209 protein-coding genes, 7 tRNA genes and 1 rRNA gene (1 of these 217 cut by a window edge) are annotated in these 230,686 nt (G+C 56.0%); 82 read left to right on the top strand and 135 right to left on the bottom strand.

Features of this window, described 5'->3' with window-relative positions; translation table 11 throughout:
• Positions 1-602 carry the 3' portion of a LacI family DNA-binding transcriptional regulator gene (locus tag ACOTXL_RS04400; RefSeq protein ID WP_003861441.1) on the top strand. 418 nt of this gene lie to the left of the window's left edge, so only the last 602 of its 1,020 coding nucleotides appear in the window; its start codon lies off the left edge, out of view; the stop codon is at positions 600-602.
• A 3-nt stretch (positions 603-605) separates the two neighbouring features.
• Here ACOTXL_RS04400 and yfcD read toward each other — a convergent pair whose 3' ends face one another.
• Genes yfcD through yfcF form a run of 3 tightly spaced genes read right to left on the bottom strand, consistent with a single transcriptional unit; the run spans position 606 to position 2,480 of the window.
• Positions 606-1,172, bottom strand: coding sequence for an NUDIX hydrolase YfcD (yfcD, locus tag ACOTXL_RS04395; protein ID WP_006811396.1), 567 nt, complete (start codon positions 1,170-1,172; stop codon positions 606-608).
• 55 nt (positions 1,173-1,227) lie between these two features.
• Positions 1,228-1,779, bottom strand: coding sequence for a phosphodiesterase (gene yfcE / locus ACOTXL_RS04390; protein ID WP_017692997.1), 552 nt, complete (start codon positions 1,777-1,779; stop codon positions 1,228-1,230).
• Positions 1,780-1,835: 56 nt separating this feature from the next.
• Positions 1,836-2,480, bottom strand: a complete 645-nt coding sequence (yfcF, locus tag ACOTXL_RS04385) for a glutathione transferase (protein ID WP_022651542.1) — start codon at positions 2,478-2,480, stop codon at positions 1,836-1,838.
• A 140-nt stretch (positions 2,481-2,620) separates the two neighbouring features.
• Between yfcF and yfcG the strand changes: the two genes are divergently transcribed.
• The 4 genes from yfcG (at position 2,621) to ACOTXL_RS04365 (ending at position 5,146) form a co-directional block, all read left to right on the top strand.
• The gene (gene yfcG / locus ACOTXL_RS04380; protein ID WP_003861434.1) at positions 2,621-3,250 is read left to right on the top strand and encodes a GSH-dependent disulfide bond oxidoreductase; all 630 of its coding nucleotides are present in this window, start codon (positions 2,621-2,623) and stop codon (positions 3,248-3,250) included.
• A gap of 75 nt (positions 3,251-3,325) precedes the next feature.
• Positions 3,326-3,694 (top strand): dihydroneopterin triphosphate 2'-epimerase, encoded by a 369-nt coding sequence (folX, locus tag ACOTXL_RS04375; RefSeq protein ID WP_045350214.1) that lies wholly within the window; start codon positions 3,326-3,328, stop codon positions 3,692-3,694.
• 13 nt (positions 3,695-3,707) lie between these two features.
• Positions 3,708-4,601: a TIGR01777 family oxidoreductase gene (locus ACOTXL_RS04370; protein ID WP_003861430.1), complete on the top strand. Its 894-nt coding sequence runs from the start codon at positions 3,708-3,710 to the stop codon at positions 4,599-4,601.
• Positions 4,602-4,645: 44 nt separating this feature from the next.
• Entirely contained in the window at positions 4,646-5,146 is a 501-nt protein-coding gene (locus tag ACOTXL_RS04365; RefSeq protein WP_022651543.1) for a GNAT family N-acetyltransferase, read from the top strand.
• Between the two features lie 140 nt (positions 5,147-5,286).
• Here the strand turns inward: ACOTXL_RS04365 and hisP are convergent, their stop codons facing one another.
• The 15 genes from hisP to pdxB all read right to left on the bottom strand — a co-directional run bounded on the left by hisP (position 5,287) and on the right by pdxB (position 19,380).
• Positions 5,287-6,060: a histidine ABC transporter ATP-binding protein HisP gene (gene hisP, locus ACOTXL_RS04360; protein ID WP_003861426.1), complete on the bottom strand. Its 774-nt coding sequence runs from the start codon at positions 6,058-6,060 to the stop codon at positions 5,287-5,289.
• 9 nt (positions 6,061-6,069) lie between these two features.
• Positions 6,070-6,783, bottom strand: coding sequence for an ABC transporter permease (locus ACOTXL_RS04355; protein WP_003861424.1), 714 nt, complete (start codon positions 6,781-6,783; stop codon positions 6,070-6,072).
• Positions 6,780-7,466 (bottom strand): histidine ABC transporter permease HisQ, encoded by a 687-nt coding sequence (locus tag ACOTXL_RS04350; RefSeq protein ID WP_003861422.1) that lies wholly within the window; start codon positions 7,464-7,466, stop codon positions 6,780-6,782. Before ACOTXL_RS04350 ends, ACOTXL_RS04355 begins: the two co-directional genes overlap by 4 nt.
• Before the next feature lie 88 nt (positions 7,467-7,554).
• Positions 7,555-8,337 (bottom strand): histidine ABC transporter substrate-binding protein HisJ, encoded by a 783-nt coding sequence (gene hisJ, locus ACOTXL_RS04345; protein WP_045350212.1) that lies wholly within the window; start codon positions 8,335-8,337, stop codon positions 7,555-7,557.
• Between the two features lie 226 nt (positions 8,338-8,563).
• A complete protein-coding gene (argT, locus tag ACOTXL_RS04340; RefSeq protein WP_003861418.1) occupies positions 8,564-9,346 on the bottom strand; it encodes a lysine/arginine/ornithine ABC transporter substrate-binding protein ArgT in 783 nt (260 codons plus the stop codon).
• Positions 9,347-9,636: 290 nt separating this feature from the next.
• The gene (locus ACOTXL_RS04335) at positions 9,637-10,206 is read right to left on the bottom strand and encodes a UbiX family flavin prenyltransferase (protein WP_023314587.1); all 570 of its coding nucleotides are present in this window, start codon (positions 10,204-10,206) and stop codon (positions 9,637-9,639) included.
• 89 nt (positions 10,207-10,295) lie between these two features.
• The gene (gene purF, locus ACOTXL_RS04330) at positions 10,296-11,813 is read right to left on the bottom strand and encodes an amidophosphoribosyltransferase (RefSeq protein ID WP_008502595.1); all 1,518 of its coding nucleotides are present in this window, start codon (positions 11,811-11,813) and stop codon (positions 10,296-10,298) included.
• Positions 11,814-11,846: 33 nt separating this feature from the next.
• The gene (gene cvpA / locus ACOTXL_RS04325; RefSeq protein ID WP_000262116.1) at positions 11,847-12,335 is read right to left on the bottom strand and encodes a colicin V production protein; all 489 of its coding nucleotides are present in this window, start codon (positions 12,333-12,335) and stop codon (positions 11,847-11,849) included.
• A 253-nt stretch (positions 12,336-12,588) separates the two neighbouring features.
• Positions 12,589-13,275 carry a cell division protein DedD gene (gene dedD, locus ACOTXL_RS04320; protein WP_003861412.1) on the bottom strand — a complete coding sequence of 229 codons (687 nt, stop codon included), beginning with the start codon at positions 13,273-13,275 and terminating at the stop codon, positions 12,589-12,591.
• Positions 13,265-14,533 (bottom strand): bifunctional tetrahydrofolate synthase/dihydrofolate synthase, encoded by a 1,269-nt coding sequence (folC, locus tag ACOTXL_RS04315; RefSeq protein ID WP_017692992.1) that lies wholly within the window; start codon positions 14,531-14,533, stop codon positions 13,265-13,267. The genes dedD and folC overlap by 11 nt, the downstream gene beginning before the upstream one ends.
• 70 nt (positions 14,534-14,603) lie before the next feature.
• Positions 14,604-15,509 carry an acetyl-CoA carboxylase, carboxyltransferase subunit beta gene (gene accD / locus ACOTXL_RS04310; protein ID WP_003861408.1) on the bottom strand — a complete coding sequence of 302 codons (906 nt, stop codon included), beginning with the start codon at positions 15,507-15,509 and terminating at the stop codon, positions 14,604-14,606.
• A gap of 154 nt (positions 15,510-15,663) precedes the next feature.
• Positions 15,664-16,323, bottom strand: a complete 660-nt coding sequence (locus tag ACOTXL_RS04305) for a DedA family protein (RefSeq protein WP_003861406.1) — start codon at positions 16,321-16,323, stop codon at positions 15,664-15,666.
• Between the two features lie 28 nt (positions 16,324-16,351).
• Entirely contained in the window at positions 16,352-17,164 is an 813-nt protein-coding gene (truA, locus tag ACOTXL_RS04300) for a tRNA pseudouridine(38-40) synthase TruA (protein WP_001286071.1), read from the bottom strand.
• Positions 17,164-18,177 carry an aspartate-semialdehyde dehydrogenase gene (locus ACOTXL_RS04295; RefSeq protein WP_003861403.1) on the bottom strand — a complete coding sequence of 338 codons (1,014 nt, stop codon included), beginning with the start codon at positions 18,175-18,177 and terminating at the stop codon, positions 17,164-17,166. The genes truA and ACOTXL_RS04295 overlap by 1 nt, the downstream gene beginning before the upstream one ends.
• A gap of 66 nt (positions 18,178-18,243) precedes the next feature.
• The gene (pdxB, locus tag ACOTXL_RS04290) at positions 18,244-19,380 is read right to left on the bottom strand and encodes a 4-phosphoerythronate dehydrogenase PdxB (RefSeq protein ID WP_023314591.1); all 1,137 of its coding nucleotides are present in this window, start codon (positions 19,378-19,380) and stop codon (positions 18,244-18,246) included.
• A gap of 111 nt (positions 19,381-19,491) precedes the next feature.
• On the opposite strand from pdxB, the gene flk reads away from it, so the two are divergent.
• Positions 19,492-20,496: a flagella biosynthesis regulator Flk gene (flk, locus tag ACOTXL_RS04285; protein ID WP_045331054.1), complete on the top strand. Its 1,005-nt coding sequence runs from the start codon at positions 19,492-19,494 to the stop codon at positions 20,494-20,496.
• 87 nt (positions 20,497-20,583) lie between these two features.
• Here the strand turns inward: flk and ACOTXL_RS04280 are convergent, their stop codons facing one another.
• Positions 20,584-21,762, bottom strand: coding sequence for an MFS transporter (locus ACOTXL_RS04280; protein WP_003861397.1), 1,179 nt, complete (start codon positions 21,760-21,762; stop codon positions 20,584-20,586).
• Between the two features lie 68 nt (positions 21,763-21,830).
• Entirely contained in the window at positions 21,831-23,048 is a 1,218-nt protein-coding gene (gene fabB / locus ACOTXL_RS04275) for a beta-ketoacyl-ACP synthase I (RefSeq protein WP_003861395.1), read from the bottom strand.
• A gap of 158 nt (positions 23,049-23,206) precedes the next feature.
• On the opposite strand from fabB, the gene mnmC reads away from it, so the two are divergent.
• Complete coding sequence (mnmC, locus tag ACOTXL_RS04270) at positions 23,207-25,204, top strand: bifunctional tRNA (5-methylaminomethyl-2-thiouridine)(34)-methyltransferase MnmD/FAD-dependent 5-carboxymethylaminomethyl-2-thiouridine(34) oxidoreductase MnmC (protein ID WP_045345828.1); 1,998 nt, start codon at positions 23,207-23,209, stop codon at positions 25,202-25,204.
• A gap of 58 nt (positions 25,205-25,262) precedes the next feature.
• Here the strand turns inward: mnmC and ACOTXL_RS04265 are convergent, their stop codons facing one another.
• The 6 genes from ACOTXL_RS04265 to prmB are packed head-to-tail and all read right to left on the bottom strand — an operon-like array spanning position 25,263 to position 29,814.
• On the bottom strand, positions 25,263-25,541 hold the full coding sequence (locus ACOTXL_RS04265) for a YfcL family protein (RefSeq protein ID WP_003861391.1): 279 nt from the start codon (positions 25,539-25,541) through the stop codon (positions 25,263-25,265).
• 13 nt (positions 25,542-25,554) lie between these two features.
• Positions 25,555-26,100, bottom strand: coding sequence for an elongation factor P hydroxylase (locus ACOTXL_RS04260; protein ID WP_023314593.1), 546 nt, complete (start codon positions 26,098-26,100; stop codon positions 25,555-25,557).
• Positions 26,100-26,909, bottom strand: a complete 810-nt coding sequence (locus tag ACOTXL_RS04255; protein WP_003861386.1) for a sulfite exporter TauE/SafE family protein — start codon at positions 26,907-26,909, stop codon at positions 26,100-26,102. Before ACOTXL_RS04255 ends, ACOTXL_RS04260 begins: the two co-directional genes overlap by 1 nt.
• On the bottom strand, positions 26,909-27,733 hold the full coding sequence (mepA, locus tag ACOTXL_RS04250; protein ID WP_045345826.1) for a penicillin-insensitive murein endopeptidase: 825 nt from the start codon (positions 27,731-27,733) through the stop codon (positions 26,909-26,911). The genes ACOTXL_RS04255 and mepA overlap by 1 nt, the downstream gene beginning before the upstream one ends.
• 2 nt (positions 27,734-27,735) lie before the next feature.
• Complete coding sequence (aroC, locus tag ACOTXL_RS04245) at positions 27,736-28,821, bottom strand: chorismate synthase (protein WP_003861383.1); 1,086 nt, start codon at positions 28,819-28,821, stop codon at positions 27,736-27,738.
• A 60-nt stretch (positions 28,822-28,881) separates the two neighbouring features.
• Positions 28,882-29,814: a 50S ribosomal protein L3 N(5)-glutamine methyltransferase gene (gene prmB / locus ACOTXL_RS04240; protein WP_003861381.1), complete on the bottom strand. Its 933-nt coding sequence runs from the start codon at positions 29,812-29,814 to the stop codon at positions 28,882-28,884.
• Between the two features lie 145 nt (positions 29,815-29,959).
• Between prmB and smrB the strand changes: the two genes are divergently transcribed.
• Entirely contained in the window at positions 29,960-30,511 is a 552-nt protein-coding gene (gene smrB / locus ACOTXL_RS04235; RefSeq protein WP_022651546.1) for an endonuclease SmrB, read from the top strand.
• A 46-nt stretch (positions 30,512-30,557) separates the two neighbouring features.
• On the opposite strand, the gene sixA is transcribed toward smrB, so the two are convergent.
• The 4 genes from sixA to ACOTXL_RS04215 all read right to left on the bottom strand — a co-directional run bounded on the left by sixA (position 30,558) and on the right by ACOTXL_RS04215 (position 35,223).
• On the bottom strand, positions 30,558-31,043 hold the full coding sequence (gene sixA, locus ACOTXL_RS04230; protein WP_003861375.1) for a phosphohistidine phosphatase SixA: 486 nt from the start codon (positions 31,041-31,043) through the stop codon (positions 30,558-30,560).
• A gap of 209 nt (positions 31,044-31,252) precedes the next feature.
• Positions 31,253-33,400: a fatty acid oxidation complex subunit alpha FadJ gene (gene fadJ / locus ACOTXL_RS04225; RefSeq protein ID WP_045345825.1), complete on the bottom strand. Its 2,148-nt coding sequence runs from the start codon at positions 33,398-33,400 to the stop codon at positions 31,253-31,255.
• Positions 33,400-34,710: an acetyl-CoA C-acyltransferase FadI gene (gene fadI / locus ACOTXL_RS04220; RefSeq protein ID WP_045350209.1), complete on the bottom strand. Its 1,311-nt coding sequence runs from the start codon at positions 34,708-34,710 to the stop codon at positions 33,400-33,402. The genes fadJ and fadI overlap by 1 nt, the downstream gene beginning before the upstream one ends.
• A gap of 228 nt (positions 34,711-34,938) precedes the next feature.
• On the bottom strand, positions 34,939-35,223 hold the full coding sequence (locus ACOTXL_RS04215) for a YfcZ/YiiS family protein (RefSeq protein ID WP_003861368.1): 285 nt from the start codon (positions 35,221-35,223) through the stop codon (positions 34,939-34,941).
• Positions 35,224-35,595: 372 nt separating this feature from the next.
• Here ACOTXL_RS04215 and fadL point away from each other — a divergent pair, with 372 nt between their 5' ends.
• Entirely contained in the window at positions 35,596-36,879 is a 1,284-nt protein-coding gene (gene fadL / locus ACOTXL_RS04210) for a long-chain fatty acid transporter FadL (RefSeq protein ID WP_003861367.1), read from the top strand.
• Positions 36,880-36,923: 44 nt separating this feature from the next.
• On the opposite strand, the gene mlaA is transcribed toward fadL, so the two are convergent.
• Positions 36,924-37,676: a phospholipid-binding lipoprotein MlaA gene (gene mlaA, locus ACOTXL_RS04205; protein WP_003861365.1), complete on the bottom strand. Its 753-nt coding sequence runs from the start codon at positions 37,674-37,676 to the stop codon at positions 36,924-36,926.
• A gap of 314 nt (positions 37,677-37,990) precedes the next feature.
• Between mlaA and ACOTXL_RS04200 the strand changes: the two genes are divergently transcribed.
• Entirely contained in the window at positions 37,991-38,920 is a 930-nt protein-coding gene (locus tag ACOTXL_RS04200) for a formate/nitrite transporter family protein (protein WP_003861364.1), read from the top strand.
• Between the two features lie 75 nt (positions 38,921-38,995).
• A tRNA-Arg gene (locus ACOTXL_RS04195) sits at positions 38,996-39,067 on the top strand.
• Positions 39,068-39,080: 13 nt separating this feature from the next.
• On the opposite strand, the gene ACOTXL_RS04190 is transcribed toward ACOTXL_RS04195, so the two are convergent.
• The gene (locus ACOTXL_RS04190; protein WP_003861362.1) at positions 39,081-40,460 is read right to left on the bottom strand and encodes a diguanylate cyclase; all 1,380 of its coding nucleotides are present in this window, start codon (positions 40,458-40,460) and stop codon (positions 39,081-39,083) included.
• 268 nt (positions 40,461-40,728) lie between these two features.
• Between ACOTXL_RS04190 and lpxP the strand changes: the two genes are divergently transcribed.
• Together lpxP and ypdK are read left to right on the top strand one after the other, a co-directional pair.
• A complete protein-coding gene (gene lpxP / locus ACOTXL_RS04185; protein ID WP_086527955.1) occupies positions 40,729-41,649 on the top strand; it encodes a kdo(2)-lipid IV(A) palmitoleoyltransferase in 921 nt (306 codons plus the stop codon).
• 359 nt (positions 41,650-42,008) lie between these two features.
• Entirely contained in the window at positions 42,009-42,080 is a 72-nt protein-coding gene (gene ypdK / locus ACOTXL_RS04180; RefSeq protein WP_099458937.1) for a membrane protein YpdK, read from the top strand.
• Between the two features lie 58 nt (positions 42,081-42,138).
• On the opposite strand, the gene alaC is transcribed toward ypdK, so the two are convergent.
• Complete coding sequence (gene alaC / locus ACOTXL_RS04175) at positions 42,139-43,374, bottom strand: alanine transaminase (RefSeq protein ID WP_017383460.1); 1,236 nt, start codon at positions 43,372-43,374, stop codon at positions 42,139-42,141.
• Positions 43,375-43,760: 386 nt separating this feature from the next.
• On the opposite strand from alaC, the gene ACOTXL_RS04170 reads away from it, so the two are divergent.
• Both ACOTXL_RS04170 and ACOTXL_RS04165 read left to right on the top strand, forming a co-directional pair.
• Positions 43,761-45,458: a sensor histidine kinase gene (locus ACOTXL_RS04170; protein ID WP_003861356.1), complete on the top strand. Its 1,698-nt coding sequence runs from the start codon at positions 43,761-43,763 to the stop codon at positions 45,456-45,458.
• 13 nt (positions 45,459-45,471) lie between these two features.
• Positions 45,472-46,203 carry a LytR/AlgR family response regulator transcription factor gene (locus tag ACOTXL_RS04165; RefSeq protein ID WP_023325009.1) on the top strand — a complete coding sequence of 244 codons (732 nt, stop codon included), beginning with the start codon at positions 45,472-45,474 and terminating at the stop codon, positions 46,201-46,203.
• Between the two features lie 35 nt (positions 46,204-46,238).
• Here the strand turns inward: ACOTXL_RS04165 and glk are convergent, their stop codons facing one another.
• Positions 46,239-47,204 (bottom strand): glucokinase, encoded by a 966-nt coding sequence (gene glk / locus ACOTXL_RS04160; RefSeq protein ID WP_003861352.1) that lies wholly within the window; start codon positions 47,202-47,204, stop codon positions 46,239-46,241.
• 205 nt (positions 47,205-47,409) lie between these two features.
• On the opposite strand from glk, the gene ACOTXL_RS04155 reads away from it, so the two are divergent.
• Entirely contained in the window at positions 47,410-48,645 is a 1,236-nt protein-coding gene (locus ACOTXL_RS04155) for an ion channel protein (protein WP_003861350.1), read from the top strand.
• On the opposite strand, the gene ipdC is transcribed toward ACOTXL_RS04155, so the two are convergent.
• Entirely contained in the window at positions 48,646-50,304 is a 1,659-nt protein-coding gene (gene ipdC / locus ACOTXL_RS04150; RefSeq protein WP_022651551.1) for an indolepyruvate decarboxylase, read from the bottom strand. It abuts the gene before it with no gap.
• 186 nt (positions 50,305-50,490) lie between these two features.
• Here ipdC and mgrA point away from each other — a divergent pair, with 186 nt between their 5' ends.
• Together mgrA and ypeC are read left to right on the top strand one after the other, a co-directional pair.
• Positions 50,491-51,489 (top strand): L-glyceraldehyde 3-phosphate reductase, encoded by a 999-nt coding sequence (gene mgrA, locus ACOTXL_RS04145; protein ID WP_022651552.1) that lies wholly within the window; start codon positions 50,491-50,493, stop codon positions 51,487-51,489.
• Positions 51,490-51,615: 126 nt separating this feature from the next.
• The gene (gene ypeC / locus ACOTXL_RS04140) at positions 51,616-51,963 is read left to right on the top strand and encodes a DUF2502 domain-containing protein YpeC (protein WP_045345823.1); all 348 of its coding nucleotides are present in this window, start codon (positions 51,616-51,618) and stop codon (positions 51,961-51,963) included.
• A gap of 33 nt (positions 51,964-51,996) precedes the next feature.
• Here the strand turns inward: ypeC and ACOTXL_RS04135 are convergent, their stop codons facing one another.
• Positions 51,997-53,235, bottom strand: a complete 1,239-nt coding sequence (locus ACOTXL_RS04135) for an Nramp family divalent metal transporter (RefSeq protein WP_003861343.1) — start codon at positions 53,233-53,235, stop codon at positions 51,997-51,999.
• Positions 53,236-53,580: 345 nt separating this feature from the next.
• Here ACOTXL_RS04135 and nupC point away from each other — a divergent pair, with 345 nt between their 5' ends.
• The gene (gene nupC, locus ACOTXL_RS04130) at positions 53,581-54,768 is read left to right on the top strand and encodes a nucleoside permease NupC (RefSeq protein WP_003861341.1); all 1,188 of its coding nucleotides are present in this window, start codon (positions 53,581-53,583) and stop codon (positions 54,766-54,768) included.
• A gap of 45 nt (positions 54,769-54,813) precedes the next feature.
• Here nupC and ACOTXL_RS04125 read toward each other — a convergent pair whose 3' ends face one another.
• From ACOTXL_RS04125 to ACOTXL_RS04115, 3 genes are all read right to left on the bottom strand, one after another.
• Positions 54,814-57,003: an EAL domain-containing protein gene (locus tag ACOTXL_RS04125; RefSeq protein WP_045343764.1), complete on the bottom strand. Its 2,190-nt coding sequence runs from the start codon at positions 57,001-57,003 to the stop codon at positions 54,814-54,816.
• A 211-nt stretch (positions 57,004-57,214) separates the two neighbouring features.
• Positions 57,215-57,290 (bottom strand) — tRNA-Ala (locus tag ACOTXL_RS04120).
• A 41-nt stretch (positions 57,291-57,331) separates the two neighbouring features.
• A tRNA-Ala gene (locus tag ACOTXL_RS04115) sits at positions 57,332-57,407 on the bottom strand.
• A gap of 217 nt (positions 57,408-57,624) precedes the next feature.
• Between ACOTXL_RS04115 and ACOTXL_RS04110 the strand changes: the two genes are divergently transcribed.
• Together ACOTXL_RS04110 and ACOTXL_RS04105 are read left to right on the top strand one after the other, a co-directional pair.
• Positions 57,625-57,984 (top strand): YfeC-like transcriptional regulator, encoded by a 360-nt coding sequence (locus ACOTXL_RS04110; RefSeq protein ID WP_003861339.1) that lies wholly within the window; start codon positions 57,625-57,627, stop codon positions 57,982-57,984.
• Position 57,985: 1 nt separating this feature from the next.
• Positions 57,986-58,372, top strand: coding sequence for a YfeC-like transcriptional regulator (locus ACOTXL_RS04105; RefSeq protein WP_045350207.1), 387 nt, complete (start codon positions 57,986-57,988; stop codon positions 58,370-58,372).
• 52 nt (positions 58,373-58,424) lie between these two features.
• On the opposite strand, the gene gltX is transcribed toward ACOTXL_RS04105, so the two are convergent.
• The gene (gene gltX / locus ACOTXL_RS04100) at positions 58,425-59,840 is read right to left on the bottom strand and encodes a glutamate--tRNA ligase (protein WP_003861336.1); all 1,416 of its coding nucleotides are present in this window, start codon (positions 59,838-59,840) and stop codon (positions 58,425-58,427) included.
• 258 nt (positions 59,841-60,098) lie between these two features.
• Between gltX and ACOTXL_RS04095 the strand changes: the two genes are divergently transcribed.
• The 5 genes from ACOTXL_RS04095 (at position 60,099) to ACOTXL_RS04075 (ending at position 60,955) form a co-directional block, all read left to right on the top strand.
• Positions 60,099-60,174: transfer RNA gene (locus ACOTXL_RS04095), tRNA-Val, on the top strand.
• Between the two features lie 41 nt (positions 60,175-60,215).
• Positions 60,216-60,291: transfer RNA gene (locus ACOTXL_RS04090), tRNA-Val, on the top strand.
• Between the two features lie 29 nt (positions 60,292-60,320).
• A tRNA-Val gene (locus ACOTXL_RS04085) sits at positions 60,321-60,396 on the top strand.
• 4 nt (positions 60,397-60,400) lie between these two features.
• A tRNA-Lys gene (locus tag ACOTXL_RS04080) sits at positions 60,401-60,476 on the top strand.
• A gap of 137 nt (positions 60,477-60,613) precedes the next feature.
• Positions 60,614-60,955, top strand: coding sequence for a FlxA-like family protein (locus tag ACOTXL_RS04075; protein WP_003861333.1), 342 nt, complete (start codon positions 60,614-60,616; stop codon positions 60,953-60,955).
• On the opposite strand, the gene ACOTXL_RS04070 is transcribed toward ACOTXL_RS04075, so the two are convergent.
• A complete protein-coding gene (locus ACOTXL_RS04070; RefSeq protein ID WP_003861331.1) occupies positions 60,946-61,887 on the bottom strand; it encodes a LysR family transcriptional regulator in 942 nt (313 codons plus the stop codon). The two genes, ACOTXL_RS04075 and ACOTXL_RS04070, sit on opposite strands and share 10 nt — an antisense overlap.
• Positions 61,888-61,976: 89 nt before the next feature.
• Here ACOTXL_RS04070 and ACOTXL_RS04065 point away from each other — a divergent pair, with 89 nt between their 5' ends.
• Positions 61,977-62,972 carry a bile acid:sodium symporter family protein gene (locus tag ACOTXL_RS04065; RefSeq protein WP_003861330.1) on the top strand — a complete coding sequence of 332 codons (996 nt, stop codon included), beginning with the start codon at positions 61,977-61,979 and terminating at the stop codon, positions 62,970-62,972.
• Here ACOTXL_RS04065 and ACOTXL_RS04060 read toward each other — a convergent pair.
• The 3 genes from ACOTXL_RS04060 to zipA all read right to left on the bottom strand — a co-directional run bounded on the left by ACOTXL_RS04060 (position 62,969) and on the right by zipA (position 66,265).
• Entirely contained in the window at positions 62,969-63,184 is a 216-nt protein-coding gene (locus ACOTXL_RS04060) for a DUF3820 family protein (RefSeq protein WP_045337259.1), read from the bottom strand. The two genes, ACOTXL_RS04065 and ACOTXL_RS04060, sit on opposite strands and share 4 nt — an antisense overlap.
• Before the next feature lies 1 nt (position 63,185).
• A complete protein-coding gene (gene ligA, locus ACOTXL_RS04055) occupies positions 63,186-65,201 on the bottom strand; it encodes an NAD-dependent DNA ligase LigA (protein WP_045337258.1) in 2,016 nt (671 codons plus the stop codon).
• Between the two features lie 68 nt (positions 65,202-65,269).
• Positions 65,270-66,265, bottom strand: coding sequence for a cell division protein ZipA (gene zipA, locus ACOTXL_RS04050; RefSeq protein ID WP_045349829.1), 996 nt, complete (start codon positions 66,263-66,265; stop codon positions 65,270-65,272).
• Between the two features lie 229 nt (positions 66,266-66,494).
• On the opposite strand from zipA, the gene cysZ reads away from it, so the two are divergent.
• The 5 genes from cysZ to crr all read left to right on the top strand — a co-directional run bounded on the left by cysZ (position 66,495) and on the right by crr (position 71,289).
• Positions 66,495-67,256, top strand: coding sequence for a sulfate transporter CysZ (gene cysZ / locus ACOTXL_RS04045; protein WP_003861323.1), 762 nt, complete (start codon positions 66,495-66,497; stop codon positions 67,254-67,256).
• 163 nt (positions 67,257-67,419) lie between these two features.
• Positions 67,420-68,391: a cysteine synthase A gene (gene cysK / locus ACOTXL_RS04040; RefSeq protein ID WP_006811453.1), complete on the top strand. Its 972-nt coding sequence runs from the start codon at positions 67,420-67,422 to the stop codon at positions 68,389-68,391.
• Between the two features lie 317 nt (positions 68,392-68,708).
• On the top strand, positions 68,709-68,966 hold the full coding sequence (gene ptsH, locus ACOTXL_RS04035; RefSeq protein ID WP_000487600.1) for a phosphocarrier protein Hpr: 258 nt from the start codon (positions 68,709-68,711) through the stop codon (positions 68,964-68,966).
• A 45-nt stretch (positions 68,967-69,011) separates the two neighbouring features.
• Entirely contained in the window at positions 69,012-70,739 is a 1,728-nt protein-coding gene (gene ptsI, locus ACOTXL_RS04030) for a phosphoenolpyruvate-protein phosphotransferase PtsI (protein WP_023314613.1), read from the top strand.
• Between the two features lie 40 nt (positions 70,740-70,779).
• Positions 70,780-71,289, top strand: a complete 510-nt coding sequence (gene crr, locus ACOTXL_RS04025) for a PTS glucose transporter subunit IIA (protein WP_003861316.1) — start codon at positions 70,780-70,782, stop codon at positions 71,287-71,289.
• Between the two features lie 44 nt (positions 71,290-71,333).
• Here crr and pdxK read toward each other — a convergent pair whose 3' ends face one another.
• The 10 genes from pdxK to ACOTXL_RS03975 form a co-directional block, all read right to left on the bottom strand.
• Positions 71,334-72,170 (bottom strand): pyridoxine/pyridoxal/pyridoxamine kinase, encoded by an 837-nt coding sequence (pdxK, locus tag ACOTXL_RS04020; protein ID WP_003861313.1) that lies wholly within the window; start codon positions 72,168-72,170, stop codon positions 71,334-71,336.
• 5 nt (positions 72,171-72,175) lie between these two features.
• A complete protein-coding gene (gene cysM, locus ACOTXL_RS04015; protein ID WP_045345549.1) occupies positions 72,176-73,087 on the bottom strand; it encodes a cysteine synthase CysM in 912 nt (303 codons plus the stop codon).
• 67 nt (positions 73,088-73,154) lie between these two features.
• On the bottom strand, positions 73,155-74,249 hold the full coding sequence (gene cysA, locus ACOTXL_RS04010) for a sulfate/thiosulfate ABC transporter ATP-binding protein CysA (RefSeq protein ID WP_032659702.1): 1,095 nt from the start codon (positions 74,247-74,249) through the stop codon (positions 73,155-73,157).
• Positions 74,239-75,114 (bottom strand): sulfate/thiosulfate ABC transporter permease CysW, encoded by an 876-nt coding sequence (cysW, locus tag ACOTXL_RS04005; RefSeq protein ID WP_003861305.1) that lies wholly within the window; start codon positions 75,112-75,114, stop codon positions 74,239-74,241. The genes cysA and cysW overlap by 11 nt, the downstream gene beginning before the upstream one ends.
• Positions 75,114-75,947 carry a sulfate/thiosulfate ABC transporter permease CysT gene (gene cysT / locus ACOTXL_RS04000; RefSeq protein ID WP_045330438.1) on the bottom strand — a complete coding sequence of 278 codons (834 nt, stop codon included), beginning with the start codon at positions 75,945-75,947 and terminating at the stop codon, positions 75,114-75,116. The genes cysW and cysT overlap by 1 nt, the downstream gene beginning before the upstream one ends.
• Positions 75,947-76,960: a sulfate ABC transporter substrate-binding protein gene (locus ACOTXL_RS03995; RefSeq protein WP_045349827.1), complete on the bottom strand. Its 1,014-nt coding sequence runs from the start codon at positions 76,958-76,960 to the stop codon at positions 75,947-75,949. The genes cysT and ACOTXL_RS03995 overlap by 1 nt, the downstream gene beginning before the upstream one ends.
• A 175-nt stretch (positions 76,961-77,135) precedes the next feature.
• Positions 77,136-78,035 carry a Dyp-type peroxidase gene (locus tag ACOTXL_RS03990; protein WP_003861297.1) on the bottom strand — a complete coding sequence of 300 codons (900 nt, stop codon included), beginning with the start codon at positions 78,033-78,035 and terminating at the stop codon, positions 77,136-77,138.
• Positions 78,036-78,127: 92 nt separating this feature from the next.
• Positions 78,128-78,703: an RpoE-regulated lipoprotein gene (locus ACOTXL_RS03985; RefSeq protein WP_045349825.1), complete on the bottom strand. Its 576-nt coding sequence runs from the start codon at positions 78,701-78,703 to the stop codon at positions 78,128-78,130.
• A 63-nt stretch (positions 78,704-78,766) separates the two neighbouring features.
• Positions 78,767-79,216: a DUF2919 domain-containing protein gene (locus tag ACOTXL_RS03980; protein WP_023325021.1), complete on the bottom strand. Its 450-nt coding sequence runs from the start codon at positions 79,214-79,216 to the stop codon at positions 78,767-78,769.
• Positions 79,203-79,628, bottom strand: a complete 426-nt coding sequence (locus ACOTXL_RS03975) for a GNAT family acetyltransferase (protein WP_003861292.1) — start codon at positions 79,626-79,628, stop codon at positions 79,203-79,205. Before ACOTXL_RS03975 ends, ACOTXL_RS03980 begins: the two co-directional genes overlap by 14 nt.
• 212 nt (positions 79,629-79,840) lie before the next feature.
• Between ACOTXL_RS03975 and amiA the strand changes: the two genes are divergently transcribed.
• Together amiA and hemF are read left to right on the top strand one after the other, a co-directional pair.
• Positions 79,841-80,716 carry an N-acetylmuramoyl-L-alanine amidase AmiA gene (gene amiA / locus ACOTXL_RS03970; RefSeq protein ID WP_045345542.1) on the top strand — a complete coding sequence of 292 codons (876 nt, stop codon included), beginning with the start codon at positions 79,841-79,843 and terminating at the stop codon, positions 80,714-80,716.
• Positions 80,716-81,615 carry an oxygen-dependent coproporphyrinogen oxidase gene (gene hemF, locus ACOTXL_RS03965; RefSeq protein ID WP_023325023.1) on the top strand — a complete coding sequence of 300 codons (900 nt, stop codon included), beginning with the start codon at positions 80,716-80,718 and terminating at the stop codon, positions 81,613-81,615. Before amiA ends, hemF begins: the two co-directional genes overlap by 1 nt.
• Before the next feature lie 110 nt (positions 81,616-81,725).
• Here the strand turns inward: hemF and maeB are convergent, their stop codons facing one another.
• Positions 81,726-84,005 (bottom strand): NADP-dependent oxaloacetate-decarboxylating malate dehydrogenase, encoded by a 2,280-nt coding sequence (maeB, locus tag ACOTXL_RS03960; RefSeq protein ID WP_003863546.1) that lies wholly within the window; start codon positions 84,003-84,005, stop codon positions 81,726-81,728.
• Positions 84,006-84,291: 286 nt separating this feature from the next.
• Between maeB and tal the strand changes: the two genes are divergently transcribed.
• Both tal and tkt read left to right on the top strand, forming a co-directional pair.
• Positions 84,292-85,242 (top strand): transaldolase, encoded by a 951-nt coding sequence (gene tal / locus ACOTXL_RS03955; RefSeq protein WP_003863547.1) that lies wholly within the window; start codon positions 84,292-84,294, stop codon positions 85,240-85,242.
• A gap of 19 nt (positions 85,243-85,261) precedes the next feature.
• A complete protein-coding gene (gene tkt / locus ACOTXL_RS03950) occupies positions 85,262-87,250 on the top strand; it encodes a transketolase (protein ID WP_032665866.1) in 1,989 nt (662 codons plus the stop codon).
• Positions 87,251-87,309: 59 nt separating this feature from the next.
• Here tkt and ACOTXL_RS03945 read toward each other — a convergent pair whose 3' ends face one another.
• The 3 genes from ACOTXL_RS03945 to aegA all read right to left on the bottom strand — a co-directional run bounded on the left by ACOTXL_RS03945 (position 87,310) and on the right by aegA (position 91,097).
• A complete protein-coding gene (locus tag ACOTXL_RS03945; RefSeq protein WP_045349822.1) occupies positions 87,310-88,353 on the bottom strand; it encodes a DUF1176 domain-containing protein in 1,044 nt (347 codons plus the stop codon).
• Between the two features lie 106 nt (positions 88,354-88,459).
• Positions 88,460-89,053, bottom strand: a complete 594-nt coding sequence (nudK, locus tag ACOTXL_RS03940; RefSeq protein WP_003863554.1) for a GDP-mannose pyrophosphatase NudK — start codon at positions 89,051-89,053, stop codon at positions 88,460-88,462.
• Positions 89,054-89,120: 67 nt separating this feature from the next.
• On the bottom strand, positions 89,121-91,097 hold the full coding sequence (gene aegA / locus ACOTXL_RS03935) for a formate-dependent uric acid utilization protein AegA (protein ID WP_059370730.1): 1,977 nt from the start codon (positions 91,095-91,097) through the stop codon (positions 89,121-89,123).
• Between the two features lie 152 nt (positions 91,098-91,249).
• Between aegA and narQ the strand changes: the two genes are divergently transcribed.
• Both narQ and acrD read left to right on the top strand, forming a co-directional pair.
• Entirely contained in the window at positions 91,250-92,944 is a 1,695-nt protein-coding gene (gene narQ, locus ACOTXL_RS03930; protein WP_045349819.1) for a nitrate/nitrite two-component system sensor histidine kinase NarQ, read from the top strand.
• 141 nt (positions 92,945-93,085) lie between these two features.
• Positions 93,086-96,199 (top strand): multidrug efflux RND transporter permease AcrD, encoded by a 3,114-nt coding sequence (gene acrD, locus ACOTXL_RS03925; RefSeq protein WP_003863561.1) that lies wholly within the window; start codon positions 93,086-93,088, stop codon positions 96,197-96,199.
• A 109-nt stretch (positions 96,200-96,308) separates the two neighbouring features.
• Here acrD and ypfM read toward each other — a convergent pair whose 3' ends face one another.
• Positions 96,309-96,368: a protein YpfM gene (ypfM, locus tag ACOTXL_RS03920; RefSeq protein WP_015572204.1), complete on the bottom strand. Its 60-nt coding sequence runs from the start codon at positions 96,366-96,368 to the stop codon at positions 96,309-96,311.
• A gap of 387 nt (positions 96,369-96,755) precedes the next feature.
• Here ypfM and ACOTXL_RS03915 point away from each other — a divergent pair, with 387 nt between their 5' ends.
• Genes ACOTXL_RS03915 through ACOTXL_RS03905 form a run of 3 tightly spaced genes read left to right on the top strand, consistent with a single transcriptional unit; the run spans position 96,756 to position 98,465 of the window.
• Positions 96,756-97,112, top strand: coding sequence for an ArsC family reductase (locus ACOTXL_RS03915; RefSeq protein ID WP_045349817.1), 357 nt, complete (start codon positions 96,756-96,758; stop codon positions 97,110-97,112).
• A gap of 3 nt (positions 97,113-97,115) precedes the next feature.
• The gene (gene dapE / locus ACOTXL_RS03910; protein WP_003863566.1) at positions 97,116-98,243 is read left to right on the top strand and encodes a succinyl-diaminopimelate desuccinylase; all 1,128 of its coding nucleotides are present in this window, start codon (positions 97,116-97,118) and stop codon (positions 98,241-98,243) included.
• A gap of 24 nt (positions 98,244-98,267) precedes the next feature.
• Positions 98,268-98,465, top strand: a complete 198-nt coding sequence (locus tag ACOTXL_RS03905; protein ID WP_000383991.1) for a YpfN family protein — start codon at positions 98,268-98,270, stop codon at positions 98,463-98,465.
• A gap of 98 nt (positions 98,466-98,563) precedes the next feature.
• On the opposite strand, the gene ypfH is transcribed toward ACOTXL_RS03905, so the two are convergent.
• The 6 genes from ypfH to dapA form a co-directional block, all read right to left on the bottom strand.
• Positions 98,564-99,259: an esterase gene (gene ypfH / locus ACOTXL_RS03900; RefSeq protein ID WP_023314628.1), complete on the bottom strand. Its 696-nt coding sequence runs from the start codon at positions 99,257-99,259 to the stop codon at positions 98,564-98,566.
• A gap of 73 nt (positions 99,260-99,332) precedes the next feature.
• On the bottom strand, positions 99,333-101,279 hold the full coding sequence (locus tag ACOTXL_RS03895; RefSeq protein ID WP_023314629.1) for a tRNA(Met) cytidine acetyltransferase TmcA: 1,947 nt from the start codon (positions 101,277-101,279) through the stop codon (positions 99,333-99,335).
• Positions 101,279-102,148 carry a neutral zinc metallopeptidase gene (locus tag ACOTXL_RS03890; protein WP_001303362.1) on the bottom strand — a complete coding sequence of 290 codons (870 nt, stop codon included), beginning with the start codon at positions 102,146-102,148 and terminating at the stop codon, positions 101,279-101,281. The genes ACOTXL_RS03895 and ACOTXL_RS03890 overlap by 1 nt, the downstream gene beginning before the upstream one ends.
• A 120-nt stretch (positions 102,149-102,268) precedes the next feature.
• On the bottom strand, positions 102,269-102,982 hold the full coding sequence (gene purC / locus ACOTXL_RS03885) for a phosphoribosylaminoimidazolesuccinocarboxamide synthase (protein WP_001171626.1): 714 nt from the start codon (positions 102,980-102,982) through the stop codon (positions 102,269-102,271).
• Between the two features lie 109 nt (positions 102,983-103,091).
• Positions 103,092-104,126, bottom strand: coding sequence for an outer membrane protein assembly factor BamC (gene bamC, locus ACOTXL_RS03880; RefSeq protein WP_003860539.1), 1,035 nt, complete (start codon positions 104,124-104,126; stop codon positions 103,092-103,094).
• Positions 104,127-104,142: 16 nt separating this feature from the next.
• Positions 104,143-105,021: a 4-hydroxy-tetrahydrodipicolinate synthase gene (gene dapA / locus ACOTXL_RS03875; protein ID WP_045349815.1), complete on the bottom strand. Its 879-nt coding sequence runs from the start codon at positions 105,019-105,021 to the stop codon at positions 104,143-104,145.
• 145 nt (positions 105,022-105,166) lie between these two features.
• On the opposite strand from dapA, the gene ACOTXL_RS03870 reads away from it, so the two are divergent.
• Together ACOTXL_RS03870 and bcp are read left to right on the top strand one after the other, a co-directional pair.
• Positions 105,167-105,736, top strand: a complete 570-nt coding sequence (locus ACOTXL_RS03870; RefSeq protein WP_000213743.1) for a glycine cleavage system transcriptional repressor — start codon at positions 105,167-105,169, stop codon at positions 105,734-105,736.
• A complete protein-coding gene (gene bcp, locus ACOTXL_RS03865; RefSeq protein WP_023314630.1) occupies positions 105,736-106,206 on the top strand; it encodes a thioredoxin-dependent thiol peroxidase in 471 nt (156 codons plus the stop codon). The genes ACOTXL_RS03870 and bcp overlap by 1 nt, the downstream gene beginning before the upstream one ends.
• 140 nt (positions 106,207-106,346) lie before the next feature.
• On the opposite strand, the gene ACOTXL_RS03860 is transcribed toward bcp, so the two are convergent.
• On the bottom strand, positions 106,347-107,411 hold the full coding sequence (locus ACOTXL_RS03860) for an AI-2E family transporter (protein WP_023314631.1): 1,065 nt from the start codon (positions 107,409-107,411) through the stop codon (positions 106,347-106,349).
• Positions 107,412-107,631: 220 nt separating this feature from the next.
• Here ACOTXL_RS03860 and bepA point away from each other — a divergent pair, with 220 nt between their 5' ends.
• Together bepA and arsC are read left to right on the top strand one after the other, a co-directional pair.
• Entirely contained in the window at positions 107,632-109,095 is a 1,464-nt protein-coding gene (gene bepA / locus ACOTXL_RS03855; protein WP_003860547.1) for a beta-barrel assembly-enhancing protease, read from the top strand.
• 13 nt (positions 109,096-109,108) lie between these two features.
• Positions 109,109-109,465: an arsenate reductase (glutaredoxin) gene (arsC, locus tag ACOTXL_RS03850; RefSeq protein ID WP_003860549.1), complete on the top strand. Its 357-nt coding sequence runs from the start codon at positions 109,109-109,111 to the stop codon at positions 109,463-109,465.
• Here arsC and ACOTXL_RS03845 read toward each other — a convergent pair.
• Positions 109,462-110,286 carry a homeodomain-like domain protein gene (locus ACOTXL_RS03845; protein ID WP_045345535.1) on the bottom strand — a complete coding sequence of 275 codons (825 nt, stop codon included), beginning with the start codon at positions 110,284-110,286 and terminating at the stop codon, positions 109,462-109,464. The genes arsC and ACOTXL_RS03845 overlap by 4 nt on opposite strands.
• 147 nt (positions 110,287-110,433) lie before the next feature.
• Between ACOTXL_RS03845 and celB the strand changes: the two genes are divergently transcribed.
• Genes celB through ACOTXL_RS03830 form a run of 3 tightly spaced genes read left to right on the top strand, consistent with a single transcriptional unit; the run spans position 110,434 to position 114,131 of the window.
• On the top strand, positions 110,434-111,753 hold the full coding sequence (gene celB / locus ACOTXL_RS03840; RefSeq protein ID WP_045349814.1) for a PTS cellobiose transporter subunit IIC: 1,320 nt from the start codon (positions 110,434-110,436) through the stop codon (positions 111,751-111,753).
• A gap of 3 nt (positions 111,754-111,756) precedes the next feature.
• On the top strand, positions 111,757-112,713 hold the full coding sequence (locus tag ACOTXL_RS03835) for a N(4)-(beta-N-acetylglucosaminyl)-L-asparaginase (protein ID WP_410031816.1): 957 nt from the start codon (positions 111,757-111,759) through the stop codon (positions 112,711-112,713).
• The gene (locus tag ACOTXL_RS03830; protein ID WP_045349807.1) at positions 112,713-114,131 is read left to right on the top strand and encodes a leucyl aminopeptidase family protein; all 1,419 of its coding nucleotides are present in this window, start codon (positions 112,713-112,715) and stop codon (positions 114,129-114,131) included. Before ACOTXL_RS03835 ends, ACOTXL_RS03830 begins: the two co-directional genes overlap by 1 nt.
• Before the next feature lie 84 nt (positions 114,132-114,215).
• Here ACOTXL_RS03830 and ACOTXL_RS03825 read toward each other — a convergent pair whose 3' ends face one another.
• The 4 genes from ACOTXL_RS03825 to ACOTXL_RS03810 all read right to left on the bottom strand — a co-directional run bounded on the left by ACOTXL_RS03825 (position 114,216) and on the right by ACOTXL_RS03810 (position 118,659).
• Positions 114,216-114,917, bottom strand: coding sequence for a DnaA inactivator Hda (locus ACOTXL_RS03825; RefSeq protein ID WP_166792068.1), 702 nt, complete (start codon positions 114,915-114,917; stop codon positions 114,216-114,218).
• 96 nt (positions 114,918-115,013) lie between these two features.
• Complete coding sequence (uraA, locus tag ACOTXL_RS03820; protein WP_045349805.1) at positions 115,014-116,303, bottom strand: uracil permease; 1,290 nt, start codon at positions 116,301-116,303, stop codon at positions 115,014-115,016.
• An 82-nt stretch (positions 116,304-116,385) separates the two neighbouring features.
• Entirely contained in the window at positions 116,386-117,012 is a 627-nt protein-coding gene (gene upp, locus ACOTXL_RS03815; RefSeq protein WP_003860560.1) for a uracil phosphoribosyltransferase, read from the bottom strand.
• Between the two features lie 216 nt (positions 117,013-117,228).
• Positions 117,229-118,659 carry a 6-phospho-beta-glucosidase gene (locus tag ACOTXL_RS03810; RefSeq protein WP_003860562.1) on the bottom strand — a complete coding sequence of 477 codons (1,431 nt, stop codon included), beginning with the start codon at positions 118,657-118,659 and terminating at the stop codon, positions 117,229-117,231.
• 266 nt (positions 118,660-118,925) lie between these two features.
• Between ACOTXL_RS03810 and purM the strand changes: the two genes are divergently transcribed.
• The 4 genes from purM (at position 118,926) to ppx (ending at position 124,432) form a co-directional block, all read left to right on the top strand.
• Complete coding sequence (gene purM / locus ACOTXL_RS03805) at positions 118,926-119,963, top strand: phosphoribosylformylglycinamidine cyclo-ligase (protein WP_045349802.1); 1,038 nt, start codon at positions 118,926-118,928, stop codon at positions 119,961-119,963.
• Complete coding sequence (gene purN, locus ACOTXL_RS03800; RefSeq protein WP_003860566.1) at positions 119,960-120,601, top strand: phosphoribosylglycinamide formyltransferase; 642 nt, start codon at positions 119,960-119,962, stop codon at positions 120,599-120,601. The genes purM and purN overlap by 4 nt, the downstream gene beginning before the upstream one ends.
• A 228-nt stretch (positions 120,602-120,829) precedes the next feature.
• Positions 120,830-122,890, top strand: a complete 2,061-nt coding sequence (ppk1, locus tag ACOTXL_RS03795) for a polyphosphate kinase 1 (RefSeq protein WP_003860568.1) — start codon at positions 120,830-120,832, stop codon at positions 122,888-122,890.
• A gap of 3 nt (positions 122,891-122,893) precedes the next feature.
• Positions 122,894-124,432 (top strand): exopolyphosphatase, encoded by a 1,539-nt coding sequence (ppx, locus tag ACOTXL_RS03790; protein WP_003860570.1) that lies wholly within the window; start codon positions 122,894-122,896, stop codon positions 124,430-124,432.
• Between the two features lie 4 nt (positions 124,433-124,436).
• Here ppx and ACOTXL_RS03785 read toward each other — a convergent pair whose 3' ends face one another.
• Positions 124,437-126,677 carry an EAL domain-containing protein gene (locus ACOTXL_RS03785; protein ID WP_045349801.1) on the bottom strand — a complete coding sequence of 747 codons (2,241 nt, stop codon included), beginning with the start codon at positions 126,675-126,677 and terminating at the stop codon, positions 124,437-124,439.
• Positions 126,678-127,045: 368 nt separating this feature from the next.
• Here ACOTXL_RS03785 and ACOTXL_RS03780 point away from each other — a divergent pair, with 368 nt between their 5' ends.
• Positions 127,046-127,216 carry a YfgG family protein gene (locus ACOTXL_RS03780; RefSeq protein ID WP_032659730.1) on the top strand — a complete coding sequence of 57 codons (171 nt, stop codon included), beginning with the start codon at positions 127,046-127,048 and terminating at the stop codon, positions 127,214-127,216.
• On the opposite strand, the gene ACOTXL_RS03775 is transcribed toward ACOTXL_RS03780, so the two are convergent.
• Entirely contained in the window at positions 127,213-128,103 is an 891-nt protein-coding gene (locus ACOTXL_RS03775; RefSeq protein WP_045349800.1) for a LysR family transcriptional regulator, read from the bottom strand. The two genes, ACOTXL_RS03780 and ACOTXL_RS03775, sit on opposite strands and share 4 nt — an antisense overlap.
• Before the next feature lie 97 nt (positions 128,104-128,200).
• On the opposite strand from ACOTXL_RS03775, the gene ACOTXL_RS03770 reads away from it, so the two are divergent.
• From ACOTXL_RS03770 to ACOTXL_RS03760, 3 genes are read left to right on the top strand one after another with little or no spacing between them, the layout of a single operon-like run.
• Positions 128,201-129,430 (top strand): MFS transporter, encoded by a 1,230-nt coding sequence (locus tag ACOTXL_RS03770; protein WP_045330471.1) that lies wholly within the window; start codon positions 128,201-128,203, stop codon positions 129,428-129,430.
• 51 nt (positions 129,431-129,481) lie between these two features.
• Positions 129,482-129,949, top strand: coding sequence for a DUF6130 family protein (locus ACOTXL_RS03765; protein ID WP_032659741.1), 468 nt, complete (start codon positions 129,482-129,484; stop codon positions 129,947-129,949).
• A 10-nt stretch (positions 129,950-129,959) separates the two neighbouring features.
• Entirely contained in the window at positions 129,960-130,706 is a 747-nt protein-coding gene (locus tag ACOTXL_RS03760; RefSeq protein ID WP_023325040.1) for an alpha/beta fold hydrolase, read from the top strand.
• Between the two features lie 130 nt (positions 130,707-130,836).
• Here ACOTXL_RS03760 and ACOTXL_RS03755 read toward each other — a convergent pair whose 3' ends face one another.
• A complete protein-coding gene (locus ACOTXL_RS03755) occupies positions 130,837-131,673 on the bottom strand; it encodes a MipA/OmpV family protein (RefSeq protein ID WP_410031817.1) in 837 nt (278 codons plus the stop codon).
• A gap of 203 nt (positions 131,674-131,876) precedes the next feature.
• On the opposite strand from ACOTXL_RS03755, the gene ACOTXL_RS03750 reads away from it, so the two are divergent.
• The 3 genes from ACOTXL_RS03750 to ACOTXL_RS03740 all read left to right on the top strand — a co-directional run bounded on the left by ACOTXL_RS03750 (position 131,877) and on the right by ACOTXL_RS03740 (position 134,589).
• Positions 131,877-132,554, top strand: a complete 678-nt coding sequence (locus tag ACOTXL_RS03750; protein ID WP_022651566.1) for a response regulator — start codon at positions 131,877-131,879, stop codon at positions 132,552-132,554.
• Positions 132,554-133,942 carry a sensor histidine kinase gene (locus tag ACOTXL_RS03745; RefSeq protein ID WP_045349796.1) on the top strand — a complete coding sequence of 463 codons (1,389 nt, stop codon included), beginning with the start codon at positions 132,554-132,556 and terminating at the stop codon, positions 133,940-133,942. Before ACOTXL_RS03750 ends, ACOTXL_RS03745 begins: the two co-directional genes overlap by 1 nt.
• A gap of 167 nt (positions 133,943-134,109) precedes the next feature.
• The gene (locus tag ACOTXL_RS03740; protein WP_003860591.1) at positions 134,110-134,589 is read left to right on the top strand and encodes an RrF2 family transcriptional regulator; all 480 of its coding nucleotides are present in this window, start codon (positions 134,110-134,112) and stop codon (positions 134,587-134,589) included.
• Positions 134,590-134,655: 66 nt separating this feature from the next.
• On the opposite strand, the gene oqxB is transcribed toward ACOTXL_RS03740, so the two are convergent.
• Positions 134,656-137,808: a multidrug efflux RND transporter permease subunit OqxB gene (gene oqxB / locus ACOTXL_RS03735; RefSeq protein ID WP_045349794.1), complete on the bottom strand. Its 3,153-nt coding sequence runs from the start codon at positions 137,806-137,808 to the stop codon at positions 134,656-134,658.
• A 24-nt stretch (positions 137,809-137,832) separates the two neighbouring features.
• Positions 137,833-139,008, bottom strand: coding sequence for an efflux RND transporter periplasmic adaptor subunit (locus ACOTXL_RS03730; RefSeq protein WP_045349792.1), 1,176 nt, complete (start codon positions 139,006-139,008; stop codon positions 137,833-137,835).
• 338 nt (positions 139,009-139,346) lie between these two features.
• Here ACOTXL_RS03730 and ACOTXL_RS03725 point away from each other — a divergent pair, with 338 nt between their 5' ends.
• Positions 139,347-139,700 carry a helix-turn-helix domain-containing protein gene (locus ACOTXL_RS03725; protein WP_022651570.1) on the top strand — a complete coding sequence of 118 codons (354 nt, stop codon included), beginning with the start codon at positions 139,347-139,349 and terminating at the stop codon, positions 139,698-139,700.
• Between the two features lie 102 nt (positions 139,701-139,802).
• Here ACOTXL_RS03725 and guaA read toward each other — a convergent pair whose 3' ends face one another.
• Positions 139,803-141,380 (bottom strand): glutamine-hydrolyzing GMP synthase, encoded by a 1,578-nt coding sequence (gene guaA, locus ACOTXL_RS03720; protein ID WP_003860599.1) that lies wholly within the window; start codon positions 141,378-141,380, stop codon positions 139,803-139,805.
• 64 nt (positions 141,381-141,444) lie between these two features.
• Complete coding sequence (guaB, locus tag ACOTXL_RS03715; protein WP_045349790.1) at positions 141,445-142,914, bottom strand: IMP dehydrogenase; 1,470 nt, start codon at positions 142,912-142,914, stop codon at positions 141,445-141,447.
• Between the two features lie 159 nt (positions 142,915-143,073).
• On the opposite strand from guaB, the gene xseA reads away from it, so the two are divergent.
• The 3 genes from xseA to ACOTXL_RS03700 are packed head-to-tail and all read left to right on the top strand — an operon-like array spanning position 143,074 to position 145,875.
• The gene (gene xseA, locus ACOTXL_RS03710; protein ID WP_023314642.1) at positions 143,074-144,447 is read left to right on the top strand and encodes an exodeoxyribonuclease VII large subunit; all 1,374 of its coding nucleotides are present in this window, start codon (positions 143,074-143,076) and stop codon (positions 144,445-144,447) included.
• Between the two features lie 58 nt (positions 144,448-144,505).
• Positions 144,506-145,525 (top strand): M4 family metallopeptidase, encoded by a 1,020-nt coding sequence (locus tag ACOTXL_RS03705; protein WP_032609828.1) that lies wholly within the window; start codon positions 144,506-144,508, stop codon positions 145,523-145,525.
• Positions 145,525-145,875: a protealysin inhibitor emfourin gene (locus ACOTXL_RS03700; protein ID WP_003860606.1), complete on the top strand. Its 351-nt coding sequence runs from the start codon at positions 145,525-145,527 to the stop codon at positions 145,873-145,875. Before ACOTXL_RS03705 ends, ACOTXL_RS03700 begins: the two co-directional genes overlap by 1 nt.
• Here the strand turns inward: ACOTXL_RS03700 and ACOTXL_RS03695 are convergent.
• From ACOTXL_RS03695 to ACOTXL_RS03620, 16 genes are all read right to left on the bottom strand, one after another.
• Complete coding sequence (locus ACOTXL_RS03695; protein WP_003860607.1) at positions 145,872-146,093, bottom strand: zinc ribbon domain-containing protein; 222 nt, start codon at positions 146,091-146,093, stop codon at positions 145,872-145,874. The genes ACOTXL_RS03700 and ACOTXL_RS03695 overlap by 4 nt on opposite strands.
• Positions 146,094-146,151: 58 nt before the next feature.
• Entirely contained in the window at positions 146,152-147,693 is a 1,542-nt protein-coding gene (locus ACOTXL_RS03690) for a peptide MFS transporter (RefSeq protein ID WP_023314644.1), read from the bottom strand.
• 300 nt (positions 147,694-147,993) lie between these two features.
• The gene (der, locus tag ACOTXL_RS03685) at positions 147,994-149,466 is read right to left on the bottom strand and encodes a ribosome biogenesis GTPase Der (RefSeq protein WP_003860611.1); all 1,473 of its coding nucleotides are present in this window, start codon (positions 149,464-149,466) and stop codon (positions 147,994-147,996) included.
• Between the two features lie 112 nt (positions 149,467-149,578).
• A complete protein-coding gene (bamB, locus tag ACOTXL_RS03680) occupies positions 149,579-150,757 on the bottom strand; it encodes an outer membrane protein assembly factor BamB (RefSeq protein ID WP_045349788.1) in 1,179 nt (392 codons plus the stop codon).
• A gap of 10 nt (positions 150,758-150,767) precedes the next feature.
• Positions 150,768-151,388 (bottom strand): YfgM family protein, encoded by a 621-nt coding sequence (locus ACOTXL_RS03675; RefSeq protein WP_003860614.1) that lies wholly within the window; start codon positions 151,386-151,388, stop codon positions 150,768-150,770.
• A gap of 13 nt (positions 151,389-151,401) precedes the next feature.
• Positions 151,402-152,676 (bottom strand): histidine--tRNA ligase, encoded by a 1,275-nt coding sequence (gene hisS / locus ACOTXL_RS03670; RefSeq protein ID WP_022649001.1) that lies wholly within the window; start codon positions 152,674-152,676, stop codon positions 151,402-151,404.
• 81 nt (positions 152,677-152,757) lie between these two features.
• Complete coding sequence (ispG, locus tag ACOTXL_RS03665) at positions 152,758-153,876, bottom strand: flavodoxin-dependent (E)-4-hydroxy-3-methylbut-2-enyl-diphosphate synthase (RefSeq protein ID WP_003860619.1); 1,119 nt, start codon at positions 153,874-153,876, stop codon at positions 152,758-152,760.
• 26 nt (positions 153,877-153,902) lie between these two features.
• A complete protein-coding gene (gene rodZ, locus ACOTXL_RS03660; RefSeq protein ID WP_023325062.1) occupies positions 153,903-154,910 on the bottom strand; it encodes a cytoskeleton protein RodZ in 1,008 nt (335 codons plus the stop codon).
• 291 nt (positions 154,911-155,201) lie between these two features.
• On the bottom strand, positions 155,202-156,368 hold the full coding sequence (locus ACOTXL_RS03655; RefSeq protein WP_003860623.1) for a bifunctional tRNA (adenosine(37)-C2)-methyltransferase TrmG/ribosomal RNA large subunit methyltransferase RlmN: 1,167 nt from the start codon (positions 156,366-156,368) through the stop codon (positions 155,202-155,204).
• 147 nt (positions 156,369-156,515) lie between these two features.
• Positions 156,516-156,947 (bottom strand): nucleoside-diphosphate kinase, encoded by a 432-nt coding sequence (gene ndk, locus ACOTXL_RS03650; RefSeq protein WP_003860625.1) that lies wholly within the window; start codon positions 156,945-156,947, stop codon positions 156,516-156,518.
• 124 nt (positions 156,948-157,071) lie between these two features.
• Positions 157,072-157,947, bottom strand: a complete 876-nt coding sequence (locus ACOTXL_RS03645; protein ID WP_045343141.1) for a 4Fe-4S binding protein — start codon at positions 157,945-157,947, stop codon at positions 157,072-157,074.
• Positions 157,947-158,726 carry a dimethyl sulfoxide reductase anchor subunit family protein gene (locus tag ACOTXL_RS03640; RefSeq protein ID WP_045349786.1) on the bottom strand — a complete coding sequence of 260 codons (780 nt, stop codon included), beginning with the start codon at positions 158,724-158,726 and terminating at the stop codon, positions 157,947-157,949. Before ACOTXL_RS03640 ends, ACOTXL_RS03645 begins: the two co-directional genes overlap by 1 nt.
• Complete coding sequence (locus ACOTXL_RS03635; RefSeq protein ID WP_023314649.1) at positions 158,719-159,348, bottom strand: DMSO/selenate family reductase complex B subunit; 630 nt, start codon at positions 159,346-159,348, stop codon at positions 158,719-158,721. Before ACOTXL_RS03635 ends, ACOTXL_RS03640 begins: the two co-directional genes overlap by 8 nt.
• Positions 159,345-161,723, bottom strand: a complete 2,379-nt coding sequence (locus ACOTXL_RS03630; protein WP_023325065.1) for a DMSO/selenate family reductase complex A subunit — start codon at positions 161,721-161,723, stop codon at positions 159,345-159,347. The genes ACOTXL_RS03635 and ACOTXL_RS03630 overlap by 4 nt, the downstream gene beginning before the upstream one ends.
• A gap of 88 nt (positions 161,724-161,811) precedes the next feature.
• Positions 161,812-164,139 (bottom strand): peptidoglycan glycosyltransferase PbpC, encoded by a 2,328-nt coding sequence (gene pbpC / locus ACOTXL_RS03625; protein ID WP_045349784.1) that lies wholly within the window; start codon positions 164,137-164,139, stop codon positions 161,812-161,814.
• Position 164,140: 1 nt separating this feature from the next.
• Entirely contained in the window at positions 164,141-169,093 is a 4,953-nt protein-coding gene (locus ACOTXL_RS03620; RefSeq protein WP_045349781.1) for an alpha-2-macroglobulin family protein, read from the bottom strand.
• Positions 169,094-169,379: 286 nt separating this feature from the next.
• Here ACOTXL_RS03620 and ACOTXL_RS03615 point away from each other — a divergent pair, with 286 nt between their 5' ends.
• From ACOTXL_RS03615 to ACOTXL_RS03600, 4 genes are all read left to right on the top strand, one after another.
• Complete coding sequence (locus ACOTXL_RS03615) at positions 169,380-170,924, top strand: PTS transporter subunit EIIC (RefSeq protein WP_045349779.1); 1,545 nt, start codon at positions 169,380-169,382, stop codon at positions 170,922-170,924.
• A gap of 12 nt (positions 170,925-170,936) precedes the next feature.
• Positions 170,937-172,304, top strand: coding sequence for a 6-phospho-alpha-glucosidase (locus ACOTXL_RS03610; protein ID WP_032609851.1), 1,368 nt, complete (start codon positions 170,937-170,939; stop codon positions 172,302-172,304).
• 89 nt (positions 172,305-172,393) lie between these two features.
• A complete protein-coding gene (gene sseA / locus ACOTXL_RS03605; RefSeq protein WP_017383536.1) occupies positions 172,394-173,239 on the top strand; it encodes a 3-mercaptopyruvate sulfurtransferase in 846 nt (281 codons plus the stop codon).
• Complete coding sequence (locus tag ACOTXL_RS03600) at positions 173,239-174,009, top strand: MurR/RpiR family transcriptional regulator (protein WP_045349777.1); 771 nt, start codon at positions 173,239-173,241, stop codon at positions 174,007-174,009. The genes sseA and ACOTXL_RS03600 overlap by 1 nt, the downstream gene beginning before the upstream one ends.
• 17 nt (positions 174,010-174,026) lie before the next feature.
• On the opposite strand, the gene sseB is transcribed toward ACOTXL_RS03600, so the two are convergent.
• The 11 genes from sseB to trmJ form a co-directional block, all read right to left on the bottom strand.
• Positions 174,027-174,803, bottom strand: a complete 777-nt coding sequence (gene sseB, locus ACOTXL_RS03595; protein ID WP_045349776.1) for an enhanced serine sensitivity protein SseB — start codon at positions 174,801-174,803, stop codon at positions 174,027-174,029.
• 78 nt (positions 174,804-174,881) lie between these two features.
• Positions 174,882-176,168 (bottom strand): aminopeptidase PepB, encoded by a 1,287-nt coding sequence (gene pepB / locus ACOTXL_RS03590; protein WP_003860647.1) that lies wholly within the window; start codon positions 176,166-176,168, stop codon positions 174,882-174,884.
• A 60-nt stretch (positions 176,169-176,228) separates the two neighbouring features.
• Positions 176,229-176,429, bottom strand: coding sequence for a Fe-S cluster assembly protein IscX (gene iscX / locus ACOTXL_RS03585; protein WP_003860650.1), 201 nt, complete (start codon positions 176,427-176,429; stop codon positions 176,229-176,231).
• Position 176,430: 1 nt separating this feature from the next.
• On the bottom strand, positions 176,431-176,766 hold the full coding sequence (gene fdx, locus ACOTXL_RS03580; protein WP_003860652.1) for an ISC system 2Fe-2S type ferredoxin: 336 nt from the start codon (positions 176,764-176,766) through the stop codon (positions 176,431-176,433).
• A 1-nt stretch (position 176,767) separates the two neighbouring features.
• Entirely contained in the window at positions 176,768-178,618 is a 1,851-nt protein-coding gene (hscA, locus tag ACOTXL_RS03575; RefSeq protein ID WP_003860654.1) for a Fe-S protein assembly chaperone HscA, read from the bottom strand.
• Positions 178,619-178,632: 14 nt separating this feature from the next.
• Positions 178,633-179,148 (bottom strand): co-chaperone HscB, encoded by a 516-nt coding sequence (gene hscB, locus ACOTXL_RS03570; protein WP_003860657.1) that lies wholly within the window; start codon positions 179,146-179,148, stop codon positions 178,633-178,635.
• A 76-nt stretch (positions 179,149-179,224) separates the two neighbouring features.
• Positions 179,225-179,548: an iron-sulfur cluster assembly protein IscA gene (iscA, locus tag ACOTXL_RS03565; protein WP_003860659.1), complete on the bottom strand. Its 324-nt coding sequence runs from the start codon at positions 179,546-179,548 to the stop codon at positions 179,225-179,227.
• A gap of 13 nt (positions 179,549-179,561) precedes the next feature.
• Complete coding sequence (gene iscU, locus ACOTXL_RS03560; protein WP_003860661.1) at positions 179,562-179,948, bottom strand: Fe-S cluster assembly scaffold IscU; 387 nt, start codon at positions 179,946-179,948, stop codon at positions 179,562-179,564.
• Positions 179,949-179,972: 24 nt separating this feature from the next.
• Complete coding sequence (iscS, locus tag ACOTXL_RS03555; protein WP_045349775.1) at positions 179,973-181,187, bottom strand: cysteine desulfurase; 1,215 nt, start codon at positions 181,185-181,187, stop codon at positions 179,973-179,975.
• A gap of 117 nt (positions 181,188-181,304) precedes the next feature.
• Positions 181,305-181,796 (bottom strand): Fe-S cluster assembly transcriptional regulator IscR, encoded by a 492-nt coding sequence (gene iscR, locus ACOTXL_RS03550; protein WP_003860665.1) that lies wholly within the window; start codon positions 181,794-181,796, stop codon positions 181,305-181,307.
• A 216-nt stretch (positions 181,797-182,012) separates the two neighbouring features.
• A complete protein-coding gene (trmJ, locus tag ACOTXL_RS03545; RefSeq protein ID WP_003860666.1) occupies positions 182,013-182,738 on the bottom strand; it encodes a tRNA (cytosine(32)/uridine(32)-2'-O)-methyltransferase TrmJ in 726 nt (241 codons plus the stop codon).
• A gap of 132 nt (positions 182,739-182,870) precedes the next feature.
• On the opposite strand from trmJ, the gene suhB reads away from it, so the two are divergent.
• Positions 182,871-183,674, top strand: coding sequence for an inositol-1-monophosphatase (gene suhB / locus ACOTXL_RS03540; RefSeq protein ID WP_003860668.1), 804 nt, complete (start codon positions 182,871-182,873; stop codon positions 183,672-183,674).
• A gap of 61 nt (positions 183,675-183,735) precedes the next feature.
• On the opposite strand, the gene ACOTXL_RS03535 is transcribed toward suhB, so the two are convergent.
• Positions 183,736-184,716 (bottom strand): nickel/cobalt transporter, encoded by a 981-nt coding sequence (locus tag ACOTXL_RS03535; protein ID WP_045349773.1) that lies wholly within the window; start codon positions 184,714-184,716, stop codon positions 183,736-183,738.
• Positions 184,707-185,345, bottom strand: coding sequence for a DUF1007 family protein (locus ACOTXL_RS03530; RefSeq protein WP_022651599.1), 639 nt, complete (start codon positions 185,343-185,345; stop codon positions 184,707-184,709). The genes ACOTXL_RS03535 and ACOTXL_RS03530 overlap by 10 nt, the downstream gene beginning before the upstream one ends.
• Before the next feature lie 125 nt (positions 185,346-185,470).
• Between ACOTXL_RS03530 and csiE the strand changes: the two genes are divergently transcribed.
• Complete coding sequence (csiE, locus tag ACOTXL_RS03525) at positions 185,471-186,748, top strand: stationary phase inducible protein CsiE (protein WP_022651600.1); 1,278 nt, start codon at positions 185,471-185,473, stop codon at positions 186,746-186,748.
• Here the strand turns inward: csiE and ACOTXL_RS03520 are convergent, their stop codons facing one another.
• Complete coding sequence (locus ACOTXL_RS03520) at positions 186,749-187,888, bottom strand: 3-phenylpropionate MFS transporter (protein WP_003860673.1); 1,140 nt, start codon at positions 187,886-187,888, stop codon at positions 186,749-186,751.
• 172 nt (positions 187,889-188,060) lie between these two features.
• Here ACOTXL_RS03520 and ACOTXL_RS03515 point away from each other — a divergent pair, with 172 nt between their 5' ends.
• On the top strand, positions 188,061-188,483 hold the full coding sequence (locus ACOTXL_RS03515) for a DoxX family protein (protein WP_003860675.1): 423 nt from the start codon (positions 188,061-188,063) through the stop codon (positions 188,481-188,483).
• A 53-nt stretch (positions 188,484-188,536) separates the two neighbouring features.
• On the opposite strand, the gene glyA is transcribed toward ACOTXL_RS03515, so the two are convergent.
• Entirely contained in the window at positions 188,537-189,790 is a 1,254-nt protein-coding gene (glyA, locus tag ACOTXL_RS03510; protein ID WP_003860678.1) for a serine hydroxymethyltransferase, read from the bottom strand.
• A gap of 303 nt (positions 189,791-190,093) precedes the next feature.
• On the opposite strand from glyA, the gene hmpA reads away from it, so the two are divergent.
• Positions 190,094-191,284, top strand: coding sequence for an NO-inducible flavohemoprotein (hmpA, locus tag ACOTXL_RS03505; protein ID WP_023325074.1), 1,191 nt, complete (start codon positions 190,094-190,096; stop codon positions 191,282-191,284).
• A 76-nt stretch (positions 191,285-191,360) separates the two neighbouring features.
• Here the strand turns inward: hmpA and glnB are convergent, their stop codons facing one another.
• From glnB to purL, 5 genes are all read right to left on the bottom strand, one after another.
• Positions 191,361-191,699 carry a nitrogen regulatory protein P-II gene (gene glnB, locus ACOTXL_RS03500; RefSeq protein WP_003860685.1) on the bottom strand — a complete coding sequence of 113 codons (339 nt, stop codon included), beginning with the start codon at positions 191,697-191,699 and terminating at the stop codon, positions 191,361-191,363.
• Between the two features lie 80 nt (positions 191,700-191,779).
• Positions 191,780-193,117 (bottom strand): two-component system response regulator GlrR, encoded by a 1,338-nt coding sequence (glrR, locus tag ACOTXL_RS03495; RefSeq protein WP_045343126.1) that lies wholly within the window; start codon positions 193,115-193,117, stop codon positions 191,780-191,782.
• The gene (qseG, locus tag ACOTXL_RS03490; protein WP_003860689.1) at positions 193,114-193,866 is read right to left on the bottom strand and encodes a two-component system QseEF-associated lipoprotein QseG; all 753 of its coding nucleotides are present in this window, start codon (positions 193,864-193,866) and stop codon (positions 193,114-193,116) included. Before qseG ends, glrR begins: the two co-directional genes overlap by 4 nt.
• A complete protein-coding gene (qseE, locus tag ACOTXL_RS03485; protein WP_032610263.1) occupies positions 193,863-195,296 on the bottom strand; it encodes a two component system sensor histidine kinase QseE/GlrK in 1,434 nt (477 codons plus the stop codon). The genes qseG and qseE overlap by 4 nt, the downstream gene beginning before the upstream one ends.
• A gap of 532 nt (positions 195,297-195,828) precedes the next feature.
• Positions 195,829-199,716 (bottom strand): phosphoribosylformylglycinamidine synthase, encoded by a 3,888-nt coding sequence (gene purL, locus ACOTXL_RS03480; RefSeq protein WP_045349771.1) that lies wholly within the window; start codon positions 199,714-199,716, stop codon positions 195,829-195,831.
• A 267-nt stretch (positions 199,717-199,983) separates the two neighbouring features.
• Here purL and mltF point away from each other — a divergent pair, with 267 nt between their 5' ends.
• Entirely contained in the window at positions 199,984-201,534 is a 1,551-nt protein-coding gene (mltF, locus tag ACOTXL_RS03475) for a membrane-bound lytic murein transglycosylase MltF (RefSeq protein ID WP_022651605.1), read from the top strand.
• Here mltF and tadA read toward each other — a convergent pair.
• The 4 genes from tadA to murQ are packed head-to-tail and all read right to left on the bottom strand — an operon-like array spanning position 201,422 to position 204,895.
• A complete protein-coding gene (gene tadA, locus ACOTXL_RS03470) occupies positions 201,422-201,961 on the bottom strand; it encodes a tRNA adenosine(34) deaminase TadA (protein ID WP_022651606.1) in 540 nt (179 codons plus the stop codon). The genes mltF and tadA overlap by 113 nt on opposite strands.
• 24 nt (positions 201,962-201,985) lie before the next feature.
• Positions 201,986-202,621, bottom strand: a complete 636-nt coding sequence (gene yfhb / locus ACOTXL_RS03465) for a phosphatidylglycerophosphatase C (RefSeq protein ID WP_003860696.1) — start codon at positions 202,619-202,621, stop codon at positions 201,986-201,988.
• Between the two features lie 3 nt (positions 202,622-202,624).
• On the bottom strand, positions 202,625-203,989 hold the full coding sequence (locus ACOTXL_RS03460; RefSeq protein WP_003860698.1) for a PTS transporter subunit EIIC: 1,365 nt from the start codon (positions 203,987-203,989) through the stop codon (positions 202,625-202,627).
• A gap of 9 nt (positions 203,990-203,998) precedes the next feature.
• Positions 203,999-204,895, bottom strand: coding sequence for an N-acetylmuramic acid 6-phosphate etherase (gene murQ, locus ACOTXL_RS03455; protein ID WP_003860700.1), 897 nt, complete (start codon positions 204,893-204,895; stop codon positions 203,999-204,001).
• 118 nt (positions 204,896-205,013) lie between these two features.
• On the opposite strand from murQ, the gene ACOTXL_RS03450 reads away from it, so the two are divergent.
• Positions 205,014-205,862, top strand: a complete 849-nt coding sequence (locus ACOTXL_RS03450) for a MurR/RpiR family transcriptional regulator (RefSeq protein ID WP_003860702.1) — start codon at positions 205,014-205,016, stop codon at positions 205,860-205,862.
• Positions 205,863-205,918: 56 nt separating this feature from the next.
• A complete protein-coding gene (locus ACOTXL_RS03445) occupies positions 205,919-206,179 on the top strand; it encodes a YfhL family 4Fe-4S dicluster ferredoxin (RefSeq protein ID WP_003860704.1) in 261 nt (86 codons plus the stop codon).
• On the opposite strand, the gene acpS is transcribed toward ACOTXL_RS03445, so the two are convergent.
• The 11 genes from acpS to rpoE all read right to left on the bottom strand — a co-directional run bounded on the left by acpS (position 206,176) and on the right by rpoE (position 215,558).
• Positions 206,176-206,556: a holo-ACP synthase gene (acpS, locus tag ACOTXL_RS03440; RefSeq protein WP_003860706.1), complete on the bottom strand. Its 381-nt coding sequence runs from the start codon at positions 206,554-206,556 to the stop codon at positions 206,176-206,178. The two genes, ACOTXL_RS03445 and acpS, sit on opposite strands and share 4 nt — an antisense overlap.
• On the bottom strand, positions 206,556-207,287 hold the full coding sequence (gene pdxJ / locus ACOTXL_RS03435; protein ID WP_003860707.1) for a pyridoxine 5'-phosphate synthase: 732 nt from the start codon (positions 207,285-207,287) through the stop codon (positions 206,556-206,558). The genes acpS and pdxJ overlap by 1 nt, the downstream gene beginning before the upstream one ends.
• Before the next feature lie 75 nt (positions 207,288-207,362).
• Positions 207,363-208,070, bottom strand: a complete 708-nt coding sequence (recO, locus tag ACOTXL_RS03430; RefSeq protein ID WP_003860708.1) for a DNA repair protein RecO — start codon at positions 208,068-208,070, stop codon at positions 207,363-207,365.
• A gap of 17 nt (positions 208,071-208,087) precedes the next feature.
• Positions 208,088-208,993, bottom strand: coding sequence for a GTPase Era (era, locus tag ACOTXL_RS03425; RefSeq protein WP_003860709.1), 906 nt, complete (start codon positions 208,991-208,993; stop codon positions 208,088-208,090).
• The gene (gene rnc / locus ACOTXL_RS03420) at positions 208,990-209,670 is read right to left on the bottom strand and encodes a ribonuclease III (protein ID WP_003860711.1); all 681 of its coding nucleotides are present in this window, start codon (positions 209,668-209,670) and stop codon (positions 208,990-208,992) included. Before rnc ends, era begins: the two co-directional genes overlap by 4 nt.
• 223 nt (positions 209,671-209,893) lie before the next feature.
• Entirely contained in the window at positions 209,894-210,868 is a 975-nt protein-coding gene (lepB, locus tag ACOTXL_RS03415; protein ID WP_003860712.1) for a signal peptidase I, read from the bottom strand.
• A 15-nt stretch (positions 210,869-210,883) separates the two neighbouring features.
• Positions 210,884-212,689: a translation elongation factor 4 gene (gene lepA, locus ACOTXL_RS03410; RefSeq protein ID WP_003860714.1), complete on the bottom strand. Its 1,806-nt coding sequence runs from the start codon at positions 212,687-212,689 to the stop codon at positions 210,884-210,886.
• A 185-nt stretch (positions 212,690-212,874) separates the two neighbouring features.
• Positions 212,875-213,351, bottom strand: coding sequence for a SoxR-reducing system protein RseC (rseC, locus tag ACOTXL_RS03405; RefSeq protein WP_003860716.1), 477 nt, complete (start codon positions 213,349-213,351; stop codon positions 212,875-212,877).
• Positions 213,348-214,301 (bottom strand): sigma-E factor regulatory protein RseB, encoded by a 954-nt coding sequence (rseB, locus tag ACOTXL_RS03400; RefSeq protein ID WP_003860717.1) that lies wholly within the window; start codon positions 214,299-214,301, stop codon positions 213,348-213,350. Before rseB ends, rseC begins: the two co-directional genes overlap by 4 nt.
• Complete coding sequence (gene rseA, locus ACOTXL_RS03395) at positions 214,301-214,951, bottom strand: anti-sigma-E factor RseA (RefSeq protein ID WP_003860719.1); 651 nt, start codon at positions 214,949-214,951, stop codon at positions 214,301-214,303. The genes rseB and rseA overlap by 1 nt, the downstream gene beginning before the upstream one ends.
• A 31-nt stretch (positions 214,952-214,982) precedes the next feature.
• Complete coding sequence (rpoE, locus tag ACOTXL_RS03390) at positions 214,983-215,558, bottom strand: RNA polymerase sigma factor RpoE (protein ID WP_006176728.1); 576 nt, start codon at positions 215,556-215,558, stop codon at positions 214,983-214,985.
• Between the two features lie 427 nt (positions 215,559-215,985).
• On the opposite strand from rpoE, the gene nadB reads away from it, so the two are divergent.
• A complete protein-coding gene (gene nadB, locus ACOTXL_RS03385) occupies positions 215,986-217,605 on the top strand; it encodes an L-aspartate oxidase (RefSeq protein ID WP_045349763.1) in 1,620 nt (539 codons plus the stop codon).
• Here nadB and trmN read toward each other — a convergent pair.
• A complete protein-coding gene (gene trmN, locus ACOTXL_RS03380) occupies positions 217,590-218,327 on the bottom strand; it encodes a tRNA(1)(Val) (adenine(37)-N(6))-methyltransferase TrmN (RefSeq protein ID WP_003860724.1) in 738 nt (245 codons plus the stop codon). The genes nadB and trmN overlap by 16 nt on opposite strands.
• A gap of 132 nt (positions 218,328-218,459) precedes the next feature.
• On the opposite strand from trmN, the gene srmB reads away from it, so the two are divergent.
• Positions 218,460-219,788: an ATP-dependent RNA helicase SrmB gene (gene srmB / locus ACOTXL_RS03375; RefSeq protein ID WP_003860725.1), complete on the top strand. Its 1,329-nt coding sequence runs from the start codon at positions 218,460-218,462 to the stop codon at positions 219,786-219,788.
• Between the two features lie 52 nt (positions 219,789-219,840).
• Here the strand turns inward: srmB and grcA are convergent, their stop codons facing one another.
• Entirely contained in the window at positions 219,841-220,224 is a 384-nt protein-coding gene (gene grcA / locus ACOTXL_RS03370; protein WP_003860727.1) for an autonomous glycyl radical cofactor GrcA, read from the bottom strand.
• Positions 220,225-220,539: 315 nt separating this feature from the next.
• Here grcA and ung point away from each other — a divergent pair, with 315 nt between their 5' ends.
• Positions 220,540-221,229 carry a uracil-DNA glycosylase gene (ung, locus tag ACOTXL_RS03365; protein WP_045349762.1) on the top strand — a complete coding sequence of 230 codons (690 nt, stop codon included), beginning with the start codon at positions 220,540-220,542 and terminating at the stop codon, positions 221,227-221,229.
• A gap of 39 nt (positions 221,230-221,268) precedes the next feature.
• On the opposite strand, the gene ACOTXL_RS03360 is transcribed toward ung, so the two are convergent.
• Positions 221,269-222,354: a tRNA/rRNA methyltransferase gene (locus ACOTXL_RS03360; RefSeq protein ID WP_022651671.1), complete on the bottom strand. Its 1,086-nt coding sequence runs from the start codon at positions 222,352-222,354 to the stop codon at positions 221,269-221,271.
• Positions 222,355-222,558: 204 nt separating this feature from the next.
• Here ACOTXL_RS03360 and trxC point away from each other — a divergent pair, with 204 nt between their 5' ends.
• The 5 genes from trxC (at position 222,559) to ACOTXL_RS03335 (ending at position 228,280) form a co-directional block, all read left to right on the top strand.
• A complete protein-coding gene (trxC, locus tag ACOTXL_RS03355) occupies positions 222,559-222,978 on the top strand; it encodes a thioredoxin TrxC (RefSeq protein WP_003860733.1) in 420 nt (139 codons plus the stop codon).
• Positions 222,979-223,048: 70 nt separating this feature from the next.
• A complete protein-coding gene (gene tapT, locus ACOTXL_RS03350) occupies positions 223,049-223,747 on the top strand; it encodes a tRNA-uridine aminocarboxypropyltransferase (protein ID WP_045349760.1) in 699 nt (232 codons plus the stop codon).
• 35 nt (positions 223,748-223,782) lie between these two features.
• The gene (locus ACOTXL_RS03345; protein ID WP_003860736.1) at positions 223,783-226,446 is read left to right on the top strand and encodes a bifunctional acetate--CoA ligase family protein/GNAT family N-acetyltransferase; all 2,664 of its coding nucleotides are present in this window, start codon (positions 223,783-223,785) and stop codon (positions 226,444-226,446) included.
• Positions 226,447-226,555: 109 nt separating this feature from the next.
• Positions 226,556-227,911, top strand: a complete 1,356-nt coding sequence (pssA, locus tag ACOTXL_RS03340) for a CDP-diacylglycerol--serine O-phosphatidyltransferase (protein ID WP_026094276.1) — start codon at positions 226,556-226,558, stop codon at positions 227,909-227,911.
• 45 nt (positions 227,912-227,956) lie between these two features.
• Positions 227,957-228,280: a YfiM family lipoprotein gene (locus ACOTXL_RS03335; protein WP_003860739.1), complete on the top strand. Its 324-nt coding sequence runs from the start codon at positions 227,957-227,959 to the stop codon at positions 228,278-228,280.
• Here ACOTXL_RS03335 and ACOTXL_RS03330 read toward each other — a convergent pair.
• From ACOTXL_RS03330 to rrf, 3 genes are all read right to left on the bottom strand, one after another.
• Entirely contained in the window at positions 228,277-229,584 is a 1,308-nt protein-coding gene (locus ACOTXL_RS03330; RefSeq protein ID WP_003860741.1) for an MFS family transporter, read from the bottom strand. The genes ACOTXL_RS03335 and ACOTXL_RS03330 overlap by 4 nt on opposite strands.
• 152 nt (positions 229,585-229,736) lie before the next feature.
• Positions 229,737-230,189, bottom strand: coding sequence for a DUF4385 domain-containing protein (locus ACOTXL_RS03325; RefSeq protein ID WP_006811623.1), 453 nt, complete (start codon positions 230,187-230,189; stop codon positions 229,737-229,739).
• A gap of 128 nt (positions 230,190-230,317) precedes the next feature.
• Positions 230,318-230,433 (bottom strand): 5S ribosomal RNA (gene rrf, locus ACOTXL_RS03320).
• Positions 230,434-230,686 lie beyond the last annotated feature (253 nt).

Below are 230,686 nucleotides of genomic sequence, written 5' to 3'. Positions count from 1 at the left end.
CCGTGCGACACTGGCTAAAAAACGCCTCTATCCCGGTGATGGAAATGGGTGCAATGCGTGCCGATCCGATTGATATGAATATCGGGATTGATAACGTCGCCGCCATGTATGAACTTACCGAGATGGTGATTCAGCGCGGCTACCAGAATATCGGCCTGCTGTGCGCTAACCAGGAACAGTGGATTTTTCAGCAGCATTTGCAGGGCTGGTACAAGGCGATGCTGCGCCACCACCTGGCGCCGAACAGAGTGATTAATGCCGCCATGCCGCCGAACTTCTCCACCGGCGCGGCACAATTGCCAGAGTTCCTGCTGGCGTGGCCGGAGCTGGATGCGCTGGTGTGCGTATCAGATGAACTGGCCTGCGGCGCGCTGTATGAGTGCCAGCGTCGGCGCATCAAGGTGCCGGACGATTTAGCGGTCGTAGGTTTTGGCGACAGCGACGTCAGCCGCGTCTGTCAGCCGCCGCTGACGACGATGGCAGTACCGCATCGCAAGATTGGGATTGAAGCCGGGAAAGCGTTACTGGAACGTCTTAATGACGGAGACTGGCGCGACCATAAACCCATCGCGTCCAGCCTGTGTCTGCGGGAAAGCTGTTAAGGCTTACTCAGCCTCTTCCTCTTTTTCCGCCTTATTTTCCGGTTTAGCGGATTCGTTTTTGGCGTTGCGGGTCATCCACAGCGCCAGTGCTTTAAGGGAATCCGGTGTGAATTCGTCGCAACGCGCGGTGATCTCTTCCGGCGTCATCCAGCATACTTCGCTCACTTCCTCTTCCTGCAAGGCGAAAGGCCCATGGGAAACGCAGCTAAACAGCCCGCCCCAGACGCGGCAATGCTCATCTTCAAAATAAAACTGGCCGTGCTCGGCAAACGGCACGCCAGCGATACCTAACTCTTCTTCCGCTTCACGACGCGCGGAATCCAGCAGCACTTCATCGGCCTGCACGACGCCACCCGCTGTGGCATCCAGCATACCAGGAAGAAAATCTTTGGTGTCGGTGCGACGCTGGACCAGAATCTTGCCCATGCCGTCATGAACAACGATGTACGTCGCGCGGTGACGCAGACGCTCCGCACGCATTTGTTCGCGGCTGGCCTGCGCGATCACTTCATTTTCTTCGCTGACAATGTCAACCCATTCAGTACTTGCCAAATGATTCTGCTCCACCATCGGGAAACCTTCTCGTCTAAGCGCTCTTTCGGCGCGTTTGCAGTTGTGGTGTAACTTACGGATTAATCGCTATCTGCGCAATAACTTGCTGATCATTAAGTGCGATAACGCTTAATGTCCCGTCTTCATACATGCCGTAGCTTGCCGGGTTGCCGCCTTTAGGAATGCTGACAGACCCGGGGTTAAAGTGATAAAACGCCCCGCGCTTTTCCGCCACCGGAATATGAGTATGACCATAAACCAGGACATCGCCAGCGGCGAGTGACGGCAGGTTATCCGGGCCGAACAGGTGCCCGTGGGTCAGGAACAAACGGCTGTTTTCCATCAACACCTGTTGCCAGGGAGCGGTAATGGGAAAATGCAGCAGCATCTGGTCAACTTCACTGTCACAGTTGCCGCGAACGGCGATAATGCGCGAGGCAAAATGATTAAGTTTTTCCGCCACCTGCGCGGGAGCATAGCCTTCCGGCAACGCATTGCGTGGGCCGTGATTTAACACATCGCCCAGGATCACCAGCCATTGCGCCCCGCTTTGGGCGAACAGAGAAAGCACGCGTTCGGTCGCGGGCAGCGATCCATGAATATCCGACGCAAACATCAGTTTCATCAGTTACTCCTCGGGAATACAGACTGCCCCTATCATACCTCAAGCGTCCCGTCTTATCAGCCCGCGCGCTTAGCAGAGAGTGCCAGATAGCGCTGTACCGACGCGCGTTGCCACTGGAATGTGGCGTAATCCACCAGCAGTTGTGGGACGTCATCCCCGTTGAGGATCAGGCGATTGAGCATCAGCGCCAGATCGATGTCGGCAATGCACCACTCGCCAAACAGGTTGGGGTTACCCTGCGCCAGCAGCGATGACGCAGTTTCAATCAGCTTCCGGGCGCTGGATAAGCCTTCCTCACTGAGGGCGGGCTTTTTGACGCCAGCGAACACCACGTCCGTGGAGCGTTCTGTGCGAATCGGCACCAGGTCGCTACGCAGCCACGCCTGGATCTGGCGGGCGCGGGCGCGCTTTTGCAGATCGTGAGGATAGATGCGTTCCCACTCAGGCGGGGCAAATCGGTCCTCAAGGTACTCGTCAATCGCCGAAGATTCACTCAACTCAAAACCGTCGATCTCCAGCACAGGGACTCGGCGAGTGAGCGCGTAGCCCTGCCACTGAGGCTTCAGGTGTTCGCCGCTGTCCAGGTCAACGGTTTTCAGAGTAAAAGTAAGCCCCTTTTCTGCCAGCGCCACATAAACGCTCATGACATAAGGAGAAAAAAAGTTCGCATCGGACCACAACGTTATTACAGGCTGGCTCATAACATCCTCTTCGGCTGATCGGTTTTCACTCAACATATAATCTCTTTGCCTCGCTGTCACTTGATGAAAACTCACGATTTACAACAAGCACCTATACTGATTTTTCATGGCAACACTATTCGCACTGACAGGAGTTGAGAATGATAGATCTCTATTATGCCCCCACCCCTAATGGCCATAAGATCACACTCTTTCTTGAAGAAGCCGAAGTGGACTACCGGATCATTCGCGTGGATATCAGTAAAGGCGACCAGTTCCGCCCCGTTTTTCTGGCCATCTCGCCCAACAATAAAATTCCGGCCATCATTGATAACCTGCCCTCTGACGGCGGCAAACCGTTAAGCCTGTTTGAGTCCGGAGAGATTTTGCTCTATCTGGCAGAGAAAACCGGCAAGCTCCTGAGCGGTGAGTTGCGCGAGCGTCATCACACGCTGCAATGGTTATTCTGGCAGTCGAGCGGCCTCGGGCCGATGCTGGGGCAGAATCACCACTTTACGGCCTATGCGCCGCAGACGATCCCTTACGCCATTGAGCGATATCAGGTCGAAACCCAGCGCCTGTACGGGGTACTGAACCGTCGGCTGGAAAAATCACCGTGGCTGGGAGGTGAGCATTACAGCATCGCAGATATCGCCTGCTGGCCGTGGATCAACACCCATGAACGCCACCGGATCGACCTGGCCACTTATCCGGCGGTGAACAACTGGTTTGAGCGCATCCGGACCCGCCCGGCCACCGAACGCGCCATGCAAAAAATCCATCAGATTTGATCCTGCGCCCCGTTGGGTGCAGGTGTTCTCCTCATGTATGATGAGGTGAAAATACTGACACGGAGAAGACCTGCAATGTCCCAGCATAACGCTATTATTCGTATAAAAAACTTACGCTTACGCACGTTCATTGGTATCAAAGAGGAGGAGATCGCGAATCGCCAGGATATCGTGGTGAATGTGGTGATCCACTACCCGGCAGACAAGGCGCGCGCCAGCGAAGACATCAATGACGCGTTGAACTATCGCACGATCACCAAAAGCATCATCCAGTACGTAGAGAACAACCGTTTTGCGCTACTGGAAAAATTAACTCAGGATGTGCTCGACATCGCACGCGAACACCACTGGGTCACTTATGCTGAAGTGGAGATCGATAAACTTCACGCCCTGCGCTACGCCGACTCCGTCTCCATGACGTTAAGCTGGCAGCGCCAGGCGTAAACCTGGAGGTTGTATGAAGATCCTGCTCACCGGCGGTACGGGCCTGATTGGTCGCCATCTCATTCCACGTTTGCAGGCGTTGCATCACGACATTACCGTGGTCACGCGCAGCCCGGAGAAAGCGCGCCAGGTGCTGGGCACCGGCGTTGAGATCTGGAAAGGCCTGGCGGAAAGGCAGGATCTGAACGGCTTTGACGCCGTCATCAACCTTGCAGGCGAACCAATCGCCGATAAACGCTGGACCGAAGAGCAAAAACAGCGTTTATGCAGCAGTCGCTGGAATATGACCGAAAGGCTGGTTGAGCTGATTCGCAACAGCGAGACGCCACCCTCGGTGCTGATTTCAGGCTCTGCTACAGGCTACTATGGCGATCTTGGTGAAGTGGTGGTGACCGAAGAAGAGCCGCCGCACAACGAGTTTACCCATAAACTCTGCGCCCAATGGGAGCGTATCGCCTGCGGGGCGCAGAGCGATAACACCCGCGTCTGCCTGCTGCGCACCGGCGTGGTGCTTGCTCCGAAAGGCGGTATTCTCGGTAAAATGTTGCCGCCGTTTAAAATGGGGCTTGGCGGGCCCATCGGAAACGGTCGTCAGTATCTGGCGTGGATCCATATCGACGATATGGTCAACGGTATTCTCTGGCTGCTGGATAACGACCTGCGTGGGCCGTTTAACATGGTCTCTCCGTATCCGGTACGTAATGAGCAATTTGCTCATGCCCTGGGTCATGCCCTGCATCGCCCGGCGGTGCTGCGCGTGCCTGCGACGGCGATTCGTCTGCTGATGGGTGAGTCTTCGGTGCTGGTACTGGGCGGGCAGCGCGCGCTGCCAAAACGGCTGGAAGCGGCCGGGTTTACGTTCCGCTGGTATGACCTGGAAGAGGCGCTGGGGGATGTGGTGCAGTGAATATGTTAGAGTTATACGCCATGTCTGGATGATATGGCGTAACTATGGCAACCATCACCACAACCCGGCTTAACCTCACCCCTTTCGAACCTTCTGACTGGGCATTCTTCCGCTCTCTGCGCGAAGACCCCGCCATCATGCGCTATATGGCCGCTATTACACCGGAAAAAGAGACGCGCCGCGTATTTGCCGCACGCCTGATGGCGGAGCATGTCTTTGTAATCCGTCTGCATAACGACGTTAAGCCGCTCGGGGATATCGGCCTGCAAATCAGTGCGGCGAACCGTGAAGAGGCGGATATTGGCTACACGGTTGTGCCTGCCGCGCAGGGAAAAGGCATTGCCAGCGAAGCGCTGCGCGCGGTGTGTGAGTATGCATTTAACCAGACGGGCGTGAAGGCGATAAACGCGTACGTGCTGGCGGATAACGTCGGGTCGGTGCGGGTCCTTGAGAAAGCGGGTTTTGTGCGCACGCAGGTGCTGGAGAAGGCGTACGAGATTAACGGCGTACGGTATGACGACTGGGTCTATCGGCTCGAGTGTTGAATGCCGGGCGGCACTGCGTTTGCCCGGCCTACGGTTTTTGTAGGCCCGGTAAGCGAAGCGCCACCGGGCAATTGGGCGGCTCTGCGGCCTGATGCCCCCACCCCGGCCCTCTCCCACAGGGAGAGGGAGAAAGGCCAAACCTACTTCAACGAGCCTTTCAGGAACTGCTGCAAACGCGGGCTTTGCGGGTTCGCCAGCACTTCGTCCGGATGCCCCTGCTCTTCTATCTTGCCCTGATGCAGGAAGATAACGTGGTTAGAAACGTTACGGGCGAAGCCCATCTCGTGCGTCACCACCACCATCGTTTTGCCCTCTTCCGCCAGCTTCTGCATGATGCGCAGCACTTCGCCAACGAGTTCAGGATCCAGCGCGGAAGTCGGTTCGTCAAACAGCAACACTTCCGGCTCCATCGCCAGCGCACGGGCGATGGAAACACGCTGCTGCTGTCCCCCTGACAGGTGCACCGGATATTTGATCTGCTGCCGCTCGTCGATACCCACTTTCGCCAGGTATTTGACCGCACGCTCGCGGGCTTCCTGCTTGCTTAAGCCGAGCACCTGAACCGGCGCTTCCATCACGTTCTCCAGCACCGTCATGTGGCTCCAGAGGTTGAAGTGCTGGAACACCATCGTCAGACGCGTACGCAGCAGTCGTAGCTGATTTTTATCCGCCACTTTAAGCTGGCCGTCTTTATCACGGACCATGTTGATGTTCTGTCCGCTCACCACAATCGATCCTTCGCTCGGCTTTTCGAGGAAGTTGATGCAGCGCAGGAAGGTACTTTTACCCGAACCTGATGAGCCGATAATACTGATCACGTCGCCCGCGTTAGCCTCCAGCGACACCCCTTTCAGCACTTCATGTTCGCCGTAGCGCTTGTGCAAATCAATTACGTTTAATTTGTTCTCAGCCATCATAAATTCTCAGTGCGTCGACGGTTTTATATGCTGCAACCAGCGTTTTTCAGCCTTACGGAACAGGCTGATCAGGACGTAAGAAATGATCAAATAGAGCACTGCTGCAATGCCAAACGCCGTAAACGGCTGGTAGGTGGCAGAGTTAATATCGCGGGCAATCTTTAACAGATCTGGTACCGTGGCGGTAAACGCCAGTGCCGTCGAATGCAGCATTAAAATCACTTCGTTGCTGTACGCCGGCAGCGCAATACGCAGCGCCGAAGGCAGAATAATACAGCGGTAGAGCTTCACGGACGAGAAGCCGTACGCGCGCGCCGCCTCGATCTCACCGTGCGGCACAGAACGGATGGCCCCGGCGAAGATCTCGGTGGTATAGGCGCAGGTATTGAGGGTCAGCGCCAGCACCGTACAGTTCAGACCGCTGCGGAAGAACGCATTCAGCATTTCAGTGCCTTTTACGATCTCAAGCGTGTACATCCCGGAATAGAACACCAGCAGCTGTACGTACAGCGGCGTACCGCGAAACACGTAGGTGAACAGCCAGATAGGGAACTGAATAAATTTATTGTTCGACACGCGGCCAATGGCAAGAAACACCGCCAGAATGCCGCCCATTACCACCGAGGAGATCAGCAGCCACAGCGTGATCGCCACGCCAGTAAAGCGGTAGCCATCCGTCCAAAGCAGGGATTTCCAGTACTCCTGAATAATCTCAATCACAGGTCAGCCCTCTTCACACCCACGGAGTAGCGACGTTCAAGCAGAAGCAGCACACCATTGGAGACGGTCGTAAAGACCAGATAGATTAGGCCGCAAACCACCGCAAAATAGAACGGTTCCCAGGTGCTTTTACCTGCCAGCTGCGTGGCCTTCACCACATCTTCCAGACCCAGCAGGGAGACCAGCGCCGTTGCCTTGAGAATAACCTGCCAGTTGTTCCCGATGCCCGGCAGCGCGTAGCGCATCATGGCCGGGAACATGATCCGGCGAAACGTTTGTGAGGAGGTAAAACCGTAGGCGGTCGCCGCTTCAATATGCCCTTTCGGCACGGCCATGTAAGCGCCGCGGAAAGTCTCAGTGAAATAGGCACCGTAGATAAAACCAAGGGTAATAATACCGGCCACCATCGGGTCGATATCGATCTGCTCCATGCCGATGGCATCCGTTACGCCGTTAAGTGCGATTTGCAGGCCGTAAAAGATCAGCAGCATCAGCACCAGGTCAGGCACGCCGCGAATCAGCGTGGTATAGCCTTCAAATATCAGCGCCAGCGGTCTGTTGGCGGATAATTTTGCCCCCGCGCCCGCCAGGCCTATCAGCACCGCCAGCACCACGGAGCTGATAGCCAGCTCAAGGGTGACAAGCGCGCCCTGTAAAATAACGCCAGAAAATCCGTACAGCATACCGCGTGCCCTGTCGTCTCGTGAGTGGTGGAACCGTGTCTTTTCCCCTCCCGGAACGGGAGGGGCCGCACGTTATCAGACGGGGCGATTAGCCGCCGTAAACATTAAAATCGAAGTACTTTTTCGCCAGCTTGTCATAGGTGCCGTCCGCGCGCATCTCGGCGAACGCTTTGTTCAGGGCTTCACGCAGTTCGTTGTCTTCTTTACGCAGGCCCATACCGGTGCCAACGCCAAAGAGTTTTTCGTCCTTAATGGACGGACCGCCGAACTTGTAATCTTTACCCACAGGCTGTTTCAGGAAACCTTCGCTTGCCGCCACTTCATCCTGGAATGCTGCATCAATGCGGCCTGCCGTCAGGTCTGCGTAGATGTTTTCCTGACCCTGGTAAGAGACAATTTCAATCCCCATTGGCGCCCAGTACTCGTTGCCGTAGGTTTCCTGCGTAGTACCCTGCAACACGCCCACGCGTTTGCCTTTCAGAGATTCAAGGGTTGGCTGAATGTCAGAGGATTTCGCCACCACCAGACGTGAGTCCGCCGCGTAGAGTTTGTCCGTGAAGGCAATCTCCTGCTGACGTTTTTCTGTGATGGACAGGGAGGACATGATCACGTCAATTTTCTTCGCTTTCAGAGACGGGATCAGCGCATCCAGCGGGTTTTCAACGTAGGTACATTGCGCTTTAATGCGTTTGCACAGCTCGTTAGCCAGATCGATGTCAAAACCAACCAGTTCCCCCTTCGCATTCTTCGATTCGAAAGGTGCATAGGTTGGGTCAGTTCCAATACGAATTTTCTGCGGAATTGCTGCGAATGCAGCGGTGGCGCTGGAAAAAGCCAGTACCAGAGAAAGTGACAACACCAGTTTTTTCATATCTGTCCTCAACAAACTGTCTTAATACGAGATTTTTACGACGACGGGGTGTTGTTAATGTGCCATTAATCCCCTCATTCAGGCAAAGATTAATGCCTTTGAACGGGAATTTTTGCATTATAAATGCTTAACTATGCACACAGCGATCCAGTATGGTGCATGCGTTGCACCATACTGGAACATAACCCCACCGGGACGCACCACTTCAGTGCATCTCATTCAGGCATTAATCACCGTAGACGTTGAAATCGAAGTATTTCTTCGCCAGTTTGTCGTAGGTACCGTCTTTACGCAGCTCATTAAACGCTTTGTCGAAGGCGGCTTTCAGCTCGGTATCATCCTTACGCAGGCCAATACCGGTACCGTCGCCAAAGTATTTTTTGTCTTTTACCGACGGGCCGGCAAAGGCGTACTCTTTACCCGCAGGCTGTTTCAGGAAGCCTTCGCTCGCGGCGACTTCATCCTGAAACGCGGCATCCAGACGGCCTGCCGCCAGGTCAGAGTAGATCAGATCCTGGTTCTGGTAAGCCACCACATCGACGCCCTTCTCGCGCCAGTTTGCATTGGCGAAACCTTCCTGGGTCGAGCCCTGAAGCACGCCAACATGTTTGCCTTTCAGCGAGTCGATGGTCGGCTGGATTGGCGAGCCTTTCGCGGCAATCAGACGTGAGTCGGCAGCGTAGAGCTTCTCAGAGAAGGCAATCTCCTGCTGACGTTTTTCCGTGATGGAGAGAGAAGAGATAATGGCATCAATTTTCTTGGCTTTCAGCGACGGGATCAGCGCGTCAAAGTCACTGCCCACCCATGTGCATTTCACTTCCATGCGTTTGCACATCTCATTTCCCAGATCGATATCAAACCCCACGAAGTCGCCTTTCGCATCCTTGGAGGAGAATGGCGCGTAGGTTGCGTCTGTACCGATACGAACTGTCTGTGGAAGCGCTGCATAGCTACTTGCTGCCGCACTCAAGCCCACGAGCAAAGACAGAGCCAGAACCGTCTTCTTCATACATTTACCCTCAAGAACCGTGATTTTATTATGGTTTATGTTGTGTGTTGTGTTGCAGGCTGCTCTTGCAGGTCTTATGCCACATTGTCGTCGGGATAAAACTACGACGTTAAATATGTTAATAAAACGTTGCGATACTGCCTTAATGGTGAAAGATAGCAGGTCTGCCGAACGAACCGGAAAGAGAAAAAGGGAAAAAGCGAATTAAATGTCGAGGATATGATCGCGGTTGCAGTTTTGCCCTGAAACAGGGCAAATTGTCTTTTCATGCACCTTGTTTGTGCACAGCTTCACGCCCCCTGCCAGCGGGTAAAGAGATCTTCCGGCAGGTCGATATCGAACTGATCCAGCACGCGGTTAACGGTCTGGTTGATGACATCATCCAGCGTTTGCGGACGATGATAGAACGCGGGGACCGGCGGCATAATCACGGCCCCCAGTTCGGCTGCCTGCGTCATTAAACGCAGATGTCCCAGGTGCAGCGGCGTTTCCCGCACGCAGAGCACCAGAGGACGACGCTCTTTCAGCACCACATCCGCTGCACGCGTCACCAGCGTGTCGGTATAGCTGTTTACAATGCCGGAAAGGGTTTTAATCGAACAGGGCAAAATAACCATGCCGGCCGTTTTAAACGAGCCCGAAGAGATGCTGGCGGCGATATCGCGGGCATCGTGGACAACGTCAGACAGGGCCTGAACGTCGCGCAGAGAGAGATCGGTTTCAAGAGAGAGGGTCTGACGCGCCGCCTGGCTCATCACCAGATGGGTTTCTACGCCTGCAACGTCACGCAGCACCTGTAACAGCCGGACGCCATAAATCGCGCCGCTGGCACCGCTGATCCCTACAATGAGTCGTTTCATGATTTTCGCCCTTGCTGATTTCAGGGCAGACTGTGCAGGATTTTACGGGGAGTTGCAAGTGAGGGCGAGCGCCCTCACCTGCATACGCATCAACCTTCGTTGTGCATCTCTAAGCTTTCGAGATCGTTTTGCAGCTGGACGGCTTTCGCATCGTCGTTACGCAGAGAATCCAGATAGTCGAGATACTGCTGGTCAACGTCTTTCGTCACGTAGATCCCATTGAATACCGAGCATTCGAACTGCTGAATATCCGGGTTCTCAGCGCGCACCGCGTCGATCAGATCGTTCAGATCCTGGAAAATCAGACCGTCGGCACCGATGATCTGCCGGATTTCGTCTACTTCACGACCGTGAGCAATCAGCTCGTTAGCGGTTGGCATATCAATGCCATACACGTTCGGGAAACGAATTTCCGGCGCTGCGGAGGCAAGATACACTTTCTTCGCCCCGGCCTCACGCGCCATCTCGATGATCTGCTCAGACGTCGTGCCGCGCACAATAGAGTCGTCCACCAGCAGCACGTTCTTGTCGCGGAACTCGGCGCGGTTAGCGTTCAGCTTACGACGTACTGACTTACGACGCAGCTGCTGGCCCGGCATGATAAAGGTGCGGCCCACGTAGCGGTTTTTCACGAAGCCCTGACGGTACGGCTTGTCCAGAATACGGGCAATCTCCAGCGCGATATCACAGGAGGTTTCAGGGATTGGGATGACGACGTCGATGTCGAGATCGTCCCACTCGCGGGCAATCTTCTCGCCCAGCTTCGTCCCCATATTGACGCGCGCGCTGTAAACGGAAATCTTGTCGATGAACGAGTCCGGACGCGCGAAGTAAACGTATTCGAACAGGCACGGGTTGCTCACCGGATTGTCGGCGCACTGACGGGTAAACAGCTGGCCCTTCTCAGTGATGTAGACCGCTTCGCCTGGCGCGACATCACGCAGGAATTCGAAGCCCAGAGTATCCAGCGCCACGCTTTCGGAGGCAACCATGTACTCGGAACGGCCATCGCCGAGATCACGTTTGCCGAGCACCAGCGGGCGAATGCCGTTTGGATCGCGGAAGGCTACCATGCCATGACCGATGATCATCGCCACGCAAGCATACGCTCCACGGATCTGGCGATTAGTCGCGGCAACGGCAGCAAAAATGTTGTCTGCTTCCAGCGGATAATGGCGGAAGTTATCCAGCTCGCTGGCAAAGATATTGAGCAGGATTTCAGAATCAGAGGTGGTGTTAATGTGGCGACGTTTCTCTTCAAACAGCTTTTTACGCAGCTCGTGGGCATTGGTCAGATTGCCATTGTGGGCAAGCGTGATGCCATACGGGGAGTTAACGTAAAAAGGCTGAGCCTCAGAGGCGCTGGAACTGCCAGCAGTAGGATAACGAACGTGACCGATCCCCATATTACCTTGCAGACGCTGCATATGGCGGGCTTCAAATACATCGTTTACCAGGCCGTTCGCCTTGCGTAAACGGAAGCAGTTGTTTGCATCAATGGTGATGATACCCGCAGCATCCTGCCCACGGTGCTGAAGCACCGTTAACGCGTCATAAATCGACTGGTTTACCGGCATGAAACCGGCGATACCGACAATACCGCACATTCGTCTTTTCCTCGTTAAGCCACATCTCAGGGTTTATGCTCTGGGCAAGAAACTCGACGAGCTTTGCAGATAGTCAAAGAACCATCTGATGATGAAGCTGAACTCCGGAATGAGCTGCGATTTTTGCCAGTCTTCACTTTTGGAGAACCCGGTAAAGGTATCCAGGAAGAACAGGATCGCGGCCACAATGAGCACGCCTCGCAACGCGCCGAAACAGATGCCGAGCACCCTGTCCGTTCCTGACAGACCGGTTTTCTCGACCAGCTGACCTATCACGTAATTGACGATAGCGCCGACAATCAGCGTCGCGATAAACAGCACCGCGATGGCGATTCCGTTTCGGACCAGTTCATCTTCAAAGCCCGTGAACCAGACAGACAGGTAAGTGTAGTAATGACTGGCAACAAAGAAAGCACAACCCCAGGTTACCAGCGATAACGCTTCACGAACAAAGCCACGGATCAGGCTAACCAGACAGGAAAAACCAATCACCGCAATGATGGCGTAATCAATCCAGACCATATGTGTCCCACGATTTAACGCCCTGTCATCCAGTTCGGGGCGAATTCTAACAGAAAAAGAAAACGTTTGCGTAGGGATTTCCTTCCCACGCGTAAATAAAAAAGGCGCTGAAAAAATGCTCAACGCCCCGCACCTTTGACGTTTCTGTGAACGTCTGCCTCCCCCTCACCTCGGCCCTCTCCCTCAAGGGAGAGGGAGTAAACCGACCCCTCGCCCCTTTAGGGGGAGGGCCAGGGTGAGGGGATAATTTCTATCAGTTGGCGCTGTAGTTCATCACCACACCGCTCAGGCCGGAGATTTGCTTCAGCTCGCCAAGCGAACCTTTGAGCTTATCTTTCGACGCATCCGGCCCCACGAGGATACGCGTAATTTTACCCTGTACCGGCGTGGTGGGTGAAGTATAAACACGGTATCCCGCGCCGCGCAGTTTACTCACGATCTCATTGACCTTATCTGCATTTTTCAACGCACCGAGCTGAACGACATAGGCTTTGCCGGTAGGGGCCGCGTCCTGTTTTGCCTGCGGTGGCGTTTCTGAAGCGGCTGCCAGTTGCTCGGCCGCTTTATCCCGCTGCGGTTTCGGCTGCGGCTTCTCCACCGGTTTCGGCTTCTCAACAGGCTTAGGCTGTTCTACCGGCACCGGATCAATCTCGATGTTATTGTTCGTCGCCAGGCGCGAGGGATCGAGCGACGGCGCGGCTGCATCACCTGCGCGCACCTCTTCCGCTGCGCCTTCTGGCGGCTGGGCAGGCAGCGCCTGCGTTGCCGCTGGCAACATATCGGGCTCGTCGCGATCGCCCGGTTTGGGTACCAGCGGAATGGCCGCAAATTCATCCTGGTAATGCTTTTTCTGCCCGTCGAGCAATCCCGGGAGAATAATCACCCCGAGCGCGACCAGCACAATGGTTCCTGTTAAACGGTTCTGAAACTTACTCGCCACCGGTTCTCCCCGCGTCCATCACTTCCATGACATGTGCCACCGTGTGGAATGACCCACACACCAGCACGGTATCTTCTGGTTTAGCCTCCGCCATCGCGGCACGCCAGGCCGAAACCACACTGCTGTAGATTTCGCCTTTGCCGAGATGTTCCATCAACTGCTCAGCAGTCGCGCCGCGCGGCCCTTCCAGAGGAGCACAATACCAGCTATCGACCACACTCTCCATGCAGGCCAGCGTGCCGCCGATATCTTTATCATGAAGCATACCGATAACCGCCAGCACGCGCCCGGTTTTTGGTAACGATTTGAGACGTCCTGCGAGGTACGCCGCCGCATGCGGGTTATGTGCAACATCCAGAATCAGACGCGGTGACTCACTCACAATCTGAAAACGTCCTGGTAACAGTGCGTTCTGAATGCCATCGCGGATTGCCTGCTCGCTTACCGCTAATCCGCTGGCGCGCAGGGCTGCCAGCGCAGTCGCCGCGTTAGGCTGTGGCACCTGCGGCAGGGGCAGACTCTCCAGCACGCCCTGCGCATCGCTGAAGCGCCAGCCGTTGTCCTGCACCTCATACTGCCAGTCCACGCCGCGACGCAGCAGACGAGCGCCCTTCTCTTTCGCTACCTCAGCGATGGTATGTGGCATGTCCGGTTCGCCTACCACGGCAGGCTTATTGGCCCGGAAAATACCGGCCTTCTCACGGCCAATGCTCTCGCGGTCCGGGCCCAGCCAGTCGGTGTGATCCAGCGCGATGCTGGTGACGACGGCGACATCCGCATCCACCATATTGGTGGCATCCAGACGCCCGCCCAGCCCCACTTCCAGGATCACCACGTCCAGCTGCGCCTGCTTAAACAGCCACAGCGCCGACAGGGTGCCATATTCGAAATAGGTTAATGAGGTTTCGCCGCGCGCCGCTTCGATAGCGGCAAACGACGCCGTATGGGCCGATTCCGCCAGCTCGGTGTTTTGCACCCGCACGCGCTCGGTATAGCGCACCAGATGCGGCGAGCTGTAAACGCCAACTTTGTACCCCGCCGCCATCAGGACAGATTCCAGCGTGCGGCAGGTGGTGCCTTTACCGTTAGTGCCGGCGACGGTAAACACGAAAGGCGCGGGTTTCAGCACGTCAAGACGCGCGGCAACCTGGCTTACGCGCTCAAGGCCCATGTCGATAGTTTTACTGTGCAGGTTTTCCAGATAAGAAAGCCACGCGGCCAGGGGCGACGTGGCTTGAGGAATGCTTTTATTTTCCATGATGCCCGGTTGTCATTAACGGTTTAGAAAGCAAAAGGGCAGCGCCATTCGGCCCTGCCCTTTTCAGTTATCAGGCCTCGGGTTCCTGATCCGGTACCACCACGCCTTCGCGCGGCTCGTCCGGGTTAGGCGCTGGCAGATTCATCAGCTTCGCCAGAATGCTGGCCAGTTTCAGGCGCATTTCCGGACGGCGGACGATCATATCGATAGCGCCTTTCTCAATGAGGAACTCACTGCGCTGGAAGCCCGGCGGCAGTTTCTCACGTACGGTCTGCTCGATAACGCGAGGACCGGCAAAGCCGATCAGCGCTTTTGGCTCCGCGATGTTCAGGTCGCCCAGCATGGCGAAGCTTGCAGAAACGCCGCCCATGGTTGGGTCAGTCAGTACCGAAATGTACGGCAGACCGCGCTCCTGCATTTTCGCCAGCGCCGCAGAGGTTTTCGCCATCTGCATCAGGGACATCAGCGCTTCCTGCATACGTGCGCCACCGGAGGCGGAGAAGCAGATCAGCGGGCAGTTGTCTTCCAGCGCCTGCTCAACGGCACGCACGAAACGCGCGCCGACCACGGAGCCCATTGAGCCGCCCATAAAGGAGAACTCAAACGCGGCGGCAACCACCGGCATTTCATGCAGGGTGCCTTTCATGACGATTAGCGCGTCTTTCTCGCCGGTCTCTTTCTGCGCAGAGGCCAGACGATCTTTGTATTTTTTGGAGTCGCGGAACTTGAGCACATCTTTTGGCTCCAGTTCGCTGCCCAGTTCTACCAGAGAACCTTCGTCCAGCAGGCTATGCAGGCGGTTGCGCGCCGACATACGCATATGGTGGTCACACTTCGGACACACCTCAAGATTGCGTTCCAGCTCTGCGCGATACAGAACCTGGCCGCAGCTATCACACTTCGTCCATACCCCTTCAGGAATGCTCGCTTTACGCGTTGGGGTAATGTTGCTTTTAATTCGTTCAATCCAGCTCATTGATAACCTTTCTGCCTGAACCTGGTCGTATGCCAGTTTTGCTGTAAGAGGCGAATAATGCCATTTTTGCCTCCAACAGACCATGAATGTTGCACATTAAAACATAACAGCCCGAAACTTTGGATAAAAAAGTGGTCGAACCGCCAGCGTGCATTTACTTCGCTTGCTTTGCCGCCGCGCGTTTGTGACGGATAATTTCGATGACGCCAGGCAGTACGGAAAGCACAATAATCGCTACAATCAGTAACTTAAGGTTTTCCTGAACCACCGGCAGATCGCCAAACAGGTAGCCTGCATAGGTGAACAGCAGCACCCACAGCAGCGCGCCCACCACGTTGTACATGGCAAAATGACGATAGGACATGTGACCCATTCCCGCCACAAACGGTGCAAATGTACGCACAATAGGCACAAAACGGGCAAGGATAATGGTCTTACCGCCATGGCGCTCATAGAACGCATGGGTCTTATCTAAATAACTGCGGCGGAAAATCTTCGAGTCCGGATTACTGAACAACCGCTCGCCAAACACCCGCCCGATGGTGTAGTTGACCGCATCACCAACAATCGCGGCGATGATCATCAGGACGACCATCAGATGGACATTCAGGTCATTCGTTGGCAGTGCGGATAACGCGCCCGCCACGAACAGCAGTGAATCTCCAGGCAGGAACGGCGTAACCACAAGGCCGGTTTCACAGAACAGAATGAGGAACAGAATGGCGTAAACCCAGACGCCGTACTGCGCGACCAGCTCCGCCAGGTGAACATCAATATGCAGGATGAAATCAATCAGAAAACGTATTACGTCCATATTGTCTAAGCCCTAATTGCACCTTTGTTTAGTCCGCTAAAAACAGCGGGCCCATTGGCGGTTTTGGCAGGTCGAACCGGTCCGGATAATCCACCGAAACCAGATACAGCCCTTCCGCTTTCGCCGTTGCTGCCGCAAGCGTTCTGTCCTTCGCTGCAAGCAGTTCTGCAATCCAGCTCTCCGGCTGGTGTCCGGCGCCCACTTCCATCAGGCTGCCCACAATATTCCGCACCATATGATGTACAAAGGCATTGGCTTTGATATCCACCACCACATACGCGCCATACCGACTGACGTTAATGTGCATGACGTTACGCCACGGCGTACGGGACTGACACTGCACCGCACGAAACGACGTAAAATCATTCTCTCCAATCAGACACTGCGCCGCACGCTGCATACGTTCTGCATCCAGCGGTTCATAAAAATGCGTCACGCCCTGGCTTAACACCGCCGGGCGCAGGCGCTGGTTATAGATGACATAACGGTAGCGCCGCGCCGTCGCGCTGAAACGCGCGTGAAAATCATCCGGCACAGCTTTCACCCAACGCACGGCAATGTCACCAGGCAAATTCGCATTTACACCCAGCGTCCAGGCCGCGTCTTTGCGCACGGCGGTGGTGTCAAAATGCACCACCTGCCCCGTGCCGTGAACGCCGGCATCGGTGCGGCCCGCGCAGAAGACGCTTATCGGTTCATTCGCTACCTGAGAGAGCGCTTTCTCCAGCTTCTCCTGGACGCTGCGCACCTCATTCTGCCGCTGCCAGCCATAGTATTTACTGCCATCGTATTCAATGCCGAGGGCAATTCTGTGGACCGGCTTTTGTTCCACATCTGACATCAGTACAGATACTCCTGCACCAGTTTTTCCGCGATTTTGACCGCCATCAGCGCGCCGCCGAAACGCACGTTGTCGGCAACAGACCAGAACTGCACCTGCTCAGGCATACCGTAATCGTTACGCACACAGCCCACAGAGAGATGCGCGCTGCCGGTGGCGTCGCCCACCTGCGTCGGGAATTCGCTCTCTTCGGACAGGACAATGTCCTCTCCGCGGCCAAACGCGTCGCGGGCTTCTTCAGCCGCCAGCGGACGCAGGGCTTCAAACCCGACCATCTGCGCGTGGCCGTAAAAGACCGGAGACTGCACGACATTCGCGGAGATCATCAGCCCGTCATCCTGCAAAATTTTGCGTGCTTCATCGACGATACGACGCTCTTCCCGCACCGAACCTTCACGATCCGGCAGTAGCGGCAGCATGTTGAACGCCAGCTGGCGGCCAAAGAAATCATCTTCGTCGATCGGGATACCGTTCAGCAGCTTCGCGCTCTGCCCTGCCAGTGCGTCTACGGCTTTTTTGCCGTTAGCGGAGGCTGACAGCAGGCTGGTCACGGAAATACGCGACAGGCCACCGTCGTCGATCAGCGGCTTCAGCGCGGTCAGCAGCTGGCTGGTGAGGCTGTTCGGTACTGCAATGATGTTGCGGTTGCGGTAGTCAGCCAGCACAAACGGGTTGACGTCCGGCACCACCAGCGGCACATCCGGCTCCAGGGAGAACAGGCCGCTCAGGTCGATCACCAGACAGCCTGAATTTGTCGCTTCTTCAATGTAAGACGCCGTGGCTTGCGCACCTGCGGCAAAAAACGCCAGCTGAGCCTGCGTCCAGTCAAACGCGGCGGCGTCCTGCACCATCAAGGATTTCCCGCCGAAACGCAGCTGTTCTCCTGCGCTGTCGGTACGCGCCAGTGCGTAAATCTCACCCACCGGGAACTGACGCTCAGCAAGGGTTTCAAGCAGGGCTTCGCCCACGGCGCCAGTGGCACCCAAAATGGCAATGTTCCAGCCTTCAGACATGGTGGTTTACTCCAGAAATAAAAAGCGTCCCTGCCGGAGCATCCGACAGGGAGCATTAAGAAGACATTAACGTGCCGGGTGGTGAACGGCGTTAAATCCCAGTTTATGCAGCAGCCCCGCCGCTGACGCGTCATCGCACATGACATACAGGGAAGACCACTCGCGGCGCTCAAGGTAATTTTTGCGTAGCTTGTCAAACTCACCCGGAATACCCGCCACTTTACGCAGCAGCGCGTCATCGCGGCGCACATCATACACCAAATGCACCAGTCTTTTCAGCGTTGCCTCATCCAGCAGGCCATGAAGGGTAATGCGGCCAAATTCCGGGGCGGGCAGCAGCGTATCCAGCGCTACCTGCTGCGGATGGCCGATAAAGGCGCTGTAAGCCTCAAACACCTGGGTTGTGCCACGCGCTTTGCCTTCAAGGGTATAACCCGCGATATGTGCGGTACCCACGTCTACCTTATCCAGCAATGCGACGTTGAGATCAGGCTCTGGCTCCCAGACGTCCAGCACGACGCTAAGCTCTTGTCCTTCGTCGAGACATGCCAGCAGCGCCGCGTTATCCACCACCGGTCCCCGGCAGGCATTTATCAGAATAGTGCCAGCCTTGAGACGGCGGATCAGCTTTTCGTCGGCCAGGTGCAGGGTCTTATACGGCCCCTCTTTAAAGAGCGGCGTATGGAAGGTGATGACGTCGCACTCGTCGACCAGCTCATCCAGTGTGCGGAAGTCGCCTTCATCACCGTTATCCTTACGCGGCGGATCGCACAGCAGGGTGCGGATTCCCCAGGCTTCCAGACGCTTTTGCAGACGTCCGCCCACGTTGCCCACCCCCACAATCCCGACGGTGCGGTCTTTCAGCGTAAAACCATCGCGCTCGGCCAGCATCAATAGCGAGGAGAAAACATATTCCACGACGGCAATGGCGTTACAGCCTGGCGCCGCGGAAAAACCAATCCCCGCTTGCTTAAGCCACTGGTCATCCACATGATCGGTCCCGGCCGTTGCCGTCCCGACAAATTTAACCCCTTTGCCGGTGAGCAGCGCCTCATTTACTTTAGTCACCGAGCGCACCATCAGGGCGTCTGCATCGTCCAGTTCGCTGACCGGAATCGGGCGACCAGGGACAGCCTTAACCTCACCCAGGCGGCTGAACAGCTCACGGGCGTAAGGCATATTTTCATCAACGAGGATTTTCACGTCTGAGTACCTGTTTGAGAGGAAGTAAACCTGCCAAGTGTGCCATAATCTCGCCGCCGGGCATATATCTCCGCCCGGTTACGCAGAGTTTGACTTTAAGGATTTTTGACGATGCAGCCCATTTCAGGTACGCCTCCGCGCCCTCCGGGTGAAGGCCCCGTAACGCCCAACACGCCAGGCGAACAACCGCTCTCCACGCAGCAACGCACCGTACTGGAGCGTCTGATCACGCGTCTTATTGCGTTGACCTCACAGCAAAACGCAGAGGTGTGGGCCGGCGTGAAGCACGATTTGGGCGTCAGAAACGATGCGCAGCTACAGTCGCGCCATTTCCCTGCCGCCGAACAAAACCTGAACCAGCGTCTTACCAGCGCACAGCAGCAACATACCACCCGCCAGATTATCTCGCAGCTGACCGAGCTGTTGGGCCAGGGGAATAATCGCCAGGCGGTGAGTGATTTTATCCGTCAACAGTACGGTCATACCGCCCTGAGCCAGCTTTCGCCGGAACAGCTGAAAACCGTATTGACCCTGCTGCAAAGCAATCAGCTTTCTATCCCGCAGCCGCAACAGCGCCCGTCTACAGAACGGCCATTGCAGCCTGCGGAGCATAATACGCTCAAGCAGATGGTCACTAAGCTGGCTGCCGCAACCGGCGAACCAACAAAGCTTATCTGGCAATCCATGCTGGAACTTTCCGGTGTGAAAGCGGGCGAGATGATCCCGGCAAAACAGTTTACCCATCTGGTCACCTGGCTCCAGGCGCGTCAGACGCTCAGCACCCAGAGCGCCCCGACCCTGCACAGCGTACAGGCGGCGCTGAAACAACCGCTGGAACCGCACGAGTTCGATACGATCCGGGATTACGCTCAGCAGAGCTGGCAGGCTACGCCGCAAACGGTGCTGACCACCGCCCAGGTGCAGGATGTGCTCAATCAGATCTTCGTTCGCCGCGCCGAGCGGGAAGGCGGTGTGCCGGAGGTAAGAAACATTCAGCCGATCTACAGCCCGCTGTTTGCCCCCGTAGTTGATACGTTCAAAACGCTTTCTGCCCGTCCGGGATTGATGTTGATCGCGTTGGTGATTGCGCTGGCGATTTTCTGGCTGGTTGCGTGAGGATTTGCCCGGTGGCGCTTCGCTTACCGGGTCTTCAACGGCTCGAACAGTAGGCCGGGTAAGGCGAAGCCGCCACCCGGCAACATACTACCGCTTGCGAAACGCCACCATCGTCACCACAATCCCCACCACCGCTGACACCGCACCGGCGAGAAATACGGAAGGATAGCCAAACGACGTTGCAAGCAGCCCCGCCAGCGGCCCGGTGATGCCGTATGAGATATCCTGAAACGCCGCATAGCCGCCCAGCGCCGTGCCGCGCACCTGCGGAGCCACGCGCTTCACCACTTCAACGCCCAGCGCCGGGAAGATCAGCGAGCAGCCGCAGCCGGTTAACGCCGCACCCAGCAGCGCAACGGATGCAGAGGGCGCCTGCCAGAGCAGTACCAGACCCACGGTCTCAATGACAAGTGACGACACGGCCACCTTCACGCCGCCAAAGCGATCCGGCATCCAGCCAAACAGCACGCGCATCAATACAAACGCGCCGCCAAAGGCCGTCAGCGTAAAGCCCGCCATCGCCCAGCCGCGGCTCATGAAATAGAGGGAGACAAAGGTACCAATAACCGCGAAGCCCACCCCCTGAAGCGCCAGCCCAAGCCCCGGCTGCCAGATTTGCCCCACCACGCTCCACAGCGAAGGACGCTCGCCTTTATGGGCGGGCACCTTACGCACCGAACCGTTAAACGCCCACGCCAGCAGCGGCAATACCATGGTGGTGCCTGCCAGCGCCGCAAAACCAAACTGGCTGTGGATCAGCAGCCCCAGCGGCGCGCCTGCCGCCAGCGCGCCGTAAATCGCCATCCCGTTCCAGGACATCACTTTTCCGGAACGCGCAGGTCCCACCAGCCCCATTCCCCAGGTCAGGGTGCCGGTCAGCAGTTGGCTTTCGCCAAAGCCGAGGATCAGGCGCCCTACCACCAGCAGCGCGAATTTATACGCTGCATCTATTGGCAACAGCGCCGCCAGCAGCCAGGCTCCCCCCGCCAGCCCGCAGGCAAACATGCCCTGCAACGCCGAGCGTTTTGCGCCGTGCTGATCCGCCAGGCGACCGGCGTAGCCCCGGGTTAATACCGTCGCTAAAAACTGAATGCCCACCGCAATGCCGACCATGGTGTTGCCATAGCCCAGCTCCTGGTGAACGAACAAGGGGATCACCGGCAGCGGCAGGCCAACGGTCATATAGGTCAGAAACACCGCAAAGGCGATGCGGAAAAGGGAAAGGTTCCCGGAAGGAGCGCTCTTCTCAGGGGTAACAGCCTTCATGCATAACTCCGTGTTCAGGCATAAAAAAAGGGAGCCGCGCGGCTCCCTTCTACTATACCTTCAAACGCTTACGCTTTCAGCTTACGCATCACCAGCGTGGCGTTGGTGCCGCCGAAACCGAAGCTGTTGGACATAACGGTCGTCAGCTCACGTTCGGTGGTTTCAGTCACGATGTTCAGGCCAGCCGCCTGCTCGTCCATCTCTTCGATGTTGATGCTTGGCGCGATAAAGCCGTTTTCCAGCATCAGCAGAGAGTAGATCGCTTCCTGCACGCCCGCCGCACCCAGAGAGTGACCGGTCATGGCTTTGGTTGCAGAGATAGCCGGGCTGTTGTCGCCGAACACTTCACGGATCGCACCCAGCTCTTTCACGTCGCCTACCGGCGTTGAGGTGCCGTGGGAGTTCAGGTAGTCGATTGGAGTATCAACACCGTGCATCGCCATCTTCATGCAGCGCACCGCGCCTTCACCGGATGGAGCAACCATGTCAGCGCCGTCAGACGTTGCGCCGTAGCCCACGATCTCAGCATAGATGTGCGCGCCACGCGCCAGCGCGTGTTCCAGCTCTTCAACCACAACCATACCGCCGCCGCCAGCGATAACAAAACCGTCGCGGTGTGCATCATAAGTACGGGACGCTTTGTCTGGCGTTTCGTTGTATTTGGTGGACAGTGCGCCCATCGCGTCGAACTCACAGGCCATTTCCCAGCCCAGCTCTTCGCCGCCGCCAGCAAATACGATGTCCTGTTTGCCCAGTTGGATCTGCTCAACCGCATTACCGATACAGTGTGCGGAGGTCGCACATGCGGAGCTGATGGAGTAGTTCACACCGTGGATTTTGAACGGCGTTGCCAGGCACGCGGAAACCGCTGAACCCATGGCTTTGGTCACAACATATGGACCGACCGCTTTCAGGCCGCGCGGGCTGCGCATGGCGTCAGCACCGAACACCTGAGCTTTAGAAGAACCGCCGGAACCTGCAATCAGGCCCACGCGTGGGTTGTTCTGGTAAACGTCTTCGCTCAGACCAGAATCCTTGATCGCTTCCTGCATGGAAAGATAGGCGTAGATAGAGGCATCGTTCATGAAACGAACCACTTTACGGTCAATTAAACCGGTGGTGTCCAGTTTAACGTTACCCCATACGTGGCTACGCATTCCAGAATCTTTAAACTCTTCAGAGAAAGTGATCCCGGAGCGTCCTTCACGCAGAGATGCCAGGACTTCCTGCTGGTTATTACCGATGCTGGAAACGATGCCCAGGCCAGTAATCACTGCACGTTTCATTCAATACCTCTGTAAGTCGCACTATAAAAAGTTTCGAGTCGCACAATAGCGTACACTTGTACGCCGAACAAGTCCGATCAGCCATTTTCTGTGGAAATTTGCACCGATGGGCTCACATCGCTAAGATCGTGCCACTGCCTGTCGGACGAGTAACTTACGTGAAACAAAACGCCATACAACCTGCCAACCTCGAATTCAACGCTGAGGGTACACCTGTTTCCCGAGATTTTGATGACGTCTACTTTTCTAATGATAACGGACTGGAAGAGACGCGCTATGTTTTCCTCGACGGAAATCATCTCGGCACCCGCTTCCCTGAGCATCCGCGCAGTCTGTTCGTCGTGGCGGAGAGCGGTTTCGGCACCGGGCTGAATTTTCTGACCCTCTGGCAGGCGTTCGATTGTTTTCGCGCTGCATACCCCGAGGCTACCTTACAAAGATTACATTTCATCAGTTTCGAAAAATTTCCGCTTACCGCGCACGATCTGCGGCTTGCCCATCAGCGCTGGCCGGAGCTTGCCCACTGGGCGGAACAGCTTCAGACCCAGTGGCCACCGGCTATCGGCGGCTGTCATCGTCTGATTCTGGATGACGGACGCGTCACCCTCGACCTGTGGCTGGGCGATATTAACGACCTGACCGATAAGCTTGATGACTCAATGAATCAGAAAGTGGACGCCTGGTTCCTGGACGGTTTTGCGCCCGCTAAAAACCCGGACATGTGGAGCCCGCACCTGTTCAGCGCCATGGCACGTCTGGCGCGCCCGGGCGCGACGCTTGCTACCTTCACCTCCGCGGGCTTTGTCCGTCGTGGGTTGCAGGAGGCGGGGTTTACCATGCGGAAAACCAAAGGCTTTGGCCGCAAACGCGACATGCTGGTCGGGGTGATGGAACAGGATCTGGCGATCCCGGCGCAGGCCCCCTGGTTTGCCCGCCGCGCCAGCACCTCGCGTGAGGTCGCTATTGTGGGCGGGGGTATTGCCAGCGCCCTGCTCTCGCTGGCGCTGCTGCACCGTGGCTGGCAGGTGACGCTCTACTGCGCTGACGAGGCGCCGGCGACGGGCGCATCAGGCAACCGTCAGGGCGCGCTTTATCCCTTATTAAGTTCACACGATCCGGCACTGTTCCAGTTCTTCCCGGCGGCGTTTACGTTTGCTCGCCGCCTTTACGATAGCCTGCCGGTTGCGTTCGACCACGACTGGTGCGGCGTGACGCAGCTCGGCTGGGACGAGAAGAGCCAGCAGAAAATCACACAAATGCTGTCGCTGGGGCTGCCGGAGGACATCGCCCATGCAGTGACGGCACAGCAGGTTACAGAGACCACTGGCGTCGACACCGGCTGCGGGGGTATTCAGTATCCACTCGGCGGCTGGCTGTGTCCGGCTGAACTGACTTCTGCGGCGATAGCCCTCGGGCAGTCGCGTGGGTTGACAGTGCATTATGCCCATAAGGTTCAATCGCTAAGCCGCACTGCGCACTGGAAACTGCGTTTCGCTGACGGTAAAGAGGCGCAGCATGCCAGCGTTGTGCTGGCCAACGGACATCACATCACTCAGTTTACCCAGACAGCGTCATTGGCGGTTTATCCAGTCGGCGGCCAGGTGAGCCATATCCCGACCGCGCCCCAACTGAGCAAACTGCGTCAGGTGCTGTGTTACGACGGCTACCTGACGCCGCAAAATCCCTCCAACGGCCATCACTGCATCGGCGCCAGCTACCATCGCGGTGAAACAGATATGCAGTACAGCGAAGCGGATCAGCAGCAAAACCGACAGCGCCTGGTCGACTGTTTTCCGGATGCGTCGTGGGCGAAAGAGGTTGATGTCAGTGAGGGTCAGGCGCGCTGCGGCGTACGCTGCGCGACCCGCGATCACCTGCCGATGGCGGGAAACGTGCCGGACTATGACGCCACGCTTGAAGTCTATCAGGATCTTGCAGACAGCAAAGAAACGGCGGTAAGTGCGCCCGTTCACCCCGAGCTGTTTATGCTGGGTGGCTTAGGCTCGCGGGGATTGTGCTCCGCGCCGCTGCTGGCTGAAGCGTTAGCCGCGCAAATGAGCGACGAGCCGGTTCCGCTGGACAGGGTTACGCTCGCGGGGCTGAATCCAAACCGACTGTGGGTGCGGAAATTGCTGAAGGGGAAAATGGTCAAGTAGGGTGCGGTCTGGTGCCCTCACCCCGGCCCTCTCCCTGTGGGAGAGGGCGGTGATACACTTACTTCGCTTTCGCCTGCTGGAACAAATTATCCCACATGCCCAGCACTAAAGACTGGTCGCGCGGAGAGAGTTCCCCGGCCTGAATAGCGTTTTCCAGGCTGCGAGTGACTTCCGCGTGAACGGCGTCGGCAGAGTGATCGTCCCCGGCTTCCAGCGCGGCTACCGCCAGCGTCAGGTGACCACGCAGATAACCGCTGGCGAACAGCTCATCATCACTGGCGTGTTCCACCATGTCATCAATTAACGCCAGAATGCGTGATTCAAATTCTGCGATCATCTTCTTTCCTCTGTTAAAGATCTTCCGGCCACGGGAAGCGTTCCGCCGTGATCTCCGGCGTGTGGTAATAATTCTGTAAAGCCTCGATCAGGCGTGCCGGACGTGCCGGGATGCCTTTCTCAAGATATTCCATCACCTGCGCATGAACGCGGCGCTGGAAGACGATACGGTCTGGCTCGAAGTCGCCTTCGAGGTTGTCACAGCTCACGTTGAACGGGAAACCCGCCGCCACGCAGAACAGCCATTCCAGCGCCTGGGGTTTCACCTCCACATCTTCAAACTGCCCCTGGGTGGCGGCGTCGCGCCCGTCCGGGCAGTACCAGTAACCAAAGTCCACCAGCTCGCGACGCGCTTTCCCGGCGATACACCAGTGCGAAATTTCGTGCAAACCGCTGGCGTAAAAGCCGTGGGCAAAGATGATGCGGTTATACGGAACCTCGTCATCAGCTGGAAGATAGATCGGTTCGTCGTCGCCTTTAATCAGACGGGTATTAAAATCATCAGCAAAACAGCTATCGAAGATCTCAATCAGCTGTTCGTAGTTATGCGTACTGTTCATTAGTTCATCCCCAACCAGGTGAGGATCTCCTGTCCATGGCTGTCATAAAGAAGTTTGGCGCTCATCACCGCCGAGACGACAACAATCATCGGGCGGATCAGCTTTTGCCCTTTGCTTAATACCAGACGCGAGCCTGCGCGCGCGCCCAAAAACTGCCCTGCCATCATCACAAACCCGGTTGCCCAGATAACCTTGCCGCCAATGATAAACAGCAGCAGACCGCCAACGTTGGAGGTCGCGTTGAGGACTTTGGCGTGGGCGGTGGATTTGGCGAGGTTGAACCCGGCCAGCGTCACGAATGCCAGCGCGTAAAACGAGCCTGCCCCCGGGCCAAAGAAGCCATCGTAAAAACCGACGCAGCCACCGGCGATCAGCGCAAACGGCAGGCCGTGAAGGCGACGCTGTCGATCTTCTTCCCCGAGCTTTGGCATGAGTAAGAAATAGAGGCCGATACAGATAACCAGCAGCGGCAGGATCTGGCGCAGAATGTCGGACTGTACGTGCTGGACCAGCAGCGCGCCCGCCGTTGAGCCAATAAACGTCATCAGGATATTGAGCTTCTGATCGGCGAGATTCACCACTTTACGCCGAATGAAATAGAGCGACGAGGAGAGCGAACCGCCGCATGCCTGGAGTTTGTTGGTGGCAAGCGCCTGGGCAGGGCTCATGCCTGCCGCCAGCAACGCCGGAACGGTGAGCAACCCGCCGCCGCCCGCCAGGGCATCGATAAATCCGGCTAACATTGCAACAAAAAAGAGCACCGCCAGCAGCAGCGGTGACACCATGAACAGGTCGACGAAATTATCCATTAAAGTACATGCTCATCCAGTAGCGCCTGGCAGGAAGGCGGCAACGGAGGCGGTGTCTTCTTCTCAGGCTTAGAGGTTCCAGGCTTGGCTGGTTCAAACCAGCTTTGCAGTTCGTAACCACAACCATCGCCAGGCGGTGGCAGCGGCTGATCTTCACATTCCAGGCTGTTCGCCGGGCAGCGCAGGCGAACATGCATATGGGCACGATGCTGGAACCACGGGCGCACTTTACGCAACCAGTCGCGATCCGTTCCCGCATCCAGGCAAAGCTGCTGCTTGATGGCCGGATTAACAAAGATCCGCGTGACGTCGTTATCCTTTGCCGCCAGCTTAATCATGCTGGAAATTTCCGGCGACCATCGCGAGGCGACGACACGTTTACCGTCGGCCGAGACCAGATCCAGCGCCTGCGGTTTCAGCAGTTGCGCTGAGCTCCAGCGCGTTTTCGGCAATTGCAGGAAGATATCCACATCCAGTCCGGTCTGGTGGCTGGCGTGACCGCCGTTAAAGCGGCCACCGGCAGGCATCCCCATATCGCCAATCAGCATCGTGCCCAGCCCCAGATTATGCACCTGGTTGCCAAGACGCTGAATAAAAAGCACCAGGTCAGGATGGCCGAAATAACGGCGCTGGTCGGTGCGCATCACCTGATAGGTATCCGATTGCAGCGGAAGTTCCTGCGCGCCGACGATACACCCGTTGGAGAAAGCGCCAATGGACTGCGCGCTCCCCGCTACCGGATGGGTGGTTTTCTGCCATGGCGTAGCGGCCAGGCTTGCTCCACTGACCAGCAGCGCCAGCAGAGCGATTGCGGTTTTTTTCATAGTTACCAGCGTGGAATGGTGGTCGTCACATCCGCATTCTGCGCGCGCTGGCGCAGGAAGTGATCCATCAGCACGATCGCCAGCATCGCTTCTGCGATCGGTACCGCGCGGATCCCCACGCACGGATCGTGACGCCCTTTGGTGATCATCTCAACTTCATCGCCAGCGCGGTTAATCGTGTGGCCCGGCACGGTAATGCTGGACGTTGGCTTCAGCGCGATATTGGCAATAATTTGCTGCCCGCTGCTGATGCCGCCCAGAATGCCGCCCGCATGGTTGCTCTGGAAACCCGCCTTCGTGATTTCGTCGCGGTTCTGGCTGCCGCGAAGCTTAACCACGTCAAAACCGTCGCCGATTTCAACGCCTTTCACCGCGTTGATGCTCATCAGCGCGTGGGCGATGTCGGCGTCAAGGCGGTCAAATACCGGCTCGCCCCAGCCAGCCGGCACGCCATCGGCCACCACGGTGACTTTCGCACCAATGGAATCGCCCTCTTTTTTCAGGCCACGCATCAGCTCATCCAGCGCGTCCAGCTTGTCGGCATCGGCGCAGAAGAACGGGTTAAGTTCTACCTGATCCCAGTCTTTGATGGCCAGCGGAATGTCGCCCATCTGGGTCAGACAGCCGCGGATAACGATGCCGAATTTCTGCTGGAGATATTTTTTGGCAATCGCCCCTGCCGCCACGCGCATCGCGGTTTCACGTGCGGAAGAACGTCCGCCGCCGCGATAGTCGCGAAAGCCATATTTTTGTTCGTAGGTGTAATCAGCGTGGCCCGGACGGAAGACGTCTTTAATCGCGCCGTAGTCCTGAGAACGCTGATCGGTGTTTTCAATCAGCAGACCAATGCTGGTCCCGGTGGTACGGCCTTCAAATACGCCGGAGAGAATTTTGACCTGGTCCGGCTCGCGACGCTGCGTGGTGTAGCGAGAGGTACCCGGACGCCGACGGTCAAGGTCATGCTGTAAATCGGCTTCGGTCAGTTCGATGCCTGGCGGGACGCCATCAACGATACAACCCAGTGCCAGACCGTGCGACTCGCCAAAGGTGGTCACACGGAATACCTGTCCAATACTGTTTCCTGCCATCACGGCTCCGATGTTGTTGTTTGTGTTTGAGCGTTGTGAAACGGGCCGAAGCCCGCTGGATTAATCTTTGTAAATGCTGAAGTATTCGCGAGCATCAAGCAGCTGCGCCTTGGTCAGCATAAAGACGCCGTCACCGCCGTTGTCGAACTCAAGCCAGGTGAACGGCACATCCGGGTACTGCTCTATCAGATGTACCATGCTGTTGCCCACTTCACAAATCAGAACGCCGTCGTCGGTCAGATAATCCGGCGCGCAGGCCAGGATGCGGCGGGTCAGCTTCAGCCCGTCAGAGCCGGACGCCAGACCCAGCTCCGGCTCGTGACGGTACTCGTTCGGCAGGTCGGACATGTCTTCTGCATCCACGTACGGCGGATTGGTGACGATCAGGTCGTATTGCAGCGTCGGCAGGTCGCGGAACAGGTCAGAGCGGATAGGCGTGACGTGATGAATCAGCCCGTGCTCTTCAATGTTGTGTTCGGTGACGGCCAGCGCGTCGGTGGAGATATCGACGGCGTCCACTTCCGCTTCCGGGAAGGCGTACGCGCAGGCAATGGCGATGCAGCCGCTGCCGGTGCACATATCAAGAATGTGCTGCGGCTGATGGTTAATCAGGCCGTCAAAGTGGTTGTTGATCAGCTCGCCAATCGGCGAGCGCGGCACCAGCACGCGTTCATCAACATAGAACTCATGGCCGCAGAACCAGGCTTTGTTGGTCAGGTAAGCCACCGGAATGCGCTCGTTCACGCGACGGATCACGCGCTCAACGATGCGGTGTTTTTCGCTGGAGGTCAGGCGCGCGGTGCGCATGTCTTCCGGAATATCCAGCGGCAGATAGAGAGACGGCAGCACCAGCTGAACGGCCTCATCCCACGGGTTATCCGTACCGTGGCCGTACCAGATATTGGCGGCGCTGAAGCGGCTAACCGACCAGCGCAACATGTCCTGTATGGTATGCAGCTCGTTTACTGCTTCATCGACAAAAATTTTATCCACTCTTTCCTCCAGGGCATGCTCGCATAATTTTCGGCGGCTAGTTTGCCATGAAGACGGCGATAAATCAGCAATGACGCGTGTCGCTTGAGGTTAAAAAATGCGTTTAGTCGGGTACACTATCGGAAATACGAGATGAGAATGACGAATGAAAAAGAAAACATCGCTCAGCGAGGAGGATCAGGCTCTCTTCCGCCAGCTGATGACCGGGACGCGTCAAATCACGCACGACACCATTGTCCATCGCCCGCAGCGTAAAAAAGTCAGCGAGGTTCCGGTCAAACGTCTGCTCCAGGAGCAGGCCGATAACAGCCACTATTTTTCAGATGAGTTTCAGCCGCTGCTCAATACTCAGGGTGCGGTGAAATACGTGCGCGAAGACGTCAGCCATTTTGAACTGAAAAAATTACGCCGGGGAGATTACTCGCCGGAGCTGTTCCTCGATCTGCATGGGTTGACCCAGATGCAGGCGAAACAGGAGCTGGGGGCGTTGATCGCGGCATGTCGTCGCGAGCATGTTTTTTGCACCTGCGTAATGCACGGCCACGGCAAACATATTCTTAAGCAACAGACACCGCTGTGGCTGGCTCAGCACCCGCACGTGATGGCGTTTCATCAGGCACCCAAAGAGTACGGCGGAGATGCCGCATTGCTGGTATTGATTGAAGTGGAGGAGTGGCAGCCGCCAGAGTTGCCCTGACAGGATGGCGGGAGGCACGCTGCACCCCGCCATATCGCACGTCACGTCAGATGGCTTTTGCCATCTTCAGGTTGCACGGACTCATTTGCCAGTTAAAGACCCCTTTGCCGGTTTCGTCGAGGGTGACGTTGGCAATGGCGGACGTAGTGAACATCGGTGGCGTTTCGCCCGGGCACAGCTCAGATACCAGATAGCCGACCAGCGGCAGGTGGGAAATGACCAGTGCGGAAGCGACACCTTCATTGCACAGCGCCTGAAGATAAGCACTGACAAGGCCAACATCGCCACACGGCGTAAGTTCAGGGAGCACATCCACACTGGATGGCAGGTTCATACACTCCCCTACCACATCCAGCGTCTGTTCTGCCCGCAGGAACGGACTCACCAGAACGCGTTCAATGTCCACTTTTTGACCTTTAAGCCATGTCGCCATCTGACGGGATTCGTCGCAGCCACAGACGGTTAAAGGACGTACTGAGTCACTGGCGGCATCGAGTGCCGCGTCGCCGTGACGCATGATAAAAACTTGCATATTGCACCGCTTTTGTTAACCAGAATCACCGGCGTTGACTACCCGCGATTAATGCTCTGAGGTAGAAAACCCGATGGCCGGGCATTGTGCCTGATCCATTCGGTGAATGAAACGCTGTTTTTTACCTCAATGGCGTAAGTATAGTCAATCTCTGTTTACAATTTCGCCAGAACAGGTTCCATCACCTCAGGATTTACCCTTCTTTGACTTCAGTTTACGCAATCAGTTTCCCTTACGGGCCAGAATGTCTGACCCCGTTCCGCCATCTGCAATAATTCGTCACAAGGTGTAAACCGTGGACCATATTGCGAGGCCAGACGTTGCAGAATCGCAACCACTTCACCCGCCCCGAGGGTATCCATATACCGGAACGGACCGCCAAGGAATGGCGGAAAACCGATACCAAACACGGCGCCGATGTCGCCGTCGCGTGCGCTCTTGATCACCTGCTCACCAAAGCAGCGCGCCGCTTCATTGAGCATCATCATTACGCAGCGCTCAGCACACTGAACCGCCGACAATTTTGCCTGACCCGTGACAGGAATAAGCGCATAAACCGAAGGGTCGACCTGTTTCTTGCTTTTACGCCCTTTCGCGGCGTAAAGATAGAAACCGCGTTCATTTTTTCTGCCTTTGCGATCGTCCTTCAAAATTGCAGAAACAAAGTTTGCAGGCGGCGCAAAACGATCGCCATAAGCCGCTTCCAGCACAGGGATAATTTTAGTCCCCGTATCAATTCCTACCTCATCCAAAAGTTGGATTGGGCCGACGGGGAAACCAAACTTCACCAGAGCGTCATCGACGTGCTCAATTTTCTCCCCTTCCGTCAGCAACCGCATCGCTTCGTTAATGTACGGCGCCAGAATGCGGTTGACGTAGAAGCCGGCTTTGTCCGCGACCACAATCGGGGTTTTGCCCTGTTTTTTCGCCAGTTTCATCACGGTGGCAATAGTTTGCGGGCTGGTTGTGGCATGCGGGATAACCTCCACCAGCGGCATTTTTTCGACAGGGCTGAAATAGTGCAGCCCTATTACCTTCTCCGGGCGCACGGCTTTCGCCGCGATGTCGCCGATCGGCAAAGACGAGGTGTTTGACGCGAAAATGGTGTGCGGCGCGCAGTGCTGTTCAACGTCCGCCACCATCTGCTGCTTAAGGGCCAGATCTTCGAACACGGCTTCAATCACCAGATCGCGGTGTGCAAACCCACTGTAGTCGGTGGCGCCAGTGATCATCGCGAGGGTTTTATCGCGCTCACTGGCCTTGATATGGCGGCGTTTCACTTTGCGATCAAGGTTCTGCCAGCTGTACTGCAACGCATGGTTGATACCCTTAGGGTTGATATCTTTGATACGTACGGGCAATTTGCCTTTGCTGGCGGTGACAAATGCGATGCCGCCGCCCATCAGCCCACCACCCAGAACGCCAACGGCGCGCAGCAGAGCCGGTTCAGCTTCACTGCCCGGATCTTTTTTAACCTCCGTGCTGGCAAAGAAAATGCCGCGCAGCGCCTGCGACTGCGGCGTCATCGCCAGCTCGCCAAAGGCTTTCGCTTCCGCAGCATAACCGCTGCTGCTGCCCTGCGATAAACCGGTTTCAATCACCTTCAGAATGCGCGTCGCTGCCGGATAATTCCCTTTGGTTTTTTGCTCGGTTTTTTTACCCACCATATTGAACAGCAGCGTGCGCCCCAGCGGCCCGGCGAGGATACGCTCGCGCACCGGCAGAGGGCGTTTCGCCTGACGACCTTTCAGCGCCCGCTCAACGGCGGCCTCAAGCAAGATGGCGTGCGGAACGACCTCATCAACCAGACCCGCCTTTAATGCCTGACGGGCGCGCAGCTGTTTACCGGTTAAAATCATCTCCAGCGCCGTACTGACGCCTACCAGACGCGGCAGGCGCTGCGTGCCACCTGAACCGGGCAGCAATCCAAGCTGTACCTCCGGCAGTCCGAGTACCGTTTTCGCATCGTCGGTACAAATGCGGCTGTGACAGGCCAGCGCCAGCTCAAGCCCACCGCCCAGGCAGGCCCCGTGGATCGCAGCGACAACGGGTATCGACAGCGCATGGATCTCCGCCATTACCTGCTGCCCTTGACGCGCCAGGTCTTCTGCTTCCTGAGCGCTTTTCGCCCGGGCAATCATGTTGATATCGGCCCCGGCAATAAAGTTATCCGGCTTTGCCGAGATAAATACCAGGCCACGTATCGCTTTGTTTTCGCGGATCTGTCTGAGCATCGCACGCACCTGAACGCCGAACTCGGCCTTCAGGGTGTTCATCTTTTCGTCGGGTACATCAATGGTGATAACAGCCACGTTATCAAGGCGAACAGCCAGGTTAAATGCAGATGTCGTTTCCATTATTCAGCCTCCAGAACCATTGCTGCACCCAGGCCGCCCGCCGCACAGGCGGTAACGAGACCAAAACCGCCGCCGCGGCGACGCAGCTCGTGCAAAGTCTGGGTTATCATTCTCGCGCCGGTCGCCGCAAATGGATGGCCGTAGGCGATGGATCCGCCAAGCACGTTAAACTTACTCTGATCCACTTCGCCGGTCGCGTGGGCGCGGCCCAGTACATCGCGCGCGAAGCGCTCGCTTGCCAGCAGCTGAATGTTTGCCAGGGTTTGTGCGGCAAAGGCTTCGTGCATATCGATCAGGGTTAAGTCAGCCAGCGTCAACCCCGCACGCTCCAGCGCCAGGGGCGTGGACCAGGCCGGACCGAGCAGCATGTCCTGCCAGACATCAATGGCGGTAAAGGCGTAGCTACGCAAATAGCCCAGCGGTGTGATGCCAAGCTCTTTCGCCCGGGATTCCGTCATCAGGATCACGGCGGCGGCACCGTCCGTCAGTGGCGTACTGTTGGCCGCCGTAACGGTGCCATGTTTACGATCAAACGCCGGGCGCAGTTTTGCGTAATCCTCCAGCGTCGAGGTGCCACGGATATTGTTATCTTCCACCAGCGGTTCGCGGAAAGGCGGGATATAAGCAGTCATCACCTCGTCGGCAAGTTTGCCTTCCGACCAGGCCTTCGCAGCGAGCTGATGCGAGCGATGCGCCAGTGCATCCTGCTGTTCGCGGGTAATACCGTAGGTTTTTGCCATCTGCTCGGCAGTGTCGCCCATACGCAGGCCGGTGGAGTATTCAGCAACGGCAGGTGGCACGGGCATGAGGTCGCGCAGGCGTAAACGCGAGAAGAGTTTAAGCTTTGCACCGGTAGTGCGAGCTTTGTTGGCATCCACGAGGATGCGGGCCAGCTGTTTGCTGACGCCGATGGGCAGCACGGAGGAGGAATCCGCGCCGCCGGCGATCCCCGCGCGAATGGTCCCCGCCATCAGGCTTTCCGCCACGTTCGCCACCGTCTGGAAACTGGTGGCGCAGGCGCGGCTGACGCTGTAGGCGTCGGTATGAACATTCATGCCGGTACCCAGCACGATTTCACGCGCGATATTGGGTGCTTCCGGCATCTGCACCACCTGGCCGAAAACCAGTTGCTCAATAACCTCTGGCGGGATCTCGCTGCGAGCCAGCATCTCCCCCACCACCATTTTTCCCAGATCGACAGCCGGTATACCGTGAAACGCGGTTGCCTGACGCGCAAACGGCGTACGTAACCCGCTGATAATGGCAATGCGGTCACCGTGTCGGGTGATAAGCGGTAATGCCTGACTCATAACACTCCCCTGTAAAAAAATTTTGCGCGCACATTAAGTGGTCTGACCTGATAATAGTCTTAACTATTTTTTTACATTGAGCCAATCGGGGAAGCGAAAAATTGCGAGCTAAGGCACAGAGAAGAAAAAGAAAATGCCCCTGCATAGCAGAGGCATTTGTGAGATTTGTTGCCGGGTTGCGGCGTTGCCTTACCCGGCCTACACGATCATAGGCCCGTGCAAAAAGTATTAACGCAGGCCTAACTGGAAGATCAGCGTTTCTGCTTCGCAGGCGAACACAAAGTCGATATCCAGCTGCACGCCGCCTTCTACTTCCGTGAAGGTGGATTTGATTTCACACGGATCGGATTCGACTTCACGCGCGCGCTGGCTCAGCGCGGCCAGCGTCTCTTCCGCTTCAGCACGGTTAGGGAATACGCGGCTGTAAGAGGCGGTGCAATCGGTGTTGTCCATAATGGTGCCAACATCCATACAGCAGCAAACCGGGGTTTCATCAGCACTGCATTTACTCATAGCTCAATTTCCTCTGTATTCGCGCAGGGCGCGAGATAAACACGATGCGTCTATTTTACGCCCCCGGACGAGCCCCCTCCAGCCGTTAATGGCGCAAAATCGGATAAGTGAGCAATATCACACTAAAAAATGATCTAAAACAAAATTCCCCTTTTCAGAGGAATCGCACTGGTCACAATTTTGCCAACCAGATCTCGTTTCAAGAAACATATCTGAAAATATTAATAAACAAACTTGCAACATCCCAGCTGGTCAGACCTATACTCTCGCCACTGGTCTGATTTGTAAGTCATACCTCAGACCCTACACTTCGCGCTCCTGTTACGGTATGTAACAATTATTGAATAAAAATAACTCAATGAGGTTATGGTCATGAGCCAGAAAACCCTGTTCAAACAAACTGCTTTAGCAGTTGCAGTGGCAATCGTCTCAACGTCCGCCTGGTCAGCGGGCTTCCAGTTAAACGAATTTTCTTCCTCTGGCCTTGGCCGTGCGTATTCCGGGGAAGGTGCGATTGCCGATGACGCAGGCAACGCGAGCCGTAACCCGGCGCTGATCATGATGTTTGATCGCCCTACCTTCTCTGCCGGTGCGGTTTACATCGATCCTGATGTCAATATTTCTGGCAAATCTCAGTTCACCGGCGCAGATCTGAAGGCGGATAACATTGCGCCGACCGCGTGGGTGCCTAACCTGCACTTTGTTGCGCCAATCAATGAACAGTTTGGTTGGGGTGCCTCTGTCACCTCTAACTATGGCCTGGCAACGGAGTTCAATAACAACTATCCGGCCGGGGAATACGGCGGTAAAACCGACCTGACGACCCTGAACCTCAACCTGAGCGGCGCATATCGTCTGAACGATAACTGGAGCTTTGGTCTGGGCTTTGATGCTGTTTACGCCGATGCAAAAATCGAGCGTTACTCCGGGGAGCAAACTGCTGCGCTGCCGAAAAACAGCAATAAAATTGCCAGCCTGAAAGGCGATGAATGGGGCTACGGCTGGAACGCCGGTATCCTGTATGAACTGGATAAAAACAACCGCTGGGGTCTGACCTACCGCTCAGAAGTGAAGATTGACTTCGATGGCGATTACAAAAGCGGCATCCTGAGCCCAGTCAACGGTATGGTACCGGGCGCAGGCACCACCATTCCATGGGGTACCTCGAATCAAACCGTACCGGGTTCACTGTCACTGCATCTGCCAGAAATGTGGGAAGTGTCAGGTTATAACCGCGTTGCGCCGCAGTGGGCTATTCACTATAGCCTCGCGTATACCAGCTGGAGCCAGTTCCAGGAGCTGAAAGCCACCGGCAGCAACGGCCAGACGCTGTTCTATAAAGACGAAAGCTTCCACGATGCTTACCGTATCGCACTTGGTACGACCTATTATATGGATGACAACTGGACGTTCCGTACCGGCGTGGCATTTGATGACAGCCCGGTACCGGCCGATAAACGTTCGATCTCCATTCCGGATCAGGACCGTTTCTGGGTGAGTGCGGGGGCAACCTACGCGTTCAACGAGAATGCTTCTATCGACGCGGGCGTGTCGTACATGCATGGACAGAAAGTGACCTTCCAGGAAGGCCCTTACGAGTTTACCTCTGAAGGTAAAGCCTGGCTGTTTGGTACCAACTTCAACTACGCGTTCTAATCCCAACACGATTAAAAAAGGTGAGCATCGCTCACCTTTTTTATTTATTCCGAATCGATATCTTTTAATTCGTTCTCGATGGCTTTCGCGTTCGGATTATCTTCCGGCTTCAGCTTACCGCCGTTGGCAATAAAGTCATGGTTCTGGAAGTAGGCCTCGCGGACCATGATGTACGGATCGGAAGACTGACGCAGCAGACCGTCAGAGTCCAGCAGTTGCGCACGTGTTTCAATTCCTTCCACGGTCCATTTACCAATCGACAGCGGCCAGGTGAGCCATGACAGCACCGGATACAACGTATCCACCATGTCGCCGCCATCATCACGCACGGTAAAGCTGCCGTAGAATGGCAGGTGCACATACGGCCCATAACCTACGCCATAATGCCCCAGCGTGCTGCCGAAACGGTGCGGCTGTTCACGCTGTAATTTCGGGTTCGCCATGCCCGCGACATCAATTAAGCCGCCCATACCCAGCAGGGAGTTCAGGAAGAAGCGGGTGAAATGCACCATCCCCTGATACGGGTCGCCCTGGAGGAAGTAGTTGACCATAACCGCTGGCTCTTCCAGGTTACTGGTAAAGTTGCTCAGCCCGTTACGCGCCGGCTGCGGAACGTAGTCACGCCATGCCACGGCAACCGGACGAACCAGATACGGATCCAGCACATTATAGTTAAAGCTGTACATTGAACGGTTAAATCCTTCGAGAGGATCGGAGCGTCCCGTTTGCTCGCCAGAGCTGGCGCAGCCCACAAGCATTGTTACGCCCAGCGCAAGCGCCGACAGCCGAAGCTTCATAAATTTCTCCCTGTTCAATATGGCTATCGTTGAATGCCATCTGTGACGGAGCCGGTGATGCTCCGCCTGAAACGTGCAAGTGATTGTAACAGCACGCTTACCGATGTCTACGAGGACAATGACGACCCGCTCGCGTCATCACGCTAATTTCAGCATAGCCTGTCTTTCAGAATTCGTTTCGCTGGCAATTTTATATTGGCTTTGAAAGAGATGTCTCACCTTTATTGCCATTTACAGCAATTTAAGAGCATCCCCACGGGCAAGGCGCTAAAAGCCGCTACGCTTAAATGAGCAATTACCCCGAAGGAGCTGTTATGAAAGACATTAACGAAGAAAAAATTGGCGAGAACAATGAAGAACTTGAGATTGAAAGTGAGGAGAAAGACCGGGGAGAAGAGATAGAAGTCGATGAAGATCGCCTGCCGTCACGCGCCATGGCTATTCATGAGCATATTCGCCAGGACGGGGAAAAAGAGATGGAGCGCGACGCGATGGCCCTGCTGTGGTCAGCCATTGCAGCCGGTCTGTCAATGGGCGCCTCTTTGCTCGCCAAAGGGATATTTCACGTTCAGCTGGAAGGCGTACCGGGCGGGTTTTTGCTGGAAAATTTAGGCTACACGTTCGGCTTTATTATCGTCATTATGGCGAGACAGCAGCTTTTTACGGAGAATACCGTCACTGCCGTACTGCCCGTCATGCAAAATCCGACCCTCGGTAATTTCGGTTTACTGATGCGCCTGTGGAGCGTCGTGCTGCTGGGGAACCTCATCGGTACGGGTATAGCCGCCTGGGCGTTCGAGTATATGCCAATATTTGATGAACCGACCCGCGACGCATTTGTGAAAATTGGCATGGATGTGATGAAAAACACGCCGGTTGAAATGTTCTCTAATGCTATAATTTCCGGCTGGATCATCGCCACTATGGTGTGGATGTTCCCCTCAGCGGGCAGCGCGAAAATCGTGGTGATTATCCTGATGACCTGGCTTATCGCACTCGCCGATACCACGCACATTGTTGTCGGAACCGTTGAAATCCTTTATCTGGTATTTAACGGCACACTCCACTGGAGCGACTTTTTCTGGCCGTTCGCCCTGCCAACCCTCGCAGGCAACATTTGTGGCGGGACCTTTATCTTTGCGCTGTTGAGCCATGCGCAAATCCGTAACGACATGTCCAACAAGCGTAAGGCCGAGCTTAAGGCTCAGGAAAAAAAGGATAAAACTGCCGAAAAATCGGCGTGAACGGTGACTCTTTGACCAGTCAGGCGGCAATGCGCTTAACGAAAAGTGTAAATAACGCTATACTCTTGCCGCTTCGTCCCCTTAGTTAAATGGATATAACGAGCCCCTCCTAAGGGCTAGTTGCAGGTTCGATTCCTGCAGGGGACACTTCTGTCTTTCCTTACGCCCCCTTCCAAAGCTCCACGCAGTTTCGGCCACGCCGTTTCGCGCCGTATAAGGCTTCATCCGCCGCCTGAATCAATCGCTCGTAATCGGGATGCCCGTTGAACATCGCCACCCCTATCGAGAGGGAGAGCGGGATAATATCGCCGGTTGGGGAGTTAACCTTGATTTTTTCCACCCGCCTGCGGATACGCTCGGCGATTCGCAGCGCGTCCACCTCTGAGATTTCCGTTAGCACAATCAGAAATTCATCGCCGCCGTAGCGAAAAACGTAATCACAGGTTCGCACGTTGTCGTAGAACGCGCCGGAGACTTTTCGCAGGATCTCGTCCCCGGTATTGTGCCCCCAGGTATCGTTGATTTGTTTAAATTTGTCGACGTCAATCAGCAGCGTCGAGAGCTTTGTTCCCGCCCGGGTGGCGTGCAGGATTTCGCGTTTGAAGATGGTTGGCAGGAAACGGCGATTCAACAGGCGGGTCAGGACATCAACCCCCACCTCGTGTCGCGACACTTCGTCAAACAGTTCGCGCAAAAGCGTGATGATTTGCGAGAGCGTATTACGCATTCGCTGCAAGAATTTATCCCGCTGCGCTTTATCACTCAGACCCTGCCCTGAAAGACGGACCTCGTTAAAAAGGTCATCGAATTCCTGAATCAGACGAGAGATATGACCAGCCTCAGCGATCCCGCTGAAATAGTGCCGACCTTTATGGCTAAACCACAGTCCAAATTCAGACTGCCCCAGCGGCAGACTGTTGCCGATACTGGAATTAAGCGTGATCTTATACAGAAGCACCATTTCCCATGACAGCAGCGCCGCGGTCTGTCTCTCCTTCTCCTCTTCTGCGTTCTCCATTAAGGAAAAGATGCGGTAATTTTCGTCCTCTTTCGCCGCATTGTTCTCGCTAAATACATAGGCCCGCGACATCACTTCCATGGCCAGATCGATACTGTTAATCGCGTAGTGATAAATATGCAGCTTCACCTCAGGCGAATGGGCGCTGGTAGTAATGACAGGTAACAGCAGCTTTTTCAGAACACGGAAGCCCATTTCAACTAAATCAACCGAAATACCAATACGGGCATGAACATCCGCAGCGCGCTGCTGCGCCCGCATCTGCTCTTCAACCTGCTCCACACGGCATGAGAGCACATCAATAAGCCAGCGACGAAGCGCCTCCTGAAGCTGCCTCTCCACCTGTTCGGTGGTCAGGAATTCAGCTGCCGACGGATCTGCCAGCACAACACGATAGAATTCAGCGACCAGGGGCGTTGCGTTGTCCCTGGCAAGCTCAGTCGCAAGCCGATGCACATCGGGATCGGTTTCATTAATTAGCTTCACCCACTCTTCTTTCACCGTTTGCAGGTAGGTTTCCATGGTCTGCACCTTCAGGAGGCATGCGGGAACGCAGATTTAACAATAGCAAAATCAAACCACTCCGCAATTGCCGCTTTTTTAAACAAAAACGAGTGATAGCTCATAATGTATAACGGTGCTACATTATGCCGCCCACCCAAGTCAGCAATGGCCAGGCAACGTCGTAAAGAACGGTAAAGCCTGCAACCATGACCTCGTCCTACGGTCTTAATGGCACGTGGTATCGCGAAGTCTGCGCTACCTTCACAGGCTTTACATAGGTTCCACTATTTTGTCTCAATCCAAATTTCAGCGGGCGTTTCTGCACCCGCGCTACTGGTTTACGTGGTTTGGCCTTGGCGTACTTTGGCTGCTGGTTCAACTTCCTTATCCCGTGATCCGTTTCCTGGGTTCGAAGCTCGGCAGCGCATCGCGTCACTTCCTTAAGCGTCGTGAGTCCATTGCCCGAAAAAATCTCGAACTTTGCTTTCCACATTACAATGCGCAGCAGCGCGAAACGCTGATTGCGGAAAACTTTAAATCTATCGGTATGGCGCTGCTTGAAACCGGTATGGCCTGGTTCTGGCCAGACGAGCGTGTCCGTAAATGGTTTGACGTGGAAGGTCTGGATAACCTGAAACGTGCCCAGATGCAAAACCGCGGCGTGATGGTTGTGGGTGTGCATTTTATGTCGCTTGAGCTGGGTGGCCGCGTTATGGGCCTTTGTCAGCCGATGATGGCAACCTATCGCCCGCATAACAGCGCGCTGATGGAATGGGTACAAACGCGGGGCCGCATGCGTTCAAATAAGGCGATGATCAGCCGTAACAATTTGCGCGGTATGGTTGGCGCCCTGAAAAAAGGTGAAGCAGTCTGGTTTGCCCCGGATCAGGACTACGGTCCTAAAGGCAGCAGCTTTGCCCCTTTCTTTGCGGTTAAAGATGTCGCTACGACGAACGGTACCTTTGTGATTTCACGTCTCTCAGGCGCCGCGATGTTGACGGTGACCATGGTCAGAAAAGCGGATAAGTCAGGCTATCGTCTGCATATCTCCCCAGAGATGGCGAACTATCCTGAAGATGAGAGTGAAGCCGCGACCTTTATCAATAAGGTGATTGAGTTTGAGATTATGCGTGCGCCTGAGCAGTATCTGTGGATGCACCGCCGCTTTAAAACCCGTCCCCTGGGCGAAGCCTCACTCTATATCTGACCCCTTTCGGAGGTTAGTTTCGCTAAGAAACTAACCTTTTCAAACACCTGTAATCACAGTGCGTAACGGCTTTTATCGACCGTCGCTCAACAGGCATTTATTGCGTACCGAAATCAAACTGTCGCCGTTCCACGACACTCGTAAGTGTCGGAAATTATTTAAAAAAATGCCTCTTGTCACTCCTGAAATTTAGGCGTACATTAGCGCCGTCTGGCGACAGGAAAGCACAGAATTCAGAGCTGAAGTTAGCGACGTAACGGGATAATTCCGATTTCCCCTTTCGCATGATTTCAACTCTCTATACTCAGTTGGACTCTGTTTTTTTAATGCGTACCGGAAGATACGCGGAGCGATGAAACGTGAAATATTTCTTTATGGGCATTTCGGTTATTGTTTTAGTTTGGGCCGGAACGTTTGCTCTGATGATCTAGTTAAGAAAATGCAGTCAAAAAAACAGGCGCCGTTGGCGCCTGTTTTTTTTGGGGTCTGTTACGACTCGGGTTGTTCCGCAACGCTCTTCGCTGCAAGCAGGCCATCCGCACGGAACATGCTTTTAATGCCCCGCACTGCCTGACGGATACGGTCGCTGTTTTCAATCAGCGCGAAACGCACATGCGTGTCACCGTAGTCACCAAAGCCAATGCCTGGAGAGACGCAAACCTTCGCATCCTGAAGCAGTTTTTTGGCAAATTCCAGAGAACCCATCGCCGCATACGGCTCGGGGATTTTCGCCCAGACGTACATGGAGGCTTTAGGCATTTCCACCATCCAGCCTGCTTCATGAAGCCCTTTTACCAGCACATCACGACGGCGTTTGTACTGAGCGGCAATATCGAGTACGCACTGCTGATCCCCTTCCAGCGCCGCGATGGCCGCGACCTGTAACGGCGTAAAGGTGCCATAGTCATGGTAGCTTTTAATACGCGCCAGGGCACTCACCAGCGTTTTGTTTCCCACCATAAAACCAATTCGCCAGCCCGCCATGTTGTAGCTTTTCGACAGGGTGAAAAACTCAACCGCCACATCACGGGCACCCGGTACCTGCATAATTGACGGCGCTTTCCAGCCATCATAAACGATATCGGCGTAGGCGAGATCGTGTACCACCAGCACGTCGTAACGCTTAGCCAGCGCGACCACTTTCTCGAAGAATTCGAGTTCAACGCATTGTGCCGTTGGGTTTGACGGGAAACCGAGGATCATCATTTTCGGCTTCGGATAGCTTTCACGAATCGCCCGTTCCAGCTCGTTAAAGAAGTCGACGCCTTCCACCAGCGGGACAGAACGCACCTGCGCCCCGGCAATCACCGCCCCATAGATGTGAATCGGGTAGCTCGGATTCGGCACCAGTACGGTATCGCCGTGATCCAGCGTCGCCAGCATCAGGTGGGCCAGCCCCTCTTTGGAGCCAATGGTCACAATCGCTTCACTTTCAGGATCGATATCGACCTGATAACGATCCTGATACCAGCGGGAGATCGCCCGACGTAAGCGTGGAATGCCGCGCGAGGTGGAATACCCATGGGTATCGGGACGCTGGGCAACCGTGCAGAGTTTCTCAACGATATGCGGCGGCGTTGGGCCGTCAGGGTTACCCATACTGAAATCGATAATGTCTTCGCCGCGCCGACGCGCAGCCATTTTCAGTTCAGCAGTGATATTGAAAACATAAGGGGGGAGACGATCGATACGCGTAAAACGGCGTTCAGGACTGAATTCAGCCATAGATTCCTCAGAGTCACGTTAGCGCCCGGACCGTCCGAGCGACGCTGCCACCCGTGTGGCATGCTTAGAAAATAACCTGAAGAAAAAGAGGCTGTCGAGAGGATAACGGCAAAACAATATTTTGCGCTAAAACGGGAATGCGATTGCAGTGAAAAGCGGAACTCCTATCGCGAACAGGCAGTTTTAAGCTCTACAATTTAACACAATATTTTCAGTATCGTTACCTGACGTTTCTCCCCAAACGGAAAAGCGCCGGCTTTCAGTCAAAAGCCATCAATCCCCTTTGAGAATTATGGTTTTTCCCCATTTGATAAATCTGATGGATAGCTGGTCATCAGGCCCTATGTTTTCTATCATAGATTTTTCCCGTTTTCCCAGGCCTGACCGTGCACGAAATCTTCAATATGCTCCTCGCGGTGTTCGACCGCGCGGCATTAATGCTGATCTGTCTCTTTTTCCTTATCCGCATCCGCTTGTTCCGCGAACTGTTGCATAAATCTGCCCATTCGCCAAAAGAGCTGCTGGCCGTCACGTTTATCTTTTCGATGTTTGCCCTGTTCAGCACCTGGTCCGGGGTGCCGGTAGAAGGCTCGCTGGTGAACGTGCGCATCATCGCCGTCATGTCGGGCGGGATCCTCTTTGGTCCCTGGGTCGGGATTATCACAGGCATTATCGCTGGCACCCATCGATACCTGATTGATATTGGCGGCGTGACGGCAGTCCCCTGCTTTATCACCAGCATTATTGCCGGGCTGCTCTCGGGCTGGATTAACCGCAAAATCCCGAAAAAGCAGCACTGGCGTGCAGGGATTATCGCGGGGATGGTCTGCGAAACGCTGACCATGATCCTGGTCATCGTCTGGGCGCCAACCGTTGCGCTGGGGCTGGATATCGTCTCGAAGATCGGTATTCCGATGATCCTCGGGAGCGTCTGTATCGGTTTTATCGTGCTGCTGGTGCAAAGCGTGGAAGGTGAAAAAGAGGCCAGCGCCGCGCGTCAGGCCAAGCTGGCGCTGGATATCGCCAACAAGACGCTGCCGCTTTTCCGGCACGTTAACGCCGAATCTTTACGTCAGGTTTGCGATATCATCCGCCGTGATATTCACGCCGATGCGGTCGCTATCACCAATATTGATCACGTGCTGGCTTACGTTGGCGTTGGTGAGCACAATTATCGCGACAGCGACGACACCATCAGCCCGACCACCAGACAGGCGATTAACTACGGAAAAATCATCATTAAAAACAATGACGAAGCCCACCGGACGCCAGAGATCCACTCAATGCTGGTGATCCCGCTGTGGGAAAAAGGCGTGGTCACGGGGACGCTGAAAATTTACTACTGTCATGCGCACCAAATCACCTCCTCGCTCCAGGAGATGGCGATTGGCCTGTCGCAGATCATCTCCACTCAACTTGAGGTTTCGCGTGCAGAGCAGCTGCGCGAGATGGCAAATAAGGCAGAGCTGCGCGCCCTGCAAAGCAAGATCAATCCCCATTTCCTGTTTAACGCGCTGAACGCTATCTCCTCTTCCATCCGTCTGAATCCGGATACCGCGCGGCAGCTGATATTTAATCTGTCGCGCTATCTTCGCTACAACATTGAGCTAAAAGACGACGAGCAGATCGACATCAAAAAAGAGCTGTATCAAATCAAGGATTACATCGCGATCGAGCAGGCTCGCTTTGGCGATAAGCTGACGGTCATTTACGATATTGATGAAGAGGTCAACTGCGTGATCCCAAGCCTGCTGATCCAGCCTCTGGTGGAAAACGCCATTGTTCACGGTATTCAGCCGTGTAAAGGCAAAGGCGTGGTAACAATTAGCGTAACGGAAAGCGGTAACCGCGTGCGTATCGCCGTGCGCGATACCGGGCACGGCATCGATCCGAAAGTTATCGAACGCGTCAAATCAAACGAAATGCCGGGCAACAAGATCGGACTGCTGAATGTGCATCACCGGGTCAAACTGCTGTACGGTGACGGGCTGCATATTCACCGCCTTGAGCCGGGCACCGAAATTGCCTTTTATGTTCCGAATGAGCGAACGCCCGTGAATGCCCCCATATCCTTGTTGCCGTAGGCCGGAGTAACAGATGAAAGTCATCATCGTAGAAGATGAATTTCTGGCTCAACAGGAGTTGAGCTGGCTTATCAAAACCCACAGCCAGATGGAGATTGTTGGCTGTTTTGAGGATGGTCTGGACGTGCTGAAATTTTTACAGCATAACCGGGTCGACGCGATATTCCTCGATATTAATATTCCGTCGCTGGACGGCGTCCTGCTGGCGCAAAATATCAATCAGTTCGCCCACAAGCCGTTTATTGTGTTTGTCACCGCGTGGAAAGAGCATGCCGTGGAGGCCTTCGAGCTTGAGGCGTTTGACTATATTCTAAAGCCGTACCAGGAGTCGCGTATTATCAGCATGCTGCATAAGCTGGAAGCCGCGTGGCAGCAGCAGTCCTTACCCGCCAGTGCCAGCCCGGTAGCGCGGGAAAACGACACAATTAATCTGGTGAAGGACGAACGGATCATCGTCACGCCTGTCGACGATATTTACTATGCCGAAGCGCATGAAAAAATGACATTTGTCTATACGCGGCGTGAATCCTACGTCATGGCGATGAACATCACCGAATTCTGCAATAAACTCCCGGCCGCCCACTTCTTCCGCTGCCACCGCTCGTTCTGCGTCAACCTGAACAAGATCCGCGAAATCGAACCCTGGTTTAACAACACCTATATATTGCGGCTGAAGGATCTGGATTTTCAGGTGCCGGTAAGCCGCAGCAGAGTGAAAGAGTTCCGCCAGCTCATGCACCTGTAGCACGTTCCCTCTCCCGCAGGAGAGGGAAATGAGCGTCAGAGGATCTGACCAAGAACCTGACGCAGATGCGCGCCGGATCCCAGTAAGCCTGGGTTGTCGTGGACAATCAGGTAAACAGGAATGTCCTGGACATAGCTCCTGAAGCGGCCTTTGTCTTCGAAGCCGCCACGGAAGCCGGAGGCGGTAAAGAAATCGAGGAAGCGCGGCACGATCCCGCCCGCAATATAGACCCCGCCAAAGGTGCCAAGGTTCAGCGCCAGGTTGCCGCCAAAACGCCCCATGATGACGCAGAACAGCGACAAAGCACGGCGGCAGTCAATACAGCTGTCGGCCAGCGCGCGTTCGGTCACATCTTTCGGTTGCAGATTTTCCGGCAGACGACCGTCTGATTTGACAATCGCCCGATACAGGTTCACCAGACCCGGACCAGAAAGCACCCGCTCGGCCGACACGTGACCAATCTCGGCGCGTAGCTCCTCAAGAATAATGCCCTCTTCTTCGCTGTTCGGCGCAAAATCCACGTGACCGCCCTCGCCCGGCAGGCTGACCCAGCGTTTGTCGACGTGGACCAGGTGCGCCACCCCCAGACCGGTTCCCGCGCCGTAAACGGCAATCGGTTTGCCTTCAACCGGGGCCGTACCGCCGAACTGAATCAGATGCTCTGGTTTAAGCATTGGGATAGCCATGGAAACCGCAGTGAAGTCGTTGATAATTTCAAGGTGCGAGAAGCCGAGGTTTTTCCGCATTTCGGCAATTGAGAAGGCCCACGTGTGGTTGGTCATCGCCACCCAGTCGCCGGTAATCGGACAGGCGATGGCGATACAACCGTCTTCAACGCTCACTTTATGCTCTTCCAGATAGACGCGAACCACCGCTTCCAGGCTTGGGTAATCCAGCCCTGAATAGGTTTTCGCCTGAGAAATTTCACCGCTGTTCACATCGCACAGGGCAAGGCGCGCGTTGGTGCCGCCTACATCACCTACCAAAGCATACTTTGTCATTCTTCTACTGCTCCGCTAAAGTCAGAATAAATCTTTGGGACACTGTAAATTCAAGGCGTGATAACAACAACGACCAGAAGGTGACTGCCCATGGATTATCGATCTTCGTCACATAATAACTTTACCGTTTCAGCACCTTTTGCACTATTGCCACAATGCTGATTGTGCAAAGTAACGTTAAGCCGTTTTGTACAAGGAAATCATCATGCTCCATCCGCGAGCCAGAACCATGCTGTTATTGGCTGTCCCGGCGCTGATTATTGGCGTGGCGTCGAGCCTGGTGCTCATCGTCGTCATGAAAGTGGCGGCGGTGCTGCAAACGATTTTATGGACCGCGCTTCCGGTAAAACTCGGCATCAGCATTGACTCGCCGGGCTGGATCATGGTGATGCTGACCCTGACCGGGATTGCCGTAGGGCTGGTGATCCGCTATAGCCCGGGCCATGCCGGGCCGGACCCGGCACTGGAACCCTTGATTGGCGCGCCTGTCTCCCCCTCGGCTCTGCCGGGGCTTATCATCGCGCTGATAATCGGTCTTGCGGGCGGCGTAAGCCTCGGGCCTGAACATCCCATTATGGCGGTGAATATCGCGCTGGCGGTCTTTCTGGGGGCGCGTCTTTTCCCGCGCGTTGGCGCGCTGGACTGGACGATCCTGGCCTCCGCTGGCACCATCGGGGCGCTGTTTGGCACTCCGGTCGCGGCTGCGCTCATTTTTTCGCAAACGCTCAGCAGTGATCATGAGGTGCCGCTTTGGGATAAACTCTTCGCGCCGCTAATGGCCGCCGCTGCGGGAGCCCTCACCACCAGCCTGTTTTTCCATCCCCATTTTTCACTCTCCATTCCCCACTACGGCCAGATGCAACTCACCGATATTTTCAGCGGCGCCGTCGTCGTCGCGATCGCCATTGCGTTGGGGATGGTCGCGGTGTGGTGTCTTCCTCGCCTGCATCGCCTGATGCACAGGCTGAAGCATCCGGTGCTGATTCTGGGCATGGGGGGTTTTATTCTGGGCGTTTTAGGCGCTATCGGCGGGACGGTTACGCTGTTTAAGGGTCTGGACGAGATGCAGCAGCTGGCCTTCAGCCAGGTCTTCAGCGTCTCAGATTATCTGCTGTTCGCGCTGGTGAAACTGGCGGCGCTGGTGGTCGCGGCGGCCTGTGGTTTCCGGGGAGGTCGTATCTTCCCGGCGGTATTTGTTGGCGTCGCGCTGGGGCTGATGCTGCATGAGCACGTTGACGCTGTCCCTGCGGCGATTACCGTCTCCTGCTCCATTCTGGGGCTGGTACTGGTGGTCACGCGCGATGCGTGGCTGAGCCTGTTTATGGCGGCCGTTGTCGTGCCGGATACCACGCTTCTGCCGCTGCTCTGTATCGTGATGTTGCCCGCCTGGCTCCTGCTGGCGGGCAAACCGATGCTGATGGCATGGCGAAACGACAGGTAATCAGGCGTTATTGCGCGCCTCCAGCGCTTTGGTCAGCGCGCTCAGCAGCGGCGGAATATCGGCTTTCGGCAGCATGACCTCGATCAGCGAAAGCCGCTCATGGTGTGCCACTTTATCCAGCACCTCCGCCAGCGCTTCCGCTTCGCTGACGCGCCAGCACTCTGCCTGAGGCGCCAGGCTCAGCGCCTGCGGTATCTGCGTCCAGTTCCAGAGGGCAATATCGTTATAGCGCTGCTCCGGCCCGTGGATGGCCCTTTCCACCGTGTATCCTTCGTTGTTAAGCACCAGAATAATCGGGCGCTGCTTGTCGCGCAGCATGGATCCCAGCTCCTGAATGGTCAACTGCGCGGCGCCGTCGCCCGTCAGGACAATCACGCGTCGATTCGGACACGCCGTTTGCGCGCCAAACGCCGCCGCCAGCGTGTAGCCAATCGATCCCCACAGCGGCTGGACGATAAAGTTCACGTCCGCCGGTAAACGCAGATCGATAGCGCCGAAAGCAGACGTCCCCTGGTCAGCCAGAATAATGTCTCCGGGGCGAATAAACGTTTGCAGGGTACGCCAGAAGCTCTCCTGAGTCAGCGCCCCTTCAATAGTCGGGAACGAAAAGCCGCTGTGATCCGATGGCGCTCGCGTATCACGAACATAGGTTTTACACAGCGCTGTCAGCGTTTCAATGGCCTCCCTCATCGGGATACCCGTAAACCAGACGTCGCCGACGCGGGACGCGTGAGGCTGAACCTCTATCGTCTGGTCTGGCGTAAGCTGGTGGGTAAATCCGGCAGTGAGCGTATCGGTAAAGCGCGTGCCAATGCACAGCACCGTATCAGCACCCTCGATGGCCTCTTTGACCGGCGCGGCGCTCGCCGATCCGCTGTAGGTGCCGTAAAAACCGCTCTGTCGTTCGTCAAAAATTCCCTTGCCCATCAGCATGGTGGCGTGTGCCATCGGCACCTCTTTCACCCACGTCTGAAGGGCCGCGCGCAGACCGTGGCGGAGTACCAGGAAGTCCGCTAACAGCGCGGTGCGTTTGCTCGTAGACAAGCGCTTTTCGGCAGCCTCACGGAACGCCTGCAAGCAGGCTGAATCGGCCGGTGCGGGGTTAACAGTGAGAGCGCTTACAGGAGGTGTAGCGGCTTTTTTCGCCACATCGGCGGGCAGCATCAGATAGCCCGGACGGCGCTCCCGCAGCATGGTGGTCAGGACTCTGTCAATTTCATAGCAGGCGTTTTGTTCCGTAAGCACCGCCTGCGCAACGGTGATGGGTTCGCTCATATGATAGAAGTGGCGGAACTCGCCGTCGCCCAACGTATGGTGCAGTAACTCTCCTCGCTGCTGCGCCGCCATACCCGGGGCCCCTACAATATGGAGGACGGGAACATGTTCGGCAAAGCTGCCCGCCACACCGTTCATGGCGCTTAACTCCCCAACGCCGAATGTCGTCAGGAGTGCGGCAAAGCCCTTACAGCGGGCATAGCCGTCTGCGGCGTAAGACGCGTTCAGTTCGTTGGCACAGCCCACCCAGCAGATGTCCGGGCTGTCTATCACGTGATCGAGAAATTGCAGGTTATAGTCGCCCGGCACGCCAAACAGATGATCGGCACCACAATCTGTTAGTCGGTCCAGCAGGTAATCGGCGACGCAATAGGGGGTACGCATATTATAAGTGTCCTTCTGACGTTGACCTCACTCTGAGTATTAAATAAGCGTGAAGCGTGTCCAGAATTGACGACAATCAGGGGCTGGAAAGAATGCTTTACGAAAAAAGCTGCGATATGCTCATTTTCTTCAGATTAGTGTAAACGTATACACGGATGTTTCTTTCCAGCGCCAGAGGTCTCACAAATGGGTTATCAGCCTGACAAAAATCGTTATCAGACAATGCAATATCGCCGCTGTGGGCAAAGCGGTCTTAAGCTTCCCGCCATCTCGTTGGGGCTGTGGCATAATTTTGGCGACGCGACGTTGCTCGAAAACAGCCGTCAACTTTTACAGCGTGCTTTCAATTTGGGTATTACGCATTTTGACCTTGCCAATAATTACGGCCCGCCTCCTGGTTCGGCCGAACGTAATTTTGGGCGCATTTTGCAGGAGGATTTCCTGCCCTGGCGCGATGAGCTGATCATCTCCACTAAAGCGGGCTACACCATGTGGGACGGGCCTTACGGTGACTGGGGCTCGCGTAAATATCTGATCGCAAGCCTGGACCAGAGCCTCAAGCGTATGGGGCTGGAGTATGTCGATATCTTCTATCACCACCGCCCGGATCCACACACGCCGCTACGTGAAACCATGAAAGCGCTTGACCATGTGGTGCGTCAGGGCAAAGCGCTGTACATCGGTCTGTCCAACTACCCGGCAGAAATGGCACGGCAGGCGATTGAAATAATGGAGGATCTGGGCACGCCATGTTTGATCCACCAGCCGAAGTACTCCATGTTTGAACGTGCGCCTGAAGAGGGGTTGCTGGACGTGTTGCAGCAAAAAGGGGTGGGATGTATCCCCTTCTCTCCCCTGGCGGGCGGACAGTTGACCGATCGCTATCTGAACGGCATCCCAGCGGATTCTCGCGCAGCAAGCGGCAGTAAGTTCCTTAATCCGGAACAGATCACCGACAAAAAGCTGGAAAAGGTACGTAAGCTGAATGCGCTGGCGGAAAAACGGGGGCAAAAGCTGTCGCAAATGGCACTGGCCTGGATCCTGCGCCACGATGCGGTGACATCCGTGCTCATCGGCGCAAGCAAGACCGGACAAATTGATGATGCAGCAGGCGTGCTTGAAAATTGTCGGTTCACGGCAGAAGAGCTCAAGACGATAGATACGATCCTGTCCAGTTCAGATTAAAAACACTTTTAGCAAAAAGTGCTCTCGTTCATGATTTAGGAGTTGAGGCGATGAAACGAATGTTTACCAACTCGTAAAATTGCGTTAACAGGTCGCACAGCGGCCCCGATCGTGAAGGAGAAGAGTATGTTCAGGTCACTGATTCTTGCAGCGGTATTACTGGCTTCGGCCCCGCTGGTCGCCAATGCGGGCGAAATCACCCTGTTGCCATCGATTAAATTACAAATTGGCGATCGTGATGACTACGGCAGATACTGGGACGGTGGCTACTGGCGCGACCGTGACTACTGGCATCGCCATTATGAATGGCGTCAAAACCGCTGGTGGAAACACGATAACGGCTATCACCGTGGCTGGGATAAGCGTAAGGCTTACGAACGCGGCTACCGCGAAGGCTGGAAAGATCGTGACGACCGCCGTGGCGGCTGGGGTCACGGAAAAGGCAGAGGCCACGGTCACGACCATCACCATTAACAACAAAAAGGAGCCTTCCGGCTCCTTTTTCTTTTACAGGCCTGCGGCTGTGCCTATCAGCAACCACAAGTTTAACGCCACCACCACGACCACAATGGCCCACCCGGCGCGTTTCACCCACGTCGAATTCACCAGATCGCCCATCAGTGATTTGTTGCTGGTGAAGATCAGCAGCGGCACCAGCGCCAGCGCAATCCCGAAACTCAGCAGCACCTGACTCATCACCAGAATGCGGGTCGGATCCAGTCCCATCAGGATCACAACAAAGGAAGGCAGCATCGTGACCGAGCGGCGAACCCACAGCGGAATATGGAAACGTACGAACCCCTGCATCACCACCTGCCCGGCCAGTGTCCCCACAACCGTAGATGAAAGGCCCGCAGCAACCAGGCTTAAACCAAAAATAGTGGCAGCGGCATGACTCAGCAACGGCTCCAGCGTCAGGTAAGCCTGGTCAAGATCGGCAACCCCGGTATGCCCGTTAAAGTGGAACGCGGCGGCGGCGGTGGCCATCATCGCCAGATTCACAAATCCGGCAATGGTCATCGCGATAGCCACATCCCATTTCGAGGCGGAGTAGCGCTCTTTACTCGTCCCGCCATGCAGATTCTGGGTTAATGAAGAGTGTAGATAAATGACGTGCGGCATAATTGTCGCCCCCAGCACCCCGGCAGCCAGAAAAACGGCTTCAGAAGTAGGTAACGACGGGATCACCATCCCTTTCGTCAGCTGCGCCAGATTCGGCTGGGAGAAAATCAGCTCAACAATATAGGCGGCAGCGACGAACAGCAGCAGGCCGCCGATGACTTTCTCCAGCGGTTTTTGCCCCCGCCGCTGGAGCATCAGAATCAGGAAAGTGGCGATCCCGGTCAGCACGGCCCCCTGAAGCAGAGAGACGCCCAGAATAAGCTTAAAGCCGATCGCCGCCCCGATAAACTCGGCGAGATCGGTGGCCATGGCGATAATTTCCGCCTGAACCCAGTAAAACCAAACTGCCGGACGTGGATAATGATCGCGGATTTGCTCCGCCAGGTTTTTTCCGGTAGCAATACCCAGCTTCGCGGAGAGCATCTGAATCAGCATCGCCATCAGATTGGCCCAGACCACAACCCACAGCAGTTTATAGCCGAAGCTGGCCCCGGCCTGAATGTTGGTCGCAAAATTACCCGGATCGATGTAGCCAATCGCGGCAATGAATGCCGGTCCCATTAATGCGAGCCGCAGCTTGCGTGCCGCTCTGCCGCTGCTACTCTCTACGCGACTATTCGTCATTTCTGCCTCTGGAAATATAGCCTTTGCTATGTTTTATGCTATCAAAATGAGAATGATTATCAAGTTCATTTGAAATGGTTAACATGATTTCTCTGATAGCCAGGAACGATAGACAGGCAGGTGGAGCAAGGTCACAGAATGTGAAAATGCGCAGACATTTGTGAAGCGTAGCACACAAACTTAACTTTTCACTCATTTACCTAACATAACAAAAATGTATTGTTGATCACTATTTTTGAGACTCGTCACAGGATGTAACTATAGTGTGGGCTTGATCTCGTTTTCTTTGTGCTTGTTACATAGAATGTGCACGGAAATTAAACCTGCCTCATATTTGGAGCAAATATGGACCGCGTCCTTCATTTTGTCCTGGCACTTGTTGTCGTTACTGCACTTGCATTGCTGGTCAGCACAGACCGCAAAAAAATTCGTATTCGCTATGTTGTCCAGCTGCTGGTCATTGAAGTTTTACTTGCGTGGTTCTTCCTGAACTCCAACGTAGGCCTCGGCTTCGTGAAAGGCTTCTCCGAAATGTTCGAAAAACTGCTCGGATTTGCCAACGAAGGGACAAACTTCGTCTTTGGCAGCATGAACGATCAGGGTCTGGCCTTCTTCTTCCTGAAGGTACTCTGCCCTATCGTCTTCATCTCTGCCCTGATCGGTATCCTTCAGCACATCCGCGTTCTGCCGGTGGTTATCCGTGCGATCGGCTTCCTGTTATCGAAAGTTAACGGCATGGGTAAACTGGAATCCTTTAACGCAGTCAGCTCACTGATCCTCGGTCAGTCTGAGAACTTCATTGCGTATAAAGATATCCTCGGCAAGATGTCCCGTAACCGCATGTACACCATGGCGGCGACAGCAATGTCTACCGTTTCCATGTCTATCGTGGGCGCGTATATGACTATGCTGGAACCTAAATACGTGGTTGCGGCCCTGGTTCTGAATATGTTCAGCACCTTTATCGTTCTTTCGCTGATTAACCCGTACCGCGTGGATGCCAGCGAAGAGAACATTCAGATGTCTAACCTGCACGAGGGACAGAGCTTCTTCGAAATGCTGGGTGAATACATTCTGGCGGGTTTCAAGGTTGCAATTATCGTTGCCGCGATGCTGATTGGCTTTATCGCGCTGATCGCTGCGCTGAACGCCCTGTTTGCGGCCGTACTCGGTATCTCCTTCCAGGGCATTCTGGGCTATATCTTCTACCCGGTTGCCTGGGTGATGGGTGTACCGGCTCACGAAGCGTTGCAGGTGGGCAGCATCATGGCAACGAAACTGGTATCCAACGAATTCGTGGCGATGATGGATCTCCAGAAGATTGCCAGCACACTCTCCCCACGTGCGGAAGGGATCCTGTCCGTCTTCCTGGTCTCCTTCGCGAACTTCTCTTCCATCGGTATCATCGCTGGCGCGATTAAAGGCCTGAACGAAGAGCAGGGTAACGTGGTTTCTCGCTTTGGCCTGAAGCTGGTTTACGGTTCAACGCTGGTGAGCGTCCTGTCTGCCTCTATTGCAGCACTGGTTCTGTAATTCATACCGCGTAATAAAAACCGGGAGTCCTCGCTCCCGGTTTTTTTATGCTTCCAGCGCCGTCAGAGGCTGGGGTTTACCAATCAAATAGCCCTGCAAATAATCTACGCCAAATCGCAACAACATCTCGCGTTGTTCAGCCGTTTCCACATATTCAGCCACCACACACAGCGATTTCGTTTTTGCCATGTTGCAAATGGACTGCACGATCATCGCATCCATGCTGTCGGTGCAGATATCTTTCACGAAGCAACCATCGATCTTAATGATATCGGCCTCCAGCCGCTTCAGGCGCTCAAAGTTGGCATAGCCGGTACCAAAGTCGTCTATGGCAATGCGGAAGCCGTAATCACGCAGCTGCTGGATATTTTTGATGCTGCTTCCCGAGTCTGAGAAAGCCTGTTCCTCGGTGATCTCAATGATGATATTTTGCGGCGCAATGGCGTAGCGTTCAAAAAGCGCGATGATCTCAGCCGCAATCTCATTTTGCATCAGCGTCAGCGGCATCAGATTAACGGAGAAGCGCGTTCCTGCACGTCCGGACGGATGGCTGCGCATCCACATCAACAATTTTTCCAACACGTTCAGGTCAAACCGGTGGCTCAGGTTGAACTGAGCAATCAGCGGAATAAAGCGGTCAGGGGTGATGATCTCGCCATCGCTTTCCAGCCTGGAGAGGATTTCAAAGTACCCTTCCCCGCGCGCGTTGTGAATTGGCTGGGCGTAAAGGTGAAGACCGCCGATATCAAGGGCGCGTTTTATGCGGGCCAGCATTAGCACCCTGTCCGTCGTCTGACCAGAGACATCATCCAGACTGTTGGTTAACGCCAGAACGTTATGCCCGCCACAGGATTGCTCGGACAGCCAGCTCAGCTGACCCAGCGTGTGGTGCAGGCTTTCCCCATCCGGTACTTCGCCCCAGGAGGCGCCAAACTCAATGTCGAGCTCAGTCTTGTTCCAGACAATCTTACGGCTGTTCAGATGATCAACCATATATTGCAGACGTTCAGCCGTGCCCGGCCCCAACAAGACCACCACCAGCTCACTGCCTGGCAACTGAAAGAGCTTCTCGTCTTTTTGCAATAACGGTTGCAGCGACGCGGTGATCATCTTTTTACAGTGTACACGCATGAGGATGCCGTAATGACGGCTCAGAAATTCCAGATTATCCAGGCGCAGGCAGCAGATTTTGGCTTCGGGATGGTGCTGTAAAAACACTTCCAGCGCACGAATGTTAGGCAGACCGGTGAGCGGATCGGTAAGCGCCCTCTCCTGCCACCCCTGTTTCAGCCATTCACTTTTCTGATAGATCCGCGACATGTAAAGCAGGCAGATGGCGAAAGAGATCAGTACCGACAAGATAAAGGAGAGCGAGTGGCCCGATTCAACGCCATTAAGAAAATTATAATTGTAGGTCAACAACATGAGCGCCGAGGCCGCCCAGAGTAAAGAGATGAGCGCATAGCTCAGACGACCAATCCCCAGGGTAAAAAGAATAAAAACGATTGGCATCAAATAACCAGCAATAAACTGTGACTCGAAAGGCGCGCACAAAATAGCGATCATCGAGACCAACAGCATCAGCCACACAACGATAAATAACACTTTTTTGTGACAAAAGAGGGGCTTCACGCTTCGCCGCCAGAATGTTCGGGCATACCGGGGATTAATTATCATTCTTAACGGGTAGTAGAACATCATGGTGAAAATCAGGGCGGCACAAATCAGGCTTTGAATATCGATAACGTTATAAATTGCAGAGCCTTCGCCGAAATAGGAGGAGATTGTCACCGGAAAATCAAATAAATATCCCGCCAGATACATCGATAATTTGATGCCTACAGGAACCACAAATCCGAGCCAGAAAATACGTATCCCGATGTACTTATTCGGGATGCTGTGTCGCCAGCGTTTGCCCAGCATCAGACGGATGACGCCACAGGCAGCGAAGACGGCAAACGTCTGACAAATTAATAACACGGAAGATTGTAGTAATGCTAAATCAAAGTAATAAATGTTAGTAACACTAAATCCAATCAGTAAAGGAATGATTGCCCGACGTCCAAATAACAATACGATGGCGAGCATGGCGCTTAAGGGCAACCACGCTAAATAAACATCATTTTCGTTGACGATAGCGCGCGGGGAGATATAACGGGAAAAGGGGATCGTAATCAGGCTTAACGCCAGGACAATCATAAATATTTTTACATTATTGTAAATTTTTCTATTCATTAATCCGTGTGATCTATTTAACCATCGTCTTATTGACCGGATGGATAATAGGTTTATTAATTGCACGAATCAAGTTCAGGTCTATTTATAGACTTGTTTATTGATTTGGATTGAGGTGATGTATAGAAAACGACATTGCTGGCAACAAAAAGAGTCTAAACATTTTACAAGATATAAAAAAACCCCCGTCTTGCGACGAGGGTTTAAATTTTGGTGGAGCTAAGCGGGATCGAACCGCTGACCTCTTGCATGCCATGCAAGCGCTCTCCCAGCTGAGCTATAGCCCCACATGTTACTTTACCTACCGCACTCTGTTGGGTTCAGAGTTTGGTGGAGCTAAGCGGGATCGAACCGCTGACCTCCTGCATGCCATGCAGGCGCTCTCCCAGCTGAGCTATAGCCCCGTCGTAAAGCTGTCATGTTGACGGGCGGCATAATATGAATTCCGCCGCAGAGTGTCAACGGCAAATTCAACCTCCGCCTTTCAACCGCCGAAAAATCATGCAAATGAATCACTTTGCGAGCCTGCTCGCAGCCAGGAGTTAAGCTTGTCACGTTTTCACGTAAAACGGTGCTATAAAATGAACCACTAATTAACCCCACAGATATTCAGGAAATTGTATGATCAAGGAACGAATGACGCCAGAAGAGTTAGCCCTGCTGACTGGCTATAGCCGACAGACCATCAATAAATGGGTACGCAAAGAGGGTTGGATTACATCGCCAAAGCCAGGCGTTCAGGGTGGCAAGGCGCGTCTGGTACACGTCAATGAAAAAGTGCGCGACTTTATTCGCAGCGCGCGCAGGGCAACAGAGACGCCGGAACTGCCAGATACGTACCACGAGGGCTCGCTTCATGCCCTGCTCCTGACGCTGGCGAATGAAATGACGCCGGAAGAGCAAAAGCAGATGACATCGCTGTTACTGCGGGAAGGGATTACCGGCTTGTTACAACGTTTAGGGATTCGCGACCAACGCTGATATGAAAAGATTACGCAGCAAAATGACCACGGAAGAGCTGGCGGACAGTCTGGGCGTAGCCCGACAAACCGTTAATCGCTGGATACGACAGAAGGGATGGAAAACGGAGGGTATCAACGGTGTAAAAGGCGGAAGAGCGAGGGTGATATGTATTGATGCGCACGTTAAGGAGCACATCATTAGCCTTCCTGCCATTCGTAACCGTCGGGCTGTTTACCATGTGGCGGAAAGCCCTTCCCACTACGGCGTGGCAACCTCATCCAGCCTGCTTCCACAAATTATCGACTCGCTGGAAAACATGACGACTGTCGAACAGGAACGTTTGCACAAGTCGCTCGCTCGTGAAGGGTTGCAGGGTTTTCTCACGCGTCTTGGTATTGCTGAATAACAGGCATAAAAAAACGGCAGGTTACCCTGCCGTTTTTTGTATTACACGAGCATTACTGCTGGCTTTCGCGCTCAGCAATAAAGTCCAGCGCTTTGTTGATACGCGCAACGCTACGTGATTTGCCGATGGCATGAACGGTCACGTCCAGCGCCGGAGACTGGCCTGCCCCCGTCACCGCAACGCGCAGCGGCATACCGACTTTACCCATGCCAATTTCCAGCTCATCAGCGGTAGCCTGAATCGCGTGGTGAACATTTTCCGCAGTCCATTCGGTAATGGCTTCGAGTTTATCACGCACCACTTCCAGCGGCTGACGCGCAACCGGACGCAGGTGTTTCTTGGCCGCGTCGGCGTCGAACGCGTCAAACTCTTCATAGAAGTAACGGCAGCTTTCAGCAATTTCTTTCAGCGTTTTGCAACGCTCGCCAAGCAGCTTCACCAGATCCGCCAGTTCAGGGCCCGTACGGGTATCGATGTTTGCCTGTTCAATGTGCCATTGCAGATAAGTCGCTACATATTCTGGCTGCATGGTATTGATGTAGTGATGGTTCAGCCACAGCAGTTTGTCAGTGTTGAACGCGCTGGCTGATTTGCTCACCGAGTTCAGAGAGAACAGCTCGATCATCTCTTCGCGGCTGAAGATCTCCTGGTCACCATGAGCCCAGCCCAGACGCACCAGGTAGTTCAGCAGCGCTTCCGGCAGATAGCCGTCATCACGGTACTGCATCACACTCACCGCGCCATGACGTTTGGACAGCTTTTTACCGTCGTCACCGTTGATCATTGATACGTGCGCATATACCGGTACAGGCGCGTTCAACGCTTTCAGAATGTTGATCTGACGCGGGGTGTTATTGATATGGTCTTCACCACGGATCACGTGAGTGATTTCCATATCCCAGTCGTCCACAACTACGCAGAAGTTATAGGTTGGCGATCCGTCAGTACGACGAATGATGAGGTCATCCAGCTCCTGGTTGCTGAATTCGATCGGGCCACGGATCTGGTCATCAAAGATAACAGAGCCATCCTGCGGGTTAGCAAAACGCACTACGCAAGGCTCATCAGCAGCATGCTCGCTGTGGTCATGGCGGCAGCGACCGTCATAACGCGGTTTTTCGCCTTTTGCCATTTGCTCTTCGCGCAGCGCATCCAGACGCTCCCTGGAGCAGTAACACTTATAGGCCGTGCCTGCCACCAGCATCTCGTCAATTACGGCGTTATAGCGGTCAAAACGTTTGGTCTGGAAGTATGGGCCTTCGTCCCACGCCAGATTCAGCCAGTTCATCCCATCCATAATGGCTTCAATTGCTTCCGGCGTTGAGCGCTCCAGATCGGTGTCTTCAATACGCAGCACAAACTCACCGTTGTTGTGACGTGCGAAAAGCCAGGAGTAGAGAGCGGTACGTGCACCACCGACATGCAGATAGCCTGTCGGGCTCGGCGCGAAGCGAGTTTTGATTTTCATGAAATGGCCTTACGTTATAAAGATGCCGGTAATCGGCAAATTCCGGGAAGAAAACAATGGGCAATATTCTATCACTGTGGGCCGATTCCTCAATGTCGATCACTTTATCCGGTTCGAGATTGCTGTTTTTGTTTATAAATCATGCGCCACAGTCCGTTTTGCGATCGTTTTGACTAATTTTACGACGAACGAATAAAAACTTTAGAAAATGCGTTGACTCATTTTCAACTCTCCCTATAATGCGACTCCACACAGCGGGGGTGATTAGCTCAGTTGGTAGAGCATCTCCTTTACACGGAGGGGGTCGGCGGTTCGAGCCCGTCATCACCCACCATCTACTTCGGTAGACTCGCAGTGTAGATAAGAATTGAGATTGGGCGATTAGCTCAGTTGGTAGAGCATCTCCTTTACACGGAGGGGGTCGGCGGTTCGAGCCCGTCATCGCCCACCATTCTCACCTTATCGCAGCAGTTCCGAAATGGGCGATTAGCTCAGTTGGTAGAGCATCTCCTTTACACGGAGGGGGTCGGCGGTTCGAGCCCGTCATCGCCCACCATTTCGGGTCGTTAGCTCAGTTGGTAGAGCAGTTGACTTTTAATCAATTGGTCGCAGGTTCGAATCCTGCACGACCCACCAATGTAAAAAAGCGCCCTAAAGGCGCTTTTTTGCTATCTGCGATATAGCACATCCCCATTGCAGCCAGACCGCTTGTTTTACTCAAGCTCACGCCTTCTTTGCCGATACCTCTATTTTATGGCGAAAAGGATCTCAATATGACAACTCTTAAGCCCGTTTCTCTGTCGGCGATGGAAATCGGCAGCGTAGATAACAGCTCCGGCGGAAACGACATTGCTTCTCAAATCACCCGTCTGACCAAACAGATAACGAAAGTTACTCAGCAGCTCAAAGAAGTGGCCATGGGTGATGCCACAGCAGAAGAAAAGCAAAAGCAGCAAGAATTACTCGAATCTCAGCTGGCTATGTTGCAGGCACAGCTGGCGCAATTGCAGCGTCAGCAGGCCGAAGAGGCGATGCCAAAGCAGGAAAAAGGTGAGGCAGTCGCGGAAGGCATCAATAAGCCCTCCGCAGAACATCAGATTAATATCTACGTCTGATTATTGGTTTCGTTAAAAAGTGGATCGCGTGTGCGGGCCTCCATCAAACGTTCGGCCTGCATACGCACCACATCCCAGCAGGCATGCGCCGCTCCGGAAAGAGACCTGTTTTTACGGCGTACCAGCATCAGCTGGCGTTCGACACAGGGTACGAAACGCTTCACCGTTAAACGACTCCCCTGCGGCAGTGGCAGCGCCAGCGCCGGCAGAACGCTGATGCCAATCCCCGCTTCGACCATGGGGAACAGCGTGGCAGGATGCCCGATCTCCTGCACAATGGTTGCCTTAACACCCTGCGCGGTCAGTGCGGCATCTATCAGCGGGCGGCTGCCTGATGCATAATCCTGTAACACCAGGTTTGCCCCCTGCAAGGCCTGCCAGGCCACCTGCGGCAGCGATGCCAGAGGATCATCATCGCGGCAGAGCAATAAAAAGGGCTCCGAGAGTACCACTTCACATTCCAGGTCGCTTACCGCTCCGGGATCAATAACGATGCCAAAATCCACATCCCCCTGACGGATACTCTCCAGTACCCACTGCTGCGGCCTGTCATGCAAAACAAAATCAATATCCGGATAGCGGTGATTACTTTCAGCGATGCACTGGGGAATAAGATGCGCCGAAATCGTCTGGCTCGCCGCCACTCTCACGGTGCCGGAAAGCTGTTGTCCGAGCCGGCCGACATCCCTGAGCGTACTGTTCAGTTCATCCAGCAGCCTCTCCAGACGCATTGCCAGCTGCTGTCCCGCTTCGGTGAGCACCACTTCTCGCGTCGTGCGGTCGAGCAGCTTCACGCCCGTTTGCGTTTCAAGCTCCTTAACGCTATGGCTCACCGCCGACTGGCTGAGGCCAATGATCTCCCCTGCCCGGCTAAAGCTGCGGGCCTGCGCGACGGTGACGAAAACGCGAAGCTGACGTAACGAATAATTCATCTGTTTAATTCATGAATGGATGCAATAAATCAATTTTATTTCTCAAAGGGAAGAAAGCACAATAGCGGCATCTGTTTTCAGGAGTGATTATGAAACTTTTTCGTATCCTTGATCCGTTTACGCTGACCCTGATTGGTGTCGTCTTGCTGGCCTCGTTCTTCCCGGCGCGGGGCAGTTTCGTTCCGGTTATTGAAGGACTGACCACGGCAGCTATTGCCCTGCTGTTCTTTATGCATGGCGCCAAACTCTCCCGGGAAGCCATTATTGCAGGCGGTAGCCACTGGCGACTGCATCTGTGGGTAATGTGCAGCACTTTTATCCTCTTCCCGGTTCTGGGCGTGCTGTTCGCCTGGTGGGCGCCGGTGAATGTCGATCCGGCGCTGTATACCGGTTTCCTTTATCTGTGCATTTTGCCGGCCACCGTGCAGTCTGCAATTGCCTTTACCTCGCTGGCGGGCGGTAACGTCGCGGCGGCGGTTTGTTCTGCTTCCGCTTCCAGCCTGCTCGGGATCTTTGTTTCACCGCTGCTGGTCGGTCTGCTGATGAACATGCACGGGGCGGAAGGCAATCTGGAGCAGGTGGGTAAAATTTGTCTGCAACTGCTGCTGCCGTTTGTGCTCGGACACTTATCCCGTCCCTGGATTGGGGAGTTTGTGGCGAAACATAAAAAATGGATCGGGAAAACGGACCAAAGCTCCATTCTGCTGGTGGTTTACACGGCCTTCAGCGAAGCCGTGGTGAACGGCATCTGGCACAGGGTGGGTGCTGGATCGCTGCTGTTTATTGTGGTGGTAAGCATCGTTCTGCTGGCCATTGTCATCGCGGTTAACGTCTTTGTGGCCCGCAAATGCGGCTTCAACAAGGCCGATGAAATCACCATTGTATTTTGCGGATCGAAAAAGAGCCTGGCCAACGGGATCCCAATGGCCAATATTCTTTTCCCGACGTCTGTCATTGGGATGATGGTGTTGCCGCTGATGATTTTCCATCAGATCCAGCTGATGGTGTGTGCGGTACTGGCGCGGCGTTACAAGGCGCAGACGGAAAAGCTGGCGCAGGAAGAGACCCACGCCGCGAAAGTTTAAGGACGTTTCAGGGGCTGAACCAGCTTGGTCAGCCCCTCTGTTTTGATCAGTAACGTGATAGCCATCAGCTCGCCCAGACGCCCGGCGGGGAACTCATCCTTACGGGCAAACCACAGCAGATACTCTTCCGGTAAATCAATCAGCCTGCGACCCTTATATTTACCGAACGGCATCTCCGTATTGGCGATCTCAACGAGCTGCTCTTTTTCCACGTCACTCTCCTAACAGGCGCATCATTTCCGCTTCGTCGATTATCTCGATGCCAAGCTCCTGCGCTTTTGCCAGCTTCGAACCGGCCGCTTCCCCGGCAATCACCAGGTCGGTTTTCTTCGATACGCTGCCCGCCACTTTTGCCCCCAGCGCCACCAGGCGCGCTTTCGCGTCATCGCGCGAGAGTTGGCTCAGGCTGCCGGTCAGCACCACCGTTTTACCGGCAAACGGGCTGTCGATCTCTTCGGCATTAACCACTACTGGTGCAGGCCAGTGAATGCCCTGTTCCAGTAATTTACCGATCACTTCACGGTTGCTCTCTTCGGCGAAGAAGTTGAAGACGTGGGTGGCGACCACAATGCCGACATCAGGAACTTTCTGTAGCTCGTCGATGGTGGCTTTCTCCAGCGCGTCCAGCGTGCCGAAATACGCCGCCAGCCCTGCCGCCGTCGCCTCTCCGACCTCACGAATGCCGAGCGCGTAAAGGAAACGGGCAAAGGTGGTGTTTTTGGCCGCCTCGAGCGCGTTAACGATGTTCTGGGCAGATTTCGGTCCCATACGATCAAGACCGGTCAGCTTACCTGCCGTCAGGGTAAAGAGGTCCGCAGGCGTATGGACGTACTCTTTCTCAACTAACTGGTCGATAATCTTGTCACCCATTCCGTCCACATCCAACGCCCGGCGGGAGACGAAGTGCTTCAGGGACTCTTTACGCTGCGCGCCGCAGATTAACCCGCCCGTACAGCGCGTTACCGCTTCACCTTCCACGCGCTCAACGTCAGAACCACATACCGGACAGTGGGCTGGAAACTCGATGGCACGGGTGTCGGCAGGACGTTCAGACTCCACGACGTTAACCACCTGTGGGATCACATCACCCGCGCGGCGAATCACCACTTTGTCACCAATTCGCAGCCCCAGACGCGCAATTTCATCGGCGTTATGCAGCGTGGCGTTACTTACCAGCACGCCAGCCACCTGCACAGGCTCCAGACGCGCCACAGGCGTAATGGCCCCCGTACGTCCGACCTGAAACTCCACGTCGCGAACGAAGGTCATCTGCTCTTGCGCCGGAAACTTAAAGGCCACCGCCCAGCGTGGCGCACGGGCCACAAATCCCAACTGTTCCTGCAACGCCAGCGAATTAACCTTGATCACCACGCCGTCAATATCAAACCCGAGCGTGGGACGAGCTTCTTCAACCTTGTGATAGAACGCCAGCACCGCCTCCGGAGAGTCGCAGAGCTGCACGCGGTTGCTTACCGGTAATCCCCACTCTTTGAACTGCATTAAACGACCCAGGTGGGTATCTGGCAGGTCACCGCCTTCCAGGATCCCGACGCCGTAGCAGAAGAAAGTAAGCGGTCGCTTCGCGGTGATACGCGGATCGAGCTGACGCAGCGAACCCGCCGCCGCGTTACGCGGGTTAGCAAACACTTTCCCGCCGGTACGACGCGCTTCTTCGTTGATCTTCTCGAAGCCCGCCTGCGGAAGGAACACTTCCCCGCGCACTTCCAGCCGGGCGGGAATGTTATCGCCACGCAGTTTCAGCGGGATCGCACGAATAGTGCGCACATTGGTGGTGATGTCTTCCCCGGTAGTGCCGTCGCCGCGCGTTGCGGCACGCACCATCACGCCGTTCTCATAAAGAATACTGACGGCCAGACCATCCAGCTTTAGCTCGCAGCACCAGCTCAGATTGTCGACGCTCTTCAGGCGATCCTGCACGCGCTTGTTGAAAGCCAGAAAACTCTCTTCATCAAACACGTTATCCAGCGACAGCATCGGCACTTCGTGGCGCACCTGGCTGAAAGCGCCCAGCGGTTCCGCACCGACGCGCTGCGTTGGAGAATCGGGCGTAATCAGTTCGGGGTGCTGCGCTTCCAGCTCGCGCAGTTCACGCATCAGGCGGTCATACTCCGCATCCGGCACTTCCGGTGCGTCCATAACATGATAGAGATATTCATGATGGCGAAGCGTGGTTCGCAGTTCAGTAAGTTGTTGTTCGATTGAGTCCATATCGCACCATCAATGAGAAAAACCCCCGACAGGCGGGGGTTGAGGAGGAGTTGAAGTTAACGCGACGATTACGCGTTCGCTTCCTTAACTTCGCGGATGCGGTCCTGATACTCGCGCAGTTTCTGCGGCGTCATCATTCGACGCTGATCGTCGAGCACCACACCGCCCACTTCGTCGGCGATGTGCTGAGCGGACTGTAGCATCAGCTTAAAGTTTTGCAGCTCGTCACCGTAGGACGGCACCTGCATAAAGATCGTAACGCCTGGCGTGACGAAATCACCGGTCATTTCCGGGTCAAACGTGCCTGGATTGACCATATTGGCCAGGCTGAACAGCGCCGGACCGCTGCCGTCAGGACTCAGGTGGCGATGGAAAATATTCATGTCGCCGAACTTGAAGCCTGCCTGTTGGATGCTGTTAAGCAGCACATCACCGTTCAGATGGGTGCCATGATGAGCAGCCACGTTCATAATGATCACCGCTTCTTTACGCTGCGGCTTTTCAACAACCGGTTCTGGCTCTGCAACCGGCTCTGGCTCAGCGCGCGGGGCGGGCTGTGGCGCAGGCGGTTCAGGCTGCGGCTGCGGTTGTTGTACCGGCTGCGGCTGCTGAACAGGCTGTGGCTGATGCACTGGCTGTGCAGGCTGTTGGACAGGTTGCGGCTGTACAGGCTGTGGCGCAACGGGCTGCTGTTGCACAGGCTGGTGCGGCGGATGACGAACAGGTTCTTCCACTGGCGGCGGCGCTGGCTGGCGCTGCTGGGCAGAGGCATACGGTGGTTGATACTGGTGCTGCGGAGCGCGGGGGGCTTCATGCTCTCCATGCGCTGCGCCGGGCGCAGTATTGACCCGATGAACACGAACTTCACCCACGCCGTCGTCGTCAAGACCGTCGATGTCGTCTTCAACGTCATCGTCGTCACGACTGGACTTCATGCGCTTCAGTGGACGATCGCGAAACATAGAGGAACGCTCTTTACGGCTGGTCCAGAAACCATGTACCAGTAAAGCGATTATGGCGATCGCGCCAACAATGATTAATATCAGACGCAAATCCTGCATCATTATATTCTCTGTTGTTCTAACACCTTGCCACCACGGCAAACATTTACTCACTAAGAGTATTTGCCGTTTACGTCAAGTGCAAGTGTATGCAGAGCATTCACAGCATAAAGATGAACTAAATCGTGCTTTTTGCTGGTTTTTCGAACATTTCCGAACTGGTCATTGGCCCGTAACTGGATAATATAGGCGGGCAATTCCACTGGTTGTGTAAAAAGGAGTACAGCCTGGTATGGTTTCAACATCTTCTTCTGCCCCACGCAGCGGGGTCTGGTACTTTTCTCAGGGCTGGAAACTGGTCTCCCTGCCGGGCATTCGACGCTTCGTTATTTTGCCGTTACTGATCAACATTATTCTGATGGGCGGGGCCTTCTGGTGGCTGTTCACCAGACTGGAAACGTGGATCCCTTCCCTGATGAGCTATGTGCCGGACTGGTTACAGTGGCTAGACTACCTGCTCTGGCCGATTGCGGTTATCTCCGTGCTGCTGGTTTTCGGCTATTTCTTTTCGACGATAGCAAACTGGATAGCCGCGCCGTTCAACGGTCTGCTGGCCGAACAGCTTGAAGCGCGCCTGACCGGTGCGACGCCACCTGACACGGGCGTATTGGGGCTCGTGAAAGATCTCCCCCGCATCATGAAGCGTGAATGGCAGAAGTTCGCCTGGTACCTGCCGCGGGCGATTGTGCTGCTTATCCTTTATTTTGTACCCGGGATTGGCCAGACGGTCGCGCCCGTGCTGTGGTTCCTGTTCAGCGCCTGGATGCTCGCTATCCAGTACTGTGATTATCCGTTCGATAACCACAAAGTGCCGTTTAAAGAGATGCGCACTGCCCTGCGCACTCAGAAGGTTGCCAATATGCAGTTTGGCGCGCTGACCAGCCTGTTTACCATGATCCCTTTCCTGAATTTGTTCATCATGCCCGTTGCCGTATGCGGCGCGACGGCGATGTGGGTGGACTGCTACCGTGCTAAGCACGCGTTATGGAAGTAATGCAAAAATGTGTAAAAGAGGGGTGGCTTATGCCGCCCCTTATTCCATACTGATCCCCATTATTTCCTTGCAGCATATAGATATGCGATTTCCTTACTTCCCCATACCTGTTCAACAGGTATGCTGGGTCGGTATCCCAATTTCATACAGTTAAGGACAGGCCATGAGTAAGATTTATGAAGACAACTCGCTGACTATCGGTCATACGCCCCTGGTTCGACTGAACCGTATCGGTAATGGACGCATTCTGGCGAAGGTCGAATCTCGTAACCCAAGCTTCAGCGTTAAATGCCGTATCGGTGCGAATATGATTTGGGATGCTGAAAAGCGTGGCGTGCTGAAACCTGGCGTTGAGCTGGTTGAACCCACCAGCGGCAATACCGGTATCGCTCTGGCCTATGTTGCGGCGGCGCGTGGCTATAAGCTGACGCTGACTATGCCTGAAACCATGAGCATTGAGCGTCGTAAGCTGCTGAAAGCGCTGGGTGCGAACCTGGTCCTGACCGAAGGCGCGAAAGGCATGAAGGGCGCGATTCAGAAGGCCGAAGAAATCGTCGCCAGCGATCCTGCAAAATATCTGCTGCTCCAGCAGTTCAGCAACCCGGCCAACCCGGAAATTCATGAGAAAACCACCGGCCCGGAAATCTGGGAAGATACCGACGGTCAGGTTGATGTGTTTATCTCCGGCGTAGGCACCGGCGGTACGCTGACCGGGGTGTCTCGCTATATTAAAGGCACGAAAGGTAAAAAAGATCTGATTACCGTTGCCGTTGAGCCAACCGACTCGCCGGTTATCGCTCAGGCGCTGGCAGGCGAAGAGATCAAACCAGGTCCGCACAAAATCCAGGGTATCGGGGCTGGCTTTATTCCAGGCAACCTCGATCTGAAGCTGATCGATAAAGTGGTCGCCATCACCAATGAAGAAGCCATCTCTACGGCGCGTCGCCTGATGGACGAGGAAGGCATTCTGGCGGGTATCTCTTCCGGTGCGGCGGTTGCGGCAGCGCTCAAACTGCTGGAAGACGAAACCTTTACCAATAAGAACATTGTGGTTATCCTACCGTCTTCGGGTGAGCGTTACTTAAGCACAGCACTGTTTGCCGATCTCTTCACAGAGAAAGAACTGCAACAGTGATGCCAGCATGTTAAAAACGCGTAAAAAAGCACCTTTTCAGGTGCTTTTTTGTGGCCTGCTTCAAAGTTTTACCCCTCCTGGCATTGCTTCACCCCGTTGGGTCTGGTATTTAAACCAGCAATTATTTTGATGCGCGAAATTAATCGGTGAACGAAATAGCGCTGCTGAATCGATTTTATGATTTGGTTCAAGTCTTGCTTTCACTGCATAATGTTTAATGACGATTGAAACGTCAGCGCTAACTATACAGGCTAAAGTTAAGTCGCCAGGCTAGACTTTAGTTCCACAACACTAAACCTATAAGTTGGGGAAATACAATGTTCCAGCAAGAAGTTACCATTACCGCTCCGAACGGTCTGCACACCCGCCCTGCTGCTCAGTTTGTTAAAGAAGCGAAAGGCTTCACTTCTGAAATCACTGTGACTTCCAACGGCAAAAGCGCTAGCGCAAAAAGCCTGTTCAAGCTGCAAACTCTGGGCCTGACTCAGGGTACCGTTGTTACCATCTCCGCTGAAGGTGAAGACGAGCAGAAAGCAGTTGAGCATCTGGTTAAGCTGATGGCTGAACTCGAGTAAGTTTACCGGGTTCTTTTCAATATCAGTCACAAGTAAGGTAGGGTTATGATTTCAGGCATTTTAGCATCCCCGGGTATCGCTTTCGGCAAAGCATTGCTGCTGAAAGAAGACGAAATCGTCATTGACCGGAAAAAAATTTCTGCCGACAAGGTTGATCAGGAAGTTGAACGTTTTCTGAGCGGTCGTGCCAAGGCATCTGCGCAACTGGAAGCGATTAAAACTAAAGCTGGCGAAACTTTCGGTGAAGAAAAAGAAGCCATCTTCGAAGGGCACATTATGCTGCTCGAAGATGAGGAGCTGGAGCAGGAAATCATAGCCCTGATTAAAGATAAAGGCATGACGGCCGACGCGGCTGCGCATGAAGTTATCGAAGGTCAGGCATCTGCCCTGGAAGAGCTGGACGATGAATACCTGAAAGAGCGTGCGGCTGACGTACGTGACATCGGTAAGCGCCTGCTGCGCAACATCCTGGGTCTGGCCATCATCGATCTGAGCGCGATTCAGGACGAAGTGATCCTGGTTGCCGCTGACCTGACCCCGTCTGAAACCGCACAGCTGAACCTGAACAAGGTGCTGGGTTTCATTACTGATGCAGGTGGACGTACTTCCCACACCTCTATCATGGCGCGTTCTCTGGAGCTGCCAGCCATTGTGGGTACCGGTAGCGTTACCTCTCAGGTTAAAAACGACGACTATCTGATTCTGGATGCCGTAAACAATGTGGTTTACGTCAACCCAACTAACGATGTGATCGAGCAACTGCGCGCCGTTCAGGAGCAGGTTGCTACCGAGAAAGCGGAACTCGCTAAACTGAAAGATCTGCCAGCCATCACGCTGGACGGCCATCAGGTTGAAGTGTGCGCTAACATCGGTACCGTACGTGACGTTGACGGCGCTGAGCGCAACGGCGCGGAAGGTGTGGGTCTGTATCGTACTGAATTCCTGTTCATGGATCGCGACGCTCTGCCAACGGAAGAAGAGCAGTTTGCAGCGTACAAAGCGGTTGCGGAAGCGTGCGGCTCGCAGGCGGTTATCGTCCGTACCATGGACATCGGTGGCGACAAAGAGCTGCCGTACATGAACTTCCCGAAAGAAGAGAACCCGTTCCTGGGCTGGCGTGCCGTGCGTATCGCCATGGATCGCAAAGAGATCCTGCGTGACCAGGTTCGCGCTATTCTGCGTGCCTCCGCTTTCGGTAAACTGCGCATCATGTTCCCGATGATCATCTCTGTTGAAGAAGTGCGTGCACTGAAGAAAGAGATCGAAATCTACAAACAGGAACTGCGCGACGAAGGTAAAGCATTTGACGAATCCATTGAGATCGGCGTGATGGTGGAAACACCGGCAGCCGCGACCATTGCGCGTCATTTAGCCAAAGAAGTTGATTTCTTTAGTATCGGTACCAATGATTTAACGCAGTACACCCTGGCAGTTGACCGTGGTAATGATATGATTTCACATCTCTACCAGCCAATGTCACCGTCCGTACTGAATTTGATCAAGCAAGTTATTGATGCTTCTCATGCAGAAGGTAAATGGACTGGCATGTGTGGTGAGCTTGCAGGCGACGAACGTGCTACACTTCTGTTGCTGGGTATGGGTCTGGACGAATTCTCTATGAGCGCCATTTCCATCCCGCGCATTAAGAAGATTATCCGTAACACGAACTTCGAAGATGCGAAGGTGTTAGCAGAGCAGGCTCTTGCTCAACCGACAACGGACGAGTTAATGACGCTGGTTAACAAGTTCATTGAAGAAAAAACAATCTGCTAATCCACGAGATGCGGCCCAATTTACTGCTTAGGAGAAGATCATGGGTTTGTTCGATAAACTGAAATCTCTGGTTTCTGATGACAAGAAAGACTCCGGAACTATTGAGATTGTTGCTCCGCTCTCCGGCGAGATCGTCAACATCGAAGACGTGCCGGATGTAGTGTTTGCTGAGAAAATCGTTGGTGATGGCATTGCTATCAAACCAACTGGCAACAAAATGGTTGCTCCAGTTGACGGCACCATCGGTAAAATTTTTGAAACCAACCATGCGTTCTCTATCGAATCCGATAGCGGTATCGAACTGTTCGTTCACTTCGGTATCGACACCGTTGAACTGAAAGGCGAAGGCTTCAAACGTATCGCGGAAGAAGGCCAGCGTGTTAAAGTTGGCGACCCGGTAATTGAATTCGATCTGCCACTGCTGGAAGAAAAAGCGAAGTCTACCCTGACTCCGGTTGTTATCTCCAACATGGACGAAATCAAAGAACTGATCAAACTGTCTGGCAGCGTTACCGTGGGTGAAACCCCGGTTATCCGCATCAAGAAGTAATTCTTGCCGCACGGTAAAATGGCGCCTTCGGGCGCCATTTTTGTTTATGCAGGCAGGATAAGCTCGTCATAGCCTTTCGACTGCGTATAGATCATCACGTCAGTCACCCTGTCGCCCGCCATGCGAATGGCGTCGGCCACGGTTTTACCCCCGACGATACCGCTCACCAGCTCCGAACAGAACAGATCCCCCGTCCCTTTCAGATCCGTCTCTACGCGCGGGTGCGCGCTAACGGTAACACCTTCTTCGCTCACCAGCACGACGTGGATATTCTGCGGATCGTCAGCCACTGGCGCACTAGTGATAGCCACCCATTTCAGCGAGTTGGACAGCAGCCCCTGCGCGGCGGCAATGGCGCTCTCCGGCGTACGGCACGGTTTGCCGCTCAGCACTTCCAGTTCATACACGTTGGGCGTAATGCCCTGGGCCAGCGGGAGCAGATGTTCACGGTAGGCTTCAGGAATATCCGGCTTCACGTACATCCCGCTGTCGATATCCCCGATTACCGGGTCAACCAGCACCAGCAGATCGGGATGTTGCACTTTGATCGCCTTCAGCCACTGCGCCAGCAGCACGATCTGGCTGGCACTGCCCATATACCCGGTTGTCACCGCTTTTAACTCGCGTAAAATCTCACGCTCTTCCAGCGCCTTCAGGTAGCCGCTGAACCACTCGTCCGGGATCACCCCGCCGTAGAAGGTGTCGTAGTGTGGCGTATTGCTGAACAGCACCGTCGGCACGGCGGTAACGTTCAGCCGGTGGGTGCGAATATTCGGCACCGCGATGCTGTTTCCCACGCTGCCGTACACCACCTGCGACTGTACGGCGACAATATCGGTTTGCTGCGCCCGGGTGTTATCCCGGAATAAAATCATCTCCATGACGCTTAAATCCCCGCCCCCTGCGAATAACTCTCTTCACCAAAGACGCCGGTAGACAGGTAACGGTCGCCGCGATCGCAAATAATCGCTACGACCACCGATCCCGGCGTGGACTCAGCCACCCGGATCGCGCCCGCTACGGCACCGCCAGAGCTGACGCCGCAGAAGATGCCTTCACGTACGGCCAGCTCACGCATGGTATTTTCCGCCTCGCGCTGATGAATATCCAGCACCTGGTCCACAAGCTGCGCATTAAAGATGCCCGGCATATACTCCGCCGGCCAGCGGCGGATGCCCGGAATACTGCTCCCCTCTTCCGGTTGCAGGCCGACAATCGTCACTGGCTTATCCTGTTCACGCAGAAAGCGTGACACACCGGTGATCGTGCCCGTGGTCCCCATGCTGGAGACAAAGTGGGTGATGCGCCCGGCGGTTTGCTGCCAGATTTCCGGGCCGGTGGTGGTGTAGTGCGCGTACGGGTTGTCCGGGTTATTAAACTGGTCGAGCAGCTTGCCTTCCCCGCGCTCCGCCATCGCTAACGCTAAATCTCGCGCCCCTTCCATCCCCTGCTCTTTGCTCACCAGAATCAGCTCGGCTCCATAGGCGCGCATGGCGGCACGGCGCTCCTGGCTCATATTATCCGGCATCAGCAGCTTCATACGATAGCCTTTTAGGGCGGCTATCATCGCCAGTGCGATACCGGTGTTACCGCTGGTGGCTTCGATCAGCACATCGCCGGGCTTTATCTCGCCGCGCTTTTCGGCCTGAACAATCATCGACAGCGCCGCCCGGTCTTTCACCGACCCCGCCGGGTTATTGCCTTCAAGTTTGACCCAGATTTCGCTGCCGTTGTCACACCCCATGCGCTGAAGTTTGACCAGAGGGGTGTTGCCGATGGTGTGTTCGAGTGTATTCACGATTTTTACTCAATAAAAAGCCCGGTAAGCATCACGCCACCGGGCGAAAAACATACTCAATAACCTATCAGGCTGACTCCGCCAGAGCAATATCCTCGCGCGTCTCGATGCGCTCGTTGCCGTGATAAATGCGCGCGTGTTGCAGCCCCACAAACAGGCGTTCCCCCCGGTGCGGCGGCTCGTCGTCACGCATAACCACGGTCAGCGGCTCGGTGTACCAGCCCAGGGGCTGTACCACTAATTGGGTGTAGTGACCTTTAGGGCTAGCTTCCAGCACCTGCACCGGAAGCGGTGAATCCAGGCTGGTACGGCGGCTGACGTCCACTTCCCACGGACGCAGGAATAGATCCACCGGCCCCTGATGCGCGGAGGTATACCCCAGCGGCCAGCGGTGCGCGCCAACGTGGAACTGACCGCCGCGAATGGTGCCCTGAAGGCGGTTTACTTCTCCCATAAACTCCAGCACAAAGCGGGTCGCCGGTTCACGCCAGAGCTGCTCTGGCTCGTCAACCTGCTCAATGTTGCCCTGACTCATTACCACCACGCGGTCGGCCACTTCCATCGCCTCTTCCTGATCGTGGGTCACGAAAACGCTGGTGAACTGGAGTTCCTCATGCAGCTGACGCAGCCAACGACGCAGCTCTTTTCGCACCTGCGCATCCAGCGCGCCAAACGGTTCGTCCAGTAGCAGGATTTGCGGTTCAACGGCTAACGCACGCGCCAGCGCCACGCGCTGCTTCTGCCCGCCGGAAAGCTGAGCCGGGAAGCGGTCCGCCAGATGTGCAAGCTGCACCATCTCCAGCAGTTTGGTCACTTTCGCTTTGATGGCGGCGGCATCTGGACGTTCACGACGCGGCAGCACGGTCAGGCCAAACGCAATGTTGTCGAATACCGTCATGTGGCGGAACAGCGCGTAATGCTGGAATACAAAGCCCACTTTACGGTCGCGGGCATGCAGGCGGCTCACGTCCGTACCGTGGAAGCGGATATGTCCGCTGGTCTGGTGCTCAAGCCCGGCGATAATACGCAGCAGCGTGGTTTTACCGGAGCCAGACGGCCCCAGCAGCGCCACCATTTGTCCGGAAGGGATATCCAGCGAGATATCATTCAGCACCTGGGTGCGACCAAAAGACTTCTTAATATTGGCAATCTCAATGCTCATGATTTCCCTCCTGATGCTGACGTTTTTCCTGATTCTCTAAACGCCACTGCACCACACTCTTCAAAAACAGGGTCAAAATGGCCATCAGCGTCAGCAACGCTGCGGCAGTAAAGGAACCGACAGTGTTGTAGTCCTGTTCCAGTAATTCAATCTGTAACGGCAGCGACAGGGTTTCGCCGCGAATCGAGCCGGATACTACCGACACCGCGCCAAACTCACCGATCGCACGGGCGTTGGTCAGCACCACGCCGTAAAGCAGTGCCCAGCGGATATTCGGCAGCGTGACGCGGCGGAACATCTGCCAGCCGGAAGCGCCGAGCAGCACCGCGGCTTCATCTTCATGGCTGCCCTGGCTGAGCATCACTGGCACCAGCTCGCGCACCACGAACGGACAGGTGACAAAGACGGTCACCAGCACCATCCCCGGCCAGGCGAACATGATTTGCAGGTCGTGTTCATCCAGCCAGCCGCCCAGCGGGCCATTGGAGCCGTAGAAGAGCAGATAAACCAGACCCGCCACCACAGGAGACACCGCAAACGGGATATCCAGCAGGGTCAGCAGCAGCTGACGCCCCGGGAAGTTAAAGCGCGTTACCAGCCAGGCCAGCAATACGCCAAACACCAGATTCACCGGGACAGTGATCAGGGCAATCATCACCGTCAGCCAGATGGCGTGGAGCATGTCCGGATCGGCCAGATTTTGCAGCGCGGGCATAATCCCTTTGCTGAAGGCCTGTACGAAGATGTACACCATCGGCACGACGAGAATGAATGCGGAGACCAGCACGCCGGTACCAATCAGAAACCATTTGCCCCAGTTGATGCGGGGCGCGTCATAGCGCTTCAATTGCGTAACTTCCGCCATCAGTGACCTACCACACGTCGACCAAAGCGACTTTGCAGAGTGTTAATCGAAAACAGTAGCAGCAGCGACGCGGCAAGGATCACCGAGGCAATCGCGCTCGCGGCCGGATAATCAAACTCCTGCAAACGGACAAAAATCATCAGCGAGGTCACTTCGGTTTTCCACGCGATGTTCCCGGCGATAAAAATGACCGCGCCAAATTCACCGAGGCTGCGGGTAAAGGAGAGCGCCACCCCCGCCAGCAAGGCCGGAGAAAGTTCCGGCAGAACAACCTTACGGAAACTCTGCCAGCGCGTGGCGCCCAGGGTTTCCGCGGCCTCTTCGTATTCGGGTCCTAACTCTTCCAGCACCGGCTGCACGGTACGCACCACAAACGGGATGCTGGTAAAGGCCATCGCCACCGCGATACCGAGCCAGGTATAGGTCACTTTGATATCAAACTTCGCCAGCCACTCACCGTAAAAGCCGTTCACGGAAAACAGCGACGCCAGCGTCAAACCGGCCACTGCCGTCGGCAGGGCAAAGGGCAGATCCATCAACGCGTCGAGCAGCGTGCGGCCCGGGAAGCGATAGCGGGTTAAGATCCACGCCATCAGCAGGCCAAACACGCCGTTAAAAATCGAGGCCACGAACGCAGACAGTAGCGTGACCTTATAGGCCGCCACCACCTGAGGATTGGTGACCACTTCCCAGTACTGGGACCAGCTCATCTCAGAGAGCTGCATCACCAGAGCGCTGAGCGGTAACAATAAAATCAGACAGACGAACAGCAGGCTGGTCCCGAGGCTTAAGGTAAAACCCGGCAGCACACGTCTTGTTGATCCTGCAAACATTACTTACGCCCCGCCGCCAGCAATTTGTCTAACTCACCGCCGCTGGCAAAATGCGTTTTCATCACCTCAGGCCAGGCACCGAAATGGTCTTCCACGCGGAACAGCTCGGTCTGCGGGAATTTGTCTTTCAGCTTGTTCATCACGTCCGGATTATTAACGCGGTAGTAATAGTCAGTAATCACCGTCTGCGCCTGCGGGCTGTACAGATAGTTGAGATAGGCTTTTGCCGCTTTATCAGTGCCGTTGGCTTTGACGTTTTTATCCACCCACGCCACCGGGAACTCGGCCAGAATGTTGGTTTTCGGGATAACCACTTCGAAGCCCTGCGCTTCGTACTGTTTACGAATATTGTTCACTTCGGATTCAAAGCTGATCAGCACGTCGCCCAGCCCGCGCTCGGCGAAAGTGGTGGTTGCGCCCCGGCCGCCGGTATCAAACACCTCGACGTTTTTCAGGAACTGGGTCATAAACTGTTCGGTTTTCGCTTTATCGTTACCGTCAGCTTTGTCCGCCGCGCCCCACGCCGCCAGATAGGTGTAACGTGCGTTGCCGGAGGTTTTCGGATTCGGGAAGATCAGCTTGACGTCAGAACGCACCAGGTCGTTCCAGTCGTGTATGTTTTTCGGGTTGCCCTTGCGCACCAGGAAGCCCATGGTGGAGTAGAACGGCGAACTGTTGTTCGGCAGGCGGCTTTGCCAGTCCGCCGGGATCAGCTTGCCTTTGTCGTGCAGGATCTGCACATCCGTGACCTGGTTGTAGGTCACCACGTCCGCTTTCAGCCCCTGCAAAATGGCCAGCGCCTGCTTGGATGAGCCAGCGTGCGACTGTTTGATGGTCAGCTTGTCGCCGTTGTTCTCTTTCGCCCACTGCTGTTCAAATGCGGGATTAAGGGAGGCAAACAGCTCGCGCGAAACATCATAAGAACTGTTCAGCAACTCGGTTGCCTGCGCCTGCGCCACCAGCAGTAAACCTGCCAGTGCCAGCGATCCTTTTTTCAGTACAGTAACGGCCATTGCGCACCCTTATAAATGTGATGACTATCTTATAGTCATAATATTTATAACGGAGTCTAAAGGAGTAACGGTTTTATATACCGTTTGGTGATTTAGAAGCAGAAAAGGGAATAAGGGTGCGAGAGAAATTGCCGGGTGGCGCTAACGCTTACCCGGCCTACGAATGGAGAGCGATTTACAGCGCCAGCAGGCGCTCAACGGACGGCGCAAAGTAGTAGCCGCCAGTCACCGGACGGGTGAAGCGCAGCATGGCGTCACGCTTGCCGTCGGTATCGCCAAACATGCTCAGCAGCTGCTGTTCAATGTTGTAGAGGCGCGCGCAGTAAGCGCAGAAGTAAAGGCCGTGCGTACCGCTCGCGGTGCCGTACGGCAGGCTCTGGCGAACAATCTTCAGCCCCTTACCGTCTTCTTTAAGGTCAACGCGGGACAGGTGGGACGTGACCGGACGCGCATCGCCGTCAATCTCTTCATTGGCATCTTTGGTACGGCCAATCATCATCTCCTGGTCATGCACGCTCATGCGGTTGAGCTGCCTGAGGTTATGCTCCCAGCGCTGGACGAACACGTAGCTGCCGCCCGCGTCAACGCCATCCTTGATTACAGCCACCTCGCGGCGCGTCTCTTCCCCGGCCGGGTTTTCGGTGCCGTCGACGAAGCCGCTCAAATCGCGCTCTTCCACCCAGCGGAAACCGTGGATCTCTTCCTGCACGTCGATGCTGTCACCAAAGGCCTCAATCGCTGCCTGAGCGATGGAGAAGTTCACGTCGTGGCGCAGGGAGAGGATATGGATCAGGACGTCATACTGGGTGGCAGGCGCAAGACCTTTGCCATAAGGAATAAAATCTTTCAGCTCTTCTGCGCCTTCGCCGCCGCTCAGCTGACGCCAGACGGTATTGCCAAAGGCAACCACCGCGCCCAGATGGGCTTCGGGGAATTTGGCCTGGAAGGTGGCCAGTTTATCAACGAAAACTTTGCTGGCCGCGCGCAGGGCATCCACATCCCCTTTGACGTTGGCTTCAATCCAAATCGCCGCGCGGCAATGTTCTGGCAAAATGCCACTCTGAACCTGAGACATCGCTCCTCCTGAAAAAAAGATGCCACGACTGCGTGGCATTGATGGCGGCTATTATACCTGGATTTCAGCGAGGCGGCTTGCTCAGGCGCAAATTACTGCTTCCAGATAATTTTGCTCACTTTCCACTTTTTCAGGGTGTCGTCAGACGGCATTAACCCTTCCGGACCGTTCCAGGTGCCGCTGAATACATAGCTAATGTGCTGGCTGCCGTCGGCCTTACACTCGACCGCCACGCTCTCCTCCGACGGCACACTGGCGCAGTGGCCAAACGCTTTCTGGTAGAGCTCGCCAAACGGCGTACCTACCTTCACGCCACCTGAGGTCGGGATCTCTTCATCCATCACCGCAATGCGGTTGACCGTACCTTTATCGCCGTTGATGACCATCGCCACATTGTCGTCTTTCAACGCTTCGAAATAGCGCACGATGTTGCCGTTCTCGGTTTTCATGCCGCTGCGCAGGCGATAATCACTGCCGATGGCATCCTGAATGGCATCCTGATCCAGCGCCGTCGAGGCGGTAATTTTGCCCACGCCCTGCTCGGTCACTTCCGTTGAGGATACAAACCAGTTCCACGGATAGGCCGCAGACCAGTTGATGGATGAGAGCGTGGAACAGCCGGTTAACGCCAGCGGGAGAGCGCATAAAAGTAAACGCAGCGATTTCATTGAGACGTCCTTACGTAGTAAATCAACGCTTGTTGGAGTGCAGTATCGGCAAAAAGTGCCGTTTTAATCTGGCTCTTGCGTAAAACAGGCGCGTAAACGGGGATTCGTGACCAGCCACAGCAGCGCGACAATATCCGCCACCACCAGCGCAATCCCGATACCTGATAGCGGCTCGCCGTACAGCCAGAGCACGGGCTGCCAGACCAGGAGCACAACCTGCGCCAGAATCAATAGCCAGCGAAGTGCGCGCCAGAAGCGCGGGAGGAACTGCCGCCGTCCGCTGCACAGGAACGCCAGCACCGCCGGTACACCGGGCAGTAACCCCAGCCAGAACGCATCGTGATCGGGATAAAAGAGATTCAGTAGCGTATCGCCCTGCCCGCGCGACGCGCCAGCCATCACGAACAGCACCCAGGTGCGGGCCTGCAACAGCAGAACGCACCAGAACAAAAAAGGCAGACGCAGACGACCGTGAACATCATAGTCGCCAGGGTGGAACTCAGTACTCTTCATCTTCGATCAGGCGCTTACCCAGCGTCAGTACATCCGCATGCTCGTAGCCCAGACGTTCATACATGCCCAGCACCACGTCGTTATCTTCCCGGACCATAATCTGGATTTTCGGGCAGCCACGGGCGATCAGCTTCTTTTCCAGACGGTTAAGCAGCGCGTTGGCGATGCCGCGCGCGCGGTATTCCGGGTGCACGCCCAGATAGTAGGCCGAGCCGCGGTGGCCGTCGTACCCGCCCATCACCGTCCCGACTACTTCGCCGTTGACCTCAGCGACCAGAAACAGACTGACGTCGTGATTCACCTTCCGTTCGATGTCCATCTCCGGATCGTTCCACGGACGCAGCAGATCGCAGCGCTCCCAAAGGGTGATCACCTCTTCGAAATCTTCCTGGCGAAAAACGCGTATCTCCATGGTATTAACCGCCTTTTCGGGTTTAAAAACAGTGATTATGGCGTGAACAAGGCATTTAGCCAATAACCGGGGAAAAACTCGCCAAAATTTGGCATAATGTCACTTTGTCACGTATTGAAATGAAAAGTAAAACAATTCTCAATAAGGAATGTCGTCACGCAAAACGCGATACGATATAACACCAGGACCCCAATTTTTACAATTCAGGCCGCATGAGCACATTCAAACCATTAAAAGCACTCACATCGCGTCGTCAGGTTCTCAAAGCGGGGCTGGCGGCCTTAACGTTAACGGGCATCGCAAAGCAGGCTCAGGCAAAAGAAGAGAGCACGCTTAAAACCAGTAACGGACACAGCAAGCCGAAAACCAAAAAAGCCGGCGCAAAGCGTCTGGTCATGCTCGATCCAGGCCACGGCGGGATCGACACCGGCGCCATTGGCCGAAACGGTTCGAAAGAAAAACACGTCGTGCTGGCAATTGCAAAAAATGTGCGCGCAATTTTACGCAGCAACGGTATTGACGCCCGCCTGACGCGCACGGGCGACACGTTTATCCCACTGTACGATCGCGTGGAGATTGCCCACAAGCACGGCGCAGACCTGTTTATGTCCATTCACGCGGATGGCTTCACAAACCCTTCCGCCGCAGGCGCCTCGGTGTTCGCTCTCTCCAACCGTGGCGCCAGTAGCGCCATGGCGAAATACCTCTCCGATCGTGAAAACCGGGCGGATGAAGTGGCCGGGAAAAAAGCTACCGACAAAGACCATCTGTTACAGCAGGTTCTGTTTGATCTCGTGCAGACCGATACCATCAAAAACAGCCTGACGCTCGGCTCGCATATCCTTAAACGGATTAAGCCCGTGCACCGTCTGCACAGCAAAAGCACCGAGCAGGCCGCGTTTGTGGTGCTGAAGTCCCCGTCCATTCCGTCCGTGCTGGTGGAAACCTCGTTCATTACCAACCCGGAAGAAGAGCGTTTACTCGGCACCACGGCGTTTCGTCAGAAGATCGCGAACGCCATCGCCTCCGGGGTCATCAGTTATTTCAACTGGTTCGATAATCAAAAAGCGCACTCCAGGAAACGTTGATGAAACCGAATGCACAGCTGGTCAAAACTTTCCTGATGCAGCTACAGGACGCGATTTGCCAGAAACTTTCCGCCGCAGACGGCGGTGAATTTCAGGAAGACGCCTGGCAGCGCGAAGCGGGCGGCGGCGGGCGCAGCCGCGTGCTGCGTAACGGCGGTATTTTTGAACAGGCCGGGGTCAACTTCTCCCACGTCCACGGTGATGCAATGCCAGCGTCCGCCACGGCGCATCGGCCTGAACTGGCGGGCCGCAGCTTCGAGGCGATGGGCGTCTCGCTGGTGGTGCATCCGCATAACCCGTTTGTGCCAACCAGCCACGCCAACGTGCGCTTTTTCATCGCGGAAAAACCGGGGGCCGATCCGGTCTGGTGGTTTGGTGGCGGTTTCGACTTAACGCCTTACTATGGCTTCGAAGAGGACGCCGTGCACTGGCACACCACCGCGCGCGACCTCTGCCTGCCGTTTGGCGAAGACGTTTACCCGAAATACAAAAAGTGGTGCGATGACTATTTCTATCTGAAGCACCGCGACGAGCAGCGCGGCATCGGCGGACTGTTCTTTGACGATCTCAACACCCCGGATTTTGATACCGCATTCAGCTTTATGCGCGCGGTGGGTGAAGGCTTTACCGATGCCTATCTGCCGATTGTCGAACGCCGCAAAAACACCGACTACGGCGTGCGCGAGCGTGAGTTCCAGCTTTACCGCCGCGGGCGCTACGTGGAGTTTAACCTGGTATGGGATCGCGGGACGCTGTTTGGCCTGCAAACCGGTGGGCGCACGGAGTCCATTCTGATGTCGATGCCGCCGCTGGTGCGCTGGGAATACAGCTACGCGCCAAAAGAAGGCAGCCCGGAGGCTGCCTTGAGTGAGTTTATTCGGGTTCGGGACTGGGTGTAACCCTTACCCCTCACCCCGGCCCTCTCCCCAAAGGGGCGAGGGTGAAAAGACGGCTCGGAGCTGTCCCCTCTCCCCTCAGGGGAGAGGGTTAGGGTGAGGGGTGGGGTTAATTACAGCGGCTGCGTCTGTGCCTCAACCACCGCCAGCGCCACCATGTTGACGATACGACGCACGGAGGCAATCGGCGTTAACACATGCACCGGTTTTGACACCCCCATCAGCACTGGCCCTACGGTCACCCCTTCAGAACTCGACACGCGCAGCAGGTTATAGCTGATACGCGCCGCTTCCACGTTTGGCATAATCAGCACGTTCGCCGAGCCTTTCAGCGGGCTGTCCGGCATGCGTTCGTTACGGATGCTCTCCACCAGCGCGGCGTCGCCGTGCATCTCGCCGTCGATCATCAGCTCCGGCGCACGCTCGCGCACCAGGTCCAGCGTCTGGCGCATTTTGCACGCCGCCGCGGATTTGGATGACCCGAAGTTAGAGTGCGACAGCAGCGCCACTTTCGGCTCGATACCAAAGCGGCGCACGGTTTCCGCCGCCATCACGGTGATTTCCGCCAGTTCCTCCGGGGAAGGATCGTCGTTGACGTAGGTATCGGCGATAAAGGTGTTACCGCTTGGCAGCAGCAGCGCGTTCATTGCGCCGGCAGTATGGACGCCCTCGCGATAGCCGAAGATCTCCTGCACCACGCTGAAATGCTCATGGTACTCGCCGATGGTGCCGCAGATCAGCGCATCCGCCTCACCGCGATGAACCATGATCGCGCCGATCACCGTGGTATTGCTGATCACCGCCCGCTGCGCCTGCTCCTGGGTGATCCCGCGACGCTTCATGATCGAATAGTATTCGTTCCAGTACTCTTTGAAGCGCGGATCGGATTCGTTATTGACGATCTCAAAGTCGACGCCCGGCTTAATTTGCAGGCCCAGCTTCTGAATACGCATCTCGATCACGCTCGGACGACCAATCAGGATCGGTTTCGCCAGCCCTAAGGTGATCAGCTCCTGCGTGGCATGCAGCACGCGCGCCTCTTCCCCTTCCGCCAGCACCACGCGCTTCGCGTCAGCGCGCGCCTGGGAGAAGATCGGCTTCATAAACAGGTTGGTTTTGTAGACGAACTCGGTGAGTTTATCGACGTAGGCATCGAAATCTTCAATCGGCCGCGTCGCCACGCCGGAGTCCATCGCCGCTTTAGCCACCGCTGGCGCGATCTTCACGATCAGACGCGGGTCAAATGGTTTAGGGATAATGTAGTCGGGGCCGAAGCTCAGATCCTGATCGCCGTAGGCGGAGGCCACCACTTCGCTCTGCTCGGCGTGCGCCAGCTCTGCGATAGCATGAACGGCGGCGAGCTTCATCTCTTCGTTGATTGCCGTAGCGCCGACGTCCAGCGCACCTCGGAAGATGAACGGGAAGCAGAGCACGTTGTTCACCTGGTTCGGGTAGTCCGAACGTCCGGTACAGATGATCGCGTCTTCACGCACCGCCTTCGCCAGCGGCGGCAGAATTTCCGGCTCCGGGTTCGCCAGGGCCAGGATCATTGGCGCGCGCGCCATCTTCTGCACCATCTCCTGGGTCAGTACTTTCGGGCCTGAACAGCCGAGGAAAATGTCGGCACCTTCAATGACGTCTTCTAGCGTGCGCTTGCCGTCGTCTTCCACCGCATAGGCCGCCTTGGTTTCCGCCATGTTTGGCTCGCGGTCTTTGTAGATCACGCCCTTGGAGTCGCAGACCACAATATTGTGCTTCTGCATGCCCAGCGCCACCAGCAGGTTCATACAGGCGATGGCCGCGGCGCCTGCGCCGGAGACCACCATGCGCACGTCGGAGAGATTTTTCTCTACCACGCGCAGGCCGTTCAGAATGGCGGCGGTACTGATAATCGCCGTGCCGTGCTGGTCGTCATGGAACACGGGAATGTTCATACGCTCGCGCAGCTTCTGCTCGATATAGAAACATTCCGGCGCTTTGATGTCTTCCAGGTTGATGCCGCCGAAGGTCGGCTCCAGCGCCGCCACCACGTTGATGAATTTATCCGGATCCAGTTCGTCCACTTCGATATCGAAGACGTCGATACCGGCAAATTTCTTAAACAGAACGCCCTTCCCTTCCATCACCGGCTTACCGGCCAGCGCACCGATGTTCCCTAACCCCAGCACCGCCGTACCGTTAGAGATAACGGCCACCAGGTTGCCACGGGCGGTGTATTTGTACGCTGCCAGCGGATCTTTTTCGATTTCCAGGCACGGAGCAGCCACGCCTGGCGAGTAGGCCAGCGCCAGATCGCGCTGGGTCGCCAGCGGTTTGGTCGGGGATACCTGGATTTTACCCGGAACAGGAAACTCGTGAAAATCGAGAGCGCTTTGTTTTAACTGATCATCCATCTTGTTATTCCTTTCACGTTTCGGTCAAAAAGGGTGATGTCGACGTTCCTATGCACACCCTGGTGTGCCGCATAGTATCGCCGCAGGCAGGCTCCTAAACTTTGAAGGCTGCCAAACTCTCACCATTGCAGAATAAAAATTGTTATCAATTTATAACAGCCATGTTACCCGTCTCAGAAAGCAATGCCTCCCCCGTCTGCTATGCTTTTTTGTTAAGTCCATCATGATTTTCTCAGAAGTGTGAACTAACGCACTCGACTAACTCTTTTATTTCCAAGGAGTAATTATGAACCAGCTAGACGGCATCAAACAATTTACCACCGTGGTTGCAGACAGCGGCGACATCGAGTCGATTCGTCACTACCAGCCGGAAGACGCGACCACCAATCCCTCTCTGCTGCTCAAGGCGGCCGGTCTTGCGCACTTTAGTCATCTGATTGATGACGCCCTTGCCTATGGCAAACAGCGCGGGAAAACGCAGGAGCAGCAGGTCGCCGAGGCCAGCGACAAGCTGGCGGTCAATATCGGTGCGGAAATTCTTAAAAGCATACCGGGACGCGTCTCCACCGAAGTGGACGCCCGCCTCTCGTTTGACCAGGAAAAGAGCATCAACAAGGCTCGCCGCCTGGTGGAACTCTACCAGGAGCAGGGGATCGATAAGTCACGCATCCTGATCAAGCTTGCGTCTACCTGGGAAGGCATCCGCGCGGCGGAAGTGCTGGAGAAAGAGGGGATCCACTGCAACCTGACGCTGCTGTTCTCCTTCGCCCAGGCGCGTGCCTGCGCCGAAGCGGGCGTGTTCCTGATTTCACCGTTTGTCGGACGTATCTACGACTGGTATCAGGCGAAACAGCCAATGGATCCGTACGTGGTGGAAGAAGATCCTGGCGTAAAATCGGTGCGTAATATCTACGATTATTACAAGCAGCATCGCTACGAGACCATCGTGATGGGGGCCAGCTTCCGCCGCACCGAGCAGATCCTGGCGCTCGCGGGCTGCGACCGGCTGACCATCTCCCCTGACCTGCTGAAAAAGCTTCAGGAGAGTGAAGAGACGGTGATCCGCAAGCTTGTGCCGACCTCTACCGTTCTGCCAAAACCAAAACCCATGACCGAAGCGGAATTCCGCTGGGAGCACAATCAGGACCCAATGGCCGTGGAAAAACTGGCGGACGGCATCCGTCAGTTCGCCGTCGACCAGCGCAAACTCGAAGATCTTCTCGCTGCCAAACTTTAACCTTGCCACGGAGTGAACTATGTCCCGTAAAGAGCTCGCCAACGCCATTCGCGCCCTCAGCATGGATGCCGTACAAAAAGCCAATTCCGGCCACCCTGGCGCCCCCATGGGTATGGCTGATATTGCCGAAGTGCTGTGGAACGACTTCCTCAAGCACAACCCGACCGATCCGACCTGGTACGATCGCGACCGTTTTATTCTCTCCAACGGTCACGCATCGATGCTGCTCTACAGCCTGCTGCACCTCTCCGGCTACGATCTGCCGCTTGAGGAGTTAAAAAACTTCCGCCAGCTGCACTCCAAAACGCCGGGCCACCCGGAGATCGGCTATACGCCGGGTGTTGAAACCACTACCGGCCCGCTGGGCCAGGGGCTGGCGAATGCCGTCGGCCTGGCGATTGCCGAGCGTACGCTGGCCGCGCAGTTCAACCAGCCCGACCACGAGATTGTCGATCACTACACCTATGTCTTTATGGGTGATGGCTGCCTGATGGAGGGGATCTCCCACGAGGTCTGCTCGCTGGCGGGCACCCTGGGCCTGGGCAAGCTGATTGGCTTCTACGATCACAACGGTATCTCCATTGACGGGGAAACCGAGGGCTGGTTTACCGACGACACGGCAAAACGCTTTGAAGCCTATCACTGGCACGTGGTACACGAGATCGACGGTCACGATCCTGAGGCGGTGAAAAAAGCGATTCAGGAAGCGCAGAGCGTGAAGGACAAACCGTCCCTGATCATCTGCCGCACCACCATCGGCTTCGGCTCGCCGAACAAAGCGGGCAAAGAAGAGGCGCACGGCGCGGCGCTGGGTGAAGAGGAAGTGGCGCTGACCCGCCAGAAACTGGGCTGGAAACACCCGGCCTTTGAGATCCCAAAAGAGATCTACAAGGCCTGGGATGCTCGCGAAACAGGTGAAAAAGCGCAGCAGGCCTGGAACGAGAAGTTTGCCGCTTACAAAAAAGCGTATCCGGATCTGGCGGCTGAGTTTACCCGCCGCATGAGCGGCGGCCTGCCGGAAGACTGGGAAGAGAAAACCCAGGCGATGATTGAAAACCTGCAATCCAACCCGGCGAAAATTGCCACCCGTAAGGCATCACAAAACACCCTGAACGCAATTGGCCCAATCCTGCCCGAACTGCTGGGCGGATCGGCGGATCTGGCGCCAAGTAACCTTACCATCTGGTCCGGCTCTAAATCCCTGAAGGAGGACATTGCCGGGAACTACATCCACTACGGCGTGCGCGAGTTCGGGATGACCGCCATTGCCAACGGCATCGCCCACCATGGCGGCTTCGTGCCGTACACCGCTACCTTCCTGATGTTTGTCGAATATGCCCGTAACGCGGCGCGTATGGCGGCTCTGATGAAGGCGCGGCAAATCATGGTGTACACCCACGACTCCATCGGACTGGGTGAAGATGGGCCGACGCACCAGGCGGTAGAGCAGCTGGCGAGCCTGCGCCTGACGCCAAACTTCAGTACCTGGCGTCCGTGCGATCAGGTTGAAGCGGCAGTGGGCTGGAAGCTGGCCGTAGAGCGTCATAACGGACCCACGGCGCTGATCCTGTCGCGCCAGAACCTGGCGCAGATCGAGCGCACGCCGGAGCAGGTGAAAAATATCGCCCGCGGCGGGTACATCCTGAAAGACAGCGGCGGCAAGCCAGACGTGATCCTGATTGCCACCGGTTCAGAGGTGGAAATCACGGTAAAAGCGGCGGAGAAACTGACCGCCGAGGGTCACGCGGTGCGCGTGGTTTCCCTGCCTTCAACGGATATCTTTGATGCCCAGGATGAGGCGTACCGCGAATCGGTGCTGCCTTCAAACGTCGCGGCGCGCGTGGCGGTTGAAGCTGGCATTGCCGACTACTGGTACAAATATGTGGGTCTGAAAGGGGCGATTGTCGGCATGAAGGGTTACGGTGAATCCGCCCCGGCCGATAAGCTGTTTCCGTACTTCGGCTTTACCGTTGAGAACGTAGTGGAGAAGGCGCTGAGCGTGCTGTAGTGCGATCTGCGTTGCCGGGTGGCGGCTGCGCCTGACCCGGCCTACAAATCGGCAAAACCCTACCTTGTGATCCACAGCGTGGGCCAGGCATCTGGCCCATTCCAGTTATCACAGCTTGGCTCTTCCGCGTAGCGTACCAGACGGAAGCGCTGGCCGTTAAAACGCCAGCGGGTCTGGATCCCACAGTCGCCAATCCCGCATCCCAGCGCCAGCGTGGTCAGCTCGCGCGTTTTTTCATCGAAGCTGGCATTCATCAGCTCCATGTCGCTACTCTGGCTGGAAGGGGTAAACGGCAGACGCAATCTCACGCTCCTGGCCGCAAACGGTTTTTTACGCGACACCAGCCACGCCAGGTCGACGGTGTTGTACGCCCCCGCCTCACAGCTGATGATCATCAGCGCTTTGTCATCGGTCAGCGCGGTCACGCGCACCTCACGCCGGTTCGGATCGAGAGAGCACTGGCTGTGGTTCATGCGCCAGTTACCGTAATCCAGCAGATCGTTCAATTCGTTATGCGTCAGCGGCGTTGGCGTGGGGTTCACCACCGCCACCTTTTTTAATGCCGGCGCAGGCGGCACGCTCAGCGGTGGACTATCCCCTTTTTTAATCCATGCCGTTTCACTTCCGACGCGTTTTTGCTGGGCATCGATAAACAGCAGCGCCGCTTTCAGCCCGGCCAGAGAGATTGTCTGCTTCCCCCCGCGCAGAGTCAGCGCCTGACCTTCCTGAATGGTTTTCAGAAACGTGGTGATGGTGCCCGTATCGTCTGTTTTAAGATGCCAGGGGGTTAACTGCCAGTGTTGCGACGTGAGTTTAAGCGGCACATTGTCGAGCAGCAGGCGCGGGGCGATGTCAGGCTCTTTCACCGGAGGCGCCGAAAGCCCACCGAGATCAATGCGCAGGCTGGCGTCCGTTTTTGCCCCCGCACTGCGGCTCAGCGACATGACCAGACCGCGATGCTCGCCAGTGTTGCGCGCTACGCAGAAGTTCTGGTTATTGCAGGTCACCTGCCAGTCTGAAAAAGACTGCTGCGCAGGCGCAGCCCACACCCGAGGCGCGGGAAGCACGCAAATGAAGAAGATAAGAAAAACGCAGTAGCGCATGAACGGCACAGCCCCGCAAACGAATAGGTCAATCTGGGGCGTATCTTCGTGCCCTGGGCGGGCTGGCTCAATCGGATTTATCGGATAGATTTATCTGAAATACAACTTATCGCGCTTCCGCCGCGGCATTCATCAGCCCGCTGGTTTGCAGATATTGCAACAGGATCACCGCTTTACCGTCGCGGATCTCGCCGCGTTTCACCATGTCAACAGCCTTAGCGAAAGGCATTTCCAGCACTTCAATGTCTTCGTCGTCCACGCCACCGCCCCGGTGCGTGCGCTGGGCATCGGTATATTCCGCAATGAAGAAGTGGATCAGCTCGGTGACCCCGCCAGGGGACATAAACAGCTCAAAGACTTTCTGCACCGTCCCCACCTCAAAACCCGTCTCTTCAATGGCTTCTTTGCGGATACACACTTCCGGCTCATCGTCGTCCAGCAGACCTGCACAGGTTTCAATCAGACGTCCGTCCGCGTTGCCATTGACCCATGTCGCGATGCGAAACTGGCGGATCAGCACTACGCTTTGCTTTTCACGGTTATACAGCAGAATGGTTGCACCATTGCCCCGGTCGTAGACTTCGCGTTTATGGCGAATGACGTCCCCGTTCTTACGGGTGAGATCGTAAGTGATGTTACGCAGGACAAAGTAATTTTCAGAAAGGATTTTGTCTTTAATAACGCTAATGTTCAGAGACATACGGGCTCCACGGCAAAATGAGTCTGTTTATACTACGCTGTGAAGCCCGCTTTGTCGCCCGTCTGAGTTAATGCATGTTGCGCGGCGGCACGCCAAGCCAGTCCATGATCCCCTGCGCGGCATGGCGCCCTTCCGCCATCGCGGTGACCACCAGATCTGCACCGCGTACCGCATCACCGCCAGCAAAAATCTGCGGATTCGAGGTCTGGTAGCGATAACGGCTCTCCACGGAGGCCCTGATGCGCCCCCAGTCGTCGGTGTCGACGCCCTGCGCCTGAAGCCACGGCATGGCGTGCGGATTAAACCCAAACGCCATGATCACCGCATCCGCTGGCATGACAAACTCACTGCCCGCCACCGGGACAGGACGCCGCCGCCCCTGCGCATCCGGCTCGCCCAGACGGGTGCGCAGCATCCGGATACCGTTGACCTTTCCGTCGGTATCCAGCGTGAGCTCAACCGGCTGGACATTAAATTCAAAGGCCGCGCCCTCTTCTTTCGCGTTTTTAACCTCTTTCTTTGAGCCCGGCATGTTGGCCTCGTCCCGCCGATAGGCGCAGGTGACTTTCGCCGCGCCATGTCGCAGCGCGGTGCGCACGCAGTCCATCGCCGTATCGCCCCCGCCCAGCACCACCACGTTTAACCCCTGCGTGTCGATAAACGGCTCGTCTGCGGCAGGGTCAAGGCCCATCACGTTCCGCGTGTTCGCCACTAAAAACGGCAGCGCGTCGTACACGCCCGGCGCGTCTTCGTGAGGGATACCCGCTTTCATGGAACGATAGGTCCCTACGCCGATGAACAGGGCATCGTAGTCGTTTTGCAGTTGGGCCATCGATACGTCTTTTCCCACCTCGCAGTTCAGCTCGAAGCGGATGCCCATCGCGCTGAATATCTCTCTGCGCCGCGCTAACAGGGATTTATCCAGCTTGAAGGCCGGAATACCAAAGGTCAGCAATCCGCCGATTTCCGGATGGCGATCGTAGACCGTCACACCGACGCCGCTGCGCACCAGTACGTCGGCGCAGGCCAGCCCTGCCGGACCGGCACCGATGATGGCGACGCGCTTACCGACCGGTTTAACGTGGCTGACGTCCGGCGTCCAGCCCATCGCCAGCGCCCGATCCGAGATATACCGTTCGATATTCCCGATGGTTACCGCCCCTGACGCATCCCGCAGGGTGCAGGCGCCTTCACATAATCGATCCTGTGGACAGACGCGGCCGGTAATTTCCGGTAAACAGTTAGTCTGGTGAGAAAGCTCAGCCGCACCGACGATATCCCCCGCCCCGATCCGCTCAATCCACTGCGGAATATGGTTATGCAGCGGGCAGGTCCACTCGCAAATGCTGTGGTCGCCACATTTCAGGCACCGGGATGCTTCGCGCTGCGCCTGTTCCGGGCGAAACGGCAAGTAGATCTCGTTAAAATGGCCGGCGCGCGCGTCGGGGCTGAGCTTATCCGGCTCACCGCGCGCCGGGGTGTTTTGCATCTGTTGCCGTTTGGTTTGCGGAGGGACTGACTGAACCGCCTCGCTGTGCCACGGCAGCGCGTCCAGCCTTGCGCTGCGCTGTCGGCGCTGTTTAACCAGCTTATCCAGCACGGCTGGGGTGGCGAGCGTAAGCACCTCTGCCGGGCAGTTTTCAACGCAGGCCGGGCCTTGCGGCCTTTCCAGGCAGAGGTCGCATTTGTGCGCCGAGGCCTTTACGCTGTCGTTTTCCAGCGGGGCGATCAGCATGTCCATCGTGCCAAACGGACAGGCCACCACGCAGGCTTTACAGCCAATGCATTTTTGTTGATTGACCTGTACGCTGTCGCTGTGTTGCGTGATGGCTCCGTTCGGGCAGCTTTGCGCGCAGGGCGCGTTTTCACAGTGGTGGCAGGTCACGGGGCTTTTTCGCAAGCCTGAGGTAAGGACCGTAATGCGGGGATGAAAATGGCGCTCGCTCAGCGCGTGCTGCTCCCCGTTGTGCGCCATCACACAGGCAACTTCGCAGGTGCGACAACCGATACACTGTTGAGCGTTGGCCATAATAAAACGATTCATAACAACACCTGTTTTTGGTTCAATAACCTTATTCTTTCTATTGTTATCGTATTTACCCACAGTGGCATGGCGACGCAATGTTCAAATGCCCTGGAAGGCGAACTATTTCCAGTGAACCTGTGGCAGATCAATTTAATTCAGGAAGCCGATGAGTGACCGTTAAACGCCCCGTATCGGGAAGCCTGGCTCGGGCTTTCTTTTCGATGATTGTCTTGTCCGTTCTGATCAGCGCCATTGCGCTGGTTACACTCGCCAGCAGCCAGCGCGACGCCGAGGCGATTAACATCGCCGGATCGCTGCGCATGCAGAGCTACCGCCTGGGCTACGAAATGCAGCGCGCCAGCCCGTCGCTGGCAGGGCACCGCGCGGTCTGGCAGAAAACGCTGAGCGCGCCTGCGTTGCAGAAGCTAAACCGCTGGTATGTGCCAGAGGACGTCAAACAGCGTTACCAGCAGTTGCACCTTGGCTGGCAGGAGATGGACACGCGTATCGCCAGCGGCGATACCGGGTGGTATCAGAGCCACATAGAGGATTTCGTGGGCCGGATAGATGCCTTTGTGCTGGCGCTACAGCACTACACCGAACATAAGATACAGCTGGTGATTTTCATGTCGCTGACGGGCGGCCTGGGCATCCTGCTGCTGGCGGTGATGACCCTGCGGCGCATCCGCCGTCAGGTTGTGCTGCCGCTGAATAAGCTGGTGGCAGCGAGCGAGCGTATCGAACAGGGGCAGTTCGATACCCCCGCGCCGGATATTATGCTTCCCAACGAGCTGGGCCAGCTTTCCCGCGCCTTCAACCATATGTCGGCGGAATTACACACCCTGTACCGTTCCCTGGAGCACTCCGTTGCTGAAAAAACCCGCCACCTGAATGAAGCGCATCAGCAGCTCGAAATGCTGTTCAAATGCTCACAGGCGTTGAATACCGGGCAGATAGACAGCCACTGCTTCCGGCATATTTTGCAGATTGTGCATGACTATACGCAGATGAATTACCTGCAATTGCGCACCAGTGACGACTGGCAGCTTTACGAAGGACAGGAGTCCCCGGGCGAGAAAATGCACAATTTACCGGTATTAATGCAGGACACCCTGTACGGCGAACTGCGCTGGCAAAGCGCGACCGGGGATGTTCCGCTGCCGCTCATGGAAAGCGTGGCGACGATGCTGGGCCGGGGGCTCTATTTCAATCAGGCGCAGAAACATTATCAGCAGTTGCTGCTGATGGAAGAGCGCGCCACCATCGCGCGCGAGTTGCATGATTCGCTGGCGCAGGTGCTCTCCTATTTGCGTATTCAGCTTACGCTGCTGAAGCATGCCGTGCCGGGCGACAATGCCCCGGCGCAGGCCATCATTACGGACTTCTCCCGCGAGCTGAATAACGCCTGGCATCAGCTACGCGAGCTGCTCACCACCTTCCGCCTGACGCTCAATCACGCCAATCTTCCTGCCGCGCTACAGGAGTCTCTTGACGGGTTGCAAAGCCAGACCAGCGCGAAGTTGGTGCTCGACTGCCGTCTCTCATCGCTGGCGCTGGACGCGCAAAAACAGGTGCACCTCTTACAGATTGTGCGTGAGGCAGTGCTGAATGCGATTAAACATGCCGACGCGAGCGAGATTGTGGTCAGCTGCGTCACCACCGCGGACGGCACTCACACGGTCACGATCCGCGACAACGGTATTGGTATCGGCGACGCCAGTGAACCGCCGGGGCATTACGGGCTGAATATCATGCGCGAACGCGCGGGACGGCTCGGCGGGACATTACACTTTTCTCAGCCGCCACAGGGTGGGACACAGGTCAGCGTAACGTTCCGGACGCCTGCGGCGCAGGCTGAAAAATAGTGGGAAAGAAGGCGCGCTGAAAAAAGCGCATGATAATTTACATTATCTTCTTTATTTCTCCACGTTTGACCTGGGCCTTACCGCTAAAGTTAGGCGGGCAATAAACAATAATGACGTGCAGCAAAACGAGGTCACACTTTAATGGCGAATTTTTTCATCGATCGCCCCATTTTTGCCTGGGTGCTTGCAATCCTGTTGTGTCTGACGGGTGTCCTGGCGATTACTTCCCTTCCTGTTGAGCAATACCCCGACCTCGCGCCCCCCAACGTGCGTATCACGGCGAACTATCCTGGCGCCTCGGCACAGACGCTGGAAAATACCGTCACGCAGGTTATCGAGCAGAACATGACGGGTCTTGATAACCTGATGTACATGTCCTCGCAGAGCAGTGCCACGGGCCAGGCGACGGTAACCCTGAGCTTTACGGCGGGCACGGATCCGGATGAAGCGGTGCAGCAGGTGCAAAACCAGCTGCAATCGGCCCTGCGTAAACTGCCTCAGGCGGTGCAGAACCAGGGGGTGACCGTGCGTAAAACCGGTGACACCAATATTTTGACCATCGCGTTTGTTTCAACCGATGGCTCGATGGATAAGCAGGACATCGCGGACTACGTCGCCAGTAATATTCAGGACCCGCTCAGCCGTATCAACGGCGTGGGTGATATCGACGCCTACGGCTCGCAGTACTCCATGCGTATCTGGCTGGATCCCAACAAGCTGAACAGCGTGCAGATGACCGCTAAAGATGTCACCGACGCTATCGAATCGCAGAACGCCCAGATTGCCGTGGGGCAGCTCGGCGGTACGCCGTCCGTGGACAACCAGGCGCTTAACGCCACCATCAACTCCCAGTCGCTGCTCCAGACACCTGACCAGTTCCGCAATATTACTCTGCGCGTGAATCAGGACGGTTCGGAAGTGCGTCTGGGGGATGTCGCCACCGTGGAAATGGGGGCGGAAAAATATGACTACCTGAGTCGCTTTAACGGCAATGCCGCGTCCGGACTGGGGGTAAAACTGGCCTCCGGCGCCAACGAAATGGCGACCGCGCAGCGGGTGTTAGAGCGTCTGGATGAACTGTCGCATTACTTCCCGCACGGACTGGAGTACAAAGTCGCCTACGAAACCACCTCATTCGTAAAAGCCTCCATCGAAGATGTGGTGAAAACCCTGCTCGAAGCTATCGCGCTGGTGTTCCTCGTGATGTACCTGTTCCTGCAAAACTTCCGCGCCACGCTGATCCCCACCATTGCGGTGCCGGTGGTGCTGCTGGGAACCTTTGCGGTGCTGTATGCCTTCGGTTACAGCATCAACACCCTGACCATGTTCGCCATGGTGCTGGCCATCGGCCTGCTGGTGGATGATGCCATCGTGGTGGTGGAAAACGTCGAGCGCATTATGAGCGAGGAAGGGCTTTCGCCCCGCGAGGCCACGCGCAAATCGATGGGACAAATTCAGGGCGCGCTGGTCGGTATCGCCATGGTGCTGTCGGCGGTATTTATCCCGATGGCATTTTTTGGCGGCACCACGGGCGCGATTTATCGCCAGTTCTCGATCACCATCGTCTCTGCAATGGTGCTCTCCGTACTCGTGGCAATGATCCTTACCCCTGCCCTGTGCGCGACGCTGCTCAAACCGCTGCATAAGGGCGAACACCACGGTCAAAAAGGCTTCTTCGGCTGGTTTAACCGCATGTTTAACCGCAATGCGGCGCGCTATGAAGCGGGCGTGGGTAAAGTACTGCACCGCAGCGTGCGCTGGATGGTGGTTTATGTCCTGCTGCTCGGCGGCATGGTGTTCCTGTTCCTGCGGCTGCCAACCTCGTTCCTGCCGCTGGAAGATCGCGGCATGTTTATTACCTCCGTACAGTTACCGAGCGGCTCGACCCAGCAGCAGACCCTGAAAGTGGTGCAGAAGGTTGAGAACTACTTCCATACTCAGGAGAAAGATAACGTGGTCTCCGTCTTCTCCACCGTCGGCTCTGGCCCCGGCGGTAACGGGCAGAACGTGGCGCGTATGTTTGTGCGCCTGAAAGACTGGGACCAGCGCGACAGCGATACCGGCTCCTCCTTTGCCATCATTGAGCGTGCAACCAAAGCGTTCAACAAAATCAAGGAAGCGCGCGTTTTCGCCAGCAGCCCGCCCGCCATCAGCGGCCTGGGCAGCTCAGCCGGGTTTGATATGGAGCTTCAGGATCACGCGGGTGCCGGGCATGACGCGTTGATGGCTGCTCGCGATAAACTGCTCGAGCTGGCCGGGAAAGATCCGCAGCTTACCCGCGTTCGTCATAACGGTCTGGATGACAGCCCTCAGCTACAGGTGGATATTGACCAGCGTAAAGCGCAGGCGCTGGGCGTCTCCATCGACGACATTAACGACACCCTGCAAACGGCATGGGGCTCAAGCTACGTAAATGACTTTATGGATCGCGGCCGCGTGAAGAAGGTCTACGTTCAGTCTGCCGCCAAATACCGCATGCTGCCGGACGATATCAACCGCTGGTATGTGCGCAATAACACCGGCGGCATGGTGCCGTTCTCGGCGTTTGCGACGTCACGCTGGGAGACCGGTTCGCCGCGTCTGGAGCGTTACAACGGCTATTCGGCGCTGGAGATTGTCGGTGAAGCCGCGCCGGGCGTCAGTACCGGTACCGCAATGGACATTATGGAAAAACTGGTTCAGCAGTTACCGACCGGCTTTGGCCTGGAGTGGACGGCGATGTCTTACCAGGAACGGCTTTCCGGCGCTCAGGCGCCTGCCCTGTATGCTCTTTCGCTGCTGGTGGTATTCCTCTGCCTGGCGGCGCTGTATGAAAGCTGGTCAGTGCCGTTCTCGGTGATGCTGGTGGTGCCTCTCGGGGTCATCGGCGCGCTGCTGGCAACCTGGATGCGCGGCCTGGAAAATGATGTCTATTTCCAGGTCGGACTCCTCACCGTGATCGGATTGTCGGCAAAAAACGCCATTCTGATCGTCGAATTTGCCAATGAGATGAATGCCAAAGGTCACGAACTGATGGCCGCCACGCTGCACGCCTGTCGTCAGCGCCTGCGTCCGATCCTGATGACCTCTCTGGCGTTTGTATTTGGCGTCCTGCCGATGGCCACCAGCTCCGGCGCAGGCTCCAGCAGCCAGCACGCAGTGGGTACGGGCGTTATGGGGGGAATGATATCCGCGACGATACTGGCTATCTATTTCGTACCGCTGTTCTTTGTGCTGATACGTCGTCGTTTCCCGCTGAAGGATAAGCCGGAATAACCCGTTGAAATAAAAAAGGCGGCTTTACAGGCCGCCTTTTTATTGTGTGATTCTTTCACACTATGGTTATTTTAGTTAATTAAGTGCTCTTGCATTTCTTACCGGAAATTCATTTACGAAGCATGCCTTCGATAAAATCTTTCCAGTTCCCCAGTTCACGTTCAATCATAACAACCTCTCTTATTATTATGCGCATTCTACGAAAACGTATCATCATTGTGAAGCCACTTTAACCGATTGCTGTGATTGAGCCCCGCTGTACTGGTAGGTTTAGGATCACTATGAGCGTTGCCGGGTAAATTTTATGTGACCTACAGCAATATTTTGAAATAGTCGGAAAAATGACAGCATTTTTAATTTCCCCCTGAGTTTATTGGCAATTTAAACAGGGTGGACAACTATGCTTAAAAGATGAAAGACTATTCAGCTTACAGCTGTTCGTTGAATTATGGAGAATTGTAAATCCCGAAAAATTCCGAATGTGTTATATTCCACTTAAGGATATATCTTCGAAAATATTGAACATTAAATCCACAAAAGAACAAAAGGATTCACTATGGTTGTGATGTACGGCATTAAGAATTGCGACACGATTAAAAAAGCCCGCCGCTGGCTGGAAGCACACAACATCGACAATCGCTTCCACGATTACCGTGCCGACGGGCTTGACCCCGCGTTTCTCCATTCCGCCATCAACGAACTGGGATGGGAAGCGCTGCTGAATACCCGCGGGACCACCTGGCGAAAACTGGATGAATCTCTCCGGGCCACGATCAACGACGCCGACAGCGCAGCCAAATTGATGCTTGAAATGCCGGCAATCATCAAACGCCCATTGCTCTGCAAGCCAGGTCAGCCTATGCTGCTGGGTTTCAGTGAAACCCTTTATTCAGATTTATTCGTTGAGGTGTAGTCTATGTCATGCCCGGTCATTGAGCTGACTCAGCAGCTTATTCGCCGTCCTTCCCTTAGCCCGGACGACGCAGGTTGTCAGGCATTAATGATTGAGCGCCTGCGTGCCATCGGTTTTACCGTGGAGCACATGGATTTTGGCGATACGCAGAACTTCTGGGCATGGCGCGGTCAGGGGGAGACGCTGGCGTTTGCCGGACATACTGACGTAGTTCCCGCGGGCGACGCAGACCGCTGGATCAACCCGCCTTTTGAGCCGACCATTCGAGACGGCATGCTTTTCGGACGCGGCGCTGCGGACATGAAAGGTTCCCTGGCTGCGATGGTCGTGGCGGCAGAGCGTTTCGTCGCCCAGCATCCGAACCATAAAAACCGTCTTGCGTTTTTGATTACCTCCGATGAAGAAGCCAGCGCCCACAACGGCACCGTGAAGGTCGTTGAGGCGCTGATGGCGCGCAATGAACGTCTGGACTACTGTCTGGTGGGCGAACCGTCCAGCACCGAAGTGGTGGGCGATGTGGTGAAAAATGGCCGCCGTGGATCCCTGACCTGCAATTTGACTATTCATGGCGTGCAGGGCCACGTTGCCTATCCGCACCTGGCGGATAACCCGGTACACCGCGCCGCGCCGATGCTGAACGAACTGGTGAGCATTGAATGGGATAAAGGCAATGAATTTTTCCCGCCAACCAGCATGCAGATAGCCAACATCAAGGCTGGCACCGGCAGCAACAACGTCATTCCCGGCGATCTCTTCGTCCAGTTTAACTTCCGCTTCAGCACCGAACTGACTGACGAGATGATCAAAGCGCGAGTGATTGCGCTGCTCGAGAAATATCAGCTGCGTTATACCCTCGACTGGTGGCTGTCTGGCCAGCCGTTCCTGACGCAGCGCGGTAAACTGGTGGATGCGGTAGTGAACGCCATTGCGCACTATAATGAAATTAAGCCACAACTGCTGACAACGGGCGGCACGTCTGACGGACGCTTTATCGCCCGCATGGGCGCACAGGTTGTCGAACTGGGTCCGGTTAACGCGACGATTCACAAAATCAATGAATGCGTGAACGCTGCCGATTTACAACTGCTGGCCCGCATGTATCAACGTATTATGGAGCAACTCGTCGCCTGACGGGTGCTTAAAGAGGATTAGCGAATGGACTGGCTTTCAAAGTACTGGTGGATTCTGGTGTTGGTATTTCTGGTAGGCGTGCTGCTTAACGTGATTAAAGATCTCAAGCGCGTTGACCACAAAAAGTTCCTTGCCAACAAACCGGATCTTCCGCCGCACCGTGATTTTAACGACAAGTGGGACGATGAAGACGACTGGCCGAAGAAGGACCAGAAGAAGTAATTGTACACACCCCTCACCCCCGGCCCCTCTCCCCAGAGGGACGAGGGGGGTTTTGTTCCCTCTCCCTTTGGGGAGAGGGTTAGGGTGAGGGGAAATGTTTAAATAAACTCGACGATATCATCGTCATTCGGCTTCGCGCCGCTGAGCGCTTCATCAAAGTAGTGCTTCGGTACGGTATAACGCAGATGATCGAGCGCGAACTGCATGCTGCGATCGTCAATGGCATGCCCCAGATCGTCTACGATATCCAGCGTCACATCTCCGCCCTCGCGCATCAGCGTCTCCTGGGCGGCTACTGCATGCGAAAGCTCAATTACCCGGTCTTCACCCCCATGAATGAGATGGATCGTGGTCTGCGTGGTCGCGCTTTGCGGTAACGTCGCAAAACGCCCGTTAAAGGCAATCACGCGGGACACCAGTCCGGGCTGCGCTTTTACGCTTTCCAGCGACATGATTGAACCCTGAGAGAAGCCAATCAGCGCCGTTGCGTCGGCGCCTACGCCGCTCTGCTGCTGCCAGTAACGCACGGTATCGATAAAGGCTGGCATAACGGCATCAATACGCGCCTGACGATTCTCCTCCGTCACGCCCTCGACGGAAAACCACTGCCGACCGTCCGGACCGCACGGCTCCACGCCGCCGATGCTGACGATCAGCGCGTGTGGGAAAACGGGTGCAAACCAGCTGCCAATCTGTCCCATATTGACGGCATTGTCGCCCACGCCATGAAACAGAAGCAAGAGCTGTTTAGCAGGCGTATCCGGGCTTTGCACAACAAAATGGTCATGTTTCATGGCGATCTCCTTAATTGATAAGCAGGATTTTACGCCTCTGCGGGGTAATGACCATGCCACTTTACTGAAGAAGTCATTGAAAAAATTGCCATTGCAAAATGTCGGCTTTCAGCTGCTGGCTACGGGAGTAATCAAGCCTTTCAAGCGCGCGTGCGGTTTCCTCGCGTAGCTTCGCCAGCAACGCTTTGCGCCCGAAATCGTGCGTATTCCCTTCCATTTTCCCGCGCAGCGCCGGGAGTGGGATGTCCACGGCTAACACCAATCGCGTTAGCGCCGCAACCGAGGTTGAAAACGCCCGGTGAGCAAAGGCAAACCCCGCCAGCTCCAGCCAGTCATCACTATTAAGGGTAGCTTCCCATGCATCCGTCACCGGGATCTTTTCGCCATTCCAGGCCGACAGGACGCGCATATCACGACATAAACGCTGATGCGCCTGTTCGCAGAGCTGATGCCCCGCCTCGCTCAGCGGCAGCAACGCCATCGCCGTATAGCACCCGCTGCTGGCTTCCCGGTGGCTGCCCATCCGCACCAGCACAAACCCGCACTGCCGCCAGAAACGCCACAGCTCGTCGGTATAGCCAAAGCTGACCGAGAGATAATCTTCTCCGCTGGCACTGCGGATCAGCCGCTGGCCGATGCCTTCCCGCTGGCGATGGGGATGAACCGCAATGCGGCTGACGCGTCGGCCTTTCAGCGTCGCCGCGAGCGGCGAACCGCCGTGCGCCGCCAGCGACTGCGCCACCAGATTTCCACGCGGCCGACGAAACCCCGCCCATACTGCGCGGCTAAGTTCAGGGGGTAATCCCCCCTCCTCCACCAGCCAGAGCGCGCCCGCGATCTCCGCGCCCGCCTGAGCAACAGCAAAGTGCTGGCCGGGGGCGTCCATCATCCGGCGTAAATCGAGGGGGGACGTTCGGTAGTGCGCGGCACACAGCAGTTCATACACGCCTGCCCCGCGCGCCGGATCGTTCTCCCATATCCCGGGCTCCAGCGACGTTAAACGTACCTCCCCTGCCGGTTTGCGATCGATAAGCGCATCGTCGAACAGCAGCGCGTTCGCCACTATCCGCTCAAGGGGGCATCCGGCAGCCCAGCGAACTGGCGTGGATAAGGTATAACGCCGCAGCCCGCTGAACCGGGCGCAGAACTTCAGCAGGAATCCCCTGCCCGTGCCTTCATAACCCTGCACCGTGGTGGTCAGCAACACGCGGGGAAAGCGCGACACCAGCTTCTCCAGCAGCGGGCCGGGGATGGCGGCTGCCTCATCGACAATCAGCCAGTCAGCTTCTGTGGTGGAGGCCAGCAGCGCATCCGGGGCCATAAAGTGAAAATGTTCCCCGGCGAAACGCGCGATGACATCCGTCGCCCCTTTTGCCGGTGCCGTCACTACTGCACTCCCCTGAATGCCGCTCAGCAACATGCCCGCCAGGGCGGACTTTCCCCGTCCGCGCGGCGCCGTCACGGCGGCCACGCCCGCAGGCATGGTCAGAAGAGCGTCGAGGATTTCAGCCTGCTCGCGCTGCGGTTCACCGCTGGCGGGCTGCCAGGCGGGTAAATCTGGCGCAACGGGAAGGCACAGAGGACGATGTTGATGCCAGACGATGGCATCTGAATCGGCGGCAAGCATCCGGCAAAAGTGGTGAACAAAGTGCGGGGTGGCGATCGGCTCTGCGCTGTCGCTCCAGCGCAGAGAATCCCTGTCGGGCCTGTCGGCCCAGACGGAGAACGGCGGCACCAGCAGCACCAGAAGGCTTCCGGCGCGCAGGGTCCCGCTGAGGGCGGCGAAGGCCGAGACGTCAAACCCGTCTCGCGCGTCAAAAACGGCGTGCAGGTATTCACGTCCCAGCAGGCCGCTGATGGCCTTAGAGGGGTTTTCCTCCAGCCACAGCCAGTCTCCTGGTAACGTATCGCGCAGATGGGTCGCCTGGCTCAACGTCCACGCTTCATCGCCGCTGAGCACCACCAGCCGGCGGTGCCCGGTACGCTGAAGCTGGTTAACCAGCTGTTCAAACCCCAACATCACATAGCTTTGCCGAAGGTATTACACTGCGACGGGTTGCCGCTGTCGAAGCCACGCTTAAACCAGCTGTAGCGCTGCTCTGAGGTGCCATGGGTAAAGCTGTCCGGCACAACGCGCCCCTGGCTCTGCTGCTGCAAGCGATCGTCACCAATCGCCTGTGCGGCATTCAGGGCCTCTTCCAGATCGCCTGTTTCCAGCACGCCCTGCTGCTGCATGCTGTGTCCCCAGACGCCAGCGAAGCAGTCGGCCTGAAGCTCCATGCGTACGGAAAGACGATTCACCTCCGCCTGAGACGCATTCTGCTGCATCTGACGCACTTTAGGCTCAATGCCGAGGAGCTTCTGCACATGGTGGCCGACTTCATGCGCGATCACGTAGCCCTGGGCAAAATCGCCGTCGGCGCCCAGCTTGCTTTTCATGTCGTCATAGAAGGAGAGATCGATATAGACGGTGCTGTCCGCCGGGCAGTAGAACGGCCCCATAACGGACTGCCCGGTGCCACAGCCGGTGCGGGTTGCGCCCCGGTACATCACCAGTTTTGGCGGCTGATAAGTCCGCCCCATTTTCTCGAACTGCTGACCCCAGGTATCTTCGGTCGTCGCGAGAATAACGGAAGTAAATTTCGCCGCTTCATCTTCATTCGGGCTGATGGAGCGCTGAGAATACTGCTGCTGTTGCCCGGTTTCACCGGTCATCAAACCGGTCAGGTCGACACCGTAGTAGCCCGCCACCAGCACGACGACCAGCAGAATAATGCCGCCCTTGCCGCTGGGTAACCGGAAACCTGGCCCGCCCATAGACGGACCACCGCCACCACTGCTGCGTCTGTCTTCTACGTTGTCACTTTCACGACGCCCTTGCCAGCGCATAAACACCTCGAACTATTCCATTTATAATAGCTATGATCGTAGGCGGTTAATGAAAGGATTACCATAGTAAACAAGGATAAGACGCCAAAGGATGCCCACATCCTTTGGCAAATGCGCAGTTTAGTCGAGCTTAACGCCTAAACGGTGAGCAACCGCTTCGTACGCTTCGACCACGCCACCCAGACTCTGGCGGAAACGGTCTTTGTCCATTTTATCCAGCGTCTCTTTGTCCCACAGGCGGCTGCCGTCCGGAGAGAATTCGTCGCCCAGCACCACTTCGCCTTTGTACAGACCGAACTCCAGCTTGAAGTCGACCAGGATCAGGCCCGCGTCATCAAACAGCTTTTTCAGCACGTCGTTGGCTTTGTAGGTCAGTTCCTGCATGCGCGCCAGGTTCTCTTTGCTTACCCAGCCGAAGGTTTCACAGTAGGATTCGTTGACCATCGGGTCATGCATGGCGTCGTTTTTCAGGAACAGATCGAACAGCGGTGGATTCAGTTCGATACCTTCTTCGATGCCCAGACGCTTCACCAGGGAGCCTGCGGCACGGTTACGGATCACGCACTCAACCGGCACCATATCCAGTTTTTTTACCAGACATTCCGTATCGGACAACAACGCTTCCATCTGAGTCGGGATACCGGCTTCGGCCAGTTTGGTCATAATGAAGTGGTTGAACTTGTTGTTCACCATGCCCTTACGATCGAACTGCTCAATGCGTGCGCCGTCTCCTGCTGACGTATCATTGCGGAATTCGAGCACCAACAGATCCGGGTTTTCCGTGCTGTATACGGTTTTCGCTTTGCCACGATACAACTCAGCTTGCTTCTGCATCTTCATTACTCCTGGTGTGATGATTTGTATTCAAAACTGGCCATATTATGCCACGCACACGTTTGCGTAGCACGAAAATAAAAAGGGCTGGAATAACCAGCCCTCACTATTATTTGCTGAATGCGGCCTGGAAGGCAGCGACCAGCGCATCGTTCTGCGCCTGGGTCAGCGTGTGTCCTTTCGGATCGATAAATTGCAGGCTGCTGCGGTTATCGAGGTCGCCGACCTGGATTTTGTAGTCACCGGAAGGCAGCTGTGGATCGCTTGCCCCCAACTCCTGCCAGGCGCTATCAGACAGCGGCTTATAGGTCGCTGTGATACTGCCCGTTGAACGGGTGCTGTCAGTCACCTTCATGCCCACTTTTTCAAGCGTTGCTGGCAGACGCTGCCAGGTCTGGTTAAACGGCGCACGCACCACCAGCATCGGCAGACCGGTATCGTCTGCACCGCTCTGCACGTCAAAGGTTGAGCCGTTACGGTTCTGCGCGGCGTTTGCGGCATCGGTAGCGTTCTTATCCAGACCCGCTGCAATCACGTTCAGCATTTCAGTGCTGTAGCGCTGCATGGCGGACGGATCGGCAACCGGTTTACCTGCCTGCTCAAGATTCAACAGCTTAACGGTAACCGCCTGCTGATAACCCTGCGGCTTAACGGAGACTTGATAACGACCACGGTACTGCTGGTCTTCATCGAGACGGTTCCACTCAATCCAGTCGGTGGTTAAAGCTTGGCTGGCGTCGTCGCGTTTATCAATCGTATAGTTTTTCGACTGAATGACGCTTACAACCTGCGGCCACAGCGTTGTACCGCGTGCGCTTTCCACCAGCAGAGAAGCTGTATCACCGGTGAACTGCGTGCGCGCGCCGCTCACGAGCGCCAGAGGCTGAGCTGGCGGACGAATATCGAGCGCTTTACCCACCAGGCCGCTGCCGTTGGTAACCGGAATATTATAATCACCGTTCTGGATCGGCAGGATCATGCCGGCAGGCGCGTGAAGTTCAGCAAGCGGCGGCGCATCCAGATAGGATTCATCACCGCTCACCTGGCGCTTGTAGCGCGAGTCTGAACTACAGGCAGCGAGGAGCATAACAAGCGAAACACCCGCAACCTTCGCCAGGCGCGACTTCTGTACTGAATAAGCCATCAAATCTCCCTAAACTTTACAGCAAACCGGCATGCTTCAGCGCGCCAGCGACAATTTCACGACCGTGGTCGGTAATCGGTGTCATTGGCAGACGCAGCGTGTCGGTTGCTACAAGCCCCAACTCCTTACATGCCCATTTCACTGGGATCGGATTGGGTTCGACAAATAATTTATTGTGCAACGGCATCAGACGCTGATTAATCACGCGAGCTTCATCAAAGTGACTGGCTGCGGCCAGTTTGCACATGTCAGCCATATCGCGCGCCGCCACGTTCGCCGTCACGGAAATCACGCCGTTACCACCGAGCTGCATAAAGTCCAGCGCGGTCGCATCATCACCGCTCAACAGGATAAAGTCGTCTGAAACCAGCTCTTTGATCTGATGAACGCGGCTTAAGTTCCCTGTCGCCTCTTTAATCCCGATAATATTTTTTACTTTCGAGAGACGGCCAACGGTTTCCGGCAGCATATCGCAACCGGTACGGGACGGCACATTATACAGAATTTGTGGCAAGTCAGTATGTTCAGCGATGGCTTTGAAATGCTGGAACAAACCTTCCTGAGTAGGACGGTTGTAATAAGGGGTCACCGTCAGACAGCCGACAATGCCGCTGTCGTTAAAACGTTGGGTCAGACTGATAGCTTCTGCGGTTGCGTTTGCGCCCGTCCCCGCGATGACCGGAATACGCCCGTCCGCCAGTTCCAGGGTCAGCATCACAACGTCGCCGTGCTCTTCGTGGCTCAGCGTAGCGGATTCACCGGTAGTCCCTACCGAAACGATCGCCGAGGTTCCATTGGCGACATGGTAATCAATGAGCTTCTTCATGCTTGACCGGCAGACATTACCTTTTTCATCCATCGGTGTAACAAGCGCGACAATACTTCCCGTGAACATGAGCCATCCTCTGTGCGAACAAGAGCCTCAATGTTACGTTTGGAACTGTAATAAAAGCAAGCGACCTGAGGCTCTCAGGCGGTTGTATGCATGTTTTTTTTATGCTTTCCTTAGGAAGACTTAACCACGCAAAGGAAGAACAGGTTTGACAACCTCATCACAACATTACCTGGTTATCACTGCGCTGGGTGCTGACAGGCCGGGTATCGTGAATACCATCACTCGCCACGTGAGCAGCTGCGGCTGCAACATCGAAGACAGCCGGCTGGCTATGCTTGGCGAAGAGTTCACGTTCATCATGCTGCTTTCCGGAACATGGAATGCCATTACCCTCATCGAATCTACCCTGCCGCTGAAAGGCGCAGAGCTGGATTTACTGATTGTGATGAAGCGCACCACCGCGCGCCCGCGTCCGGCTCTGCCTGCCACGGTCTGGGTACAGGTTGAAGTGCCTGATTCACCTCATCTGATTGAACGTTTTACGGCGCTGTTTGACAGCCATCAGATGAACATTGCCGAACTGGTTTCCCGCACGCAGCCGGGCGATGAAAACGCAATCCCGACGCTGTTTATTCAAATTACCGCACACAGCCCTGCCTCGCAGGATGCGTCAAATATCGAGCAAGCGTTCAAAGCCCTCTGTACAGAATTACACGCGCAAGGCAGTATAAGCGTCGTCGATTATTCGCAGCACGAACAGGATGGAGTTGAGTAATGAACCCACTGAAAGCCGGTGATATCGCACCGAAATTTAGCTTACCGGATCAAGACGGCGAGCAAGTAAATTTGACCGACTTCCAGGGACAGCGTGTTCTGGTCTATTTCTACCCGAAAGCCATGACCCCGGGCTGTACCGTACAGGCCTGCGGTCTACGCGACAACATGGATGAGTTGAAAAAGGTCGGTGTGGAAGTGCTGGGCATCAGCACCGATAAGCCAGAGAAGCTGTCACGTTTTGCGGAAAAAGAGCTGCTGAACTTCACGCTGCTTTCCGATGAAGACCACCAGGTTTGCGAGCAGTTTGGCGTCTGGGGTGAGAAGTCCTTTATGGGCAAAACGTACGACGGTATTCACCGTATCAGCTTCCTGATTGGCGCTGACGGTAAAGTTGAGCACGTGTTTGATGATTTCAAAACCAGCAACCACCACGACGTGGTGTTGAAGTGGCTGAAAGAGAACGCGTGATCATTTTAGTGCCGGGTGGCGCTGCGCTTACCCGGCCTACAAGGTATATGCAAAACGGTAGCGCATGCTACCGTTTTTAGTGTTTGCCCCCCTCTCCCCGTGGGAGAGGGTTGGGGTGAGGTCATCAGCCCGCACTAAATCTACTTATCTTCCACCGCCGGCACATCCGGCCACGCGTGGACCACGGCTTTAATCAGCGTCGCCAGCGGAATGGCGAAGAATACCCCCCAGAATCCCCACAGCCCGCCGAAAATCACCACTGACAGGATAATCACCAGCGGATGCAGGTTAACGGCTTCTGAGAACAGCACCGGTACCAGCAGATTTCCGTCCAGTCCCTGAATAATCAGGTATACGGCGAAACAGCTCCAGAACTCCGTACCCAGACCAAACTGGAACAGCGCCACCCCCACAACCGGAATGGTCACCACAAACGCGCCGATATACGGGATCAGAACCGAGAATCCGACCAGCACCGCCAGCAGCAACGAGTAGTTCAGCCCGAAGATCACGAAGCCAATCCAGGTCGCCACGCCCACCACAATCATCTCCAGCACTTTGCCGCGAATGTAGTTGGTGATCTGCTGGTTCATCTCCTGCCAGACCTGACCGGCGAGACCGCGATTGCGCGGCAGCACGCGGCGCACCGCGTTCAGCATCTGCTCTTTATCTTTGACCAGGAAAAACACCATTAGCGGCACGAGAACAAGGTAAACCGCCAGCGTCAGCAACCCCACCAGCGAGGCCAGAGAGTATTTCACCACCGAATCACCCATGGTCATGATGCGGGCGCGCATGTTTTCGGCCATCGCATCGATAATCCCGGCGTCCATCAGCGCAGGATAGCGGCGCGGCAGCGTGGCGGCAAAATCAGACAGTTTATTCAGCATGCCGGGCATATCACGGATCAGGTAGATCCCCTGTTGCCAGGCGATGGGCATCACCACGAAGGACATCAGCAGCAGAATACCGACAAACAGCACCAGGACAATGCTGGTCGCCCAGCGGCGGGAACAGCCGATATGTTCCAGACGCGCGGTGGGCCACTCCAACAGATACGCCAGTACAATCGCCACCAGTAGCGGTGCCAGCAGGCCACTAAAGAAGAACAGGATACCGAATCCGGCAACCAGAATGACCAGCAAAGCAATGGCTTCCGGGTCGCTAAACCGACGCCGATACCACTGCATTAACATTTCGAGCATACAACCCTTCCCTGAATCGAATGGCGGGAGTGAGACGGTGAATTGTATCTAACTGTCACAAAAAAGACTTTCCTTTTTGTTTCACTGTCAGGTTTCGCAAAACCCTGATGAATGGGATTTTCTTCATCTCTTAACACGGCTACACTCGCAGAGCAGCGGAGATGAACGTTATGCGGGTTCATCGGTCAAATTAGCACATCCAAAATACAGGACAGTGGTTATGTTCAGGCAGTTGAGAAAAACACTGGTTGCGACACTGATTGCCGCCGTGACGGTGGGTCAGGTGTTGCCCGCTTTCGCTGACTCGTCCGATTCATTGCCGGACATGGGCACCACGGCAGGAAGCACGCTCTCCATCGGGCAGGAGATGCAGATGGGTGATTATTACGTACGCCAGCTACGCGGCAGTGCTCCGCTGATTAACGACCCTTTGCTGGTGCAGTACATCAACGGTCTGGGGATGCGGCTGGTGGCGCACGCCGACTCGGTAAAAACGCCCTTCCATTTCTATTTAATCAATAACGACGAAATCAACGCCTTCGCCTTCTTTGGCGGGAACGTGGTGCTGCATTCGGCGCTGTTCCGTTATTCCGATAACGAAAGCCAGCTGGCGTCCGTCATGGCGCACGAAATTTCGCACGTCACCCAGCGCCATCTGGCGCGTGCAATGGAAGATCAGAAGCGTAACGCCCCCCTGACCTGGGTGGGCGCGCTGGGTTCCATTTTGCTGGCGATGGCCAGCCCGCAGGCCGGGATGGCGGCGCTTACCGGGACGCTGGCGGGGACGCGTCAGGGGATGATCAGCTTTACCCAGCAGAACGAGCAGGAAGCAGACCGCATCGGCATTCAGGTTTTACAGCGTTCCGGCTTTGACCCGCAGGCCATGCCGAGCTTCCTGGAAAAACTGCTCGACCAGGCACGCTACTCGTCGCGCCCGCCTGAAATTCTGTTGACCCACCCGCTGCCGGAAAGCCGACTCTCGGATGCCCGTAACCGTGCCAACCAGATGCGTCCGGTCGTGGTGCAGTCTTCGCAGGATTTCTACATGGCCAAAGTGAGAACGCTTGGCATGTACAACTCCGGTCGTAATCAGCTCACCAGCGATCTGCTGGACGCGCTGGCGAAAGGCAACGTGCGCGAGAAGAACGCGGCGCAGTATGGTCAGGCGCTCCAGGCGATGGAGGCCAGCAAGTACGATGAAGCGCGTAAAGCACTACAGCCGCTGCTGGCGTCGGCGCCTGACAATCCGTGGTATCTTGACCTCGCCACCGATATCGATCTGGGGCAGAAAAAAGCGACCGATGCGATCAATCGTCTGAAAGGGGCGAAAGACATTCGCAACAATCCGGTATTGCAGCTTAACCTGGCGAACGCCTACCTACAGGGCGGCCAGCCCGGCGAGGCGGTGACCATTCTGAACCGCTACACCTTTAACAATAAAGATGACCAGAACGGCTGGGAACTGCTCGCCCAGGCCCAGGGGCAACTGGGTAACCGCGATCAGGAGCTGGCCGCGCGTGCGGAAGGCCTGGCGCTGGCGGGTCGCCTCGATCAGGCCATTTCCCTGTTGAGCAGCGCCAGCTCACAGGTGAAGCTTGGCAGCCTGCAACAGGCCCGCTACGATGCGCGAATCGACCAGCTGCGCGGCCTGCAACAACGCTTTAAGCCGTACGAGAAGATGTAATAAAGGAGAAGTCATGACAGACGCGGTAAAAATTTACCATAACCCTCGCTGCTCCAAGAGCCGCGAGACGCTGAATCTGCTGAAGTCTAACGGCATCGATCCGGAAGTGGTGTTGTATCTGGAGACGCCGCCGGATGCGCAGACGATCCGCCAGCTGCTGAAGATGCTTAACATGGGCAGCGCACGCGACCTGATGCGTCAGAAAGAAGATCTGTATAAGTCGCTCAATCTGAACGATACCAGTCTCACTGAAGATCGGCTGATTCAGGCGATGGTCGACAATCCTAAGCTGATTGAGCGCCCGATTGTGGTGGCGAACGGCAAGGCGCGTATCGGCCGTCCGCCGGAAGACGTACTCGGGATCGTCTAATCGTTACGCCGCAGCGCTTTCAGAAACGCCTGCGGCGTACGCTCTCCCAGCTTTTTCTGCGCTTTTCCCCGGTTGTAAAACTCACACAGTTGGATCAACAGCGCTCCCGCCGGTTCACTGTTCACCCGCGGAATGATTTCGCGTAACGGCACGGTGACCTGAAGGGCGAGATAATACTGTGAATGCACTTTTACGGTGACGTTATGCTCCGGCAAGTTCACTGCCAGCCCAAAAGTCTCAACAGATTGAATATCAGCCGGACAGGCAGCCAGCACCTCGTTCGTCCAGCGGGTCAGCAACTGCGGCGAGACACCGGCATAAAGCCGGGCGTAGCACCAGCCGCTAACGGGTTCACGCGCCCAGAGCAGGTGTTGCTCCCCACCGTCGTCCATATGCAGCGATAGCGGCTGATGATGCAGAAGTAGCTTCTGCGGCATGATACCGGCCTTCAGCGCCTTTTTGCCCTGCAACGACGCCCCCTTTTGTCTTACCGAAGCCGGTTTGAGGTAGCGGTTCAGGGTCGCGCGGGAAACGGCGATCCCGAGTCCGTCATTCACCAGCAGCAGCAGTTCATCCAGCGGTGCACCGGTGATATCACGCAGAGCATTTATCAGTGCTGCCTGCTCTTGTCTCAACGCTTTATGTATCACTTTTGGCGTGGTGTGGTTATCCGAAACCTGGTCGCGGTTGCGCCAGCGCCTGACGGTGGTGACCGAGATACCCAACTCAACGGCAAGCTCTCTGTCGCTTTTATCTGACTGCTGAAGATAACGACGGATACGCGGTGTGGTGGTGGCGTTGGCATGCAGTTTGATTTCCATCGCGTCTCTCTCCGCAACTAATCTTATGAGATTTATATCAGAGCAGCGAATGCTTTGTGACCGATTTCACCTTTCGCTCGCCGCGCTTCACTGATAATCCACAGACATAACATAAACAACACCTCTCAATCTTGTACGGAGTTCACAATGAACAATGTTCTGGGATTTCTTGAAGCAAAACTGATGCCGCTGGCGGCGAAAACGGCCCAGCAGCGTCATCTTGGGGCCATTCGTGGGGCCTACGTTTCATTCATGCCGTTTATCATCGTCGGCTCCATCCTGCTGGTGATCTCCTCCTTCCCGAATCAGGCCTATCAGCAGTTTATGTCTCAGGCCTTTGGTGAGAGCTGGAGTGCGATTATAGAGATCCCGTTTAACGCGGTGTTCTCAACCATGTCGCTGTTTATCAGCTTCCTGGTGGCCTACCGCCTGGCTGAGCATTATGGCGAGGACCGCATCTCCTGCGGCATCCTGGCGCTGGTCGCGTTTCTGATCCTGACGCCCTTTATCAAAGTGGCGGAAAACGGCGGCATTACCGTGATGCCGGTGGAGTGGATTGGCAGCAAAGGGCTGTTCGTGGCGATGATCGGTTCCCTGCTGTGGACGGAACTGTTCTGCTGGCTGAAGCGCAAAAAGCTGGTCATCAAAATGCCGGACGGCGTGCCTCCTGCGGTGCAGGAGTCGTTCGCGGCCCTGATCCCGGCCCTGCTGGTGATGATTCTGGTGCTGCTTATCCGCATCATCTTTGAAAACACCCACTACCACACCATCCACCAGTTTATTTATGAAGTGGTTGCCACCCCGGTGCGCCACTACGGCACCTCTTATTTCGGGGCGCTGATGACCGTATTCAGCATCACCATTCTGTGGTCAGTGGGCATTAACTCAGGTTCGATGATCAACGGGATTATTCGTCCGCTGTGGATGGAGAACCAGACCGACAACATCGCCGCGATTCAGGCGGGAACGACGCCGCCGCACATCATCACCGAACAGTTTTTTGACATGATCTGGATGGGCGGCGCGGGCGCCACGCTGTCGCTGGTGATTGCGATGCTGATTTTCGCCCGCAGCAAAAACATGCGCGAAGTGGCGCGCCTCGGTGCGGGTGCCTCGGTGTTTAACATCAACGAACCGATTCTCTTTGGCCTGCCGGTGATCATGAACCCAATCATGCTCATCCCGTTCAATCTGGTGCCGCTGGTGCTGGTCACCGTGCAGTATGCGGCGATGAAAATTGGTGCGGTCGCCGTCACCACCGGGGTGTTTATCCCCTGGACGCTGCCGCCGGTTATTAGCGGCTTTATCGTCACCGGGCACCTGAGCGGCAGCGTGATGCAGCTGATCAACCTGCTGATTGGCGCCATGCTGTACCTGCCTTTCATGAGTATCCTGGATAAACAGTACCGCGCGGCGGAAATAGCCAGCGTTACGCAAACCGACACCACCCTTGCAAAACAGGAGTAAAGCATGTGGGGAATTATCGCAACCTGGCGAATGGCGCTTGAAGGGGTAACGGAATCCGCGTCTGCCCTGGCTGCGGGCAAACCTGTCGCTGCGGCGGTAGTGGATGCCGTCGCCGCCGTCGAGGACTTTCCGTTTTATAAATCCGTCGGCTACGGCGGGCTGCCCACCGAAAACGGCGAGGTAGAGCTGGACGCGGCCTATATGGACGGCGACACACTGGCGTTCGGCGCCGTGGGGAATCTGGTGGATATCGCCAACCCAGTGCGCGTGGCGCACGCGCTCAGCCGCCAGCGCTATAACAGCCTGCTGGTCGGCCAGGGCGCGCGCGAATGGGCGCTGAGTCAGGGCTTTGCCGATAAAACCATGCTCACGGATCGCGCCATGCAACACTACCGTAAGCGCTGCCGCGAAACGCTGGATAAGGGGTTAAGCCCCTACGACGGACATGACACCGTCGGCATCATCGGCCTCGATAAACAGGGCTCGATGAGCGTCGCCACTTCCACCAGCGGCCTGTTTATGAAAAAACGCGGTCGCCTCGGTGACTCACCCATCATCGGCTCCGGCTTTTACTGCGACAGCGAAACCGGCGCGGCCACCGCCACGGGCGTCGGTGAAGATCTGATGAAGGGCTGTACCAGCTACGAAATCGTTCGCCGGATGGCGCAAGGCATGACGCCGCAGCAGGCGGCGGATTCGGTCGTGTTCGAACTGGAAGACAAACTGATGTCGCGCTTCGGTCGCGCGGGCGATCTCTCCGTGGTGTGCATGAACAGCAAAGGAGAATTTGGCGCCGCGACCAACATCAAAACCTTCTCGTTCGTGGTGGCGACGGCTCGCCAGCCCCTCACCGTTTTCCGTACTGAACGCCTGCGGGAGAAAACGCACTATCACGCGGTAGATGAGGAGTGGATGCAGGCCTATGCTGCGCGGATCCGCGCACCGATTGAGGAGGTATGATGATCACGTACCAGTTTATCAACGCACTTTCAGACGCGAAGCCGCAGAGCCATTTGATTGCGCGCGCTGACAGTTCCCTGTTACCGGATAGCGCTCTTATCGCTGAAATGCGCCAGCAGAGCACCGTCGCGGACGCGCGCTTTGGCTGCGCGCCGTTTGCCCGCATCACTCTGTTGCCGGATGCGCTCTGGCATGACGCCCTGACCGAAGGGTTGATCACGGCCCTGCGACCGCTGCTTACCGCCCCCGCCAGCGCCGAACTCGTGCTGGACGTGACGGATATCGACGATGTGGTGCTGGCGCAGGTACTGCGTTTTCTCTTTAATCAGGCGCACATGCTCAGTGACCTGAAGCTGAAGAAGACGGACGAAGCGCTGCGCCTTACCTGCATCACTGCCCTCTGCCTGCCGGAACAGCAGGCGAAGCTGGAGACGACCTTCCGCCAGCAGCAGGCCATTGCGCTCGGCATGGTTGCGGCACGACGTCTGGCGGATATGCCATCCGACCGCTGTACGCCGCAGTTTGTGGTGGAAGAGGCGCAAAAACTGTGTGCCGCCAGCCCTGCTCTGCGCTGCGAGGTGTTAGATGAAAAGCAAATTGTTGAGCAGGGGCTGGGTCTACTGCACGCCGTTGGCAAAGGGGCGACCTGCCCGCCTCGCCTGCTGGCTATTCACTATAACGGCGTGTCTGATGGCCCGGTGCGCTGCTACGTGGGAAAAGGCATTACCTTTGACACCGGCGGCCTGTGGCTGAAGGAAGGCGCGGGCATGTACACCATGAAATATGACATGTGCGGCGCGGCTAACGTGCTCGGGCTGATGCTGACCGTTGCGGAGCTGAAATTACCCGTGCGCATCATGGGCGTGCTGGCGCTGGCGGAAAACGCCATCGGCCCCGACGCCATGCAGCCCGGCACGGTGGCAACAGCCTGCAACGGCATTACGGTGGAAATCAACAACACCGATGCCGAGGGCCGGCTGGTGCTGGCAGACGCTATCGCCTGGGCGAGTCAGCGCCATCCGCAGGCGCATTATATTATTGATATGGCGACCTTAACCGGAGCGGTGGTGAAAGCGCTGGGGTATGAGCTGAGCGGGCTGATGACCCAGGATGAGCCGTTGCGTCAGGCACTGACGCTCGCGGGCAAACGGAGCGGCGACGAGGTGTGGTCCCTGCCGCTGGATGCGAGGCTGAGAAAGCAAACCGACAGCGCGATTGCCGATCTGTGCAACACGCCGACCAACAATGCGGCGATCAGCGCCTCGGCGGCGTGGCTGCTGCACCACTTCTGCCCCCCGACCATTCCGTGGGCGCATCTGGATATCAGCGGGACGGCGCTGTGGCGTGAGAACGGCAGAAGCGTGGCATCGGGAAGGCCGATTCCTCTTTTGGTTGAGCATCTGATGGAAGATTGTTAAGCCCGGTGGCGCTGCGCTTACCGGGCCTACAAAGCGTGACGGGTTTTCGTAGGCCGGGTAAGGCGCAGCCGCCACCCGGCAAAACTAGAGCTTGAGAATATCTTTCACAAACGGAATGGTTAGCTTGCGCTGGGCGGTAATAGACGCGCGATCGAGCTGATCGAGCGTGTCAAACAGCGTGCGCATTTCCCTGTCCAGGCGTTTAAGCAGGAACCGACCCACGTCCTCCGGCAGCTCAAACCCACGCTGCTTAGCGCGCAACTGAAGTGCCTGGAGTTTGTCTTCATCCGACAGCGGTTGCAGCTTGTAGATTTGCCCCCAGTCCAGACGAGAGGCCAGATCCGGCAGCCCCAGATTGAGCTGGCGCGGCGGACGATCGCCGGTGATCAGCAGCCGGGTTTTGCCCGACTCCAGAATGCGGTTGTAGAGGTTAAAGATCGCCATTTCCCACGGTTCGTCCCCCGCCACGCATTCGATATTATCAATGCAGACCAGGGAGAGATGTTCCATGCCCTCCAGCACCTCAGGCACAAACCAGGTGCGTTTATCCAGCGGCACGTAGCCTACCGCGTCACCGCGCGCAGAAAGCTCCGCACAGGCGGCATGCAGCAGGTGGCTGCGTCCCGCGCCTTCGCGTGACCAGATATAGATGTATCCGCTGTGTTCCTGGCGCAGCACGTTTTGCAGTGCAGCCAGTAAAGAGGGGTTATCACCCGGCCAGAAACTCGCGAAAGTTTCGTCGTCAGGGAGATAAAGTGGCAGAGAGAGCTGTGCCGGTCCGTTCAGAAATACCTCAACCAGAGATCTTACATAAAATCGGAATGGAGTTTAACACGGAACCTGCAAGGAGAGAACCGGGCGATCCTTCGCCCGGCATGACGATCAATGTGGCGCTTTTTCGCTGTCGTCCGCGTCCAGCACCACCTCTTCCGGGCGGATCACCGAGATCAGCTTGAAAATCAGGCTCAGGCCGACGCCGACGATGGTCGCCAGCGCCATACCCTTCAGCTCTGCCGCGCCGATGTGCACCTTCGCGCCGCTCACGCCGATAATCAGGATAACGGAGGTCAGGATCAGGTTCTGCGCCTTGCTGTAATCCACTTTGGATTCAATCAGCACGCGAATACCGGAGGCACCGATCACCCCGTACAGCAGCAGAGAAACGCCGCCCATCACCGGCACCGGGATAATCTGGATCGCTGCCGCCAGTTTACCAACGCAGGAGAGCAGAATGGCGATGATCGCCGCGCCGCCGATAACCCAGGTGCTGTAGACGCGGGTGATCGCCATTACGCCGATATTCTCACCGTAAGTCGTGTTTGGCGTGGAGCCGAAGAAACCAGAGATGATGGTGGAGAAACCGTTGGCAAACATGGAGCGATGCAGGCCCGGGTCGCGGATCAGGTCGCGCTTCACGATGTTCGCCGTCACCACCAGGTGGCCGACGTGCTCAGCAATCACCACCAGCGCAGCAGGAAGAATGGTGAAAATGGCGAACCATTTAAAGCGCGGGGTGTAGAAGGTTGGCAGCGCGAACCAGTGCGCCTCGGCAATCGGGGTGGTATCCACAACGCCCATCACGAAGGAGAGCGCGTAACCCGCCAGCACGCCGATCAGGATTGGGATAATTGCCATAAAGCCGCGGAAGAGGACGGAACCGAATACCGTCACGCCCAGCGTCACCAGCGAAATAATAATGGTTTTAGAATCCGGTGACTGACCGTCCGCAGGCAGCAGCCCAGCCATGTTCGCCGCGACACCCGCCAGCTCCAGGCCGATGACGGCAACGATGGCCCCCATTGCCGCAGGCGGGAACATCACGTCCAGCCAGCCGGTACCGGCTTTCTTCACGATGAAGGAGACCAGGCAGAACAGCACGCCGCACATGATGAAGCCGCCCAGCGCGACCTCATAACCCAGCGGCAGCAACAGCAGTACCGGGGAGATAAACGCGAAGCTCGACCCGAGATAGGCCGGGATTTTGCCTTTACAGATGAAGAGGTAAAGCAGCGTACCGATGCCGTTAAACAGCAGCACGGTAGCCGGGTTAATGTGAAACAGGATTGGCACCAGCACGGTTGCGCCAAACATGGCGAACAGGTGCTGCAAACTAAGCGGGATTGTCTGTAAAAGCGGCGGTCTTTCACTCACCCCGATAGCACGGCGCGTCATAGTGTTTTCCTCTGAGTGTCATTGTTGGTTTTTATTCAAAAAAAAGCCGACTATCAAAGTCGGCTTCTTTATCGTTATTCGATTATTTAGTACCAAAAATCTTATCGCCGGCATCGCCGAGCCCCGGGATGATGTACCCGTGCTCGTTCAGTCCCTGGTCGACAGACGCGGTATAGAGTTCAACGTCCGGGTGCGCTTTTTCCAGCGCCGCGATACCTTCCGGCGCCGCAACCAGCACCAGCACTTTGATGCTGCTGCATCCCGCTTTTTTCAGCAGGTCGATGGTGGCGATCATCGAACCGCCGGTCGCCAGCATCGGGTCAACCACCAGCGCCATACGCTCGTCGATGTTAGAGACCAGCTTCTGGAAGTACGGGACCGGCTCAAGCGTCTCTTCGTTACGGTAGATACCCACCACGCTGATACGCGCGCTTGGGACGTGCTCCAGCACGCCTTCCATCATGCCCAGACCCGCACGCAGGATTGGCACCACGGTAATTTTTTTACCTTTGATCTGCTCAACCTGTACCGGACCGTTCCAGCCTTCGATGGTCACTTTTTCCGTTTCCAGATCAGAGGTCGCTTCGTAGGTCAGCAGGCTACCCACTTCAGAAGCCAGTTCGCGAAAACGCTTCGTGCTGATGTCATGCTCACGCATCAGGCCCAACTTGTGTTTAACGAGTGGGTGTTTCACTTCCACAATCTTCATTCTCTTTCTCCTCTGAGGTGGCATCCGCAAAAAAATCGCGGGATTATACCGCTTTTTTCGGATTGCGCCATACCCATCTTGCTTGACATACATCAATCAAAAACAAAAAAGCCGGAGGCGAGGCTCCGGCTTGGGGGCGGGATTCTGCCGGGTGGCGCTAACGCTTACCCGGCCTGGACATCCCGTAGGCCCGGTAAGCGCAGCGCCACCGGGCAATTATAGCTGCTCTCCGTTGCTGGCAATCACCTGCTTATACCAGTCGAACGATTTCTTCTTGCTGCGGTTCAGCGTACCGTTACCTTCGTTATCTTTATCGACAAAGATAAAGCCGTAGCGTTTCTTCATCTCGCCGGTGCCGGCAGAGACCAGGTCGATACAGCCCCACGGCGTGTAGCCCATCAGATCCACGCCGTCTTCCACCACCGCTTTTTTCATCTCGCGGATGTGGGCGGAAAGGTAGTCGATGCGGTACTGGTCGTTCACCGTGCCGTCGCTCTCCTGCACGTCGATCGCGCCAAAACCGTTTTCCACAATAAACAGCGGCAGCTGATAGTGATCCCAGAACCAGTTCAGGGAGTAGCGCAGCCCGACAGGATCGATCTGCCAGCCCCAGTCCGATTTCTGCACGTACGGGTTAGAAACCAGGCTCTTGCTCTCGTCGTAATCCAGCGTCGGATTATCCGCCGTCGCTTTGGTAGCGAAAGACATGTAGTAGCTGAACCCGATGTAATCCACGCAGCCCTGCGTCAGCGCCACTTTATCTTCTTCGGTAATATCCAGCGCGAAGCCGCGACGTTCAAAGTAGTTGAGCAGATGCTGCGGATACTTGCCGCGCACGTGAACGTCGGTGAACCAGTAGCGGCGATGCATGGCGTTCATCGCCATCATCATGTCGTCCGGGGCACAGGTCAGCGGATAGATGGGGCACATGGCAATCATGCAGCCGATTTGCAGTGACGGGTTGATCTCGCGCCCCGCCTTCACCGCCAGAGCACTGGCCACCAGCTCATAGTGCGCCGCCTGGAACATCACCGGCTCGCGATCTTCTCCCGGCGCATATTTCAGCCCGGAGTTGGTAAACGGCGCAAAGTCTTCGTGGAAGTTGGCCTGGTTGTTGATCTCGTTAAAGGTCATCCAGTACTTCACTTTATGCTGGTAGCGCTCAAAAACGACCTTCGCGAAGCGGACAAAGAAGTCGATCAGCTTACGGTTGCGCCAGCCGCCGTATTCCGTCACCAGGTGGAAAGGCATCTCGAAGTGGGAAAGCGTGATCACCGGCTCGATGCCGTGCTTCAGGCACTCGTCGAACAGATCGTCATAGAATTGGAGTCCCGCTTCGTTCGGCTCCAGCTCGTCGCCTTTCGGGAAGATACGCGTCCAGGCGATGGAGGTGCGAAAGCATTTGAACCCCATTTCGGCAAAGAGTTTGATGTCTTCTTTATAGCGGTGATAGAAGTCGATGGCTTCGTGGTTTGGGTAATTTTTCCCCTCCATCACGCCGTTGGTGATTTCACGCGGTACCCCATGGGCACCTGCCGTCATGACATCGGCAACGCTCACGCCCTTGCCGCCCTCTTTCCAGCCGCCTTCAAGCTGGTGCGCCGCAACGGCCCCACCCCACAGAAAACCTGCTTTAAATCCTGACATTCGCTATCCCTCATTCTGCGTTATTTTCTGCAAAAACAGTTACAGAAACCGGTTTCAGTTTGATGATGTGCAAAGGGGATTGCCGTTGCAAGCAGATCGCCGAAACCGGTTTCATTTTCGTGAACAGAGTCAAGTTTGTTGCCCTGTACAGGCCGCACAGAAAAAAAGATCCCCACGCCGAGAATAGGCTCGCAAACGTTTGCCTGGACTGTTAGAATTGCGCCGATTTTTCTTACTAGCTATGCAATCGCGTGGGGATTTAAGCCGTGACCAACAAAACTTCTCTCAGCTACAAAGATGCCGGTGTTGATATTGACGCAGGTAATGCGCTGGTTGACCGAATCAAAGGTGTGGTGAAAAAAACCCGCCGCCCGGAAGTGATGGGTGGCCTGGGTGGATTCGGCGCACTGTGCGCGCTGCCGCAAAAATATCGTGAACCTGTGCTGGTCTCGGGTACGGATGGTGTCGGTACAAAACTGCGCCTGGCGATGGATCTTAAGCGTCACGATACGATTGGTATCGATCTGGTGGCGATGTGCGTCAACGACCTGGTGGTACAGGGCGCTGAGCCGCTGTTCTTCCTGGATTACTACGCGACCGGCAAGCTGGACGTGGATACCGCAGCCAGCGTCATTAACGGTATCGCCGAAGGCTGCCTGCAATCCGGCTGTGCGCTGGTCGGCGGTGAAACCGCAGAAATGCCTGGCATGTATCACGGTGAAGATTATGACGTCGCAGGCTTCTGCGTCGGCGTGGCAGAAAAATCAGAAATTATCGACGGCAGCAAAGTGGCTGACGGCGATGTGCTGGTTGCGCTGGCCTCCAGCGGTCCGCACTCCAACGGCTACTCTCTGGTGCGTAAGATCCTCGAAGTGAGCGGTTGCGACCCGCTGACCACCGAGCTGGACGGCAAACCGCTGGCCGATCACCTGCTGGCCCCGACCCGCATCTACGTGAAAAACGTGCTGGAGCTGATTGAGAACGTTGACGTGCACGCCATCGCTCACCTTACCGGCGGCGGCTTCTGGGAAAACATTCCGCGCGTGCTGCCGGATAATACCCAGGCGGTGATCGACGCCTCCTCATGGCAGTGGCCGTCCGTCTTCAACTGGCTGCAAACCGCAGGCAACGTGAGCGAGCATGAAATGTACCGCACCTTTAACTGCGGCGTGGGCATGGTTATCGCCCTGCCCGCCAGCGAAGCGGATAAAGCGATTAAGCTGCTGACAGAAAAAGGTGAAAACGCGTGGAAAATCGGTACGATTAAAGCTTCCGATTCCGAACAGCGTGTGGTCATTGAATGAAAAACATCGTGGTGCTCATTTCCGGCAACGGAAGCAATTTGCAGGCAATCATAGACGCCTGCAAACAGAAGAAAATCAATGGCACCATTCGGGCAGTATTCAGCAACAAGGCCGATGCATTCGGCCTTGAGCGCGCGCGGGAAGCGAACATTCCTGCGCACGCGCTGGAAGCCAGCCAGTTCGCCGGGCGTGAAGCCTTTGACCGTGAGCTGGTGCAGGAGATTGACGCCTACGCGCCTGACGTGGTGGTGCTGGCAGGCTACATGCGCATCCTGAGCCCGGCTTTTGTTGCACACTACGCCGGACGACTGCTCAATATCCACCCTTCCCTGCTACCAAAATACCCCGGTCTGCACACCCATCGTCAGGTGCTGGAGAACGGCGATGAGGAGCATGGTACCTCCGTGCATTTCGTTACCGACGAGCTGGACGGCGGTCCGGTCATTTTGCAGGCAAAAGTACCGGTCTTTGACGGTGACAACGAAGACGACGTGACCGAACGTGTACAGGCTCAGGAACACGCCATTTATCCGCTGGTGGTAAGCTGGTTTGTTGACGGCCGTCTTGAGATGCGCGACGGCGCAGCCTGGCTGGACGGAGTGAAGTTGCCCCCGCAGGGTTATGCTGCCGAAGAGTAGTCTGTTTGAATTGCCCGGCGGCGCTTCGCTTGCACGGGCCTACGGTCCCGTAGGTCGTGGTAAGCGCAGCGCCACCCGACATCCCCTCCCCCAACCCTCTAAATTCCCCAATAAAAAAATAACTGTCATACTTTTCTGGCACTGTTGGACATATCGTGGAAATGCTCGCCATAATAAGGACGAGACGGATTTACCACGTCCTGTGATTGAACTGGAGTGTGAGCTGTAATGGGTCAGGAAAAGTTATACATCGAGAAAGAGCTAAGCTGGTTAGCATTCAACGAACGTGTACTTCAGGAAGCGGCCGATAAAACCAACCCGCTGATTGAACGTATGCGTTTTTTAGGCATCTATTCCAACAATCTGGATGAGTTCTACAAGGTTCGCTTCGCCGAACTGAAACGCCGAATCATCATCAGCGAAGAACAGGGCTTAAACTCCCACTCGCGACATCTGCTTGGAAAAATCCAGTCTCGCGTCATGAAAGCCGATCAGGAATTTGATGGCCTCTATAACGAGCTGCTGCTGGAAATGGCACGCAACCAAATCTTCCTGATCAACGAGCGCCAGCTCTCCGCGAATCAGCAAAACTGGCTGCGCCACTATTTTAAACATTATCTGCGCCAGCATATCACCCCGATTCTGATCAACCGTGAAACCGATCTGGTGCAGTTCCTGAAAGATGACTACACCTATCTGGCGGTAGAAATCATTCGTGGTGAGACCATTAACTACGCGCTGCTGGAAATACCGTCTGATAAAGTCCCACGCTTTGTAAACCTGCCGCCGGAAACCCCGCGCCGACGTAAGCCGATGATCCTGCTGGATAACATCCTGCGCTACTGCCTGGACGATATCTTCAAAGGCTTCTTCGATTACGACGCGCTCAACGCCTACTCGATGAAGATGACCCGTGACGCCGAGTACGATCTGGTGCATGAGATGGAGGCCAGCCTGATGGAGCTGATGTCTTCCAGCCTCAAGCAGCGCCTGACGGCGGAGCCAGTGCGGTTTGTCTATCAGCGTGATATGCCGGACGCAATGGTGGAGATGCTGCGCGATAAGCTGACCATCTCCCGCTACGACTCCATTATTCCCGGCGGGCGTTACCACAACTTTAAAGATTTCATTGGCTTCCCGAACGTCGGCAAAGCCAATCTGGTGAACAAACCGCTGCCGCGCCTGCGCCATATCTGGTTCGATAAGTTCCGCAACGGGTTCGACGCCATCCGCGAACGGGATGTACTGCTCTACTATCCGTATCATACCTTTGAGCACGTGCTGGAATTGCTGCGTCAGGCCTCATTCGATCCGAACGTGCTGGCGATTAAAATCAATATTTATCGCGTGGCGAAAGATTCCCGCATCATCGATGCGATGATCCACGCGGCGCACAACGGCAAGAAAGTGACCGTGGTAGTTGAGCTCCAGGCTCGCTTCGACGAAGAGGCCAACATCCACTGGGCACGCCGACTGACGGAAGCGGGCGTGCACGTCATCTTCTCCGCGCCGGGGCTGAAAATTCACGCCAAGTTGTTCCTGATCTCCCGTAAAGAGGGTGACGAGGTGGTGCGCTACGCCCATATTGGTACCGGGAACTTTAACGAGAAAACCGCGAGAATCTACACCGACTATTCGCTGCTGACTGCCGATGCCCGCATCACCAACGAAGTGCGTCGGGTGTTCAACTTCATTGAGAACCCGTACCGCCCGGTGAGCTTCGATTATCTGCTGGTGTCACCGCAGAACTCACGGCGCCTGCTGTACGATATGATCGACAAAGAGATTGCCAATGCGCAGAACGGCTTGTCGTCCGGCATTACGCTGAAGCTCAACAATCTGGTGGATAAAGGGCTGGTGGACCGCCTGTACGCGGCCTCCAGTTCTGGCGTTCCGGTAAATCTGCTCATTCGCGGCATGTGCTCGCTCATTCCGGAACTGGAAGGCATTAGCGATAACATCCGCGTGATCAGCATTGTGGATCGCTATCTTGAACACGATCGCGTCTATATTTTCGATAACGCCGGTGATAAGCGCGTATACCTCTCGTCCGCCGACTGGATGACGCGTAACATTGATTACCGTATTGAAGTGGCGGCACCGCTGCTGGATCCTCGCCTGAAGCAGCGTATCCTGGACATTATCGAGATCCTGTTCAGCGATACGGTGAAAGCACGTTATATCGACAAAGAACTCAGTAATCGCTATGTACCGCGCGGCAATCGCCGTAAAGTGCGCTCGCAGCTGGCGATTTACGATTACATTAAATCACTTGAGCAACCCGATTAACCTATGCCAATAAACGATAATACCCCACGCCCGCAGGAGTTCGCTGCGGTCGATCTTGGCTCAAACAGTTTCCATATGGTCATCGCCCGCGAGGTGGATGGCGCGATGCAGATCATCGGTCGTCTGAAGCAGCGTGTGCATCTGGCCGATGGTCTCGACGCGCGTAACATGCTGAGCGAAGAGGCTATGGAGCGCGGGCTGAACTGCCTGTCGCTGTTCGCAGAACGTCTGCAAGGCTTTTCACCGTCCAGCGTCTGCATCGTTGGAACGCATACGCTACGCCAGGCGCTGAACGCGCCGGAATTTCTTAAGCGCGCGGAAAAGGTTATCCCCTACCCGATTGAGATCATCTCCGGTAACGAAGAAGCGCGCCTGATTTTTATGGGCGTGGAGCATACGCAGCCGGAAAAAGGCCGCAAGCTGGTGATTGATATCGGCGGTGGCTCCACGGAACTGGTGATTGGCGAAGACTTCGAGCCGCGTCTGGTGGAAAGCCGCCGTATGGGCTGCGTCAGCTTCGCGCAGATGTATTTCCCGGGCGGCGTCATCACCCGCGAAAACTTCCAGCGCGCGCGCATGGCCGCCGTTCAAAAACTGGAAAATCTGGCCTGGCAATACCGTATTCAGGGCTGGAACGTGGCGCTGGGCGCATCAGGGTCGATTAAAGCGGCCCATGAAGTGCTGCTGGCGATGGGTGAAAAAGACGGGTTTATTACGCCTGAGCGCCTGGTGAAACTCACCGAAGAGGTGCTTAAGCATAAGAGCTTCGACGCCCTGAGTTTGCCGGGTCTGTCCGACGAACGTAAAGCCGTGTTCGTACCGGGGCTGGCGATCCTCTGCGGCGTGTTTGACGCGCTGGCGATCAAAGAGCTGCGCCTCTCTGACGGCGCCCTGCGTGAAGGCGTGCTGTATGAGATGGAAGGACGTTTCCGTCATCAGGATATTCGCAGCCGTACCGCGCAGAGCCTGGCCAACCAGTACAACATCGACCGTGAACAGGCGAAGCGCGTTCTCGAAACCACGGTGCAGATGTACGAGCAGTGGGAGGAGCAAAATCCTAAGCTGGCGCATCCGCAGCTGGCCGCACTGTTAAAATGGGCCGCCATGCTGCACGAGGTGGGGCTGAACATTAACCACAGCGGAATGCATCGCCATTCAGCCTATATTCTGCAAAACAGCGATCTGCCTGGCTTCAACCAGGAGCAGCAAACCATGATGGCGACGCTGGTCCGCTATCACCGCAAAGCCATCAAGCTCGACGATCTGCCGCGCTTTACGTTGTTTAAGAAAAAGCAGTTCCTGCCGCTCATTCAGCTGTTGCGCCTGGGCGTATTGCTCAATAATCAGCGACAGGCGACCACCACGCCGCCGACGCTGAAGCTAAAAACGGATGACTATCACTGGACGCTGAGCTTCCCGCACGACTGGTTCAGCCAGAACGCGCTGGTACTGCTGGATCTGGAAAAAGAGCAGCAGTACTGGGAAGCGGTCACCGGCTGGCTGTTGAAGATTGAAGAAGAGAGTTCTGAGGCGGCAGCGTAACGGCTCAGGCGCTCTCCTGAGAAGGCTCCGTGTCGAGCAACGTATCAAGCTCAGCCGGCAACCCAATCAAATAACCCTGAACATAATCGATACCTAGCGCGTGCACCGCGCTACGTATCTCTTCTGTTTCCACATATTCCGCCACCACCAGCATTTTCTTCATCCGGGCCAGATGGCAAATAGAAGCCACAATCTGGTAATCCAGGCTGTTGCTGACAATATTGCGAATAAAACCGCCGTCGATTTTGAGGATGTCGGCGTCCACGCTTTTTAACCGCGCATAGCTGGCGTAGCCGGTGCCAAAATCATCAATGGCGATCCGGATGCCCATTTTTTGTAATTTCCTGAGGGTAGACGCCGCCAGATCCGCATGACCAAAGGCGCTGCTTTCGGTCACTTCAAAGATCAACTGCCATGCTTCAACGGCGTATTTAGCTAACAGGCGGCTCACTTCAAGCGGGAACTGCGCCCGGTAGACGGTAGAAGGTGCGAGGTTGATCGCAAAGCGCTGGCCCGGCAACCGCTGGCGGTGCTGTGCCAGGAAACTCAACGTACGCTCCAGTACCCATAAATCGACACGCGACGATAAACCAAATTCCTGTGCTATGGGCAGGAACTGTTCGGGAAAGATCAGCGCCCCATTATCATCACGCATTCGCAGCAGCACCTCGTGATAACAATCGCCGCGCAGCCCGCGAACGGGTTGAACCAGCAGGGTAAAAGCGTCCTGCTCCAGCGCGGCCTGTAAACGGCTCATCATCGCGACCTTATCTTTCAGGCTACGCTGCAAGTGAACAGCCCCGCGCTGCTGAAGATTTTCCGGGTGGTTGGTAGAAAGGGAGAGATCGGCCACGATGCCCAGCTCCCCCAGCACCAGATAGAGGTGATTGACGGGTGAGCGCACATAGCAATAGCTTATGCCGACCTGAGGCTGTACCGGCATACCATTCCAGACAAAAACGAACTGCTTGATATGCTCGTCCAGCGTCTCAATGCGCTGTTGATGCGACTCCGCATCCAGACGCACCGCCATGTCATACCCGGTGAGGTGATAGACTCGCTCATTGGGCTGTAGAGTGCCGTTTATCCATTGCGCCAGCTGCTGTTTATACTGGATCCGCAGCATCACGCCGTAATTGCGTCCCAGTACCTCCAGCTCGGGCACGCGCAGTAAACAGAGCGCTGACCACGGATGACTGGCCAGCTCGCGCGACAGCGCCCGCAGGTTGGGCATATGCACCACCGGATCGAGAAAAGCCTGACTGCGGGAGCGAATATTGATGGCGCGCTGGCGTGTCGCCAGCATCGACATGTACGTCACAACGAAGGAAAAGACCAGATAGCTGGATGAGGTGATCGCCAGCTGAATGCCATACCCCTCTTGCACCGGAATGTAGTGATAAAAAAAGTGAATCGACACCAGCAGGACCGGCGTCCAGATGAGTGACATCAGCTTGTAGCCAAAGCGCATCGCCCCCCAGAGCATCACGGGCATCAGCAGGGACAAGGTGTAGTTGGTACTGAAAATGGAACTGTTTGCATTCATGGGCAGCAGCAGCATGACCAGCAACCCGCCCAGGGCTAAAAACCACACCACAAACTCAACGGCAGTCACCTTTTTGTCTATTTGCGCGCGGAGCTGGGACATCAGTCCCTTGATATAGCGCGGATGCCGTATCAGGCGGATCAGCAGGTAGCTTAGCGGCACGCCCGTCAGCCCGCTCACCAGTAGCCCCTGATAGTTAATAAGTGTCCGAATATTGAGGGGATTTAGTCCCGCGAGGCTCTGGCGGCTCTCATAAATGCCGAGATAAACCGCAAACTGAAACAGCACCAGAAAAAGCGTTGCCGGACAAAACACCTGCCAGAAAATACGCTGCCCCATCAGACGTATGTCACCGTAAGCGGTCATATTGCGCCGGGGCGCAAATACGCGATAACCGCCCCAGCTGAGCACCAGAGGAACGATAAAATGCAGAATGCCAGCCACGGTTTCAAATAACCCAACGGAGGGGTAATAACGTAAAAATAGCGATACCACCACCCCGGGGAGGGCTTCCAGGCCAAAGAACAACATCAGCGCCAGCAGAAAAGAGAGCGGGAGATAATAGAGCGCAACGATACCGTCACCCAGCTGCGTTAAGGTATTAGCCACACTTAGTACCGGGAGTAACACGACGGGTAAAATAAGAGGAAGTGCCCACCAGCGGTCTTTATTTTGCTTCAGGATGTGGTGAATATTCATAGATGCTCGTTTACAACCCTTGCGCTCCAGAGGGTAAAGGAAGACAGGCATCCAACCTGACATACACGTTGCCCGGAAAATTCCTGGCAAGCACAGTGGAGGAGGGATTTTAAATATCAACGACGGGATGCGGTTGACCTAAATCAAATTAATTTATCTGAATAAACCTTTCTTACGTTTTTTTTGAATAATTTTCCTGTAATTATCAATGCGATAAATAAAAGCGTTGTTTTTAATAACATAAATTAATGTAAGCATTGACGGTATTTTACATTTCGCCGAATTGACCCAGACTTGCGGCTGTGCCTTAATAGCCGTATCGCCCAAAAGGGTATACTCAGGAAAAGAAAGTGAGTCAGGCTACGCGTATGCGAAAACGACATCGATTTAACACCCGGATGACCCGCATCATACTGCTCATCAGTTTCCTGTTTTTCTTTGGCCGCTTTGTTTATTCCTCCATTGGCGCCTGGTATCACCATCAGGACAAAATTCAGTCGCAGCAATCAAGCCTCGTAGTGGATTCGCCCGAGCGCTAACGTCCATGTTCACGCTGTAACAGCCGAATAATTACCGTCATCCCTTTGCTGAGGATCTTATCCTGACGCATCACTATCGCCAGTTGCCGGCGCAGAACGGGCGTTAACGATTGAACGCGTAATCCCTCCCGGTCGTCGACATGCTCCACCGCCATTCGCGGCACAATACTGTAGCCCAGCCCTGCACGTACCATGCGTTTGATGGCCTCAATACTGCCAAGCTGCATAACCGGTGAGACGGCTAGTCCGCGGGCTTCAAACCAGCCGTCAATCAACGTTCGCGTACCGCTGCCCGACTCAAACGCAATGAGCGGCTGAGCGTATAAAGAGCCTGGCGTAAACTGCTCCCCTTCTTCCGGCTGAACCTGCGCGCCAATCCAGACAAACTCTTCCTCCATCGCGTGCATAATCGCCAACGTACGACCGCTCGCCGGTAGCGTGACCAGCCCCATATCCAGCCGATTCTCCTCAATCGCCCTGACGATATCCGGCGTATTTCCCGTCGTCACTCCGATCCGTAACAGGGGATACTCCTCACGAAGCTGCTGCAACAGCGCTGGAAGCAGATGAATACAGGCCGTCGCGCCCGTGCCAAGCGTGATGGTGCCGCTCACTTCCTGATTGAATGCGCTAACCGAACGAATTGTCTCCTCAACCGCCAGTTCAAGACGTTCACCGTGCACCCGTAGCGCCTCACCGGCAGCAGTGGCTTTGATTCCACGCCCCGTACGTTCGATCAGCCGCGTCTGAAGAAACTGCTCCAGCTGGCGTATTTGCAGGCTGACGGCGGGCTGGGAAATACCCATTACATCTGCTGCCGCAGAAAAGCTGCCGCGTTGAACGACCAGACGAAAAGTGGCGAGGTGTCCCAGATTGAGCGTCGTCATGCAAAGTTTCTCTTATAGGGTGAATAAGGATACGGCTCTGCCAGCACAATACCGCGCCCTGTATGCTCGGGACAACTGCCTAACGGAATGAAAAATAATGGAAACACCTGCACTCCCTCGCCGTCTTGCGCTCACTGCGGGATGTAATCAACTCATTAACTGGGGGATCTCCTTTTACATGCCGGGAACCTTTGCTCATGCCATTACAGCAGACCGAAGCTGGTCGTCCCCCGAAATCTATCTCGGCCTGACGCTGGCCATGCTGGTTATGGCTATTGTCTCGCCGTTTGTCGCTCCTCTGCTGGCGCGTTTTGGTGGACAAAGGGTGGTAATGAGCGGGACCTTGCTGATCGCCGTAAGCTGTCTGTCAATGGCCTTTACGCCCACACTTTCAGGCTGGTATGGCGCCTGGTTGCTGACCGGCATCGGGATGCGCCTGTCGCTGTATGATGCGCTTTTCTCCGCTCTTGTGAACCTATACGGACCGCAGGCACGCAGGACAATCTCTCGTGTCACCCTGGCGGGCGGGCTGGCGTCCGCTGTCTTTTGGCCGCTGGGAGACGCCTTACTGAACGTGATGGGTTGGCAGGATGCGCTGAAGATCTACGCCCTGTTCGGTCTGCTCAGTGCCCTGCTTCTTCGGCGCTTCCCGCGCCAGCGCTTTACGGTCAAGCCCAAAGCATGTACGCAGGTTTCCCCTCATGACAGGCGTAACGGCTGGCTTTATGCAACCTTCATTGCTCTCATCACCTTCGTCTCTAACGGCACCTCTACCCACCTTCCCGAATTTATCGCCAGCTTCGGCCTGCCGGTCGCCGTCGGCATGCTGTGGGGAATGGGGCAGACCGGTGCACGCCTTATGGAGGTGCTGGCAGGGGCGCGCCTCACTCCGCTAAAACTGACGCTTTTCACTGCGCTCGCCATGCCGCTTTGTTTTCTCATCGGACTGAGCAGCGACATGCTGGCCTGGTGTGCCGCCGGATTTGTGTTCGGCTTTGGTGCCATTAACGGGCTGGTGACTATCGTCAAAGCGACGCTACCCCTGGAACTGTTTAGTACAGAGCGCTATGCCAGCCGCACGGGGCTGCTGCTTATTCCAGGCCAACTGATGGCAGCCGCCTCTCCGTTTGCGTATGCGTGGCTGAATAAGTCGCTGGGTATAACAGGCGGAATGTGGGTTTCCGCAGGACTGACGCTGGTCATTGCGGGGTTCGCAGTGGCGCTCGTGCGCAGCCCAGGCAAACAAACTGTATCGCACTGTATCCCGAGCGCTACGCTGACAAACCGGTACAAAACGCCCGCAGAAGCAAACATCCCCGATACATAAAAATGGTCTTCTGTATCCCTCGCCATAATAAACTGATGAGGAGAGACACAGATGATTCGTCGATATTTCCTGCTTCCTGTATTTGCGCTGACGTCCTTTGCTGGCGCACTGGCCGCACCGTTAGATGGCCTGAGCGCTGCTGATGTTAATGGCCCGGCCGCCGTATCGCCGCAGGAAAAACCCCAGCCGCCAGCAAAACTGATCGTCGACCCACCGCTGGCGGGACCGCTGAGTAAAGGTGCAGTCTTTATTCAGTACCGCGTCGAAAACCTGCGCATTGAACCTGTATTTGGACCCGACGCGCTGAAAGTCACTCCGCGTATCGGCCATATTCACGTTGTGGTGGATGACGCGCCCTGGCACTGGGCTGATACCAGCGGCGAGCCGGTGATCCTGGTCGGGCTGCCCGCCGGGAAACACAAGGTAACCATCATCGTTGCCGACCCGACGCATAAGCCCATCGACCATAAAACCGTTGAATTCACCGTGCCGCCACACGCCGCGGTTCACCACTTTTAAGGAGCCTGTTATGAAAGCATTGTCTGTATTAACAGCGGCGCTGCTGGCGGTTTCCACCAGCGCGCTGGCAGAGACGAAAGCCAGCGTGGTGCTGGTGCACGGGGCGTTTGCCGACGGCAGCAGCTGGAATAAGGTGATTACCCGGCTGCAAAAACACCATACCGAGGTCATTGCGGTACAACTTCCGCTCACGTCTCTGAAAGATGATGTCGCCGCCACGCAGCGTGCTATCGCCCGGGCTCATGGCGACGTTGTGCTGGTCGGGCACTCCTGGGGCGGGTCGGTAATCAGCGAAGCGGGCAATAATGCGCGGGTGAAGTCTCTGGTTTACGTTGCCGCTTTTGCGCCGGATTCCGGCCAGTCGACCGCAGATCTGGCAGACAGTTATCCTGCTCCGCCAGGGAGCGCCAGCCTCGCTAAAACGTCAGAGGGGTATTTATATCTGCCGACAAAAGCGGTCAGCGAGAATTTTGCCCCTGACGTGAAGGACGTTGAGCGCAGCGTGATTGCCGCGACGCAAAGCCCTATTAAGGCCGATGCGTTTGGGGAGAAAGTCGCGCATGCCGCCTGGCATGACAAACCGAGCTGGTATGTGATCAGCAAAAATGACCGGATGATCAATCCTGAGCTTGAGCGCGCAATGGCGAAGAAAATCAACGCCAACACCACGGAGGTAGCGGCAAGCCATGTATCGATGGTCAGCCAGCCGGACGTCGTTACCCGTACGATTGAACAGGCGTTATCGGGTCAACAGTGATAAAAAAGCCCGCATGATGAACGGTCCGACTTCGGGCCACGCCATCCTGCGGGCTTTATGCACTTCTGGCTCCTGCAACGGGGTTATGTGCGGTTTTGTCACAAACGCGCCTTCCCCCCACTCTTAACCATCAGAAGCTGTACGTCACCTTCAAACTTCCCACAGGAGACGTTTTTCGCTGAACAATTGGGCTATCGCCAGCCTCTCCCGTCAGCTGCGTAACGCCAGCTGCGGCAAGCAGGCTCCAGCGGGAGGTGAGCTTATGAGTCCAGTCCAGGTTCAGCGAATACGCATATAGTCCCGATCCGGCATCGTGTCGGGCAAAACCCGATGCGGCCGACTGGGCGGCATTCACCCCGTAATAGGTTTGCACGTACTTACTGGATCCCCAGCTACCGGTCAGCGCCAGCGTTAACGCATTTTTCGGAGATGTATAGAGCGGGCTGGCAATGCCGAAATGCACAGCTTCACCATTGTCTCTCTCAGAAACCGGGACCTCTGCCTGCAACTGCACGGTCAGCCAGTCAGTCACCCTGTATCCCAGCCCTGGCACAACGATAGCTGAGCCTTTAATGTCACCCATTCCTCGCAGGTCGTCGCTGCCGGAGGCGATCGAATCGCTGCTTACGTCGCGATCCTTACGTCCTGCGCGATAGCTCAGCGCTGCGTTGTAGTCCAGGTTACCAAAGCTGTTGCCGTAGCCGATCCCCCGCGTGGTGCTGACAAAAAAACTATTGGCCATCGCGTAATCAACCACCTGAGCCGCAGAGACCCGGCTCTTGTCCGAACCGGAATAGCGTGGCGCAACATCCACGCCGCCTCCCAGGGTTAACACGTTGCCCTGGCGCTGATCTGCCGCCAGGGCCGTGGTAGCCAGTAACGCCAGGACGGCCCCCGGCAAGATGCTTTTCATGCTGCGACCGATGCGTGAACGGGGGAAACTATGACGCAGTGTGATGTTTCTCATTAAAGAAGCCCTTTGGATTCAGATAATTGCGATACAAGCGGTGTTAAACGCCAGAGCGCTCATTCTGAATACTCACCTTAAGGTTCTTATGAGCCGTAAATGAAGAAATGCTGAAGCAAGTGAAGGTTCTGTAAACCCTGAAGAATTCCTGATACCGTTTTTTCTTCAGTTGTTCTTCATGCACTGTTGATACAGTTACCAATGTGAAAATTCTACTAATTGAAGACGACCTGGATCTCGGCAATGGCGTACGTATCGCCCTTGCAGATCAAGGATTTGATGTCATATGGGTACGCCGCAAAGAGGATGCGCTGCATCAGCTTGGGATCTGCGTGCCGGAACTTATTTTGCTAGACCTGGGGCTGCCCGATGGCGATGGCATGAGCCTGATGACGCGCCTGCGTCAACAGCTTAAGGGCGTCCCCGTCATCATCCTGACGGCGCGAGGCACGCTACAGGACCGCCTGTGCGGTCTGGATGCAGGCGCAGACGATTATCTGGTCAAACCTTTTGTTCTCGCCGAACTGCTGGCGCGCGTGAGAGCCCTTGCGCGGCGCAGTTACGGTTTTGAAAATGAGGCAATAGAAATTCGCGGTTTGTCGCTTCATATTCCGACGCGTCGCGTAACGGTGAGCGCACGCCACGTTGAGCTGACGGCAAGCGAATATGCGCTGCTTGAAACGTTAATGCTGCGCGCCGATCGCGTGCTTACGCGACGGTATCTGGAAGAAAGGTTATTTGGCACGAAAGAAAACCTCAGCAACGCACTTGATGTGCATATGGGTAACCTGCGGCGAAAAATTGGCGATGGCTTTGTGCGAACGGTGAGAGGCGTTGGGTATGTCATTGATACCGTACCCGTTCAGAAGGCGGCAGGTTGATGCGTAATTTTTGGCACCACCTCAGGCTTCCCACACTGGTCAGGCGAATGCTGGTCGCCCAGATGCTGCTGCTTACGTTGCTCTGGTGTCTCTTTTTAACCTTCATTTTGCTGGAAGACCTGCGTAGTCCTCCCATACTGACGGGCAATGAGACTTACGAAACCGTTTTTTCCCTGGTAGAGAGCATGGACGATCGCCCGCAGGCGCGTAATGCCGTGCTGGCAGCGTTCAGCAAGGCGCTGCGGGAGGGCTATGGCGGCGGTGAAGACCCGGAGCTGTCCATCAACCTCATTGTTCGCAAGAATAACGAGATTATTTTTTCTTCGGATGGTGCGCCAACGGGGGTAAAAAATAGCCGTCTGGGGGTCATGCAGCATGTCCAGAGTGAGGACCATACATGGACAAGCCGTACCCTCAAATCCGCGCACTCCGACGTGGAGGTCACCCTTTTTACCCCTGCCGGTAGCTGGAATTTCTTTATCTATCTGAACTCGCGCGGCTACTACGTCATGCCGCTGATGATATGCATCCCTTTTCTTCTGTTCCCCGCGTGGCTGTCCATCCGCATCGCGATGCGCCCCTGGAACAAGGTGGTAGATGAAATTTCATTGCGCACGCCGGACGATCTCTCGCCTTTAAAAGCCGTCCCCCGACACAGGGAGCTTCGCCAGACGGTCGACGCGATTAATGACTTTCTGGCCAGGGTGCGGGAAAGCGCCGAAAGGGAAAAAATGTTTATTGCCGATGCCGCTCACGAACTGCGTACGCCTCTGGCCGCGATGCGGATCAACGTCGAGGCATTGCAGTCCTGGGTCATCAGCGAAAGCCAGCAGGAACTGCTTGCGGGCATTGTTCGCAGCAATAGCCGTGCTGCGCGTCTCGTCAATCAGCTTCTGCTGATGATGCACAGCGAAGCACACATCAGCACGGTGTTGTCGCCTGTGCCGCTGACAACGCTTATTCAGGAGCGAATGGCTGCCCTGGAACCGCTGGCGTCCGGACGCAGAATTGAGTTTGAATTCTTCGCCGACGATGAAATCCATGTCGCAGGCATTAGGGAACGTCTGGTGTCGCTGATCGACAATTTAATTGAGAATGCCGTGAAGTACAGCCCTGAGGGTGGACGCATTGAGGTACAACTGCAATCGCGTGATAAGTGCGCTCAGCTGCGCGTCTCAGACGCGGGCCCCGGTATCCCGATTGAACTACGGGAGCGCGTGTTCGACAGATTTTTCCGCGATCCTAATCAGACCCAAAGCGGGAGTGGACTGGGGCTTGCCATCGTCAAAGCCGTTACGCAGCAACACAACGGCAGGGTCAATCTGAGTACGTCAGCCGAAGGTGGTCTTATGGTGACCGTTGATTTCCCGAATCCGGCGTTCGCATGAATGTAAACCCGGCGCTACACGTCCTGACATGTGTCAGCGCAGCGTTACTTCACGTATGCCGCAGATTGCTTCAATAAAATTACCGTATTTGTTATATTGTTACTTACTGATTATTCACCTCTGCGGTGCCAAAAAGAACAAGATTCACCGCAACCCAGGACAGAAAAATGTTAGATTACCGCTTCCCGACAGCTTTGCAGATGGTTCTCAGCGTAGCGATGGCGGAGCAATCGGGTGAACGTTCGACGAGTGCAATCCTGGCTTACGGCCTGGAAGCGAATCCGAGCTTTATCCGCAAATTAATGGTTCCTCTCGCCCGCGACGGCATTATCGTCTCCACGCTTGGCCGCAACGGCTCTATTCATCTTGGCCGCCCGGCGGAAGAGATTACCCTGCGTGATATCTACCTTTCCGTCACTGAAGATAAAAAGCTGTGGGCGTCCCGTCCTGACGTCCCGGCCCGCTGCGTGGTCAGCGCCAACGCCTGCTGGTACTTCAAATCAATCGCTGATGAAGCGGAGCAGGCTTCGTTAGCGGTTTTAGCGCGCCATACCGTCGCCAGCGCGCTGGAAGAGGTGAAAAAAGCCGATACCAGCGGGTGCGATCCGGTGCCGGAACTCTGTACGCAGCATAAAAAAGCGCCTTAATCCTGACAGACTGCGAAAAAAAAGCCGCCTTCATTGTGAAGGCGGCTTTTTGCTATCTGCTACGTCCTACGCAGGCAACACCTCTCTTTCCGCTTTGCCGCGCGTCACGAACTTACGCAGCGTCACGTAAAAGACCGGCGTCAGGAACAGACCAAACAGCGTCACGCCCAGCATCCCGGAAAAGACGGTGATCCCGGTGACGCCGCGCACTTCTGCCCCTGCCCCGTGACCTAGGATCAGTGGAATAGTCCCGGCAATAAAGGCGATAGAAGTCATTACAATCGGGCGTAAACGCAGGCGGCACGCCTCCAGCGCAGCCTCCATGATGCCTTTGCCCTGAATTTCCAGCTCGCGGGCAAACTCCACGATAAGTATCGCGTTTTTACAGGCCAGCCCCATCAGCACAACCAGCCCTACCTGCACGAAGACGTTGTTATCGCCCCCGGTCAGCCAGACGCCGAACAGCGCGGAGAGCATCGTCATCGGCACGATGAGGATCACCGCCAGCGGCAGCGTCCAGCTTTCATACAGCGCCGCCAGCACCAGGAACGCCAGCAGCACTGCGACCGGGAAGACGATCAGCGCCGTGTTGCCCTGGGTGGCCTGCTGGAAGCTCAGGTCCGTCCATTCAATATTCATCCCGTTCGGCAGGATCTGCTTAGACATAGCGTCCAGCTGCGTCATCGCCTGCGCGGAAGAGAGCACGCGCGGGTCGGCATCACCAATCAGATCCGCCGCCGGGTAGCCGTTGTAGCGGATCACCGGATCCGGACCGTAGGTGGTCGTGATGTTCACCATACTGCCAATCGGCACCATTTCGCCCTGGCTGTTGCGGGTACGCAGATTCGCAATATCTTCCACGCTGTCGCGGAACTGCCCGTCGGCCTGCGCCATCACGCGCCAGGTACGCCCGAACTGGTTGAAATCATTGACGTACGACGAGCCCAGATAGGTTTGCAGCGTCCCGAAGAGATCGGTCAGCGACACGCCCTGCGCTTTCGCCTTATCGCGGTCAACCTGGACGTCCAACTGCGGCACGTTAGCCTGGTAGGTTGAGATGGGGAAATGCATCCCCGGCGTCTGCATAATCGCCCCGGACATGGTGTTCACCGCGTTTTGCAGCGCGCCATAGCCCAGACCAGCGCGATCCTGTATGTACAGCGAATAGCCCGACCCCTGACCCAGCCCTAAAATCGGCGGCGGCAGAATCGAGAAGCCAAAGCCCTGCTGGATTTGCGCGATTTTCGCGTTGATCTCCGCGTTAATTTCCGCCGCGGAATGTTTACGCTGGTCGAACGGCTTCAGGCCAAAGAAGACCGTCCCGGTGTTCGGCGTATTGGTGAACTGGAGCGCATTCAGGCCAGGAAACGCGACCGCATAATCCACGCCTTCGGTATTCATCCCGATTTCGCTCATTTTGCGGATCACCGCATCGGTGCGGGCCAGCGAGGAGCCTTCCGGCATTTTCACGCCGCCAATCAGGTACAGCTTGTCCTGCGTGGGAATAAACCCGCCGGGCACCGCTTTAAACATGACGCCTGCGGCACAGAGCAGCAGCAGGTAAACCACGAATACCGCACCGCGCCGTCCCAGCGTTTTGCCCACCAGCCCCTGATAGCCGTTTGAACTGCGGAGGAAAAAGCGGTTAAACGGACGGAAAATCCAGCCGAACAGACGGTCGATAAGCCGGGTCGGGAAATCTTTCGGCGCGCCGTGGGGCTTTAACAGCAGTGCCGCCAGCGCCGGAGAGAGCGTCAGCGAGTTAATCGCTGAAATCACCGTCGATATCGCGATCGTCACCGCAAACTGCTTGTAGAACTGGCCGGTAACGCCCGACAGAAACGCCATCGGCACAAACACCGCGCACAGCACCAGCGCAATCGCGATAATCGGCCCGGACACTTCACGCATCGCCTGGTGCGCGGCCGCAAGCGGCGCAAGCCCCTCTTCGATATTTCGCTCGACGTTTTCCACCACCACGATGGCGTCGTCCACCACGATACCGATGGCGAGCACCAAGCCGAACAGGCTGAGGGTATTCAGCGAGAAGCCCAGCAGGTAGAGAATGCTGAAAGTACCCACCACCGACACCGGCACCGCGATCAGCGGAATGATCGACGCGCGCCAGGTTTGCAGGAACAGAATGACCACCAGCACCACCAGCACCACGGCTTCCAGCAGCGTTTGCACCACCGCACGGATTGAATCACGCACGAAGACCGTCGGATCGTAAGGTGCCGCCCACTTCATGTCTGCCGGGAAGCGCGTGGACAGTTCGTCCATTTTCGCGCGCACCGCGTTAGACAGATCGATGGCGTTCGCCCCCGGCGACTGGAAGATACCAATCCCGACCGCGTCTTTATTGTTCAGCTGGGAACGCAGGGCATAGCTCCCGGAACCCATTTCAATCCGCGCCACATCGCGCAGGCGGACGACCGTACCATCCTGCGTTGTTTTCAGGACAATATTGCCAAACTCTTCTTCGGTATGCAGGCGGCCCTGGGCGTTAATGGAGATCAGGAAGTCGCTCTCTTTCGGCAGCGGCTCGGCGCCAAGTTGCCCGGCAGACACCTGCACGTTCTGCTCCTGCATCGCCGTGACCACGTCCGAGGCGGTCAGCCCGCGCGCCGCCACTTTATTAGGGTCCAGCCAGACGCGCATCGCGTACTCACCGGAGCCGAAAATCTGGATCTGGCCGACGCCGGGCAGGCGCGCCAGCTCATCCTTCACCTTCAGCGTGGCGTAGTTGCGCATATACAGCGAATCGTACTTACCGTTTGGCGAAAACAGATGCACCACCAGCGTCAGCGTGGGCGACTGCTTCTGGGTGGTAATGCCCAGACGCCGCACGTCCTCCGGCAGACGCGCTTCGGCCTGCGCGACGCGGTTCTGCACCTGAACCTGCGCCTGATCCGGGTCAGTCCCCGGACGGAAGGTCACGGTGGTCACCAGCACGCCGTCCGAGCCCGCGACGGATTTCATGTACATCATGTTCTCGACGCCGTTGATCGCCTCTTCCAGCGGCGTCGCCACGGTCTCGGCAATCACTTTCGGGTTGGCGCCCGGGTACTCCGCGCGCACCTGCACGCTTGGCGGCACGACGTCAGGGTATTCGCTCACCGGCAGCAGCGGGATGGCGATTAACCCTGTGATAAAAATCAGAATCGACAGGACGGCAGCAAAGATCGGCCTGTCGATAAAAAAGCGGGAAAAGTCCATGGGTTGGATTCTCAGGTCAAGGGATCAGTTGAGGGCGGCGCTGGCGGTCATGGCAACGGTTTTGGCGTTAACCGGCATACCCGGCATAAACACTTTCTGTAAACCCTCGACGATGACTTTGTCACCTGGGTTCAGCCCCTGCCGCACGATGCGTAAACCGTCTGCCAGACGACCCGGCGTAATGTCGCGACGCTGCGCTTTCCCCTCTTTATCGACGATATAGACGTATTTACGATCCTGATCGGTCAGCACCGCTTTGTCGTCGATAAGCGTAGCTTTGAACTCCGCGCTGCCCGGCAGGCGTACTCGGGCAAACAGTCCCGGCGTGAACTGACGCTGTGAGTTATCCAGCAGCGCGCGCATGCGGATGGTCCCGGTGCTCGGCGTGAGCTGGTTATCCAGGAAATCCACTTTGCCCTGATGGGGATAGCCCTCCTCGCCCGTCAGGCCAATCTCAACCGGCAGCGCCGTGTGATTGCTGGACGCCCCCTGCCCGCTGCGGGCCAGGTTTTGATAGTGAAGGTAGGTTGACTCGTCCACGTCAAAGTAGACGTACACCGTCTTCTGCGAGACCAGCGTGGTGAGGACGCTGGCGGTATCGCCCGCAGTCACCAGGTTCCCGCTGGTGATCAGCGCCCGGCTGGCGCGACCATCGATAGGCGCAGTCACTTTGGTGAAGTCCAGGTTGAGCTGGGCTGCGTCAACCGCCGCCTGCGCGGCGCGAATGTCGGCCTGCGCCTGAACGGCAGCCGAGCGACGCTGCTCCCACTCTTCCCGTGAGACCAGATGGGTATTGATCAACTTATCGGTACGGTTGGCTTCACTTTGCGCGAGGCTGGCCTGCGTTTTGGCTCTTGCCAGGTTCGCCTGCGCCTGTTCCAGCGCGGCGCGATAGGTTCGGTCATCGATGGTGAACAGCACCTCGCCCTTCTTCACTTCCTGGCCGTCGGTGTAATTCACTTTCTCAATGTAGCCGGACACGCGCGGACGCAGCTGAACGCTTTCCACCGCTTCAATGCGACCGTTAAAGCTGTCCCACTGGCTAATGGATTTCACCACCACGTCAGCAGCGCTGACAACGGGCGCTTGCGGCGCGGCATTTTGCGCGACGCTGTCATCGCACCCGACGAGAAGCACGGAGAGTAAAACCACCCCCATCGCGCTCAGATGAAAGTTACCCCAGGTTTTTTGCAGGCTCATTATTTTTATTCCGGTTATTGTAGCCGCCGGGCAAGACGCAGCGGGAGACGCCGCGCCACTTCCTTTGTCCGGTAGCTGGCTTAAGGCCATTTGTGTCGTTCATCGCCACAAAACTGTAACAGTTGCGAATACACTATTCGCGGCGATTGTAGGAAGGCGCTTAACTAAGTGCAAGAATAATTGTTGCACTTTATGTGCTATTTGCGGCAAAGGTAAATCACGTGTTTTGAACAGGGATTTAAATGCAACAATAAAACTTGCAATTAATGTAAAAACGGGTCACCTTTAAGTGCAACAAACAAAGATGCTTTTTAATGCGTGGCGTAGGGGGAAGCAAGATGAACACGGGTGCATTCATTCACGATTTACTCGACTGGATCGACAACAACCTCGATAGCCGTCTGGACATTGAAACCGTCTCCAGGCGAGCCGGCTATTCGAAATGGCACCTCCAGCGGCTTTTCAAAGAACATACCGGCTCCCCTCTCGCCGAATATATTCGCGCGCAAAAGCTGCAAAAATCGGTTGAGCGCTTAGCCCACAGCGATGAACCGATTCTGAACGTGGCGATCGCGCTGGGCTTTGACTCTCAGCAGTCCTTCAATCGCAGCTTTAAGCGTCAGTATGGTCAGGCGCCAGGGGCATGGCGACGCAGTATCGGCTGCCGTGGATCCCGGCAGATGAGCCAGTAGCTCACGTCCCGTTCGGATATCAGCTACAAAAGAAAAACCCTCTGTAAACAGAGGGTTTTATCAGTCTTACCTGCTTATAACTTCGCAGGAAAGGTTATGGGCTTACTCCCACTCGATCGTCGCCGGTGGCTTGCCGCTGATGTCATACACGACACGCGATATGCCATTGACTTCATTGATTATTCTGTTAGACACGCGGCCTAAGAAGTCATACGGCAGGTGCGCCCAGTGCGCGGTCATGAAGTCGATGGTTTCCACCGCACGCAGGGAAACAACCCAGTCGTACTTACGGCCATCGCCCATCACGCCGACGGAGCGTACCGGCAGGAACACGGTGAACGCCTGGCTCACTTTGTTGTACAGGTCAGCTTTGTGGAGCTCTTCGATGAAGATCGCGTCCGCGCGACGCAGCAGGTCGCAGTACTCTTTCTTCACTTCGCCCAGCACGCGTACGCCGAGGCCCGGGCCCGGGAATGGGTGACGGTAGAGCATGTCGTACGGCAGCCCCAGCTCCAGACCGATTTTACGCACTTCGTCTTTGAACAGCTCACGCAGCGGTTCCACCAGACCCATCTTCATCTCTTTCGGCAGGCCGCCCACGTTGTGGTGAGATTTGATAACGTGCGCTTTACCGGTTGCGGAGGCCGCAGACTCGATCACGTCAGGGTAGATAGTGCCCTGCGCCAGCCATTTCACGTCTTCCAGCTTCAGCGCTTCTTCGTCGAACACTTCCACGAACACGCGACCGATGATCTTACGTTTCGCTTCCGGATCGTTCTCGCCTTTCAGCGCGTCCAGGAAACGCTGCTCGCCTTCCACGTGAACGATGTTCAGACCGAAGTGGTCGCCAAACATGTCCATAACCTGCTTCGCTTCGTTCAGGCGCAGCAGGCCGTTATCCACGAAGACACAGGTCAGGTTTTTGCCGATGGCGCGGTGCAGCAGCATCGCGGTCACAGAGGAGTCCACGCCACCGGAGAGGCCGAGGATCACTTTGTCATCGCCAACCTGCTGGCGGATACGCTCCACGGCGTCGTCGATGATTTTTGCCGGGGTCCACAGGGCTTCACACTGGCAGATGTCACGCACGAAGCGCTCCAGCATGCGCATACCCTGACGGGTATGGGTCACTTCCGGGTGGAACTGCACGCCGTAGAAACGTTTTTCTTCGTTCGCCATGATGGCGAACGGGCAGCTTTCGGTGCTGGCAACGGTCACGAAGTCGGACGGGATAGCGGTGACTTTGTCGCCGTGGCTCATCCACACGTCCAGCAGCGGCTTGCCGTCTGCGGTCAGGGAGTCTTCGATACCGCGCACCAGCGCGCTGTCGGTGACAACTTCAACCTGTGCGTAGCCGAACTCACGCTCGTTAGAGCCTTCTACGTGGCCGCCCAGCTGCATCGCCATGGTCTGCATACCGTAGCAAACGCCGAACACCGGTACGCCCGCTTCGAACACGTACTGCGGCGCGCGCGGGCTGTTCTCCTCGGTGGTGCTTTCCGGGCCGCCGGACAGGATGATGCCGCTTGGATTGAATTCGCGAATCTGTGCTTCCGTGACATCCCACGCCCACAGCTCACAGTAAACGCCCAGCTCACGCACGCGGCGCGCCACCAGCTGAGTGTACTGAGAACCAAAGTCCAGGATGAGAATGCGATGTTTATGAATGTTTTCCGTCATTGACGCTAATTCCGAGGCAAGTGAAACAAAACAAAGCGCCCGGCATTGAGCCGGGCGCGGAAATTTATAAGGAGCCCAGACGGTAGTTCGGGGACTCTTTGGTGATCGTCACGTCGTGAACGTGGCTCTCCTGGATACCCGCACCGCTGATGCGTACGAATTCCGCTTTGGTACGCAGCAGGTCAATGGTACCACAGCCGGTCAGACCCATACAGGAGCGCAGGCCACCCATCTGCTGGTGAATGATCTCTTTCAGGCGGCCTTTATACGCCACGCGACCTTCGATACCTTCCGGTACCAGTTTGTCAGCAGCGTTATCGGTCTGGAAGTAACGGTCGGAGGAACCTTTGGACATCGCGCCCAGGGAGCCCATACCGCGGTAGGATTTATAAGAACGCCCCTGGTAGAGTTCGATTTCACCCGGAGATTCTTCGGTACCGGCCAGCATGGAGCCCACCATCACGGCTGCGGCACCTGCGGCGATCGCTTTGGCGATGTCACCAGAGAAGCGGATACCGCCGTCCGCGATAACCGGAATACCGGTGCCTTCCAGCGCTTCAACCGCGTCAGAAACCGCCGTGATCTGCGGCACGCCTACGCCAGTGACGATACGGGTGGTACAGATAGAGCCAGGGCCGATACCCACTTTCACCGCGCTGCAACCCGCTTCCGCCAGCGCGCGAGCGCCTGCGCCTGTTGCCACGTTACCGCCGATAATCTGGAGATCCGGGTATTTAGCACGGGTTTCACGAATACGTTGCAGAACGCCTTCGGAGTGGCCGTGGGAGGAGTCAATCAGCAGCACGTCAACGCCCGCGGCAACCAGCGCGTCAACGCGCTCTTCGTTACCTGCGCCCGCGCCAACCGCAGCGCCGACGCGCAGACGGCCATGCTCGTCTTTACAGGCGTTCGGTTTACGTTCTGCTTTCTGGAAATCTTTAACGGTGATCATGCCGCGCAGGTGGAAGTTCGCGTCCACAACCAGCGCTTTCTCAACGCGTTTTTCGTGCATTTTCGCCAGCACCACGTCGCGGGTTTCGCCTTCACGCACGGTCACCAGACGCTCTTTTGGCGTCATGTAGACGCTTACAGGCTGGTTCAGGTCAGTCACGAAACGCACGTCACGACCGGTAATGATGCCGACCAGTTCGTTGTCTTCAGTGACTACCGGGTAGCCTGCAAAGCCGTTACGCTCGGTCAGGGCTTTCACTTCGTGCAGCGTGGTGGTTGGCAGAACGGTCTGAGGATCGGACACGATACCGGATTCATGCTTCTTCACGCGGCGAACTTCTTCCGCCTGACGCTCGATAGACATGTTTTTGTGGATAAAGCCAATGCCGCCTTCCTGTGCCAGGGCGATAGCCAGACGCGCTTCAGTCACGGTGTCCATTGCTGCGGAGAGCATAGGAATGTTCAGACGAATGGTTTTCGTCAACTGCGTGCTGAGGTCGGCAGTATTCGGCAGAACGGTGGAGTGAGCGGGAACGAGGAGGACGTCGTCAAACGTCAGTGCTTCTTTAGCAATACGTAGCATGGGCAATATCTCTGACCTGGGTGGTTAAATATTGCCGTGGCATTATACAGAGCGTAACCGATTGCATCCACACTTTTTTGAAAAAAATGCTTGCGCTCACCTCTCAGCAGGTTACTATCGACTGAATAACTTGCTGATTTAGAATTTGATCCCGCTCACATGTTATCCTCTCAATCCCCCTCAATCTATACTGTCAGCCGCCTTAATCAGACGGTGCGTTTGCTGCTTGAGCAGGAAATGGGACAGGTCTGGATCAGCGGTGAAATCTCTAACTTCACGCAGCCTGCTTCCGGCCACTGGTACTTTACGCTGAAAGACGACACCGCTCAGGTGCGCTGCGCGATGTTCCGCAACAGCAACCGTCGCGTGACGTTCCGTCCTCAGCATGGCCAGCAGGTTCTGGTTCGCGCCAACATTACCCTGTATGAGCCGCGCGGCGATTATCAGATTATCGTCGAGAGCATGCAGCCCGCCGGTGAAGGCTTGCTGCAACAGAAGTACGAGCAGCTAAAAGCCATGCTTTCGGCTGAGGGATTGTTCGACCAGCAGTTTAAAAAACCCCTTCCCTCACCAGCCCACTGCGTTGGGGTTATCACGTCGAAAACCGGTGCGGCCCTGCACGATATTTTGCACGTCCTTAAGCGCCGTGACCCTTCCCTGCCCGTCATTATCTACCCGACTGCCGTTCAGGGTGACGATGCGCCGGGGCAGATCGTGCGCGCCATTGAGCTGGCGAATGCGCGTCAGGAGTGTGATGTCCTGATCGTCGGGCGCGGCGGCGGCTCGCTGGAAGACCTGTGGAGCTTTAACGACGAGCGCGTGGCGCGGGCAATCTTTGCCAGCCTTATCCCGGTGGTAAGCGCCGTCGGCCATGAAACGGATGTGACGATAGCGGATTTTGTCGCGGATTTACGCGCGCCCACGCCGTCCGCGGCGGCAGAGGTAGTCAGCCGTAACCAGCAGGAGCTGCTGCGTCAGATCCAGAACGGGCAGCAGCGCCTGGAGATGGCGATGGACTACTTCCTCGCCAACCGTACCCGCCGCTTTACCCAGCTTCACCATCGTCTGCAACAGCAGCATCCGCAATTGCGTCTCGCGCGTCAGCAAACTGTGCTGGAACGTCTGCGTCAGCGGATGAACTTCGCGCTGGATAACCAGCTTAAGCGGGCGGTATCGCGCCAGCAGCGCACGACGCAGCGTCTGAACCAGCAGAATCCGCAGCCGAAGATTTATCGCGCACAAACGCGGATCCAGCAGCTTGAGTATCGCCTCGCGGAAAATATCCGCTCACGCCTGAGCACCACGCGCGAGCGTTTTGGCAATGCGGTCACCCATCTGGAAGCCGTCAGCCCGCTCTCCACGCTGGCCCGCGGCTATAGTGTGACCACCGCGACGGACGGCAAAGTGTTGAAGCAGACGAAACAGGTCAAAGCCGGGGATGTACTCACCACCCGGCTTTCTGACGGCTGGGTCGAGAGTGAGGTGAAAGAGATCAAACCGATGAAAAAAACGCGCCAGCGTAAAAGCGGATAAATCTTCGCCGGTTACAAACTATACTGCTGCTATTGCCTTTTTTAATAAGGAGAGCAGCATGCCCCATCTTCATAGCGTCATCCCTCCGTATATTCTTCGTCGTATTATCGAAAGCGGGTCAGAGCCCCAGCAGCGCTGCGCCCGTCAGACATTAACCCATGTGCAAACCCTGATGGCGCATATGCCGGGCAAGCCCGCCGCGCCGCATGTGAATAAAGCCGGACAGCTTGAGCGTGACATCTACGATGCGAAACAGACCCAGGAGCTGCCGGGTACCCAGGTGCGCTATGAAGGCCAGCCCTCCAACGGCGATGTGGCGGTGGATGAAGCGTACGATTATCTGGGTATCACCCATGATTTCTTCTGGAAAGAATATCAGCGCGATTCACTCGATAACAAAGGACTGATCCTCACCGGCACCGTGCATTATGGTCGGGAATATCAGAACGCCTTCTGGAACGGCCAGCAGATGGTCTTTGGCGACGGTGACGGAGAAATCTTCAACCGCTTCACCATTGCCATCGACGTGGTGGCGCATGAGCTTAGCCACGGCGTGACCGAGACCGAAGCCGGGCTGATTTATTTTGAACAGTCGGGCGCGCTAAACGAGTCGCTGTCAGACGTGTTTGGCTCGCTGGTGAAGCAATACCATCTTAAGCAAACCGCCGATCGGGCAGACTGGCTGATTGGTGAGGGTCTGCTGGCGGAGGGTATCAACGGGAAAGGGCTACGTTCCATGTCTGAACCCGGTACCGCCTACGACGATCCGCTGCTCGGCAAAGACCCGCAGCCCGCGCACATGAAAGACTTCATCAAAACGCGCGAGGATAACGGCGGCGTGCATCTTAACTCCGGCATCCCCAACCGCGCGTTTTACCTGGCCGCAACGGCGATCGGTGGCTACGCCTGGGAAAAAGCGGGTTATGCCTGGTACGACACGGTTTGCGATCGCAACCTGGCGCAGGATGCGGATTTTGACGCTTTCGCAAAACTGACGATCGCCCACGGCGAGAAACGCTCCGGTAGCGACGTTGGGGCGGCCATTAAACAAGCCTGGGAACAGGTGGGAGTACTGTAATGCAGGTACCGGAACTGACGGATGACGCCGTGGTTGAGCTGGCCCGGGAAGGCGGCGTCGCCTTTATTCCTAAGCTGAGCGGTCAGCGCACGATCGCCCTCTCCACGCTCAACGAGGCGCAGCGTCAGCGCGTGGTGAATATTCTGGAACAGGCTATCCCGCGCGGACAGCCACCGGGCCAGGCGTCGTCTCCGGGCAGCGGCGATCAGCGCTATTTTCGCATTCAGATAATCTGGACCCGGCACAATCAGGCGCAGTATACCGATATTATTGTGCTGGTTCCGGAGCAGGAAGCGCCGGAATCGCTGATCGAGCTATGGCAAAAAGGAGAAGGCTGCGTGTGCGATTAAGCCCCAGCCCTGACGAACTCGACGCGTTTTTTTGAGATCAGCCCGTGGCCGTTCTGACAGAAGTAATCCACCGCGCCGCAGGCCTTGAGTACCTGAAGCGGCTGATGGCAGTCAGGGCAGCGCGCTTCGAGGGGAATATCTTTATTGCAGCTGTCGCAGTGCGCGATACCGTTTTGCGGCTCGAGCGCTGCGTGGCAATCCGGACAGGTAATCGACATGCTCTCTCCTGTTGAGTTGGGCCGGGACAGGACAACTGCCCCGGCAGACTGAATAGTATCAGGCTTCGGTAGCCGGTTTAGTTTGCGCATTTTCCAGCATGCGACGTACCGGAACAATGAGGACGAACAGCACCGCAGCACAAATCAGCAGCGCGATGGAGCAACGGGCAAAGAGGTCTGGCAGCATATCCAGCTGGTCGGCCTTCACGTGACCGCCAATCAGCCCCGCAGCCAGGTTACCCAGCGCACTGGCGCAGAACCACAGGCCCATCATCTGGCCGCGCATTCTTTCCGGCGCCAGCAGGGTCATGGTCGCCAGACCAATCGGACTCAGGCACAGTTCCCCGAGCGTCAGCATCAGGATACTGCCCACCAGCCAGAACGGAGAAACCCCTGCCCCACCATTGCTCAGTACGTTCTGCGCCGCCAGCATCATCAGGCCAAAGCCCGCCGCTGCACACAGAATACCGATCACGAACTTGGTGATGCTGCTCGGACGAATGTTTTTGCTCGCCAGCTTCGGCCATGCCCAGCTAAATACCGGGGCCAGCAGAATGATGAACAGGGCATTAATCGACTGGAACCACACCGCCGGGATTTCAAAATCACCGATCATGCGGTTAGTGTAGTCGTTGGCGAACAGGTTGAAGGAGGTTGGCTTCTGCTCGAACGCGGACCAGAAGAACGCGGCGGAGACCAGCAGAATAAAGCACACCAGCAGCCTTGCGCGCTCTTTGCGATTCAGCCCGGCGAAGATGAACAGATAGATGAAGTAGAGCGCGACGGAGGCGGCAATAACATACACCAGCACGCTGGCGACCGCGACCGGATTAATCACAATCACGCCCTGGGCAATCAACGTAACGATGATTGCAACACCCACAGCCAGCGCCAGCAGCCAGGCGCCCACGCCGTTACGTTTCACTACCGGACTGTTCCAGGTGGAGTCCAGACCGACTTCGCTGTCGTAACGCTTCATGGCCGGAACGGCAAACACGCGGAAGATAATCAGGGCGACCAGCATCCCAATACCACCGATACCAAAGCCCCAGTGCCAGCCGTGGGTTTTAATCAGCCAGCCGGAAATCAGAGGGGCAATGAACGAGCCCATGTTGATGCCCATATAGAACAGCGAGAAACCGCCGTCACGACGCGCATCGCCCTTTTTGTACAGTGTCCCCACCATGACCGAGATACAGGTCTTGAACAGGCCGGAGCCGAGCACGATAAACATCAGGCCGATGAAGAACAGGTTGTCGCCCATGATGGCCGACAGGGCAATCGACAGGTGCCCAAGCGCAATCAAAATCGAACCGTACCAGACGGCCCGCTGCTGGCCGAGCCAGTTATCCGCCAGCCAGCCGCCCGGCAGCGCGGCGAGGTACATGGTGCCGGCAAAAATACCGACAATCGCCGAGGCGTTTTCACGCGCCAGGCCCATTCCGCCGTCATACACGGTGGCGGCCATAAACAGGATCAGTAGCGGGCGAATACCGTAAAACGAGAAACGCTCCCACATCTCGGTGAAGAACAGAGAACCGAGCGGATAAGGATGGCCGAAGAAGGTTCGGCTCTCTTTTTGATTAACAGAGGATTGCATAATTCTCCCGAAAAGGTATGTGTCGTGCTTGTAAACACCAGCATGTACGCCGAACGGTTACGTATCCGATCGATTTTTTACATGCGGCGAAATGTTGGTTAACCATTTGATAACCAGGCGCTAGTTTTGTCTAGTACCGAACCCTGGACTTTAAGACGAAAATTCGACGATTGTCTACTTTCTTAGATATAAACATGGTTCAAAGCGAATAGTGATTGACATCACACAGGGAAGGCGGGCCTTTTGAATGAGCGAAAAAAAACCCGCGACAGGCGCGGGTTTTAGTGAGATCGGTAAGGATTATTTGCTTTTCTTAATGTGCTTAATCAAACGCTTACGCTTACGCATCTGGTTCGGCGTCAGGGTGTTGCGTTTATTCGCAAACGGGTTTTCCCCTTCCTTGAACTGAATACGGATAGGCGTACCCATCACGTCCAGCGACTTGCGGAAGTAGTTCATCAGGTACCGTTTGTAGGAGTCCGGCAGATCCTTCACCTGGTTACCGTGGATCACCACGATAGGCGGGTTATATCCCCCGGCGTGAGCATATTTCAGCTTCACGCGACGACCGCGCACCAGCGGCGGCTGGTGGTCTTCAGCAGCCATGTTCATGATACGGGTCAGCATCGCCGTGCTCTGACGGCGGGTAGAGCTGTCATAAGCTTCACGAACGGATTCGAACAGGTTGCCGACACCACTCCCGTGCAGGGCAGAGATAAAGTGAACGCGGGCAAAGTCGATAAAGCCCAGACGGAAGTCCAGCGTCTCTTTCACCTGCTCGCGCACTTCATTGCTCAGGCCGTCCCACTTGTTGACGACGATAACCAGTGAGCGCCCACTATTGAGGATAAAGCCGAGCAGAGAGAGATCCTGATCGGAGATACCTTCACGTGCGTCAATAACCAGCAGCACCACGTTGGCGTCTTCAATCGCCTGAAGGGTCTTGATCACCGAGAATTTTTCCACCACATCGGTGATTTTCCCGCGCTTACGCACCCCTGCGGTGTCGATAAGTACGTACTCACGTTCATCGCGCTGCATTGGAATGTAGATGCTGTCACGCGTTGTGCCTGGCATGTCGTAAACCACCACGCGCTCTTCGCCGAGAATACGGTTAGTAAGCGTAGACTTACCCACGTTTGGGCGACCCACGATAGCCAGCTTGATAGGCAGATCCTGCGGGTTGAAGTCGTCTTCCGGCTCTTCCTCTCCTTCTTCTCCGGCTTCAAACTGCGCCCAGTATTCAGCGTCCTCGTCCACCTCTTCCGGTGGGTTTACTTCATCAACCCACGGCAGCAGAACGGTTTCCAGCAGGCTGGTGACGCCACGGCCATGCGAGGCCGCGATAGGATAGATATCGCCCAGGCCTAAAGACCAGAAATCCGCAATGGCCTGATCGGCATCGATGCCGTCAGTTTTGTTCGCCACCAGGAAGGTTGGCTTTTCGCGTGAACGCAGATGTTTAGCGATAGCAGAATCCGCGGGCATCAGGCCAGCGCGAGCATCCACCATAAACAGAACCACATCTGCTTCTTCGATAGCCAGCAGAGATTGCTCTGCCATGCGGGTTTCTACGCCGTCTTCCGTACCGTCAATACCCCCGGTATCGATACAGATGAACTCGCGTCCTTCCACCTCTGCACGACCGTACTTACGGTCACGCGTCAGCCCCGGGAAATCCGCAACCAGCGCATCACGGGTGCGTGTTAAACGGTTAAAAAGAGTGGATTTTCCAACGTTAGGGCGCCCGACAAGCGCGACCACAGGTACCATGTTTGAAGCCTCATAAAATTCAAAATAACGTCGCTTTCGCAGCGTTTTTAAAAATGTCAAAACGGCTCCTGAGTGAACAGGAGCCGTTTAGTATACTACAACCGCCGTGTAATTAACGCGTGATCGCGTACAGCGTGCCGTCTTTTGCCTGAATCAGAAGTTTGCCGTCAGCCACAACGGGCTCCGTCAGGAAGCCTGAGCTATCCACTTTCTGCTGTGCCACGAAGCGGCCATTCTCTGGATCGATCCAGTGCATATAGCCTTCGCTGTCGCCCACCACCAGGCTGCCGTTATACAGTGCCGGTGCGGTCAGCAGACGGTGCAGCAGATCGCTTTGCGTCCACAGCGTTACGCCACCTTCGGTGCTCAGCGCCAGCAGGCGGTCGTTCTGATCCACCATATAAATACGGTTGCCGTCGACGATGAAATCGTTCACGGAACCCAGCTCACGTTTCCACATGGTCTGGCCGCTACGCAGGTCCAGCGCCGTCAGGTTGCCGTTATACGCCAGCGCGTAAACCACACCGTCGACGATAACTGGCGTGGTGTCCACGTCGCTCAGACGGTCGATTTCAGTTGAACCGGTCGCCTGGGAAATACGCTGCTGCCAGATCATCTGGCCCTGCTGCATCAGTACCGCACTGACACGGCCGTTGTCACCGCCCACAATGGCGGCACCAAATGCGGTTGCCGGAGCAGATTCACCACGCAGAGACAGCGCTGGCATATCCAGGTTAACCGTCCATTTTACCAGACCATCGGCTTCGTTCAGCGCCTGCAACTGGCCGTTGCTGGTATGGATCAGCACCAGGCCGTCGCTGACAACCGGACGCGACAAGGATTCACCGGCAACGGTGGTCTGCCATGCAACCGAACCGTCGCTGGCATTCAGCGCGTAAACCTGCGCTTTTTCGCTGCCCACATACACGTGACCGCCAGTAACGGTCAGGCCGCCAGAAAGCAGTGCAGGTTTACGGGAGAACCAGCCGTCTTTTTCCGCCAGGTTAATGGACCACACTTCTTTTCCGTCATCAGCGTTCAGCGCTTTAACGGTGCCTTTGCGATCGGCCGCATAGACAACGCCGTCAGCAAATGCCGGGTGCAGGTTGGAATAAAAATCGCCAATACCATCGCCTACGGAAGTGTCCCAGGCGGTAGATGGGGTGAACTGGTTTTCAACCGTCGGCAGCGGGGACATTTTAACAACGTCTTCTTCGCCACTGAACAGTGAACAACCACTCAATAACGTAACAGAAAGCAGTCCTGGCAGAAGTAATTTACGCAATTGCATTGGGTCCCTCTCAGACGGACAAATTATTTATTTTCATCTGCATCATTTCGCTCAGCGCAGGTGAAGCTTTACTATCCACGCCAGCTTGCCACGCTTTACGCGCGCCCGCTTTATCACCCTTACTCAGCAGTGCTTCACCGCGAAGATCGGCAACAATAGCGGCAAAGCCTTCGCCTTTGATGGTATCAAGCGTTTTGAGCGCGTCGTCGGCTTTTTTCTGCTGAACCTGGATACGCGCCAGACGCAGATTGATCACCGCTTTCAGATTATCGTCACTGGCAGCAGCAAGCCCCTGAGACAGTTGCGCAGCGGCTTTGTCCAGTTCGTTTTTATCAACATACTGCTGAGCCACTTCCAGCGCAGCCAGCGCGCCGTAGGTGTTTTTGTTGTCAGCGGCAAATTTCTCCGCAGCCGTCAGCGTTTGCGGCTGATCGGCACGGATTGCGCTAACGGTATTTTCGTAGTTCAGGGACGAACCGCGAGCAGAGTCAGCCTGATGATTGTTCCAGTAACGCCAGCCTACCAGCGCACCAACACCTAAAATAACCCCTACAACCAGTGCCTTGCCGTTTTCAGCAAAGAAGCGTTTAACCGCATCAACCTGGTCGTGTTCGTTCTCGTAAATTTCCACGCAGTCCTTCTCCTTAGCCCAATAGAGTGCGCAAGTGCGCCGCAACGCCATCCTGCGTTACCGTAGTTTGCTCACCAGAGCGCAGGTCTTTAACTACCACTTCGCCGTTGGCCACTTCGGACTCACCCAGCACCAGTGCGATACTTGCGCCCCACTTATCGGCACGAGCAAACTGTTTTTTAAAGTTGCCGCCGCCGTGGTTGGTCATCAGCTTAACGTCCGGCAGCGCATCGCGCACGCGTTCGGCAAGCTGCATTGCCGCAGACTGCGTATCCGCACCTGAGGCCACCAGGTATATATCGACAACAGGATCGGCTTTAAATTCCGGATTAACTGCCTGAACCAGCAAAACAAGTCGCTCAAGGCCCATCGCGAAGCCTACTGCCGGTGCTGCGCGACCACCCAGTTGCTCGACCAGACCGTCATAACGACCGCCAGCACAGACGGTGCCCTGCGAACCGAGGCTGGTGGTGACCCACTCAAATACGGTGCGGTTGTAGTAGTCCAGACCGCGCACCAGACGCTGGTTAACGGTATAAGCAATGCCCGCCGCTTCAAGCAGCTTGCACAGGCCGGCAAAGTGTTCGCGAGAATCCTCATCCAGGTAGTCACCCAGCGCTGGCGCATCGTTCAGCAGCGCCTGTACGTCAGGATTTTTGGAATCGAGTACGCGCAGCGGGTTGCTGTACATACGACGCTTACAGTCTTCGTCGAGCTTCTCTTTGTGCTGTTCCAGGAACGCCACCAGCGCATCGCGATAGTTCGCACGCGCTTCCAGAGAACCGATAGAGTTCAGCTCCAGGGATACGTGTTCAGAAATACCGAGCGCACGCCACCAGCGGGCAGTCAGCATAATCAGTTCAGCATCGATATCTGGTCCTTGCAGACCAAACACTTCCACGCCAAGCTGGTTGAACTGACGGTAGCGGCCTTTTTGCGGACGTTCGTGGCGGAACATCGGGCCGATATACCACAGGCGCTGCTCCTGATTGTACAGGAGACCATGTTCGATGCCGGCGCGTACGCAACCCGCCGTCCCCTCAGGACGCAGGGTCAGGCTGTCGCCGTTGCGGTCCTCAAAGGTATACATCTCTTTTTCAACCACGTCGGTTACTTCGCCGATCGCGCGTTTGAATAACGGGGTCTGCTCTACAATCGGCAAACGAATTTCGCTGTAACCGTAGCTGCCGAGCACCTGCTTCAGTGTGCCTTCAATGCGCTGCCAGATGGCGGTTTCGCCAGGCAGATAATCGTTCATGCCGCGGATGGCTTGAATGTTTTTTGCCACGTTTATTCTCTTTCTATATACAAAAAAGAACCCAAAGAATGGGTTCAATCATACATGGGAAGCAGCCTGCTTCCCATCACGTTATTTTTCAACCTGCTGAACGCTGATGCGCTGCGCTTCGTCCATCATCGTCGCTTTTGCACGAATGCGGGCTTCGAGCTGGTCGATCATGTCACTATTATCCAGACGATCTTTACGAACGCCATCCTCATAGAGACCACTTTTCTTGTTACCGCCGGTCACGCCCAGCGTGGACACCAGCGCTTCACCCGGACCGTTCACTACGCAGCCGATGATGGAAACGTCCATCGGGGTGATGATGTCTTCCAGGCGCTGCTCCAGAGCATTCACGGTGCCAATCACGTCAAACTCCTGACGTGAACAGGTTGGGCAGGCGATGAAGTTGATCCCACGCGCGCGGATACGCAGTGATTTCAGGATGTCGAAACCGACTTTGATCTCTTCCACCGGATCGGCGGCCAGGGAGACGCGTAACGTGTCGCCGATGCCTTCAGAGAGCAGCAGGCCGAGACCAATCGCCGATTTTACCGAACCGCTGCGCAGACCGCCCGCCTCGGTGATGCCAAGATGCAGCGGCTGATCGATCTGTTTTGCCAGCAGACGATACGATTCAACGGCCAGGAAGACGTCAGACGCTTTCACGCTCACTTTGAACTGATCGAAGTTAAGGCGATCCAGGTGATCGACGTGACGCATGGCGGATTCGAGCAGCGCCTGCGGCGTCGGCTCACCGTACTTTTCCTGGAGATCTTTTTCCAGAGAGCCAGCGTTTACGCCGATACGGATTGGAATGTTTTTGTCGCGGGCGCAGTCAACCACCATGCGAATGCGCTCTTCGTTGCCGATGTTGCCTGGGTTAATACGCAGACAATCGACACCGTATTCAGCGACTTTCAGCGCGATACGGTAATCGAAGTGAATATCGGCAACCAGCGGAACACTCACCTGCTGCTTGATCAGTTTGAACGCCTCGGCGGCGTCCATGGTAGGCACAGAGACGCGAACAATGTCCGCGCCGACGCGTTCTAATGCTTTGATTTGATTGACCGTCGCTTCTACATCCGTAGTACGCGTATTGGTCATCGACTGGACGGCGATAGGCGCCCCATCGCCGATTGGCACGTTCCCAACGTAAATCCGTTTCGATTTTCTACGTTGAATAGGAGCCTGGTTATGCATGTAAAATCTCCCGCATTGCCCGTCTGTTACTGTGCTGCTGATTGTTCGGCATTAACGGTAAGACGCGCAACCTGGTTAGTTCTGATAAAGCGGCTCAGATCGACAGGTTTTCCTTGATACTGGATCTGTACCGCTGCCGGTGCGCCGATTTTAAGCTTGTAAGGTGCCTGGCCCGTTAGATTTAACGTGCCATCTTTACGTTGCAGGCCGCTGAACAGCTTTTTACCTGTCGCGTCAGTCACTTCCAGCCAGCAATCAGCCGTAAAATTCATCACCAGCGCATTCGGGTCCACGGCAGGTGCCGCCGTGCCAGCCGGGTCAGTTGGCAGTGACGCCGCGGTGTTCTCTGCCGGTGCCGTTGCCGCAGGGGCGGTATCAACATTGGCCTGAGAAGGTGATACGACCGCGTTCTGATCCTGGGTCTGGGTGGCTGGCGCGGTATTCGCCGTCGCTTCTGGCGTCGCCGCTGGCTCGGTTGCAGGCGTGTTGCTTGCTGCCGACTGAGGTTCGCTGGAGGTCGCCCCTTCGGTGCTCAACGGCACGCTTTGCGCGCCGTTATTACCAGACTGATTAAGCTCAGCGGAGGACTGATCGGCCATGGTGGTGATCTCTTCCTGCTGCGCTTTGTGGTTTTGCCACCACCATGCGCCCGTCAGGCCGACAACCACAAACAGGACCAGCCAGGTAAAGCTCATCAGCCAGCCATCGCGTTTTTTACGACGTTTACCCAGAGAGAAGCTTTGCATCGGCGCAACTTTTGCCGCACGCACAGGCGCCTGCTTCTCCATCATCGGCAGTAATTCGTCTTCAGGGATATGAACCAGTTTGGCGTAAGAACGGATATAACCGCGCAGAAACGTTGAAGCCAGATCGGCGGGTGCCTTATCTTCTTCAATATCGCGAACGGTGGAAACCTTCAGGCACAGGCGTTCTGCAACGGCTTGCTGGCTAAGTCCGAGTTGTTCACGGGCGTTGCGAAGACGAACGCCAGTGGAGAGTGCTGCATTTTGATCGTGAGTGGCTTCAGTATTCATTCGCTACAACTACTGGTACGTGAAAATAAGGGTTCAGGTGCCGGTGAGTCACAATGCCACCCGCACCGCGAAACTTTAGGTCAGTTAACCTGGAACAAACAGTATAAGACTGTCGGGCCGCAGATGACAGCGCTGGCAGGCCTTCACGCTAAACTGTTGTTACGTCGTTACATACTGCCCGAAAGTCGTATGAAACGCACCGTAATTATTAATCAGTCGTGATGATTGTGACTGAATATTCAGTAAATTAATGCTTCACGGCGCAAAAAATGCGCCGTGTCTGCATAATAATCAAACGGTTTTAACCGCGATTGACTCACCCTGCATACGCTTACGCAGCGTACGCTTGGTACGGTCAATAACGTCACCCGCCAGCTGGCCACAGGCTGCGTCGATATCGTCGCCACGCGTTTTACGTACGATGGTGGTGAAACCATACTCCATCAGCACTTTTGAGAAGCGATCGATACGGCTGTTCGAGCTACGGCCATACGGCGCGCCCGGGAACGGGTTCCATGGGATCAGGTTGATCTTGCATGGCGTATCTTTAAGCAGTTCAGCTAGCTCATGTGCATGCTCGGTACCGTCGTTAACATGATCCAGCATCACGTATTCAATGGTCACGCGGCCCTGGTTAGCGTTGGATTTCTCCAGGTAACGGCGCACGCCAGCCAGGAAGGTTTCGATATTGTACTTTTTGTTGATCGGCACAATTTCGTCACGGATGGCGTCGTTTGGCGCGTGAAGAGAGATGGCCAGCGCAACGTCAATCATATCGCCCAGTTTGTCCAGCGCAGGCACCACGCCGGAAGTAGAGAGCGTAACGCGGCGCTTGGACAGGCCAAAACCGAAATCGTCGAGCATAATTTCCATCGCCGGAACGACGTTGGTCAGGTTGAGCAGCGGTTCACCCATCCCCATCATCACCACGTTGGTGATTGGACGTGTACCGGTGACTTTCGCCGCGCCCACGATTTTCGCGGCACGCCAGACCTGGCCGATGATTTCCGACACGCGCAGGTTACGGTTAAAGCCCTGCTGCGCCGTAGAGCAGAATTTGCACTCCAGCGCACAGCCCACCTGAGAAGAGACGCACAGCGTGGCGCGATCGTCTTCCGGGATATACACGGTTTCAACGCGCTGATCGCCAACGGCAATGGCCCACTTGATGGTGCCATCTGAAGAGCGCTGCTCTTCCACCACTTCCGGTGCGCGGATTTCAGCCACTTCTTTAAGCTTATTGCGCAGCACTTTGTTGATGTCCGTCATGTCATCAAAGTTGTCGCTGCAATAGTGGTACATCCATTTCATGACCTGATCGGCACGAAACGGCTTCTCGCCCATCTCTTTAAAGAACTCGCGCATCTGCTGACGGTTCAGGTCCAGCAGGTTAATTTTTCCATTTTTATTGGGAACCGCAGGAATGGCGACTTCGGAGGTATTCACTAATTCAGACATAATTTTTTCCGGCCTCGTTGTTACACGTTGTGGCCCTTGGTGGGTTGAAAAGAAACGCCCCGGTAAGCAGTCTGCTCGTCCGGGGCGTTGCATTGTACAAAGTCTGGCGCAGGGATGCCACGTTTGCACGCGGCATTTACGAAATTATTAGCGAGTGCGCGGGCACACTTCGCCTTCAGCGAAGAAGAACGCGATTTCGCGCGCAGCAGATTCAACAGAGTCGGAACCGTGGGTGCCGTTCTCGGTGAAGCTGTCTGCGTAGTCGGCGCGCAGAGTACCTGCCAGTGCGTTGTCCGGGTTGGTTGCACCCAGCAGATCGCGGTGACGCTGTACCGCGTTTTCGCCTTCCAGTACGGATACCACGATTGGGCCAGAAGTCATGAACTCGACCAGACCGTCAAAGAATGGGCGACCTTCGTGCTCAGCGTAGAAACCGCGAGCCTGTTCAACGGTCAGGTGCAGCATTTTGGTGCCAACGATCTTAAACCCTGCTGATTCAAAGCGAGCGAAGATGCTGCCAATAACGTTTTTTGCCACCGCGTTTGGTTTGATGATGGAAAAAGTACGTTCAATAGCCATTGATAACCTCTGTAAAATGTTCTGTTGTTTTTGCATACCTGAGTATGGTGTGGCGCGGATTATAAAGAGCAATAGCGCCATTGCCTATGGTTATGCATAACATTTTTTTAAAATGAGACGAAGATTAGCAACAGCTCGTATTTCGCATACCGTGTTGATGATGAAAACAGAGCGGACACTGCTTTTCATCAGACGTAAATGACCAGAAATGACGGTGGCACGTCAGGCAAACGGCTTCATATGCCGGTATGGTCACGCTTTTCGCTGTTCCTTCTGTTTGCGTCACGTTTATCGCCGCATGCTGGCATACCGCTTCGCAGCCGCCGCACCCCGTACAGCGTCCGGTTTCCACGACCAGTTCAGTGTTCTCAAACCGAATCGCGTTTTCCGTACAACTCCGCCAGCACGCGCCGCAGAGTACGCAGGATTCGGTATCGAGAGTTATCTCTGCCTCGCTAAACGCAGAAAACGCCCTGCGCAGATCACGCTGACCGGGCACGACGCTACAGACCCGGACATCCTCACGGGGAACGTGCATCAGCGCACGCCGGGCGGTATTAACCTCGTTGACGGGTATATGTTTAAACGCCCACGCCGCTTCACCGCGTCGACGAAGCGCCAGATTCAGCCGGGCAATAGCCAGCAACCAGTCAGGATTCTGCTCCGCGTCGATACTGATAAAACGAACGTGGTACTGCGCGTGCCACAGCAGAAGCTCATTCACCCCTGGCGCACGGTCAGTAAACGGCCCAACAAGCGTATCGCCACTCAGAAAGCGTTTTCGCGGCGTGATGCCGGTGATGGCCCCAGCGGGGCAGACGAACAGGCAGTCACCGCATTCAATACAGCGGCTGTCATCAACCGAGACGCCTGAGTCGGTAAAAGAAAAAGCCTGCACGGGACAGACGTCCGCGCAGGCACAGCAGGAAGAGTGGCGAAAACGACGACGGACGCACGCATGCGTCACGTCCATCGCCGGGGCAAAGGTTAATCCGCCCATCAGCCAATACTGAAGAAAACAAAGCGCAGCATCAGCTCACCCACAATTAGCAAGGCGCTGCCCAACAGCATTGTGCCTCGCGCCGCTTTTAAGCCGCCCGCAGCAAAGCACAGCATACCCGCAACGGATACGCACCAGCTCAGCAGATGAACGGTTCGCAGTTGCTCCAGCATCTGTAGCGGTGCGTGAGGGAACGTCACCACGGTGTGGTCCATAGCCGTAATATCTGCCAGCCAGACGGGCTGCATCACCAGACGCACAAGCACCAGCAGCGTGATAATGACAACCGCCGCACGCACGGTTGACTGGGAACGCGTCCCAACGGCCATGCAGGCTGAGCCGATAATCCCCACCGAACCGATAAACAGCACCAGAGTGTTAACATGCTGCCATGTCACCACGGATGCGTGCATGTAGATCTGCGCCATGCAGAACACATCGACTAAACCAACCAGACCTGCCACAACCAACAGTGGCTTCCAGCCTGGCTTTTTGACAAACATCAGCAGCGTTGCGAAGCCAAGCGCCGCAAGATAAAGACTGGCAAAGATAATCTCACGGCTCAGCCAGGAGCTGGATACGTGGCGCAGCGCGTTAAGAGCATTAAGCGGATAGCCCATGTGCAGCGCGGAGGCGAGCAGCCCCAGGCTCGCCAGCACAAACGCTCCGGCAGCCGGCAGCAGCGCGCTACGTTGCGTGCTTCCGAACGCCAGCCACAGCGTAACGCCAACCGATCCTTGCAGGAACAGCGTAAAAATCAGCAGCGGTAACTCATGCATGACATTTCCCCTCTTTCTCTGCGCCCTGATGCGCTTTGATCACCAGGTTTGGTTTGGTGATGGAGGAATCAGGCAAGCCTTTCACATCACAGACCGCACCATACTTCGCCCGCAGTTCATCAATCGGCCCGAATTTAATCGCTTCGAGTGGACAGGTTGCCACACAGACGGGCTGCTCTCCCTTCGCCTGGAGATCCACGCAGAAATCACATTTGGACATCTGCCCGGTCTGCTCGTTGAGCTGTGGCGCGCCGTAAGGGCAAGACCACGCGCAGTAGCCGCAGCCGACGCACTTATCAGTATCAACGCGCACAATGCCGTCTCCCGGACGCTTGTGCATCGCCGTGGTCGGACAGTTTTTAGTGCAGATTGGGTCTGCACAGTGGTTACAGGAAATAGAGAGCGTGTAGGCAAACACATTGTTGCTGACGCCGCCCTGCCCGGTTGGGATGAAATTCCCGCCATTGACTTCATAAACGCGACGGAAACGACGTCCGACCTCAAGGTTGTTTTTATCTTTGCACGCCACCTGGCATGCCTTGCAGCCCGAGCAGCGAGAAGAGTCGATATAAAAACCCAGCTGTTTGTCGCTCACCGGTGCGTAATGTTTAAACTGACTCATGCTTTAGCTACCTCCACCAGCATGGTTTGATGGGAATTCCCTTTCGCAAGCGCGGTAATACGGGCGGAACTGAGCACGTTCGCGCAGCCGCCTTTATCGATACCCTGCTCGTCCGGCTGCCACCAGGCGCCTGCCTGCATGGCCACCACGCCTGGAATGATGCGCGGCGTGACCTCCGCCGGGATCTCGCAAATGCCGCGCGCGTTATGAATACGCACGGTATCCCCCTGCGCAATGCCGCGCTTTTGCGCATCCTGCGGGTTGATCCACAGCTTTTGCTGCTGCGCCTCAATTAACCACGGGTTGGCGTACTGGGTGGAGTTAGCGCGGTTTTTCCCTTTCCAGGTGATCAGCTGGAGCGGGAAGGTTTTCGCCAGCTCGTCTTCCGGCCCTTCATGGGCAGGCACGTAGTGCGACAGCGCCGGAATTTCCGGGTGATGCATGTCGTACAGACGCTTCGAGAAGATCTCAATTTTTCCGGACGGCGTCGGGAACGGATGATTCTGCGGATCGCGAATGTTGTCTTCAAAGGCAACGTACGGCGCGCTTTTGAAAAGATGCTGACGCGTCTTCTGTAGCGTCGCGAAGTCCGGCAGGTTTTCATCCGGCATGGACAGCCGCGTCTGCTCCCAGATGTGCTCAATCCACGCTTTTTCGTCACGGCCCTCGCTGAACGCTGGCTCGACGCCAAGCTTAGCAGCGACCTCCCGCAGCCAGTCGTAGTCTGAACGGCGTTCAAATTCAGGTTCAATGAGCTTTTCTGACAGGATCAGATAGCTTGCCGTGCCCCAGGTTTCGCCGATATTCCAGCGTTCCATAAAGCTGGTTTCCGGCAAAAGGAGGTCGGCGTATCTGGCGCTAGGCGTCATAAACAGATCGCTTGCGACGATAAACTCGATTTTCGACTCGTCTTCCAGGACACGGGTTGCCTGATGAAGATCCGGGTTCTGGTTAGCCAGATAATTGCCCGCCAGCGAGAACAGGATGCGGATATTGCTGTCCAGCTTCTCAGCATCCTTCAGGCCATCTTCCGCGGTTACCTTAGAAGCATCATCAGCAGCCTGCACCCAGTTCATGACCGAAATTTTGGCTTTGACCGGGTTGTCCGGCATCTCTGGCCCGGCCGCAAATTTGCGGTTTGCGCAGCCTCCATAGCCTGCTGCCCAGCCGCCTTTCACCCCAACGTTACCCGTCAGCGTGGCCAGTATCGTCGAGCCGCGCGCGGTGCGCTCGCCGCAGTTGTGACGCTGCGGTCCCCAGCCCTGGATCAGCGCGGCGGGTTTGGTGGTTGCGTAGTCGCGCGCCAGCTGACGAATAGTTTGTGCAGGCACGTGAGTGATTTTCTCTGCCCACTCGGGCGTTTTCGCCACGCCATCCTTTGCACCGCTCAGGTAAGCCATCAGGGATTCATTGGCCGGAACGCCTTCTGGCATGGCGTCTTCGTCAAAGCCCAGGGTGTAGCGTTGAATAAAGTCGCGATCGTGCAGATTCTCCGTGACGATCACATACATCATCGCGTCCATCAGGGCGTTGTCCGTGGCAGGAAGCAATGGGATCCACTGATCGGCAAGGGAGGAAACCGTATCGGAATAGCGTGGGTCGACAACAATGAAGCGCGTGCCGTTTTGCTTCATCTTCTGGTAGAAGTGGTTGCTGTGCCCGAAGATGGTTTCCGTCGGGTTATGCCCCCAGAGAATGACCAGTTTGGTGTCCAGCAGCGTGTCCAGAGAGCTGCCGCTGGCGGCGGTGCCATAGGTATACGGCGTTGCCGCCGCCGTGTTACCCATACTGACCGAGTGATAGCTTTCGAGATAGCCGCCGGTTAAGTTGAGCAGACGACGAACCATTTTATCGCCGGAAAAGGTCCCGCCGGACACCGCGGTGCCCACATGAACATAGCGTGACGCAGCACCGTATTTTTGCGTAATAGTTTTTAATTGATTCGCAATAAGGGTGGTGGCTTCATCCCAGGTAATACGTTCGAATTTTCCTTCGCCACGTTTACCCACGCGTTTCATTGGATATTTAAGCCGATCGGGATGATAAACAAATTTCCGATAAGCCCGACCACGAACGCAGGCGCGCATCACTGGCATCTGCGGATCCAGCGCGTTATCCGGTCGCGTTGAAATTCGGGTCACAACGCCATCACTGACGTGAGCACGAATATCACACTTGCCGCCGCAGTCAAACGTACTACAGGTTTGCACCACTTTTTCTTCAGGCGTAGCGTCTGAAACCGCCGCGTCCTGTGCCTGTACTTTGCCGGTTTTGACGACAAACGGCAGGGCGGCGAGCGCCGACCCTGCCTGAATAAAATGACGCCGGGATATGGCGGGAATAAGCCCTTCTCCCTGATGTTTATTTTTTTTCATTGCTCGTTCCTTCAAATAAAAACGCATTCTCGTTTTTTTTCAGGAACGAATATTGATAATTATCAAGCTAACTCTTGAGGAGTAACACTTAGCGATCTAATTCAAAATTCACCGTCACCGTTTGTCCTGTTTCATCTAATACAATTAATTGATATTTACCAGGCAAATATAATTGCAGTGAATAATTCTTCTGATGCCCGTCCAGCGGTTCGCCATTCAAAAACCACCATCGTTGCCCCTCCCCGCCGCTGGTTAAAACGTTGAGGGTAATATTTTTCTCACCTGGAAGACGTTTAATTACCGCCCCTTCTCTGACGCCTGACAACATCAGCGGCGCCGCATTATGGTTATCCAGCGGAGGGCAAATTGCTGAACGGGCGGGGAGACGAGCAGCCCGTTTTTCGGCAGCAGGCAGCCAGGGCTCCAGCGGCAGCGGCCAGACATCCAGCACTTTTTCTGTCGCATCAGGACAATCCGCCGCAACGCGTTTGCCTTCTTTATCCAGCCAGACCGGGAAACGGATCCCGCGAATACCTTCCTGTTCCGGCAGCAGCAGCGTAGGCGGTTCACTGCCTTCCAGCAGCCAGGTTGACAGCCGACGCCGACAGTTTTCGCTCCCTTCAGGCAGGGACTGGCCCCCCGGCCAGCAAATCACGCCCCGTCCTACGCTTGCGGGACGCGGATCGCGCGGCAGGCGCGCTTCATCCACCATCGAGCGGGACTGAAGCATGTTATTGACCTGATTCAGGAGCGGTACCGCGCTGGCGAAACCAAACTGCCCGGCAACGGGCGTGCCGTCCGGGCGTCCGGTCCAGATTCCGATGACATAGCGGGCATTCAGGCCGATGGCCCAGGCATCCCGGTAGCCATAGCTGGTGCCCGTTTTCCACGCCAGCGGCGCTACCTGGGGCAGCGCACTGTCCGGCAGGGGCTGTGCTTCATTAGCGAGAATGCGACGAATAATCCACGCCGCCCCCTGCGATAACAGCGGACGTTCGATCAGCGGATCGCCCGGCTGTATACGCAGCCGGCCCGCCTTACCCTGACGCGCAAAGGCGCTATAGGCGGCAGCGATATCAGCCAGGCGTGCGCCTGCGCCCCCCAGGATCAGAGAGAGGTTGGGCTGTGCCCCCGCAGGCAGAATGAGCGGTAATCCCGCGTTGCTCAGCATTCCGGCAAAACGTTTTGGGCCGTACGCTTCCAGAACCTGCACCGCAGGCAGGTTGAGGGAACGCACCAGGGCTTCGCTCATACTGACCGGCCCATGGAAGCCGCTGTCAAAGTTGCCGGGACGATAATCCCCCGTTTTTCTTGGAACATCCTGTAATAACGAAGCGGGATGGATCAGACTATCGTCCAGCGCCATGCCATAGATGAATGGTTTGAGAACCGATCCCGGCGATCGGATCGCATTGACCATATCTACGTGGCTGAAACGGCTGTCATCATTGATATCTACCGAGCCTACCCAGCCACGCACTTTCATGGATGTATGATCCACGACGATCATCGCCAGCGAACTGCGGGCGGGCAGGCGTGATTTCCAGTTCATTGCCAGCTCTTCAAGCTGTCGTTGCAATGCTGCATCCAGCGTGGTGACTATTTTTGTGTCACGACTTTTACTCAGCATCATGCGGGAAAAGAGCGGCGCCAGTTGCGGCATCTGCCGGGGGGCCAGCCAGACCGGCTCTTCACGGGACTCTTTCACCTGCTTCTCAGACCAGACGCCCTGAGTCAGCATGCGGTCGAGTACTTTGTTCCGCGCCGCTTCGGCACGTTCCGGCCAGCGGTCCGGGCGCAGACGGCTGGGTGCTTGTGGTAGTACAGCCAGCAGCGCCGCGTCGGAATAGCTCAGCTGAGACGGCGGTTTGCCAAGGTAAGTCCAGCTTGCCGCGCCCACGCCCTGCAACGTGCCGCCAAACGGGGCACGGTTCAGATACAGCGTCAGGATTTCACGCTTGGAGAGATGCCATTCCAGCTGCATCGCCCGCCACAGCTGACGAATTTTACCGCCAAAGGTTCGCGGATGCGGATCCAGAAGGCGTGCCACCTGCATGGTAAGCGTGCTCCCGCCAGAAACCACTCTCCCGGAGGTGAGATCCTGCCAGGCGGCACGCAGTACAGATAGCGGATTGACGCCCGGGTGATCCCAGAACCAGCGATCTTCATACTGGATCAGCGCCTCAAGATAGCGTGGGGAAACCTCTTTAATGGTAACCGGATAGCGCCAGATGCCTTCGCTGTCGGCAAAACGCCACAACGGAACACCCTGCTCATCCACCACCACTCGCGCAGGGTTGACCTCTTTCAGGGGCAACGGCCACACGCGGTCAGCGACGACAATCAGCCCCCCTGAAACGAGAAGCGCTCCCGCCAGCCACAGCCAGTGGGAGCGAATCAGGCGTGCTATCCGCATCTTACGGAACAACGATCAGCGGGCCACTGGCCGCCCCCGTTGCCCGCCACTGCGGAACGTACATGGACTCGACCATCGGAACAGGCACCTGGTAGGTTCCCGGCGTAACGGCACGGGCCAGGTAAACCAGCGTGACCGGCTGACCTTCATTGACCGGCACCGCGGCCACAAAGCGATCGTCGCGGAATTCCATGTGCTGAATATCAGACTGTTGCATCTGATTCAGCAGGTTTTGCACTTCACTGCCGCTGTCCTGCAAGCTGGCACTGCTGCTCGCCAGATTCTGGTTTTCCAGCTCCAGACCTGCCGGGAGCAGATCCACCACCAGCGCATCCGGCACGTTCTGGCTGGCCTTCACTTCCAGCCATACCAGAACCAGTTCACCGCTCTTCAGAGAAGAGAGCGACTTGCTGCTGCCGTCTGTCGCCAGGATATGACGTTCAATCTGCAAGACATTAGAGGATGGCTGAGGCGCATACTCCGGATAGCCAGTAGTGTCCAGTCGTACCCACAGCGGCGTAGTGCCGGTATTCGTCATCTTCAACGCACCAATCTGATCGCCGTTCAGGTTTTCTACCTGCGCTTTATCACTGCTCTGGGTCTGTTCAGAGAGAGAGGTCGTTGCCTGCCACGCACCTGACAAGGTTTGCAGTGATCGTCCGGCCAGGAACAGCGCATTGCTCTCCTGGGTAGACAGCCAGCGCTGGCTGAACGCGTCTTCAGATAACGCGTTCAGCAGCCTGTTTTGCGCATCCGGCAGCAGCTTGTACTCTTCCAGCAGGGAGAGCATCAGGGCATTATCACGCAGCTGGCTGCCGTAATCCGCCATCCAGTTTCGGCTGTCGTTACGGGGTGTTTTGAGAGCCAGATCCAGCGCCTGCTGGCTGCGCGGTGCATCCCCCATCAGTTTGAGTGCCATGCCCAGCTGCATCAACGGAAGCCCGGAAGCAGCCTGAGCGTGGCGCTCCCAGATTTCACGCAGCGCACCGAGCGGCGCTTTTTGCTGACGCGCCAGCACCAGCGAAGCATACGCCTGGACAGCAAATTTGCTGGCCTGGGTGTCGTCGCTGTAGCGGATGGACATCATGCCCGGATCCTGTAAATAGCGCAGCAGTCGGCTGTTGGCGTTATTCACCGCCTCGGCAGGCACGCTGTAACCCTGCTCCCCTGCCCGCACCAGGAAGTCCGTGACATAGGCGGTCAGCCAGTACTCTTCCGGGCCGTTTTTATCCCACAAGGCAAAACCGCCATCGTCACGCTGCATTTGCAGCAGACGGGAGATCCCGATATCAATGGCCGCACGGCGTTTATCGTCGGTATCGCCTTTAATGCCCAGTGCCTTCAGCTGTGCCGCGTTGGTGTAGAGGGACGGGAACAGGCCGCTGGTGGTCTGCTCAAGACATCCATACGGATAGGCCTGAAGTTCACGTATGTAGCGCGCCAGGTTCAAAGGTGGTTTACCGCTGAGCAACAGCTGCCCCTGTAGCGTGGCAGGCGAGAAACCGTCGATATGCTGTGCTGGCGCACTCCAGGATTCGCCAGGATTCAGCATCGTGCCCGTATTCACGGTTTGCGCCGGGAATGCGGGACGCACGCCAATTTTCCAGCTCTTCTGCTGCGGCGCAAACGTCTCACCTGGGAGCTGAAGGCCCGTCACCTGAGCAGTCACTTCCCCATCGCCATAGCCCTCCAGGGCACGCACCGGTATAAACAGGGTGCTACGTGCGCCAGGCGGCAGCTTAACCGGCTCTGGCTGAGCACCTTCGAGCGACAACTTACCGGCTGCGGTTAACGTAATGCTCAGCGTTTGCGGCTGGTCAGTCAGGTTAGTCAGGTCCAGCGTCAGGCGGGAGGTATCGCCACTTGCGAGGAACCGCGGCGTGTTAAGCTCGGTGATAATCGGAGCCGCCACAATGATTTCGCTTTCGCTGCTGCCAAAATCGTCTTCCGTCCAGGCCTGCGCCATCAGACGCAGTTCACCGTTGAAATCGCCAATCGGCAGCGTGATGGTGCCTTCGCCGTTGGCATCAAGCGTAACCGGCTGCGCCTGCTGGGCAATAATGGTGACATGGTTCACCGGTGGCTTACCGCCGCGTTTCAGTTCATCGCCGTCTCCGCCAAAGCGCAGTGCGGCCAGACGTCCCTGACCTTCAATCACCTGGCCGTAAACATCATAGATGTCCGCGCCATAGCGCTTCTGACCGAAGAAAGCTTGCCACGGATCCGGCGTGACGTAGTCGGTAATGTTCAGCACGCCGCTATCGACAGCCGAGACCAGCACGTTCACCTTCTGTGGCACAGCCCCCTCTTTTACGCTGGCTTTCACTTTCACAGAAAGCGTCTGGTTCGGACGCATTTTTTGCGGGTTATCCAGTGCGATGTTCAGGCGACGATTTTCGTCCCCCATTGGCAGATGCAGCAGGCCAACCGCCCGTTTTGGCGTGGCGGATTTTGATTTATCGCCAGGACGAACCACCAGCGTGCTGAGATAGAGATCGTGACGTTTCCAGGCCTTGTCGACCGGGATAGCGAGATCCAGACCGTTAGCCGGTACGTCGATCTCTTTCCACCACAGCGGCCCTTCACTGGACTCGATCATCGCATAGCCCTTGCCTGCGGCCGGCGCGGCGATGTGCAGTTGGATGGTATCGCCTGGCTGATAGGATGGCTTATCCAGTTTCAGCGTCACGCGGTCAGGGCGCGCGGCCCCGGTGCCGTCGCTGTTATCCTGCCAGCTGTAGCCTGCCCAGAAGCGCACGCTGCTGACCATGTCATCAGGGGCTTTCACTTCCAGACGGTATGAGCCCCACTCCACCGGGAAGGTGACTTTACCGGTTTCATCGGCCTTGAGGTTTAGCTCCTGCTCGCCCTCAACCAGATCTTTTTGATCAAACTGAGACTGCCAGCCCTCACTCTCGGACCAGTTCCAGAAGTAGTCACGACGCTCGCGAATCAGTCGTACCTGTAATCCGGAAACGGCCTTTTTGGCTCCGCTGGCATCGGCATAGACGATGTCGAAGCTGGCGTTGCCGTTCTCGTCGACGATCGGCTGGTTGACGGTAGTATCGGTGCGGTAGTCGTAAACCGCCTTGCTGGCGAACTGAGGGCGAATACCCGGCAGCTCAGCCGCCGGCCAGATAGCCTGCTCAGCGCGTCGCGTTACCGGACGCCCACCTGATTCCAGCAGGCTGGCCTGCAAAATCAGTTGCAGCGGCGAGTGCGCCTCTTTCCACTGGCTTTCGGTGGTAACCTGTCCGCGCCCCTGTTCGTCCAGCGTAAGCTGCACTTCATCCAGGCTGCGGCTCAGGTTCTCCTCGGCAATATCACCGAACTGGAAGCCAGGCAGCGCAGGCACCGCGTCACGTAGCGGACGCAGGAAAAGCTGGCCTTGCAGAGAATTGCCGTTAGCTGGCGCGCCGTACAGGTAATAGCCCACAACGTTAAAGTCCACATCCTCCTGCGGGGAAACCGGCGTTTTTTGCCCGGTCAGATTCAGCGCCATACGCTCAGGCATAAAATCTTCGACGTGGAAATCCCACATGCGCTGCTGGTTATCCCCCGTATTCGCGCGAATATGCCACATGCCGGTCTGGGCGCCGCTATCAAGCGAATAGTTGAAGCGATAAAGGCCATTCTCAGGTTGCACAACGACCGTACGCGCCACCTGTCCGTCCGGACGCAGCACGTCAAGTTTTACCGGTTGATCGGGAAGCGGTTTGCCATCGCTGTCGCGAAGCAGGCCGTTAAGGATCACCGTTTCACCCGGACGATAGAGATCGCGCGGGCCAAACATAAAGAACTGTTTGCTGTAACCCGGGTTACCGGCGATATCAAACTCCGCCAGATCCAGCGCCGGAAGTTTGAGGTCAAGAAGCGTGGTCTGGCCATCTTTACTGGCAAGGATCAGCGCGGCTTCTTTATCGGTTTCCAGTTTCGCATGACCATCGGCGTCGCTGTTCGCCTCGGCCAGAGTCTGCCCTTTATCGTTCAGAAGGGTAATGGTCACGCCTGACTGCGCCGCACCGTTTTCAAGACTCTGGGTGAAGATGTCCAGGCGGTTATGATAACGGTGAGCGGACAGCCCAATATCACTTAAGGTAAAGAGCGTCGCGGCGTTACTGTAGTTATAGTGACCAGCCTGATTCATCACGGCGATATAGACGCCAGACTGCTGGAGCGGCTTAATATCTTTGAGCGGCAGGAGCAGTTTTTCACGCGTGTTGCGCGCCGGGTTGAGGTCGAAACGGCCGGTGTAGACCAGTTCCGCCATCTTCAGCAGATTGTCAGATTCCCAGTTGGTCAGCGAGTTACGGTACTCCCACTGGCTGACAAACGAGGCCAGCGACTCCGGCTTAACGCGGTAGAAGTTCACGTCCACATTGTTGACGTTGAGCGCCATCACCGGCAACCCTTCCACCACTTTACCCGGCAGCAGCGATCCGCGGCTGGCGAATCCGACCGTCGGTTCAACATCCCGGGTGGTGATCGCTTTTTCATAGTCAATGCCGAATGTCGCTTTGTTCAGCGCCAGCAAATCACGTTCGACGGTGACAACCAGATTACGATTCGGCTCCAGATGGCGCAGGCGCAGCTCTTTCAGATTGGGGGCCAGTTCCCAGGCGCCGTCCACTTTGCCGCTTTTTTTATCCACCACATGTACCGTTTTCGCAAAATCCTGGCTGGGATCCAGCGGTACAGAGAAGGTCAGAACCAGCGTCGCGGCGCCGTCGAGTTGCACTTCCGAGGCATCCAGCAGCGTCAACGCCTTACCCTGACTCTGCGCGGCCAGCTTAGCCAGCTTTTCAGGATCCGGTGTTGCCGGGGTTTTCTTTTCTGATGCAGTAGACGCTGCGGGGGCAGCGGCCTGAGGTTTGTCGTCGCTGTTATCACAGCCGACAAGCGTAAAGGTGGTGAGCAGCGCGAGAGAGATCGCAGCTAAGCGAAACGGTTTCATCCTGTGTCCCTGGCCTGAGGGGCCTGTTGGTCATCGTCCGGATAAGTATTATCCGCAAGTTTCGTTAATACAAAAAGTCCAATTTTATAATCTGGAAAGCACCTCGCAGAATGGCATCACGCAGCCACACCGTGATGGAACGGCGATCACAGCGCATAACGTCACATGTTACCTTTCACGTCATTTGTTTTTAAAACAAGAAGATAGCTGGATAAGTTCGCATCAGGCCTGCTAGTTTTATGTCCATGACGCACCCCGAGTGCGCGGTTCAATAAGAGAGAAAGCCATGAAACGAGCCGTGAACGCCCTACAAAATTTCGGAAAATCACTTTACGGACCTGTACTTATCTTACCCATCGTTGGCCTGTTTATCGCCTTTGGGAATGTGCTGGGTAACGGCAATCTGGCCGAGTACCTGCCGTTTCTCGGCCACCCGCTGATCCAGAGTGTCGGCCAGCTGATCGCCAAGTCTGCCGTGTCGGTGCTGGTCAACCTGGCGCTGGTGTTTGCCGTTGGGATCCCCATTGGACTGGCAACCCGAGACAAAGGCTACGCGGCGCTGATTGGGCTGGTAACTTTTATCGTGTTTATCAATGCCATGAACGTGACGTTACAGCTTCAGGGGGAACTGGCTCCTGCGGAACAGATGAAAGCCGCCGGACAAAGCATGGTGCTGGGCGTCCAGGTGCTGGAAATGGGCGTTTTCGCCGGGATCCTGACCGGGGCGCTCTCCGGTTATCTGTACAACAAATATTCCGGTGTCCAGTTTAACGGCGCGATGGCGATTTACTCCGGCCACTGCTTTGTCGCGATTGTAATGCTGCCTGTCTCTATGCTGCTCGGCGTGATCATGAGCGAACTCTGGCCGTACGCACAGCATGGAATAAGCGCCCTGGCGCTGGCGATCAAAGGGTCCGGTCCGTTTGGCGTGGCGATCTACGGTTTCCTTGAACGCATTCTGGTGCCGACGGGCCTGCATCATCTGGTCTATACGCCGTTCCTGTATACCGAACTGGGCGGTACGCAGGAGGTGTGCGGTACGGCTTACCAGGGCGCGCGCAATATCTACTTCGCCGAGATGGCCTGCCCGGACGTGAAGCAGCTCAGCAGTACCGTGGTGTGGGATGCGCGCGGCATCAGCAAAATGTTTGGCCTGCCTGCCGCGGCGCTGGCGATGTATATGACCGCCAGGCCAGAGCGTAAAGCGGCGGCGAAAGCGATTCTGATCCCGGCGGCGCTGACCTCGCTGCTGGTCGGCGTAACCGAGCCGATTGAGTTCTCCTTCCTGTTTGTCGCCCCGCTGCTGTTCGTGGTGCATGCGGTGCTGACCGGTATCGGCATGATGCTGTTCTCGCTGTTTGGCGTTCACGCCATCGGCGCCAACGGGATTATCGATTTCATCCTCTACAACCTGCCGCTCGGCACGGAGAAGTCCAACTGGCCCATGTACATCGTGGTCGGGCTGATCATGTTCGCTCTTTATTTCGTGGTATTCCGCTTCCTGATCCTGCGCTTCAACATGAAAACGCCGGGGCGTGAAGATGAGGACCAGGAGACACGCCTTTACAGCAAGCAGGAGTACCAGGCGAAGGGCAATAACGACGGGCTGGGCGAATCGATCGTTGTGGGTCTGGGCGGTCGGGAAAATATAGAGGTAGTGGATAACTGCTACACCCGCTTACGCGTCACGGTGAAGGACGTCGCCATCATCGACGAACCGCGCCTGAAAGCGACCGGCGCGAAAGGGATAATCAAACAAGGTAACAACGTTCAGGTGGTCTACGGGCTGCATGTCAAAAAAATGCGAGAAGCCATTGAGACGTTTCTCTGAAAGGAGCTAAAGATGTTTACACCCCCATTCATTCTGTCGATTGCCGGCGGCGGCAGCACCTACACGCCGGGCATTGTGAAAAGCCTGATGGTGCGCCTGCAGGATTTCCCGCTGGCCGAAATTCGCCTGTACGATATCGACGAGGCGCGCCAGAACACCATTGCGCCGGTCGTCGAGAAGGTCATTCGCGACCACAGTCAGTGCATCACATTTACCGTCACCAGTGACCCGGAAGTGGCCTTTAGCGGCGCGCATTTTGTCTTCGCCCAGATGCGCGTCGGCCAGTACAAAATGCGTGAGCAGGATGAAAAAATTCCGCTGCGCCACGGGGTGGTCGGCCAGGAAACCTGCGGCCCCGGCGGGCTGGCCTACGGCCTGCGCACGATCCTGCCGATGGTGGAGCTTATCGATCTGGTCGATCGCTACGCGCACGAGAAAGCCTGGATCGTGAACTACTCCAACCCGGCGGCGATTGTCGCTGAGGGTGTGCGTCGCCTGCGCCCCAACGCACGCGTGCTGAACATCTGCGATATGCCGGTTGCCGCGATGCGCAATATGGGTGCCATTCTGGGCGTGGATCGTCATAAACTGGAGGTGGACTATTTTGGCCTAAACCACTTCGGCTGGTTTACCCGCGTGCTGGTGGACGGCGAAGACAAGCTCCCGGCGCTGCGTAAGCATATCGCGAAGTTTGGCCTGCTGACGGAAGATGCCGCAAAAACCGACCCGCAGCATTCCGATCCGTCATGGGTGAAAACCTGGCGCAACATCAAGCCGATTATGGATAACTTCCCGGAGTACCTGCCGAACCCGTATCTACAGTACTACCTGATGCCAAACCAGATTGTGGAGCATCAAAACCCGGACTATACCCGCGCCAACGAAGTGATGAACGGGCGCGAGAAAAAGCTGTTCGCCGCCGCCGAAGAGTACCAGCGCAGCGGGATCTTACCGGACGCCTTCCACGTAGGTGTTCACGGCGAATTTATCGTCGATGTCGCCTGCTCGCTGGCATTCAACCTGCGCCAACGCCATCTGGTGATGGTGGAAAACCGCGGGGCGATTACCAACCTGCCGTACGATGCGGTGGTGGAAGTGCCTGCCTATATCACTTCCGAAGGGCCGGAGCCTGTCCGCGTGGGTCAGGTGCCGCTGTTCCACCAGACGCTCCTGCAACAGCAGCTGGCCTCTGAACAGCTGCTGGTTGAGGCAACCATCGAAGGCAGCTACGAGAAAGCGTTGCAGGCGTTCACTCTGAACCGCACCGTGCCAACCATGGAGCACGCGAAAGCGATTCTGGATGAGATGATCGAAGCCAACCGCGACTACTGGCCTGCGCTGCAAAAGGCCTGGCAGGACGGTGAAGCGGTGAAAAAATAGGGGCTTGCTCGCGAGTTGAACGTGGTTAGCTTGTCGGTGTCAGAAAAAACACCGACAATCCTTTTTTACGGAAAAGAATGGAGGCAACCATGTCCACCTCATATTTTGTCGCTGCCGACTGGCTGATTGAGCACGGCGACGACCCGGAAGTTCAGATTATCGACGCGCGCATGGCCCCTCCGGGCCAGGAGCATCGTGACGTTCCCGCTGAATACCGGGCAGGGCACCTGCCTGGCGCGGTATTTTTTGATATCGAAGCCCTCTCCGATCACACCTCTCCCCTGCCGCACATGCTGCCTCGCCCGGAAGCGTTTTCCGTGGCGATGCGCGAGCTGGGCATCAGCAAAGATAAACATCTTGTTGTTTACGATGAAGGTAATCTGTTTTCCGCGCCGCGAGCGTGGTGGATGCTGAAAAACTTCGGCGTGGAAAAGGTATCGATTCTGGCGGGCGGACTTGCAGGCTGGAAGCGCGACGAACTACCGCTTCAGCAGGGTGACGTCACGCTGCCGGAAGGGGAATTTGATGCCACGTTTGACGCTAACGTGGTCAAGCGCCTGACCGACGTGCTGGTCGTGAGCCACGAAAACACGGCGCAAATCGTCGATGCGCGTCCCGCTCCACGTTTCAACGCAGAAGCGGACGAGCCGCGACCGGGACTGAAACGCGGACATATCCCGGGGGCGCTGAACGTGCCGTGGGGCGATCTGGTGTTTGAAGGCGAGCTGAAAACCACCGATGAATTGCGTGCCATTTTTGAACGTCAGGGCGTGGATTTGCATCGTCCGGTTATTGCCAGCTGCGGCTCCGGCGTAACGGCCTGCGTGGTGATCCTGGCGCTGGCAACCCTTGGCGCAAATGACGTGACCCTGTACGACGGCGCCTGGAGTGAATGGGGTGCACGGGACGATCTGCCGGTTGAACCGGCGAAATAATGGATAACCGCCTGGCAACGCTGTTAACGCGCGGGTCGTCGCTGACCCGCGCGGAGTATCGCGTCCTCGCCCACCTCACTGAGCATCCATTGCTGGTGGGCAACATCACGGTGCGCGAGCTGGCGCAGGCGACATTTGTCTCTACCGCGACGATTATGCGGCTGTGCCAGAAGCTGGGGTTTAGCGGCTTTAGCGAGTTTATCTGGCACTGCAAGCAGCTGCTTTCTGACACGCCGCATATCACCGTACAGCCTGAGCAACATGCGGAAATGCCCGCGCTTTTTACCCGGTTCGTTGCCAACTATCAGCAGACCTTCCAGTGGGTCACTCAGGACAAACGCCAGCAGTTTGCCAGCCTGCTGCGCCAGAAAGAGAGCTTCTTTCTCTACGGCGCCGGGTTTTCGTACCTTTTTGCCGAGTACCTGACCAAGAAGTTGCAGGTGCTGGGAAAAACGGCCTTCATCTCCGGGCCGGGAGACAGCCGGAATATTTTTCTCAGCAACGCCGCGCGCTATCAGGTGTTTATTGCCGTTTCACGCAGCGGCGAAACGGAGCAGGTACTGGATAAAGCGCGGATCGCCAAAAACGTCGGCATGACGATCGTCGCGTTTACCCGCGCGTCGGCCAATACGCTGGCGGGTATGGCGGACGTGCATTTTGCTCTCTATGACGAAGCGGTACATTTCGCCGCCGAAGCCGCAGGTATGACGTCGTTTGAGTCGAATCTGGTGCTGCTGATGGATTTACTGCTGCTGGAAGCAACGGGGTGAAGATCACCCCGCTGTAATCAGATAATGCGGTTGGTCTTGAGATCGCGCAGGAAGCCACCCCAGCGACGCTCGTAGAACGGGGTGATGTGCTCGGTAATAAAGTGGCTGATCCCCTTCTCACCTTTCTTCACCTGACAGATATCAATCGGCTCATCGCCCGGCAGGGTGTCGGTTGCCACGCTTCCCGCCGCCTGGATGATCTCGTCAACATCGCCGTCGGCCTCAATCCCTATTAGCAGAACAGGCTTTTCGTCAGCGCTCTCTTTGATGGAGCAGAGAAACGCGCGTTTTACCGGCTTGATGGTTTTAAACAGCGTGGTAAGGGAGTCAATCATCTGCGCGGGCGGCTCGGCCACTTCAGACAGCAGCAGCGTTTCGCCCCCTTCCAGCACCTCCTGAGTGCTGAGCGGGTTGCCCTCGTCACCAATCAGGTGGCTGATTTCGCGCGGAGTAAACTCTTTCCCGGTCGGCAGTTTGGCGTTGAGGAACAGCGTCTGCCCCAGGGTCATTTCGAACAACGTGCGCACCGGCATCACCACGAACGCCTGTTCGTCTTCTACCGCTTCCTGCAAGGCCTCGAGCGAAGTAAAGAACGGGATCACCGACGTGCCGTCGTCTTTCTCCCAGTGCAGCAGATCCAGCGCGCTGTCTTCGACAACCTGCTCCCCTTCCGCTGCGGTGCCCGGCACCCAGACGGTGGATTCCAGCAGCGTGCGGAAAAAGGCCGGACGGTGGGCGGGCTCGGTCGCCGCCTGCTCCAACAGGGTTTCTAATTCGTTTTTGGTTTCTGACATAACAATTCCAGATGTCGAATTTCCCCCTCACCCCTGCCCTCTCCCATGGGGAGAGGGTTAGGGTGAGGGCAAAGAGCATTACTCAGCCGTCAGCAGGTTCGCTACGGTACGCACGCCCAGACCGGTCGCACCCGCAGACCACTGCTCAACCGCCGCTTTACGGTAGGTTGCGGAGCAGTCAATGTGCAGCCAGCCTTCATGGTAGTTCTCAACGAAGTGAGACAGGAAGCCTGCTGCGGTGCTTGCCCCCGCCGGGTACGCTGCGCTCGCGGTGTTGTTCAGCTCGGCGAAGTTAGACGGCAGCTGGCTGCGGTGGAACTCGGCCAGCGGCAGACGCCAGAACGGTTCGTTTTCCGCCGCCGCGCTGGCCAGCAGGCGAGCGGCCAGCTTGTCGTCGAAGCTGAACAGGGCGTGATAGTCATTACCCAGGGCAGTTTTCGCCGCGCCGGTCAGGGTCGCCATGTCGATAATCAGCTCCGGCTTCTGCGCAGAGGCGTCGATCAGGCCATCGGCCAGCACCAGACGGCCTTCGGCGTCGGTGTTCATCACCTCAACGTTTTTACCGTTGCGGTAGCGAATGATGTCGCCCAGCTTGAAGGCGTTGCCGCTCACCATGTTGTCCGCGCAGCACAGGTAGAGCTTCACGCGCTTGTTCAGGCCACGGGTGATGGCGAAGGCCAGCGCGCCGGTAATGGTCGCCGCGCCGCCCATGTCGGACTTCATGGAGTCCATGAATGCGCTCTGCTTCAGGCTGTAGCCGCCGGTGTCGAAGGTGATGCCTTTCCCGACCAGACAGGCAAAGACCGGGGCTTCTTTGTCGCCGGTTGGGTTGTAATCCAGCGCCAGCAGGACCGGAGGACGCTCTGAGCCACGGCCCACGGTGTGGATACCCATGTAGTTCTGCTCGCGCAGGTCTTCCCCTTTAGTGATGCGGTAGGACATCTTTTCGCCCGCCACACCGCACAGCAGGTCAACGGCGCGCTGCGCCAGCTGTTCCGGCCCCAGCTCTTCCGCCGGTGCGTTAATGGTGTCGCGCACCCAGTCGATAATGTTCAGGCGGCTTTCCAGCTCTTTCTGACCGGCTTCGTCGAGGTTCGCCCACTCAATTTTACGGGTGCCTTTCGGCCCTTTGTAGCCTGCCCAGAACGCCCAGCTGCGGTCGGTGTCCCAACCTTCCCCTTCCAGCGACACATGCTTAATGCCAAGGCCGTCAATCTTACGCGCGGCGCGCTGGATCAGGCCCAAATCATCGTTGCCCGTCAGGTGCAGGGTAATGCCGTCGTTATTAATGCTGTAGGTGGCTTTCTCGCCCCAGCGCGCGTCGGCAGGCTGATTCGAGAGCGTAATCTTCATCGCTTCGGTCATTTTATTTATCCTTATTAGCAACTAGCAAACGGGCCGCCTGAAGGCAGCCCGTTTTGTTATTTATTCTGCTTCATCTAACCAGACTAACAGAATCGCCTCCAGAATTTTTTCATTGGATGCGTTAGGATCGTCGTCGAAATCCTCTAAATCGCAGATCCACTGGTGCATGTCGGTGAATCGTACGGTCTTCGGATCGAGATCCGGGTTCGCGTCGTAGAGCGCTTCGCCGATTTCACGGCTGTCTGTCCACTTCAGTCCCATATTAGTGCTCGCGTGCGTGGTTGATGGTGTAGCGTGGGAACTCCACGACCAGATCTTCATCGGTCACCGCGGCCTGGCAGCTTAAGCGGCTGTCTGGCTCCAGACCCCATGCTTTATCCAGCATGTCGTCTTCGTCTTCGGTGCTCTCGGCGAGAGAGTCGAAACCTTCACGCACGATGCAGTGGCAGGTGGTGCAGGCACAGGATTTTTCACAGGCGTGTTCCACTTCGATACCTGCACGCAGGGCTACATCGAGAATGGTTTCACCGGTCTTCGCTTCCAGAACAGCGCCATCCGGACAGAGGTCCGCATGAGGCAAAATTACAATCTTTGGCATATTAAACCTCGTCCACGGACTGGCCTTTCAGCGCGACGCGGACAGATTTGTCCATGCGGCGAGCAGCGAAGTCCTGGGTTTGTTTATCAACGTTTTTAATGGCTTCTTCTATCGCGTCAGCGTCATTGCCTTCGGCCACGGCGCTTAAGCGCGCGGCAGCGTCGTCAATCACCTGGCGCTCAGCGGCGCTTAACAGCGCGGCATCGGCAGCGAGCGCCCCGTTCAGGCTTTCCAGCACGCGTGCGGCTTCAACTTTTTGTTCCGCCAGCATACGCGCCTTCACATCCTGCTCGGCGTAGCTCATTGAGTCCTGAATCATGGAGGCGATTTCGCCATCGGTCAGGCCGTAGGACGGCTTAACCTGAATAGACGACTCGATACCGGTCGATTTTTCCATCGCCGTGACGCTCAGCAGGCCGTCCGCATCCACCTGGAAGGTGACGCGAATATGCGCCCCGCCCGCAGGCAGCGCTGGAATTCCGCGCAGCGCAAAGCGCGCGAGAGAGCGGCAGTCCTGCACCAGCTCACGCTCGCCCTGCATCACGTGGATTGACATCGCGGTCTGGCCGTCTTTGAAGGTGGTGAACTCCTGCGCGCGCGCCACCGGAATGGTGGTGTTACGCGGAATGACTTTCTCCACCAGGCCGCCCATGGTTTCTAAACCCAGAGACAGCGGGATGACGTCCAGCAGCAGCATTTCGCTGTCCGGCTTGTTGCCGACCAGGATATCGGCCTGGATAGCGGCGCCGACGGCAACCACTTTGTCCGGATCGATAGAGGTCAACGGCGTGCGGCCAAAGAATTCCCCCACGCGCTCGCGTACCAGCGGCACGCGGGTTGAGCCGCCAACCATGACCACTTCCAGCACCTCGTTAGCCTCAACGCCTGCATCCTTCAATGCGCGACGGCAGGCCAGCAGGGTACGCTTAACCAGAGGCGCAATCAGTTCGCTGAACCGATCGCGGGTAATCTCACCCTGCCAGCCTGCGACGTTCACGCTGACGGACTGTGCATCGCTCAGGGCGATTTTGGCGTCGATGGCCGCATCCAGCAGTTCACGCTGCACGTGCGCATCGCTGCGATCGCTGATGCCCGCCTGCTCGCGGATGTAATCTGCCAGCAGATGGTCGAAGTCATCGCCGCCGAGCGCGGAATCTCCGCCGGTCGCCAGCACTTCGAACACGCCGCGACTCAGGCGCAGGATAGAAATATCAAAGGTGCCGCCGCCCAGATCGTAGACCGCGATCACCCCTTCCTGACCGGAGTCGAGGCCGTAGGCAATCGCCGCCGCCGTCGGTTCGTTCAGCAGACGCAGCACGTGCAGGCCCGCCAGACGCGCGGCGTCTTTGGTGCCCTGACGCTGTGCATCGTCGAAATAGGCCGGAACGGTGATCACCACGCCGTCCAGATCGCCGCCGAGCGTCGCCGTGGCGCGTGCCGCCAGCGCTTTAAGGATGTCAGCAGAAACGCGAATCGGGTTCAGCAAACCGGCTGACGTCGCGATCATCGGCAGGCCGTTTTCGCTGGCCTGTAGCTGATACGGCAGATGCGGGTAACGGGTCTGGATATCAGCCAGCGAGCGGCCCATCATGCGCTTAACCGAGCTGATGGTATTGGCCGGATCGCGCGCGGCGTTAGCGCGGGCATCAACCCCGACCGCGTGACCCTGCTGTTGGTAGTGGACTACAGAAGGCAGCAGATGGCGCCCCTGCTCGTCAGCCAGCGTTTCCGCCTGGCCGCTGCGCACGGTCGCCACGAGGGAATTGGTGGTGCCCAGGTCAATACCGACCGCCAGACGACGCTGGTGCGGTGCGGCACTTAAGCCAGGCTCACTAATTTGTAATAAGGCCATAATTGCTTCCGAAATTAAAAATCGAGCAGCTTTTCTTCGAGTTGTTCAGCACTGCTTCGCAGTTTATCGAGAAAACGGAGTTTGCGCACAGTGTCTGCCGCCACGTCCCAGGTCTCGTTGTTCAGTTGCTCCACCATCTGCTGATGGCGGGTATCGAACATACCCTTTACGCGCGTGATAAAGCTTTCCAGGCGCGCTTCGTCTTTAGCCTGTTCAATTTCATCCAGCTCTTCGCGCAGCTCCAGTTGTTCCATCAGAAAGGCGGTGTCGCGCACGGTATGCTGTTCGCTCGCCAGATCGAAACCGTGAAGCGAGAGCAGATATTCTGCACGCGCCAGCGGATGACGCAGCGTTTGCCAGGCCTGGTTGATGGTGGCGGAGTGTGATACCGCAGCCAGTTGCTCTGCCTGCGTCCCGCTGGCGAATTTATCCGGATGGTACTGACGCTGGAGATCCTGAAAACGGACCGTCAGCGCCTGGAGATCGATCGGGTATTGAGCGGGTAGTCCGAAGAGAGTGAAGTAATCCATAACAATCTCAGGGGTAGCCTGTTAGAACAAACCCCACGCGTAGCAAAGCCACGGTGGGGTTTCGGATGACGCGCGGTTAAACGTGGAAGCTTTCGCCGCAACCACACTCGTCTTTGACGTTCGGGTTCGTGAATTTGAACCCTTCGTTCAGGCCTTCTTTTACGAAGTCCAGCTGAGTGCCGTTGAGGAATTGCAGGCTTTTGCCATCGACCACCACCTTCACGCCCTTGTCTTCAAACACGGTGTCATCAGACGCCGGTTCGTCAACAAACTCCAGTACGTAAGCCATACCAGAACAGCCGGAGGTACGTACGCCCAGTCGCAGGCCAAAGCCTTTACCACGGTTCGCCAGAAAAGAGCTTACTCGCGCGGCAGCGCTGTCGCTAAGGGTAATCGACATACTCAAACCTCAATTATTTTGCTTCACGTTTGCTTTTGTAATCCGCAATGGCGGCTTTGATCGCGTCTTCTGCCAGAATTGAGCAGTGAATTTTCACCGGCGGCAGTTCGAGTTCTTCAGCAATATCCGTGTTCTTGATTGCCTGTGCTTCGTCCAGAGACTTGCCCTTCACCCATTCGGTGACCAGGGAGCTGGACGCGATAGCAGAACCGCAGCCGTAGGTCTTGAAGCGCGCGTCTTCAATGATACCTTCATTGTTGACTTTGATCTGCAACTTCATCACGTCGCCACATGCTGGTGCACCGACCATGCCGCTACCAACAGATTCGTCGCTGTTGTCAAAAGAGCCAACGTTGCGCGGGTTTTCGTAATGATCGATGACTTTTTCGCTGTATGCCATGATTGAATTCTCCTTATGTACCGATTAGTGATGTGACCATTCAATGCTGTTCAGATCCACGCCCTGCTTGAACATTTCCCACAGTGGAGAAAGGTCGCGCAGACGGCCGATGGAGTTACGAACCAGCTTGATGGTGTAGTCAATCTCTTCTTCGGTAGTAAAACGACCTAAAGAGAAACGGATAGAGCTGTGTGCCAGCTCGTCAGTCATACCCAGCGCGCGCAGCACGTAGGATGGCTCCAGGCTTGCAGAGGTACAGGCAGAGCCGGAAGAAACGGCCAGGTCTTTCAGCGCCATGATCAGCGACTCGCCTTCAACATAGTTGAAGCTGACGTTGAGGATGTTCGGCGCGCCCTGCTCGAGATCGCCGTTCAGATACACTTCTTCCATATCTTTCACGCCGTCCCACAGACGGTTACGCAGCGTGCGCAGGCGTGCCATCTCGGTTTCCATCTCTTCTTTTGCAATGCGGTAGGCTTCGCCCATGCCCACGATCTGGTGAACAGGCAGCGTACCGGAACGCATGCCGCGCTCGTGACCGCCGCCGTGCATCTGTGCTTCGATGCGGATACGTGGCTTACGACGAACGTACAGCGCGCCGATACCTTTCGGACCATAGATTTTGTGACCGGAGAAGGACATCAGGTCCACTTTCAGCTGGCTCAGGTCGATAGGCAGTTTGCCCACGCTCTGGGTCGCGTCCACGTGGTAGATGATACCGCGCACGCGGCACATTTCGCCGATGGTCGCGATGTCTTGTACCACGCCGATTTCGTTGTTGACGTGCATGATGGAGACCAGAATGGTGTCATCACGCATCGCCGCTTCGAGCTCTTTCAGATCGATAATGCCGTTGCTCTGTGGCGCCAGATAGGTGACTTCGAACCCTTCACGCTCCAGCTGACGGCAGGTGTCCAGCACGGCTTTGTGTTCGGTTTTGCTGGTGATGATGTGCTTGCCTTTTTTCTGATAAAAGTTGGCTGCACCCTTAATCGCCAGGTTGTCGGATTCGGTCGCACCGGAGGTGAAAACAATTTCACGCGGGTCGGCACCGACCAGGTCAGCAATCTGATTACGGGCGATATCAACCGCCTCTTCAGCATGCCAGCCAAAACGGTGTGAACGGGAAGCTGGGTTACCAAAGTTTCCGTCCAGGGTCAGACACTGCATCATTTTCTCGGCAACACGCGGGTCCACCGGCGTGGTTGCGGAGTAATCGAGATAAATCGGTAATTTCATTGCTCTATAAACTCCGTACATCGCTTCAATGCAAGGAATCAGGCAACCGGCTGGATGTACGACCGAGTACGCGGGGTGTGACCACCCCGGCCTGATTCTGAATACTTATCTTTTTAATTACGCGCGCAGTTTAACGTCGATGGCGTCCTGCGTGCGGGTGCTGCGCTGTGAATCCTGACTATGCTGACGACCAGAGACATCCAGAACTTCCTGGTTATTCACCAGCTCACCGAGGGTGATGTTGTTCAGGAAGCCGGTCAGACGGTCGCTCAGATCGCGCCACAGCGCGTGGGTCAGGCATTTATCGCCGCCCTGACAGCCGCCTTTACCCTGGCAACGGGTCGCGTCAACGGATTCGTCAACCGCGCTAATCACTTCACCAACCGCAATACTGCCCGCGTCTTTACCCAGCAGATAACCGCCGCCCGGGCCACGAACGCTGGACACCAGTCCATTTTTACGCAGTCTGGAGAACAGCTGTTCCAGGTAAGAGAGGGAGATCCCTTGTCGTTCAGAAATATCAGCCAACGGAACCGGGCCCGCTTCGGAGTTGAGCGCAACGTCCAGCATCGCGGTCACGGCATAACGCCCTTTAGATGTCAGTCTCATGTCTTACTTAACCTCAAACTCGCCCCTGCCCGGGGTTTTTTATTGTAAAATGGGGGTATTGCATAGCAGGGCCAAGTCTGACATTCCTGACTAAATTGGTCAACTATTTACTTGACTGTTTTAGTCAGGTATTTAACCTTCTGTGCCTTCATAATATAGGTGCGGCCTGATGCCCTCACCCCAGCCCTCTCCCACGGGGAGAGGGGGAAATCGACACTACGCTTTGTTCTTCTGCTCAATCGACGCCAGAATCCCGCGCAGAATGTTCAGCTCCTGGCTTTCCGGGCGGGCGCGGGTGAACATACGGCGCAGCTTGTTCATCACCTGACCCGGGTGGCCTTCACGGATAAAGCCGGTTGAGAGCAGCGTCTGCTCCAGATGACCGTAGAAGCGCTCCAGATCGTCCACCAGCGGGTAGGCCGTCTCTTCTTTAGGTTCGACCGGTTTCTCCTGCGTCGCCAGCCATGCCATGCGCACTTCGTAGGCAATGACCTGCACCGCCATCGCCAGGTTCAGCGAGCTGTATTCCGGATTGGCGGCAATCGCTACGTGGTAGTGACACTTCTGTAGTTCCTCGTTGGTCAGGCCAACGCGTTCACGACCAAACACCAGCGCAACCGGCGCCTGTTCCGCTTCTGAGATACTTTTCAGGCCGCATTCGCGCGGGTCCAGCATCGGCCAGGGCAGCGTACGGGAGCGCGCGCTGGTCCCCACCACCAGACTGCAACCGGCCAGGGCTTCGTCCAGGGTGTCCACGATCTGCGCATTCCCGATCACGTCGCTGGCGCCGGCCGCCAGAGCAATAGCCTGAGAGTCGGGTTTCACCAGCGGATTAACCAGCCACAGGTTCGTTAAGCCCATGGTTTTCATAGCGCGGGCCACAGAGCCCATGTTGCCGGTGTGCGATGTTTCGACCAGCACGATTCGAATGTTTTGCAGCATAATTTTTAGATGTCTGGATTCAGTGTCTGAAGAATATTCGGGCATATTATCATAAACGAGAGACATAATCCGATCCCGCTGCTATACTCTGCGCCGATTTTCCTGTTCTTTAACATCCAGTGAGAGAGACCGATGCATCCGATGCTGACCATCGCCGTGCGCGCAGCGCGCAAGGCGGGTAATGTAATTGCCAAACACTACGAAACCCCAGACTCCGTAGAAACCAGCCAGAAAGGCAGCAATGATTTCGTGACGAACGTCGATAAAGCCGCAGAAGCGATTATTATCGAAACGATCCGCAAATCTTACCCGCAGCACACCATCATCACCGAAGAAAGCGGTGAACATGAAGGTACCGATCAGGATGTTCAATGGGTTATCGATCCACTGGATGGCACCACCAACTTCGTTAAACGCCTGCCACACTTCTCTGTGTCTATCGCAGTACGCATCAAAGGCCGTACTGAAGTCGCCGTTGTTTACGATCCAATGCGTAACGAACTGTTCACCGCAACCCGCGGTCAGGGCGCGCAGCTGAACGGCTACCGTCTGCGTTGCAGCAATGCACGCGATCTCGACGGCACCATTCTGGCGACTGGCTTCCCGTTCAAGGCGAAGCAGCACGCAACCACCTATATGAATATCCTGGGCAAGCTGTTCACCGAATGCGCGGACTTCCGTCGCACTGGCTCTGCTGCACTGGATCTGGCCTACGTGGCGACCGGCCGCGTTGACGGTTACTTTGAGCTGTCACTGAAGCCGTGGGACTTCGCGGCGGGCGAGCTGATCGCACGTGAAGCTGGCGCGATTGTTTGCGACTTCACCGGCGGCCATAACTATATGTCTACCGGCAACATCGTTGCAGGTAACCCGCGCGTTGTTAAAGCCATGCTGGCAAACATGCGTGATGAACTGAGCGATGCGCTGAAGCGTTAATTCAGTCTATTAAGCCCGGTGGCGCTACGCTTACCGGGCCTACAACACGCCTCAGATACGGCTAGAAAGGCCGCAACCCCCTTCCCACCGGCACCGCGCTCATCCACATCGTGACCGCAGCCACCAGCAGAATCACCCCGCCCGCCAACGCAAGCGTCGTCCAGCCAACCTGTCGCCACAATACCGGCGTTTTATTGCCGCTGAGTTTTACCGCCAGCTGACGGAAGCTGTGCACCAGCAAGGCTAACGAAGAGATCGTCAGAGACGTTCCCGCCGCCATCGCCAGCGCCGAGAGCATGCCCCAGCCAAATACGCCTGTCACTTTGCTGAACAACAGCACCATGATTGCGCCCGAGCACGGACGCATCCCCATTGAGAGCACAATCATCAGACGCGCACGCCAGTCGTCACCATTCTGTAATTGTTCCTGCGTCGGCAGATGCTGATGCCCGCACCCGCAGTTTTCATGGTGAACGTGATGCGGCGTAAAGGCTTTGAATTTTGGTTTTTGCAGCAACGCGCGCAATTTTTTCAGCGCCCGCCAGCAGAGGATCAACCCCAGCACGCCTACCAGCGCGTAACTCCCCTTCTCCAGCCAGAAGCTGCTCATATGCAGCTGGCGAGCCGGCAGCTGTAGCAGCGAGAGGACGACCACGACCAGCGCAATCGCCACACCGCCCTGAAGGAAAGAAGAAGCCAGCGTCAGGCCGATACTCGATTTCAGCTTCGACGGATGCGTAGCAAGCCAGGTCGTGATGACAATTTTGCCGTGCCCCGGTCCCAGGGCATGCAGCACGCCATAGATAAAGCTGAACGCCAGAAGAGCGCCGCCCGCTTTGGTCGGATTTTCCGCCACGGCTTTCAGCAGCACGCTCATCTGCTGATTAACTTCCCGCTGCCAGAGGACGCTTTTCACCATCACCTGCGGCCATGCCTGCCACAGCCAGAGCGCGCCGCCAACCGCTAACAACAAAAAGAGCGCCAGAGGCCAGAGGTGCAGCCAGCGACGCGGCTTACTGACGGGAGAGGAGATCACTGACATTGTAACGTCACCTCCTGTGCGAACTGTTTACCCAGCTCCATGTCCTCAGGCGGGGCATCTGCTTTATCCAGCGAGATCGCAAAGTTCAACGTCTCTTCGCTGGGTTTAGGGGTGTGCACGCCAATTTTGCAGCTTTTTTGCAGCGCGTCCGGCAGCCGTACGTCGCTGTCTTTGTCATAGCGCATATCGACATAGTAGGTAGGGTCAAAAGTGGAAAAGCGGTACGTTTGCCCGGCCAGCGGCTGAGGATGCGCCAGCGGAAGCACGAACGTAAGCACCGCCTGATGACCTTCGCGGGTCATGCCGTACTCCGTGGGACGGTTAAGAAATTTCACCTTTTGTCCGTTGTGCCAGAACTCGGTGAAGTAGTGCTGACCCAGCACGTTGGCCATCACCTCCGCCGCCAGCTTTTTCCAGATCTCATCGCCGGGCTTTGCGTTTCCGGCATCGTACAGCAGGTCGGCGGAGGTGATTTCATCCATCGTCCAGTGCATCTTCAGGCCACTGAGCTGTGTGCCGTCCGTCACCAGTTCGGTTTTCAGGCTGATAAAACTGTGAGGATGTGCGCCGGCGGCGAAAGTGAAAACCGCCAAAAATAACGCTACCGCGCTTTGTTTAACTATTTGCATCTGTTCCTCACGTCAAAAATTCTGTGATGTTCGCCAGCAATCCTGAGTGAAAGGCCTGCCGGTGCGCTTTTCAGCGCCCATCCTTTAGCTATTCTTATCAAACATTCACACTGGATACCCGACAGATGATGACGACGCTTGAAATTCCATCTGTGCTTTCCAGTTCGCAGCGCCGCTGCCAGGTGCTTTTGATGCTTTACCTGCCCGATGCTGCCGTCACCGCACAGAGCATAATCGCTGCCAACGGCGTGGACGACGTCATGGCACGGCAAGATATAGCCGAGACGCGCGATGAAATCCAGCGCTATCATCGGCTTGATATCGTCACGCACCATGATGGCTGCTACCGAATTGAGGGTTCCGCCCTTAATCAACGTTTGTGCCTGCTGCACTGGCTGCGCAGGGCGCTTCGGCTCTGTCCACATTTTGTCGCCCAACAGTTTACCCCTGCCTTAAAAACCGCGCTCAAACAGCACGGCATTGCCCGCCCGCTTTATGACGATGCGAACCTTCGGGCGCTTATCAACTTTTGTGCGCGCAAGCTTCAGCGCCAGTTTGAGTCCCGCGACGTACAATTTTTACAGCTCTATCTGCAATATTGTCTGATTCAGCATCATCTGGGCAATACGCCGGAGTTTTCGCCCGTTCAGCGCAGCTGGACGCAGTCCCGAGGGGAATACTTTACGGCGCAGGAAATTGTCCGCCACTGGAAACGGCGCGTCCCGCAGGGAACGCACAGCGATGAACAGCTGTTCCTGGCGCTGCTCTTTATGATGCTCCGCACCCCCGACCCGGTGATGGATAAACACCAGCAGGATCAGCGCCTGCGTCGCGCCATCGTGCGTATGATTGCCCGCTTCCGGGCACAAACCGGGATGAACTTCAGCGATGAGCAAGGTCTGACCGATCAGCTTTATATTCATCTGGCTCAGGCGCTGGACCGCTCCTTATTTGACATCGGCATCGACAACAGTCTGCCGGAAGAGATCCACCGTTTATACCCCCGGCTGCTGCGCACCACTAAAGAGGCGCTGTCTGAGCTGGAAGCCGAATTTGGTCTGAGATTCTCCGGTGAAGAGATGGCTCTGGTGGCGGTGATTTTTGGTGCCTGGCTGATGCAGGAGACCGATCTGCATGAAAAACAGGTGGTCCTGTTAACGGGGGAAGATAAAGCCTGTGAAGAGTTAATTGAGCAGCAGCTTCGCGAGCTGACGCTGCTGCCGCTCAATATTCGTTATCTTAGCCTGGAGGCGTTTAAGAAGGAGGGCGCGCCCCGCGAGGCGGCGCTGGTTATTACGCCTTATCCAACCGCCCTGCCGCTGTTCTCGCCGCCGCTCATTCATGCCGTTGAGACCCTGAACACGCAGCAGCAGGAACACATTCGCGTAATGCTCGAATCGTAGTTACGTGCGAGCAGCGACTTTAGGGCGAATAACGATGGCCGGTAAAGCGACCAGCGCCATCACCCAGAACACACCGTGCCCCAGGTGCTGATAGAGGAAACCGGCAAATACGGTCATCACCGCAATACTGCCGCCCATCGCCACCGCTGAATAGACCGCCTGAAGACGAATAACGTCCCCACCCTCTCGCGCCGCGATGTAGCGCATCGCCGCCAGATGGCAGACGGTGAAGGTTCCGCAGTGCAGAATTTGCGCCACAATCAGCCACGGCAGCTCCGTCGTCCAGCCCATGATGCCCCAGCGCGCCACGCCGCACACGGCGGAAAGCAGCAGCAGGTCACGCGCCCCGAAACGACGGAACAGTTTTTGGCTCAGCGCGAAGATAATAACCTCCGCCACCACGCCGAGCGACCACAGGTAGCCTACCGCAGAAGCCGAGTAACCCGCCCCCTGCCAGTAGATGGCGCTGAAGCCATAATAGGCCGCATGCGCCCCCTGAAGCAGACAGACGCAGGCCAGGAAACGCCAGCTTTGCGCCACCAGCGAGCGCCAGGCGGGCCAGCCGGCGCTCTCCTGATGGCGGCTTTCGCCCTGCGGCATCACCGACGGACGCAGCAACATACCGAGCAGCATTGAGGCGATGCCGAGCGTTAGCAGCGCCAGAATGGCACGATAGTCATAGAGGCTGACCAGTTTCCCGACCAGCGCAGAGCCGATCACGAAGGCAATCGATCCCCACAGGCGCACGCGGCCATAGTCCATGGTGATCTGCTTTTGCCAGGTGTTCGCCAGGGCATCCGTCAGCGGCACCAGCGGGGAGAAGAACAGATTAAAGCCAACCATTACCACCATCAGCCAGGCAAACTGGTGGCTAACCCAGAAGCAGGCGGCAAAGACCAGCGTCAGCAGGGCCAGAATTCGCACCGCTTTAATCAGTAAGGAGGGATCGCTGACGCGGGGCGCAATCAGCAGACTACCCAGGAAGCGTGCCACCAGCCCCGCGCCCAGCAGGATGCCAATGGTCTCAGGCGTCAGACCAATTCCCTTGAGCCAGACGCTCCAGAAAGGCAGAAAAATACCGTAACTAAAGAAATAGGTGAAATAGCTGAGCGCCAGCCAGCGCGTGGAATGCAAGACCATGAATCCCTCCCGAAATGGAGGCGATAGTCTGGCGTTAATCCCTGACTTTAGCAAGTCGTTAGCGCGCTATAAATTAACTAAAAATTAACATCATCACCAGCCGGACAGCGTATGGCGAGAGCGGTAAAACTGTATTACGTTTATAAGACATCGCCTGAAGAGGTCGTTTGCCATGAACAGCTTACGTTATTTCGATTTCGGCTCCTCTCGTTCTCTCCTGCTTTTAATTGCCCGCATTGCTATCGTGGTCCTGTTTATTATTTTCGGTTATCCCAAGCTGACGGGGTTTAGCGGCACCGTTCAGTATATGACGTCGCTCGGCGCCCCCATGCCCATGCTGGCCGCGATTATTGCGGTGGTGATGGAAGTCCCCGCCGCGATTCTAATCGTGCTGGGCTTTTTCACCCGCCCTCTCGCGGTGATCTTTGTCTTCTATACGCTGGGAACGGCGGTGATTGGTCACCACTACTGGGATATGACGGGCGATGCGGTCCTGCCAAATATGATTAACTTCTACAAAAATGTGAGTATCGCTGGCGCATTTATTTTGCTGGCGATTACCGGGCCGGGGGCCATCTCCCTCGATCGACGTTAGCCCATAAAAAAAGGCCGCATGAGCGGCCTTTTTCAGTTCTGCAACGCAGAGAATTATGCGTACACCGGGAAGCGTGCGCAGATGTCCAGCACTTTACCTTTAACGCGCTCGATAACCGCGTCGTCATTGATGTTGTCCAGAACGTCACACATCCAGCCCGCCAGCTCTTTTACTTCCGCTTCTTTAAAGCCACGACGAGTTACGGCCGGAGAACCGATACGGATACCGGAGGTCACGAACGGGCTCTTCGGATCGTTTGGCACGCTGTTTTTGTTCACGGTGATGTTGGCGCGGCCGAGGGCTGCATCAGCTTCTTTACCGGTCAGGTTCTTATCAACCAGGTCCAGCAGGAACAGGTGGTTTTCAGTCCCGCCAGAGACCACTTTGTAGCCACGATTCAGGAACACTTCCACCATCGCTTTGGCGTTTTTAGCAACCTGCTGCTGATAAACCTTGAACTCTGGCTCCATCGCTTCTTTCAGCGCGACGGCTTTCGCGGCGATAACGTGCATCAGCGGGCCGCCCTGGGCGCTTGGGAATACGGCGGAGTTCAGCTTTTTGTACAGCTCTTCGTCACCGCCTTTCGCCAGGATCAGCCCACCGCGTGGACCCGCCAGGGTTTTGTGGGTGGTGGTGGTCACAACGTGCGCATGTGGAACCGGGTTCGGGTAAACGCCAGCGGCAATCAGACCGGCAACGTGCGCCATGTCGACGAACAGGTACGCGCCGATGCTGTCAGCGATTTCACGCATTTTTGCCCAGTCAACGATGCCGGAGTAAGCAGAGAAGCCACCGATGATCATCTTCGGCTTGTGCTCTTTGGCCTGCTTCGCCATGTCTTCGTAGTCAATTTTACCGGACTCATCAATACCGTAAGGGATGATATTATACAGTTTGCCAGAGAAGTTAACCGGGGAGCCGTGAGTCAGGTGGCCGCCCTGCGCCAGGTTCATACCCAGAACGGTATCGCCCGGCTGCAACAGCGCGGTATAAACAGCGAAGTTAGCCTGAGAGCCAGAGTGCGGCTGGACGTTCGCGTAGTCAGCGCCAAAGAGTTCTTTCGCACGGTCAATAGCCAGCTGCTCAACGATATCAACGTATTCGCAACCGCCGTAGTAGCGCTTGCCCGGATAACCTTCAGCATATTTGTTGGTCAGCTGAGAACCCTGCGCCTGCATCACGCGCGGGCTGGTGTAGTTTTCGGAGGCGATCAGTTCGATGTGCTCTTCCTGACGTACTTTTTCCTGCTCCATAGCCTGCCACAGTTCGGCATCATAATCGGCAATGTTCATTTCACGCTTTAACATCCGCATCTCCTGACTCAGCTAACAAGTAAATTTTTGGCCTGAAAAGGCAGTCCTGTTGGACGACGGGCAACAGTATAACTGAATAGTTCTGCGATAACAGGTCTTGACAAACGATTTTACGCAAACGTTTACCTCCACGCCACGCAAGGGTTGAGCAATAAAGCTCTCACCATTTTCAACGGATTTCTTTTCAGCTTTGTGATGCATATTTTTCACGATGCAAAGAACCATTTACATTGCAGGGGTATTTTTATAAGATGTATATAAAATACATCATTAAAGTAACATCAGAAGGAAGCTGCTATGCTCGACGCCCAAACCATCGCTACCGTGAAAGCCACAATCCCCCTGCTGGTTGAAACGGGTCCTAAACTGACCGCCCATTTCTACGATCGCATGTTCGCGCATAACCCGGAGCTCAAAGAGATTTTCAACATGAGCAACCAGCGTAACGGCGATCAGCGCGAAGCGCTGTTTAACGCTATTGCCGCCTATGCCAGCAACATCGAAAACCTGCCGGCTCTGCTGCCTGCGGTGGAAAAAATCGCGCAGAAGCACACCAGCTTCCAGATCAAACCTGAGCAGTACAACATCGTCGGCAGTCACCTGCTGGCGACCCTGGACGAAATGTTCAGCCCGGGCCAGGAAGTACTGGATGCCTGGGGGAAGGCCTATGGCGTACTTGCAAACGTATTCATCAACCGTGAAGCACAGATCTACAGCGAAAACGCCAGCAAGAATGGCGGCTGGGAAGGCACGCGCGCCTTCCGCATCGTTGAGAAAACCCCGCGCAGCGCACTGATCACCAGCTTTGAGTTTGAGCCAGTTGACGGTCAGCCAGTTGCCGATTACCAGCCGGGCCAGTATCTGGGCGTCTGGCTGAAGCCTGAAGGCTTCCCGCATCAGGAGATTCGCCAGTACTCCCTGACCCGCAAGCCAGACGGCAAAGGCTATCGCATTGCGGTTAAACGTGAGGAAGGTGGTCAGGTATCCAACTGGCTCCATAACGAAGCCAGCGTGGGCGACGTGGTCCATCTGGCGGCACCGGCGGGCGATTTCTTTATGGCCGTTGAAACGAATACCCCGGTGACGCTGATCTCCGCAGGCGTGGGTCAGACGCCAATGCTGGCGATGCTGGATACGCTGGCGAAAGCAAACCACAGCGCGCAGGTTAACTGGTTCCACGCGGCGGAGAACGGTGATGTTCACGCCTTCGCGGACGAGGTGAAAGCGCTGGGAGCGGGTCTGCCACACTTTACCGCGCATACCTGGTATCGTTTACCCACGGAAGCCGACCGCGCAGCGGCTCGTTTCGACAGCGAAGGCCTGATGAATTTAGGGCAGCATGAAGGGGCGTTCAGCGCACCGGGGATGCAGTTCTACGTTTGTGGGCCGGTAGCGTTTATGCAGTATGCCGCGAAGCAGCTGGTCGACCTGGGCGTGAATAAAGACAACATTCATTACGAATGTTTCGGCCCGCATAAAGTGCTGTAATGCAAAAAGCCCCTCAACGAGGGGCTTTTTTTTCGCCGGGTGGCGGCTGCGCCTTACCCGGCCTACCAAATCTTTTTTAAATCGCCGCGTCGTCTTCTTCGCCGGTACGGATACGGATCACGCGCGCCACGTCAAAGACGAAGATTTTCCCGTCGCCAATTTTACCGGTCTGCGCCGTGCGGATGATGGTATCCACACAGGTATCGACGATATCATCGCTTACCACGATCTCGATTTTCACTTTCGGCAGAAAGTCCACCATGTACTCTGCGCCACGGTATAGCTCGGTGTGGCCCTTCTGACGACCAAAACCTTTCACTTCAGTTACGGTCATCCCGGTGATGCCTACTTCTGCCAGCGCTTCACGTACATCATCCAGTTTGAAAGGTTTAATAATCGCATCAATCTTTTTCATGGTGGGTCCTTAAACTCTTGCCAGTAAGCAGCCTCGTAATCGGTTGCTCACAGTATCATATTCAGGCGAATTTTGCGGTATTACTCTTTAAAATCGTTCGCTTCCAGCTCGTGGCGTGAGAGCAATTTATAAAACTCGGTACGGTTACGCCCGGCCATGCGCGCCGCATGGGTTACGTTGCCTTTGGTGATTTGCAGCAGCTTGCGCAGATAGTTCAGCTCGAACTGGTTTCGCGCTTCCGCAAACGTCGGTAAGGCCGTGTTTTCCCCCTCGAGCGCCTGCTCCACCAGCGCATCGCTGATCACCGGCGATGACGTCAGCGCCACGCACTGCTCAATCACGTTCACCAGCTGGCGTACGTTGCCCGGCCAGCTTGCTGTCATCAGGCGTTTCATCGCATCGGTGGAGAACGCGCGCACGAATGGTTTGTGGCGGTCAGCGGCCTGGCGCAAAAGGTGATTTGCCAGCAGCGGGATATCTTCCGCACGCTCGGCCAGCGCCGGGATTTTCAGGTTGACGACATTCAGTCGATAGTAGAGATCTTCGCGGAACTCGTTGCGCGCCATCACCTTGGGTAAATCGCGATGGGTAGCGGAAATAATACGCACGTTGATATCGATATCGCGGTTGCTGCCAAGCGGACGCACTTTTCGCTCCTGCAACACGCGCAGCAGTTTAACCTGCAACGGCGCGGGCATATCGCCAATTTCATCAAGAAACAGCGTGCCCCCCTCAGCCGCCTGGAACAGCCCTTCACGGCTGCTCACCGCGCCGGTAAAGGCGCCGCGGGCATGGCCGAAGAGCTCAGACTCAAGCAGTTGTTCCGGCAGCGCGCCACAGTTGATGGCAATAAAGGCATTTTTACTGCGTGGGCTGGCGTTGTGGATCGCCTGGGCCAGGATCTCTTTCCCGGTCCCGCTCTGGCCGTTGATCAGTACGCTAACGTCGGATTGCGCCACCATCCGCGCCTGTTCCAGCAGACGCAGCATCACAGGGCTACGCGTCACGATGGATTCACGCCAGGCGTCGTCGCCGGATGGCGCCGCGTGCTCAAGGGCGCTGTCGATCGCTTTATAGAGGGCGTCTTTATCCACCGGTTTGGTGAGGAAGCTGAATACTCCCTGCTGCGTCGCGGCCACCGCATCAGGAATAGATCCGTGAGCGGTGAGGATAATCACCGGCATCCCGGGCTGCTGCTTCTGGATCTCCGTGAACAGTTGCAGGCCATCCATTTCATCCATGCGCAAATCACTGATCACCAGATCGATTTTCTCGCGGCTGAGCACTTTCAGCCCCTCCTGCCCGCTTTCAGCGGTGACCACGCTGTAGCCTTCGCTGACCAGACGCATCCCCAGCAGCTTTAACAGACCGGGATCGTCATCCACCAGTAACAGATGGGCAAGTTTACGGCTTGTCATGGCTTCACATCCTCTTGTTTCGGCGTCTCACTGTCTGGCGTCGTGGCAGAGTTGCCTTTCGACCCATCGGGCAGATAGCTGCCTGCTGGCTTACGCGTCGAGAGCTGTCTTTCGATATCGGTCAGATTTTCAAGCTTGCGGGTGGTGGTTTCCAGCTGCTCGCGCAGCGACTCCTGCTGCTGGCGAAGCGCATCAAGCTCGCTGTCGCTCGACTGCTGCAATTTGCTGTAGCGGAAACGCTCTTCGGACAGCTGTAATTGCAGGGTTTGTCCGTCCCGCCAGAGCTGATAGACCGGGCGCACCTGGGGGGGAATATTGATCACGTAAGTATCCAGCCGCGTCACGTTGGCACGGCGTTCGACAGGCGTGATTCTGGCATCCGCCATCACGATCCCGCGTTTAAACGCGTCCTGCCAGGTATCGTCCATCAGCATCGCCGCCTGGGCACGGGCCTCGGCGGGCGCCAGCCGCTGGGCGCAGTCTATTCCGCGCAGCCAGAACAGCGGATTGGATTCAACATCACGCCCCGACAGGCTCCAGATATCATCGCAACGTGTTGAAAGGAAATCGGCCAGCTGTTTTTGCGGCCATTTATCTTCCTGTTTGTGGCTAATCGCACTTTTTGGTGCATGGGTTACACAGCCGGCCAGCAGTAAGCAGGGCAGGCTGAGGCGCACATTTTTGCTGGAAAACACCGCGCGCAGTGCGCGGTAAAAGACGTGTGACATACTCACCAGGTTGTTATTCATTTCATTGATTTTTCCGGCTCAAGAGGCAGTTCGATACGAAAACAGACATCGGCGCGTTCATCACTCACGATGTTAAGCTCACCCTGCATGCGTCGTATGCAGTCGCGGGCAATACTCAGCCCCAGACCACTTCCTTTTACCGCACCTTTTCGCTGATGACTCCCCTGGAAGAAGGGCTCAAAGATCATCGTTTTTTCATCATCCGGAATCGGGCTTCCCGTATTCGCTACGTCAATAAATACCCGCGAACCGTTGTTATTGCTTCTGATATAAATGGTACCGGATTCAGTACCATAGTGCACCGCATTGGAATAAAGATTATCCAGTACGCTCATTAGGAGCATCGGCTCTGCCAGGCAGGATGGCGCATTGAGATCCACCTGGGTATGCATCATTTTAGCTCTTGCTGGCAGGCTATGGGCGGAGATCACCATGTCCACCAGCGGTTCAATCTCAACGCTTTCAAGCACCACAGCACCATCCGCCAGCTTGCGGTTATAGTCCAGCAGTTGTTCAATAAGTTTTTGTAAATTGCGGCTACTGGCATCCAGAATCGCCACGATCTCTTTTTGCTCAGGGGATAACGGCCCCGCTACTTCATCTGCCAGCAGCTCCGTGCCTTCACGCATACTGGCCAGCGGTGTTTTGAGTTCGTGTGAGATATGGCGCAGGAACTGGTGACGCTGCGATTCCAGCCACGCCAGGCGTTCAGAAAGCCAGATGATGCGCTGACCGACCGAGCGCAGCTCGCGCGGGCCTTTAAAAACAACCGTATCCCCGAGAGATTTGCCCTCCCCCAGGCGGTTAATCATCCGCTGGATCCCCTTTACGGGGCCGATGATCATGCGGGTAAAGAGCAGTACCAGCCCAAGGCTGACGAGGAACAGCACCAGCGCCTGCCAGCCGAAGAACTGGCCGCGCTCGGCAATCTCCTGCTGGAGTTGTTGACCACGGGAAAAGATAACCGTACGGGTGGACTGCACCATCTCCGTATTGGCGTTCGCGAAGGCTTCAAGTCGGGCGGCGGCGGCGGCATCAGGACCGCTGTTTTTGCACTGGAGCTGCGCCAGATCGTTCAGATCCTGACGCAGCGCCTGATAGAGTTTGTCATCCGGCAAGACCCCGGCATGGGCATCCAGCATTTCGCTGTAGCGTTTACGCTGGTTCTGATAGACCCTCTCCAGCGTACGGTCGTCCAGCACGCAGTACTGGCGATAGCTACGCTCCATCTCCAGCGCGGCGTTGGTCATTGCCTCGCTACGGCGGGCATCAATAAGCGTGGTGCGGTTAGTCAGGGCCGCCTGGGCACTTAACGCATTCAGGCTTTGCCATGCCTGCCACGCCAGAACCAGCAAAGGTAGCAGGATCAGCAGGAAGGCCATCATAACGAGCTGTCGCAGGGAGCGAGGGAAAGCGGGCCAGCGTTTCAACACATTACTCTCATCATCCGGGTTTGAGGAGAGCGTAACTGAGTCTGCCCTTCAGATACAACAAAGCCGGGTAAAAACCCGGCTTTGTCATGGAATAAGGCGGTGCCTAACTCGACGTTTCGCCCTGGCCTGATAAAGCATTGCAATAATCAGTAGTTGGACGGCAGGCACCTTTTTGTGCGTCATTCGAAGTTTATGTAGCACGTCCCGAAGGGGCTGACATAAGAAGGTGAATGAGCCACTGGCTACTATTATGCAACATGCGTGCCAGATTGCAAACTTTGATACTATCCTTATGATTAATAATTGTTTTATTATTAAAATGCATTGATTGTCAGGTGAATGATTTCCAGGCTAAGTGTCGCTATTAAGCAACACCTTAATGGAAACCTGTCCTGCCATAGATAAATCAACAATTTATATGTCTCTTATTGGAGACACTCAATCCAGAGGATTGTCGCAATTTTGCGACAGGTACAAAAAAGCCCGGTGGCGCTCGCGCTTACCGGGCCTACAGTCAGGGCGTTGAAACTTAACCCAGTTGTTTACGCGCGTTGCGGAAAATGCGCATCCACGGGCTGTCCTCGCCCCAGTTTTCCGGGTGCCAGGAATTACTCACGGTGCGGAAGACACGCTCCGGGTGCGGCATCATGATGGTCACCCGACCGCTTTCGCTGGTGACCGCGGTAATGCCATTTGCCGAACCGTTCGGGTTAGCCGGATAGGTTTCGGTGACCTTGCCGAAGTTATCAACAAAGCGCAGCGCTACCAGTCCTTTGCTTTCAAGCTGAGCCAGGTGCGCCGCATCACGCATTTCAACCTGACCTTCGCCGTGCGAAACCGCGATTGGCATCTGCGAACCCACCATTCCCTGCAACAGCAGAGACGGGCTTTGGGTTACTTCTACCAGGCTGAAGCGCGCTTCGAAGCGGTCAGACTGGTTACGCACAAAGCGCGGCCAGGCTTCGCTGCCCGGGATCAGCTCGCGCAGGTTAGACATCATCTGACAGCCGTTACACACACCCAGCGCCAGCGTCTGCGGACGATGGAAGAAGGTTTCGAACTCGTCACGCACGCGGCTGTTGAACAGAATAGACTTCGCCCAGCCTTCGCCCGCGCCCAGCACGTCACCGTAGGAGAACCCTCCGCAGGCAACCAGCGCCTGGAAATCATCCAGCCCGGTACGCCCGGCCAGCAGGTCGCTCATGTGGACGTCGATGGCGTCAAAGCCCGCCCGGTGGAAGGCCGCCGCCATCTCAACGTGGGAGTTAACGCCCTGCTCGCGCAGCACGGCCACTTTCGGACGCGCACCGGTCGCAATGTACGGCGCGGCAATGTCTTCGTTTATGTCGAAGCTGAGCTTCACGTTCAGGCCAGGATCGTTGTCGTTCGCCTTCGCGTTGTGTTCCTGATCGGCGCATTCCGGGTTGTCACGCTGGCGCTGCATCTGCCAGGTGGTTTCCGCCCACCACATACGCAGCGTGGTGCGGCTTTCGCTGAACACCGCGTGGCCGTCGGCTTCAATCACGAAACGGTCGCCCTGCACCGCTTTACCGAGATAGTGTACGCAGTCTGCCAGACCGTGCTGCGCCAGAATCGCTTCTACCGCGTCGCGATCTGCGGCGCGTACCTGAATGACCGCACCAAGCTCTTCGTTAAACAGCGCCGCCAGGCGGTCTTCGCCAAGCGTAGCAATGTTTGCTTCAACGCCGCAGTGACCGGTGAAGGCCATCTCTGCCAGCGTCACCAGCAGGCCACCATCGGAACGGTCGTGGTAGGCCAGCAGCTTACGCTGCGCAACCAGCGCCTGAATTGCGTCGTAAAAGCCTTTCAGCTGGGCGACGTCGCGCACGTCGGCTGGCTTATCGCCGAGCTGGCGGTAAACCTGCGCCAGCGCGGTGGCGCCAAGGGCGTTATGGCCTTTGCCGAGGTCAATCAACAGCAGGGCGTTATCTTCAGTGGAAAGCTGCGGCGTAACGGTATGACGTACGTCTTCCACGCGCGCAAACGCGGTGATCACCAGCGACAGCGGAGAGGTCATCTCGCGCTGCTCGTTACCTTCCTGCCAGCGGGTTTTCATCGACATGGAGTCTTTACCCACCGGAATGGTCAGGCCGAGCGCAGGACACAGTTCCTCACCCACCGCTTTCACGGCTTCATACAGGCCGGCGTCTTCACCAGGGTGACCGGCGGCGGCCATCCAGTTCGCGGAAAGTTTGATACGTTTGATGTCGCCAATCTGCGTCGCCGCGATGTTGGTCAGCGCTTCACCAACCGCCAGTCGTGCAGAGGCGGCGAAGTCCAGCAGCGCCACTGGGGTGCGTTCGCCCAGCGCCATCGCTTCGCCGTAGTAGCTGTCGAGGCTCGCGGTGGTCACGGCGCAGTTAGCGACCGGGATCTGCCACGGGCCAACCATCTGATCGCGGGATACCATACCGGTCACGGTGCGGTCGCCGATGGTCACCAGGAAGGTTTTCTCTGCCACAGCAGGCAGGTGCAGCACGCGGTTGACCGCTTGTGCCACGGTGATGCCCTGGCGATCCAGCGCTTTGCCCGCCGCTTTACGGGTGGTTACGTCGCGGGTCATCTTCGGCGTTTTACCGAGCAGAACGTCGAGCGGCAGATCGATTGGCTGGTTGTCGAAATGGGTGTCACTCAGAGTCAGGTGCTGCTCTTCGGTCGCTTCACCGATGACGGCATACGGCGCGCGCTCGCGGCGGCACAGCTCGTCAAACAGCGGCAGCTGATCCGCCGCAACGGCCAGCACGTAGCGCTCCTGGGATTCGTTACACCAGATTTCCAGCGGGCTCATGCCAGGCTCATCGCTCAGGATGTCACGCAGGTTGAAACGACCACCGCGGCCGCCGTCGCTCACCAGCTCCGGCATGGCGTTGGACAGACCGCCCGCTCCCACGTCGTGGATAAAGAGAATCGGGTTAGCATCGCCCAGCTGCCAGCAGCGGTCGATTACTTCCTGACAGCGACGCTCCATCTCAGGGTTGTCACGCTGCACGGAGGCGAAATCGAGATCCGCATCAGACTGGCCGGAGGCCATCGAAGAGGCCGCACCGCCGCCCAGACCGATGTTCATCGCCGGGCCGCCGAGCACGATCAGCTTCGCGCCGACGACGATCTCGCCTTTTTGCACGTGATCGGCACGGATGTTGCCGATCCCGCCCGCCAGCATGATCGGTTTGTGATAGCCGCGCAGCTCTTCGCCGTTGTGGCTGTCCACTTTCTCTTCATAGGTACGGAAGTAACCGTTCAGCGCCGGACGACCAAATTCGTTGTTAAACGCCGCGCCGCCCAGCGGGCCTTCGGTCATGATATCCAGCGCGGTCACGATGCGCTCTGGCTTGCCGAAATCTTCTTCCCACGGCTGTTCAAAGCCCGGGATACGCAGGTTGGAGACGGAGAAACCGACCAGACCCGCTTTTGGTTTTGCACCACGACCGGTCGCCCCTTCGTCACGGATTTCACCGCCGGAGCCGGTCGCCGCACCCGGCCATGGGGAGATCGCCGTCGGGTGGTTGTGGGTTTCCACTTTCATCAGGATATGCGCAGGCTCCTGATGGAAGTCATAGCGCCCTGCTTCGCGATCGGCGAAGAAGCGGCCCACCTCGGAACCTTCCATCACCGCGGCGTTGTCTTTATAGGCAGACAGCACGTGGTCAGGGGTTTGCTCCATGGTGTTTTTGATCATTTTGAACAGCGACTTCGGCTGCTGTTCGCCGTCGATAATCCAGTCGGCGTTGAAAATCTTGTGGCGGCAGTGCTCGGAGTTGGCCTGCGCGAACATATACAGTTCGATGTCGTTCGGGTTGCGATTCAGCTTAACGAATGCATCCTGAAGGTAGTCGATTTCATCCTCTGCGAGTGCCAGACCAAGACGCAGGTTTGCGTCGATCAGCGCCTGACGCCCCTGCCCCAGCAGATCCACGCTCTGTACCGGCGCAGGCTGATGGTGGGAGAACAGTTTCTGCGCATCATCCAGAGAGTCAAACACACTCTCCATCATGCGGTCGTGCAGTTCAGCCGCAACCGCCTGCCACTGCGCGTCGCTCAGGGTAGAGGCTTCCACGTAGTACGCCACACCGCGCTCCAGACGGTTAATCTGGTTCAGACCGCAGTTGTGAACGATGTCTGTTGCTTTGGAAGACCAGGGGGAGATGGTGCCAGGGCGTGGCGTGGCGAGGATTAATTTGCCGGTCGGCGTATGGCTGCTCAGGCTTGGGCCATATTTAAGCAGACGTTCCAGCTGTACGCGCTCCTCTGCATTCAGGGGGGCATTCAGGTCAGCAAAATGGACATACTCAGCGTAAATATTGCTTACCGGAAGGTCGGCCGCCTGAAAACGTGCCAGCAGTTTGTTAATACGGAAGGCAGACAGTGCAGGCGAACCACGCAGAATTTCCATCATAAGTCTCTCGTCTTCGAAGCGCCGGGGCGCTTACAGTGTGCGCAAGGGGGGAAAACGGGCGTCATTATAGAGAATCCTGAGCGCCGACGAAACCGTTTGCGTCGAAATAAAATCAACCTTTATGTTTAACAATAGATGTGACCTGTCTCTCTAATTGGTTGCCAACTGGCGCTACTTTGCGCAAAATGCCGCTCAATCAATGGCAAACTCTACTCTTAACATGACTACAGCACACTGAGGCAACCGGCGTCGCAGAGAATTAACTAATTGAAAAAATTAAAGATTAATTATCTGCTCATCGGCATTGTTACGTTGCTGCTGGCAGTGGCCCTCTGGCCGTCTATCCCCTGGTTCGGCAAGGCCGAAAACCGTATCGCCGCCATTCAGGAGCGGGGGGAGTTGCGCGTCAGTACCCTCTCCTCCCCGCTTATTTACGACGATATCAACGGTAAAACCATCGGTCTTGATTACGAACTGGCACAGCTGTTTGCGGACTATCTGGGCGTGAAGCTGAAAGTTACCGTGCGGCAGAACATCAACCAGCTGTTTGATGATTTGGACCATGACCGTGCCGATATTCTCGCCGCAGGTCTGGTGTACAACAGCGAACGCAGCAAAAACTATCAGCCGGGCCCGACCTACTACTCCGTGTCGCAGCAGGTGGTTTATCGTGTGGGTAGCCTGCGCCCGCGCTCACTGGCCGACATCACCGACCAGCAATTGACCATTGCGCCAGGCCATGTGGTGATTGACGATCTGCGGGCGTTGAAAGAGAAAAAATACCCTAACCTCAGCTGGACGGTCGATCCTAAACTCGGCACGACCGAATTGCTGGAGCAGGTAAAAGATAAAAAGCTGGCCTATACCATTGCTGATTCGGTGGCGATCAGTCTTTTCCAGCGCGTTCATCCTGAAATCGCCGTGGCGCTGGATGTGACCGACGAACAGCCGGTGACCTGGTTTACCCAGCTGGACGACGATCAAACCGTCTCTGCGGCCATGCTCGATTTCTTTAATTCCATCAATGAAGACGGCACCCTGGCGCGTCTGGAAGAGAAATATCTCGGTCACGGGGACGATTTTGATTACGTTGACACCCGCACCTTCCTGCGCGCGGTGGACAGCGTGCTGCCGGACCTGCAACCGCTGTTTGAGAAGTACGCCCAGGAGATTGACTGGAAGCTGCTGGCGGCAATTTCCTACCAGGAATCGCACTGGGATGCTCAGGCCACCTCCCCCACGGGCGTGCGCGGGTTGATGATGCTCACCAAAAATACCGCCCAGAGCCTCGGCATCAGCGACCGGACCGATGCGGAACAGAGCATCAGCGGCGGCGCGCAGTATTTACAGGATATGATGGCGAAAGTGCCGGAGACGGTCCCGGAAGGGGAGCGGATCTGGTTTGCGCTAGCCGCCTATAACATGGGGTATGCGCATATGCTCGACGCGCGGGCGCTGACGGCGAAAACCAAAGGTAACCCGGACAGTTGGTCAGATGTAAAACAGCGCCTGCCGCTGCTTAGCCAGAAACAGTGGTACCAGAAGCTGACGTATGGCTATGCGCGCGGCCATGAAGCGTATGCCTACGTGGAAAATATTCGTAAGTATCAGATAAGCCTGGTGGGATATCTGCTGGAGAAAGAAAAAGAGGCGGCCGAGGCGCAACAGCTGGCTGAAAGCTATCCGGTGGTCGCACCGGAAGAGCTTAATCACCCTGCGGTTTCAATTCTGCCTTTTGTTGCTTTTTCTGCTGCCGACGCATTCGAAAAAAGTCACTTAACAGACCCGAACATTCTGGTGCAAGTACCCCGCCGATAGTTTTCACCTGGTGGTTCATCCCCGGATGCCCAAGTACGTCCATCAGTGAACCAGCAGCGCCCGTCTTTTCATCCCGCGCGCCAAACACCAGCGTACCGATTCGGCTGTGCACCATCGCCCCGGAGCACATTACGCACGGCTCAAGGGTGACATACAGGGTGGTATCAAGCAGACGATAGTTTTGCAGCACCAGTCCGCCCTGACGCAGCGCCATAATTTCAGCATGCGCGGTAGGATCGTGACGGCCAATCGGACGGTTCCACCCTTCCCCAATCACCTGATTGTTATGGACCAGTACCGCGCCCACGGGCACTTCGCCCTCTTCCCAGGCGCGCTGAGCCAGCGCCAGCGCATGGCGCATCCAGTATTCATGATTGTGTTCAGGGTTGGACAAGGGCTGATACTCCAGTCGAAAAGCGGGCGGCATTATACACAGCCGGTACAGATAAGACTATTCGAGTTGCTGAAGTTCGCCCAGAGGCGTGACGCGCCAGCGGTGCTGGCAAAAATAGAGCAGCGGGTTGTCCTGCTTGCTGTCGCTGTAGCCGCTGTAAAGACGCAGCGGCGTACCGATGCGTTTCTCCAGCTGCACCACTTTTTCATGTCCGAGGCAGCGCAGGGTGAGCACCCAGCCGCCGTAGCCGCGCGCGATCTGCGTGGCGATAAGATTTACGCGCGGCAGCCAGGGCGTATCAAAATAGACTTGCTCCACCAGCGTCTGCGGGGAGCCAGTAATCAGCCAGATATCGGCATCATTGGCGTCGAGATAGCTGGTCAGGCGCGCCTGTACCACGGGAAACGCGGCGACGTGCCCGCGAAACCAGTGCGCAAAATCCTGTTCGAGCTGCTTGAGGCGCGCTTCGCTATGACCAAACGTGCATCCCCAGAGCAGCAGGCTCATCGGCCAGCGCGCTGCACGGCCTTTCACCAGCAGCGCGATGCCAATAACGGGTAACAGGGGTAATACCAGCAACGCGTTAAGGGGCTGGCGCCGTAGCAGGTAGCGCATAAAGGTGCCGAACATATCCTGCTGATGCAGCGTTCCATCCAGATCAAAAAAGACAACGCGACGCTCGTGACTGGCCAAACCTTACTCCTCTGGGTCGTTGAATCCTAACAGCCAGGTAAACAGGAACCCGGCGATCACCGCTACCAGATAGCCTAACAGATAGAGCATCACTTTTCCGGTCACGATGGTTAATGCCAGCGGTAACCCGGAGATCCCGAAGGTAATGACGGTCGCCACTTTCCAGTAGCTGATTAACGCCCCGCCCACCGCCCCACCGAGACAAGCGGCCAGGAACGGCTTACCCAGCGGCAAGGTCACGCCGAAAATCAGCGGCTCGCCGATACCGAGCAACCCGACCGGCAGCGCCCCTTTAATGACCTTTTTTAAACGCGCGTTGCGGGTTTTCATCAGCACCGCGATGGCCGCGCCGACCTGCCCAACGCCCGCCATCGACAGGATCGGCAGCAGGGCGTTATAGCCGTGCGCCTGTACCAGTTCGACGTGAATCGGCACCAGCCCCTGATGCAGACCGGTCAGCACTAACGGCAGGAAGGTCCCGGACAGCACGGCCCCCACCAGCAGCCCGCCGCGATCGATCGCCAGAGACGCGCCGTGGGCGATGGCTTCAGAGATCGCGCCGCCTAACGGTTGCAGCGCCACAATCGCCACGCTCCCGGTAATCAATGTGGTCAGCAGCGGGTTGAGGATCAGTTCAATCGAGCCTGGCAGCAACGCGCGTAGCTTTTTCTCAATCCAGCACATCAGAATGACCACCAGCAGCACGGCAATCACCCCACCGCGGCCAGGCTGAAGCGCCTCGCCAAACAGCGTAATCTGCGCCAGCTGCGGGCTGGAGAGGATACCCGCCATTACGCCGCCCATCGCCAGCGAGCCGCCGAACACTTTGGCCGTGTTCACCCCCACCAGAATATTCATGATGGCAAACACCGCGCTGCCGAAAATCGCCAGAATACCCAGCAGGTTCGGATACTGGGTGGCGAAATTCCCGACAATATCCGGACGCTTGAGGATATTGATAATCCCGGTGATCAGCCCCGACGCGATAAACGCCGGGATAAGAGGAATAAAGACGTTTGCCAGCTGGCGCAGCGCATCGCTCATGGGGGCTTTGTATTTGGCTTTCGCCTGCGCTTTGGTGCGTTCCGCGTCGTCAAAGGCGGGAGCCGTTTCACTGCCCGTCATCAGGGCGCGCATGGCATCAACCACCTGCGCCGCTTTGCCCGGACCGACAATCAGCTGGTGCTGTTGCCCCTGTTTAACGTACCCGCTCACGCCGGGGAGCTGCTTCAGGCGCGTTAAATCAAGCTTTTCGTCGTTGTACACCTCGACGCGTACACGCGTCATGCAGTTTTCCAGACGCTGAATATTTTTTTCCCCACCGATCCCAAGCAGGATGTCGCTGGCGAGCGCTGCTGTTTTGTCCATAAACGCCTCTTATTGATGTTCTAATGCCGCCCGTAAAAACCCGTGATGGGCTTCAAGCCTGGCTCTGGCCGCGGCTGCATCCAGCCCGGTTAATATCATCAGAATGGCGGGTTTTACATCGTGATCGGTCTGCTGAAGCACCTTTTCCGCCTCTTCACGACTGGCGCCTGTCGCTTCCATCACCATGCGGCAGGCTCTGTCCACCAGCTTGACGTTGGTGGCCTGCATATCCACCATCAGGTTTTGGTAGACCTTGCCAAATTTCACCATCGCGCCGGTGGAGATCATATTGAGCACCAGCTTCTGTGCGGTTCCGGATTTCAGGCGCGTGGAGCCGGTGAGCGCTTCCGGCCCGACGACCGGAGAGATGGCAATGGCGGCCACCTGCGCAATCGGCGAACCCGGGTTACAGGAGATGGCCACCGTGGTACATCCCGTCTGTCTGGCGTATTCCAGCCCACCAATGACGTACGGCGTACGACCAGAAGCCGCCAGCCCGACGACCAGATCCTGCGCGGTCAGGTTCAGCGCCCTGAGATCGTCTTCCCCAAGCTGTTTATTGTCTTCTGCCCCTTCCACCGCTTTCAGCAGCGCGCCGGGGCCACCGGCAATCAGGCCAACGACCAGACCGTGCGGAACGCCAAACGTCGGGGGACATTCTGAGGCATCCAGCACACCGAGGCGCCCACTGGTACCCGCCCCCATATAAATAATGCGTCCTCCTGCTTTCAGAGCGTCGGCAGCGGCGTCTACGGCTTTCGCCACCTCGGGCAATGTCTCTTTGACTGCCAGCGCGACGAGGGTATCCTGTTGATTAAAGCGGTTTACCAGCTCCAGCGTGGACAGTGCATCAAGATCCATGGTTTGCGGGTTACGCGTTTCAGAAACAAGAGAGCCTAGATTCATGTTATTTACCTCTGGAATTTTTAATTCATAATAAACGCACTATAATGGAATATAAAATTCATTCAGGCGAGCATAATTCGTATTTGCGCGGGTAATCACATTTTCGCCAGGAGACCGTATGAACTGTTTAATTCGTATTCGCCAGCGCTACGCAGGGTTTGCCCAGAGTGACAAAAAGCTGGCGGATTATTTACTTTCCCAGCCCGATCGCGCGCGACACCTCAGCTCCCAGCAGCTGGCAGGCGAAGCCGGGGTGAGCCAGTCGAGCGTGGTGAAATTTGCCCAAAAGATAGGCTATAAAGGCTTTCCGGCGCTAAAACTGGCGATCAGTGAAGCACTGGTAAGCAACCCTAATCCGCAGTCAATGCCGGTGCATAACCAGATCCGCGGCGACGATCCGATGCGTCTGGTCGGCGAAAAGCTGATCAAGGAGAACGTGGCGGCAATGCATGCCACGCTGGATGTGAACACGGAAGAGAAGCTGCTGGAAAGCGTAGCCATGCTTCGCGACGCGCGGCGTATTGTGTTGACCGGGATCGGCGCCTCCGGACTGGTTGCGCGTAACTTTGGCTGGAAGCTGACAAAAATCGGCTATAACGCCATCGTTGAACAGGATATGCACGCGCTGCTGGCGACCGTGCAGGCCATGGATCCTGACGATTTACTGCTGGCCATCTCCTATTCCGGCGAGCGGCGTGAAATTAATATGGCTACCGACGAAGCCCTGCGCGTAGGGGGAAAAATTCTGGCGATTACCGGATTTAGCCCGAATGCGCTCCAGCAACGGGCAACCCGCTGCCTGTATACCATTGCCGAGGAACAGGCCACTCGCAGCGCGGCGATTTCGTCGACGAGTGCGCAGATGATGCTGACGGACCTGCTGTTTATGGCGCTGGTTCAACAGGATCTGGAGCGTGCGCCAGAGCGTATTCGGCATAGCGAAGAGCTGGTAAAAAAACTGGTTTGAACAACGAATGAGCGTATAATGCCCGCCCTGTTTGTGTTGTTTCTGAGAATTTCCTGATGGCGCTGTTAATCACCAAAAAATGCATCAACTGCGATATGTGCGAACCCGAATGCCCGAACGAGGCGATTTCGATGGGCGACAGCATTTATGAGATTAACAGCGACCGCTGCACCGAGTGCATTGGCCACTATGAGACGCCGACCTGCCAGAAGGTGTGCCCCATTCCCAATACGATCTTAAAAGATCCGGCACATGTCGAGAACGAAGAACAGCTGTGGGATAAGTTTGTCCTGATGCACCATGCGGACAAAATTTAACCTTCGATAATCACCGTCGCACAGGCGTAGTGGCGTTCATCTGCAAGCGTTACGTGCATGTGCGCCACGCCCAGCTTTTCCGCCAGCTTAAGCGCCTCGCCCCATAAACGCAGACGTGGCTTACCCAGCTCATCGTTAAACACTTCAAACTGGTTAAACGCCAGGCCGTTACGAATGCCCGTGCCGAACGCTTTCGCCGCCGCCTCTTTTACCGCGAAACGCTTTGCCAGAAAGCGCACCGGCTGCTGATGCGCCTCCCAGATAGCCCATTCGTTATCGCTCAGCACGCGTCTTGCGAGGCGATCGCCGCTCCGGGCGATCACCGCTTCAATGCGGGCTATTTCAACGATGTCGGTGCCTAAGCCCAGAATAGCCATTACTGACGCGCTTCCAGCATCAGGCGCTTCATCTCGGAAACCGCTTCTTTCAGGCCGCTCATCACCGCACGGCCAATGATAGCGTGGCCGATGTTCAGCTCGTGCATTTCCGGCAGGGCAGCGATGGCTTTTACGTTGTGATAGGTCAGGCCGTGACCGGCGTTAACCTTCAGTCCCAGGCTCGCGGCGTAGGTTGCCGCTTTGGCGATCCGCTCCAGCTCTTTCGCCTGCGCTGCGTCGTTTTCAGCATCGGCATAGCAGCCGGTGTGAATTTCAATATACGGCGCGCCCACGTCGGCAGCGGCTTTAATCTGGGTGAAATCGGCGTCGATAAACAGTGAAACCAGGATACCGGCATCCGCCAGGCGTTTGCAGGCATCGCGCATTTTGTCGAGCTGCCCGGCCACATCCAGACCGCCTTCGGTGGTCACTTCCTGTCGTTTTTCCGGCACCAGGCAGCAGAAATGCGGCTTCGTATCGCAGGCAATCGTCAGCATCTCTTCCGTTACTGCCATCTCCAGATTCATGCGGGTATCCAGCGTCTGGCGCAGGATACGCACGTCGCGATCGGTGATGTGGCGACGGTCTTCACGCAGATGGACGGTAATGCCGTCCGCCCCAGCCTGCTCGGCGATAAACGCCGCCTGAACCGGATCCGGATACGCCGTGCCGCGCGCGTTGCGCAGGGTGGCAATGTGATCGATGTTGACGCCTAACAGTAATTCAGCCATGACAATCCTCGGTATTTTTGTTCATTTACCTTCTCCCTCTCCCTCCGGGAGAGGGCTGGGGTGAGGGGTAAAACATTAGCGTTTCGGCATAAACTGCCTGAATAATTCGCGGCTCTTTAAAGGTTTGCCCCCAAGATACGGCTTGAGCGCAATTCGGGTAAAGCGTTTTGCCGCACGCAGGGTGTCGGCGTCCGGGAACTCGCGTTCATACAGTGCTCTGAGCTGGCGCCCGGTAAAGGTGCTGTTATCGACGACGACACTGGCAATAAAGCCCTTTTCCTCACGATAGCGATAGGTCATGGTATCTTCTACCTCGTCCCCACTCCCCGCGCAGTGCAGAAAATCAACACCGTATCCAAGGTGACCGAGCAGCGCCAGCTCGAAACGACGCAGCACAGGCTCAGGAGTGCCGGTTGCGCCAGCGAGCGACTGGATACAGTGCAGGTAATCAAAGAAAAGTTCAGAGAAGCGGGTCTCATGTTCAAGCACCCGTGAGATGAGTTCGTTGACGTACAAACCGCTGTAGAGCGTGATACCAGAAAGAGGAAGCGCGAGGGAAACGGCTTCAGCACTGCGCAGGGTTTTGACTTCCCCTCGCCCGCCAAAGCGGACCAGCAGTGGGGTGAAAGGCTGCAAGGCACCTTTGAGATTAGAACGTCTGGAACGTGCGCCTTTGGCAACAAGGCGCACGCGACCGGACTCTTCCGTGAAGACGTCCAGCATCAGGCTGGTTTCGCTCCAGGGACGACTATGCAGGACAAAGGCGCGCTGCCATCCATCCATATGCTCGTCGTCTTAGGTTACTGATCTTCGCCGTAACCGAGGCTGCGCAGCGCACGCTCATCATCGGCCCAGCCAGATTTCACTTTCACCCACAGTTCCAGGTGAACCGGTGCTTCAAACATGTCCTGCATGTCTTTACGGGCTTCGATTCCGATAGTTTTGATCTTGGCACCTTTATTACCGATCACCATCTTCTTCTGCCCTTCACGCTCAACGAGGATCAGACCGTTAATATCGTAACCGCCGCGCTCGTTGCTCTGGAAACGCTCGATCTCCACCGTCACAGAGTACGGCAGTTCAGCGCCCAGGAAACGCATCAGCTTCTCACGGATGATTTCAGACGCCATAAAACGCTGAGAGCGATCGGTGATGTAGTCCTCAGGGAAGTGATGAGTCGCTTCCGGCAGATGCTTGCGCACGATGCCCGCGATGGTATCAACGTTCAGACCCGTCTCCGCAGACAGCGGGACGATGTCCAGGAAGTTCATCTGGCTGCCCAGCCATTGCAGGTGCGGCAGCAGATCGGCTTTTTCCTGCACATTGTCCACTTTATTGACCGCAAGGATCACTGGCGTTTTGCCGTCGCGCAGCTTGTTCAGGACCATTTCGTCGTCCGGCGTCCAGCGGGTGCCTTCCACAACGAAAATCACCAGCTCTACGTCGCCAATGGAGCTGCTCGCCGCCTTGTTCATCAGACGGTTGATGGCGCGCTTCTCTTCCATGTGCAGGCCCGGGGTATCGACGTAAATCGCCTGATACGCGCCTTCAGTATGGATACCGACGATGCGGTGACGCGTGGTCTGCGCCTTACGCGAGGTGATAGAAATCTTCTGCCCAAGCAGATTATTCAGCAGGGTGGATTTGCCAACGTTCGGACGTCCGACGATGGCAATAAATCCGCAATAGGTTTTGTCGATGCTCATTCCAGCTCCAGCATTTTTAACGCCTGTTCGGCGGCAGCCTGTTCAGCCTTACGACGGCTTGAACCCGTGCCGACCACCGGTTCACTCAGGCCACTGACCTGGCAATGGATGGTAAATTCCTGATCGTGCGCTTCGCCACGTACCTGCACCACCAGATAGGATGGCAGCGGCAGATGACGACCCTGCAAATATTCTTGCAGACGCGTTTTAGGATCTTTTTGTTTATCGCCCGGGCTGATTTCGTCCAGGCGGGTCTGATACCAGTTCAGGATCAGCTTTTCTACGGTCTGTATATCGCTGTCCAGGAACACGCCACCGATCAATGCCTCGACCGTATCGGCAAGGATGGATTCACGACGGAAACCACCACTTTTCAGCTCACCTGGCCCCAGACGCAGACATTCACCCAGCTCAAACTCGCGTGCGATTTCAGCGAGGGTATTGCCGCGCACCAGCGTGGCGCGCATGCGGCTCATATCACCTTCGTCCACACGCGGAAAACGATGATAAAGCGCATTTGCAATCACGAAACTTAAAATAGAGTCGCCTAAAAACTCGAGACGCTCATTATGTTTGCTGCTGGCACTGCGATGGGTTAATGCCTGTTGCAACAACTCCTGATGATGAAAAGTGTAGCCCAGCTTCCGTTGAAGCCGATTAATTACGATGGGGTTCATGCGATACCAATAAATGAATGCGTCAAAAATGCAGCACACGAAACCGACCTGAGAAAACCAACGCGGTTTCGTGTGCCGTGGCACCTTTGCAGGGCCAACCTTAAACTTCGGGGGAATATTCTATACACAACGACAGGGGATGTCGTTAGTTCAAAGAGATTTATCGCTGAAATAATTCACGTAGCGGCGAATAAAAGCCGCTACGTGTTATTTTTGACGAAAATTAATGAATTCCGCCAATACGATTCAGGCGAACGCCGGTCGGCCACTCGCCTTCCTGCTTCTCAAAACTCATCCAGATAGCGGTTGCTTTACCGACCAGATTCGCTTCCGGCACAAAGCCCCAGTAACGGCTGTCCGCAGAGTTATCGCGGTTGTCACCCATCATGAAGTAATGTCCCGGCGGCACAATCCAGGTCGCCAGCTGTTGGCCTGGCTGCTGGTAGTACATTGCCAGTTGATCCTGTGCGATTGGCACGGTCAGAATGCGGTGAGTGACATCGCCCAGCGTCTCTTTCCGTTCAACCAGACGAATACCGTTCTCTTTGGTTTCACCTTTTGGCACCTGGAAGAATCCGCTGGTCGCTTCACCGCCGTTACGGCGGGCAAAGGTCTGCACAAAATCACTTGGCTCAACGTTGGAGTAAGTGACTGGCAGCGCATTTTCACATGCAGTTCCAGAGCTACAGCCTGGCTGAATGGTCACCTCTTTCGCCACCGGATCGTAGGTCACTTTATCGCCCGGCAGACCTACCGCGCGTTTAATATAATCCAGCCGTGGATCTTCCGGATATTTAAACACCACGATGTCGCCACGTTTCGGATGACCCGTTTCGATCAGCGTTTTCTGGTAGATCGGATCTTTGATGCCATAGGCAAACTTCTCAACCAGAATGAAATCACCGATCAGCAGCGTTGGCATCATCGATCCTGACGGGATCTGGAACGGTTCATAGATAAAAGAACGCACCACCAGCACAATCGCCAGCACCGGGAATACCGATGCCCCTGTTTCCAGCCAGCCCGGTTTTGGGCCGACTTTTTTCAGGGTTTTCGCGTCCAGCGCATCGCCCGTGGCTGCCTGCGCGGCAGCCTGACGTTCACGGCGTTTTGGGGCGAAGATAAACTTATCCAGGCACCACAACAGACCTGTCACCAGGGTAGCGATGACCAGGATCAGGGCAAACATGTTCGCCATGCCAACTCCTTAAGGTTATTTACCGTTACCGTCTTTACCAACATGAAGGATGGCAAGGAATGCTTCCTGCGGCAGCTCAACGTTACCGACCTGCTTCATACGCTTCTTACCTTCTTTCTGCTTCTGCAACAGCTTTTTCTTACGGCTGACGTCGCCGCCATAGCACTTAGCCAGAACGTTTTTACGCAGCTGCTTCACGGTTGAACGGGCAATGATGTGGTTACCAATGGCCGCCTGAATCGCAATGTCAAACTGCTGACGCGGGATGAGATCTTTCATCTTCTCAACCAGCTCACGACCACGGTACGGTGCGTTATCGTTGTGGGTGATCAGCGCCAGGGCATCAACACGCTCGCCGTTGATCAGTACATCCACGCGAACCATGTTCGAGGCCTGGAAGCGTTTGAAGTTGTAGTCCAGCGACGCATAGCCACGGGAGGTAGACTTCAGACGGTCGAAGAAGTCGAGCACTACTTCCGCCATCGGAATTTCATAGGTCAGCGCCACCTGGTTACCGTGGTAAACCATGTTGGTCTGCACGCCACGCTTCTCAATACACAGGGTGATCACGTTGCCGAGGAACTCCTGCGGCAGCAGCATGTGACACTCTGCGATAGGCTCGCGCAGTTCCTGAATATTATTCAGCGGCGGGAGCTTGGACGGGCTGTCGACGTAGATCACCTCTTTCGACGTGGTTTCTACTTCGTAGACAACCGTCGGGGCGGTGGTGATCAGATCCAGATCGTATTCACGCTCCAGACGTTCCTGAATGATCTCCATGTGCAGCAGACCGAGGAAGCCACAGCGGAAGCCGAAGCCCAGCGCCGTTGAGCTTTCTGGCTCGTAGAACAGGGAGGCATCGTTGAGGCTCAGCTTTCCGAGCGCATCGCGGAAGTTTTCGTAATCGTCAGAGCTGACCGGGAACAGACCCGCATAAACCTGCGGTTTCACCTTTTTGAAGCCTGGCAGCGCTTTATCTGCCGGGTTACGTGCACCGGTCAGGGTATCACCCACCGGCGCGCCGAGGATGTCTTTAATGGCACAGACCAGCCAGCCCACTTCGCCGCATTTCAGCTCGGTACGGTCAACCTGTTTTGGCGTGAAGATGCCCAGACGGTCAGCGTTGTAGACCTGGCCGGTGCTCATGACCTTGATTTTGTCGCCTTTACGCATGGTGCCGTTTTTAATACGCACCAGCGAAACAACGCCGAGGTAGTTATCAAACCAGGAGTCGATGATCAGCGCCTGTAGCGGCGCATCCGGGTCACCTTCCGGCGGCGGAATATCACGCACCAGACGTTCCAGTACATCCGGAACACCGACGCCGGTTTTCGCCGAGCAGCGCACTGCATCGGTCGCATCAATACCGACGATGTCTTCAATCTCTTCCGCTACGCGCTCAGGATCGGCGGCTGGCAGGTCGATTTTATTCAGAACCGGCACCACTTCGAGATCCATTTCCATGGCGGTGTAGCAGTTTGCCAGCGTCTGGGCCTCTACGCCCTGTCCGGCATCCACCACCAGCAGCGCGCCTTCGCAGGCCGCCAGCGAGCGTGACACTTCATAAGAGAAGTCAACGTGCCCTGGGGTGTCGATAAAGTTCAGCTGATAGGTTTCACCATCGGAAGCTTTATAGTCGAGCGTCACGCTCTGCGCTTTGATGGTAATACCGCGTTCGCGTTCCAGGTCCATGGAGTCCAGAACCTGGGCTGCCATTTCACGATCAGACAGGCCACCGCAAATCTGGATAATACGGTCAGACAGCGTCGACTTACCGTGGTCAATGTGAGCAATGATCGAAAAGTTACGTATGTTCTTCATATAGTTAAATAATTATGCCTTACGAATTCCTGGAGGCCGCTGTTCTTAGCCTGACGTTTTTCAGTGCGAAAACGCAGCATTCTACACTACATCCTCGTCAGCTGGAACTGCACTTAGAGCCAGGTATAGCGCGAAGAGACGGCGTTTTCTTTATGGCGATGTAAATAATAATAAAGCCCGGCAGATCACCGGGCCTCAGAAGAGAGCGTCTCAACACGAAGTTGGTCGGGTGCCAGTGCAACGCTGAGGATGACAGGCTGCCACGCTTCCCGGGCGGCAAGCCTTGGGGAAACGCCTTTAGCAAGCCAGAACCCGCCCACGCCGCCCAACGCGGCCCCGCACATGGCGGCCAAATCTGTGCCGAACAGCATCTGGAAAACCCCGCCCATCACGAACAGGCCTGCGAGCGGAGAAAGGTAAACCAGCATGGCGGAAGTGAGCAGGCTACCTTCAGCGATGCCGAGCTCCACTTTTTGCCCTGCCACCAGCGGCTGAGCGCTCGGCACAGTAATAGTGTGCGACGTTTGCGGCCCCAGCTTATTCAACACGCGGCTGCCGCAACCGGCTCGCGAAGCGCAACTGCTGCATGATGCTTTAACGTCACAGCTAACAAGCGCTACGCCATCCTGCCAAGATACGACCGTGGCCCACTCTTTAATCATTGCGCAGCCCTGAATTTAATGCTGTCTGAAATACGTTTTGCCGTTGGCGGCGGTAATTCACCGACAATGGTAATTTCCGCATTATCGCGCACCGTCGTGCTGACCGTCCGGCGACCGGTACGGAGCATCTGTTCGGAACTGTTCGCCGTAGCGCGATTAATATTCACCGAGAAGCTAAACAGCCCATCGGAATAGAGTCGCGACTCAACCGGAGTTTCGATAGTAGGCAGCTGGCGACGACTGCTGGAAACTTCGCTGAACCCTTGCGGGATCCAGGATGGTACCCAGTTAAAATTGACAGAATCGCCGGCAGGCACGGAAAGCAAAGGCGGCAGGCTGGCTTTGGCCAGATTCTGCATGCTGTTGCCGACCTGACTGTTTACGTCAAAGGAGATCACACGGAACTGCTCCAGCGTTTCACCGTCGCGATCGAGCAGATCAACGCGCATCGGCAGCTTCGTCTCTGCGTCAATCCAGACGATATAGCTGTAACGCGTCCCATCCCGCGCAACAACGCGGATCACTTCGCACAGCCTGTCGGCAATACGCGTTCGCCCCACCGAGATAAAATCATAGTAGGGGGCGAGACGTTTAAAATCGGTGTAAATGAGCGACGGCAGGGAGTCAACGATGTAGTCACCATTGAGCGTAAACGGCTCAAGGCCAGGCTCGAAATAGCTGATTTCGTTCCCACGCTGGACCACTTCCCGACGCGGGCCATCCATCTGTAAAAGCTGGGCGAGCGGCTGGTTATCAAGGCGGGCGTGGCGATAGCGTAACGATTCGACACCCTGCTTGTTGATGCTGATAAATGCCAACTCGTAATTGAGTGACTGGCTGGCCAGATTCATTTGCTGCAACAACGCCCCGGATGAAACATCAGCCGAGGCGTTAGCAGAGAAGAACAGGCTACCCGCCATCAAAGACATGGCGAACCAAAGTTGCTTCATTACTGCGATTGCGTTCCTAAAGTTTGGTTTCCTGGCACCTGCACAGCAGCCTGCTGGGTTTGGGCCTGCTCAAACTGAAGCTGCTCGGAGTGCAGACGGCGCTGCAACTCGTAATCCTGCAACATCGCATTAATGCGACGGCGCTGCTCCTGTACCTGCTGTTGCTGTCCGCCGCTTGCGGAGGCATCTGCCGGTACGCCCAGGCTAACCGGGCTGGCTTTACCCATCATCGGCAGCGTATTAAACACTGGCGCTTCAGGTTGCTGATTGGCTTCAGACTGAGTGTTATAGTGCTGGACCCCAACGATAACTGCAAGCGATACGCACGCAGCGACCCCCATCTGGGTGAGCTGGCTGGCCCATGGACGCACCTTGTGCCAGAACGGCATTTTCTGCCACTGGTGAGGTGCAGGCTGCGCTTCAGGAATCAGCGGCGTGGTCTGATGAACAGGTTCGTTCTCAATGGCCGCCATAACGCGTGCTGAGATATCGAAATGGAGAACCTCACTGGTATCACCGCGCAGCGTGTCGCGGATAAGATGATAGCTCTCCCAGGTCTGTTGCATTTCGGGAGAATGAGACAACTCATCGAGCAGCTCATTATCCAGCGTTTCACCATCCATTAAAGCGGAAAGTTTTTCTTTCTGCATGCCTAATACCTTTTCCAGTATCCCGCTATCGTCAACGCCTGATAAGCGGTTGAACTTTATTATCAATGGCTTCTCGCGCACGGAAAATTCGTGAACGAACCGTGCCGACCGGACAATCCATGATGGCGGCTATCTCTTCATAGCTTAGGCCATCCAGCTCCCGTAACGTAATTGCCATGCGTAAATCTTCCGGGAGCGACTCGATCGTGCGAAAAACGATTTGTCTCAGTTCTTCTGACAACATTAAGTTCTCAGGGTTCGAAATTTCTTTCAGCGCGCCGCCACTTTCGAAGTTTTCTGCGTCGATAGCGTCAACATCACTTGAAGGCGGACGCCGGCCCTGAGCAACCAAATAATTCTTAGCCGTATTGACTGCAATACGATACAGCCAGGTATAAAAAGCACTATCCCCCCGGAATGAATCCAGCGCGCGATAGGCCTTAATAAAAGACTCTTGTACAACATCAGGAACATCGCCTGACGGTACATAGCGGGAAACCAGACTCGCTACCTTATGCTGGTAGCGCACCACCAGTAGGTTAAAAGCTTTCTGATCTCCCTTCTGGACCCGTTCAACCAGGACCTGGTCCGTTAACTGCTCGCTCATCCGAGGTAATGTCTCCCCAAACCAAATTCCACGCGTTATCGAAACGCCACTCTAACAACATTGCACTTTGAGCAAGCACCGAATTAGAGTGTCTGTTCTTCAATAAGTTCCGTAACGCCTTTGTTTTTGTTCATCGCGCCGCAGACCATTCATTTTCTCTCATTATAAGTCTGTTCACGATACGCACCCGCTTTCTGACAAGAATCATTAACTTTATCGTCAGAAGAGTAACGCAACACAGGCTTTATTTCACCACAAAATCTGAAGCTAACGATCTGCTTCGCAAAATATTTCCGGCCATTTAGCGCAGATTTAACCTCCGGGATTCCGTTTAGTCATTGCAACACACCTCAAAAAAAACGTGCGATATCTCGCATCGCAATGCTATTCTCCCCCCACACCATGTTTAGTAAATTAAACAAACATCATGAACACGACGCCTGAACTTCATTGTGATGTACTGATCATTGGCAGCGGTGCTGCCGGCCTCTCCCTCGCACTGCGCCTGGCGGAACATCAGAACGTAATCGTGCTGAGTAAAGGGCCGATGAGCGAAGGTTCCACCTTCTATGCACAAGGCGGTATTGCCGCGGTGTTTGATGAAACGGATAGCATTGCCTCGCACGTAGAAGACACCCTGATTGCCGGTGCCGGGATCGTGGATGAGCATGCCGCAGAGTTTGTCGCCAGCAATGCCCGCCACTGCGTGCAATGGCTTATCGATCAGGGCGTGCTGTTTGATACGCAGGTTCAGCCTAATGGTGAAGAGAGCTATCACCTGACCCGTGAAGGCGGGCACAGCCACCGCCGTATTCTGCACGCTGCTGATGCAACCGGAAAAGCGGTTGAAACCACGCTGGTCAGCAAAGCCCTCAGCCATCCCAATATTCGGGTGCTGGAGCGCAGCAACGCCGTCGACCTGATTATTTCCGATAAAATTGGCCTGCCCGGCACGCGCCGTGTTGTCGGCGCATGGGTGTGGAATCGGAATAAAGAGAAGGTGGAAACCTGCCAGGCAAAAGCCGTTGTGCTGGCCACCGGCGGCGCCTCCAAGGTTTACCAGTACACGACTAACCCGGATATCGCCTCCGGAGACGGTATCGCCATGGCCTGGCGCGCAGGTTGCCGCGTGGCGAATCTGGAGTTTAACCAGTTCCATCCTACCGCCCTGTTCCACCCGCAGGCGCGTAACTTCCTGTTAACTGAAGCGTTGCGTGGCGAAGGCGCGTATCTGAAGCGTCCGGACGGTTCCAGGTTTATGCCGGACTTCGACCCCCGAGGTGAACTGGCACCGCGGGATATCGTGGCCCGCGCCATTGACCACGAGATGAAGCGGCTTGGCGCGGACTGTATGTATCTGGACATTAGCCATAAACCGGCAGACTTTATTCGCCAGCACTTCCCGATGATTTATGAAAAGCTGCTGAGTCTGGGTATTGATCTAACCCGCGATCCGGTGCCGATTGTACCTGCCGCCCACTATACCTGTGGCGGAGTGATGGTTGACGATCATGGTCGTACCGACGTGGATGGTTTGTATGCGATCGGCGAGGTCAGCTATACCGGCCTGCATGGTGCGAATCGCATGGCCTCAAACTCGCTGCTGGAGTGTCTGGTGTATGGGTGGTCGGCTGCGGAAGATATTACCAAACGCATGCCCTATGCACGTCCGACAACACACTTGCCGGCATGGGATGAAAGTCGGGTAGAAAACCCGGACGAACTGGTGGTAATCCAGCATAACTGGCACGAGCTGCGGCTTTTCATGTGGGATTATGTCGGGATTGTACGTACAACGAAGCGTCTGGAACGCGCGTTACGCCGCATCATGATGTTGCAGCAGGAAATCGATGAATATTACGCCAACTTCCGCGTTTCTAATAATCTGCTGGAGCTGCGCAACCTTGTGCAGGTTGCCGAGCTGATTGTGCGCTGTGCAATGATGCGCAAAGAGAGCCGTGGCCTGCATTATACGCTGGACTATCCCGAACCGCTTGAAACGTCCGGGCCGTCGGTGTTGACGCCGCAGGTTCACATAAACAGATAAAAGGCCTGGGTCAGAGCTGTGTAATCTTCGGAATAACGCTGGTCTGGCCCACGAATGACCATCCTGTCGATAAAGCACTCGCCCTCTTTCGGCGAGAGTGCCAGCAACACGCGGTGCGGTAAGCGTCCTTCCGTATCCGAAATATCGGTACGAAGACGCAGATTCCAGCCGATCTCATGTGCGATCTCAATGAAGGTATTACCCGTGCTTTCAGGCAAGACCACGCAGAAAAATCCCTCTTCCGAGATGAGCTCCGCCGCACTGGTCAGTAGCGCCTTGTGATCGAGCGAGCCGGTGTAACGTGCCTGCTCGCGTTCCGGCGTGCCACATTCCACGCCTGGCGTGAAATACGGCGGATTGCTGACAATCAAATCGTAACGCGCGGTCTGCTCCGGCGCCCAGGTCAGGACATCGGCGCATTCTACCCTGATGCGTTCTGCCCACGGAGAGTCGGCAGCGTTTTCACTTGCCTGCCGGGCCGCCTGAGGATCAAGCTCAACGGCATCAATCGTGACGTGTTCTTCCGTTCGCTGCGCCAGCATCAGCGCCTGAAGTCCGCTGCCCGTACCAATATCCAGAATGCGTTTTACACCTGCGACAGGAGCCCATGCCCCCAGTAAAATACCGTCTGTACCGACTTTCATCGCACAACGATCGTGCGCCACAAAAAACTGTTTAAAAGTAAAACCATCGCGGCGCAACTGCGCTTTGAGTTGAGACATGTCAGGGCAACCTTCTGAGTGAAACTGGAGTAGCATAGGGGAAAGCGAAGTGGTCGAAAAGCGATATCCATACAAACAGATGAAGATTACAGCCGTAACGTCTATAATCAGCGCCCCACACAGAGGTAGAACATGACTGTAACGACTTTTTCCGAACTTGAACTCGATGAAAGCCTGCTCAATGCCCTTGAGAGCAAAGGCTTTACACGCCCGACCGCCATTCAGGCCGCGGCCATTCCGCCTGCGCTTGAGGGCCGCGATGTGCTCGGTTCTGCGCCAACCGGCACGGGGAAGACAGCAGCCTACTTGCTGCCTGTGTTGCAGCATTTGCTCGACTTTCCGCGTAAAAAATCAGGCCCGCCGCGCATTTTGATCCTGACCCCGACCCGTGAACTGGCGATGCAGGTTGCCGAACACGCGCGTGAGCTGGCGGCGAACACCCATCTGGATATCGCGACCATCACCGGCGGCGTAGCGTATATGAACCACGCCGAAGTGTTCAGCGAAAACCAGGATATCGTTGTCGCGACGACAGGCCGTCTGCTGCAATACATAAAAGAAGAGAACTTCGACTGCCGCGCAGTGGAAACGCTGATTCTCGATGAAGCTGACCGCATGCTGGACATGGGCTTTGCCCAGGACATCGAACACATCGCGGGTGAAACGCGCTGGCGTAACCAGACAATGCTGTTCTCGGCAACCCTTGAAGGGGATGCCATTAAAGATTTCGCCGAACGTCTGCTGGAAGATCCGGTGGAAGTGTCCGCTACGCCATCGACCCGTGAGCGTAAGAAGATCCACCAGTGGTACTACCGCGCAGATAACCTTGAGCATAAGGTTGAGTTGTTGAAACACCTGCTGAAGCAGGAAGAGGCAACCCGTACCATCGTATTCGTACGCAAACGTGAGCGCGTGCATGAACTGGCAGAAATGCTGCGCAATGCCGGTATCAACAACTGCTATCTCGAAGGTGAAATGGCGCAGGTTAAGCGTACCGAAGGGATTAAGCGCCTGACCGATGGCCGCGTGAATGTGCTGGTTGCCACCGACGTTGCCGCGCGCGGGATCGACATCCCGGACGTGAGCCACGTGATCAACTTTGATATGCCGCGCAGCGGTGATACTTACCTGCACCGTATTGGTCGTACCGGCCGTGCGGGCCGCAAAGGTATTGCTATCTCTCTGGTAGAAGCGCACGACCATTTGCTGCTACAGAAAATTGGCCGCTACGTTGAGGAGCCGCTGAAAGCTCGCGTGATTGACGGACTTCGTCCGACCACACGTGCGCCGAGTGAAAAAATGACGGGTAAACCGTCCAAGAAAGCGCTCGCGAAACGTGCTGAGAGAAAAGAGAAAGAAAAAGAGAAGCCGCGCGTTAAACAGCGCCACCGCGATACCAAAAATATTGGTAAGCGCCGTAAGCCAAGCTCTGCTGCGTCAGAGACAAAAACGGAAGAGTAAAAAAAAGCCGGGACATTCCCGGCTTTTTTATTCCACCCCCAAAGCTGAAACCTTACAGGCTTTCAGTAAAGGTACGCGCGATAACGTCGCGCTGCTGTTCCGGGGTCAGAGAGTTGAAACGCACCGCATAGCCAGACACACGGATGGTCAGCTGCGGGTATTTTTCCGGGTGCTCAACGGCATCCATCAGCGTTTCGCGACGCAGGACGTTAACGTTCAGGTGCTGACCACCTTCCACGCGTACTTCTGGCTGCACTTGCATTGGAATTTCACGGTATTCAATTTCGCCCAGTTTGCTCACCGGAACGATTTCGTCTTCCGCAAAACCTGCTTTCGCTACTACACAGCGCGCTTCGTTTTTCTCGCTGTCCAGCAGCCAGAAAGAGTTCAGCAGATCGTCATTTGCAGCTTTAGTAATCTGGATACCTGTAATCATGTGTTGCCTCCCTTAGGCTACATTAACTGATGCTGGCCTTTTGCGGCCAATTGGTAAAACCATTGTTTGTTGTGTGTATATATAACATTCAGCCCCGGGTGATTTATTGATTTAAATCAACAAAACCACCAACCACACAAAGAGTGTGGTCTGTATTTTTTGTTTTAGATCAATTTTAAAGGTTTACCAATTCAACTTATCCTGCCTGGTTTTCAACATAAATTGAGTCACTTAGCCTGCTTTTCCGCGGGTAATTTTGCTCATTGGTGTTTAACAGGTAAGCTAGACACAGAATGAGATTCGCAGGAGAGCGAGATGACAACACCTTTAACCTGGCATGACGTGCTGGCTGAAGAGAAGCAGCAGGCCTATTTTATAAATACCCTCAGTACCGTTGCGGCTGAACGGCAGGCCGGCCAGACAATTTATCCGCCGCAGAAAGATGTGTTTAACGCCTTCCGCTACACCGAACTGAGCGATGTAAAGGTGGTTATCCTGGGGCAGGATCCATACCACGGCCCCGGGCAGGCTCACGGACTGGCATTTTCCGTACGTCCGGGCGTGGCCATCCCCCCTTCTCTGTTGAATATGTATAAAGAGCTGGAAGGAACGATTCCGGGTTTCACCCGCCCTAATCACGGTTATCTGGAAAGCTGGGCGCGCCAGGGCGTGCTGTTGCTGAATACCGTATTAACCGTCCGGGCGGGTCAGGCACACTCCCACGCCAGTCTGGGATGGGAAACCTTTACCGATAAGGTTATCAGCCTGATCAATGAGCATCGTGAAGGCGTCGTGTTTTTACTCTGGGGTTCGCATGCCCAAAAGAAAGGGGCGATTATCGATCGTCAGCGTCATCACGTGCTGAAGGCGCCGCACCCGTCGCCGCTGTCTGCGCATCGTGGTTTCTTTGGCAGTAATCATTTTGTTCTGACGAATGAGTGGCTGGAAAAGCGTGGCGAAAAGCCGATTGACTGGATGCCTGTGTTACCGGCAGAGAGCGAGTAGGGTTTGAATGTGCCGGGTCAGGCCCGGCACATAAAAGGCTTATGCCTTGTTCTGACGCCACCATTCCGCCAGCAGCACGCCGGTCGCAACGGATACGTTCAGGCTTTCAACGTTGCCAGTGCCGTCGATAGAGACGCTCAGGTCAGCGCTGGAGAGTGCCGCATCAGACAGACCATCGCGCTCCTGACCTAACACCAGCACCATTTTGCGCGGCAACGTCGCTTTAAACAACGGCGTAGCGGCACGGCTTGAGGTGGTGACAATGGTGTAGCCCGCTTTACGGAATTGCTCCAGGGCTTCCAGCACGCTGTCGCCGGTGATCGGCTGAACGTGCTCTGCACCACCTTCCGCAGTACGAATCGCCGCACCGGATTCCAGCAGCGCGGCATCCTGCAACAGAACGCCTTTCACGCCAAAGTGCGCGCAGCTACGCATCATAGCGCCCAGGTTATGCGGGTTACCCACATCTTCCAGCGCCAGCACGCAGTCATCGGCATCCGCCTGGCTAACCCACTGCTGCACGGTAGTGCCGTTACGTTTTTTGATCAGAAAGCAGACGCCGCCGTGGTGTTCTGTACCGGACGCTTTTGTCAGCTCGGCATCGTCAACCACGTGGTAGGCTTTGCGGTTCGCCGCCATCCAGCGCAGCGCTTCTTTAAAGCGCGGGGTCACGCTCTGGATAAACCATGCACGAACGATACACTCCGGGCGGCTCTGGAACAGGGCCTGACAGGCGTTCTCACCGTAGACACGGGTCTCTTCCGCACGCTGACGACGCAGCACTTCCGGATCGATAAAGCTTTTTCCGCTGATACCGCCGTGATCGGCTTTTTCGGTCGTCTCTTCACCGGGCGCGCGAGAAACGGTACGCCATGGCGATCCACCGTCGCGGACAAAATCATCGCGTTTGCGATCGTCACGCTTACGGTCATCACGTTTGCGGTCATCGCCGCGGTTATTTCTGTCATCGCGGGCGGGGCGACGGCCACCGTCTGCACGAGAAGACGCCGGACGCCCGCCACCTTTTCCGGTACGCGGATTTTGGGTGCGTTTATCAGAGTCATCATCACTGCGGACATACATCACTTTGACCTTGCCGCTTTTGTTTTTCATTTCGTCGTTCATGCTTTTCTCCACCAGCGCTGCGCGAAGCGCGCAGATTACCCGATGTGCAAGCTCATAGCCATAATTTCGTACAAAAGCCTGTGACTATTGTTCCCATTGAATAAAACGCGTTGTCGTTTCATAAAGGCTCACTGATAATATGTAACATATCAGAAACATTATCGGCGTTCTGCCGTTGTTCCACGGCTCTATCAGAGGTTAGTTATGAATACCGTATGTGCCAACTGTCAGGCTTTAAACCGCATTCCGGACGATCGGATGGATGACGGTGCGAAATGCGGGCGTTGTGGCCACGAATTATTTGATGGCGATGTCATTAACGCGACGGGTGCTACGCTGGACAAACTCCTCAAGGACGATCTGCCTGTTGTGGTCGATTTCTGGGCACCGTGGTGCGGCCCCTGCCGTAACTTTGCGCCCATCTTCGAAGACGTAGCTGAAGAGCGCAGCGGGAAAATGCGTTTTGTCAAAGTGAATACCGAAGCGGAACGTGAACTCAGCGCCCGTTTTCGCATTCGCAGCATTCCAACCATTATGATTTTCAAAAATGGTGAAGTGATCGACATGCTCAATGGTGCAGTACCAAAAGCGCCTTTCGACAGCTGGTTAAACGAATCCCTGTAACATTCGCGGGGCATATCTTGTGCCCCGTTCTCTCCTCTGCGAAAATGGGGTTTTTCCTGCCTTTTCGCCCATGACTGATAACGCTGTACTTCAATTACGCGCCGAGCGCCTTGCGCGCGCCACCCGCCCTTTTCTGGCCCGAGGCAATCGTATTCGCCGCTGCCAGCGCTGCCTTTTACCGCAGAAAGTGTGTCTGTGCGAAACGCTTGCGCCGAGCGAGGCGAAAAGCCGCTTTTGTCTGGTCATGTTCGATACCGAACCGATGAAGCCCAGCAACACAGGGCGTTTGATCGCCGATATTCTACCCAACACCGCAGCGTTTCAGTGGTCGCGCACTGAGCCACCTCAGGCTCTGCTCGACCTGGTGGCAAGCCCGGACTATCAGCCCATGGTCGTTTTCCCGGCATCATATGCAGGCGAACAACGTCAGGTACTTACGGCGCCACCATCCGGTAAGCCGCCGCTGTTTATTATGCTCGACGGCACCTGGACCGAAGCAAGAAAGATGTTTCGCAAAAGCCCTTATCTTGATGCGCTGCCGGTGATTTCCGTCGATCTGTCGCGTGTTTCGGCCTATCGCTTGCGTGAAGCGCATGCCGACGGTCAATATTGCACCGCTGAAGTCGCCATAGCGCTACTGGATCTGGCGGGCGATACCCAGGCGGCCGGCGCGCTGGGCAGTCACTTCTCCTGCTTCCGCGAACGTTATCTTGCGGGAAAAACCGTTCATAAGGGTAGTGTCACAGCAACTGAGGCAGAAAGCGTTTAAAATCATCAGGTCGCTTGCATTCACAGGAGGCCTGCATGAGCCAGAGAGGGTTAGAAGCGCTACTCCGTCCGAAATCCATTGCCGTTATTGGCGCCTCGATGAAACCGGACCGCGCAGGGTATCTGATGATGCGCAATCTGCTGGCTGGCGGATTTAACGGCCCGGTCATGCCCGTTACGCCCGCTTATAAGGCGGTACAGGGGGTGCTGGCGTGGCCGGACGTGCAAAGTTTACCGTTTGTTCCCGACCTCGCCGTGCTCTGTACGCATGCGAAACGAAACCTCGAATTGCTTGAGTCGCTCGGTCAGAAAGGCTGTAAAACCTGCATTATTCTTTCCTCGCCTCCTGAACAGCAGCCCGAACTGCTGGCCTGCGCCAGCCGCTACCAGATGCGCATTCTTGGTCCAAATAGCCTCGGTCTGCTTGCGCCCTGGCAAGGGCTGAATGCCAGTTTTTCCCCGGTTCCGATCCGTAAAGGCAAACTGGCCTTTATTTCGCAGTCGGCTGCGGTATCCAATACCATCCTCGACTGGGCGCAGCAGCGTGAGATGGGCTTTTCCTATTTCATTGCCCTCGGCGACAGCCTGGACATTGACGTCGATGAGCTGTTGGATTTCCTGGCGCGTGACAGCAAAACCAGCGCTATCCTGCTCTACCTTGAACACCTGAGCGACGCCCGTCGTTTTGTGTCGGCGTCGCGTAGCGCATCACGTAATAAACCGATTCTGGTCATCAAAAGCGGGCGCAGCCCCGCGGCTCAGCGCCTGCTACATTCCCGTTCCGGGATGGATCCCGCATGGGATGCAGCGATCCAGCGCGCCGGTTTATTGCGGGTACAGGATACGCACGAGCTTTTTTCCGCCGTCGAAACGTTAAGCCACATGCGCCCCCTGCGCGGTGAAAAGCTGATGATTGTCAGCAACGGTGCAGCTCCCGCCGCCCTGGCGCTGGACGAGCTCTGGCTACGCAACGGCAAGCTGGCCACGCTGGGTGAAGAGACGCTCCAGCGCCTGCGGGATGCGTTACCGGGAAGCGTTGTTCCCGATAATCCCCTCGATTTGCGCGATGATGCCAGCAGCGATCGTTACATTAAGGCGATCACGATTTTGCTGGATAGCCAGGACTTTGATGCGCTGATGATTATCCATTCGCCCAGCGCGGTTGCGCCAGGCAGCGAAAGTGCGCGTGCGCTGATTGAGGCGGTCCGAAACCATCCCCGCGGTAAATACGTTACCCTGCTGACCAACTGGTGCGGCGAATTCTCCTCGCAGGAGGCACGGCGTCTGTTTAGTGAAGCCGGGTTGCCGACCTACCGTACCCCAGAGGGCACCATTACCGCGTTTATGCATATGGTTGAATACCGCCGCAACCAGAAGCAGCTGCGTGAAACGCCTGCCCTGCCGGGCAATCTCACCGCAAATTCGGTGGATGTGCACAGGCTTTTGCAGCAGGCCATCGAAGAGGGCGCCACTTCTCTTGATACACATGAGGTACAACCCATTCTTGGCAGTTATGGAATGCAAACCCTGCCCACCTGGATTGCCGGCGACAGCGCTGAGGCGGTACATATTGCTGAGCAGATTGGTTATCCGGTCGCGCTGAAGCTGCGCTCTCCCGATATTCCGCACAAATCGGATGTGCAGGGCGTCATGCTGTATCTGCGCACCGCGACAGAAGTACAACAGGCCGCGGATGCCATTATCGATCGCGTAAAAATGACGTGGCCACAGGCCAGGATCCACGGCCTGCTGGTGCAGAGCATGGCCAACCGTGCAGGTGCGCAGGAGCTGCGCGTGGTTGTCGAACACGATCCGGTTTTTGGTCCGCTCATTATGCTGGGTGAAGGCGGCGTTGAGTGGCGGCCAGAAGAACAGGCGGTTGTCGCGCTTCCCCCTCTGAACATGAACCTGGCGCGTTATTTAATTATTCAGGCCATCAAAAGCAAAAAAATCCGCGGGAGAAGCGCTCTGCGGCCGCTTGATATCGCCGGATTAAGCCAGTTTCTGGTGAAGGTCTCCAACCTCATTGTTGACTGTGCGGAGATCCAGCGCCTGGATATTCACCCCCTTCTTGCCTCCGGAAATGAATTTACAGCCCTGGACGTGACGCTGGATATTGCGCCCTATATCGGTGACCCGGAAAGCCGTCTCGCCATTCGTCCTTATCCTCTTCATCTGGAAGAGTGGGTGGAGATGAAAAATGGGGAGCGGGCGCTGTTTCGCCCTATCCTGCCGGAAGACGAGCCGCTGCTGCGGGCGTTCATCTCGCAGGTGACGAAGGAAGATTTGTACTATCGCTATTTCAGCGAAATCAATGAATTTACCCATGACGATTTAGCCAATATGACCCAGATCGACTACGATCGAGAAATGGCGATTGTGGCGGTCCGCCGTTCCGGAGCGGGAGAGGAGATCCTCGGCGTGACGCGCGCTATTTCCGACCCGGATAACGTGGATGCGGAGTTTGCCGTACTGGTGCGTTCCGATCTTAAGGGTTTGGGGTTGGGCAGACGGCTGCTCGAAAAACTTATTGGTTATACGCGCGCTCACGGATTGTCACGCCTGAATGGCATTACTATGCCAAACAATCGGGGTATGGTGACCCTGGCGCGGAAGCTCGGTTTTGACGTTGATATCCAGCTGGATGAAGGCATTGTCTCTCTGTCCCTCAGCCTGACTTCGACGGATAAACAAGAGTAAGCTGCTGGAAATGTTACCCACTTTTACCGGCACTGGGGTATCATTGTCCGCTTATGTTGTTTGCCTGGTACAGACAACCCTTCAATGAACAGAGAAGAAACGCACTGTGATGTTGTCAAAATTTAAGCGTAATAAACATCAACAACACCTTGCTCAACTACCGAAGATTTCTCAGTCAGTTGATGATGTAGAGTTCTTTTATGCTCCCGCTCATTTCCGGGAGACGCTTCTTGAAAAGATTGCCAGCGCTACGCGACGTATTTGCATTGTGGCGCTCTATCTTGAACAAGATGAAGGTGGGCGTGCGATCCTGAACGCGCTCTATGAAGCGAAACGTCAGCGTCCGGAACTGGATGTTCGCGTGCTGGTTGACTGGCACCGTGCTCAGCGTGGCCGTATTGGTGCGGCTGCCTCGAATACCAATGCTGACTGGTATTGCCGCACGGCCCAGGAAAATCCGGGTATTGATATCCCGGTGTATGGCGTACCGGTGAATACCCGTGAAGCGCTTGGCGTTCTTCATTTTAAAGGATTTATCATTGATGACAGCGTCCTTTATAGCGGCGCCAGCCTGAATGATGTGTATCTCCATCAGCTCGATAAATACCGCTACGATCGCTACCATCTGATCCGCAATCCGCAGATGGCTGACATCATGTTCAACTGGGTTGATAAAAACCTGGTTCATGGTCGGGGTGTGCACCGTCTTGACGATCCTCATCGCCCGAAAAGCCCGGAAATCAAAAACGACGTTCGCTCCTTCCGCCAGGAACTGCGCGATGCGGTTTATCGTTTTCAGGGTGATGCCAGTAATGAAGAACTGTCCGTTACGCCTCTGGTAGGCCTGGGAAAATCCAGCCTGCTGAACAAGACCATCTTTCATTTGATGCCGTGCGCTGAGCATAAGCTCACCATCTGCACCCCGTACTTCAACCTTCCCGCCGTTCTGGTGCGTAATATCATTCAGCTGTTGCGTGATGGTAAAAAGGTGGAAATCATTGTCGGGGATAAAACGGCAAATGACTTTTTCATTCCGGAAGATCAGCCTTTCAAGATCATCGGCGCACTGCCTTATCTCTATGAGATTAACCTGCGCCGCTTCCTGAGCCGTTTACAGTACTATGTGAACACGGACCAGCTGGTTGTGCGTCTCTGGAAAGATGAAGACAACAGCTATCACCTCAAAGGGATGTGGGTGGATGACGAGTGGATGCTGCTGACCGGTAATAACCTGAACCCACGCGCCTGGCGTCTGGATCTGGAAAACGCCATCCTTATTCATGATCCTCAGCATGCGTTAGCCGCGAAACGCGATCGTGAGCTGGAGCTTATACGCACGCATACCACCGTGGTTCGTCATTATCGCGATCTGCAAAGCATCGCTGATTATCCGGTGAAAGTTCGCAAGCTGATTCGCCGTCTACGTCGGATCCGTATCGACCGCCTCATCAGCCGCATTCTGTAATACACGAGCCCTGTCATCGACGGGGCTTTTTTATGGAGTCTGTTAATGCGTACGCCTTTCCTGATAATCCCTCTTTTCCTGACCGGTTGCAGCCATATGGCTAATGATAACTGGTCGGGTCAGGATAAAGCTCAACACTTTCTGGCGTCTGCAATGTTGTCCGCTGCGGGTAATGAGTATGCGCTGCACCAGGGGTATAGCCGGGATCGAAGTGCCACAATGGGCCTGATGTTCTCCATCAGCCTGGGGGCATCAAAAGAACTTTGGGATAGCCGCCCCTCGGGAAGCGGCTGGAGCTGGAAAGATTTTGCCTGGGACGTAGCCGGGGCAACAACCGGCTACGCCGTCTGGCAGATGGCGCATTATTAAAGGCGGATCCCTTTTCCTTTACGATGCAGCATCAGGGAGACAATAAACGCCAGCGCCCCCATGATGGTGACATACCAGAAGAAGGTCGTTTCACTGCCCCATGACTTTAGGGATAGCGCGACATATTCTGCCGAACCGCCAAACAGGGCGTTAGCGACCGCATAAGAGAGGCCTACGCCCAGCGCCCTCACCTGTGCGGGAAACATTTCCGCTTTCAAAATGCCACTGATTGCCGTGTAAAAACTAATAATAATAAGTGCCACCATAATCAAAGCGAAAGCGGCATACGGAGAGGTTGTATGCTGTAGCGCCGTCAAAAGCGGAACAGTCCCCAGGGTGAGCATGCCACCAAAGATCAGCATGGAGGTGCGGCGACCTATTTTGTCCGACAGCGCGCCAACAATCGGCTGGATGAGCATAAAGACCAGTAACGCCACCGTCATGACGACACTCGCAACGTTAGCATGCATGCCCGTCGTGTTGACCAGATATTTTTGCATATAGGTGGTGAAGGTATAGAAGCTTAGCGAGCCTGCGGCGGTAAAGCCTAGTACCATCAAAAATGCTTTGCGGTTACGCCACAGCCCTTTCATCGAACCGGCTTCTTTCAGCGCCCTGACCTCCTGTTGGGAGGTTTCATCAAGCTGACGGCGTAACCACAGCGCCACAACCGCCAGGGCGGCCCCCAGGGCAAACGGTATGCGCCAGCCCCAGGCGCGTAAATCTTCATCGCTAAGGATTTGTTGAAGGATCACCACAACCAGTAACGCCAGTAGCTGTCCGCCAATGAGGGTTACATACTGGAATGATGCATAGAAACCTTTGCGCCCTTCAACAGCCACTTCGCTCATGTATGTCGCGCTGGTGCCGTATTCGCCACCCACTGACAGCCCCTGGAACAGACGTGCCAGCAACAGCAACGCCGGTGCCCATGTTCCGATAGTGTCATATCCGGGAAGGCAGGCAATCACCAGCGAGCCGACGCACATCATGCATACGGAGATGAGCATGGATGTCTTGCGCCCTTTCCTGTCCGCGATCCTGCCGAACAGCCATCCGCCAATGGGACGCATCAGGAACCCGGCGGCAAAAACGCCTGCGGTTTGCAGAAGCTGCGTTGTGGTGTTCCCTGACGGGAAAAAGATATGCGCAAAGTAGAGTGAACAGAATGAATAGACGTAAAAATCAAACCACTCTACAAGGTTCCCCGATGAAGCTCCAACGATTGCCCAAACCCGACGGCGAGTATCCTTGCCTGCTAAACTGGTATTATCCGTATCTGCACTGGCTACGGTTTCTGTCATTTTAAAATCCCCTGTCTCACATTGCGGGCCATTGCCCACAAACAGTAAAACCGGATTGAAAAACGAATCGTTAGGTAAATAAAATGTTTCCAATATGTTTCATTGGATTTTGTGAACTCGATCAGGTATCGAATTATTAGCGGACGTAGTAATTATCCCCACGCTTGCTGGTGAGCCTTTTTTCGCTGCAAATAATCTTCATCGGCACGAATTTTATCCCACCACGTTTTGAATACCGCAGCGGCCTCTGCTTTTACTGGATCGTGATCGAGGGGTTTGACCTGGCGCTTCTCATCATACTTTTTTCCGCCTTTATGATTGGCGTATCGCCGGGCACGGGTGTATCCCATCTGTATGAATTTACGCGCCATATCCATACCTACAAAATCGTTATTCCTGCGGTACTCTTCAAAGAGGGCGTAGATCTCTTCTGCCGAACGCGCTGCGACTTCAGCATTTTTATAACGCCAGTGTGGAAGGATTTCGCTTTTATAAGGCTCGACCATCAATACGCCCTGCTCACCCCGGCCCACCTGATACCGTTCGGGATGTTCGCGAAAATTAATATTGGCAAAATCTTGTTGATAATCAAAGGGACGAGTCAAAGCGGCACCATTGTTAAAATTGTTTTAACAATTGTAAGCCGGATAAGGGGAAGCCGCCATCCGGCATGTTTTCCGCGCCCAAAGCAAAAAACCCCGTACCTTACGGTACGGGGTTTTTCTTGTTTGATGCCTGGCAGTTCCCTACTCTCACATGGGGAGACCCCACACTACCATCGGCGCTACGGCGTTTCACTTCTGAGTTCGGCATGGGGTCAGGTGGGACCACCGCGCTACAGCCGCCAGGCAAATTCTTGTGCTCTGTCCTGTGTCTTTCGCACTGATACTGCGTTGGCTGCTCTCGTAAAGTCAGTCACATACCTCAGTATGCTCCTTCCTTTCCTTCGTTTGCCGCCTTGTCTCAGCGCAAAATCCTTCGGACTCTGAATCTAAGCTGAAAATTTCGTCTCTTCGCCAAAACACCTTCGGCGTTGTAAGGTTAAGCCTCACGGTTCATTAGTATCGGTTAGCTCAACGCATCGCTGCGCTTACACACCCGA

Origin of the sequence: Enterobacter cloacae complex sp. IR5402 (assembly GCF_049238125.1) — a bacterium.
Taxonomy (GTDB): Bacteria; Pseudomonadota; Gammaproteobacteria; order Enterobacterales; family Enterobacteriaceae; genus Enterobacter; species Enterobacter hormaechei_C.
Note: the sequence above shows the minus strand (reverse complement) of the source record. Positions and strands in the feature narration are given on the sequence as shown.

Coding starts and splice junctions, on each gene's coding strand:
- ACOTXL_RS03975 (WP_003861292.1), bottom strand. CDS start 79,628: ATGGAGATACGCGTTTTTCGCCAGGAAGATTTCGAAGAGGTGATCACC.
- ACOTXL_RS04155 (WP_003861350.1), top strand. CDS start 47,410: ATGCTCCATCCGCGAGCCAGAACCATGCTGTTATTGGCTGTCCCGGCG.
- truA (WP_001286071.1), bottom strand. CDS start 17,164: ATGTCAGATGTGGAACAAAAGCCGGTCCACAGAATTGCCCTCGGCATT.
- guaB (WP_045349790.1), bottom strand. CDS start 142,914: ATGCTACGTATTGCTAAAGAAGCACTGACGTTTGACGACGTCCTCCTC.
- maeB (WP_003863546.1), bottom strand. CDS start 84,005: ATGGATGATCAGTTAAAACAAAGCGCTCTCGATTTTCACGAGTTTCCT.
- fdx (WP_003860652.1), bottom strand. CDS start 176,766: ATGCCAAAGATTGTAATTTTGCCTCATGCGGACCTCTGTCCGGATGGC.
- ACOTXL_RS03725 (WP_022651570.1), top strand. CDS start 139,347: ATGAACACGGGTGCATTCATTCACGATTTACTCGACTGGATCGACAAC.
- iscU (WP_003860661.1), bottom strand. CDS start 179,948: ATGGCATACAGCGAAAAAGTCATCGATCATTACGAAAACCCGCGCAAC.
- trxC (WP_003860733.1), top strand. CDS start 222,559: ATGAATACCGTATGTGCCAACTGTCAGGCTTTAAACCGCATTCCGGAC.
- yfcD (WP_006811396.1), bottom strand. CDS start 1,172: ATGGTGGAGCAGAATCATTTGGCAAGTACTGAATGGGTTGACATTGTC.
- ACOTXL_RS03620 (WP_045349781.1), bottom strand. CDS start 169,093: ATGAAACCGTTTCGCTTAGCTGCGATCTCTCTCGCGCTGCTCACCACC.
- glyA (WP_003860678.1), bottom strand. CDS start 189,790: ATGTTAAAGCGTGAAATGAACATTGCCGATTATGATGCCGAACTGTGG.
- aegA (WP_059370730.1), bottom strand. CDS start 91,097: ATGAATCGTTTTATTATGGCCAACGCTCAACAGTGTATCGGTTGTCGC.
- purC (WP_001171626.1), bottom strand. CDS start 102,982: ATGCAGAAGCAAGCTGAGTTGTATCGTGGCAAAGCGAAAACCGTATAC.
- accD (WP_003861408.1), bottom strand. CDS start 15,509: ATGAGCTGGATTGAACGAATTAAAAGCAACATTACCCCAACGCGTAAA.
- ACOTXL_RS03730 (WP_045349792.1), bottom strand. CDS start 139,008: ATGAGCCTGCAAAAAACCTGGGGTAACTTTCATCTGAGCGCGATGGGG.
- ACOTXL_RS04105 (WP_045350207.1), top strand. CDS start 57,986: ATGAAAAGATTACGCAGCAAAATGACCACGGAAGAGCTGGCGGACAGT.
- ACOTXL_RS03995 (WP_045349827.1), bottom strand. CDS start 76,960: ATGGCCGTTACTGTACTGAAAAAAGGATCGCTGGCACTGGCAGGTTTA.
- pssA (WP_026094276.1), top strand. CDS start 226,556: ATGTTGTCAAAATTTAAGCGTAATAAACATCAACAACACCTTGCTCAA.
- ndk (WP_003860625.1), bottom strand. CDS start 156,947: ATGGCTATTGAACGTACTTTTTCCATCATCAAACCAAACGCGGTGGCA.
- iscX (WP_003860650.1), bottom strand. CDS start 176,429: ATGGGACTGAAGTGGACAGACAGCCGTGAAATCGGCGAAGCGCTCTAC.
- ACOTXL_RS03330 (WP_003860741.1), bottom strand. CDS start 229,584: ATGACAGAAACCGTAGCCAGTGCAGATACGGATAATACCAGTTTAGCA.
- ACOTXL_RS03535 (WP_045349773.1), bottom strand. CDS start 184,716: ATGTCAGTGATCTCCTCTCCCGTCAGTAAGCCGCGTCGCTGGCTGCAC.
- ACOTXL_RS03905 (WP_000383991.1), top strand. CDS start 98,268: ATGGACTGGCTTTCAAAGTACTGGTGGATTCTGGTGTTGGTATTTCTG.
- upp (WP_003860560.1), bottom strand. CDS start 117,012: ATGAAGATTGTGGAAGTGAAACACCCACTCGTTAAACACAAGTTGGGC.
- aroC (WP_003861383.1), bottom strand. CDS start 28,821: ATGGCAGGAAACAGTATTGGACAGGTATTCCGTGTGACCACCTTTGGC.
- ACOTXL_RS03630 (WP_023325065.1), bottom strand. CDS start 161,723: ATGAAAAAAAATAAACATCAGGGAGAAGGGCTTATTCCCGCCATATCC.
- folC (WP_017692992.1), bottom strand. CDS start 14,533: ATGGAAAATAAAAGCATTCCTCAAGCCACGTCGCCCCTGGCCGCGTGG.
- dapA (WP_045349815.1), bottom strand. CDS start 105,021: ATGTTCACGGGAAGTATTGTCGCGCTTGTTACACCGATGGATGAAAAA.
- hscA (WP_003860654.1), bottom strand. CDS start 178,618: ATGGCCTTATTACAAATTAGTGAGCCTGGCTTAAGTGCCGCACCGCAC.
- ACOTXL_RS03980 (WP_023325021.1), bottom strand. CDS start 79,216: ATGAAGAGTACTGAGTTCCACCCTGGCGACTATGATGTTCACGGTCGT.
- ACOTXL_RS03695 (WP_003860607.1), bottom strand. CDS start 146,093: ATGTCGATTACCTGTCCGGATTGCCACGCAGCGCTCGAGCCGCAAAAC.
- rodZ (WP_023325062.1), bottom strand. CDS start 154,910: ATGAATACTGAAGCCACTCACGATCAAAATGCAGCACTCTCCACTGGC.
- ptsI (WP_023314613.1), top strand. CDS start 69,012: ATGATTTCAGGCATTTTAGCATCCCCGGGTATCGCTTTCGGCAAAGCA.
- nudK (WP_003863554.1), bottom strand. CDS start 89,053: ATGTCTCTGAACATTAGCGTTATTAAAGACAAAATCCTTTCTGAAAAT.
- ACOTXL_RS04335 (WP_023314587.1), bottom strand. CDS start 10,206: ATGAAACGACTCATTGTAGGGATCAGCGGTGCCAGCGGCGCGATTTAT.
- ACOTXL_RS04365 (WP_022651543.1), top strand. CDS start 4,646: ATGGCAACCATCACCACAACCCGGCTTAACCTCACCCCTTTCGAACCT.
- cysT (WP_045330438.1), bottom strand. CDS start 75,947: ATGTTTGCAGGATCAACAAGACGTGTGCTGCCGGGTTTTACCTTAAGC.
- rseC (WP_003860716.1), bottom strand. CDS start 213,351: ATGATTAAAGAGTGGGCCACGGTCGTATCTTGGCAGGATGGCGTAGCG.
- cvpA (WP_000262116.1), bottom strand. CDS start 12,335: ATGGTCTGGATTGATTACGCCATCATTGCGGTGATTGGTTTTTCCTGT.
- nadB (WP_045349763.1), top strand. CDS start 215,986: ATGAACACGACGCCTGAACTTCATTGTGATGTACTGATCATTGGCAGC.
- purN (WP_003860566.1), top strand. CDS start 119,960: ATGAAAAACATCGTGGTGCTCATTTCCGGCAACGGAAGCAATTTGCAG.
- fadI (WP_045350209.1), bottom strand. CDS start 34,710: ATGAGTCAGGCATTACCGCTTATCACCCGACACGGTGACCGCATTGCC.
- ACOTXL_RS03705 (WP_032609828.1), top strand. CDS start 144,506: ATGCCCCATCTTCATAGCGTCATCCCTCCGTATATTCTTCGTCGTATT.
- ipdC (WP_022651551.1), bottom strand. CDS start 50,304: ATGCGTACCCCCTATTGCGTCGCCGATTACCTGCTGGACCGACTAACA.
- ACOTXL_RS03450 (WP_003860702.1), top strand. CDS start 205,014: ATGAACTGTTTAATTCGTATTCGCCAGCGCTACGCAGGGTTTGCCCAG.
- sixA (WP_003861375.1), bottom strand. CDS start 31,043: ATGCAAGTTTTTATCATGCGTCACGGCGACGCGGCACTCGATGCCGCC.
- ACOTXL_RS03755 (WP_410031817.1), bottom strand. CDS start 131,673: ATGAGAAACATCACACTGCGTCATAGTTTCCCCCGTTCACGCATCGGT.
- xseA (WP_023314642.1), top strand. CDS start 143,074: ATGTTATCCTCTCAATCCCCCTCAATCTATACTGTCAGCCGCCTTAAT.
- ACOTXL_RS03990 (WP_003861297.1), bottom strand. CDS start 78,035: ATGTCTCAGGTTCAGAGTGGCATTTTGCCAGAACATTGCCGCGCGGCG.
- ACOTXL_RS03655 (WP_003860623.1), bottom strand. CDS start 156,368: ATGTCTGAATTAGTGAATACCTCCGAAGTCGCCATTCCTGCGGTTCCC.
- pdxJ (WP_003860707.1), bottom strand. CDS start 207,287: ATGGCTGAATTACTGTTAGGCGTCAACATCGATCACATTGCCACCCTG.
- flk (WP_045331054.1), top strand. CDS start 19,492: ATGCAGCCCATTTCAGGTACGCCTCCGCGCCCTCCGGGTGAAGGCCCC.
- ACOTXL_RS03745 (WP_045349796.1), top strand. CDS start 132,554: ATGCGTAATTTTTGGCACCACCTCAGGCTTCCCACACTGGTCAGGCGA.
- ACOTXL_RS03985 (WP_045349825.1), bottom strand. CDS start 78,703: ATGAAATCGCTGCGTTTACTTTTATGCGCTCTCCCGCTGGCGTTAACC.
- ACOTXL_RS03740 (WP_003860591.1), top strand. CDS start 134,110: ATGTTAGATTACCGCTTCCCGACAGCTTTGCAGATGGTTCTCAGCGTA.
- lepA (WP_003860714.1), bottom strand. CDS start 212,689: ATGAAGAACATACGTAACTTTTCGATCATTGCTCACATTGACCACGGT.
- amiA (WP_045345542.1), top strand. CDS start 79,841: ATGAGCACATTCAAACCATTAAAAGCACTCACATCGCGTCGTCAGGTT.
- ACOTXL_RS03845 (WP_045345535.1), bottom strand. CDS start 110,286: ATGGAAATCAAACTGCATGCCAACGCCACCACCACACCGCGTATCCGT.
- glrR (WP_045343126.1), bottom strand. CDS start 193,117: ATGACAAGCCGTAAACTTGCCCATCTGTTACTGGTGGATGACGATCCC.
- ACOTXL_RS03890 (WP_001303362.1), bottom strand. CDS start 102,148: ATGCGCTGGCAAGGGCGTCGTGAAAGTGACAACGTAGAAGACAGACGC.
- recO (WP_003860708.1), bottom strand. CDS start 208,070: ATGGATGGATGGCAGCGCGCCTTTGTCCTGCATAGTCGTCCCTGGAGC.
- rseB (WP_003860717.1), bottom strand. CDS start 214,301: ATGAAGCAACTTTGGTTCGCCATGTCTTTGATGGCGGGTAGCCTGTTC.
- sseB (WP_045349776.1), bottom strand. CDS start 174,803: ATGTCAGAAACCAAAAACGAATTAGAAACCCTGTTGGAGCAGGCGGCG.
- trmJ (WP_003860666.1), bottom strand. CDS start 182,738: ATGCTGCAAAACATTCGAATCGTGCTGGTCGAAACATCGCACACCGGC.
- purF (WP_008502595.1), bottom strand. CDS start 11,813: ATGTGCGGTATTGTCGGTATCGCCGGTTTCATGCCGGTAAACCAGTCG.
- ACOTXL_RS03835 (WP_410031816.1), top strand. CDS start 111,757: ATGTGGGGAATTATCGCAACCTGGCGAATGGCGCTTGAAGGGGTAACG.
- pdxK (WP_003861313.1), bottom strand. CDS start 72,170: ATGGAGATGATTTTATTCCGGGATAACACCCGGGCGCAGCAAACCGAT.
- ACOTXL_RS03915 (WP_045349817.1), top strand. CDS start 96,756: ATGGTTGTGATGTACGGCATTAAGAATTGCGACACGATTAAAAAAGCC.
- ACOTXL_RS04350 (WP_003861422.1), bottom strand. CDS start 7,466: ATGCTGTACGGATTTTCTGGCGTTATTTTACAGGGCGCGCTTGTCACC.
- rseA (WP_003860719.1), bottom strand. CDS start 214,951: ATGCAGAAAGAAAAACTTTCCGCTTTAATGGATGGTGAAACGCTGGAT.
- mepA (WP_045345826.1), bottom strand. CDS start 27,733: ATGAAAAAAACCGCAATCGCTCTGCTGGCGCTGCTGGTCAGTGGAGCA.
- ACOTXL_RS03645 (WP_045343141.1), bottom strand. CDS start 157,947: ATGGGCGGATTAACCTTTGCCCCGGCGATGGACGTGACGCATGCGTGC.
- glk (WP_003861352.1), bottom strand. CDS start 47,204: ATGACAAAGTATGCTTTGGTAGGTGATGTAGGCGGCACCAACGCGCGC.
- ptsH (WP_000487600.1), top strand. CDS start 68,709: ATGTTCCAGCAAGAAGTTACCATTACCGCTCCGAACGGTCTGCACACC.
- rnc (WP_003860711.1), bottom strand. CDS start 209,670: ATGAACCCCATCGTAATTAATCGGCTTCAACGGAAGCTGGGCTACACT.
- arsC (WP_003860549.1), top strand. CDS start 109,109: ATGACAGACGCGGTAAAAATTTACCATAACCCTCGCTGCTCCAAGAGC.
- pepB (WP_003860647.1), bottom strand. CDS start 176,168: ATGACCGAAGCGATGAAGATTACGCTCTCGAATCAGCCTGCCGACGCG.
- acpS (WP_003860706.1), bottom strand. CDS start 206,556: ATGGCTATTCTGGGCTTAGGCACCGACATCGTTGAAATAGCCCGCATT.
- ppx (WP_003860570.1), top strand. CDS start 122,894: ATGCCAATAAACGATAATACCCCACGCCCGCAGGAGTTCGCTGCGGTC.
- cysZ (WP_003861323.1), top strand. CDS start 66,495: ATGGTTTCAACATCTTCTTCTGCCCCACGCAGCGGGGTCTGGTACTTT.
- ACOTXL_RS03335 (WP_003860739.1), top strand. CDS start 227,957: ATGCGTACGCCTTTCCTGATAATCCCTCTTTTCCTGACCGGTTGCAGC.
- ligA (WP_045337258.1), bottom strand. CDS start 65,201: ATGGACTCAATCGAACAACAACTTACTGAACTGCGAACCACGCTTCGC.
- ACOTXL_RS03690 (WP_023314644.1), bottom strand. CDS start 147,693: ATGCAATCCTCTGTTAATCAAAAAGAGAGCCGAACCTTCTTCGGCCAT.
- ACOTXL_RS03770 (WP_045330471.1), top strand. CDS start 128,201: ATGGAAACACCTGCACTCCCTCGCCGTCTTGCGCTCACTGCGGGATGT.
- lepB (WP_003860712.1), bottom strand. CDS start 210,868: ATGGCGAACATGTTTGCCCTGATCCTGGTCATCGCTACCCTGGTGACA.
- ACOTXL_RS03520 (WP_003860673.1), bottom strand. CDS start 187,888: ATGGTCTTGCATTCCACGCGCTGGCTGGCGCTCAGCTATTTCACCTAT.
- dapE (WP_003863566.1), top strand. CDS start 97,116: ATGTCATGCCCGGTCATTGAGCTGACTCAGCAGCTTATTCGCCGTCCT.
- ACOTXL_RS03635 (WP_023314649.1), bottom strand. CDS start 159,348: ATGAGTCAGTTTAAACATTACGCACCGGTGAGCGACAAACAGCTGGGT.
- ACOTXL_RS03765 (WP_032659741.1), top strand. CDS start 129,482: ATGATTCGTCGATATTTCCTGCTTCCTGTATTTGCGCTGACGTCCTTT.
- mlaA (WP_003861365.1), bottom strand. CDS start 37,676: ATGAAGCTTCGGCTGTCGGCGCTTGCGCTGGGCGTAACAATGCTTGTG.
- ACOTXL_RS03530 (WP_022651599.1), bottom strand. CDS start 185,345: ATGCAAATAGTTAAACAAAGCGCGGTAGCGTTATTTTTGGCGGTTTTC.
- ACOTXL_RS03775 (WP_045349800.1), bottom strand. CDS start 128,103: ATGACGACGCTCAATCTGGGACACCTCGCCACTTTTCGTCTGGTCGTT.
- fabB (WP_003861395.1), bottom strand. CDS start 23,048: ATGAAACGTGCAGTGATTACTGGCCTGGGCATCGTTTCCAGCATCGGT.
- ACOTXL_RS04165 (WP_023325009.1), top strand. CDS start 45,472: ATGAAAGTCATCATCGTAGAAGATGAATTTCTGGCTCAACAGGAGTTG.
- ACOTXL_RS04265 (WP_003861391.1), bottom strand. CDS start 25,541: ATGATCGCAGAATTTGAATCACGCATTCTGGCGTTAATTGATGACATG.
- ypfH (WP_023314628.1), bottom strand. CDS start 99,259: ATGAAACATGACCATTTTGTTGTGCAAAGCCCGGATACGCCTGCTAAA.
- ACOTXL_RS03615 (WP_045349779.1), top strand. CDS start 169,380: ATGAAACGAGCCGTGAACGCCCTACAAAATTTCGGAAAATCACTTTAC.
- ypeC (WP_045345823.1), top strand. CDS start 51,616: ATGTTCAGGTCACTGATTCTTGCAGCGGTATTACTGGCTTCGGCCCCG.
- ACOTXL_RS03760 (WP_023325040.1), top strand. CDS start 129,960: ATGAAAGCATTGTCTGTATTAACAGCGGCGCTGCTGGCGGTTTCCACC.
- celB (WP_045349814.1), top strand. CDS start 110,434: ATGAACAATGTTCTGGGATTTCTTGAAGCAAAACTGATGCCGCTGGCG.
- zipA (WP_045349829.1), bottom strand. CDS start 66,265: ATGATGCAGGATTTGCGTCTGATATTAATCATTGTTGGCGCGATCGCC.
- ACOTXL_RS04215 (WP_003861368.1), bottom strand. CDS start 35,223: ATGAGTAAATGCAGTGCTGATGAAACCCCGGTTTGCTGCTGTATGGAT.
- guaA (WP_003860599.1), bottom strand. CDS start 141,380: ATGACGGAAAACATTCATAAACATCGCATTCTCATCCTGGACTTTGGT.
- mgrA (WP_022651552.1), top strand. CDS start 50,491: ATGGGTTATCAGCCTGACAAAAATCGTTATCAGACAATGCAATATCGC.
- sseA (WP_017383536.1), top strand. CDS start 172,394: ATGTCCACCTCATATTTTGTCGCTGCCGACTGGCTGATTGAGCACGGC.
- gltX (WP_003861336.1), bottom strand. CDS start 59,840: ATGAAAATCAAAACTCGCTTCGCGCCGAGCCCGACAGGCTATCTGCAT.
- ACOTXL_RS03780 (WP_032659730.1), top strand. CDS start 127,046: ATGCGAAAACGACATCGATTTAACACCCGGATGACCCGCATCATACTG.
- srmB (WP_003860725.1), top strand. CDS start 218,460: ATGACTGTAACGACTTTTTCCGAACTTGAACTCGATGAAAGCCTGCTC.
- ACOTXL_RS03515 (WP_003860675.1), top strand. CDS start 188,061: ATGAACAGCTTACGTTATTTCGATTTCGGCTCCTCTCGTTCTCTCCTG.
- uraA (WP_045349805.1), bottom strand. CDS start 116,303: ATGACGCGCCGTGCTATCGGGGTGAGTGAAAGACCGCCGCTTTTACAG.
- ACOTXL_RS03445 (WP_003860704.1), top strand. CDS start 205,919: ATGGCGCTGTTAATCACCAAAAAATGCATCAACTGCGATATGTGCGAA.
- hemF (WP_023325023.1), top strand. CDS start 80,716: ATGAAACCGAATGCACAGCTGGTCAAAACTTTCCTGATGCAGCTACAG.
- smrB (WP_022651546.1), top strand. CDS start 29,960: ATGAAAAAGAAAACATCGCTCAGCGAGGAGGATCAGGCTCTCTTCCGC.
- hisP (WP_003861426.1), bottom strand. CDS start 6,060: ATGGCTGAGAACAAATTAAACGTAATTGATTTGCACAAGCGCTACGGC.
- suhB (WP_003860668.1), top strand. CDS start 182,871: ATGCATCCGATGCTGACCATCGCCGTGCGCGCAGCGCGCAAGGCGGGT.
- murQ (WP_003860700.1), bottom strand. CDS start 204,895: ATGAATCTAGGCTCTCTTGTTTCTGAAACGCGTAACCCGCAAACCATG.
- ACOTXL_RS03945 (WP_045349822.1), bottom strand. CDS start 88,353: ATGCGCTACTGCGTTTTTCTTATCTTCTTCATTTGCGTGCTTCCCGCG.
- tadA (WP_022651606.1), bottom strand. CDS start 201,961: ATGCCGCCCGCTTTTCGACTGGAGTATCAGCCCTTGTCCAACCCTGAA.
- csiE (WP_022651600.1), top strand. CDS start 185,471: ATGATGACGACGCTTGAAATTCCATCTGTGCTTTCCAGTTCGCAGCGC.
- yfcF (WP_022651542.1), bottom strand. CDS start 2,480: ATGAGCCAGCCTGTAATAACGTTGTGGTCCGATGCGAACTTTTTTTCT.
- ACOTXL_RS03830 (WP_045349807.1), top strand. CDS start 112,713: ATGATCACGTACCAGTTTATCAACGCACTTTCAGACGCGAAGCCGCAG.
- rpoE (WP_006176728.1), bottom strand. CDS start 215,558: ATGAGCGAGCAGTTAACGGACCAGGTCCTGGTTGAACGGGTCCAGAAG.
- ACOTXL_RS04280 (WP_003861397.1), bottom strand. CDS start 21,762: ATGAAGGCTGTTACCCCTGAGAAGAGCGCTCCTTCCGGGAACCTTTCC.
- iscA (WP_003860659.1), bottom strand. CDS start 179,548: ATGTCGATTACCCTTAGCGACAGCGCTGCCGCGCGAGTAAGCTCTTTT.
- purL (WP_045349771.1), bottom strand. CDS start 199,716: ATGATGGAAATTCTGCGTGGTTCGCCTGCACTGTCTGCCTTCCGTATT.
- bamB (WP_045349788.1), bottom strand. CDS start 150,757: ATGCAATTGCGTAAATTACTTCTGCCAGGACTGCTTTCTGTTACGTTA.
- hisJ (WP_045350212.1), bottom strand. CDS start 8,337: ATGAAAAAACTGGTGTTGTCACTTTCTCTGGTACTGGCTTTTTCCAGC.
- ACOTXL_RS04065 (WP_003861330.1), top strand. CDS start 61,977: ATGAAACTTTTTCGTATCCTTGATCCGTTTACGCTGACCCTGATTGGT.
- ACOTXL_RS04075 (WP_003861333.1), top strand. CDS start 60,614: ATGACAACTCTTAAGCCCGTTTCTCTGTCGGCGATGGAAATCGGCAGC.
- ACOTXL_RS03810 (WP_003860562.1), bottom strand. CDS start 118,659: ATGTCAGGATTTAAAGCAGGTTTTCTGTGGGGTGGGGCCGTTGCGGCG.
- tapT (WP_045349760.1), top strand. CDS start 223,049: ATGACTGATAACGCTGTACTTCAATTACGCGCCGAGCGCCTTGCGCGC.
- bcp (WP_023314630.1), top strand. CDS start 105,736: ATGAACCCACTGAAAGCCGGTGATATCGCACCGAAATTTAGCTTACCG.
- ACOTXL_RS04305 (WP_003861406.1), bottom strand. CDS start 16,323: ATGGACGTAATACGTTTTCTGATTGATTTCATCCTGCATATTGATGTT.
- pbpC (WP_045349784.1), bottom strand. CDS start 164,139: ATGCGGATAGCACGCCTGATTCGCTCCCACTGGCTGTGGCTGGCGGGA.
- ACOTXL_RS04135 (WP_003861343.1), bottom strand. CDS start 53,235: ATGACGAATAGTCGCGTAGAGAGTAGCAGCGGCAGAGCGGCACGCAAG.
- yfcG (WP_003861434.1), top strand. CDS start 2,621: ATGATAGATCTCTATTATGCCCCCACCCCTAATGGCCATAAGATCACA.
- era (WP_003860709.1), bottom strand. CDS start 208,993: ATGAGCATCGACAAAACCTATTGCGGATTTATTGCCATCGTCGGACGT.
- ung (WP_045349762.1), top strand. CDS start 220,540: ATGACAACACCTTTAACCTGGCATGACGTGCTGGCTGAAGAGAAGCAG.
- ACOTXL_RS04260 (WP_023314593.1), bottom strand. CDS start 26,100: ATGAACAGTACGCATAACTACGAACAGCTGATTGAGATCTTCGATAGC.
- argT (WP_003861418.1), bottom strand. CDS start 9,346: ATGAAGAAGACGGTTCTGGCTCTGTCTTTGCTCGTGGGCTTGAGTGCG.
- fadJ (WP_045345825.1), bottom strand. CDS start 33,400: ATGGAAACGACATCTGCATTTAACCTGGCTGTTCGCCTTGATAACGTG.
- oqxB (WP_045349794.1), bottom strand. CDS start 137,808: ATGGACTTTTCCCGCTTTTTTATCGACAGGCCGATCTTTGCTGCCGTC.
- ACOTXL_RS03600 (WP_045349777.1), top strand. CDS start 173,239: ATGGATAACCGCCTGGCAACGCTGTTAACGCGCGGGTCGTCGCTGACC.
- folX (WP_045350214.1), top strand. CDS start 3,326: ATGTCCCAGCATAACGCTATTATTCGTATAAAAAACTTACGCTTACGC.
- nupC (WP_003861341.1), top strand. CDS start 53,581: ATGGACCGCGTCCTTCATTTTGTCCTGGCACTTGTTGTCGTTACTGCA.
- ACOTXL_RS04200 (WP_003861364.1), top strand. CDS start 37,991: ATGAAAGACATTAACGAAGAAAAAATTGGCGAGAACAATGAAGAACTT.
- ACOTXL_RS03640 (WP_045349786.1), bottom strand. CDS start 158,726: ATGCATGAGTTACCGCTGCTGATTTTTACGCTGTTCCTGCAAGGATCG.
- ACOTXL_RS04070 (WP_003861331.1), bottom strand. CDS start 61,887: ATGAATTATTCGTTACGTCAGCTTCGCGTTTTCGTCACCGTCGCGCAG.
- cysA (WP_032659702.1), bottom strand. CDS start 74,249: ATGAGCATTGAGATTGCCAATATTAAGAAGTCTTTTGGTCGCACCCAG.
- hscB (WP_003860657.1), bottom strand. CDS start 179,148: ATGGATTACTTCACTCTCTTCGGACTACCCGCTCAATACCCGATCGAT.
- iscR (WP_003860665.1), bottom strand. CDS start 181,796: ATGAGACTGACATCTAAAGGGCGTTATGCCGTGACCGCGATGCTGGAC.
- ACOTXL_RS03785 (WP_045349801.1), bottom strand. CDS start 126,677: ATGAATATTCACCACATCCTGAAGCAAAATAAAGACCGCTGGTGGGCA.
- ACOTXL_RS03895 (WP_023314629.1), bottom strand. CDS start 101,279: ATGTTGGGGTTTGAACAGCTGGTTAACCAGCTTCAGCGTACCGGGCAC.
- crr (WP_003861316.1), top strand. CDS start 70,780: ATGGGTTTGTTCGATAAACTGAAATCTCTGGTTTCTGATGACAAGAAA.
- ACOTXL_RS04255 (WP_003861386.1), bottom strand. CDS start 26,909: ATGGATAATTTCGTCGACCTGTTCATGGTGTCACCGCTGCTGCTGGCG.
- ACOTXL_RS04125 (WP_045343764.1), bottom strand. CDS start 57,003: ATGAATAGAAAAATTTACAATAATGTAAAAATATTTATGATTGTCCTG.
- ppk1 (WP_003860568.1), top strand. CDS start 120,830: ATGGGTCAGGAAAAGTTATACATCGAGAAAGAGCTAAGCTGGTTAGCA.
- der (WP_003860611.1), bottom strand. CDS start 149,466: ATGGTACCTGTGGTCGCGCTTGTCGGGCGCCCTAACGTTGGAAAATCC.
- acrD (WP_003863561.1), top strand. CDS start 93,086: ATGGCGAATTTTTTCATCGATCGCCCCATTTTTGCCTGGGTGCTTGCA.
- qseG (WP_003860689.1), bottom strand. CDS start 193,866: ATGAATAACAACCTGGTGAGTATGTCACACGTCTTTTACCGCGCACTG.
- glnB (WP_003860685.1), bottom strand. CDS start 191,699: ATGAAAAAGATTGATGCGATTATTAAACCTTTCAAACTGGATGATGTA.
- iscS (WP_045349775.1), bottom strand. CDS start 181,187: ATGAAATTACCGATTTATCTCGATTACTCCGCAACCACGCCGGTGGAC.
- grcA (WP_003860727.1), bottom strand. CDS start 220,224: ATGATTACAGGTATCCAGATTACTAAAGCTGCAAATGACGATCTGCTG.
- bamC (WP_003860539.1), bottom strand. CDS start 104,126: ATGGCTTATTCAGTACAGAAGTCGCGCCTGGCGAAGGTTGCGGGTGTT.
- ACOTXL_RS04370 (WP_003861430.1), top strand. CDS start 3,708: ATGAAGATCCTGCTCACCGGCGGTACGGGCCTGATTGGTCGCCATCTC.
- ACOTXL_RS04295 (WP_003861403.1), bottom strand. CDS start 18,177: ATGTCTGAAGGCTGGAACATTGCCATTTTGGGTGCCACTGGCGCCGTG.
- ACOTXL_RS03860 (WP_023314631.1), bottom strand. CDS start 107,411: ATGCTCGAAATGTTAATGCAGTGGTATCGGCGTCGGTTTAGCGACCCG.
- fadL (WP_003861367.1), top strand. CDS start 35,596: ATGAGCCAGAAAACCCTGTTCAAACAAACTGCTTTAGCAGTTGCAGTG.
- ACOTXL_RS03345 (WP_003860736.1), top strand. CDS start 223,783: ATGAGCCAGAGAGGGTTAGAAGCGCTACTCCGTCCGAAATCCATTGCC.
- cysW (WP_003861305.1), bottom strand. CDS start 75,114: ATGGCGGAAGTTACGCAATTGAAGCGCTATGACGCGCCCCGCATCAAC.
- ACOTXL_RS04110 (WP_003861339.1), top strand. CDS start 57,625: ATGATCAAGGAACGAATGACGCCAGAAGAGTTAGCCCTGCTGACTGGC.
- ACOTXL_RS03360 (WP_022651671.1), bottom strand. CDS start 222,354: ATGAACGACGAAATGAAAAACAAAAGCGGCAAGGTCAAAGTGATGTAT.
- ACOTXL_RS03460 (WP_003860698.1), bottom strand. CDS start 203,989: ATGGACAAAACAGCAGCGCTCGCCAGCGACATCCTGCTTGGGATCGGT.
- tal (WP_003863547.1), top strand. CDS start 84,292: ATGAACCAGCTAGACGGCATCAAACAATTTACCACCGTGGTTGCAGAC.
- ACOTXL_RS03610 (WP_032609851.1), top strand. CDS start 170,937: ATGTTTACACCCCCATTCATTCTGTCGATTGCCGGCGGCGGCAGCACC.
- hmpA (WP_023325074.1), top strand. CDS start 190,094: ATGCTCGACGCCCAAACCATCGCTACCGTGAAAGCCACAATCCCCCTG.
- bepA (WP_003860547.1), top strand. CDS start 107,632: ATGTTCAGGCAGTTGAGAAAAACACTGGTTGCGACACTGATTGCCGCC.
- ispG (WP_003860619.1), bottom strand. CDS start 153,876: ATGCATAACCAGGCTCCTATTCAACGTAGAAAATCGAAACGGATTTAC.
- trmN (WP_003860724.1), bottom strand. CDS start 218,327: ATGTCTCAACTCAAAGCGCAGTTGCGCCGCGATGGTTTTACTTTTAAA.
- alaC (WP_017383460.1), bottom strand. CDS start 43,374: ATGGCTGAATTCAGTCCTGAACGCCGTTTTACGCGTATCGATCGTCTC.
- yfcE (WP_017692997.1), bottom strand. CDS start 1,779: ATGAAACTGATGTTTGCGTCGGATATTCATGGATCGCTGCCCGCGACC.
- ACOTXL_RS03700 (WP_003860606.1), top strand. CDS start 145,525: ATGCAGGTACCGGAACTGACGGATGACGCCGTGGTTGAGCTGGCCCGG.
- cysK (WP_006811453.1), top strand. CDS start 67,420: ATGAGTAAGATTTATGAAGACAACTCGCTGACTATCGGTCATACGCCC.
- tkt (WP_032665866.1), top strand. CDS start 85,262: ATGTCCCGTAAAGAGCTCGCCAACGCCATTCGCGCCCTCAGCATGGAT.
- ACOTXL_RS04190 (WP_003861362.1), bottom strand. CDS start 40,460: ATGGAAACCTACCTGCAAACGGTGAAAGAAGAGTGGGTGAAGCTAATT.